205 protein-coding genes, 2 tRNA genes and 2 pseudogenes (1 of these 209 only partly in view) are annotated in these 224,946 nt (G+C 62.9%); 105 read left to right on the plus strand and 104 right to left on the minus strand.

Annotated elements, in window-relative coordinates:
• Positions 1-241: 241 nt before the first annotated feature.
• The gene (locus AB5Y94_RS01115; protein ID WP_368204521.1) at positions 242-1,258 is read right to left on the minus strand and encodes a zinc-binding alcohol dehydrogenase family protein; all 1,017 of its coding nucleotides are present in this window, start codon (positions 1,256-1,258) and stop codon (positions 242-244) included.
• Positions 1,259-1,358: 100 nt separating this feature from the next.
• Between AB5Y94_RS01115 and AB5Y94_RS01120 the strand changes: the two genes are divergently transcribed.
• Positions 1,359-2,231, plus strand: a complete 873-nt coding sequence (locus AB5Y94_RS01120) for a LysR family transcriptional regulator (RefSeq protein ID WP_005298022.1) — start codon at positions 1,359-1,361, stop codon at positions 2,229-2,231.
• Between the two features lie 2 nt (positions 2,232-2,233).
• Here AB5Y94_RS01120 and AB5Y94_RS01125 read toward each other — a convergent pair whose 3' ends face one another.
• The 7 genes from AB5Y94_RS01125 to acs form a co-directional block, all read right to left on the minus strand.
• Positions 2,234-3,661, minus strand: a complete 1,428-nt coding sequence (locus AB5Y94_RS01125; RefSeq protein WP_005298024.1) for a PTS transporter subunit EIIC — start codon at positions 3,659-3,661, stop codon at positions 2,234-2,236.
• A gap of 77 nt (positions 3,662-3,738) precedes the next feature.
• Positions 3,739-5,217, minus strand: coding sequence for a sodium/pantothenate symporter (gene panF / locus AB5Y94_RS01130; protein ID WP_368204523.1), 1,479 nt, complete (start codon positions 5,215-5,217; stop codon positions 3,739-3,741).
• Entirely contained in the window at positions 5,207-5,485 is a 279-nt protein-coding gene (locus tag AB5Y94_RS01135; RefSeq protein ID WP_010633080.1) for a YhdT family protein, read from the minus strand. Before AB5Y94_RS01135 ends, panF begins: the two co-directional genes overlap by 11 nt.
• Before the next feature lie 79 nt (positions 5,486-5,564).
• On the minus strand, positions 5,565-6,905 hold the full coding sequence (gene accC, locus AB5Y94_RS01140; protein WP_005298029.1) for an acetyl-CoA carboxylase biotin carboxylase subunit: 1,341 nt from the start codon (positions 6,903-6,905) through the stop codon (positions 5,565-5,567).
• A 15-nt stretch (positions 6,906-6,920) separates the two neighbouring features.
• Positions 6,921-7,379 (minus strand): acetyl-CoA carboxylase biotin carboxyl carrier protein, encoded by a 459-nt coding sequence (gene accB / locus AB5Y94_RS01145; protein ID WP_005298038.1) that lies wholly within the window; start codon positions 7,377-7,379, stop codon positions 6,921-6,923.
• Between the two features lie 36 nt (positions 7,380-7,415).
• Positions 7,416-7,865 carry a type II 3-dehydroquinate dehydratase gene (gene aroQ, locus AB5Y94_RS01150; protein WP_010633081.1) on the minus strand — a complete coding sequence of 150 codons (450 nt, stop codon included), beginning with the start codon at positions 7,863-7,865 and terminating at the stop codon, positions 7,416-7,418.
• 265 nt (positions 7,866-8,130) lie between these two features.
• A complete protein-coding gene (gene acs, locus AB5Y94_RS01155) occupies positions 8,131-10,077 on the minus strand; it encodes an acetate--CoA ligase (protein ID WP_017788400.1) in 1,947 nt (648 codons plus the stop codon).
• Between the two features lie 170 nt (positions 10,078-10,247).
• On the opposite strand from acs, the gene AB5Y94_RS01160 reads away from it, so the two are divergent.
• The gene (locus tag AB5Y94_RS01160) at positions 10,248-10,547 is read left to right on the plus strand and encodes a hypothetical protein (RefSeq protein ID WP_017779921.1); all 300 of its coding nucleotides are present in this window, start codon (positions 10,248-10,250) and stop codon (positions 10,545-10,547) included.
• 34 nt (positions 10,548-10,581) lie between these two features.
• Here AB5Y94_RS01160 and AB5Y94_RS01165 read toward each other — a convergent pair whose 3' ends face one another.
• The 7 genes from AB5Y94_RS01165 to torC all read right to left on the minus strand — a co-directional run bounded on the left by AB5Y94_RS01165 (position 10,582) and on the right by torC (position 19,880).
• Complete coding sequence (locus AB5Y94_RS01165; protein ID WP_368204524.1) at positions 10,582-13,032, minus strand: EAL domain-containing protein; 2,451 nt, start codon at positions 13,030-13,032, stop codon at positions 10,582-10,584.
• 102 nt (positions 13,033-13,134) lie between these two features.
• Positions 13,135-13,758, minus strand: a complete 624-nt coding sequence (locus AB5Y94_RS01170; protein WP_117402448.1) for a hypothetical protein — start codon at positions 13,756-13,758, stop codon at positions 13,135-13,137.
• A complete protein-coding gene (locus AB5Y94_RS01175; protein WP_216973303.1) occupies positions 13,745-14,887 on the minus strand; it encodes a hypothetical protein in 1,143 nt (380 codons plus the stop codon). The genes AB5Y94_RS01170 and AB5Y94_RS01175 overlap by 14 nt, the downstream gene beginning before the upstream one ends.
• Positions 14,888-15,056: 169 nt before the next feature.
• Positions 15,057-15,425 carry a hypothetical protein gene (locus AB5Y94_RS01180; RefSeq protein ID WP_017765174.1) on the minus strand — a complete coding sequence of 123 codons (369 nt, stop codon included), beginning with the start codon at positions 15,423-15,425 and terminating at the stop codon, positions 15,057-15,059.
• Positions 15,426-15,429: 4 nt separating this feature from the next.
• Positions 15,430-16,098 (minus strand): molecular chaperone TorD, encoded by a 669-nt coding sequence (torD, locus tag AB5Y94_RS01185; protein ID WP_368204526.1) that lies wholly within the window; start codon positions 16,096-16,098, stop codon positions 15,430-15,432.
• A gap of 98 nt (positions 16,099-16,196) precedes the next feature.
• Entirely contained in the window at positions 16,197-18,689 is a 2,493-nt protein-coding gene (gene torA, locus AB5Y94_RS01190; RefSeq protein ID WP_368204528.1) for a trimethylamine-N-oxide reductase TorA, read from the minus strand.
• A gap of 27 nt (positions 18,690-18,716) precedes the next feature.
• Positions 18,717-19,880, minus strand: a complete 1,164-nt coding sequence (torC, locus tag AB5Y94_RS01195) for a pentaheme c-type cytochrome TorC (RefSeq protein ID WP_124249632.1) — start codon at positions 19,878-19,880, stop codon at positions 18,717-18,719.
• A gap of 148 nt (positions 19,881-20,028) precedes the next feature.
• Here torC and torR point away from each other — a divergent pair, with 148 nt between their 5' ends.
• Entirely contained in the window at positions 20,029-20,742 is a 714-nt protein-coding gene (torR, locus tag AB5Y94_RS01200; protein WP_095592158.1) for a two-component system response regulator TorR, read from the plus strand.
• Positions 20,743-20,762: 20 nt separating this feature from the next.
• Here the strand turns inward: torR and AB5Y94_RS01205 are convergent, their stop codons facing one another.
• Complete coding sequence (locus AB5Y94_RS01205) at positions 20,763-21,167, minus strand: GFA family protein (protein WP_368204530.1); 405 nt, start codon at positions 21,165-21,167, stop codon at positions 20,763-20,765.
• A gap of 21 nt (positions 21,168-21,188) precedes the next feature.
• Positions 21,189-22,241 carry a TMAO reductase system periplasmic protein TorT gene (torT, locus tag AB5Y94_RS01210; protein WP_368204532.1) on the minus strand — a complete coding sequence of 351 codons (1,053 nt, stop codon included), beginning with the start codon at positions 22,239-22,241 and terminating at the stop codon, positions 21,189-21,191.
• Between the two features lie 70 nt (positions 22,242-22,311).
• Here torT and torS point away from each other — a divergent pair, with 70 nt between their 5' ends.
• Positions 22,312-25,122, plus strand: a complete 2,811-nt coding sequence (torS, locus tag AB5Y94_RS01215; RefSeq protein WP_368204533.1) for a TMAO reductase system sensor histidine kinase/response regulator TorS — start codon at positions 22,312-22,314, stop codon at positions 25,120-25,122.
• A gap of 36 nt (positions 25,123-25,158) precedes the next feature.
• Here the strand turns inward: torS and AB5Y94_RS01220 are convergent, their stop codons facing one another.
• Positions 25,159-25,446 carry a hypothetical protein gene (locus AB5Y94_RS01220; RefSeq protein WP_017765166.1) on the minus strand — a complete coding sequence of 96 codons (288 nt, stop codon included), beginning with the start codon at positions 25,444-25,446 and terminating at the stop codon, positions 25,159-25,161.
• 419 nt (positions 25,447-25,865) lie between these two features.
• On the opposite strand from AB5Y94_RS01220, the gene glyA reads away from it, so the two are divergent.
• From glyA to AB5Y94_RS01295, 15 genes and pseudogenes are all read left to right on the plus strand, one after another.
• Positions 25,866-27,119 carry a serine hydroxymethyltransferase gene (glyA, locus tag AB5Y94_RS01225; protein WP_017783745.1) on the plus strand — a complete coding sequence of 418 codons (1,254 nt, stop codon included), beginning with the start codon at positions 25,866-25,868 and terminating at the stop codon, positions 27,117-27,119.
• An 82-nt stretch (positions 27,120-27,201) separates the two neighbouring features.
• Positions 27,202-27,672 carry a hypothetical protein gene (locus AB5Y94_RS01230; RefSeq protein WP_043170273.1) on the plus strand — a complete coding sequence of 157 codons (471 nt, stop codon included), beginning with the start codon at positions 27,202-27,204 and terminating at the stop codon, positions 27,670-27,672.
• Between the two features lie 78 nt (positions 27,673-27,750).
• Positions 27,751-28,083 (plus strand): annotated as a pseudogene (locus AB5Y94_RS01235) (NIPSNAP family protein).
• A 122-nt stretch (positions 28,084-28,205) separates the two neighbouring features.
• Positions 28,206-28,655, plus strand: coding sequence for a transcriptional regulator NrdR (gene nrdR / locus AB5Y94_RS01240; RefSeq protein WP_005298086.1), 450 nt, complete (start codon positions 28,206-28,208; stop codon positions 28,653-28,655).
• Between the two features lie 96 nt (positions 28,656-28,751).
• On the plus strand, positions 28,752-29,861 hold the full coding sequence (ribD, locus tag AB5Y94_RS01245; protein WP_368204534.1) for a bifunctional diaminohydroxyphosphoribosylaminopyrimidine deaminase/5-amino-6-(5-phosphoribosylamino)uracil reductase RibD: 1,110 nt from the start codon (positions 28,752-28,754) through the stop codon (positions 29,859-29,861).
• 54 nt (positions 29,862-29,915) lie between these two features.
• Positions 29,916-30,569, plus strand: a complete 654-nt coding sequence (locus AB5Y94_RS01250; RefSeq protein ID WP_017783741.1) for a riboflavin synthase — start codon at positions 29,916-29,918, stop codon at positions 30,567-30,569.
• 141 nt (positions 30,570-30,710) lie between these two features.
• Positions 30,711-31,820 carry a bifunctional 3,4-dihydroxy-2-butanone-4-phosphate synthase/GTP cyclohydrolase II gene (gene ribBA / locus AB5Y94_RS01255; RefSeq protein ID WP_005298092.1) on the plus strand — a complete coding sequence of 370 codons (1,110 nt, stop codon included), beginning with the start codon at positions 30,711-30,713 and terminating at the stop codon, positions 31,818-31,820.
• A 131-nt stretch (positions 31,821-31,951) separates the two neighbouring features.
• Positions 31,952-32,422: a 6,7-dimethyl-8-ribityllumazine synthase gene (ribE, locus tag AB5Y94_RS01260; RefSeq protein ID WP_005298094.1), complete on the plus strand. Its 471-nt coding sequence runs from the start codon at positions 31,952-31,954 to the stop codon at positions 32,420-32,422.
• 14 nt (positions 32,423-32,436) lie between these two features.
• The gene (gene nusB / locus AB5Y94_RS01265; RefSeq protein WP_005298096.1) at positions 32,437-32,850 is read left to right on the plus strand and encodes a transcription antitermination factor NusB; all 414 of its coding nucleotides are present in this window, start codon (positions 32,437-32,439) and stop codon (positions 32,848-32,850) included.
• 198 nt (positions 32,851-33,048) lie between these two features.
• On the plus strand, positions 33,049-34,008 hold the full coding sequence (gene thiL / locus AB5Y94_RS01270) for a thiamine-phosphate kinase (RefSeq protein WP_010633101.1): 960 nt from the start codon (positions 33,049-33,051) through the stop codon (positions 34,006-34,008).
• Positions 34,005-34,499, plus strand: coding sequence for a phosphatidylglycerophosphatase A (locus AB5Y94_RS01275; protein WP_065016776.1), 495 nt, complete (start codon positions 34,005-34,007; stop codon positions 34,497-34,499). Before thiL ends, AB5Y94_RS01275 begins: the two co-directional genes overlap by 4 nt.
• Positions 34,500-35,009: 510 nt before the next feature.
• On the plus strand, positions 35,010-36,734 hold the full coding sequence (locus AB5Y94_RS01280; RefSeq protein ID WP_005298102.1) for an ABC transporter ATP-binding protein: 1,725 nt from the start codon (positions 35,010-35,012) through the stop codon (positions 36,732-36,734).
• 59 nt (positions 36,735-36,793) lie between these two features.
• On the plus strand, positions 36,794-38,350 hold the full coding sequence (locus tag AB5Y94_RS01285; RefSeq protein ID WP_005298104.1) for an ABC transporter substrate-binding protein: 1,557 nt from the start codon (positions 36,794-36,796) through the stop codon (positions 38,348-38,350).
• Between the two features lie 99 nt (positions 38,351-38,449).
• Positions 38,450-39,424 (plus strand): ABC transporter permease, encoded by a 975-nt coding sequence (locus AB5Y94_RS01290; protein ID WP_010633104.1) that lies wholly within the window; start codon positions 38,450-38,452, stop codon positions 39,422-39,424.
• A gap of 3 nt (positions 39,425-39,427) precedes the next feature.
• On the plus strand, positions 39,428-40,369 hold the full coding sequence (locus AB5Y94_RS01295) for an ABC transporter permease (protein WP_005298107.1): 942 nt from the start codon (positions 39,428-39,430) through the stop codon (positions 40,367-40,369).
• Between the two features lie 78 nt (positions 40,370-40,447).
• On the opposite strand, the gene dxs is transcribed toward AB5Y94_RS01295, so the two are convergent.
• From dxs to xseB, 3 genes are read right to left on the minus strand one after another with little or no spacing between them, the layout of a single operon-like run.
• Positions 40,448-42,313, minus strand: coding sequence for a 1-deoxy-D-xylulose-5-phosphate synthase (dxs, locus tag AB5Y94_RS01300; protein ID WP_368204536.1), 1,866 nt, complete (start codon positions 42,311-42,313; stop codon positions 40,448-40,450).
• Between the two features lie 21 nt (positions 42,314-42,334).
• Positions 42,335-43,225, minus strand: a complete 891-nt coding sequence (gene ispA / locus AB5Y94_RS01305) for a (2E,6E)-farnesyl diphosphate synthase (RefSeq protein WP_368204537.1) — start codon at positions 43,223-43,225, stop codon at positions 42,335-42,337.
• On the minus strand, positions 43,226-43,477 hold the full coding sequence (xseB, locus tag AB5Y94_RS01310) for an exodeoxyribonuclease VII small subunit (protein ID WP_279462158.1): 252 nt from the start codon (positions 43,475-43,477) through the stop codon (positions 43,226-43,228).
• A gap of 219 nt (positions 43,478-43,696) precedes the next feature.
• Between xseB and pomA the strand changes: the two genes are divergently transcribed.
• From pomA to greA, 3 genes are all read left to right on the plus strand, one after another.
• Positions 43,697-44,455 carry a flagellar motor protein PomA gene (gene pomA / locus AB5Y94_RS01315; protein ID WP_005298116.1) on the plus strand — a complete coding sequence of 253 codons (759 nt, stop codon included), beginning with the start codon at positions 43,697-43,699 and terminating at the stop codon, positions 44,453-44,455.
• Positions 44,456-44,463: 8 nt separating this feature from the next.
• Positions 44,464-45,360 (plus strand): flagellar motor protein MotB, encoded by an 897-nt coding sequence (locus AB5Y94_RS01320; protein ID WP_368204539.1) that lies wholly within the window; start codon positions 44,464-44,466, stop codon positions 45,358-45,360.
• Positions 45,361-45,514: 154 nt separating this feature from the next.
• A complete protein-coding gene (greA, locus tag AB5Y94_RS01325) occupies positions 45,515-45,991 on the plus strand; it encodes a transcription elongation factor GreA (protein WP_005298120.1) in 477 nt (158 codons plus the stop codon).
• A 47-nt stretch (positions 45,992-46,038) separates the two neighbouring features.
• On the opposite strand, the gene AB5Y94_RS01330 is transcribed toward greA, so the two are convergent.
• Together AB5Y94_RS01330 and yhbY are read right to left on the minus strand one after the other, a co-directional pair.
• Positions 46,039-46,632, minus strand: a complete 594-nt coding sequence (locus tag AB5Y94_RS01330; RefSeq protein WP_368204540.1) for a PilZ domain-containing protein — start codon at positions 46,630-46,632, stop codon at positions 46,039-46,041.
• A gap of 105 nt (positions 46,633-46,737) precedes the next feature.
• A complete protein-coding gene (gene yhbY / locus AB5Y94_RS01335; RefSeq protein WP_005298134.1) occupies positions 46,738-47,034 on the minus strand; it encodes a ribosome assembly RNA-binding protein YhbY in 297 nt (98 codons plus the stop codon).
• 97 nt (positions 47,035-47,131) lie between these two features.
• On the opposite strand from yhbY, the gene rlmE reads away from it, so the two are divergent.
• The 16 genes from rlmE (at position 47,132) to AB5Y94_RS01415 (ending at position 63,873) form a co-directional block, all read left to right on the plus strand.
• Positions 47,132-47,761, plus strand: coding sequence for a 23S rRNA (uridine(2552)-2'-O)-methyltransferase RlmE (gene rlmE / locus AB5Y94_RS01340; protein WP_005298136.1), 630 nt, complete (start codon positions 47,132-47,134; stop codon positions 47,759-47,761).
• 45 nt (positions 47,762-47,806) lie between these two features.
• Complete coding sequence (gene ftsH, locus AB5Y94_RS01345; RefSeq protein WP_017765155.1) at positions 47,807-49,756, plus strand: ATP-dependent zinc metalloprotease FtsH; 1,950 nt, start codon at positions 47,807-47,809, stop codon at positions 49,754-49,756.
• Positions 49,757-49,818: 62 nt separating this feature from the next.
• Positions 49,819-50,664 carry a dihydropteroate synthase gene (folP, locus tag AB5Y94_RS01350; RefSeq protein ID WP_017765154.1) on the plus strand — a complete coding sequence of 282 codons (846 nt, stop codon included), beginning with the start codon at positions 49,819-49,821 and terminating at the stop codon, positions 50,662-50,664.
• A 17-nt stretch (positions 50,665-50,681) separates the two neighbouring features.
• Positions 50,682-52,016: a phosphoglucosamine mutase gene (gene glmM / locus AB5Y94_RS01355; protein ID WP_206220593.1), complete on the plus strand. Its 1,335-nt coding sequence runs from the start codon at positions 50,682-50,684 to the stop codon at positions 52,014-52,016.
• A 131-nt stretch (positions 52,017-52,147) separates the two neighbouring features.
• Positions 52,148-52,912 carry a triose-phosphate isomerase gene (tpiA, locus tag AB5Y94_RS01360; protein WP_368204542.1) on the plus strand — a complete coding sequence of 255 codons (765 nt, stop codon included), beginning with the start codon at positions 52,148-52,150 and terminating at the stop codon, positions 52,910-52,912.
• Positions 52,913-53,239, plus strand: a complete 327-nt coding sequence (secG, locus tag AB5Y94_RS01365; RefSeq protein ID WP_010633113.1) for a preprotein translocase subunit SecG — start codon at positions 52,913-52,915, stop codon at positions 53,237-53,239.
• 7 nt (positions 53,240-53,246) lie between these two features.
• Positions 53,247-53,331 (plus strand) — tRNA-Leu (locus AB5Y94_RS01370).
• 92 nt (positions 53,332-53,423) lie between these two features.
• Positions 53,424-53,500: transfer RNA gene (locus AB5Y94_RS01375), tRNA-Met, on the plus strand.
• 166 nt (positions 53,501-53,666) lie between these two features.
• Entirely contained in the window at positions 53,667-54,125 is a 459-nt protein-coding gene (gene rimP, locus AB5Y94_RS01380; RefSeq protein WP_005298148.1) for a ribosome maturation factor RimP, read from the plus strand.
• Positions 54,126-54,139: 14 nt separating this feature from the next.
• A complete protein-coding gene (gene nusA / locus AB5Y94_RS01385) occupies positions 54,140-55,642 on the plus strand; it encodes a transcription termination factor NusA (protein WP_368204543.1) in 1,503 nt (500 codons plus the stop codon).
• Positions 55,643-55,662: 20 nt separating this feature from the next.
• Entirely contained in the window at positions 55,663-58,365 is a 2,703-nt protein-coding gene (gene infB, locus AB5Y94_RS01390; RefSeq protein WP_368204544.1) for a translation initiation factor IF-2, read from the plus strand.
• 55 nt (positions 58,366-58,420) lie between these two features.
• On the plus strand, positions 58,421-58,855 hold the full coding sequence (gene rbfA / locus AB5Y94_RS01395) for a 30S ribosome-binding factor RbfA (protein WP_005298154.1): 435 nt from the start codon (positions 58,421-58,423) through the stop codon (positions 58,853-58,855).
• Between the two features lies 1 nt (position 58,856).
• Positions 58,857-59,807: a tRNA pseudouridine(55) synthase TruB gene (gene truB / locus AB5Y94_RS01400; protein WP_019839525.1), complete on the plus strand. Its 951-nt coding sequence runs from the start codon at positions 58,857-58,859 to the stop codon at positions 59,805-59,807.
• A gap of 143 nt (positions 59,808-59,950) precedes the next feature.
• Positions 59,951-60,220 (plus strand): 30S ribosomal protein S15, encoded by a 270-nt coding sequence (gene rpsO, locus AB5Y94_RS01405; RefSeq protein ID WP_005298162.1) that lies wholly within the window; start codon positions 59,951-59,953, stop codon positions 60,218-60,220.
• 167 nt (positions 60,221-60,387) lie between these two features.
• A complete protein-coding gene (pnp, locus tag AB5Y94_RS01410) occupies positions 60,388-62,526 on the plus strand; it encodes a polyribonucleotide nucleotidyltransferase (protein WP_005298164.1) in 2,139 nt (712 codons plus the stop codon).
• A 129-nt stretch (positions 62,527-62,655) separates the two neighbouring features.
• The gene (locus AB5Y94_RS01415) at positions 62,656-63,873 is read left to right on the plus strand and encodes an MFS transporter (protein WP_368204545.1); all 1,218 of its coding nucleotides are present in this window, start codon (positions 62,656-62,658) and stop codon (positions 63,871-63,873) included.
• On the opposite strand, the gene AB5Y94_RS01420 is transcribed toward AB5Y94_RS01415, so the two are convergent.
• Positions 63,867-64,949 (minus strand): protoglobin domain-containing protein, encoded by a 1,083-nt coding sequence (locus AB5Y94_RS01420; protein ID WP_005298168.1) that lies wholly within the window; start codon positions 64,947-64,949, stop codon positions 63,867-63,869. The two genes, AB5Y94_RS01415 and AB5Y94_RS01420, sit on opposite strands and share 7 nt — an antisense overlap.
• A 134-nt stretch (positions 64,950-65,083) precedes the next feature.
• Positions 65,084-65,437: a DsrE/DsrF/TusD sulfur relay family protein gene (locus tag AB5Y94_RS01425; RefSeq protein WP_005298170.1), complete on the minus strand. Its 354-nt coding sequence runs from the start codon at positions 65,435-65,437 to the stop codon at positions 65,084-65,086.
• Between the two features lie 177 nt (positions 65,438-65,614).
• Here AB5Y94_RS01425 and AB5Y94_RS01430 point away from each other — a divergent pair, with 177 nt between their 5' ends.
• Positions 65,615-65,989: a DUF1090 domain-containing protein gene (locus AB5Y94_RS01430; protein ID WP_017765149.1), complete on the plus strand. Its 375-nt coding sequence runs from the start codon at positions 65,615-65,617 to the stop codon at positions 65,987-65,989.
• Between the two features lie 67 nt (positions 65,990-66,056).
• On the opposite strand, the gene fumC is transcribed toward AB5Y94_RS01430, so the two are convergent.
• From fumC to AB5Y94_RS01445, 3 genes are all read right to left on the minus strand, one after another.
• A complete protein-coding gene (gene fumC / locus AB5Y94_RS01435; protein WP_368204547.1) occupies positions 66,057-67,451 on the minus strand; it encodes a class II fumarate hydratase in 1,395 nt (464 codons plus the stop codon).
• 73 nt (positions 67,452-67,524) lie between these two features.
• Entirely contained in the window at positions 67,525-68,253 is a 729-nt protein-coding gene (pepE, locus tag AB5Y94_RS01440; RefSeq protein WP_017779948.1) for a dipeptidase PepE, read from the minus strand.
• A 317-nt stretch (positions 68,254-68,570) separates the two neighbouring features.
• A complete protein-coding gene (locus tag AB5Y94_RS01445) occupies positions 68,571-69,935 on the minus strand; it encodes an endonuclease/exonuclease/phosphatase family protein (RefSeq protein WP_368204548.1) in 1,365 nt (454 codons plus the stop codon).
• A 140-nt stretch (positions 69,936-70,075) separates the two neighbouring features.
• Between AB5Y94_RS01445 and AB5Y94_RS01450 the strand changes: the two genes are divergently transcribed.
• From AB5Y94_RS01450 to AB5Y94_RS01470, 5 genes are all read left to right on the plus strand, one after another.
• On the plus strand, positions 70,076-70,924 hold the full coding sequence (locus AB5Y94_RS01450) for a patatin family protein (protein ID WP_024941211.1): 849 nt from the start codon (positions 70,076-70,078) through the stop codon (positions 70,922-70,924).
• 526 nt (positions 70,925-71,450) lie between these two features.
• Positions 71,451-72,425, plus strand: coding sequence for an L-tyrosine/L-tryptophan isonitrile synthase family protein (locus AB5Y94_RS01455; protein WP_017788430.1), 975 nt, complete (start codon positions 71,451-71,453; stop codon positions 72,423-72,425).
• A gap of 10 nt (positions 72,426-72,435) precedes the next feature.
• Positions 72,436-73,311, plus strand: a complete 876-nt coding sequence (locus AB5Y94_RS01460) for a TauD/TfdA dioxygenase family protein (RefSeq protein ID WP_368204550.1) — start codon at positions 72,436-72,438, stop codon at positions 73,309-73,311.
• A complete protein-coding gene (locus AB5Y94_RS01465; protein ID WP_368204552.1) occupies positions 73,311-74,594 on the plus strand; it encodes a glycosyltransferase in 1,284 nt (427 codons plus the stop codon). The genes AB5Y94_RS01460 and AB5Y94_RS01465 overlap by 1 nt, the downstream gene beginning before the upstream one ends.
• A gap of 276 nt (positions 74,595-74,870) precedes the next feature.
• Positions 74,871-75,797 carry a L,D-transpeptidase family protein gene (locus AB5Y94_RS01470; RefSeq protein ID WP_005298188.1) on the plus strand — a complete coding sequence of 309 codons (927 nt, stop codon included), beginning with the start codon at positions 74,871-74,873 and terminating at the stop codon, positions 75,795-75,797.
• A gap of 72 nt (positions 75,798-75,869) precedes the next feature.
• Here the strand turns inward: AB5Y94_RS01470 and AB5Y94_RS01475 are convergent, their stop codons facing one another.
• The 4 genes from AB5Y94_RS01475 to fldB all read right to left on the minus strand — a co-directional run bounded on the left by AB5Y94_RS01475 (position 75,870) and on the right by fldB (position 79,995).
• Positions 75,870-76,262, minus strand: a complete 393-nt coding sequence (locus tag AB5Y94_RS01475) for a VOC family protein (RefSeq protein ID WP_242762608.1) — start codon at positions 76,260-76,262, stop codon at positions 75,870-75,872.
• A gap of 175 nt (positions 76,263-76,437) precedes the next feature.
• The gene (locus AB5Y94_RS01480; protein ID WP_368204553.1) at positions 76,438-77,778 is read right to left on the minus strand and encodes a TldD/PmbA family protein; all 1,341 of its coding nucleotides are present in this window, start codon (positions 77,776-77,778) and stop codon (positions 76,438-76,440) included.
• Positions 77,778-79,178: a TldD/PmbA family protein gene (locus AB5Y94_RS01485; RefSeq protein WP_368204554.1), complete on the minus strand. Its 1,401-nt coding sequence runs from the start codon at positions 79,176-79,178 to the stop codon at positions 77,778-77,780. Before AB5Y94_RS01485 ends, AB5Y94_RS01480 begins: the two co-directional genes overlap by 1 nt.
• A gap of 298 nt (positions 79,179-79,476) precedes the next feature.
• On the minus strand, positions 79,477-79,995 hold the full coding sequence (gene fldB, locus AB5Y94_RS01490) for a flavodoxin FldB (RefSeq protein WP_368204556.1): 519 nt from the start codon (positions 79,993-79,995) through the stop codon (positions 79,477-79,479).
• 183 nt (positions 79,996-80,178) lie between these two features.
• On the opposite strand from fldB, the gene xerD reads away from it, so the two are divergent.
• Positions 80,179-81,078 (plus strand): site-specific tyrosine recombinase XerD, encoded by a 900-nt coding sequence (xerD, locus tag AB5Y94_RS01495; protein ID WP_017788436.1) that lies wholly within the window; start codon positions 80,179-80,181, stop codon positions 81,076-81,078.
• Here the strand turns inward: xerD and AB5Y94_RS01500 are convergent.
• Both AB5Y94_RS01500 and mscL read right to left on the minus strand, forming a co-directional pair.
• Entirely contained in the window at positions 81,075-82,613 is a 1,539-nt protein-coding gene (locus AB5Y94_RS01500) for a diguanylate cyclase (RefSeq protein WP_368204558.1), read from the minus strand. The two genes, xerD and AB5Y94_RS01500, sit on opposite strands and share 4 nt — an antisense overlap.
• Before the next feature lie 167 nt (positions 82,614-82,780).
• Entirely contained in the window at positions 82,781-83,191 is a 411-nt protein-coding gene (mscL, locus tag AB5Y94_RS01505; RefSeq protein ID WP_005298202.1) for a large-conductance mechanosensitive channel protein MscL, read from the minus strand.
• A gap of 258 nt (positions 83,192-83,449) precedes the next feature.
• Between mscL and AB5Y94_RS01510 the strand changes: the two genes are divergently transcribed.
• The 6 genes from AB5Y94_RS01510 (at position 83,450) to nqrE (ending at position 89,109) form a co-directional block, all read left to right on the plus strand.
• Positions 83,450-84,169 carry a disulfide isomerase DsbC N-terminal domain-containing protein gene (locus tag AB5Y94_RS01510; protein WP_368204560.1) on the plus strand — a complete coding sequence of 240 codons (720 nt, stop codon included), beginning with the start codon at positions 83,450-83,452 and terminating at the stop codon, positions 84,167-84,169.
• Positions 84,132-85,862, plus strand: a complete 1,731-nt coding sequence (gene recJ, locus AB5Y94_RS01515; RefSeq protein WP_368204561.1) for a single-stranded-DNA-specific exonuclease RecJ — start codon at positions 84,132-84,134, stop codon at positions 85,860-85,862. Before AB5Y94_RS01510 ends, recJ begins: the two co-directional genes overlap by 38 nt.
• Positions 85,863-86,011: 149 nt before the next feature.
• Positions 86,012-87,193 (plus strand): MerR family transcriptional regulator, encoded by a 1,182-nt coding sequence (locus tag AB5Y94_RS01520; protein WP_368204563.1) that lies wholly within the window; start codon positions 86,012-86,014, stop codon positions 87,191-87,193.
• Positions 87,194-87,233: 40 nt separating this feature from the next.
• Entirely contained in the window at positions 87,234-87,737 is a 504-nt protein-coding gene (locus tag AB5Y94_RS01525; RefSeq protein ID WP_017788440.1) for a GNAT family N-acetyltransferase, read from the plus strand.
• A 318-nt stretch (positions 87,738-88,055) separates the two neighbouring features.
• Entirely contained in the window at positions 88,056-88,349 is a 294-nt protein-coding gene (locus AB5Y94_RS01530) for a hypothetical protein (protein ID WP_010633143.1), read from the plus strand.
• A gap of 160 nt (positions 88,350-88,509) precedes the next feature.
• Positions 88,510-89,109: an NADH:ubiquinone reductase (Na(+)-transporting) subunit E gene (gene nqrE, locus AB5Y94_RS01535; protein WP_368204564.1), complete on the plus strand. Its 600-nt coding sequence runs from the start codon at positions 88,510-88,512 to the stop codon at positions 89,107-89,109.
• 48 nt (positions 89,110-89,157) lie between these two features.
• Here the strand turns inward: nqrE and AB5Y94_RS01540 are convergent, their stop codons facing one another.
• From AB5Y94_RS01540 to leuS, 15 genes are all read right to left on the minus strand, one after another.
• Positions 89,158-89,727, minus strand: coding sequence for an alpha/beta hydrolase (locus tag AB5Y94_RS01540; protein WP_139431945.1), 570 nt, complete (start codon positions 89,725-89,727; stop codon positions 89,158-89,160).
• 161 nt (positions 89,728-89,888) lie between these two features.
• A complete protein-coding gene (gene lipA, locus AB5Y94_RS01545) occupies positions 89,889-90,854 on the minus strand; it encodes a lipoyl synthase (protein WP_005298218.1) in 966 nt (321 codons plus the stop codon).
• Positions 90,851-91,543 (minus strand): lipoyl(octanoyl) transferase LipB, encoded by a 693-nt coding sequence (gene lipB, locus AB5Y94_RS01550; protein ID WP_005298220.1) that lies wholly within the window; start codon positions 91,541-91,543, stop codon positions 90,851-90,853. Before lipB ends, lipA begins: the two co-directional genes overlap by 4 nt.
• Before the next feature lie 95 nt (positions 91,544-91,638).
• Entirely contained in the window at positions 91,639-91,902 is a 264-nt protein-coding gene (ybeD, locus tag AB5Y94_RS01555) for a DUF493 family protein YbeD (RefSeq protein ID WP_005298227.1), read from the minus strand.
• A gap of 294 nt (positions 91,903-92,196) precedes the next feature.
• Positions 92,197-93,393, minus strand: a complete 1,197-nt coding sequence (locus AB5Y94_RS01560) for a serine hydrolase (protein ID WP_368204565.1) — start codon at positions 93,391-93,393, stop codon at positions 92,197-92,199.
• A gap of 194 nt (positions 93,394-93,587) precedes the next feature.
• Complete coding sequence (locus tag AB5Y94_RS01565) at positions 93,588-94,544, minus strand: septal ring lytic transglycosylase RlpA family protein (RefSeq protein ID WP_368204566.1); 957 nt, start codon at positions 94,542-94,544, stop codon at positions 93,588-93,590.
• Positions 94,486-95,484 (minus strand): lytic murein transglycosylase B, encoded by a 999-nt coding sequence (gene mltB, locus AB5Y94_RS01570; protein WP_054545399.1) that lies wholly within the window; start codon positions 95,482-95,484, stop codon positions 94,486-94,488. The genes AB5Y94_RS01565 and mltB overlap by 59 nt, the downstream gene beginning before the upstream one ends.
• Complete coding sequence (gene rodA / locus AB5Y94_RS01575; protein WP_005298235.1) at positions 95,484-96,587, minus strand: rod shape-determining protein RodA; 1,104 nt, start codon at positions 96,585-96,587, stop codon at positions 95,484-95,486. The genes mltB and rodA overlap by 1 nt, the downstream gene beginning before the upstream one ends.
• Positions 96,580-98,496, minus strand: coding sequence for a penicillin-binding protein 2 (mrdA, locus tag AB5Y94_RS01580; RefSeq protein WP_017765125.1), 1,917 nt, complete (start codon positions 98,494-98,496; stop codon positions 96,580-96,582). Before mrdA ends, rodA begins: the two co-directional genes overlap by 8 nt.
• A 156-nt stretch (positions 98,497-98,652) precedes the next feature.
• The gene (rlmH, locus tag AB5Y94_RS01585) at positions 98,653-99,120 is read right to left on the minus strand and encodes a 23S rRNA (pseudouridine(1915)-N(3))-methyltransferase RlmH (protein WP_005298242.1); all 468 of its coding nucleotides are present in this window, start codon (positions 99,118-99,120) and stop codon (positions 98,653-98,655) included.
• 22 nt (positions 99,121-99,142) lie between these two features.
• The gene (rsfS, locus tag AB5Y94_RS01590) at positions 99,143-99,484 is read right to left on the minus strand and encodes a ribosome silencing factor (protein WP_005298244.1); all 342 of its coding nucleotides are present in this window, start codon (positions 99,482-99,484) and stop codon (positions 99,143-99,145) included.
• 184 nt (positions 99,485-99,668) lie between these two features.
• On the minus strand, positions 99,669-100,313 hold the full coding sequence (gene nadD, locus AB5Y94_RS01595) for a nicotinate-nucleotide adenylyltransferase (RefSeq protein WP_368205001.1): 645 nt from the start codon (positions 100,311-100,313) through the stop codon (positions 99,669-99,671).
• Between the two features lie 41 nt (positions 100,314-100,354).
• Positions 100,355-101,386 (minus strand): DNA polymerase III subunit delta, encoded by a 1,032-nt coding sequence (gene holA / locus AB5Y94_RS01600; protein ID WP_017788448.1) that lies wholly within the window; start codon positions 101,384-101,386, stop codon positions 100,355-100,357.
• Between the two features lie 27 nt (positions 101,387-101,413).
• Positions 101,414-101,896 (minus strand): LPS assembly lipoprotein LptE, encoded by a 483-nt coding sequence (lptE, locus tag AB5Y94_RS01605; RefSeq protein WP_368204568.1) that lies wholly within the window; start codon positions 101,894-101,896, stop codon positions 101,414-101,416.
• Positions 101,897-102,044: 148 nt separating this feature from the next.
• A complete protein-coding gene (gene leuS, locus AB5Y94_RS01610; RefSeq protein ID WP_025201275.1) occupies positions 102,045-104,624 on the minus strand; it encodes a leucine--tRNA ligase in 2,580 nt (859 codons plus the stop codon).
• Between the two features lie 145 nt (positions 104,625-104,769).
• Between leuS and AB5Y94_RS01615 the strand changes: the two genes are divergently transcribed.
• Positions 104,770-105,258 (plus strand): zinc ribbon-containing protein, encoded by a 489-nt coding sequence (locus tag AB5Y94_RS01615; protein WP_368204570.1) that lies wholly within the window; start codon positions 104,770-104,772, stop codon positions 105,256-105,258.
• Between the two features lie 228 nt (positions 105,259-105,486).
• On the opposite strand, the gene lnt is transcribed toward AB5Y94_RS01615, so the two are convergent.
• From lnt to miaB, 5 genes are all read right to left on the minus strand, one after another.
• Positions 105,487-107,031, minus strand: coding sequence for an apolipoprotein N-acyltransferase (lnt, locus tag AB5Y94_RS01620; RefSeq protein WP_017764959.1), 1,545 nt, complete (start codon positions 107,029-107,031; stop codon positions 105,487-105,489).
• 210 nt (positions 107,032-107,241) lie between these two features.
• Positions 107,242-108,126 (minus strand): CNNM family magnesium/cobalt transport protein CorC, encoded by an 885-nt coding sequence (gene corC / locus AB5Y94_RS01625; protein ID WP_368204571.1) that lies wholly within the window; start codon positions 108,124-108,126, stop codon positions 107,242-107,244.
• A 95-nt stretch (positions 108,127-108,221) separates the two neighbouring features.
• Positions 108,222-108,686 (minus strand): rRNA maturation RNase YbeY, encoded by a 465-nt coding sequence (ybeY, locus tag AB5Y94_RS01630; protein WP_368204572.1) that lies wholly within the window; start codon positions 108,684-108,686, stop codon positions 108,222-108,224.
• Complete coding sequence (locus AB5Y94_RS01635; protein ID WP_010633155.1) at positions 108,683-109,726, minus strand: PhoH family protein; 1,044 nt, start codon at positions 109,724-109,726, stop codon at positions 108,683-108,685. The genes ybeY and AB5Y94_RS01635 overlap by 4 nt, the downstream gene beginning before the upstream one ends.
• Before the next feature lie 55 nt (positions 109,727-109,781).
• The gene (miaB, locus tag AB5Y94_RS01640; RefSeq protein ID WP_368204574.1) at positions 109,782-111,215 is read right to left on the minus strand and encodes a tRNA (N6-isopentenyl adenosine(37)-C2)-methylthiotransferase MiaB; all 1,434 of its coding nucleotides are present in this window, start codon (positions 111,213-111,215) and stop codon (positions 109,782-109,784) included.
• 267 nt (positions 111,216-111,482) lie between these two features.
• On the opposite strand from miaB, the gene AB5Y94_RS01645 reads away from it, so the two are divergent.
• The 4 genes from AB5Y94_RS01645 to AB5Y94_RS01660 all read left to right on the plus strand — a co-directional run bounded on the left by AB5Y94_RS01645 (position 111,483) and on the right by AB5Y94_RS01660 (position 115,144).
• Positions 111,483-112,646 (plus strand): FAD-dependent monooxygenase, encoded by a 1,164-nt coding sequence (locus tag AB5Y94_RS01645; protein WP_368204576.1) that lies wholly within the window; start codon positions 111,483-111,485, stop codon positions 112,644-112,646.
• Between the two features lie 33 nt (positions 112,647-112,679).
• Positions 112,680-113,246 (plus strand): cysteine hydrolase family protein, encoded by a 567-nt coding sequence (locus AB5Y94_RS01650; RefSeq protein ID WP_268009449.1) that lies wholly within the window; start codon positions 112,680-112,682, stop codon positions 113,244-113,246.
• 116 nt (positions 113,247-113,362) lie between these two features.
• Positions 113,363-114,025 carry an excalibur calcium-binding domain-containing protein gene (locus tag AB5Y94_RS01655; RefSeq protein ID WP_368204577.1) on the plus strand — a complete coding sequence of 221 codons (663 nt, stop codon included), beginning with the start codon at positions 113,363-113,365 and terminating at the stop codon, positions 114,023-114,025.
• 162 nt (positions 114,026-114,187) lie between these two features.
• Positions 114,188-115,144 (plus strand): diguanylate cyclase, encoded by a 957-nt coding sequence (locus AB5Y94_RS01660; protein ID WP_368204579.1) that lies wholly within the window; start codon positions 114,188-114,190, stop codon positions 115,142-115,144.
• Between the two features lie 76 nt (positions 115,145-115,220).
• Here AB5Y94_RS01660 and AB5Y94_RS01665 read toward each other — a convergent pair whose 3' ends face one another.
• Positions 115,221-116,129, minus strand: coding sequence for a LysR family transcriptional regulator (locus tag AB5Y94_RS01665; RefSeq protein WP_368204580.1), 909 nt, complete (start codon positions 116,127-116,129; stop codon positions 115,221-115,223).
• Positions 116,130-116,245: 116 nt separating this feature from the next.
• On the opposite strand from AB5Y94_RS01665, the gene AB5Y94_RS01670 reads away from it, so the two are divergent.
• Together AB5Y94_RS01670 and AB5Y94_RS01675 are read left to right on the plus strand one after the other, a co-directional pair.
• The gene (locus AB5Y94_RS01670) at positions 116,246-116,491 is read left to right on the plus strand and encodes a hypothetical protein (RefSeq protein ID WP_017780557.1); all 246 of its coding nucleotides are present in this window, start codon (positions 116,246-116,248) and stop codon (positions 116,489-116,491) included.
• The gene (locus AB5Y94_RS01675) at positions 116,488-117,138 is read left to right on the plus strand and encodes an HAD-IA family hydrolase (RefSeq protein WP_368204582.1); all 651 of its coding nucleotides are present in this window, start codon (positions 116,488-116,490) and stop codon (positions 117,136-117,138) included. Before AB5Y94_RS01670 ends, AB5Y94_RS01675 begins: the two co-directional genes overlap by 4 nt.
• Positions 117,139-117,184: 46 nt before the next feature.
• Here AB5Y94_RS01675 and AB5Y94_RS01680 read toward each other — a convergent pair whose 3' ends face one another.
• Positions 117,185-117,787, minus strand: a complete 603-nt coding sequence (locus AB5Y94_RS01680) for a nitroreductase family protein (protein ID WP_005298281.1) — start codon at positions 117,785-117,787, stop codon at positions 117,185-117,187.
• Positions 117,788-118,075: 288 nt separating this feature from the next.
• Between AB5Y94_RS01680 and AB5Y94_RS01685 the strand changes: the two genes are divergently transcribed.
• The gene (locus AB5Y94_RS01685; RefSeq protein WP_368204583.1) at positions 118,076-119,635 is read left to right on the plus strand and encodes a diguanylate cyclase; all 1,560 of its coding nucleotides are present in this window, start codon (positions 118,076-118,078) and stop codon (positions 119,633-119,635) included.
• 209 nt (positions 119,636-119,844) lie between these two features.
• Complete coding sequence (locus tag AB5Y94_RS01690; protein WP_005298287.1) at positions 119,845-120,312, plus strand: YMGG-like glycine zipper-containing protein; 468 nt, start codon at positions 119,845-119,847, stop codon at positions 120,310-120,312.
• A 62-nt stretch (positions 120,313-120,374) separates the two neighbouring features.
• Here AB5Y94_RS01690 and AB5Y94_RS01695 read toward each other — a convergent pair whose 3' ends face one another.
• The 6 genes from AB5Y94_RS01695 to AB5Y94_RS01720 form a co-directional block, all read right to left on the minus strand.
• Positions 120,375-121,331, minus strand: coding sequence for a D-2-hydroxyacid dehydrogenase (locus tag AB5Y94_RS01695; RefSeq protein WP_017780553.1), 957 nt, complete (start codon positions 121,329-121,331; stop codon positions 120,375-120,377).
• Positions 121,332-121,448: 117 nt separating this feature from the next.
• On the minus strand, positions 121,449-122,201 hold the full coding sequence (locus AB5Y94_RS01700) for a DUF3530 family protein (protein ID WP_005298290.1): 753 nt from the start codon (positions 122,199-122,201) through the stop codon (positions 121,449-121,451).
• Between the two features lie 66 nt (positions 122,202-122,267).
• The gene (locus AB5Y94_RS01705) at positions 122,268-122,894 is read right to left on the minus strand and encodes a DUF2238 domain-containing protein (RefSeq protein WP_368204585.1); all 627 of its coding nucleotides are present in this window, start codon (positions 122,892-122,894) and stop codon (positions 122,268-122,270) included.
• 139 nt (positions 122,895-123,033) lie between these two features.
• Positions 123,034-123,600: an elongation factor P gene (efp, locus tag AB5Y94_RS01710; protein WP_005298294.1), complete on the minus strand. Its 567-nt coding sequence runs from the start codon at positions 123,598-123,600 to the stop codon at positions 123,034-123,036.
• Positions 123,601-123,645: 45 nt separating this feature from the next.
• Positions 123,646-124,857, minus strand: coding sequence for an elongation factor P maturation arginine rhamnosyltransferase EarP (gene earP / locus AB5Y94_RS01715; protein ID WP_368204586.1), 1,212 nt, complete (start codon positions 124,855-124,857; stop codon positions 123,646-123,648).
• Between the two features lie 94 nt (positions 124,858-124,951).
• Positions 124,952-125,995, minus strand: coding sequence for a GMP reductase (locus AB5Y94_RS01720; RefSeq protein ID WP_017764973.1), 1,044 nt, complete (start codon positions 125,993-125,995; stop codon positions 124,952-124,954).
• Positions 125,996-126,401: 406 nt separating this feature from the next.
• On the opposite strand from AB5Y94_RS01720, the gene AB5Y94_RS01725 reads away from it, so the two are divergent.
• The 3 genes from AB5Y94_RS01725 to AB5Y94_RS01735 all read left to right on the plus strand — a co-directional run bounded on the left by AB5Y94_RS01725 (position 126,402) and on the right by AB5Y94_RS01735 (position 128,840).
• Positions 126,402-126,899 carry an ATP-dependent zinc protease gene (locus AB5Y94_RS01725; protein ID WP_216973267.1) on the plus strand — a complete coding sequence of 166 codons (498 nt, stop codon included), beginning with the start codon at positions 126,402-126,404 and terminating at the stop codon, positions 126,897-126,899.
• 123 nt (positions 126,900-127,022) lie between these two features.
• Positions 127,023-127,514 (plus strand): CesT family type III secretion system chaperone, encoded by a 492-nt coding sequence (locus AB5Y94_RS01730; protein ID WP_017781585.1) that lies wholly within the window; start codon positions 127,023-127,025, stop codon positions 127,512-127,514.
• 33 nt (positions 127,515-127,547) lie between these two features.
• Entirely contained in the window at positions 127,548-128,840 is a 1,293-nt protein-coding gene (locus AB5Y94_RS01735) for a phospholipase (RefSeq protein ID WP_054545384.1), read from the plus strand.
• A gap of 82 nt (positions 128,841-128,922) precedes the next feature.
• Here the strand turns inward: AB5Y94_RS01735 and AB5Y94_RS01740 are convergent, their stop codons facing one another.
• From AB5Y94_RS01740 to AB5Y94_RS01770, 7 genes are all read right to left on the minus strand, one after another.
• Entirely contained in the window at positions 128,923-130,365 is a 1,443-nt protein-coding gene (locus AB5Y94_RS01740) for an ATP-binding protein (RefSeq protein ID WP_099358725.1), read from the minus strand.
• Entirely contained in the window at positions 130,362-131,051 is a 690-nt protein-coding gene (locus AB5Y94_RS01745) for a response regulator (RefSeq protein WP_005298307.1), read from the minus strand. Before AB5Y94_RS01745 ends, AB5Y94_RS01740 begins: the two co-directional genes overlap by 4 nt.
• An 82-nt stretch (positions 131,052-131,133) precedes the next feature.
• Positions 131,134-131,772 (minus strand): tetratricopeptide repeat protein, encoded by a 639-nt coding sequence (locus AB5Y94_RS01750; RefSeq protein WP_368204588.1) that lies wholly within the window; start codon positions 131,770-131,772, stop codon positions 131,134-131,136.
• Between the two features lies 1 nt (position 131,773).
• On the minus strand, positions 131,774-132,619 hold the full coding sequence (locus AB5Y94_RS01755; RefSeq protein WP_005298312.1) for an SDR family oxidoreductase: 846 nt from the start codon (positions 132,617-132,619) through the stop codon (positions 131,774-131,776).
• Positions 132,616-133,275: an iron-containing redox enzyme family protein gene (locus tag AB5Y94_RS01760; protein WP_362849729.1), complete on the minus strand. Its 660-nt coding sequence runs from the start codon at positions 133,273-133,275 to the stop codon at positions 132,616-132,618. Before AB5Y94_RS01760 ends, AB5Y94_RS01755 begins: the two co-directional genes overlap by 4 nt.
• Positions 133,272-134,738 (minus strand): AMP-dependent synthetase/ligase, encoded by a 1,467-nt coding sequence (locus tag AB5Y94_RS01765; RefSeq protein ID WP_368204590.1) that lies wholly within the window; start codon positions 134,736-134,738, stop codon positions 133,272-133,274. The genes AB5Y94_RS01760 and AB5Y94_RS01765 overlap by 4 nt, the downstream gene beginning before the upstream one ends.
• Positions 134,735-135,379, minus strand: a complete 645-nt coding sequence (locus AB5Y94_RS01770) for a thermostable hemolysin (RefSeq protein ID WP_214454859.1) — start codon at positions 135,377-135,379, stop codon at positions 134,735-134,737. Before AB5Y94_RS01770 ends, AB5Y94_RS01765 begins: the two co-directional genes overlap by 4 nt.
• 217 nt (positions 135,380-135,596) lie before the next feature.
• Here AB5Y94_RS01770 and AB5Y94_RS01775 point away from each other — a divergent pair, with 217 nt between their 5' ends.
• From AB5Y94_RS01775 to AB5Y94_RS01785, 3 genes are all read left to right on the plus strand, one after another.
• A complete protein-coding gene (locus AB5Y94_RS01775; protein WP_336291364.1) occupies positions 135,597-136,235 on the plus strand; it encodes a class I SAM-dependent methyltransferase in 639 nt (212 codons plus the stop codon).
• A gap of 74 nt (positions 136,236-136,309) precedes the next feature.
• The gene (locus tag AB5Y94_RS01780) at positions 136,310-137,530 is read left to right on the plus strand and encodes a winged helix-turn-helix domain-containing protein (RefSeq protein ID WP_368204591.1); all 1,221 of its coding nucleotides are present in this window, start codon (positions 136,310-136,312) and stop codon (positions 137,528-137,530) included.
• 56 nt (positions 137,531-137,586) lie between these two features.
• The gene (locus AB5Y94_RS01785) at positions 137,587-138,363 is read left to right on the plus strand and encodes an ABC transporter substrate-binding protein (RefSeq protein ID WP_054545376.1); all 777 of its coding nucleotides are present in this window, start codon (positions 137,587-137,589) and stop codon (positions 138,361-138,363) included.
• A gap of 139 nt (positions 138,364-138,502) precedes the next feature.
• Here AB5Y94_RS01785 and AB5Y94_RS01790 read toward each other — a convergent pair whose 3' ends face one another.
• Positions 138,503-139,144, minus strand: a complete 642-nt coding sequence (locus tag AB5Y94_RS01790; RefSeq protein ID WP_054545375.1) for a TetR/AcrR family transcriptional regulator — start codon at positions 139,142-139,144, stop codon at positions 138,503-138,505.
• A 94-nt stretch (positions 139,145-139,238) separates the two neighbouring features.
• Between AB5Y94_RS01790 and AB5Y94_RS01795 the strand changes: the two genes are divergently transcribed.
• Positions 139,239-139,937, plus strand: coding sequence for a hypothetical protein (locus AB5Y94_RS01795; RefSeq protein ID WP_041212553.1), 699 nt, complete (start codon positions 139,239-139,241; stop codon positions 139,935-139,937).
• A gap of 122 nt (positions 139,938-140,059) precedes the next feature.
• On the opposite strand, the gene frdD is transcribed toward AB5Y94_RS01795, so the two are convergent.
• From frdD to mscM, 7 genes are all read right to left on the minus strand, one after another.
• Entirely contained in the window at positions 140,060-140,416 is a 357-nt protein-coding gene (gene frdD / locus AB5Y94_RS01800) for a fumarate reductase subunit FrdD (RefSeq protein WP_005298330.1), read from the minus strand.
• Between the two features lie 112 nt (positions 140,417-140,528).
• Positions 140,529-140,927 carry a fumarate reductase subunit C gene (locus AB5Y94_RS01805; RefSeq protein WP_005298336.1) on the minus strand — a complete coding sequence of 133 codons (399 nt, stop codon included), beginning with the start codon at positions 140,925-140,927 and terminating at the stop codon, positions 140,529-140,531.
• Positions 140,928-140,943: 16 nt separating this feature from the next.
• Entirely contained in the window at positions 140,944-141,678 is a 735-nt protein-coding gene (locus AB5Y94_RS01810) for a succinate dehydrogenase/fumarate reductase iron-sulfur subunit (protein ID WP_005298338.1), read from the minus strand.
• Positions 141,671-143,455: a fumarate reductase (quinol) flavoprotein subunit gene (gene frdA, locus AB5Y94_RS01815; RefSeq protein ID WP_242762702.1), complete on the minus strand. Its 1,785-nt coding sequence runs from the start codon at positions 143,453-143,455 to the stop codon at positions 141,671-141,673. Before frdA ends, AB5Y94_RS01810 begins: the two co-directional genes overlap by 8 nt.
• A 517-nt stretch (positions 143,456-143,972) precedes the next feature.
• Complete coding sequence (locus AB5Y94_RS01820) at positions 143,973-145,850, minus strand: methyl-accepting chemotaxis protein (protein WP_017764984.1); 1,878 nt, start codon at positions 145,848-145,850, stop codon at positions 143,973-143,975.
• A 132-nt stretch (positions 145,851-145,982) separates the two neighbouring features.
• Positions 145,983-146,693 (minus strand): glycerophosphodiester phosphodiesterase, encoded by a 711-nt coding sequence (locus tag AB5Y94_RS01825; RefSeq protein WP_368204593.1) that lies wholly within the window; start codon positions 146,691-146,693, stop codon positions 145,983-145,985.
• Positions 146,694-146,715: 22 nt separating this feature from the next.
• A complete protein-coding gene (gene mscM, locus AB5Y94_RS01830; protein ID WP_017778967.1) occupies positions 146,716-149,994 on the minus strand; it encodes a miniconductance mechanosensitive channel MscM in 3,279 nt (1,092 codons plus the stop codon).
• Positions 149,995-150,149: 155 nt separating this feature from the next.
• Between mscM and AB5Y94_RS01835 the strand changes: the two genes are divergently transcribed.
• The gene (locus AB5Y94_RS01835) at positions 150,150-151,484 is read left to right on the plus strand and encodes an MATE family efflux transporter (RefSeq protein WP_181969340.1); all 1,335 of its coding nucleotides are present in this window, start codon (positions 150,150-150,152) and stop codon (positions 151,482-151,484) included.
• Positions 151,485-151,571: 87 nt separating this feature from the next.
• Here AB5Y94_RS01835 and AB5Y94_RS01840 read toward each other — a convergent pair whose 3' ends face one another.
• A complete protein-coding gene (locus tag AB5Y94_RS01840; protein ID WP_368204594.1) occupies positions 151,572-152,396 on the minus strand; it encodes a peptidoglycan DD-metalloendopeptidase family protein in 825 nt (274 codons plus the stop codon).
• 43 nt (positions 152,397-152,439) lie between these two features.
• The gene (locus tag AB5Y94_RS01845; protein ID WP_368204596.1) at positions 152,440-153,291 is read right to left on the minus strand and encodes a hypothetical protein; all 852 of its coding nucleotides are present in this window, start codon (positions 153,289-153,291) and stop codon (positions 152,440-152,442) included.
• Positions 153,292-153,467: 176 nt separating this feature from the next.
• Here AB5Y94_RS01845 and AB5Y94_RS01850 point away from each other — a divergent pair, with 176 nt between their 5' ends.
• The gene (locus AB5Y94_RS01850) at positions 153,468-154,244 is read left to right on the plus strand and encodes a BPSS1780 family membrane protein (protein ID WP_095592220.1); all 777 of its coding nucleotides are present in this window, start codon (positions 153,468-153,470) and stop codon (positions 154,242-154,244) included.
• 63 nt (positions 154,245-154,307) lie between these two features.
• Here AB5Y94_RS01850 and AB5Y94_RS01855 read toward each other — a convergent pair whose 3' ends face one another.
• Positions 154,308-155,207: a LysR family transcriptional regulator gene (locus tag AB5Y94_RS01855; protein ID WP_010633188.1), complete on the minus strand. Its 900-nt coding sequence runs from the start codon at positions 155,205-155,207 to the stop codon at positions 154,308-154,310.
• 127 nt (positions 155,208-155,334) lie between these two features.
• Between AB5Y94_RS01855 and AB5Y94_RS01860 the strand changes: the two genes are divergently transcribed.
• The 4 genes from AB5Y94_RS01860 to oxyR all read left to right on the plus strand — a co-directional run bounded on the left by AB5Y94_RS01860 (position 155,335) and on the right by oxyR (position 159,819).
• Positions 155,335-156,195, plus strand: a complete 861-nt coding sequence (locus tag AB5Y94_RS01860; protein ID WP_017778962.1) for a Vmh family MBL fold metallo-hydrolase — start codon at positions 155,335-155,337, stop codon at positions 156,193-156,195.
• A 75-nt stretch (positions 156,196-156,270) separates the two neighbouring features.
• Positions 156,271-156,918 (plus strand): DsbA family protein, encoded by a 648-nt coding sequence (locus tag AB5Y94_RS01865; protein WP_216973253.1) that lies wholly within the window; start codon positions 156,271-156,273, stop codon positions 156,916-156,918.
• Between the two features lie 218 nt (positions 156,919-157,136).
• Positions 157,137-158,777 carry a methyl-accepting chemotaxis protein gene (locus AB5Y94_RS01870; RefSeq protein ID WP_017764994.1) on the plus strand — a complete coding sequence of 547 codons (1,641 nt, stop codon included), beginning with the start codon at positions 157,137-157,139 and terminating at the stop codon, positions 158,775-158,777.
• Positions 158,778-158,922: 145 nt separating this feature from the next.
• The gene (gene oxyR, locus AB5Y94_RS01875) at positions 158,923-159,819 is read left to right on the plus strand and encodes a DNA-binding transcriptional regulator OxyR (protein WP_010633192.1); all 897 of its coding nucleotides are present in this window, start codon (positions 158,923-158,925) and stop codon (positions 159,817-159,819) included.
• Between the two features lie 69 nt (positions 159,820-159,888).
• On the opposite strand, the gene AB5Y94_RS01880 is transcribed toward oxyR, so the two are convergent.
• Positions 159,889-162,378 carry a penicillin-binding protein 1A gene (locus tag AB5Y94_RS01880; protein ID WP_010633193.1) on the minus strand — a complete coding sequence of 830 codons (2,490 nt, stop codon included), beginning with the start codon at positions 162,376-162,378 and terminating at the stop codon, positions 159,889-159,891.
• 287 nt (positions 162,379-162,665) lie between these two features.
• On the opposite strand from AB5Y94_RS01880, the gene tapM reads away from it, so the two are divergent.
• The 9 genes from tapM (at position 162,666) to AB5Y94_RS01925 (ending at position 171,993) form a co-directional block, all read left to right on the plus strand.
• The gene (gene tapM / locus AB5Y94_RS01885; RefSeq protein WP_024941160.1) at positions 162,666-163,736 is read left to right on the plus strand and encodes a PilM family type IVa pilus assembly protein TapM; all 1,071 of its coding nucleotides are present in this window, start codon (positions 162,666-162,668) and stop codon (positions 163,734-163,736) included.
• The gene (gene tapN / locus AB5Y94_RS01890; RefSeq protein WP_025201298.1) at positions 163,724-164,302 is read left to right on the plus strand and encodes a PilN family type IV pilus biogenesis protein TapN; all 579 of its coding nucleotides are present in this window, start codon (positions 163,724-163,726) and stop codon (positions 164,300-164,302) included. Before tapM ends, tapN begins: the two co-directional genes overlap by 13 nt.
• On the plus strand, positions 164,299-164,898 hold the full coding sequence (gene tapO, locus AB5Y94_RS01895; RefSeq protein WP_005298374.1) for a PilO family type IV pilus biogenesis protein TapO: 600 nt from the start codon (positions 164,299-164,301) through the stop codon (positions 164,896-164,898). Before tapN ends, tapO begins: the two co-directional genes overlap by 4 nt.
• The gene (locus tag AB5Y94_RS01900; protein WP_005298376.1) at positions 164,895-165,425 is read left to right on the plus strand and encodes a pilus assembly protein PilP; all 531 of its coding nucleotides are present in this window, start codon (positions 164,895-164,897) and stop codon (positions 165,423-165,425) included. Before tapO ends, AB5Y94_RS01900 begins: the two co-directional genes overlap by 4 nt.
• A gap of 16 nt (positions 165,426-165,441) precedes the next feature.
• Complete coding sequence (locus AB5Y94_RS01905) at positions 165,442-167,643, plus strand: type IV pilus secretin PilQ (RefSeq protein WP_017785074.1); 2,202 nt, start codon at positions 165,442-165,444, stop codon at positions 167,641-167,643.
• 191 nt (positions 167,644-167,834) lie between these two features.
• A complete protein-coding gene (gene aroK, locus AB5Y94_RS01910; protein WP_005298388.1) occupies positions 167,835-168,353 on the plus strand; it encodes a shikimate kinase AroK in 519 nt (172 codons plus the stop codon).
• Positions 168,354-168,367: 14 nt separating this feature from the next.
• Complete coding sequence (gene aroB / locus AB5Y94_RS01915) at positions 168,368-169,450, plus strand: 3-dehydroquinate synthase (protein WP_368204598.1); 1,083 nt, start codon at positions 168,368-168,370, stop codon at positions 169,448-169,450.
• Positions 169,440-171,050, plus strand: a complete 1,611-nt coding sequence (locus tag AB5Y94_RS01920; protein ID WP_215269975.1) for an SPOR domain-containing protein — start codon at positions 169,440-169,442, stop codon at positions 171,048-171,050. Before aroB ends, AB5Y94_RS01920 begins: the two co-directional genes overlap by 11 nt.
• 70 nt (positions 171,051-171,120) lie before the next feature.
• On the plus strand, positions 171,121-171,993 hold the full coding sequence (locus tag AB5Y94_RS01925; RefSeq protein ID WP_017765003.1) for a Dam family site-specific DNA-(adenine-N6)-methyltransferase: 873 nt from the start codon (positions 171,121-171,123) through the stop codon (positions 171,991-171,993).
• A gap of 941 nt (positions 171,994-172,934) precedes the next feature.
• Here the strand turns inward: AB5Y94_RS01925 and AB5Y94_RS01930 are convergent.
• Together AB5Y94_RS01930 and AB5Y94_RS01935 are read right to left on the minus strand one after the other, a co-directional pair.
• Positions 172,935-173,372, minus strand: coding sequence for a PliI family lysozyme inhibitor of I-type lysozyme (locus tag AB5Y94_RS01930; RefSeq protein WP_368204599.1), 438 nt, complete (start codon positions 173,370-173,372; stop codon positions 172,935-172,937).
• A gap of 111 nt (positions 173,373-173,483) precedes the next feature.
• Complete coding sequence (locus tag AB5Y94_RS01935) at positions 173,484-175,514, minus strand: M13 family metallopeptidase (RefSeq protein WP_206219614.1); 2,031 nt, start codon at positions 175,512-175,514, stop codon at positions 173,484-173,486.
• A 126-nt stretch (positions 175,515-175,640) separates the two neighbouring features.
• Here AB5Y94_RS01935 and tilS point away from each other — a divergent pair, with 126 nt between their 5' ends.
• On the plus strand, positions 175,641-176,981 hold the full coding sequence (tilS, locus tag AB5Y94_RS01940) for a tRNA lysidine(34) synthetase TilS (RefSeq protein ID WP_368204601.1): 1,341 nt from the start codon (positions 175,641-175,643) through the stop codon (positions 176,979-176,981).
• 66 nt (positions 176,982-177,047) lie between these two features.
• On the opposite strand, the gene AB5Y94_RS01945 is transcribed toward tilS, so the two are convergent.
• Positions 177,048-177,968: a GGDEF domain-containing protein gene (locus tag AB5Y94_RS01945; RefSeq protein WP_005303398.1), complete on the minus strand. Its 921-nt coding sequence runs from the start codon at positions 177,966-177,968 to the stop codon at positions 177,048-177,050.
• 100 nt (positions 177,969-178,068) lie between these two features.
• Between AB5Y94_RS01945 and AB5Y94_RS01950 the strand changes: the two genes are divergently transcribed.
• Complete coding sequence (locus AB5Y94_RS01950; RefSeq protein ID WP_279973851.1) at positions 178,069-180,021, plus strand: cation:proton antiporter; 1,953 nt, start codon at positions 178,069-178,071, stop codon at positions 180,019-180,021.
• Positions 180,022-180,087: 66 nt separating this feature from the next.
• Here AB5Y94_RS01950 and AB5Y94_RS01955 read toward each other — a convergent pair whose 3' ends face one another.
• From AB5Y94_RS01955 to AB5Y94_RS01975, 5 genes and pseudogenes are all read right to left on the minus strand, one after another.
• Positions 180,088-181,233, minus strand: a complete 1,146-nt coding sequence (locus AB5Y94_RS01955) for a patatin-like phospholipase family protein (protein ID WP_368204603.1) — start codon at positions 181,231-181,233, stop codon at positions 180,088-180,090.
• 121 nt (positions 181,234-181,354) lie between these two features.
• Positions 181,355-182,224: an alpha/beta hydrolase gene (locus tag AB5Y94_RS01960; RefSeq protein ID WP_368204605.1), complete on the minus strand. Its 870-nt coding sequence runs from the start codon at positions 182,222-182,224 to the stop codon at positions 181,355-181,357.
• A 71-nt stretch (positions 182,225-182,295) separates the two neighbouring features.
• Complete coding sequence (locus tag AB5Y94_RS01965) at positions 182,296-182,877, minus strand: TetR/AcrR family transcriptional regulator (protein WP_017787811.1); 582 nt, start codon at positions 182,875-182,877, stop codon at positions 182,296-182,298.
• Positions 182,878-182,965: 88 nt separating this feature from the next.
• Positions 182,966-183,070, minus strand: a pseudogene (locus tag AB5Y94_RS01970) (LuxR C-terminal-related transcriptional regulator); the annotation flags it as partial.
• A 7-nt stretch (positions 183,071-183,077) separates the two neighbouring features.
• A complete protein-coding gene (locus AB5Y94_RS01975) occupies positions 183,078-183,722 on the minus strand; it encodes a response regulator transcription factor (protein ID WP_005303387.1) in 645 nt (214 codons plus the stop codon).
• Between the two features lie 158 nt (positions 183,723-183,880).
• Between AB5Y94_RS01975 and AB5Y94_RS01980 the strand changes: the two genes are divergently transcribed.
• Entirely contained in the window at positions 183,881-184,507 is a 627-nt protein-coding gene (locus AB5Y94_RS01980; protein ID WP_274182281.1) for a glutathione S-transferase, read from the plus strand.
• A gap of 106 nt (positions 184,508-184,613) precedes the next feature.
• On the opposite strand, the gene AB5Y94_RS01985 is transcribed toward AB5Y94_RS01980, so the two are convergent.
• The 5 genes from AB5Y94_RS01985 to AB5Y94_RS02005 all read right to left on the minus strand — a co-directional run bounded on the left by AB5Y94_RS01985 (position 184,614) and on the right by AB5Y94_RS02005 (position 190,125).
• Positions 184,614-186,722 (minus strand): alpha-amylase, encoded by a 2,109-nt coding sequence (locus AB5Y94_RS01985; RefSeq protein WP_368204607.1) that lies wholly within the window; start codon positions 186,720-186,722, stop codon positions 184,614-184,616.
• Between the two features lie 208 nt (positions 186,723-186,930).
• A complete protein-coding gene (locus AB5Y94_RS01990) occupies positions 186,931-188,094 on the minus strand; it encodes a membrane protein (RefSeq protein ID WP_043170790.1) in 1,164 nt (387 codons plus the stop codon).
• Positions 188,094-188,465, minus strand: coding sequence for a GtrA family protein (locus tag AB5Y94_RS01995; protein ID WP_005303379.1), 372 nt, complete (start codon positions 188,463-188,465; stop codon positions 188,094-188,096). The genes AB5Y94_RS01990 and AB5Y94_RS01995 overlap by 1 nt, the downstream gene beginning before the upstream one ends.
• Positions 188,462-189,523: a glycosyltransferase family 2 protein gene (locus tag AB5Y94_RS02000; RefSeq protein WP_043170789.1), complete on the minus strand. Its 1,062-nt coding sequence runs from the start codon at positions 189,521-189,523 to the stop codon at positions 188,462-188,464. Before AB5Y94_RS02000 ends, AB5Y94_RS01995 begins: the two co-directional genes overlap by 4 nt.
• A gap of 56 nt (positions 189,524-189,579) precedes the next feature.
• Positions 189,580-190,125 (minus strand): hypothetical protein, encoded by a 546-nt coding sequence (locus AB5Y94_RS02005; RefSeq protein ID WP_005303374.1) that lies wholly within the window; start codon positions 190,123-190,125, stop codon positions 189,580-189,582.
• 315 nt (positions 190,126-190,440) lie between these two features.
• Between AB5Y94_RS02005 and AB5Y94_RS02010 the strand changes: the two genes are divergently transcribed.
• The 4 genes from AB5Y94_RS02010 to AB5Y94_RS02025 all read left to right on the plus strand — a co-directional run bounded on the left by AB5Y94_RS02010 (position 190,441) and on the right by AB5Y94_RS02025 (position 193,817).
• On the plus strand, positions 190,441-191,211 hold the full coding sequence (locus AB5Y94_RS02010; protein WP_019839070.1) for an ABC transporter substrate-binding protein: 771 nt from the start codon (positions 190,441-190,443) through the stop codon (positions 191,209-191,211).
• Between the two features lie 81 nt (positions 191,212-191,292).
• Positions 191,293-192,777: a murein L,D-transpeptidase gene (locus AB5Y94_RS02015; protein ID WP_368204609.1), complete on the plus strand. Its 1,485-nt coding sequence runs from the start codon at positions 191,293-191,295 to the stop codon at positions 192,775-192,777.
• A gap of 150 nt (positions 192,778-192,927) precedes the next feature.
• Entirely contained in the window at positions 192,928-193,473 is a 546-nt protein-coding gene (locus AB5Y94_RS02020) for a DUF882 domain-containing protein (protein ID WP_005303369.1), read from the plus strand.
• A gap of 92 nt (positions 193,474-193,565) precedes the next feature.
• A complete protein-coding gene (locus tag AB5Y94_RS02025) occupies positions 193,566-193,817 on the plus strand; it encodes a hypothetical protein (RefSeq protein WP_017779871.1) in 252 nt (83 codons plus the stop codon).
• Between the two features lie 94 nt (positions 193,818-193,911).
• On the opposite strand, the gene AB5Y94_RS02030 is transcribed toward AB5Y94_RS02025, so the two are convergent.
• Positions 193,912-194,526: a trimeric intracellular cation channel family protein gene (locus AB5Y94_RS02030; RefSeq protein WP_005303366.1), complete on the minus strand. Its 615-nt coding sequence runs from the start codon at positions 194,524-194,526 to the stop codon at positions 193,912-193,914.
• 134 nt (positions 194,527-194,660) lie between these two features.
• Positions 194,661-195,425: a sulfate transporter CysZ gene (gene cysZ, locus AB5Y94_RS02035; protein WP_017779872.1), complete on the minus strand. Its 765-nt coding sequence runs from the start codon at positions 195,423-195,425 to the stop codon at positions 194,661-194,663.
• A 109-nt stretch (positions 195,426-195,534) separates the two neighbouring features.
• On the opposite strand from cysZ, the gene AB5Y94_RS02040 reads away from it, so the two are divergent.
• The 3 genes from AB5Y94_RS02040 (at position 195,535) to ligA (ending at position 202,155) form a co-directional block, all read left to right on the plus strand.
• Positions 195,535-198,909, plus strand: coding sequence for an AAA family ATPase (locus AB5Y94_RS02040; protein WP_368204610.1), 3,375 nt, complete (start codon positions 195,535-195,537; stop codon positions 198,907-198,909).
• Between the two features lie 15 nt (positions 198,910-198,924).
• Complete coding sequence (gene zipA, locus AB5Y94_RS02045; protein WP_368204612.1) at positions 198,925-200,049, plus strand: cell division protein ZipA; 1,125 nt, start codon at positions 198,925-198,927, stop codon at positions 200,047-200,049.
• A 99-nt stretch (positions 200,050-200,148) separates the two neighbouring features.
• On the plus strand, positions 200,149-202,155 hold the full coding sequence (gene ligA, locus AB5Y94_RS02050; RefSeq protein ID WP_368204613.1) for an NAD-dependent DNA ligase LigA: 2,007 nt from the start codon (positions 200,149-200,151) through the stop codon (positions 202,153-202,155).
• A gap of 73 nt (positions 202,156-202,228) precedes the next feature.
• On the opposite strand, the gene AB5Y94_RS02055 is transcribed toward ligA, so the two are convergent.
• A complete protein-coding gene (locus tag AB5Y94_RS02055; RefSeq protein ID WP_368204615.1) occupies positions 202,229-203,242 on the minus strand; it encodes an ABC transporter substrate-binding protein in 1,014 nt (337 codons plus the stop codon).
• Positions 203,243-203,648: 406 nt separating this feature from the next.
• On the opposite strand from AB5Y94_RS02055, the gene nrdD reads away from it, so the two are divergent.
• From nrdD to AB5Y94_RS02075, 4 genes are all read left to right on the plus strand, one after another.
• Positions 203,649-205,766: an anaerobic ribonucleoside-triphosphate reductase gene (gene nrdD / locus AB5Y94_RS02060; protein ID WP_195878148.1), complete on the plus strand. Its 2,118-nt coding sequence runs from the start codon at positions 203,649-203,651 to the stop codon at positions 205,764-205,766.
• Positions 205,767-205,935: 169 nt separating this feature from the next.
• Complete coding sequence (gene nrdG / locus AB5Y94_RS02065) at positions 205,936-206,445, plus strand: anaerobic ribonucleoside-triphosphate reductase-activating protein (RefSeq protein WP_368204617.1); 510 nt, start codon at positions 205,936-205,938, stop codon at positions 206,443-206,445.
• Positions 206,446-206,509: 64 nt separating this feature from the next.
• Positions 206,510-206,680 (plus strand): YqaE/Pmp3 family membrane protein, encoded by a 171-nt coding sequence (locus AB5Y94_RS02070; protein ID WP_005343870.1) that lies wholly within the window; start codon positions 206,510-206,512, stop codon positions 206,678-206,680.
• Positions 206,681-206,833: 153 nt separating this feature from the next.
• On the plus strand, positions 206,834-207,226 hold the full coding sequence (locus tag AB5Y94_RS02075) for an energy transducer TonB (RefSeq protein WP_123245534.1): 393 nt from the start codon (positions 206,834-206,836) through the stop codon (positions 207,224-207,226).
• Positions 207,227-207,286: 60 nt separating this feature from the next.
• Here AB5Y94_RS02075 and AB5Y94_RS02080 read toward each other — a convergent pair whose 3' ends face one another.
• From AB5Y94_RS02080 to slyA, 5 genes are all read right to left on the minus strand, one after another.
• The gene (locus tag AB5Y94_RS02080) at positions 207,287-207,646 is read right to left on the minus strand and encodes an MliC family protein (protein ID WP_368204618.1); all 360 of its coding nucleotides are present in this window, start codon (positions 207,644-207,646) and stop codon (positions 207,287-207,289) included.
• A gap of 127 nt (positions 207,647-207,773) precedes the next feature.
• Positions 207,774-208,535, minus strand: a complete 762-nt coding sequence (locus AB5Y94_RS02085) for an ABC transporter substrate-binding protein (RefSeq protein ID WP_017779880.1) — start codon at positions 208,533-208,535, stop codon at positions 207,774-207,776.
• A 140-nt stretch (positions 208,536-208,675) separates the two neighbouring features.
• The gene (locus tag AB5Y94_RS02090; RefSeq protein WP_005303346.1) at positions 208,676-209,704 is read right to left on the minus strand and encodes a DUF2955 domain-containing protein; all 1,029 of its coding nucleotides are present in this window, start codon (positions 209,702-209,704) and stop codon (positions 208,676-208,678) included.
• A gap of 10 nt (positions 209,705-209,714) precedes the next feature.
• Positions 209,715-210,770, minus strand: coding sequence for an HlyD family secretion protein (locus AB5Y94_RS02095; RefSeq protein WP_368205003.1), 1,056 nt, complete (start codon positions 210,768-210,770; stop codon positions 209,715-209,717).
• Position 210,771: 1 nt separating this feature from the next.
• The gene (gene slyA, locus AB5Y94_RS02100; RefSeq protein ID WP_010634735.1) at positions 210,772-211,245 is read right to left on the minus strand and encodes a transcriptional regulator SlyA; all 474 of its coding nucleotides are present in this window, start codon (positions 211,243-211,245) and stop codon (positions 210,772-210,774) included.
• 293 nt (positions 211,246-211,538) lie between these two features.
• Between slyA and AB5Y94_RS02105 the strand changes: the two genes are divergently transcribed.
• The 5 genes from AB5Y94_RS02105 (at position 211,539) to AB5Y94_RS02125 (ending at position 217,440) form a co-directional block, all read left to right on the plus strand.
• Positions 211,539-211,760 carry a hypothetical protein gene (locus AB5Y94_RS02105; protein ID WP_368204620.1) on the plus strand — a complete coding sequence of 74 codons (222 nt, stop codon included), beginning with the start codon at positions 211,539-211,541 and terminating at the stop codon, positions 211,758-211,760.
• A gap of 528 nt (positions 211,761-212,288) precedes the next feature.
• On the plus strand, positions 212,289-213,596 hold the full coding sequence (locus tag AB5Y94_RS02110; RefSeq protein ID WP_017764159.1) for a 2-hydroxycarboxylate transporter family protein: 1,308 nt from the start codon (positions 212,289-212,291) through the stop codon (positions 213,594-213,596).
• 11 nt (positions 213,597-213,607) lie between these two features.
• Positions 213,608-215,158 (plus strand): NAD-dependent malic enzyme, encoded by a 1,551-nt coding sequence (locus AB5Y94_RS02115; protein WP_368204622.1) that lies wholly within the window; start codon positions 213,608-213,610, stop codon positions 215,156-215,158.
• Between the two features lie 17 nt (positions 215,159-215,175).
• Positions 215,176-216,744 carry an ATP-binding protein gene (locus AB5Y94_RS02120; protein ID WP_368204624.1) on the plus strand — a complete coding sequence of 523 codons (1,569 nt, stop codon included), beginning with the start codon at positions 215,176-215,178 and terminating at the stop codon, positions 216,742-216,744.
• 3 nt (positions 216,745-216,747) lie between these two features.
• A complete protein-coding gene (locus AB5Y94_RS02125) occupies positions 216,748-217,440 on the plus strand; it encodes a response regulator (protein ID WP_005303332.1) in 693 nt (230 codons plus the stop codon).
• Between the two features lie 97 nt (positions 217,441-217,537).
• On the opposite strand, the gene AB5Y94_RS02130 is transcribed toward AB5Y94_RS02125, so the two are convergent.
• Positions 217,538-218,425: a DMT family transporter gene (locus AB5Y94_RS02130; protein ID WP_017788552.1), complete on the minus strand. Its 888-nt coding sequence runs from the start codon at positions 218,423-218,425 to the stop codon at positions 217,538-217,540.
• Between the two features lie 96 nt (positions 218,426-218,521).
• Between AB5Y94_RS02130 and AB5Y94_RS02135 the strand changes: the two genes are divergently transcribed.
• A complete protein-coding gene (locus AB5Y94_RS02135; protein ID WP_005298514.1) occupies positions 218,522-219,328 on the plus strand; it encodes a helix-turn-helix transcriptional regulator in 807 nt (268 codons plus the stop codon).
• 62 nt (positions 219,329-219,390) lie between these two features.
• On the opposite strand, the gene AB5Y94_RS02140 is transcribed toward AB5Y94_RS02135, so the two are convergent.
• A complete protein-coding gene (locus tag AB5Y94_RS02140; protein ID WP_368204626.1) occupies positions 219,391-220,908 on the minus strand; it encodes an aldehyde dehydrogenase family protein in 1,518 nt (505 codons plus the stop codon).
• Between the two features lie 235 nt (positions 220,909-221,143).
• Here AB5Y94_RS02140 and AB5Y94_RS02145 point away from each other — a divergent pair, with 235 nt between their 5' ends.
• The 3 genes from AB5Y94_RS02145 to AB5Y94_RS02155 all read left to right on the plus strand — a co-directional run.
• Positions 221,144-222,820, plus strand: coding sequence for a sigma-54-dependent Fis family transcriptional regulator (locus tag AB5Y94_RS02145; RefSeq protein ID WP_368204627.1), 1,677 nt, complete (start codon positions 221,144-221,146; stop codon positions 222,818-222,820).
• Between the two features lie 85 nt (positions 222,821-222,905).
• Positions 222,906-224,081, plus strand: coding sequence for an acyl-CoA dehydrogenase (locus AB5Y94_RS02150; RefSeq protein ID WP_368204629.1), 1,176 nt, complete (start codon positions 222,906-222,908; stop codon positions 224,079-224,081).
• Positions 224,081-224,946, plus strand: partial view of a CaiB/BaiF CoA transferase family protein gene (locus tag AB5Y94_RS02155; protein ID WP_368204630.1) — the 5' portion only. Its footprint extends 289 nt past the window's final position; the window shows 866 of its 1,155 coding nt (coding positions 1-866); the start codon lies at positions 224,081-224,083; the stop codon falls past the right edge of the window. Before AB5Y94_RS02150 ends, AB5Y94_RS02155 begins: the two co-directional genes overlap by 1 nt.

Raw genomic sequence — 224,946 nt, forward strand, 5'->3', positions numbered from 1 at the left:
GAGGGGGGCGGGATTGGCACACTAGCTGCAAAGGTTCAGAAGTCCTGCATAAGGATATGTGTGTGATTGTTACCCCAACGTTCAGGTATTTAGGGCCATCCCGGCGGGATGGCCCCTTTTTTTGGCTTTTTTATGGTGAAGCTGCGTGGTGACTGTCTGTTGCCTGATATGTGCTGTGCAGTGATGGGGCTTGTCACTGGTGAGTTCACCCCATGATGGTGCAGTTTTTACCCATAAGGGATTAGATGCCGAACCGGCTCATGTCGATCACCAGCTTGCCCACCATGCGGCCGGCTTCCACCTCGGCATGGGCCTGAGCCAGGGTCGTCGGGGTCAGCTCGGGTACCACCTTGCTGAGGGTGCTCTTGACCACGCCCTGATCCACCAGGGCGGCGACCAGCCCCAACAGGTTGTGCTGCTCGATCATGTCCGGGGTCTGGAACAGGGAGCGGGTAAACATGAACTCCTGGCTGAAGGTGACGCTCTTGCTCTTGAGCAGGGAGAGATCCCAGGGCTCGCTCGACTCGGCGATGGTGCAGATATGGCCGAACGGGCTGATGAGGCTGGCCATGGCATCCCAGTGCTGCTCGGTGGCATTGGTGCAGAAGATGGCGTCCACCTGGTTGATGTCGAGGGCGGTGAGCTCCTCTTGCAACTGGTGATGGCTCACCACCTGATGGGCCCCCATCTGCAGACACCAGGCCCGGGTTTCGGGGCGGGAGGCGGTGGCGATCACCTCCATGCCGGTGAGCTGGCGGGCCAGCTGGATGGCGATGGAGCCGACCCCGCCGGCGCCGCCGATGATGAGCAGCCGTCCGCGGCTCTCGCGGCTGAGGCCCATGCGCTCGAACAGGGTCTCCCAGGCGGTGATGGCGGTGAGCGGCAGGGCGGCCGCCTCCAGGTCGCTCAGGCTGGCGGGGGCGAGGGCGGCGATGCGCTCATCCACCAGTTGCAGGGCGCTGTTGCTGCCGGGGCGGCTGATGTCGCCGGCATACCAGACCCGGTCGCCCGCCTTGAACAGGGTCACCTCGCGGCCGACGGCGATCACTTCGCCCACGGCGTCCCAGCCCAGCACCCGCGGGCTGCTCTCGACCTTGGCCTTGGGGGCGCGCACCTTGGTGTCGACCGGGTTGATGGAAGTGGCGTTGACCCGCACCAGCAGGTCGCGCGGGCCCGGCGTCGGGTCGGCCAGATTGGCCTCGATAAAGCAGTCGGGATGATCGCTCGGCAGATAGTGGGTCAGGGCGATGGCTTTCATGGCAGTTCCTTTCAAATCGGTTGGATGGGGATTGCCAGCCACTCTAGTCTGGTTGATTATTCAGATTAAGATGGGTAATTGGTAAAGACTGTTTGAATATATGAACAATGTCGAACTGGAGCTGATGGGGCTGTTTGCCACCGTGGTGGAGCAGGGCAGTTTTACCGGTGCGGCCGAGCTGCTTGGCATGCCCAAATCCTCGGTCAGCCAGAAGATCTCGCGGCTCGAATCCCAGCTCGGGGTGCGCCTGTTGCAGCGTACCACCCGCCGGTTGAGCCTGACCCCGCAGGGAGAGGTCTATGTGGAACAGTGCCGGGCGCTGCTGGCGCTGGCCCGCAGCGCCAATCTGGCGATGGCGAGGCTGCGCGCAGCCCCGGCCGGCCGGGTGCGGATCACCGCGCCGGAGGCCACCGGCACCCTGCTGCTCGGTCGGATCCTGGCCGAGTTTCGAGCCCTCTATCCCGAGGTGGTGCTTGAGCTGACCCTCTGCGATGAGCAGCTCGATCTGGTGGGGGAGGGTTATGATCTGGCGCTGCGGGCGGCGCCGCTGAAAGACTCCAGCCTCATCTGTCGGCGCATCGGTCAGGTGCCGCGCCATCTGGTGGCGGCACCCGCCTATCTGGCGGCCCACGGCATGCCGCAACAGCTGAGCGAGCTGGGTCGATACGCCTGCCTGGTGCACACATCGTTGCCGGTGTGGCCGCTGCAGGAGGGGGGCTGGCGGCCGCAGGGGGCCTGCATCAGCAACAGCCTGCTGGCGCTGCGGGAGCTGGCCATCAACGAAGGGGGAATTGCGCTGCTGCCCCATCACGTCTGCGAAGGGGATCTGGCGAGTGGCCGCTTGCAGAGGGTATTGCCCGAGCTCGCCGTGCCGCCCAACCCCTTCTATCTCATCTACCCGAGCCGGGAACACCTGGCCCCCGCCCTGCGCAGCCTGATGGATTTTGTGGCCGAGCGGTTGCCGTTTGCCTGAGGTTACCAGCCGCTCTGGCCGGCCGACTCCTGATTGGGCTTGAGGCCGAGTGGCACCGACTGGCGTTCCGCCAGCATGCGGATCTGCCCTTCAATGAGGCTGGCGTTGGGGCCCAGCACCAGCACCAGCTGATGGTCGTTGAGCTGGATCCAGGAGAGGCAGCCCAGCCCCAGCAGGCGGGATTGATCCACCAGCGAGATGTCGCGCACCCGCAGGCTGAGACGGGTCAGGCAGACGCTCATGGCCTGCAGGTTGTCCATGCCCCCCAGCACCTTGAGGTACTGGATCGCCAGCATCTGGGGATCGGAGGGGGCGACGCTGGCCAGGCGCGGGTGCTCCGGCGCGATGGGCTTGCTCGGCAGGCTGAGGGGCGTGCGCTCCAGCAGCTGATAGAACAGCAAGGTGTAGGCGACAAAGAACAGGATGCCGACCGGAATGAGCCAGAAGCTGTGCTCGCCGGCGTGGTAGCTCAGCACCAGATCCAGCAGGCCGGCGGAGAAGTAGCTGCCCACCTTGATGCCGAGCGCGCTGCAGGTGGCGAGCGACAGGCCGGTCAGCAGGGCGTGGGCCAGAAACAGCCAGGGGGCGGTGAAGGCGAACAGGAACTCGATGGGCTCGGTGATCCCCACCAGCGCCGAGGTGAGCGCCAGGGTGAGCAGCAGCCCCCCCTGCGGCAGCCGCTGCATGCGCTGGCGGTGCAGCCAGATGGCGAAACAGGCGCCAGGCAGGCCGAACATGATGATGGGGTAGAGCCCGGCCACATAGCCTTCGTGCAGCGGCTGGGCGCTGGCCAGCGCCTGCAGGTTGCTCTCCCCCAGCCCGATGAGGCTGCCCAGCACCTGGTGCAGGCCGAGCGGGATCAGCAGCCGGTTCAGCACGCCGTAGCAGAAGGCGCCGAGCGGGGTGGTGAGCAGCTCGGAGGCGAGCAGGGTGATGCCCTGCTCCAGCAGTGGCCAGAGCAGCGCGAGGGGGAAGGCCAGCAGCAGGCAGGCCAGTGCCGAGGCGAGCAGGCTGGTGAAATCGCCATTGACCAGTCGCAGCCAGTGGGGCATGGGGTGGCGCTTGAGCCAGGGGTAGACGATGGCAGTGGTCAATCCCGCCAGCAGGCCGCAGATCATGTCGCTGTGCAGGCCGGGAGCCAGGGTGCCGAGCGCCGAGCTCAGCAGCAGGAAGTTGACCGCCCCGGCCAGCGCCTGGCTCCCCTCGCCTTGGCGGCTCAGCCCGAAAGCGATGGCCACCGCATAGATGAGCGGCATCTGGCTGAACAGGGCGCGACCGGTGAGGGAGAGCACCGCCAGATCCAGCACATCCGGCTGGCCGAGCCGATAGAGCAGGGCCGCCAGCGGCAGGATGGAGACCGGCAGCAACAGGGCGTAACCGAGTCGCTGCAGGGCTTGGGTCAGGATCTGTCTGGCGTTCTGGACGGGCATAAGGGCGCACTGTTTTGTGACATGGCGCACAGTTTACCCTTAAAGCACCCATTTTGGGATAGTTTCGGAACCCTTTATTAATCCATTGCTGAACAAGGTTCGAAGAGCCGCCTTACGCTCTGGCTCGGGGCCGGGGTGAGCAGGCTGACCAGCACGAAGGCGATCAGCCCCAGCGCCAGGCTCGGCACGATGGCGTGCAGACCGGCCAGCTTGATCCCCCACTGGCTCAAGATGGCGTAGCAGAGAATGCCGCACACCATGCTGGCCAGGGCGCCGGGGCCGTTGGCCCGTGACCAGTAGAGGCCGAGCACCAGCGGCCAGAGGAACACCGCCTGCAGGCCGCCGAAGGCGAGCAGGTTGAGCCAGATGATCATCTCGGGGGGCTGCAGCGCCGCCAGCAGCACCAGGGTGCCCAGGGTCAGGGTGCAGAGCAGGGAGAGGCGCGGCACCCGTACCTCCAGTTTCTCCTGGCCGGCCTTCTCCGGGCTCAGGTAGTTGAGGTAGAGATCCTTCACCAACGTGGCGGAGGCCTGGATCAGCTGGGAGTCGATGGTGGACATGATGGCCGCCATGGGGGCCGCCAGGAAGACCCCGGCCAGCCAGGGGGGCAGCACTTCCATCATCAGGGAGGGCATGATCTTGTCCGGACTGTCCATGCCGGGCAGGATGGCGCGGCCCAGCGCCCCGGCCAGGTGCATGCCGAACATCAGGAAGGCGCTGACGATGGTGCCGATCAGGATGCCGCGATGCAGCGCCTTGCTGTCGCGATAGCCAAAGCAGCGCAGGGCCGAGTGGGGCAGCCCCACCACCCCGACGCAGACCAGCACCCAGAAGCTCAGCATGAAGGGCTGGGTCAGCATGTCGCCGGCCCCCTGCGGGCTCACCAGCTTGGGATCGATCGCCTTGAGCTGGTGGATAAGGTTGGGCAAACCATCCCCCGCGATCAGGATCCCCGCCAGCAGGGCGCCGGTGCCGATCAGCATGATGATCCCCTGCAGCGCATCCGTCATCACCACGGCGCGAAAGCCGCCGATCACCGTGTAGAGCAGCACGCAGCCGGCAAACAGCAAGAGTCCCTGCTGGTAAGAGAGGCCGGTGGCGGTCTCCAGCAGGCGGGCGCCGCCGATGAACTGCACCACCATGGTGGCGATGAAGGCGAGGATAATGGTGACCGAGCCCAGCACCACCACGGCCCTGCTCTGGTAGCGGGCCCACAGCATGTCGTTGATGGTCACCGCATTGACCCGGCGGGCGATGATGGCGAACTTCTTGCCAAGCACCCCCAGGGTGAGCCAGACGGTGGGCAGCTGGATCATCGCCAGCAGCACCCAGCCCAGACCAATCTTGTAGGCGGCCCCCGGCCCGCCGATAAAGGAGGAGGCCGAGGTGTAAGTGGCCACCAGGGTCATGGCCAGCACCAGGCCGCCCATGCTGCGGTTGCCGATGAAGTACTCCTGCACGAAGTCACCGCCCACCCGGTGGCGGCTGGCCCAGAAACCGACCCCCAGCACCAGCACCAGATAGATGCACAGCGGCAGCAGCAGCTCAAGATTCATGGGGAGGCTCCTTGTCATCGAGGGGCTGGGAGTCGAGGGGGATGTCCACGAACAGGCGATCCACCATCAGGCCGCACAGCACGATGAACAGCAGCGGCATCAGAATGCAGCTGAGCAGGAACCAGAGCGGCATATCCCAGAATTCGATCTCTTCGGGGATGAAATAGGCCGTGCCATACCAGGCAAGGAAGTAGAGCAGGGTCAGCAGCAGGCAGAGTGCTGCTTCCCGACGAGCGAGCGCAAAACGGTTCACCTTGGCCTCCGACAATTTCGAGGGGCGCAAGGATAACAAAAAAGGGCCATGTCGCCATGGCCCTTTTTCAGCAGAAGATCTGCGGACGCGAGTCTTACAGACCCAGCTTCTTGTGCAGGTAGTGGATATTGGTACCACCGTGCTGGAAGTTTTCGTCCTTCATGATCTCTTTTTGCAGGGAGACGTTGGTCTTGATCCCTTCCACCACCAGCTCGTCCAGCGCCTGACGCATGCGGGCAATGGCGACGTCGCGGTTTTCACCGTAACAGATCAGCTTGCCGATCATGGAGTCGTAGTAGGGCGGCACCTTGTAGCCGGCGTAGATGTGGGAGTCCCAACGCACGCCCAGACCACCCGGTGCGTGGAAGCGCTGGATCAGGCCCGGAGACGGCATGAAGGTGGCCGGGTCTTCGGCGTTGATCCGGCACTCGATGGCGTGGCCACGGATGCGGATGTCCTGCTGGGTGATCGACAGGGGCTGGCCGGCGGCGATGCGCAGCTGCTCCTTGATGAGGTCGACGCCGGTGACCATCTCGGTAACCGGGTGCTCTACCTGGATCCGGGTGTTCATCTCGATGAAATAGAACTCGCCGTTTTCGTACAGGAACTCGAAAGTACCCGCACCGCGGTAGCCGATCTCGATACAGGCGCGCACGCAGCGTTCACCGATGAACTTGCGCATCTCGGCGGTGATGCCCGGCGCCGGTGCCTCTTCGACCACCTTCTGGTGGCGACGCTGCATGGAGCAGTCGCGCTCGCCCAGATAGAGGGCGTTGCCCTGGCCGTCTGCCAGCACCTGGATCTCGATGTGGCGCGGGTTCTCCAGGTACTTCTCCATGTAGACCATGTCGTTCTTGAAGAACTGGCCTGCTTCGGACTTGGTCAGCGCGATGGCGGCAGCCAGCTCGGCTTCGCTGCGCACCACGCGCATGCCGCGACCACCACCGCCACCGGCGGCCTTGATGATCACCGGGTAGCCAATGCGCTTGGCAATGGCGGCGTTGTGCTTGGCATCGCTGTCAACCGGACCGTCGGAGCCCGGTACGCAGGGTACGCCCGCTTTCTTCATCGCCTCGATGGCGGAGACCTTGTCACCCATCAGGCGAATGGTCTCGGCGCGCGGGCCGATGAAGACGAAGCCGGATTTCTCGACCACTTCGGCAAAGTCGGCGTTCTCGGAGAGGAAGCCGTAGCCGGGGTGAATGGCAACGGCACCGGTCACCTCGGCGGCGGCGATGATGGCCGGCACGTTGAGGTAGGAGTCGGTACTGGCCGGTTTGCCGATACAGATGGTTTCGTCGGCCAGCAGCACATGCTTGAGCTCCCGGTCGGCGGTGGAGTGAACGGCCACTGTCTTGATCCCGAGCTCTTTGCAGGCGCGCAGGATCCGCAGGGCAATTTCACCGCGGTTGGCGATGACTACTTTGTCCAACATGGGTGGCGATTTCCCTTATTCGATGATGAACAGCGGCTCGTCGAATTCGACGGCCTGACCATTTTCAACCAGGATCGCTTTGATCACGCCGGCCTTGTCGGATTCGATTTGGTTCATCATTTTCATGGCTTCGACGATGCACAGGGTATCGCCGACATTGACGTGCTGGCCCACTTCCACGAACGGCTTGGCTTCCGGGCTGGAAGAGCGGTAGAAGGAACCGACCATGGGGGAGCGCATCAGGTGACCGGCCGGGGTGGCGTCGGCAGCCGGTGCTGCGGCGGCCGGGGCGGCGGCGACAGGAGCGGCTACCGGGGCAGCAACCTGCGGCATGATCATCTGCGGAGCAGCGGTCACCTGACCGGAGAAGTTGCGGCTGATGCGAACGGACTCTTCACCTTCGGAGATCTCCAGTTCGGCGATGCCGGACTCTTCAACCAGTTCAATCAGCTTCTTGATTTTGCGGATATCCATTAGCATTCTCTTTCTTCTTTATCTGATCAGTGATTATCAAGCCGCGCGCAACTGGTGCACGGCCGCGGTTAAAGCGAATTGGTAGCCATCGGCCCCCAGCCCACAAATGACCCCCTTGGCGACATCAGACAGATAGGAGTGATGACGGAAGGGTTCCCTGGCGTGGACGTTGGACAGGTGAACCTCGATAAAGGGGATGGCCACACCCAGCAGCGCATCGCGGAGGGCGACGCTGGTGTGGGTGAAGGCGGCCGGATTGATGATGATGAAGTCCACCTGACCCATGGCCTGGTGGATGCGGCCGACCAGCTCATGTTCGGCGTTGGATTGCAGGTGTTCCAGTGTGACCCCGAGTTCGCCGGCACTTAGCGTCAGATCGGCGACGATCTCATCGAGCGTCTTGCTGCCGTAGATGCCCGGTTCCCGTTTGCCCAGCAGGTTCAGGTTTGGCCCGTTGAGCAGGAGAATTCGGTGTTTTTGCGACATATTGAGTACATCCTCGATGATAATGCTGCTATCTGTCAGCTATCTTGTGGACTACCAGAAATCTAGCCATTTTCTGCTCAAATCGGTGTGCACTGGCACACAGATTTCGCAATTATATTGATTTCGTGAAAATTAGCAGCATTTTACTGGTCTAATCTCTACATCTGTCTGTTTTTTGCTCTATTAGGTCGGCTGTCAAAACACTCACTAGCAGGAATGACAAAGCCGGCACAGGGCCGGCTTTGGAGGCAAAAGGCAGACGGGATCAGGCGGCTTCGGACTTCTCGCGAATGAGTTTGTCCACTACGCCCGGATCCGCCAGGGTGGAGATATCCCCCAGGCTGTCGGTCTCGCCGGTGGCGATCTTGCGCAGAATGCGCCGCATGATCTTGCCGGAACGGGTCTTGGGCAGCCCCTCGGCCCAGTGGATCACGTCCGGGGTGGCGATGGCGCCGATCTCCTTGCGGACCCACTCCTTTACCTCCTTGTGCAGCTCCCGGCTCGGCTCTTCGCCGGCGATCAGGGTGACATAGGCGTAGATGCCCTGACCCTTGATCTCGTGCGGTACTCCCACCACAGCCGCTTCGGCGATCTTCGGATGAGCCACCAGCGCGGATTCGATCTCGGCGGTGCCCATGCGGTGGCCGGAGACGTTCAGTACATCATCCACCCGGCCGGTGATCCAGTAGTAGCCATCCTCGTCGCGACGGGCACCGTCGCCGGTGAAGTAACGGCCGGGGAAGGTGGAGAAGTAGGTCTGTTCAAAGCGTTCGTGATCGCCGAATACGGTGCGCATCTGACCCGGCCAGGAGTCGGTGATCACCAGGTTGCCCTCGGTGGCCCCCTCCAGCGGCTCGCCCATGTTGTCCACCAGCGCCGGCTGCACGCCGAAGAAGGGGCGGGTGGCCGAGCCTGGCTTGAGATCGGTGACGCCGGGCAGCGGGCTGATGAGGATGCCGCCGGTCTCGGTCTGCCACCAGGTGTCGACGATGGGGCAGCGCTCGTCGCCTATGGTGCGGTAGTACCACTCCCAGGCTTCCGGGTTGATGGGCTCGCCCACCGAGCCCATGATGCGCAGGCTCGAACGGGAGGTACCCTCAACTGCCTCGTTGCCCTTGGCCATCAGCGCGCGGATGGCGGTGGGGGCGGTGTAGAGGATGGTGACCTGGTGCTTGTCCACCACTTGGCTCATGCGGTTGGTCGCCGGATAGTTGGGCACCCCTTCGAACATGATGGTGGTGGCACCGTTGGCGAGCGGCCCGTAGACCAGGTAGGAGTGGCCGGTGACCCAGCCCACGTCGGCGGTACACCAGTAGATGTCCTCCTCGTGGTAGTCGAAGATGTACTTGAAGGTGAGGGTGGCATAGACCAGATAGCCGCCGGTGGTGTGCAGCACCCCTTTGGGTTTGCCGGTGGAGCCGGAGGTGTAGAGGATGAACAGCGGGTCTTCGGCCCCCATCGCCTCCGGCGGGCAGTCACTGCTGACGGCAGCCGTTGCCTCATGCCACCACAGATCGCGGTGGTTGTGCCAGGCGATGTTGCCGCCGGTACGTTTGAGCACGATCACCTTGCTGACCTTGGTCTCCGGGTTGGTGAGCGCTTCATCCACATTCTTCTTGAGCGGCACCGGGCGGCCGCCACGCAGCCCCTCATCGGCGGTGACGACGATGGTGGAGCCGGAGTCGATGATGCGACCGGCCAGGGCTTCTGGCGAGAAACCGCCGAAGACGATGCTGTGCACGGCGCCGATGCGGGTACAGGCCAGCATGGCGATGGCCGCTTCCGGCACCATGGGCATGTAGAGGCAGACCACGTCGCCGCGATGCACCCCTTGTGCCTTCAGGACGTTGGCAAACTTGCACACCTCGGTGTGCAGCTCGCGATAGGTGAGCTTGCGATCCTCGGCCGGGCTGTCCCCTTCCCAGATGATGGCGACCTTGTCGCCGCGCTCGCTCAGATGGCGATCCAGGCAGTTGGCAGAGACGTTGAGCAGGCCGTCTTCATACCACTTGATGGAGACGTGGCCCGGATCGTAGGAGGTGTTCTTGACCCGGGTATAAGGCTTCATCCAGTCGAGGATCTTGCCCTGCTCGCCCCAGAAGGCATCCGGGTTCTGCACCGAGGCCTGGTACATGGCCTCATAGCCTGCCTTGTCCAGCAGGGCGCCCTGGCTGATGTGGGCTTTGACCGGGTAGACCTTGCTCTCGCTCATGTGTCACTCCTTTGAATACATTTTTGTAATGATTGGGTAACAACTTATACCTTTGGCGGGGGAGGGCAATTAGACTTTTGGATAGATGGCAACATCCGCTTACAGTCGCGTCGATGACAATTCATCGCCGATTGGGTAAAACGTCGCTTTTACCGATGGAGACAGCCCCCGTGTTGACCCTGCTTCTTTGCTCCTCCCTCTGGCAGTTCGAGGCCCCGAAGGCCACCGATGAGGCCGCATTGGCCGCCCCCCATGCCAATGGTCTTGAACTGACACCGACACAGCCCGATTCACCCTCACTGCGGGATCACATCAGCGGCCAGCTGAGCGAGGCATGGCTGGCGCGCAAGCCGCCGGTGTCCGTCACTCTCGGGGAGAAAAAGTCCTCCTATCCGCAGGACTCCTTGCTGGAAGAGTCACGCCGGCAGCAGGACGAAGGGTGGGACGCCAGGCTGACCTTCAACGATTGAGCCGGCAGTGGCTGTCACCCCCCTGGCGCGGGGGTCAGCACCAGTGATTCCTGCCCGATGCCAGCTGCGCCGCCAGATGGGGCTCGGCCAGCGGATGGCTGAACAGATAGCCCTGCCCCTCCTGACAGTGGAGGGATTGCAGAAACTGGCGCTGGGCCTGGGTCTCTATCCCTTCGGCGGTCACCATCATGCCCAGGCTGTCGGCCAGGTTGACGATGGTGCGGCACAGCTCCCGGCTGTGCTTGTCATCGGGCAGCGCCTGCACGAAGGTCTTGTCTATCTTGATGCGATCGATGGGCAGGCTTTTCAGCAGGCTCAGGGATGAGAAGCCGGTGCCAAAATCGTCGATGGCGATCTGCACCCCCAGCGCCTTCAGCCGCTTGAACAGCTGCAGACTCTGGTCGACCCGCTGGATGATGCTCTCGGTGACCTCTATCTCCAGCCGCTGCGGCGGAAAACCGGTCTCGGCCAGGATGGCGGCGACCCGCTCCACGTAACCTGCCGAGCGCATCTCCCGCACCGACACATTGACCGACAGTCTGGGCACCGCCAGCCCTGCGGCCAGCCAGGCTTGTCCCTGCTGGCAGGCGGTACGCATCACCCACTCCCCGATCTGCTCGATAAGGCCGCACTCCTCGGCCACCGGAATGAAGCGGGTCGGCCCTATCATGCCCTCGCTGGGGTGTTGCCAGCGCAGCAGGGCTTCCAGCCCGCTCAGCTGGTTGCTGGCCAGGTCCGTCATGGGTTGATAGAGGATGCAGAGCTGCTGTTGTTCGATGGCCTGGAACAGCCCCTGCTCCATGCTCAGTCGCTCCCGGGTCTGTTCCGTCATGTCCGGGGTATAGAAAAGGTAACCGTTGCGGCCCTGGTTCTTCGCCTCGTACATGGCGCTGTCGGCGGCACTGACCAGGGTGTCCGGGGTGGTGGCGTGTTCCGGATAGAGGGCGATGCCGATGCTGGCGGAGACGGCCACCCGCTCGTGATCCAGCTCGACCGGCTCGCGCAGGCGGGCCAGCAGCTGCTCGGCGAGCCTGGCCAGCTCCTCCGGCTGCTCGAAGTAGGGGATCAGCACCAGAAACTCATCGCCCCCCAGCCGGGCCGCCACGTCATTGTGGTGTAGGAGCCGGCGAATGCGCTCGGCCAGCAGCTTGAGCAGCTCGTCCCCGGCCCGGTGGCCCAGGGTGTCGTTGATCAGCTTGAAGCCGTCCAGATCGATGAACAGCAAGGCGAGCTGCTGCCGGTTGAGGTGGGCGGTCTTGATCTCCAGCTCAAGCCGCTCCTGCAGCAGGTTGCGGTTGCCGAGCTCGGTCAGGGGATCGTGATAGGCGAGGTGGTTGAGCTGTGCTTCGGCCTTGCGAATGGCGCTGATGTCGGAGAAGGCGATGACGTAGTTGGTGGTGTTGTGGCGACTGTCGTGGACGGCGCTGACATGCTGCCAGGAGGTGAAGTAGCCGCCATCCTTGCGCAGACACATCATCTCGCCATGCCAGGCGTGACTGCCGGGCAACAGGGTATGCCAGGGATAATCGATGTCGGTGTGGCGGCGCGGGTGCATGATGGCTTCCGGTGACTTGCCGACGACCTCATCCTCCTCGTACTGAGTCATGCTGCAGAAGGCCGGGTTGACCGAGATGATCTGGCGCTGGCCATCCATGATGATGATGCCTTCGGCGGCGGTTTCGAACACCACGTTGGCCTGGCGCAGCTTGTCTTCCTGGGTGCAGCGATCGGTGGCGTCGTGGATCACTCCGGTGATGCGTCGCCCCAGATGTTCGCTGGCTGCCACGTGATCGGCATGGATGTCGACCCAGCCTCGCTGCTGATCGGGCCCCAGGTAACCGAGGGTGAGATGAATGGGGGCCGTGCCCTTGAGCGCCGCCCTGAGCTGTTCGCCAGAGAGGGGATCGAAGCGCTTGATGAACTGATCCATTCCCCCCTGAAACTCGCTGACGGCGGTGCCGAGCAGCTGCTCGACCCGGCCGTCAAACTGCAGTCTGTCCTCCTTGACATGCCACTCCCACACCCCGATCCGGCCGGCATTCATGGCCAGTTGCAGCCGCCGCTGCGACTCGACCTGTTCGGTCACGTCGCGCACTATGGTGAGAATGCCGTCGGGCACGCCCTGTTCGTCGAGCATGGGGCTGTAGATCGCCTGCCAGTGGCGTTGCTGGCCCTGATGAGCCGCGGTATGGCCGCTCAGGTTCAGCTCGACCCGGGGGACGCCGCTGCTGATGATCTGCTGGAACAGGGGCTCCAGCACGGGGGCCAGGGCCGGGACGATTTCCCGCAGGGTGTGGCCATAGTGCTCCTCCCGGGAGAGGCCGTTGAGGTCGGCCAGGGTCTGGTTGACGCTGCGGCAGCGAAAGTGGCGATCGAAGATGCCTATGCCAAACGGGGCCAGTTCGAACAGCTGCTGCAGCTCGTTCACGCTCAACTGCCCCGCCTGCGGCGGATCGGGCATGGCGTCGAAAAGCTCTTTCCCCATCACGGGACTCCAAAATTGACTGTTTTGTCATTTGAGGTGTTGTCAGTATGGCATGAAGCCTGCTGGAGGGAAGATGTGGGGGCTCATTTGCCCCCAGTTTGGTTATTTTCCGAAGTGGTAGCTCAGGGTGAGGTTGATCACCGGCTGCCAGTCATGCTCCTTGATGAGCCACTGCTTGGCGCCGATCTCGGTGCCCAGTCGCCACTGCTGCCAGCACCAGCTGCGCTCCAGCGTGAGCCCCCAGTCCCGCAAGCCTTCGTCCGCCCCATAGGCGGCCATGTGGGCCTGACTGCCGCGGGTCAGCCAGAGATTGAGGGAGAGCCCGGCAGGCAGCGGCAGGCTGTGCTCCATGTACCAGAGCTGGCCATAGCGCCCGCTGACGTCATAGAGCTGGCCCAGGGTGAGCTGGTGATCGTCATCCAGTTGCCAGCCCAGGCGCCAGAGTGCGCTGAAGCGGGTACGGTCGATCACCTCCATCGGACTGACGCCGAGGGCGATAAAGCTCTTGTCGTAGAGCGGCAGCGCCACCCCGGCGCTCTGGCCGTCGGCGAAGATGAGGCCGACCTGGGTCTCCCGCTCGTAACCGACCCAGAACTGGGTGCTGTCGCTGCTGCCGCTGCCCGCCTGCTTGCTGTCCAGCTGCCACTGACCGCCGATGGCCAGCTCCTTGGCGCAGACCGGCAGCGCCAGGAGCAGCAGCACCAGCCAGTGCTTATTTGTTGCCATAGAGCCGCACCCAGTCCCGATCCTGATGCATGCCCATCAGGTGGCAGATGATGCCGGAACGCTGGAAGGCATAAATGAGCAGCACGCTGGTGGCGCTGAGCGCCATGATGAGGCCGAAATTGTTGGGCAGGATGGTGCCCTGGCGGGCGGTCCACCACAGCAGGAGCGGGCCCCACAGGTGCACGAAGATGCTCTTGTGGAAGATGAAGACGGTCAGCGAGTACATGCCGATCCAGTTGAGCGGGCGCCAGCAGAGACGGATGTTGCGCTGATGCAGCCAGAGCACGGCCCCGATCACCAGAAACTCCATGCCCCAGATGCCGGCACGTCCGATCATGTCCATCGCCAGCTCGTGCTCGTTGGCGTAGATGTCGCTGAGCTCGACCGTGCTGGTCTCGCCGAACATGAGATAGCAGGCCAGTGCCACCAGCGAGAGCGTCAGCACCAGCGTGTTGAGGCGGTCCCGCCATTGGGGCCGCTGATGCCAGCACCAGCCGTAGAGGAAGCCGAAGCAGCCGCTGGCCATGAAGAGGTCGAGGCGGGCATCCAGCTCGTAGTCGGGGTGTACATGCAGCTTCATCCAGCCGTCGATGTGACCGAGCAGATCCTGCACGCCGAGCTGATCCAGCAGCAGGCTGAGCAGGGTCAGCAGCAACATGCCGCGGATGCCGAACCAGGCGTAGACCAGTGAGAAGAGCGCCAGCAGGCACATCCACAGCATCACCGGATAGAAAGAGATCGCCTCGCCGAAGTTGGGGGCGATCACCAGTCCTTCCACATAGAGCACCAGTATGATGCTGGCGAACAGCACCAGCTTGCCGCCCAGCTGCGGTCTGAAGCTGGCCTGATCACGGCGACTGAGGTTGAAGGCGGCCAGTGCCAGGTAGATCTGGCTGACCCAGGGGATGAGCCAGGCCGACACCTGGGCCGTCAGATGATCCATGGGCAGCAGCTGGCCGGCCATCGCCTTGTGGGAGAGGTAGAAGCTGTCCCACAGGGCGTGCTCCCGATTGAAGAAGTCGATGTACCAGTAGTTGAGGTAGCCGGTGTAGTGCTCGAAGACGGCCATGAAGATGACGAGCCCTCGCAGCAGATCGAGGCCCGTGATGCGCGCATCCTGTGGAGGCATGCTGATGCTCCTGTATCGGTCGGAAAAGGAGCGGCACTATAGCGGTTGTCGTGAAACTGAACGGGAGCTGAATGTAAGCGAATGTTACCCGCAATTACCCCGCTGACCTTGCCACAAGGGCAACCGGGGGGATCGGGCTGTCATGATTTGTAATAGTTTTGGCGCTTTTTCAGCCTTTCTGGCGGCCAAACGCCTGGATGCCGCGCACCAGGACCAGCCAGCCGACCACGTGAAACGGCAGCGCCATGGCGTAGAGCAGCAGCCAGTGGGCCTCGCTGCCACTGCTGTGAATGAAGTCGATCCAGGCGGCCAGCAGGGCCAGCATGCCCGCTATCTGGAAGCGGCGGCGCAGCACCACCTCGACGCCGAGGTTGGCAAGGTAGAGGGTCAGCAGTATGCCGGCGAAGCCGGTAAGCTGGGCGGTGCCGTAGAGTTCCCGGTCCGGATTGAACAGCAGGGTGACGAGGGGAGTAATGCCCTGATCCTGCGGGATCAGGGCCAGCAGCCAGCATGCGATCAGGAGCAGGGCTGTCTTCATCGGCTTAGTCGGCGGTTTGCGCCGGTTTGACCAGGCTGAGGTAGTTGGCATCCATCTTGAGGAATACCCCCAGCAGCCGGGCACTGGCGCCGTAGAAGCCGAACTGGTCGGCGGCGCGGCAGGCGCTCTCGAACTTGTCGAACCAGCCCAGCAGGTGGCCGTGCAGCAGGGACTCCTGCTCGCCGAGCCAGCTTTCACGCTGGGCGGCGGTGGTCGCCTCGGCGGCGCGGATGATGAGGTTGCCCATCAGATCCAGCTCGATGGCCAGGTGATCAGCAGGCTCTTTGTACTTGTCGCTGACGTTGATGCCGAGGCGATCGAGGCGAGCCTGCATCTCGCTCATGGGGGCCTGCATCAGCAGCTTGCCCTCGCCGCGATAGAGCGATTCGTAAGGCAGGGCACCCTGCTTGGGATCCACCAGGAACAGACCGGCGAAGTCGGCGGAGAGCTCCAGCTGGCGATCCGGGCGCACCAGCAGGCGGGCGATGGCCTCGTTCAGTTCGGCCACCGCCTCGCGCATCGGATCGAGAGTGGAGAGGCTCTTCAAGAAGCTGCGCACGTCATAGGTGTCGTATTCAGCGATCTGTGCATCACTGAGCTCGGCAGCGAACAGGGTGGAGAACCACCAGTAAAGCTCGGCCCGGCGTTCGCTGGTAGCCATGAATTCCTGCATTTATCCTCCGTGGATGACAATCGGGAGCCATAGAGGCTCCCGATTCTAACGACTTTAAAAATAAAGGAAACTCAAGGGGTGACTTTCGTCCCCTCGGGTCACAGTGCCGGGAACATGGGATCGATGCCCTTGGCGGATTCCGGTGCCCCGAAGGCGGTGACGGCCGGTGCCTGCCCGTGGAACTTCTCGATCTCCACCAACGCGGTGTGGGCCGTGGTGGCCTGCGCCAGGCTGGAGGAGCCGATGTCGGCGGTCAGCACGTTGGGGTCGCCATAGGTACACAAGGTCCCCACCTTGCCGCCCTCTTGCGGGCCGTACCAGGCCCCCTCCTGGATGCGCACCACGCCGGGGGCGTAGTCTTCGCTCACCACCAGACCGGCCAGCACCTGACCGCGGCCGTTGAAGACCCGCACCAGATCCCCGTCCTTGAGCCCGCGCGCCCTGGCGTCCTGCGGGTTCATGTAGACCGGCTCGCGCCCCTGCACCGTATAGGTGGCACGGTAGGCATCGGAGGAGCAGAGCTGGCTGTGCAGCCGCTTGTCCGGGTGACAGGATTGCAGGTGCAGCGGGAACTGCTGGCTGCCATGACCGCCGTGGGAGCGCTCGTAGGGCTCGATCCAGACCGGGTGGCCCGGGCAATCCGCGTAGCCGTAGTCGGCGATGGTCTTGGAGTAGATCTCGATGAGGCCGGACGGGGTGCCCAGCGGTTCCAGATCCGGCTCCTTGCGGAACGACTCGTGACGCACCCAGGGCTGGCCCGCCGGGAAGCTGACGAAGCCTTCACCGTGCCAGAACTGGCTGAAGCGGGGCAGGCGGATGCCGATGCCGCGGCCCTGCAGGCGGGCGTCGTCATAGATGCTCTGGATCCACTCCAGCTTGGTCTTGCCACCGGTGAACTCGGCCTCGCGATCGAAGCGACGGCACAGATCGGCGAAGATGTCGTAGTCGTCGCGCGCCTCGAACAGCGGCTCGACCACCTTGTGCATGGCCAGGATGCCGGCGTTGGAGTGGGACCCCCACTGCTCGATGTCATCCCGCTCGTAGGTGGTGGTGGCCGGCAGCACAATATCGGCGAAGCGGCAGCTGGCGGTCCACTGGTGATCCACGCTGACCACGGTTTCCAGCTTGCGCCAGGCGGCGATCATCTTGTTGCGATCCTGCTGGTGGTGGAACGGGTTGTTGCCGCAGAACACCGCCATCTTCATCTGGGGATAGGTGATGGTCTGACCGTTGAAGGCGATGCGCTTGCCCGGGTTCAGGATGCAGTCGACGAAACGGGCCACCGGGATGAACCTGGAGTAGCCCTTCCAGTCGCCGTTGTGCAGCGGCTTGACCCCGGGAATGACGGAGCTGAAGCCGGACATGATGGGGCCCGTGCTGGTGATGGTACCGGCGCCGTTGTAGTGCCAGCCAAACCCGTAGCCACCGCCCGGCAGGCCGATCTGGCCCAGCATGGAGGCCAGTACCACCAGCATCCAGGCGTACTGTTCGCCGTGGTGCATGCGCTGCACACACCAGCCGCCGATGAGCTGGGTGCGGCCGCTGGCCATGGTGCGCGCCAGCTCGCGAATGGTGTCGGCAGGCACGCCACAGATGGCGGAGGCCCACTCGGCATCCTTCACCTGGCCATCCTTGGTGCCCAGCAGATAGGGCAGGAACTTGTCAAAGCCGGTGGTGTAGTTCTTGAGGAAGTCCTCGTCGTGACGCTTCTCGCTGTAGAGGGTATGGGCGATACCCAGCATCAGGGGCACGTCGGTCTGCGGGTTCAGGGTCACCTGATCGCAATTGAGGTACTTCTGGGTCTTGGACTTGACCGGGTCGACGCTGATGACCTTGATCTCGCCCTTGGCCACTTTCTCTTTCAGCTGTGCCCAGTATTCGTAGACGCTGTGATCCGGCACCAACCAGCCCACCTGCAGGTTCTTGATGGGATCGGAACCCCAGATGACGATGGTCTTGCTGTGCTCCAGCACCAGGGGCCAGGAAGTTTGCTGCTCGTACACCTCCATGGCGCCCGCCACGTGGGGCAGGATCACCTGGGCGGCGCCGGTGGAGTAGTCACCGGCCTTGGCCAGATAGGTACCGTGCAGGTTCATGGCGCGGCCCAGCATGGCGCCGGCGGAGTGCAGCTTGCCGACCGACTGCCAGCCTGAGTGACCGGCGTAGAGGGCGCTCGGGCCATAGGTCTTCTGCACCCGCTCCAGCTCGTGATAGAAGAAGTCCAGCGCCTGAGACCAGGTCACCCGCACGAAGCGGTTCTGGCCGCGCTCGCTGGTGTCGGACTGGTGGCCCTTGCGCAGCCAGTCCAGACGCACCATGGGGTAGCGGATGCGGGAGGGGTTGTAGACCACTTCACTCAGGGCCTTGAGCATCTCGGTCGGATGCTTGTCATGCTCGAACGGCAGGGTCTCGACCCAGCGGCCGTTGACCACACGGGCGCGGAAGGCGCCCCAGTGGGAGCCGGACTGCACCAGTTTTTCGCCGGACTCGGCGGCCATCACGGCGCGACCGAGCAGGGAGGGGCCGATCAGGGCGCTGGCACCGCTGGCCAGCAAGCCACCCAGAAAACCACGACGGGAAATATTGATCATCTTGTTATTCCTCTTTCGAATCCGGAATTAGTGGCTGCCCTGACCACCGGTATCGGCGGCATGGTTTTGCAGGTACTTGAGCAGGGTGCGCTCCTCTTCCTTGCTCAGGCGATAGTAGGCAGACATGGCCTTGAGACCCGAGATCCAGCCGTTGGCGGTGAAGTGAGCCGGATCCGGCGCCGCGTGGCAGGAGTTGCAGGTGGACTTGTACATCTCGCCGGCATAATCCCAGATCGGTTTGAGGGAGGATTCGAGGCCCTTGCCATCGACCCAGGCCTGAACCTGTACCTGTTCCCACTTGATATGGGTGGCGCTGTCAGTTTCCTGTTTCAGGATCTTCTCGTTTGCCTTGAGCTCGTCACGGATGGTGGCCACGAAGACTCGCTTGCCCATGTACTCGCTCAGCACGCGGCCCTTGCCTTCGGTTTCGCGCCAGCCTTCGATGGTCACCTTGAGGCGATCGCCGCTGCGGGCCACGACTTCGATGCGGGAGGCGGGCAGCAGCTTGCCGACCGGATCGGTGCTCTCTTCGCTTTCGTAGAGATCCTTCTCACCCAGGGTGTAGAGGGTCTCGGCGGCCGGTGCCTGCTGGGCTTCGTTTGCCAGGGTGGCGTAGGTGGCACGGAAGCCGCCCGCCATGTTCGGCAGTTCATGAGCGATGCCCTTGTGGCACTCAATGCAGTTCATGTTCTTCGCGGCGGCCTCGGTCATCGCCTTGGCGGCGGCAGGAGACTGCTTGGCGTGGTCCATGTTGTCGTAGCTGTGGCAGGACTTGCAGGTCTTGGAGTTCTGGCTGCTCATGCGCGCCCAGACCTTCTCGGCCAGGTGCAGACGCCGGTCTTCAAATTTCTCCTGGGTGTCGATGCTGTGACCGATGTACTGCTGATAGAGGTCGTTGGCCGCCTCCATCTTGCGGGCCACCTTGCCGACGAAGTCCTTCGGCTGGTGGCAGTCGGTACAGACGGCCTGGACGCCGGAGGCGTTCTTGAAGTGAATGGACTCCTTGTACTCGGGGTACACGGTGTCCTTCATGGTATGGCAGGAGATACAGAACTCGAGGGTACTGGTCTTCTCGAAGCCGTAGTGCAAGCCAACGGTACCGGCCAGGGTGACCCCGACGCCCGCCAGAACCAGCGCCAGCACCGACCAGCGACGGCTGGGTGTGCGCAGGAAATGCCACAGTTTTTTCATAATGGTCTCTCACATCACTTTTTTGATGGAGGCCATGATAGGGAGGCGTTGTGAACAGGGCTGCCGTCGGAAATTAATGAAATAGGGGTATTTATGACAAAATATGAATAGAATAACCCTCCCTTGTTGAACGCCGCGGACCTTGCCCATGAGCCACCACATTCTGGTTGTTGAAGATGATGCCGTCACCCGCGAGAAGCTGACCGGCTATTTCGAACGGGAAGGCTATCGGGTGACCGCGGTCGAAAACGGCCAGGAGATGCGGGCCGTGCTGGCAGAGCAGGAGGTGGCCCTGGTGATGCTGGACATCAACCTGCCGGGGGAGGATGGCTTGCTGCTGACCCGTGAACTGCGCGCCCGCAGCACAGTGGGGATCATCCTGGTGACCGGTCGCAGCGATGCGGTGGACAGGATCGTCGGCCTCGAGATGGGAGCCGACGACTATGTCACCAAACCATTCGAGCTCAGGGAATTGCTGGTGCGGGTCAAGAACCTGCTATGGCGCATCTCATTGGCCGCAGCCCAGCCGTGCGAGCCGGCCCCGGCCGACGATGCGGTGCGCTTCGGCCCCTGGCGCTTCGATATTCCCCGTCGCCAGCTCAGCAAGGATGGGGTGCCGGTGCGCCTGACCAAGGCGGAGTACGAGGTGCTGGTGGCCTTCATCGCCAACGCCGGGCGGGTGCTGAGCCGGGAACGGATCCTTGCCCTCACCAGCCACCGCGGCGATGGCCCGAGCGATCGCACCATAGACGTGCTGATCCGCCGCCTGCGGGGCAAGATGGAGCAAGATCCCCGTGACCCGCAACTGTTCGTCACCGTGCACGGGGAAGGTTATCTGTTCGCCGGCGAGCTGGCCGCCTGATCCTCAGCTTTGCTAGGCGCTCAGGCCGATGGTCGGGTGTCAAACTGCGGGCAGTCATCCCCTATCTGGTGCCAGGGGGCCTTGGAGCCGACGAAGATGTGAAAGGCGGGGCGCTGGCTCGGCGCCTCGTCCAGTATCCCCAGCCGCAGATTGATCTTGCCCGTGCTGCGCTTCTGGCTGAACAGGCTGGAGCCGCAGTGGCGGCAGAAGGCGAGGCTGGTCTCGTCCGATTTCTGGTAGCGGCCGATGGCCTCGCTCCCCTTCGCGATGGTCACCTTGTCACCATCCAGCCCGCCGACCGAGGCGTAGTCCGCCCCGGAAAACTTGCGGCACTCAGAGCAATGGCAGTTGCCCATGTAGTCGAACTGATCCGGCAGGGTCAGGGCCACGGCGCCGCACAGGCAGCTCGCATGCAATGTGTTCATCTCTTCTCCTTGAGTACTTGGTTAGTTGCCGCTGGCGTCGAAGCCGACCCGGTAGACGGGGCGAAAGGTGCCATCGGACAGAGAGTTGGCGGGATTGGCCAGGGGGGCCTCCAGAGTCAGGATGGGGGGGCCCATCACCCGCGGGCACTGCTGCTCGCCGGCCTCGGGTCTTTGCAGCAGGCAGACCGCCTGGGCCACTGCAAGGCGCCCCTGCTGGCGCATCTGATCGCTGTTGGCGGCCAGGACCTTGCCCCGTCGCAGGCCGCGTTGCACCCCGTGGCTGAAGTAGGTGCTCAATACTTGGGGTTTTGTGAGTTGGCGCTGCGCCAGCTCGTTGACCGCCACTTCGGCGGCGATGGCGCCCCCCACCAGATAGTCGAGGTCGGGGTGGCGGGCCAGGGTCTGCTGCACCAGGGTGCGCTGGATCTCGCGGCTGTTGTCACCGCGCGCCGTGGTCACCAGCCTGATGGCGCTGCCCTGGATGGCTGCGGCAAAGCCGGGCTCGACGAAATTGTTGCCACCGCTCGCCTGCGGGCCGGGAAAGAGCGCCACCGTCACTGGCGGGCTGCCTGCAGGGTGGCGCTGTGCCAGCCAGTGGCCCATGCGCCAGCCCATCTGATACCAGGAGACCCCCACCTTGGCCTTGACCAGTCCGGCGGGCAGATCGTTGACCAGGCCGAACACCGGCAGCGGGCTGGCGCCGATCGCCTCGCCGAGCCCGTCGTAGCTCACCGCGCCGAGCAGGATGGCGTCGCTCCCCTCGCTCACGCACTGCTGCAACTGGCGGCGCTGTTCGGCAAGGGCGCCGTAACCGCCCGCCTCGTGGATACGCAGCTTCACGCCGAGCCGCTTGGCCTCCTCCACCATGCCCTGATTGACCGACAGCCAGTAGGCATCGCGCAGGTGGGGGTAGAAAGCGCACAGGGTCAGGGGGCGGGTGACGGGGGCTGGCCCTTGCCAGTTCAGGCGAGCCGGCTTGCCGCCGAAGGCGCCGTCCGGCCAGTGATCCACCTCGAAGGCGAGGGCGCAGGCCGGGAGCAGCAGGAGCAACAGGGAGAGACAGACGCTTCGCATGGCCGGGGGTTTTGTTAAAGTGTGGGGCCATATTATCCGGTCAAAGTCGACCACAACCAAGGTACTTCCCGTGAGAATCTTTTCCGGCCTGGCTGGCAAGCTGCTGCTGGCCTTCTCCCTGATGGCGCTGCTGACCCTGGGGGCCTCCCTGCTGGGCTGGTTCGGGCTCACTCATCTGCGCCAGCTGGAGCAGGGGGTTAAGCAGACCCTGGCGGATCAGGAGCTGGCCCGCACCCTGGCGCGGCTCGGCGGCGAGATCCAGAGCTCTTCCCACCTGCTGGCCTCCGCCACCAGCGAGGGGGAGCGGGAGCATCAGGGGCGGCTGCTCACCCTGCAGGGGCAGCAGATGCAACAGGTGTTGGAGCAACTGGGCCATGGCGGCGGCAAGCAGACCCCCGACGAGTTGCATCGCCTCAGCCAGACCATCATCGGCAACCTGGGCCAGCAGGGCTGGCTGGTGGGGGAGCGGCTGACGCTGATGGCCGACGGTAGCGCCCTGCGCTCCCGCCTGGTGACGGCCGCCGGTCAGGTGGCGGAGCTGGCCCGCAGCCAGATGGAGAACGCCGAAACCGTGATGGTGGCGGGGCTCGGCTCCCTCTATTCACTGCAGGGACGGTCTGCAGATCGGGCTATCGATCGGCTGCTGGAGCAGGATCTCGACTGGCTGGAGCAGATGACGGAGCTGCGCCACCGCACCCTGATGCAGCAGCAGCGTATCGAGGAGATCTGGCGCAGCGACCGGCAGGAGGGGCTGCAAACCCTGCTGCAGGAGGTGCGCGGGGAGCTGGCCATCCTGCGACTGCGCGCCGGGGCGGTGACGGATCCGGCCCGCCGCCAAGCGGTGGAGCGGGCGCTGGACGAGCTGGAGCAGAGCGATCGGCTGGTGCAACTGCGCAGCGACTGGCTCGGCAAGGGGGAGGCGCTGCGGGTGTTGGCCGCCGCCAACGACGCCCTGATGGGGAGTCTCAACCGTCAGGTCGGTACCCTGGTCAGTCAGGCCCGCGACTCCCTGGGAGAGAGCCAGCAGGCATTGAGCCAGCGGCTCAAGCTGCTGGAGCGGGCCCTGATGGTGATCGGCCTGCTCACCCTGGTGCTGCTCATCCTGTTGATGTGGCGGGTGGTCTATGGTCGCATCGTCTGGCCGCTGCAGCGAGCGGTCGCCGGGATGAGCCGGCTGGCGAAGGGGGATCTGGCGCCGCTGACGCCGGTTGGGGAGGTCGGGCGCGACGAGCTGGCGGAGCTGGGGCGGGCGCTGCAGGTGTTTCGCGACAACGCCATCGAGCTTGGCCGCTACCAGCGGGAGCTGGAGTCGCGGGTCGAGGAGCGCACGGAGCAGCTCAGCCACGCCAATGCGCGCCTCAACGAGGAGGTGGAGAAACAGCGGCTGGCCCGCGCCGAGGCGGAGCAGGCCAACCGGGCAAAATCGGTGTTCCTTGCCACCATGAGCCACGAAATTCGCACCCCCATGAACGGCATCCTCGGCGGCCTCACCCTGTTGGAGGACACCCACCTCAGCGAGACCCAGCAGCGCTACCTGGCCGCCATCGAGCAGAGCGGTGAATCCCTGCTGGAGATCCTCAACGACATTCTCGACTACTCCAAGATCGAGGCGGGCCATGTGGAGGCGCGCCGCGAGCCCTTCTCCCTGCGCCCGCTGGCCGAGGAGCTGATCGCCCTGTTCGGGCCGAGGGCCGACGCGAAAGGGGTGACGCTGGCGCTGGAGTATGCCCCCTCGCTCCCCCCCGTGGTGGAGGGGGATCTGGGCAAGCTGCGCCAGGTGCTGGCAAACCTCTTGGGCAATGCGGTCAAGTTTACCGGCGAGGGGCGCATCACCCTGGTGGTGGCGCCGCTGGCCTGTGCGGGTCCCTGCGCCGAGCCCTGCATCCGCTTCGTGGTGAAAGACACGGGCCCCGGCATTCCGACCGGGGAGCAGGAGGCGGTGTTCGAGGCCTTCCGCCAGCGCAAGCGGGACATGGGCCATCAGGGGGGCACGGGACTGGGGCTCGCCATCAGCCGCCGGCTGGTGGCCGCCATGGGGGGAGAGCTTATGCTCTCCAGCGAGCCGGGGCAGGGGTGTGAATTCAGCTTCAGCCTGCCGCTGCAGCGCTCGGCGGCCCAGCTGCCGGACAGTGCCCAGCCGGTGCGCCTCGGCCAGCCGCGGGAAATCCTGCTGGTGGAGGACAACGAGATCAACCGGCTGGTGGCCGAGGGCATGCTGACGCGCCTCGGCCACAGGGTCACCCTGGCCGAGGATGGGCGCAGCGCGCTGGCGCGGGTGACCGAGCGCCCCTTCGAGCTGGCCCTGCTCGACATCAACCTGCCGGACATGGATGGCATGACGCTGCGCGAGGATCTGGTGGCCATCAGCGAGGAGGAGCATGGCTGCGGCCTGCCCGCCATCGCCATCTCGGCCCAGATGTACCCGGAGGATGTGCGCGCCTGTCTGGCGGCGGGGTTTGCCGATTTCGTCGGCAAGCCGGTGCGGCTGGCGGCGCTGGCCGCGGCCATCGACCGTTTGTCAGCGGGGGAGGAGGCGCCTCCCCTGGCGGCGGGCGAGCCGCTCGCTGGTACCGGGACCGCCAACCGGGTGCTGGAGGCGGATCTGACCCTGCTCGGCAGTCAGCGCATCCGCCAGCTCATCGCCCTGTTTGCCGAGCAGGGGGTGCCCTTGGTGGTCGAGCTGGCGCACAGCGAAGGGGAAGCGCAGCGCGCGCTGGCCCACAGGCTCAAGGGCAGCGCCCTGGCGCTCGGGCTGGATGATTTCGCGGCGCAGTGCGCCGCCGTGGAGCAGGGGCAGCTGGATGGGGGGGCGCTGGCCGGGCCGTTTGAGCAGGCGCTGGCCGGTTTGCGGGCGTGGCAGACGAAGCATCTGCCGGATTAGCGGCAAGGAGGCGTGGTTCACGTCCGCGCAGGAAGGTCATTGTTCTTCGCGGTAGAGCGGCTGCCTGCACTGGGCGCAGAGGTGCTGGCGGCGGAAGTCGGCCTGGTGCACCAGGCCCACATCCAGCTGCTGATGATGGCCGCAGTGAATGCAGAAGAGGATGTCGCCATCGATGGCGTCCGGGTGGGCCGCCAGATACTGCTCGCGGGTGGGCAACTGATCCCATTGGGTGGTGAAAGGGCTCTTGCGGCTGCCGGTGTAGTAGATCCAGTAGAACAGCGCGAATACCGAAATAATCAGAAACAGCATCAAGTTATCCAGCATGGCTTACTCCCGTGAGTCTGCGGTGTGACAAGACAAGAGGGTGACGCGAGCAGCAGTTGACCGGATGCGGTGAGGGGCCCTTCCGTTGCCGGCCTGCGCACCGGGCAACTGCTGTGCCTGTTAAAGATGTTATCTGTTAGTAAATGCTATATCCATGATCTGGCTCTGGTTTTTGCCGGCGGATGAGCCATGCTCCGGCTCTTGGCCGAGTGTATCGGTGGCGGATGAAGGGGGATTGGCTAGGCTGGCGTGGGCTCGCCGGCGGGTCGCAGCCCGCCTGGTCGGTGTGAAATTTGCGACGCATTTTACATTTTTTAAACAAATTTTTGGGTGGTTGGACTGTCTCTTTGATCCAGCTCACGTTACAATGCGCCTGCCCACTTCACCTATCGCGCAAACGATTTTCAGGAGAGAAACGGATGTTGAAACGTGACATGACCATTGCCGGCTATGATCCCCAGCTGTGGCAGGCCATCACAGACGAGACCCGTCGTCAGGAAGAGCATATCGAGCTGATTGCGTCCGAGAACTACACCAGCCCCCGCGTCATGGAAGCCCAGGGCTCCCAGTTGACCAACAAGTACGCCGAAGGTTACCCCTCCAAGCGCTACTACGGTGGTTGCGAGTATGTGGATGTGGTTGAAACCCTGGCTATCGAGCGCGCCAAAGAGCTGTTCGGTGCCACCTACGCCAACGTGCAGCCGCACTCCGGCTCCCAGGCCAACAGCGCCGTCTACATGGCCCTGCTGCAACCGGGCGACACCGTGCTGGGTATGAACCTGGCTCACGGCGGTCACCTGACCCACGGCTCCCCGGTCAACTTCTCCGGCAAGCTGTACAACATCATTCCCTACGGCATCGACGAGTCCGGCAAGATCGACTACGACGAGATGGAACGTCTGGCCGTTGAGCACAAGCCGAAGATGATGATCGGCGGCTTCTCCGCCTACTCCGGCGTTGTCGACTGGGCTCGCATGCGCGAAATCGCCGACAAGATCGGTGCTTGGCTGTTCGTCGACATGGCCCACGTGGCTGGCCTCATCGCCGCCGGTGTCTACCCGAACCCGGTGCCCCACGCTCACGTGGTCACCTCCACCACCCACAAGACCCTGGCCGGTCCGCGCGGTGGTCTGATCCTCTCCGCCGCTGATGACGAGGAGCTCTACAAGAAGCTCAACTCCGCCGTCTTCCCGGGTGGTCAGGGTGGTCCGCTGATGCACGTCATCGCCGGCAAGGCCGTTGCCTTCAAAGAGGCGCTGGAGCCCGAGTTCAAGACCTATCAGGCCCAGGTCGTCAAAAACGCCAAGGCGATGGCTGCCACCTTCATCGAGCGCGGCTACAAGATCGTCTCCGGCGGCACCGACAACCACCTGATGCTGGTTGATCTGATCGGCCGTGAGCTGACCGGTAAGGATGCTGACGCAGCGCTGGGTAAAGCCAACATCACAGTTAACAAGAACTCCGTGCCCAACGACCCGCGCTCCCCGTTCGTCACCTCCGGTGTGCGCATCGGCACCCCGGCCATCACCCGCCGCGGCTTCAAGGAAGCCGAGTCCATCCAGCTGACCCACTGGATCTGCGACGTGCTGGACAACCACGACAACGACGAAGTGCTGGCCAACACCCGCGAGAAGGTGCTGGATATCTGCCGCCGTTTCCCGGTTTACGCATAATCGACCTGCTTTTCAGGTTGAACGGCAATGCCACCCTCGGGTGGCATTGTTTTTTGTGGCGTCTGGCAACATGAGAGGGGCTATGAGTCAGCACAGCAAAGAGCAGCAGGGCACAGGGGGCGGGCCCAAGGCAGAGCGGGACTTGGCGTCGGCAGCGCTCAGGCAGGCGATCCGTGCTCAGTACCACTTTCGCGCCAGCGAACAGGGGTTGCTGGCCTGGGACGTGCGCCGGCTGGTGTGGCTGAGCCGCGATCTGCCGGTGCAGGCGGTAGCACTCGGCGAGATTGCCGAGCTCGACCAGCAGCACTGGTACGGCCATGACGCCACCCGCCCCACGGTGCGCAGCGTGGTGGAGCACTGCCAGCTCATGATGGCGGCCGATCTCGCCTATCCCATCCTGCTGGACAGCGCCGGCCGGGTGATGGACGGCATGCACCGGGTGGGCAAGGCATTGATGCTGGGCCACAGCCATATCGAGGCGCGCCGCTTTGCCGTGGATCCGGCGCCCGACTATCAGGATTGTGACCCCGACACCCTGCCTTATGATGACTGAGCCCGGTCGAATGGATGACTGGGATGGGCGCCTAAAACAGCTCTGATGTTCAAGAAACGGATGGCAGGAGATAGCTCAATGAAGAGAGTGCTGGAGATCCGGAACTACCGGCTCAAGGTCGGTAGTCGGGCAGAGTTCCATAGGCTGGTTGCAGAGCAGAGTTTGCCGCTGCACCGCTAGTGGGGAATGGATGTGGTGAATCATGGCCCTTCCTTGCACGATCCGGACGTCTATTTTTTGATGCGGGCTTACGCTGATCTTGACGATCTGACCCGCTCACAGGCGGCATTCTATGCCACGGATGCATGGAGAAAAGGTCCGAGAGAAGCCATCGTCGAGCTGATAGAGAGCGACACCAATACTGTGCTCTGGCTGCCTGATGTCGCCATTGATGCACTTCGTGGTTGCTGATGGCATCTGTCACTTCCCTTGTTTTCACGGGCTTTTACCGGTTCCGGATGGCCGTGCTACACTGGCCGGCCTAGAGCCGGCCCCGGTGGTCGGCGCCCTTTTCCGTCAACGCCGGAGGTCCGATGCATTGCCCTTTCTGTAGTGCGGTAGATACCAAGGTGATCGATTCCCGTCTGGTGGCCGAAGGCCATCAGGTACGCCGCCGTCGCGAATGCCTGCTCTGCCACGAGCGCTTCACGACCTTCGAGATGGCCGAGCTGGTCATGCCCCGCGTCATCAAGTCCAACGGCTCGCGCGAGCCTTTCAACGAAGACAAGCTGCGTGCCGGCATCCTGCGGGCACTGGAGAAGCGGCCGGTGAGCATGGAGGCCATCGAGAAGGCGGTCAACCACATCAAATCCCGCCTGCGGGCCACCGGTGAGCGCGAAGTGGCCTCCGAGCTGGTGGGCAACCTGGTGATGGACGAACTCAAGGGGCTCGACAAGGTGGCCTATATCCGCTTTGCCTCCGTCTATCGCAGCTTTGAAGACATTCGTGAGTTTGGTGAAGAGATCGCCAAGCTGGAGAAGTGAGTCTTTCTTCCAAACCAGGTTGCCGCGTTCGATTACGCTGCGCTAATCGAACCTACGATATTGCGTAAGCCTGGATGTGCTGTCAGAGGAGCCCAGATGTTTAGTCAAGACGATTACCAATGGATGAGCCGGGCCCTCGAACTGGCCCGCCGCGGCCGTTACACCACGGCGCCCAACCCCTGTGTCGGTGCCGTGCTGGTGAAGGCTGGCGTGGTGGTGGGAGAGGGCTGGCATCAGCGGGCCGGCGAGCCCCATGCCGAGGTTTACGCCCTGCACGCGGCCGGCGATGAGGCCCGCGGCGCCACCGCCTACGTGACCCTGGAGCCCTGCTCTCATCACGGTCGCACCCCACCCTGTGCCGAGGCGCTGATCAAGGCCGGTGTGAGCCGGGTGGTGGCCGCCATGGTGGACCCCAACCCTCAGGTGGGGGGGCGCGGCCTGCGCATGCTCTCCGAGGCGGGCATCAAGACCGATTTCGGTCTGCTGGCTGCTGAGGCCGAGGCGCTCAACCCGGGCTTTTTCAAGCGGATGCGTACTGCCTTCCCGCAGGTGACAGTCAAGCTCGGCGCCAGCCTGGATGGCCGCACCGCCATGGCGAGCGGCGAGAGCCAGTGGATCACCTCCCCGGAGGCGCGCCGCGACGTGCAGCGACTGCGGGCTCGCCATGATGCGGTGCTCTCCAGCGCCGAAACCGTGCTGGCGGACAACGCCTCCCTGACCGTGCGCTGGGACGAGCTGCCCCCCTCGGTCAAGGCCGCCTATCCCAAAGAGACCCTGCGCCAGCCGCTGCGGGTCATCGTCGACTCGCAAAACCGGCTGACCCCGGATCTGCCTCTGTTCCAGAGCGAGAGCCCGGTGCTGCTGGCCCGCCACAAGGCGGACGGCGACTGGCCAGCCTGGGTGCAGCAGCTGGAGGTGCCGCTGCTGGATGGCAAGCTGGATCTGGTCAGCCTGTTCATGCTGCTGGCCAAACAGAACCTCAACTCGGTACTGGTGGAGGCGGGGCCACGCCTGTGCGGCGCCCTGCTGGAGAAGGGGCTGGTGGACGATCTGGTGCTCTATCAGGCGCCCAAACTGATGGGGGATGAGGGGCGCGGCCTGTTCCATCTGCCCGGGCTCACCCGGCTGTTCCAGGCTCCCAAGCTCAACATCAAGGATGTGCGCATGGTTGGCCAGGATATTTGTATTACCGCCAAAATAGCCTGATTTATCAATATTAAAGGGGGCATTGCCGCCCCCGTCATCAGCAAGGTGATCTGCATGTTTACCGGAATTATCGAAGCGGTGGGAACCCTGGCCGAGCTGCGTCGCCAGGGCGAAGACATGGCCCTCACCGTGCACGCGCCCACCCTGGATTTCAGCGATGTCAAGCTGGGCGACTCCATCGCCACCAATGGTGTCTGTCTTACCGTGATCGCCCTGGGCGACAAGCGTTATACCGCCGACGTGTCGCTGGAAACCCTCTCTCGCACCGGTTTTTCTGCCGCCAAGGTGGGCGATCGGGTCAACCTTGAGAAGGCGCTGATGCCCACCTCCCGCCTCGGCGGCCACCTGGTCTCCGGCCACGTGGACGGGGTGGGGGAGGTCAAGAGCGTCTCCAGCAGCGGCCGTGCCATCGAGTACTGGATCAAGGCGCCGACGGAGCTCTCCCGCTACATCGCCGAGAAGGGATCCATCGCGGTGGATGGCATCAGCCTTACCGTCAACGCCGTGCAGGGGGATCTGTTCCGGCTGACCATCGTGCCCCACACCGCCCAGGAGACCACCATAGCCGGCTGGAAGCCGGGCAGGAGCGTCAATCTCGAGGTGGATCAGATAGCCCGCTATCTGGAGCGGCTGATGACGGGTCAGCGCCAGGAGAGCAGTGCCTCCACCCTGACCCTGGAGAAGCTGGCCCGCTCCGGTTTCCTGTGACGGAACCTCGGCGGGAAAAACGCTTTTCTGTGATCCCGCTCCGATTGAAATGGGGCCCCGCGTGCCCCATCTAGAGCACAATAGGCAGTATCACGTCGAGCCGACTGGCTCAATCCCCAAAGCATGTTGATGGAGTAGCCCATGGCGCTGAGCACGACCCAGGAAATCATTGCCGATATCAAGGCTGGCAAGATGGTGATCCTGATGGATGACGAAGACAGGGAGAACGAAGGGGACCTCATCATGGCCGCCTCCTGTGTCCGCCCGGAAGATATCAACTTCATGGCCCGTTACGGCCGGGGGCTCATCTGTCTGACCCTGACCCGGGATCGCTGCAAGCAGCTGGCGCTGCCGCTGATGGTCGACCGCAACAACGCCCAGTTTTCCACCGCCTTCACCGTGACCATCGAAGCGGCCGAAGGGGTGACCACCGGCATCTCCGCCGCCGATCGCGCCGTCACCGTACAGGCGGCGGTGGCACCCGATGCCAAGGCTTCCGATCTGGTGCAGCCGGGCCACATCTTCCCGCTGATGGCCCAGGATGGCGGCGTGCTGACCCGCGCCGGCCACACCGAGGCAGGTTGCGATCTGGCCCGGCTGGCCGGTTACGAGGCCGCTTCCGTCATCGTCGAGATCTTGAACGAAGACGGCACCATGGCGCGCCGCCCTGATCTCGAGATCTTCGCCGAGCAGCACGGCATCAAGCTTGGCACCATTGCGGATCTCATCGAATACCGCAACCAGCACGAGACCACTGTCGAGAAGGTGGCCGAGTGCAAGTTGCCCACCGAATATGGCGAGTTTGACCTCATCACCTTCCGCGACACCATCGACAACCAGGTTCACTTCGCTCTGAAGAAGGGTGAGGTGAGTGCCGAGCAGCCGACTCTGGTGCGGGTCCATCTGCACGACGTGCTGAGCGATCTGCTGCAGACCGACCGCCACGCCGCCCGCAGCTGGCCGCTGCCTAAATCCATGGCCCGCATCGCCGACGAGGGCGGAGTGCTGGTGATCCTGGGGGCGGAAGCCCACGGCGCCGAGCTGCTGGCCAGGGTCAAGGGCTTTGAGGCCGCCGACAAGGGGCTGGCGCCGGAAGGAGCCAAGTGGCAGGGTACCTCGCGCCGGGTCGGCGTCGGCTCCCAGATCCTCAAGGCGCTGGGGGTGGGCAAGATGCGCCTGCTGAGCTCGCCGAAGAAGTATCACGCTCTCGGCGGCTTCGGCCTGGAAGTGGTGGAGTACGTCGGCGAGTAAGCGCCGCATACGGCTGAAATCATCCTCATGGCCGCCCGTTGCGGCCATGGTTTTTTGTCGTGGGTCTGTTGTGCTAGAATGTGCGCACTTTTGACTCCGGCCCTTTTGCTTTCACAGATACAGGATTTCCAATGAAGGTTATCGAAGGAAATATCGCCGCTCCTGAAGCGCGCGTTGCGATTGTCGTTGCTCGTTTCAACAGTTTCATCAACGACAGCCTGGTGAGTGGTGCACTGGACGTACTGAAGCGTCAAGGCCAGGTACAGGACAGCAACCTGACCCTGGTGAAAGTGCCGGGCGCGGTTGAAATGCCGCTGGTCATCAAGAAACTGGCCAAGAGCGGCAACTATGACGCCATCGTGGCAGTCGGCACCGTCATTCGTGGCGGCACCTACCACTTCGATCTGGTCGCCAACGAGAACAGCAAGGGCATGGCCCAGGTAATGATGGAATATGAAATTCCGGTTGCCTTCGGCGTACTGACCACTGAAAACATTGAACAAGCCATCGAGCGTGCAGGTACCAAGGCGGGTAACAAGGGTGCAGAGGCTGCACTGGCAGCGCTCGAAATGATCAACGTCCTGAAAGAACTGGACGTGTAACGAGGAGAAATGCATTGAAACCGTCTGAGCGCCGCAAGGCCCGCCATTGCGCCACCCAGGCCATCTACCAGTGGCAGATGACCAAGGCCAACGTGGGCGACATCGAAGAGCAGTTCAAGATCGATCAGGACACCAAGGGTGTGGATCTGAACTACTTCCGCGATCTGCTGTTCGGGGTAGCCCTCCACTGCAATGAGCTGGACAAGGTCTTCGCACCTTTCCTCTCCCGTCCGCTGGAAGAAGTGGACATGGTGGACAAGGCGATCCTGCGTCTGGCGACCTATGAGCTGACCCGTCGTGATGATGTGCCGCCGCGCGTGGTGATCAACGAAGCGATCGAGCTGGCCAAAGCCTTTGCTGCCGATGACAGCCACAAGTTTGTCAACGGTGTACTGGACAAGGTGATCAAGTCGCTGGACAAGCGCTGATCCCTGCGTTCATCAGCATTCCATGCTGATCGATGCTCTGTCGCGAGCCGTCGTCAGCAAGGTGAAGCGCAGCGCCTGGCCGACGTGTATGGAAATACATGAAGAGCCCGGCAGCGACCAGCCTTGAACACGGTCTCGCAGCAAGAGCCGCAACAGCATCTAATAGAGGAGCCAGCTTAATCGCTGGCTTTTTACTGTATGGGTGAATTTGAGCTGATTGATAAGTACTTCAAGGTCCCCCACGCCCGCAAGGACGTGGTGATGGGCCCTGGAGACGACTGCGCCCTGCTGACCCTGCCCCCCGACACCCAGCTGGCGGTGAGCACGGATACCCTGGTGAGCGGCGTACACTTCTTTCCCGACATGGATCCGGTAGACCTCGGCTACAAGGCGCTGGCGGTCAATCTCTCCGATCTGGCCGCCATGGGCGCCGAGCCGCGCTGGGTGTCGCTGGCGCTGACCCTGCCCACCGTCAACGAAGCCTGGGTGGCCGGTTTTGCGGAAGGTTTCCTCGAGCTTGCCGAATACTACAATGTGGCACTGGTGGGAGGGGACATGACCCGCGGCCCCCTCTCCATCACGGTATCGGTCAAGGGGTCGGTGCCGGCCGGCCGCGCCCTGCTGCGCAGCGGTGCCAAGGCCGGCGACGGTGTCTATGTGACCGGCACCCTGGGGGATGCCGCGCTGGCGCTCTCCCACCTGCTGGCCAAGCGCACCCTCAACGAGAACCAGCTGGCGGCCGTACTGCCGCGCCTCGATCACCCCCATCCCCGCATTCTGGCCGGACAGGCCCTGCGCGGACTGGCCAGCAGCGCGCTGGATCTCTCCGACGGCCTGGCCTCGGATCTCGGCCACGTGCTCAAGGCGTCGGGCGTGCGGGCCCAGATCGATCTCGGTCTGCTGCCGCTCTCACCCGTGCTGCAGGATGCGGTGAGCGAGCAGGATGCCTGGCAGCTGGCGCTGGCCGGCGGCGATGACTACGAGCTCTGTTTCACCGTACCGGAGGAGCATCGCGGCGCGCTGGACACGGCGCTGGCCAACTGCGGCGTCAAGTTCACCCGCATCGGCCGGATCTTGGCTGGCGAACCCGGCATCGACTATCTGCACGGCGAGCAGCCGGTCGAGCTGACGCTGAAAGGGTGGGATCACTTCGCATGAGCTGGTTCATGATAAAGCCCGAGCTGAAGCGGCTGAACCTCAGGAACCCGCTTCACTTCCTGGCGGTGGGCTTTGGCTCCGGCCTCTCGCCCAAGGCGCCCGGCACCATGGGGACGCTGGCCGCCATCCCCCTCTACCTGCTGGTGAGCGGCTTGCCTACAGCCTGGTTTATTGCCCTGCTGGTGGTGGGTTTCGTGGCGGGCATCCGCATCTGTCAGAGCGCCACCGATGCCATCGGCATGCCGGATCACGGCGCCATCGTCTGGGACGAGGTAATCGGCTTTGGCGTCACCATGATAGCGGCGCCGGACGGCTGGGAGTGGGTGCTGGCCGGCTTCGTGCTGTTTCGCCTGTTCGACGTGCTCAAGCCCTGGCCCATCTCCTGGTTTGATCGCCGCATCCACGGTGGCTTCGGCATCATGCTCGACGATCTCATCGCCGCCCTGTTCGCCCTGTTTTGTATGCAATTGCTGGCATACTGGCTGGGGTGACGGGGATTACGAGGGGGAATGCAGCGCTGGCATCCCCCTATTTATCTCTGTTTAGTTTTCATTCATCGGCATATGCTGCCGTTAAAAAATCATTTCACATAAATATTCACTACTCATTCGAGGCTTGAGACTATTGTGTCAATAGTGAATATTCCCGCCTGTTACACCCTTGTTGAAAGTAAAAGCACTAAAACGTCATTTATGTGGTCATAAAGTCTGGATATGTGATTGTAGTCATCATTTATGACTGCCGTGCTGGCTGCTAACTGAGCAAAGTATTGCGAAATTGTATAACCCGATCATTTACACTCGCCGTCAAACCGTCTAAGTTACTCGCGGGTTATTCCAAAAAAATGCAAAAAACCCGCCCGGATCGCTGGTTTCGTTGTCTCATGGATTGAGCGTTTAGTCGTCATATCAAACACTCACGATCACGCCAAGGCACGACCGGCATCTGCGGCCGATTTACGGACGAATTATTTGGGACGGATGTCCCCCGCAGAGGTAACCATGTCCTTGCTCGAAGTGAAAAACTTGCGGATCGAGTATCCCTCCCGCTACGGGGTACTGGCCGCAGTGAAGGATCTCTCTTTCTCCATCGAAAAAGGGGAGATAGTCGGTGTCGTGGGTGAATCCGGCGCCGGCAAGTCCACCATCGGCAACGCCGTCATCGATCTCCTGAGCCCGCCGGGTCGCATCGCCCGTGGCGATATCTACCTCAATGGCGAGCTCATCTCCGGCAAGAGCCAGAACGAGATGCGGGCCATTCGCGGCTCGCGCATCGGTTTCATCTTTCAGGATCCCATGACCTCCCTCAACCCGCTGTTCACCGTCGAACATCAGCTGGTTGAAACCATCCTCGCCAACACCGACCTGTCACGTGAGGCGGCCTTTGCCAAGGCGCTCGAGCTGATGAAGGCGGTCGGGATCCCGAGCCCGGAGCTGCGCATCAAGCAGTATCCGCACCAGTTCTCCGGTGGCATGCGCCAGCGGGTGGTGATTGCCATCGCCCTCTCCGGTGATCCTGAGCTCATCATCGCCGACGAGCCGACCACGGCGCTGGACGTCTCCATCCAGGATCAGATCCTCCAGCTCATCCGCACCCTCTGCAAGGAGCGGCAGGTGGGCTGCATGCTGGTGACCCACGACATGGGCGTGGTCTCCAACGTCACCGACAAGGTGGCGGTCATGTATCGCGGCGATCTGGTGGAGTTCGGCACCACCGAACAGGTGCTGGGTCGCCCCAACCACCCTTACACCCGCAGCCTCATCTCGGCGGTGCCCCGCTCGGATGTGAAGCTGGTGCGCTTCCCGCTGGTCTCCTATATCGAGGATGCCGGTGCGGCGGATACCAGCATCGATCTCAAGACCCACTGGCTCGGTCAGAGCCAGGACGAACGCGCCTATGAAGGGGCGCTGTTGCGGGTGGAGAACGTGGATCTGAAGTTCGTCACCAAGGACTCCTTCTTCCCGAGCCGTCGCCAGTATGTACGGGCCTGCAACAATATCAGCTTCGAGATCTTCGAGGGTGAGACCTTCGGCCTGGTGGGGGAGTCTGGCTCCGGCAAGTCGACCATCGCCCGCGCCATCACCGGCCTCTATCCGCCCGATACCGGCAAGATCTTCTTCGAGGGGATCGATCTCACCGCCCTCAAGGGTGAGCATGAGCGTCGCCCGCTGCGTCGCCAGATGCAGATGGTGTTCCAGAACCCTTATTCGTCGATGAACCCGCGCATGAAGGTGCGCGACATCATTGCCGAGCCGATCCGCTTCCACAAGCTGGCGAGCAGCGAGAGCCAGATCGCCGGCATCGTGGGGGATCTGCTGGATCACGTTGGCCTCGGCCGCGGCGCCGGGGTCAAGTACCCCCACGAGTTTTCCGGTGGCCAGCGTCAGCGCATCTCCATCGCCCGGGCCCTGGCGACCCGGCCCCGTTTCCTCATCTGCGACGAGCCCACCTCGGCGCTGGATGTGTCGGTGCAGGCCCAGATCCTGAACCTGCTCAAGGATCTGCAGCAGGAGCTTGGCCTCACCATGCTGTTCATCAGCCACGATCTGCCGGTCATCCGCCAGATGTGTGATCGCATCGGGGTGATGCAGCATGGTCACCTGGTGGAGGTGGCCGAGACCGAGAAACTGTTTACCAATGCCGAGCATGAGTACAGCCGCAAGCTGATCTCCCTCATGCCGGAGTTCAAGGGAATGTCCCGCGAGGGGCTGGAAATCGCAAGCTAGGAAAGCACCGGCTCGCCGGTATCTATGTCAATAAAAAAGCCAAAAGCATGGAGAAAACAATGAAAAAAGGATTGTCCAAGATTGCACTGGCGCTGTTTGCCGCTGGTTTCGCCTTTAACGTCTCCGCTGTCGACATCAAGGTCGGTGTCGCCTCTGACGCCACCTCGCTGGACCCGCAGGAGCAGCTCTCCGGTCAGACCCTGGAGATGTCCCACCTGGTGTTCGACCCCCTGATGCGTTACACCCAGGACCTGCAGTTCGAGCCGCGCCTGGCCGAGAAGTATGAGCGCATCGACGACAAGACCGTCCGCTTCTTCCTGCGCAAGGGCGTCAAGTTCCACTCCGGCAACGACTTCACCGCCGACGACGTGGTGTGGACCGTCAACCGTCTGAAGTCCTCCGTCGACTTCAAGGCCATCTTCGACCCCATCGCCGAAGTGAAGAAGGTCGATGAGTACACAGTGGATCTCGTCACCGCCAAGCCGTTCCCGCTGGTGCTGCAGACCGTGACCTATATCTTCCCGATGGACTCCAAGTTCTATACCGGCAAGACAGAGGCGGGCAAGGACAAGGGCGAGATCGTCAAGAACGGCGACTCCTACGCCTCCACCCACGTCTCCGGTACCGGCCCGTTCAGCGTCAAGTTCCGCGAGCAGGGCGTGAAGCTGGAGTACGTGCGCAACGCCAACTACTGGGACAAGGCCTCCAAGGGCAACGTTGACAACCTGACCGTGGTCCCCATCAAGGAAGACGCCACCCGCGTGGCGGCCCTGCTGGGTGGCGACGTGGACATGATCTACCCGGTTGCGCCGAACGATCTGGAGCGCGTGAAGAATGGCAAGGACACCCAGCTGGTGACCCTGTCCGGTACCCGCGCCATCATCATCGAGCTGAACCAGAACACCAACCCGGCGCTGAAAGACAAGCGCGTGCGTCAGGCGATCAACTACGCCATCAACCAGGTGGGTATCGTCGAGAAGATCAACAAGGGCTTTGGCACCCCCGCCGGCCAGCTGAGCCCGAAAGGCTATGCCGGTCACAACGAGGCGCTCAAGCCCCAGTATGACCTGGCCAAGGCCAAGGAGCTGATGAAGGAAGCCGGCTACGAGAAGGGCTTCAAGATGAGCTTCATCTCCCCGGCTGCCCGCTACGTCAACGACGTCAAGATTGCCCAGGCCGTCTCAGCCATGCTGGCCAAGATCAACATCAAGGTGGATCTGAAGACCATGCCGGTGGCTCAGTACTGGCCGGAGTTTGACAAGTGCGCCGCGGACATGCAGCTGATCGGCTGGCACTCCGACACCGAAGATACCGCGAACTTCTTCGAGTTCCTGACCTTCACCAAGGATGCCAAGACCGGCATGGGCCAGTACAACTGTGCCGGCTATGCCAACGCCGAGGCTGACAAGCTGGTCGAGCAGGCCAACGCCGAGACCGACCCGGCCAAGCGCGCCGAGATGCTGAAGAAGGTCGAAGCCATGCTGATCGACGACGCCGCCTACGTGCCGCTGCACTGGGAAGATCTGGCCTACGGCGCCAAGAAGAACGCCGACATCAAGCCGGTGGTCAACGTAATGAACTTCCCTTACCTGGGTGACCTGGTGGTCGGCAAGTAAGCGCAAGTCGCAAGGAAGGACGGGGCGGGGTGGTCAGCCGGCCACCCCGCCTGCTAACAGAAGCCTGTGCCATGACACAGGCCACGTAGAAGGACAAGCATGTTTACATTCCTGCTGAAACGGTTCTATCAGGCCGTGATAGTGATGTTCGTCATCAGCCTGGTCGCCTTCTCCATCCAGGACAACCTGGGGGATCCGCTGCGCGAGCTGGTGGGACAATCCGTCTCCGAAGCCCAGCGCCACGAATTGCGCGAGAAGATGGGCCTCAACGATCCTTTCCTCGTCAAATACAGCCGCTTCTTGAAGAACGCGGTACACGGGGATCTGGGTACTTCCTACTTCTTCAAGCGACCAGCCCTCGAGGTCATCCTCGACAAGCTGGTGGCTACTCTTGAGCTGGTGTTTGGCGCTGCGCTGATCATCGTGGTGGTCTCCATTCCGCTTGGGGTCTACTCGGCGATCCGCCCGCACAGCATACCGACCAAGATCATCATGGCGGGGAGCAGCATCGGCATCTCGATCCCGGTGTTCCTGACCGCCATCATGCTGATGTACCTCTTCTCCATCCAGCTGGGCTGGCTGCCGGCCTATGGCCGCGGCGAGACCTACAATCTGCTGGGCTGGGAGTCGGGCTTCTTCACTTGGGACGGCATCAAGCATTTGATTCTGCCCTGCGTAGCGCTCTCCTCCATCATGCTGCCGCTGTTCATCCGGCTGGTGCGCTCCGAGATGCTGGAGCAGCTCTCCTCCGAGTACGTCAAGTTTGCCCGCGCCAAGGGGCTGGACAACAACAAGGTCTATTACCAGCACGCCTTGAAGAACACCATGTTGCCGGTCATTACCGTTGGCGGTGTGCAGATCGGTACCATGGTGGCCTACACCATACTGACCGAGAGCGTGTTTCAGTGGCCGGGGACCGGCTTTTTGTTCCTTGAGGCGATCCACCGGGTCGATACGCCCCTCATCACCGCCTACGTCATCTTCGTCGGGCTCATTTTCGTGGTGACCAATACCCTGGTCGACCTGCTTTACGGGTTGATCAACCCGACCGTCAACCTGACCGCCAAGGGGTAACAGATGACTAATGCTGTAACTGCAAGCCCAAGCCGTTGGGCACGATTCAAAAATTCCGACATCGTCTACTACTTCCTGCGGGACAAGGTAGCCATGTTCAGCTTTGCGGTGTTCGTGGTGTTCGTGCTGGCCGCCATGCTGGCGCCCTGGCTCGCCCCGTACAACGTCTATGACCAGACCAGCTTCGATCTGATGGATGCCGAACTGCCGCCCTCCTGGCTGGCAGGGGGCGAGGAGCGCTTCTGGCTCGGTACCGACAACCAGGGTCGCGACATCTGGAGCACCATCCTCTATGGCGCCCGCATCTCGCTCACCATAGGTCTGTTCGCGGTGGGGCTGCAGCTGGTGCTGGGCATCGTCATCGGCCTGCTGGCCGGCTACTTCGGTGGCCGCATCGACAGCCTGCTGATGCGCTTTGCCGACGTTCAGCTGTCGTTTTCCACCATGATGGTGGCGATCATCATCTCCGCCATCTTCCAGGCCACCTTTGGCTCCGAGTTCTACTCGAAGTTCGCCATCCTGATGCTGGTGGTGATCATCGGCATCGCCGAGTGGCCGCAGTACGCCCGTACCGTGCGCGCCTCGGTACTGGCGGAGAAGAAAAAGGAGTATGTGGAAGCGGCCAAGGTGATGGGCTTTCGTGCCCCGCGCATCATGTTCCGCCACATTCTGCCCAACTGCCTGTCGCCGATCCTGGTCATCTCCACGGTGCAGGTGGCCAACGCCATCATGAGCGAGGCGGCCCTCTCCTTCCTGGGATTGGGGATGCCGGTGGATCAGCCATCGCTGGGCTCGCTCATCAGCGTGGGCTTCAACTACATCTTCTCCGGCTCCTGGTGGATCACCGCCTTCCCGGGCATCTGCCTGGTGGTGCTGGTGCTGGTCATCAACCTGTTGGGTGACTGGCTGCGGGATGTGTTCAATCCCAAGCTCTACAAGGGCTGATGGTCACAGATACAAAAACGAGACAGACAAACAAAAAGGGCGCCATAACGGCGCCCTTTTGCTGTGTGTGCTGAGGGATCAAGCCTGCAGCCACTGCTCGATGCTGCGCTGGATGCCGGCGCCATCGAGCCCCAGCAGTGCGTAGATCTCCTCCTGGGTACCCTGCTCCACGAAGCGATCCGGCAGGCCGAGGTTGAGCACCGGCTTGCACTGTTTGCTGCGCATCAGCAGCTCGTTCACCGCAGAGCCCGCGCCACCCATGATGGCGTTGTCCTCGAGGGTGACGAACTGATCGTGGGTCGCGGCCAGGGAGAGCACCAGCGCCTCGTCCATCGGTTTGACGAAACGCATGTCCACCAGGGTGGCATCGAGCGTCTCGGCTGCCGCTTTGGCCTGTTGCAGCAGGGTGCCAAACGCCAGGATGGCGGTGCCTTTGCCCTGACGGACAATGCGGCCCTTGCCGAGCGCCAGCGCCTGCATCTCGCTCTCCACCTGGATGCCGGTGCCGCTGCCGCGGGGGTAGCGTACCGCCGCCGGCCCGTTGCACTGATAGCCGGTGTAGAGCATCTGACGGCACTCGTTCTCGTCGGACGGGGTCATGATCACCATGTTGGGCACGGTGCGCAGGAAGCTGATATCGAACGCCCCCTGATGGGTCGGGCCGTCGGCCCCCACCAGACCGGCCCGGTCGATGGCGAACAGCACCGGCAGCTCTTGCAGCGCCACGTCGTGGATCAGCTGGTCGTAGGCGCGCTGCAGGAAGCTCGAGTAGATGGCGACCACCGGCTTCTGGTCGGCGATGGCGAGACCGGCGGCGAAGGTGACCGCGTGCTGCTCGGCGATGGCCACGTCGAAGTAGCGATCCGGATACTGCTGGCTGAACTTCACCAGGCCGGAGCCTTCGCGCATGGCCGGGGTGATGCCGACCAGCCGCTCATCCTTGGCTGCCATGTCGCACAGCCACTGGCCGAAGATGGCGGAGAAGCTCGGCTTGCCGCCGCTCGACTTGGGCAGGGTGCACTCGTCCGGATTGAATTTGGGCACGCCGTGATAACCGATGGGATCCTTCTCTGCGGGCTCGTAGCCCTTGCCCTTCTTGGTCTTGACGTGCAGCAGCTGCGGCCCCTTGAGATTGCGCATGTTGCGCAGGGTCTCGACCAGAGCCTCGATGTCGTGGCCGTCGATGGGACCTATGTAGTTGAAGCCGAACTCCTCGAACAGGGTGCCGGGCACCACCATTCCCTTGAGGTGTTCCTCGGCCCGCTTGGCCAGCTCCTTGACCGGCGGCAGGCCGGCCAGCACCTTCTTGCCACCCTCGCGGATGGTGGTGTAGAGCTTGCCGGACATGATGCGGGCCAGGTGGTTGTTCAGTGCCCCGACATTCTCGGAGATGGACATCTCGTTGTCGTTGAGCACCACCAGCATGTCCTTGTGAACATCGCCGGCGTGATTGAGCGCCTCGAACGCCATGCCGGCGGTGATGGCGCCATCGCCGATCACCGCCACCACCTTGCGCCCCAGCCCTTCGCTCTCGGCCGCCACGGCCATGCCGAGCGCCGCACCGATGGAGGTGCTGGAGTGACCGACGGAGAGCACGTCATACTCGCTCTCGCCGCGCCAGGGAAAGGGGTGCAAACCGTCTTTCTGGCGGATGCTCTGCATCCGATCGCGGCGACCGGTCAGGATCTTGTGGGGATAAGCCTGGTGGCCCACGTCCCACACCAGTCGATCGAACGGGGTGTTGTAGACGTAGTGCAGCGCCACCGTCAGTTCGACGGTGCCGAGCCCGGAGGCAAGATGACCACTGGAGCGACTCACCGAACGCAGCAGATATTCACGCAGTTCGTTGCACAGCACAGGCAGTCGCTCGAAGGGCAGGGATCGCAACTCGACCGGCGTATCCGCGAGGGCCAGGTTGGGGAAATTGCTTATATCAACGCTCATATTGTTACTGTTATCCAGCGTTTAGTGGGTTCGCTCGATGATGTAATCGGCAAACGCTTCCAGAATGTCGGTATTGTAGGGCAAAGATTGCAAGGCTGTTAAGGCTTTACCATGCAGTTCGCGAGCCAGCTCACGGGCATTGTCGAGCCCCAGCAGCGCCGGATAGGTACTCTTTTCCAGCGCCAGATCGGAACCTTGCCGCTTGCCGAGGGTGGCGGTATCGCCTGTGATGTCGAGGATGTCATCCTGCACCTGGAAGGCGAGACCGATGGCGGCGGCATAGCTTTGCAGCGCGCTCAGGGTAGTTTCATCCACATCGGCCTTGCACAGGGCACCGAGCGCCACGGCGCACTCGATGAGGGCCCCGGTCTTGTGGCGGTGTACCTGTTCCAGCTCGGCCAGGGTGATCTGACGCCCTTCCGCCTGCAGATCCAGCGCCTGGCCGCCACACATGCCGAGATAACCCGAGGCGTGGGCCAGCCGGCTCAGCATCTGGACCCGGTTGGCCAGCAGTGAATCCGGCATCGGGTGATCAGCCAGAATGGAGAAGGCCAGGGTCTGCAGGGCGTCACCGGCCAAAATGGCGGTGCCTTCATCAAACGCCTTGTGCACCGTTGGCTGACCGCGACGCAGATCGTCGTCATCCATGGCGGGCAGATCGTCGTGCAGCAGGGAGTAGGCGTGGATGCACTCCACCGCGGCAGCGGGGCCGTCCAGCAGCTCGCGCTTTACACCCAGCATCTCGCCGACGGCGTAGACCAGAAAGGGGCGCACCCGCTTGCCACCCAGCAGCAGGCCATAGCGCATGGCATCGCGCAGGCGGGGGGCCATGGGCGACAAGGATTCAAGTTGTGCAGAGAGACAGTCGTCAATACGTTGCCGGTGCAGGCGGGAAAAATCGTCCAGCGTCACTCACTCCTCTCCTTGCTCTGGCTGGAAGGGAACTGCGTGTTCTCTGCCATCGGCCTGAGTCAGCAGGATCTGGATCTTCTGCTCGGCCTGCTCCAGCTTCTGCTGGCCGGCACGCACCAGGTGAATGCCCTGTTCGAACTGCTTGAGGGCCTCTTCCAGCGGCAGGGAGCCCTGTTCCAGTTGATGAACTATGGTTTCCAGCTCTTCCAGAGTGGCATCAAAACTCAGGCGGTCGATTTTTTTACTGGCCATGTCCATCCTCGGGGATTGAAAAAAACGGCTTATCTTAACATCGACGGCGGGCAGGGGGGAGGCAGAAAAATGCCATCGGCTTAAACTCTCGGAAAAGTGGCCGATAATAAGCCATCTTCCAAAGGGGAAAATGGTAGCGGCCCTTGCCGCTGGTGAGCCAATAGCAGAAAATTCAACAAACTACAGATACAACAAATTTCAGCTGACAGGAGTAGGGATGTGGATCTAGGTAGTCTGATTGGCATAGTGCTGGGATTTGGGGTGGTCATCTATGGCATGCTGCTGGGTGGCCCTGTGGGGATGTACATTGACGTTCCTTCAATCTGCATCACGGTGTTAGGCTCCATCTTTATCGCCATGATGAAGTTCAACATCGGCCAGTTCCTGATGGCGTTCAAGGTGGCCGGCAAGGCATTCATGTACAAGGGAGACAAGCTCGACGATCTGATCGTCAAGGCGGTCGAGCTGGCCGATGCGGCTCGCAAGGGCGGTTTTCTGGCACTGGAAGCGGCCGAGGTGCCCAACCCCTTCATGAAAAAGGGCATCGACATGCTGGTGGACGGTCACGACGCCGACGTCATCCGTGCCGTGATGGAAAAAGACATAGAGCTCACCGCAGAGCGCCATGTCATCGCCATCAAGGTGTTTCGGTCGCTGGGGGATCTGGGGCCGGCCATGGGGATGATAGGTACCCTGGTCGGGCTGGTGGCCATGCTGGCCAACATGAGCGATCCCAAATCCATCGGCCCGGCCATGGCGGTAGCATTGCTCACCACTCTGTACGGCGCCATCGAGGCCAACATGCTTGCCATCCCCATCGCCGACAAGCTGGAGCTGCGCAGCGGTGAGGAGAAGCTGAGTCGCTGCCTGGTGCTGGACGCCATCATGGGCATCCAGGATGGCCAGAATCCGCGGGTGATCCAGTCCATGTTGCAGAACTACCTCAACCAGTCGAAACGCAACAATGGCGATGAATAGGGGGATGTATGTCTGATTGCAAATGTCCACCCCCCGGGCTGCCCGGTTACATGGGGACTTTCGCCGATCTGATGTCGCTCTTGATGTGCTTCTTCGTGCTGCTGCTCTCGTTTGCCGAGATGGATGTGCAGAAGTTCAAGCAGATTGCCGGCTCCATGGAGAAGGCGTTCGGGGTGCAGAACATTCTCGAGGTGAAGGACATCCCCAAGGGAACCTCCGTCATTGCCCAGGAGTTCAGACCGGGTCGCCCGGAACCAACACCCATCGATACCATCATGCAGCAGACTATCGACATGACCCAGACCGAGCTGGAATTCCAGCCCGGTGATGCCGACAAGGCTGGCGGTCATGACAAGAGCGAAGACAAGCTGGTGGGGGGCGATACCCAGCAGGAGGCGCAGAAACAGCAGCAGGAGCAGTCCAATGCGCTGGCCAAGGCGCTGGCGGATCAGATGAAGGCGCAGATCCAGGATGGGGCGATCGAGATTGAGGCGCTGGGCCAGCAGATCATCATCCGGATCCGCGAGAAAGCCGCCTTCCCGGCGGGTTCCGCCTTCCTGCAGCCCCAGTTCTGGCCGGTGGTGCGCAAGGTTGCCGCCTTGCTCAAGGATGTCCCCGGCGAGATAACCATCTCCGGTCATACCGACAACGTGGCCACTGAGGATGAGCTGTTCCAGTCCAACTGGGAACTCTCCTCCCAGCGGGCGGTGGCGGTGGCTCACCAGATGATCAAGGTGCCCGGTTTTGATGGCAGCCGGCTGGTGGTGCAGGGCATGGCGGATACTCAGCCGCTGGTGCCCAACACGACACTGGAGAACCGGCGCATGAACCGGCGGGTGGAGATCTCCATCATGCAGGGCAAACCGACGGTATCTGCGCCGATCAGCGCCCAGGAGCAGAAATAGTCATAGACAATTGTGATGCCAAAGCGCGATCTGCCTCGCAGGGACCGACATGGATTTTGTGCCGGCTTCATATTAAGATGCCTCATCCGAACCGACAGCTGCGGCTCTCTCTGATAGCCGCAGCTTCTCTTTTCAAGCAACCCAGGTTTCGACTATGAATCATACTCCGATGACTGTTCGCGGCGCTGAAAAGCTGCGTGAAGAGCTCGAATATCTCAAGACCGAGCTTCGTCCGCAGATTATCGAAGCGATTGCAGATGCCCGTGAACATGGTGATCTGAAAGAAAACGCCGAATATCATGCTGCCCGCGAGCAGCAAGGCTTCTGTGAAGGCCGTATCCAGGAAATTGAGAGCAAGCTCTCCAATGCTCAGGTGATCGACGTCACCAAGATGACCAACAATGGTCGTATCATCTTCGGGGCGACCGTGACGCTGCTCAAGAGCGAGACGGAAGAAGAGGTGGTCTACCGCATCGTGGGTGACGATGAGGCGGACATCAAGCAGAACATGATCTCCGTGAATTCGCCCATAGCCCGCGCCCTGATCGGCAAGGAAGTGGACGATGTCGCCATCGTCAAGACACCGTCCGGCGACGTGGAGTACGAGATCCTGGAAGTCGCCTACCTCTGAGGTAGCGTTCAGGCAGCAACAGGGGAGCCCGGCTCCCCTGTTTGTATTCAGCGGGGTTGATAAGCCTGGGTGAAGGCGTCCTGATGGCGCTGAAACATCCAGCCGCGCAGCTGTTCAAGGTCTTCTCTGGCCATCTGGAAGTGCAGTGCCCAGCCCTGTATGCCGTTGCGACGGTGGATCCGCCTGACCGGCTCTGCGCTGAGGGGCAGAGGAGGGAGACCTTCGATCAGCAGGGTGCCTGCCAGCGTGGTATCCATGGCCAGCTCGGCCGGCAAGCCTTCCACCACCAGCCCGTCCAGCGACAGGCTGTGCACTAGGTAGTCCTCTTGCCCCATCTGGAAACGGGCCTGTTCATCCAGCCGCCAGGTGCGCAGATGGGGGTAACCCAGCTCCTTGATGACGGGGGCGGCGATGCGTGGTTCGACGAAGCCGTCATCGCCCTGAGTAAAACGCAGTGGGAAACGGAGCTGGTGTCCGGCGAAGCGGGCTTCCAGCACCAGCTGGTCGGCGCGTTGCAACAGGCCAAGCAGGGGAGTGGCGAGATAACCGCTCAGGGGTTGTCCGGCGGCCGTCTCCTGATCGTTTCCCAAGTCCCGTAGCATGGCCAGTTCATCTTCGGTGAGAATCTGATGGTGATCCATAGCGGGTTTCCACGAGTATTCATCGCAGGTTAAGGGCCTGGCGACTACTTTGGCAAGCGACTTGGGAAGAGAGAAAATGAGAGGAAAGAGCGATGCTCTTTCCTGTTACTTGCGGGGCAGTTGGATTTTCGGCTCGTTGGCCTGACGGTAGATGGTCAGCACGTGGCCGATGCTCTGTACTTTCACCGCGCCGGTTTCACGGACGATGGCATCCATAACCAGCTGTTTCATCTCACGATCTTCAGACGCAACCTTAACCTTGATCAGCTCGTGGTGGTTGAGCGCCAGATCGATCTCGGCCAGCACACCTTCGGTCAGACCGTGTTGTCCCAGCAGGACGACCGGCTTCAGACTGTGGGCAAGGCCCTTGAGGTACTGTTTCTGTTTATTGTTGAGAATCATGGCAATTTCTTCATAAGTCAGGGTTGAAAGGGGCGTATTCTACCCCCACTTAGCCCTTAATACTAATAACCCTTGTGGTTTTTTAAAGTCGACAATCATGACCCAGAAAAAACATTCCCCCAGTTCAACCCGCTGGTTAAAAGAGCATTTTGACGATCAATACGTCAAGAAAGCCCAGAAGTTGGGGCTGCGTTCCCGTGCCGTGTTCAAGATCGACGAGATCCAGGGCAAGGACAAACTGCTCAAGCCCGGCATGACGGTGGTGGACCTGGGGGCGGCCCCCGGTGGATGGTCCCAGTTTGCCATCGATCAGGTCGGTGACAAGGGGCGGGTGATCGCCTGCGATATTCTGCCGATGGATTCCATCGCCGGTGTCGATTTCCTGCAGGGGGACTTTCGGGAGGAAACTGTACTGGGTGCCCTGCTTGAGCGGGTCGGTCCGGACAAGGTTGACGTTGTCATGTCCGACATGGCACCCAACATGAGCGGTACCCAGCAGGTGGATCAGGCCCGTTCCATGTATCTGGTCGAACTGGCGCTGGACATGTGCAATCAGGTCCTGCGTTCCAACGGCAGTTTCGTGGTCAAGGTATTCCAGGGGGAGGGGTTTGACATCTATCTCAATGAAATCCGTAAGCTTTTCTCTGCTGTCAAGATTCGTAAACCAGACTCGTCTCGTGCCCGTTCACGAGAAGTCTACATTGTGGCTACCGGTTTTAAACTGTAGTACCCTAACCTTCATCGTTAACTGTCAGTCTGCGAGGTTACTGATTTGAGTGACATGGCGAAAAACCTAATCCTGTGGCTGGTCATCGCCGTCGTGTTGATGTCGGTGTTCAATAGCTTCAGCCCCAGCGATACCACCAGTCGCCAGCTGGACTATTCCAGCTTCGTTAAAGAAGTGACCCAAGAGCAGATCCGTGAAGTACGGATGGATGGCAAGGTCATTAATGGCGTCAAGCGCACCGGTGAACGCTTCACCACCATCATCCCGGCGCCGGATCCCCAGCTGCTCAACGACATGCTCAATCACAATGTCAAAGTGATGGGCGAGAAGCCGGAAGAGCCGTCTCTGATCACCTCCATCTTTATCTCTTGGTTCCCGATGCTGCTGCTGATCGGTGTCTGGGTCTTCTTCATGCGTCAGATGCAGGGCGGCGGTGGCAAAGGTGCCATGTCGTTTGGCAAGAGCAAGGCTCGCCTGATGAGTGAGGATCAGATCAAGACCACCTTCGCCGACGTAGCAGGTTGCGATGAGGCCAAGGAAGAGGTCAAGGAGCTGGTCGACTATCTGCGCGACCCGAGCAAATTCCAGAAACTGGGCGGCAAGATCCCGACTGGCGTACTGCTGGTAGGTCCTCCCGGTACCGGTAAGACCCTGCTGGCCAAGGCCATTGCGGGTGAGGCCAAGGTGCCTTTCTTCACCATTTCGGGTTCCGATTTCGTCGAGATGTTCGTGGGTGTGGGTGCTTCCCGGGTACGCGACATGTTCGAGCAGGCCAAGAAATCCTCCCCCTGCATCATCTTCATCGATGAGATTGACGCCGTCGGTCGCCAGCGTGGCGCCGGTCTGGGCGGTGGTCACGATGAACGCGAGCAGACCTTGAACCAGATGCTGGTCGAGATGGACGGCTTTGAGGGCAATGAAGGCATCATCGTCATCGCCGCTACCAACCGTCCTGACGTACTGGATCCGGCACTGCTGCGTCCGGGCCGTTTCGACCGTCAGGTCGTGGTCGGTCTGCCGGATGTGCGTGGCCGCGAGCAGATCCTCAAGGTGCATATGCGCAAGGTGCCGCTGGCGGATGACGTCAACCCGGCGCTGATTGCCCGCGGTACTCCTGGTTTCTCCGGCGCTGATCTGGCCAACCTGGTCAACGAAGCCGCTCTGTTCTCCGCGCGCGAGAGCCGCCGCGTGGTGTCCATGGCCGAGTTCGAGAAGGCGAAGGACAAGATCATGATGGGCGCAGAGCGTCGCTCCATGGTGATGAAAGAGTCCGAGAAGGAGATGACGGCTTATCATGAAGCGGGTCACGCCATCATTGGTCGTGTGGTACCGGATCATGACCCTGTCTACAAGGTCTCCATCATTCCGCGCGGCCGTGCGCTGGGTGTGACCATGTACCTGCCGGAACAGGATCGCTGGAGCCACTCCAAGCAACATCTGGAGTCCATGATCTCCAGCCTGTACGGTGGCCGTCTGGCGGAAGAGCTGATTTACGGTGCCGAGAAGGTATCGACCGGTGCATCCAACGACATCGAGCGTGCCACCGACATCGCCCGCAAGATGGTGACCCAGTGGGGTATGTCCGAGCGTCTCGGTCCCATGCTCTACGCGGAAGAAGATGGCGAGGTGTTCCTCGGCCGCAGCATGGCCAAGGCCAAGCACATGTCCGATGACACCGCCCGCATTATCGATGCCGAGGTCAAGCAGGTGATCGACCGCAACTACGACCGTGCCAAGCAGATCCTGCTAGATAACATGGACGTGCTGCACAGCATGAAAGATGCGCTGATGAAGTACGAAACCATCGATGCCAAGCAGATCGATGATCTGATGGCTCGTCGCGAAGTGCGTGCTCCCAGCAACTGGCATGACGAGCACGGCGATACCCCGCAGGGTGGTGCTACTGTGGCACCCGAGCCCAAGCCGACCGTGACCGAGGCGGAACAGGTTGCCGATGTCGATATCGACAAGGCCAACGACCTGCCTGCCAAATAAGTCGTGATGATACAAACCCCGGGCTGGCCCCGGGGTTTTTCTTTATGTCCATGGAAGTGAAGATGCAGCTAATCAGCAAGGGGCTCAGCCTCTCCCTCGAACGTCCCCACGTCATGGGGATCCTCAATGTGACACCGGACTCCTTCTCCGACGGCGGTCATTTCAACCAGCTGGAGCGGGCGATGACCCATGCGCGCCAGATGGTGGCGGAGGGGGCAACCCTCATCGACATCGGTGGCGAATCGACCCGTCCCGGTGCGCCCGACGTGAGCGAGCAGGAGGAGCTGGACAGGGTCCTTCCCGTGGTGGAGCGCATGGTGCGTGAGCTCGACGTGATGATCTCCCTCGACACATCCAAGGCGGCGGTCATGCGGGAGGGCTGCGCGGCGGGGGCCCATCTTATCAACGACGTACGAGCCCTGCTCGAACCTGGTGCACTGGCTGCGGCCGCCGCTGCCGACGTCCCCGTGTGTCTGATGCACATGCAGGGGCAACCGAGAACCATGCAGGCCGAGCCCCATTACGACGATCTGTTGGGGGAGGTGAGAGCCTTTTTTGACGAGCGGATCGCCGCCTGTTTGACGGCCGGCATCGCTCGTGAACAGCTGCTGCTGGACCCTGGCTATGGTTTTGGCAAGACCCTTGCGCACAACTATCAGTTGCTGGCACAGCAGGAGTCATTGCTCGATTACCAGCTTCCGCTCTTGGTCGGGATGTCGCGAAAGTCTATGATAGGCAACCTGCTCGGTCGCCCGGTTGATGAACGGCTGGCCGGCAGCCTGGCCTGTGCCCTTATCGGGATGCAGCGTGGTGCCCGGATCATCCGGGTGCACGACGTGCGAGCGACCATGGATGCTCTGCGCACCGGCTGGATGGTCATGACGGGACAAGATTTCATATCCAAATAAAAAAACGAGAACAGACAATGGCAAGAAAGTATTTTGGCACCGACGGTGTACGCGGTAAGGTGGGTGAATACCCGATCACTCCCGATTTCGTAATGAAACTGGGCTGGGCCGCGGGCAAGGTGCTCTCCAAGAAGGGTACCCGCAAGGTCCTGATCGGCAAGGATACCCGCATCTCCGGCTACATGCTGGAGTCGGCGCTGGAAGCGGGTCTTTCCGCCGCCGGTCTCAAGGCCATTCTGATGGGCCCCATGCCCACCCCGGCCGTTGCCTACCTGACCCGCACCTTCCGTGCCGAGGCAGGCATCGTCATCAGTGCTTCCCATAACCCCTATTACGACAACGGCATCAAGTTTTTCTCCGCCGACGGCACCAAGCTGCCTGACGAGGTCGAGCTGGCCATCGAAGCCGAGCTGGATCACGAACTGAAGTGCGTGGAGTCCGCCGAGCTTGGCAAGGCGCTGCGTATCGACGATGCCGCCGGTCGTTACATCGAGTTCTGCAAGAGCACCTTCCCGAGCAACCTGAGCTTGGAAGGTCTTAAGATGGTGGTGGATTGCGGTCATGGCGCCACCTATCACATCGCTCCTTCCGTATTCCGCGAGCTGGGAGCCGAGGTGATCGCCATTGGTTGCAGCCCGGATGGTCTCAACATCAACGATGGCGTCGGCTCCACCGCCCCGGAGGCGCTGGCGGCCAAGGTGCTGGAGTGCAAGGCTGATCTCGGTGTCGCCTTCGACGGTGATGGCGATCGCCTGGTGATGGTGGACAGCACCGGCTATATCATCGACGGTGACGAGATCCTCTACATCATCGCCCGCGATGCCCTGCGTAACGGTCGCCTCAAGGGCGGTGTTGTCGGCACTCTGATGGCCAACATGGGGCTGGAGCTGGCGTTGCAGACCCTGGGCATTCCGTTCGCCCGCGCCAAGGTGGGTGACCGCTATGTGCTGGAGATGATGAACGAGAAGGGCTGGCGCATCGGTGGCGAGAACTCCGGTCACATCATCTGCCTGGATCAGACCACCACCGGGGATGGCATCGTCGCCGCTCTGCAGGTGCTGACCGCCATCTGTACCGCGGAGATGCCGCTGGCCAAGCTGCGTTCCGGCATGAACAAGTTCCCGCAGGTGCTGGTCAACGTGCGCTTTGCCGAAGGCAAGGATCCGCTGGCGGCTGACGCCGTACAGCAGGAAGTGGCCAGGGTGGAACAGGAGCTGGCCGGTCGTGGCCGTGTGCTGCTGCGCAAGTCCGGCACTGAACCCCTGATCCGCGTGATGGTGGAGGGGGAGCACGAGCAACAGGTGCGCGATATGGCACAACGCATTGCACAACAGGTTGAATCGGCGTTTTAATGAACAAATGGGGCGACTTTTTAGCCGTCCTGGTTGTATCTTGTTCAAGCGATTCAAAAATTTAAAAATAGCGCTTGTCAGCTGACAATCCTCTGGATATTATCAGCCCCGCTTTCGCAAGGGAGTTGCCGATGGGACATCGCAAGCCGTTTGTAGCAGCCAACTGGAAGTTACACGGTAGTAGGTCGCAGTTAGAGCAGTTTGCCGGTCAATGCCTGAAAGGTATTGGTGAGCAGGTAGACGTGGTCTTGTGTCCATCCCATGTGCATCTCGACTTCACGGCCGCTCTGCTCGGTGAGCAGAGGGTGATGAAGTTGGGGGCTCAGAATGTGAGCCAGCACAGGCAGGGCGCTTACACGGGTGAAGTCTCGTGTCAGATGCTGGTCGAGGCAGGGTGTCGCTACGTATTGGTAGGGCACTCCGAGCGCAGGCGTCTCTTTGGTGAGACCAGTTTTATCGTCGCAGAGAAGTTTGCGGCAGCCAGGTCGGCAGGACTTGTTCCAATCCTCTGTTTGGGCGAGTCGGGTGCGGCAAGGCAGGCAAGAAGAACCTTCGAGGTGATTGCCGAAGAGCTGGATATCGTCATAGAGAAAAATGGCGCGATGGCTTTCGATAATGCTATCATCGCCTACGAGCCGATTTGGGCTGTAGGTACAGGTAAATGCGCCACACCCGAGCAGGCACAAGAGGTTCATTCCTTTATACGTGGTCGCTTGGCGGAGGATACTCCGGTCATAGGTGAGAAAGTCAGAATCATCTATGGTGGGAGCGTGACACCGGCCAATGCGAGAGAGTTGTTTACCCAGCCCGACGTTGACGGCGGCCTGATTGGTGGAGCAAGTCTCGATGACCAGACGTTTTTAGGAATTGTTGAAGCGGCAAAGGGTGCAAGTTAAATGTACGAGATTCTTTTGGTCGTTTATCTGCTGGTATCACTGGCTCTGATTGGTCTGGTGATGATTCAGCAAGGTAAAGGGGCTGACATGGGCGCCTCCTTCGGCGCAGGGGCATCGAATACCGTATTCGGCTCCGGTGGTTCAGGCAGTTTCCTGACCCGCACAACAGCGATTTTGGCTACTCTGTTCTTCTTGATTAGCCTGGTGCTTGGCTCTATGTCCAGCAACAAGGTCAAACAGGGTAGTGAATGGGAAAATCTGCAACAGACCCAACAGGTTGAGCAGAGCAAAGCGCCAGTAAAGAAAGACACTGACGTTCCCGAGTAAGAGTTTTGCCGTGGTGGTGGAATTGGTAGACACGCTATCTTGAGGGGGTAGTGCTCTAGGGTGTGCGGGTTCGAGTCCCGCCCACGGCACCAATTAAGCAGTAAGCCTGGGTGACCAGGTGTGTTATAGCCAGTCAGTCTTGTGTGACGAGAGTGAAGTGGTTATAATCTCGCACGATTTCGGACGCGGGGTGGAGCAGCATGGTAGCTCGTCGGGCTCATAACCCGAAGGTCGTCGGTTCAAATCCGGCCCCCGCAACCAAATTTCACGCATTTCCTACGCTCAGGAAGGCGGTCGCTGCGAGGCGACAATCAGGGTAAAGCGCCAAGCCCCGATTTGAGATCGGGGCTTTTTGTTATGTGCAATTTACTCTGAATCTATTTCTATCTGGGCTTTATGCCCTTTTTTTGTTTTTCGGAGGGTGACTTTGGCTACGTTGGAACAACGTTTGACCGATCTGCTCGAGGCTCCTGTCGTTGCCTTGGGTTTTGAACTGTGGGGTATCGAGTTTATCCGTGCGGGTAAACACTCCACCTTGCGCGTCTACATCGACGGCGAGCATGGCGTGAGCGTCGAGAACTGTGCAGAAGTCAGCCATCAGGTTGGCGCCATCATGGACGTCGAGGATCCCATCACCGAGGAGTACTACCTCGAGGTGTCCTCCCCGGGTCTGGATCGCCCCCTGTTCAAGGTTGCCCAGTTCGAAAAATACGTTGGCCAAGAGGCGGCGGTTTCGCTTCGGATGGCAACAAACAACCGCCGCAAGTTCAAAGGCGTAATCAAAGCCGTGCAGGGCGACATGATCACTCTGACGGTAGATGGTAAGGACGAAGTGTTGGCTTTCACCAATATCCAAAAAGCGAACATAGTGCCGAACTTTGGTTAACGAGGCTATCGGATATGAATAAAGAGATTTTGCTGGTCGTTGACGCAGTGTCCAACGAGAAGGCGGTTCCCCGCGAGAAGATTTTCCAGGCTCTGGAAACCGCACTGGCGACGGCGACCAAGAAAAAATATGAAGGCGAGATCGAAGTTCGGGTAGAGATCGATCGCAAGACCGGCGACTACGACACCTATCGCCGCTGGGTCGTCATCGCGGATCAGGCCGCCATGGAGAACCCCTACGCCGAGATCACCCTGGAAGCGGCGCAGATCGAGCAGCCGGATATCCAGATCGGTGAATATGTTGAAGATCAGATCGACTCCGTCACCTTCGACCGCATCACCACCCAGACCGCCAAGCAGGTCATCGTGCAGAAAGTGCGCGAAGCCGAGCGTTCACAAGTCGTTGACCAGTTCAAGGACAAAGAAGGCACCATCATCAGTGGCGTGGTCAAGAAGAGCAACCGCGACAACGTGATCTTGGATCTGGGCAGCAACGCCGAGGCCGTGATCTTCCGCGACGACATGCTGCCGCGCGAGACCTTCCGCCCGGGCGACCGCATCCGTGGTCTGCTCTACGCTGTGCGTCCGGAAGCCCGTGGTTCCCAGCTGTTCGTCAGCCGCTCCAGCCCGGACTTCCTGAAAGAGCTGTTCCGCATCGAAGTGCCGGAAATCGGCGAAGAGATGATCGAAATCATGGGCGCCGCCCGTGATCCGGGTTCCCGCGCCAAGATCGCGGTCAAGACCAACGATCGCCGCATCGACCCGATCGGTGCCTGTATCGGCATGCGTGGTGCCCGCGTTCAGGCGGTCTCCGCCGAGCTGAGCGGCGAGCGCGCCGACATCGTGCTGTACGATGACAACCCGGCCCAGTACGTGATCAACGCCATGGCGCCGGCTGATGTGGCCTCCATCATCGTCGATGAAGACAACCACACCATGGACATCGCCGTGGAAGCCGCCAACCTGGCTCAGGCCATCGGCCGCAACGGTCAGAACGTGCGTCTGGCCTCCCAGCTGACCGGTTGGGAACTGAACGTGATGACCGTCGAGGACATGCGTGCCAAGCACCAAGCCGAAAACGACCGCATCATGAACCTGTTCACCAGCACCCTCGACATCGATGACGATTTCGCCGGCCTGCTGATGGAAGAGGGCTTCTCCACCCTGGAAGAGATCGCCTTCGTACCGGTCAACGAGCTGCTGTCCATCGACGGTCTGGATGAAGACATGGTCGAAGAGCTGCGCAAGCGTGCCAAAGACGCCCTGACCACCAAGGCGCTGGCCAAAGAAGAATCCTTTGAAGGTGTTGAACCTTCCGAAGAACTGCTCAATCTGAACGGCCTCGGCCGTGAAATGGCGTACGCCCTGGCCGCTCGCGGCATCGGTACCCTGGAAGATTTGGCAGAGCAAGGCATCGATGACCTTGCTGATATCGAAGGGCTGACCGCCGAGAAGGCCGGTGAGCTGATTATGGCTGCTCGCAATATCTGTTGGTTCGGAGAAGAGCAGTCTAGTTAAGATCAAACGGAGGAAAATGAATGGCAGAAGTATCAGTCAAACAACTTGCCACTGACATCGACACACCGGTTGATCGTCTTCTCCAGCAGTTTGTCGATGCCGGTATCAGCAAGAGCAAGGCCGACGACATGGTCAGCGAGTCTGAGAAACAGACTCTGCTGACTCACCTGAAGAAACAGCATGGAGGTGACGAGGTCACCGCACCTGCCCGCATGACCTTGCAACGCAAGACCAAGAGCACCATCAGTGTTCAGGGGACTGGCGGCAAGAACAAGGAAGTGCAGGTAGAAGTGCGCAAGTCTCGCACCTATGTAAGACGCTCGGCGCTGGAAGATGAACAGCGTCAGGCGGAAGCCGAGGAAAAAGCGCGTTTGGAAGCAGAAGAAAAAGCTCGTCGCGAAGCCGAAGAGAAGGCTCGTCTCGATGCTGAAGAGAAGGCTCGCCGTGAGGCTGAGCAGGCTCGTCGTGAAGCTGAGGAAAAGGCGCGGATCGAGGCACAACAAAAGGCTCGACAGGCTCAACAGCCCGCCAAAGCAGCCAGTAGCACAGCTCAGCAAGAGGCAGAAAAGATGGCCAAGCGCGAAGCAGAAGAACTGAAGCGCCAACAGGAACAAACAGCTTTGCAAAAGGCTGAAGAACTCGCCGCCAAGAAAGCCGAAGAGGCTCGCGTCATGGCGGAACAGAACGCAGCCCGCTGGGCTGAAGAAGAAGCCGCTCGCGCCAAAGAGAGCAGCGATTACCATGTGACCACCTCCAAGCACGCCCAGGCTGCTGAAGACGAGCTGGATCGCAAGGAAGAGACCAGCCGCCGCACCGCTGCAGCTGCCAAGGGGCCGAAGAAGGCCGGTCGCCGCGACGACGATCGCAACGACCGCAACTCCCGTGACCCGCGCGCCCGTAAAGGCAAGCGTGGCAAGGTGGCTACCCCGAACGCCATGAAGCACGGCTTCAACAAGCCGGCTGCCGCCGTCAACCGTGACGTCATCATCGGCGAGACCATCACAGTGGCAGAGCTCGCCAACAAGATGGCCGTCAAGGGTGTTGAAGTCATCAAGGTGATGATGAAGATGGGTGCCATGGCCACCATCAACCAGGTGATCGACCAGGAGACCGCTCAGCTGGTCGCCGAGGAGATGGGTCACAAGGTGGTGCTGCGTCGTGAGAACGAGCTGGAAGAGGCGGTGCTGTCCGATCGTGACGAAACCTCCGAAGCCAAGCCGCGCGCGCCGGTCGTAACCATCATGGGTCACGTTGACCACGGCAAGACCTCGCTGCTGGACTACATCCGTAAAGCCAAGGTGGCTGCCGGTGAAGCCGGTGGTATTACCCAGCACATCGGTGCGTACCACGTACAGACCGACAGCGGCATGATCACCTTCCTGGATACCCCGGGTCACGCGGCGTTTACCTCCATGCGTGCTCGTGGTGCCAAGGCAACCGACATCGTGGTGCTGGTCGTTGCAGCAGACGACGGCGTAATGCCGCAGACCATCGAAGCCATCCAGCACGCCAAGGCTGCCGGTGTACCGCTGGTTGTTGCGGTCAACAAGATCGACAAGCCGGAAGCGGATCCGGATCGCGTCAAGACCGAGCTGGCCCGCTACAACGTCATGTCCGAAGACTGGGGTGGTGACTGCCAGTTCGTGCACGTCTCCGCCAAGTCTGGCGAAGGCATCGACGACCTGCTGGAAGCCATTCTGATCCAGGCCGAAGTACTGGAGCTGAAAGCCGTGGTTGACGGCATGGCCAACGGCGTCGTGATCGAGTCCTTCCTCGACAAGGGCCGTGGTCCGGTTGCCACCGTGCTGGTACAGGAAGGCACCCTGCGTCAGGGCGACATCGTACTGTGCGGTCTCGAATACGGCCGTGTCCGCGCCATGCGTGATGAGCTGGGTCGCGAGATCAAGGAAGCGGGTCCGTCCCTGCCGGTGGAAATCCTCGGCCTGTCCGGCGTTCCCTCTGCCGGTGACGAAGCCACCGTCGTGCGTGACGAGAAGAAAGCCCGTGAAGTGGCGCTCTATCGTCAGGGCAAGTTCCGCGAAGTCAAGCTGGCTCGCCAGCAGAAGGCCAAGCTGGAGAACATGTTCGCCAACATGACCGAAGGCGAAGTGTCCGAAGTGAACGTGGTGATCAAGGCCGACGTACAGGGTTCCGTGGAAGCGATCTGCGATGCGCTGGTCAAGCTCTCCACCGACGAAGTGAAGGTGAAGATCGTCGGTTCCGGCGTGGGTGGTATCACCGAGACCGACGCCACTCTGGCGGCCGCGTCCAGCGCCATCCTGGTGGGCTTCAACGTCCGTGCCGATGCCTCTGCTCGCAAGGTCATCGATGCCGAGAGCCTGGATCTGCGTTACTACTCCGTCATCTATGACCTGATCGACGAAGTGAAGCAGGCCATGAGCGGCATGCTGGCCCCCGAGTACCGTCAGGAAATCATCGGTCTGGCCGAAGTGCGCAGCGTCTTCAAGTCACCGAAGTTCGGTGCCGTTGCCGGCTGTATGGTTACCGAAGGTGTGGTCAAGCGTTCCAACCGTATTCGCGTTCTGCGCGACAACGTGGTTATCTATGAAGGCGAGCTGGAATCTCTGCGTCGCTTCAAGGATGACGTCAACGAAGTCAAGAACGGCTACGAGTGTGGTATCGCGGTTAAGAACTACAACGACGTACGCGAAGGCGACCAGATCGAAGTTTACGAGACCGTTGAAATCCAACGGACTCTGTAAGCCAAGAGTCAGATTAAATAGGGGGCCGCGGCCCCCTTTTATCGCAGGATAGAATATGGCCAGAGAATTTAGCCGGACCCGTCGGGTCGGACAGCAGATCCAGCGCGAAATCGCGCTCATTCTGCAGCGCGAGGTAAAAGACCCGCGCATCGGCATGGTGACCGTTTCCGATGTGGAAGTGTCCCGTGACCTCAATTACGCCAAGGTGTATGTCACCTTCTTGCAGCTGGAAAATGATGCCGAGCGCATCAAGGAAGGGCTCAAGGCGCTGACCGAAGCCGCCGGCTACATCCGCAGCCTGCTGGGCAGCGCCATGCGCCTGCGCGTGGTGCCCGAGTTGCGCTTCTTCTATGATCAGACCCTGGTTGAGGGGATGCGCCTCTCCAACCTGGTGACCAACACCATCCGCGAAGACAAGCGTCGCATGGCCGAATCCGGTCGTGAAGAAGACGAAGCCGCGCCGGATGACACTACTGAGGATAAAGCCTGAGATGTCTCGTAGACGTCGTTTCAAGGGCCGTGACGTACACGGTATCCTGCTGCTGGACAAGCCGACCGGCCTGACCTCCAACGATGTGTTGCAGAAGGTCAAACGGATTTACAACGCCGCCAAGGCTGGTCACACCGGCGCCCTGGACCCGCTGGCAACCGGCATGCTGCCGATCTGCCTCGGCGAAGCCACCAAGTTCTCCCAGTATCTGCTGGAGGCGGACAAGCGCTATGAGGTAACCGCCAAGCTGGGCGAGCGTACCAACACCAGCGACTCCGATGGCGAGGTGGTCTCCACCCGTCCGGTGAACGTGGCCGTGGGTACCCTGATCGAGGCGCTGGACCAGTTCCGCGGCCCCATCATGCAGGTGCCGTCCATGTATTCGGCTCTCAAGCACAACGGCCGTCCGCTCTATGAATATGCCCGTGAAGGCATCGAGATCGAGCGTGAAGCCCGTCCCATCACCGTCTTCGAGCTCAAACTGCTGAGCTTTGAAGGGGATGAGGTGCGACTTGAGGTGCACTGCAGCAAGGGTACCTACATCCGCTCCCTGGTGGACGATCTGGGGGAAGTGCTGGGCTGTGGCGCCCACGTCACCCAGCTGCGCCGCACCCAGGTAGCCAGCTACCCCTATGAGCGGATGCTGACCCTGGAGCAGCTCGAGTGCATCTTCGAGCAGGCCAAGGCCGAGAGCATTCCGCCGCGCGAGCAGCTGGATCCCCTGCTGCTGCCGATGGATACCGCGGTGGCCTCCCTGCCCGAGGTGAACATGCTGGCTGCCGTGGCAGCCTACGTGAACCAGGGCCAGGCCGTGCAGGTGGCAGGCAGCCCGCAGAGCGGCCAGGTCCGCATGACGGTCGGCCCGGAGCGCGAATTCATCGGGGTTGGCGAGATCGACGACGAGGGACGCGTCGCGCCCAAGCGTCTGGTGCGCTACCACGACGAGGAGTGATCCTCAGGCGGTATCAGGTTGCTTGCCCGTTGCGCGTCTTTATCGTTGCGAAAAGGGGCGGGGACGATTATGATACCGCCCTCATTTCACGGCTGAATTAGAGATTGGCTGTGAACCTTTAAACACTCTACTGGAGTATTACCATGTCTCTAAATGCTGAGATCAAAGCTCAAATCGTTGCTGACAACGCTCGTTGCGCCAACGACACTGGCTCCCCCGAAGTGCAAGTTGCCCTGCTGACTGCCCAGATCAACCATCTGCAAGGTCACTTCAAGGAGCACTCCAAGGATCACCACGGTCGTCGCGGTCTGCTGCGCATGGTTTCCCAGCGTCGTAAGCTGCTGGACTACCTGAAGCGTAAAGACGTTCAGCGTTACGCTGCTCTGATCGCCAAGCTGGGTCTGCGTCGTTAATCGACCATCAGATTTCGCGAAAAAGGGGAACCTCCGGGTTCCCCTTTTTTATTGCGCGTCAGGCTGTTGCCGCCCTCACAGAATTTGTGTCACTGCTTACCTTTTGCATCGAATCAAGTATACTTGCACGCGAATTTAAAGCGCCAAATTGTAAAAAGGAAATTCACGTGAATCCTATTGTAAAGTCATTCCAGTACGGTCAACACACCGTCACTCTGGAAACCGGTGTGATGGCCCGTCAAGCCACTGCGGCCGTCATGGTCAGCATGGACGATACCTGCGTATTTGTGACCGTCGTTGGCAAGAAAGAGGCCGATCACGGCCGTGATTTCTTCCCGCTGACCGTCAACTACCAGGAGCGTACCTATGCTGCTGGTCGTATCCCGGGTGGTTTCTTCCGTCGTGAAGGTCGCCCGAGCGAAGGTGAGACCCTGATCTCCCGTCTGATCGACCGCCCTATTCGTCCGCTGTTCCCGGAAGGCTTCCTCAATGAGGTTCAGGTGGTTGCCACCGTCATGTCCGTGAACCCGGCCGTCTCTCCCGACATCGTTGCCATGATCGGTGCCTCCGCGGCACTGGCCATCTCCGGCATCCCGTTCGGCGGCCCGATCGGTGCAGCCCGCGTGGGTTACATGAACGGTCAGTACGTGCTGAACCCGACCACTACCGAACTGCCCCAGAGCGATCTGGATCTGGTGGTTGCCGGTACCGCCAACGCCGTGCTGATGGTGGAATCCGAAGCGGCCATCCTCTCCGAAGAGGTGATGCTGGGTGCCGTGGTGTTCGGTCACGAGCAGATGCAGGCCGTTATCAACGCCATCAACGAATTCGCTGCCGACGTCGGCACCAAGCCGTGGAACTGGACTGCGCCTGCCGTCAACGAAGCGCTGAAAGCCAAGGTTGCCGAGCTGGCGACTGCCGAGCTGGGTGAAGCCTACCGCATCACCGAGAAGGCCGTGCGTTACGAAACCATCGGTGCCATCAAGGCTCGCGTGGTTGAACAAGTCATCGCTTCCGGCGTGGAAGAAGATGCCAAGAAGATCGGCGAAGAGTTCCACAGCCTGGAAAGCCGCATCGTCCGTGGTCGCGTCGTTCGTGGCGAGCCGCGTATCGATGGTCGCGATCCTGAGATGATCCGCGCCCTGTCCGTCGCCACCGGCGTACTGCCGCGTGCCCACGGCTCCGCCCTGTTCACCCGCGGTGAAACCCAGGCCATGGTCGTTGCGACCCTGGGTACCGAGCGTGACGCCCAGAACATTGACGAGCTGACCGGCAACCGCGCCGATCGCTTCATGCTGCACTACAACTTCCCGCCATACTGCGTCGGTGAGACCGGCATGATGGGTAGCCCGAAGCGCCGTGAAATCGGTCACGGTCGTCTGGCCAAGCGCGGCGTTGCTGCCGTGATGCCGAGCGCCGACGAGTTCCCGTACGTGGTACGCGTGGTCTCTGAAATCACCGAATCCAACGGCTCCTCCTCCATGGCCTCCGTCTGTGGTTCCTCCCTGGCGCTGATGGACGCCGGTGTACCGATCAAGGCCTCCGTTGCCGGTATCGCCATGGGTCTGGTGAAGGAAGAAGAAGGTTTCGTCGTGCTGTCCGACATCCTGGGTGACGAAGATCACCTGGGCGACATGGACTTCAAGGTTGCCGGTACCACCGAAGGTGTGACCGCCCTGCAGATGGACATCAAGATCGAAGGCATCACCAAAGAGATCATGGAGATTGCCCTGAAGCAAGCTCGTGGTGCTCGCCTGCACATCCTGAAAGTGATGGACGAAGCCATCCAGGCGCCGCGTGCCGAGATCTCCGATTTCGCCCCGCGCATCCACACCATCAAGATCAACCCGGAGAAGATCAAGGACGTCATCGGCAAGGGTGGTTCCGTGATCCGCGCCCTGACCGAAGAGACCGGCACCAACATCGAGCTGGATGATGACGGTACTGTCCGCATCGCCGCCGTTGACGGTGACGCCGCCAAGGAAGCGATCCGCCGCATCGAGGCCATCACCGCCGAGATCGAAGTGAACCGCATCTACGAAGGCAAGGTTGTCCGTCTGGCCGACTTCGGCGCTTTCGTCAACATCCTGCCGGGCAAAGACGGTCTGGTACACATCTCCCAGATCACCGATGCACGCGTGCAGAACGTGGCCGACTACCTGAAGATCGGTGACGTGGTGAAGGTGAAGGTACTGGAAGTGGACCGTCAGGGCCGCGTACGTCTCTCCATCAAGGAAGCGAACGCCCCGACCGAAGCTGCCGCCGCTCCGGCTGCCGTTGCCGTCGAAGAGCCGGCTGCCGAATAAGCCGCTGCTTGCTGAAAAAGCCGACCTCAGGGTCGGCTTTTTTTATATTTGTGGCCTGATGTTGTCTCTCTTGAGGCCCCTTGTTATAACGAAAGGCTTCTCGCGCGACGGGCGACAAGGAGCCGTGTGATGTCGTGGGCCCTCCTCAGGCAGTTTCCTCCCCTGGTCTGGACCGTGATCCTGGGCACCTTCATGGTGCGCACGAGCTATTACATGGTCTGGCCGTTTCTCTCCATCTTGCTCTATCGGGAGTATGGTCTCTCGGCGACCACCATCGGCGCCATGCTGGGGGCGACCGCGGCCATCTCCACCCTGGTCAGCTTCTATGGCGGCTGGCTCTCCGACAAGCTGGGGCGGCGCAACATCCTGCTGGCGGGCTGCCTGGTCTCGGTGCTCTGCTATGGTCTGCTCGGCTTTTCCCACTCTGTGTTCTGGCTCGGGCTCGGGGTGCTCGGCAGTGGCCTCTCCTCCGGTCTCATCGATGCGCCCGGCAAGGCGTTGATGGCCGACAGCCTGGCTTCGGCCAAGGCCCGCGAGCTGGCGCTGCACCTGCGTTACTTTCTGCTCAACCTGGGGGCGGCCCTCGGCCCCTTGCTGGGGGTGACCCTGGGCATCAATGCCCAGCAGCAGACCTTCCTGCTGCTCAGCAGCAGCTATCTGCTGCTGGGGGCTGCCTTCCTCTGGGGATTTGCGCAAGGGAGGGTTGCGGTGACCCGTGGCAACGAGCTGGGCTTGCGGGTGGCCATCAAGGTGCTGTGGCGGGATCGGGGCTTCTTGCTGCTGGTGCTGGCCAACCTGCTGATGAACCTGGTCTATTCCCAGTTCCACTCACCGCTGGTGCAGTACCTGACCCGGGCCGGGACCCCGGAGGTGGCGAGCCTCATCGCCATCCTGGTGGCCACCAATGCCCTGACCGTGGTGCTGTTGCAGTTTCCCCTGCTGCATCTGCTGGCCCGCTGGCCGGGCAAGGTGCGCCTGCAGGTCGGCATCACCCTGTTTCTGGGGGCTCAGGTGCTGTTTGCGCTGGGGGATCCGCAGCAGTGGTCGCACTGGATCGGCGCCGTGCTGATGCTGAGCGTGGGGGAGACCATACTGTTCCCGCTGCTCAACGTGCTGATCGATCAGATATCGCCCCCGCATCTGAAGGGGAGCTACTTCGGGGCCGGCGCGCTGGCCGGGCTGGGTGGCGCCATCGGCGCCCTGCTGGGAGGCTGGATCCTTGCCCAGTGGAACGGGCAACTGCTCTATGCGTTGATGGCGTTGCTCTGCCTGCTGACCTTCCTGCTCTATGAGTGGGGCGCCCGCATGCCGCGGCCCGAGCTGGCCCGGGCCAACCCGGGTCAGTGAGTACCTTTCTGGGCGACCTGTTTCATCGCCTTCTTGGCGGCATACATGCGCTCGTCCGCCAGCCGGATCAGGCTGTTGCCCTCGTCGAACTGCACCGGCCCGGTCTGCACCAGCCCTATGCTGAGGGTCACGTCACCGGTCCGTTCGGCCAGTGTCTTGTTGAGACGGGGCAGGAAGACGTCCCTGGCCTGATCCTCGTTGCAGTTGGGCAGGATCAGGCAGAATTCGTCCCCGCCGTAGCGGAAGCAGCAATCTTCCACCCGCGACACCTGGCGAATGCAGTCGCCGACGATGCGCAGGATCTCGTCCCCGCGCTGATGGCCCTGGGTGTCGTTTATCTGCTTGAAGTCATTGATGTCGAGGTAGGCGATGACCACCGGCTCGGAGCGACGCTGGCAGGTGCGCAGGGTGCGGGTGAGGTTCTCCTGCAGATGGCGCACGCTGAGCAGGCCGGTGAGGGCATCGGTCCGGCTCATCTCCTCCAGTTGCTGGGTGCGTTCGCGTACCTTCTCCTCCAGCGCCTTGGCGTAAAGTTCGGATTTCTCCTTGGAGGATTCGATCTCCGACACCAGGCTACGGATATAGGTCTCAAACACCAGGGTGATGTCGAACAGGAACAGCTTGTCGAGGGCGGTGAGCATGGTGACCCGCTCCTGCTCGCTGGGGATCTGGGTGAAGATATCCTCGATGAGCAGCCCTTTCAGGGTGTTGATGGCGGCCAGGTAGAGCTTGGGTTCCACCCCGATCCGCTTGTGCACCAGCCCGATGCGCAGCCGGTTGTTGACGTACTCCAGGTCATACAGGCCGCTGAACAGGTCGAGAATGTAGCGGCGCTGGGCCGCCCGCAGTCGGGTCAGGGTGTCGGCATCGCCGATCAGCAGGGCAATCTCGGTGATCCCGGTCTGCAGGGTGTAGAACTTGTCGACCAGGGCGTCGATGTGGGGCTCGATCTTGGGACGATAGCTGGCGAGCAGGAGGAAATCCTGCTCGTCCAGCAGCAGCAGCTCCTTGCGATGGGCGATTTCGAACTCTGTGATCCGCATCTGCTCCAGCAGCGTCTGTTCGGTTGGGTTCATGACAGTTTCCCGAGCAAAAATGAAGGCGCACACATTGTTATGTAATTGACAGTGTAGACATTAACAGCCGGGAGCAGGTTTTCAAATGGCGCAGTGTTGTGACAGATCAACTCTGCGCCCATTTTTGCCTTGTGCTAGAAGGTGAGCACCTTGTGGGCGGCCAGGGTCCATTGGGCCAGCAGCGGCAGGGTGCCGATCTCGATCCCCTCGATCAGCGGCAGTGCCGTGATGCCGCGGGCATCGGTACAGGTCTTGCAAAGGCGGATGGTGACCCCCTGGGCCAGCAGGATTTCCAGCATCTGGCGCAGGTTGTAGCCCTCGGCCGGGGCCTGGCCCGCCAGGGCGGCGCTGACCGCGTCGGACATCAGAAACAGTTTCAGGCTGGTACCGCCCTGTTCGCCCAGGGCGATGGCCAGGCGCAGGGCATTGAACAGGGATTCGCTGCCATAGGGGGCGCCGTTGGCGATGATGACAATCTCTTGATTCATAACAGACTCCTCATGAAAGTCGCCATTGTAGACCCAGCAGCCCACCGTTGGCGTGACGTCGCACAAACTCTGTCGTAGCGGTTTGCCCGCGCCTTGACCCGGCCGGCCGAGTACGGTCTGATAGGCGGCCATCAAACATGACAGGGGAACGAGGTCGTTATGTGGAAGGTTATCGGAATGAGCATGCTGCTGTTGGCCGGTCAGGCCTACGGCAGTGAGGCCGTAGGTTGCAAGGCGCGCCAGCAGGCCGTCAAGGAGCAGCTGGCCATTGCCAAGGCGCACGACAACGGGGACCAGGTGGCCGGGCTGGAGCGGGCCCTGCGCAATATCGAGACCCACTGCACCGATGCGGGCCTGTTCAAGGAGCAGCAACAGCGGGTGGCCGAGCTCAAGGAGCAGGTCAACGAGCGGTTAGTCGAGCTGCAGAACGCCCGGGTGACGGGCAAGCCCGACAAGATCGCCAAGAAGCAGGCCAAGCTGGAAGAGGCCCAGACCAAATTGCTGGCCGCCCAGCGCGAGCTGGACGCGCTCAGCAAGCTTACCAAATCCTGATTTGTCGATAAAAAGAAGCCGGCGCAGCCCGGCTTCTTTTTTATCTCGTCTCTTCCGCCAGGGTGCTTCAGCTGCCGCGCCGGCCCACCATGTCGGCCGGCACCACCCAGGCATCGAACTGCTGCGCCGTGAGATGACCGGAGGCGATGGCCGCCTCCCGCAGGCTGAGCCTCTCATGGTGGGCCCGCTTGGCGATCTCTGCCGCCTTGTCATAGCCGATATGGGGGTTGAGGGCCGTCACCAGCATCAGGGAGCGGGCCAGCAGCTCGTCGATGCGGGGCTGGTTCGGGCTGATGCCGACCGCGCAGTGATCGTGGAAGCTCTGCATGCCGTCCGCCAGCAGTCGCACGCTCTGCAGGAAGTTGTGGGCGATCATCGGCCTGAACACGTTGAGCTCGAAGTTGCCGCTGGCGCCGCCGATGTTGATGGCGACGTCGTTGCCCATCACCTGGGCGCACAGCATGGTGAGCGCCTCGCATTGGGTCGGGTTGACCTTGCCTGGCATGATGGAGGAGCCGGGCTCGTTCTCCGGGATGAGCAGCTCGCCGAGCCCGCTGCGGGGGCCGCTCGCCAGCCAGCGCACGTCGTTGGCGATCTTCATGAGGGAGGCTGCCAGCGTCTTGAGAGCGCCGTGGCCATGGACCAGGGCGTCGCTGGCGGCCAGCGCCTCGAACTTGTTGGGGGCGCTCACCAGCGGCAGGCCGGTCTGTTCGGCCAGGGTGGCGGCCACCGCCTCGGCGAAACCGGGCGGGGTGTTGAGGCCCGTGCCGACGGCAGTGCCCCCCAGCGCCAGCTCGCACAAATGGGGCAGGGCGGCGCGGATATGGCGCTCCCCCTGCTCGAGCTGGGCCACCCAGCCGGAGAACTCCTGCCCCAGGGTGAGCGGGGTGGCATCCTGCAGATGGGTGCGGCCTATCTTGACGATGTCGTCGAAGGCAGCCGCCTTGCCGGCCAAGGTAGCGCTCAGGGTGGCCAGGGCGGGCAGCAGTTGCCGGGTGAGGGTGGTGACGGCGGCCAGGTTCATGGCGCTCGGGAAGACGTCGTTGCTGGACTGGCTCTTGTTCACCTCGTCGTTGGGGTGCACCAGCCGCCCCTCGCCGCGGGGGCCGCCGAGCAGCTCGCTGGCCCGGTTGGCCAGCACCTCGTTGAGGTTCATGTTGGTCTGGGTGCCGGAGCCGGTCTGCCATACCCGCAGCGGGAACTCCTCATCATGCTGGCCGCACAGGATCTCGTCGGCGGCGCTCATGATGGCCTGCGCCGTGCGGGCGGGCAGCAGCCCCTTGGCGTGATTGACCCGGGCACAGGCCGACTTGATGCGGGCCAGCGCGTGGATCAGCGCCATCGGCTGGCGCTCGCCGGAGATATCGAAGTGCTGCAGGGAGCGCTGGGTCTGGGCTCCCCACAGCCGGTCGGCCGGTACGGCTATCTCGCCGAAGCTGTCGTGTTCACTCCTGCTCTTCATCTCGTTCTCCCTTCATTGCGAAAAAGGGGCGACATCCTGCGCCCCTGTCGAATTATCCGCCGGTCAGTGCCATTCAGCCGCGGGGGCGAAACGGCGTCAGCTCGGCCAACGGCGCCGCCGTGGTGAACTCCTGGGTGGTCTCGGCGTGCTTGAAGATTTTGAAGCCTTCGCCGCGGGCGCTCCAGTACTCGATCTGCTCACCACTTACCTGCAGCAGGCTTGCCTCGCGCAGGGCCACCACGTGTTCGCTCGGGTTGATGGCGCAGAACTCGGCCAGGCGCTCGTCGCGGGTCTCCCCCATGTGGCCGCTGATGCTGGCGTCCAGGTAGTGGGGGTTGATCTGCAGCGGGAACAGCCCCAGTGCCGGCAGTACGGCGGCGCTGCAGACCGGCATGTCATTGGTGGTGCGAATGCTCGGGGTCGCCACGTTGCAACCGGCGCTCCAGCCCACATAGGGCACGCCCCGCTCGCGCACGGCGCGCTGGATGGGCACCACCAGGCCGTTTTCGTGCAGCAGCTGGTTGAGGCGCCAGGTGTTGCCGCCGCTGATGAAGATGGCCTCCGCCTGCTGGATGGCGTCCACCGGATCGTCGAACTGGTGGATGCTGATGGCCTCCACTCCCAGGCTCTCGCTGAGCTCCAGGGCACGGGCATCCCAGTCGCTGCGGATCACCGCGTAGGGGATGAGCAGGATGCGCTTGACCTGTTTGCGGGCGAGCAGGGTCTGCACCCGATCCCGGGCCCAGCCGAGCAGGCCCGGGCATTCGGTGGCTTTGCCGTTGCTGAGAAGAAGCAGTTCCATGAAGCGTGTCCTCGATAAGTGAAAGCGCGAAGAGGTCACCGGCCCCGGCCGGCTGACGGAAGCCCCCATTCTAGCCCGATCCGGCACCGGGTTCTGTGATCGACTCGCCATGTACCCTGATGAGACCGTTTTTTGACCAAAGAGAGGTCAGGCACTGATGGGCCTGCGACTGGGGTCATGGTGCCGAGCGGGTGGCATATGGACGCGATGAGGCTGCAGAGCAGAGGATATCCAGGGGTCAGGGGTCTCTTTGAATTTCGTCGGCGGCCACAAAAGCACAAGGGGGCCCGGAGGCCCCCTTGGTCAGCCTGGCGCGATCAGTCGAGCTTGAAGTCGACCCACACCAGACGGTGATCCGAGCTGACTCCCTTGGCGATGCCCAGCTTGGCGTCATACACCAGGTGGTAGCCAGGTTCGAAGCTGGCCGGCCAGAACACGCCGGAGGCGACCGCGTTCAGGTTGGCGGAGGGAAGCACGTGGTCAAGCTGCAGCCCGCTGCTGCTGGTGATGCGCTCCGGGGTGGGGCGGTTGTTGTTGCGCTTACACTGATCCGGCTGGCTGGCGAGGCACTCGGGGCCGCCCTGGCTGACCGGGATCAGGGCGCCGTTGGTAACGGCCTGATTGACCAGCGCATGGTTGTGCAGATCCTGAATGGCGGTCAGGTCGCCATCGCCAATCTGGGGATCGGCGTTGAGATCGCCGGCGATGACGAACTTGGCACCCGCGGGCAGGCCACCGGCTTTGCCGGCGTCATCCACCATGTAGCTGGCGGTCTCCACGTAGTCCTGCCAGAAGGCGACTTCGGCCCGGTTGTGCTTGACGTTGTGGCGCGCCGCGTTGCCGAAGATGGGCGGGGTCGGGTGGGAGATTAGGAAGTGGATCACCTCCTCCTTGTTGCCGCGCTTGATGCGCACCGGCACGTCGGCATGGTTCTTGGACGAGAGCGGGAAGGCCTGCCAGGCGGCGTCGTCATACCAGGCATCACCGCACTGGCGGCTGGCCGGGATCGGCGCCTTGGCATTGTTGCAGTCGTCGATGACGGGGTTCGTTTCGCCCGGCATGTCCTTCCACTTGAATTTCTGGAAGGTGCGGATCTGCTTGGTATCGATGGGGTACTGGGACATCACGGCGAAGGCGTACTGGCCGTGGTAGTTGCCAAAGCCCCAGGCGTCGTCCGGCCCGTTGTTGACCTTGCCGTCCAGGTTGAGGTCATGGCCGCTCATCAGGCCGGTGTTGGTGGCGAAGTTCTGCAGCACCGGGTAGCTGATGGCCTTCACCTCGTCGTGCTGGGCGTGGGCCAGATAGTTGTCGTTGAAGGCTTTGAGGTCCGTGGTGTCGCTGGCCTTGCCGTCATTGTCGAATTCGTTGAGCAGGAAGACGTCGGGGCGGGTGCGTTGCACTATCTCGGCGATGTTGCGGATCTGCTGCACGTCGAGGGCCTTGGTCTTCTCGGCGCCGCTCAAGGTGCCGTCGGCGAGGCGGGCCAGCAGGGCGTCCTGCTCGGTGCGGCTCAGAGCCAGTTCACCGGCGAGCATGCCGGCGGCGGTGCGATCGAAGGAGAGGTTGAAAGTAGCGAAGCGAACCATGGGCGTCGGGGTCCCGGAGTCATTCTGGCTGTTACAGCCTGCCATCAATCCGAGGGAAATGGCAGCCGCGAGTAGGGACTTGCTGATATTTTTCATTGTAATATTCCGTAGCATCAATAAGTTATACCTTGCTCATGGGGAGCGAAGGCGGGCCCATTATAGGGATCCCGGCAGGCCGCCGGGCTCTGAATGGGCCAAAGTGTGAGACCATTCACAGAGCAAAACGGGGAGGCGGGATGAGTCGGCGACAAACGGCCCTGGTGGTCGAGGGGGGCGCCATGCGCGGCATTTTTGCCGCCGGGGTGCTGGATGCGTTTCTGGCCAAGGGCCGCACGGCGTTCGATCACTGCATCGGGGTATCGGCCGGGGCGGTCAACCTGGCGGCCTTTCTGGCCGGCCAGCAGGGGCGCAACCACAACGTCATCACCGACTACTCCTGCCGTCCCGAGTTCATCAACCTGGCCAAGTTCGTGCGTGGCGGCCACTGGCTCGATCTCGACTGGCTGTGGGCCATTACCATTCGCGAGTGCCGGCTCGATCTGGCGCGCTTTGCCGCCAACCCGGTACCGCTGACCGTGGTGACCACTCGGGTAGCGGACGGTCAGGCGGCCTACCTCAAGGCCAATGCCGCCGAGCTGGAGCAGCAGATCAAGGCCTCCTGCTCGGTGCCGCTGGTCTACCGGGATTTCGTGCGCATCGACGGGGAGGCCATGACGGATGGCGGGGTGGCCGACTCCATTCCGGTGCGCCACGCCTATGAGCAGGGGGCGCGCGACATCACAGTGGTGCTCTCCCGCCCGCTGGGCTATCGCAAGCGGGCGCCGCGCCTGCCCGCCCTGCATCGCTACCTGCTGCGCGAGACGCCGGCGCTGGCTCGCGCCAGCCTGTCGCGCCATCAAAGCTACAACGATGCCATCGACTTCATCCGCCAGCCGCCGGCCGATTGCCGCATCCGGGTCATAGTACCGCCGGCAAACTTTCGGGTCGGCCGCATGACCACCGACCGGGCGAGGCTGGAGCAGGGTTACCGGATGGGCTGGCAGGCAGCCCTCGACTATCTGGCGGCGGAGCCGGTGCCGGCCTGAGGAGATTCGGTCGACCATAGGCAGCGTCGCTGGGACGAGATGCAAAGCACCGGGGCAACCCGGTTTTTTTGTGTCTGCGCCATCCCGGAACCCGGCCATGGCGCATCGGCTTATTATGTGAATAAATAATTGTTTGCGATATTTTCGGCGAAGTGGTCACTATTATTCCGTTGAGCCGCTATCACTATTAAGCTCTGCTAAATAATGGCTGAGTCAACTTGTGACCAAATAAAATAATGGCTAGGGAACTTTTTGGAAAAAGGGTTTTTTGTAACCGCTTTAATATTCATTATTTTGTTTTTATTCATATAGATAAATGTGAATTGCTTATGCGGTAAAGATTATTAGCGCAGGGTTGAAGCTGTTTACATCAATGGCGAATTGATAGCCTGACTTTATCTCGGCTACTGTCCCCTCTCGATTCGTTTGGGTAGCAAACGGATACACAAATAATAACAACAGAGACTGGACGCATTGATAAAGAGTCATCTTTATTGATTTTAATCCTGCCAAAGGAGCCGGAATAATGAGTGGTTTATCTTCCCATCAAATTGCCCAGAATATATTTGCCGAGCTGTTGCCCTATCGCCGCCGCTTCCCCGATCCCATCCTGGATCGGCAGCAGGAGGAGGCAGAGGTGGCCGCCATCCAGATCCCCCGTCTGCAAGACTTCATCGAGCGGGGCGAGACCATCCTCTGCGTGTTGCCCGCCTTTCCCACCAAGTCGCCCAATCCGAACAAGGTGCTGGGCTCTCTGCCGGACATGGCGGAGCGGCTCTCCCTCAGTTTTCTCAACCACCTCTGCCAGCGCATCCAGCTGCACTATGCGCCCGGCATGCGGATCCTCATCTGCTCGGACGGCCACGTGTTCGGTGACCTCATCCGGGTGCCCGATCCGGCCATCGATGCCTATCAGGCCCATATCGAGCAGCTGATCCTGGAGCTGGGGGCGACCCATCTCGGGGTCTTCCACCTGGGGATGGTGGCGGGCATGGCCGAGTTTTGCGCCAGCCGCGACTTCGACACCCTGCGCGAACAGCTGGTGGAGCGCTACGCCGAGCCGCTGGAACTGATTGCGCAGGAGGTGAGAAGCACCGAGGAGGGCATTCGCCTCTATCGCGCCATGACCCGCTTCCTCTATGAAGACAGCCAGCTGCCGGACACCCCGCTCTCCAACACGGCGCTGCAGCGGGATGCCAAGGGGCGCACCCATGCGGTGATCCAGCGCAGCCGCGCCTGGGGCAACCTGCTGGCGGAGCGCTTCCCCGAGGCGATCCGCCTCTCCATCCACCCCCAGGCGAGCCACAGCCTGAAGATGGGCATCCACATGCTGCCGACCCGGGATGACTGGCTCACCCCCTGGCACGGGGTGGCGGCCAACCTGGATGGCCAGTTCGTGCTGATGAAGCGGCGCGACGTGCTGGCGATGGAGCATGAGCTGGTCCACATCCACGGCCGTCCGAGCCACTACCTGATCAACGGCAAGCAGGCCGCCGCCTGAGGAGTTTCCCATGACTGCATCCATCGTTACCCTCGGCGGCGAGCGCTGCCGCATCCTGCCGCAGGCCCCGTTCGGCCTGCTGATTGAGCCGGCCCGCAACGCCCAGCCGGTGCAGAGCCTGGCTATCGAGGCGTTGCGCGAGCTGGCCCGCCGCCACGGCGTGCTGATCCTGCGCGGGTTCGAGTCAGGCTTCACCGATGCCGAGCGGCTGACCCGCTACGGCGAGGAGTGGGGCGAAATCATGATGTGGCCCTTTGGCGCCGTGCTGGACGTGAAGGAGCACGAGAACGCTACCGACCACATCTTCGACTCCAGCTATGTGCCGCTGCACTGGGACGGCATGTACAAGCCGACCCTGCCCGAGTTCCAGCTGTTTCACTGCGTGCACGCCCCGGCGGCGGACGAAGGGGGGCGCACCACCTTCATCAATACCCGCCAGCTGCTCACCGAGTTGGACGGTGAGCGGCTGGCCCGCTGGGAGCGGGTGCACATCACCTATCGCATCAAGCAGGTGGTGCACTACGGCGGCCAGGTGAGCTCGCCGCTGCTGGTGCCCCACCCGGTGAGCGGTGAGACGGTGCTGCGCTACAACGAGCCGCCGCGCGAGGGAGTGCGTTTTCTCAACCAGCATGCCCTCGACATCGAGGGGGTGGCGCCGGCCGAGCAGGCCGCCTTCCTGCAGGATCTGCACGAGCGGCTCTATGACCCGCGCTACTTCTATGCCCACCAGTGGCAAGAGGGGGACGTGGTGATCGCCGACAACCTCGGCCTGCTGCACGGCCGCGAGGGGTTCACCGCCCGCTCCGCGCGCCACATCCAGCGGGTCCACATCCAGGCCAGCCCGGTCTGCCTCAACCCGGCGCTGGCGCCGCAAGGGGCGGCGTGATGGCGACCCTGTTGCTGGCGGCCACCGCCACCCCGGGCCACGTCAATCCTATGCTGGCGGCGGCTCGTCTGCTGGTGGCGCAGGGGCATCGGGTACTGATGCTGTGCGGCGCCCTGTTCGAGCAGCGCATCCGCGCAACCGGCGCCGAGTTCGTGCCTTTCGCCCCCGAGGTGGACTTTGACTACCGGGCGCTGGAGCGGCACTTTCCCGAGCGGGCCAGCCTGAGCGGCACCGCCCAGATGGCGCTGGCGCTCAAGCGCTTCTTCGCCGCCCCCATGGCGCAGCATGACAGTCAGCTGCGGGCGCTGATCGCGGCGGAGGGGGTGGATCTGCTGCTGGTGGAGAATGGCTTCTACGGCGCGCTGCCCTTGTTGCAGCAGCCCCATGGCCGGCCGGTGCCGATCCTGATGCTGGGGGTGAACCCTGTCTCTTTCTCGAGTCCGGACGCCATCTTCTACGGCCCGCGCATTCCCCCCGAGCTGCGCCGCTCCCTTGGCGAGCTGCCCTGGCTCGATGAGCCGACCCGGCAACTGCAAAGGGAGGTTCAGCAGCACTTCGATGCCGCCCTGGCCGAGGCGGGTGCGCCGCCGCTGACGGCCCCCTTCACCGACGTGATGGTGACGGCCCCCGATGCCTTTTTGCAGCTCTCCTGTGCCGGCTTTGAATACGAGCGGCCAGAACTCGAGGGGGTGATCCGTTATGTCGGCCCGCTGCTGCCACCCCGGCTTGAGCTGACGCCGCCGCCCTGGTGGGAGAGGCTCGATGAGCGACCGCTGGTCATCGTCAGCCAGGGCACCCTGGCCAACGTGGATCTGGGGCAGTTGCTGCTGCCGGCCATGCAGGGGCTGGCCGGCGACGAGCTGCAACTGCTGCTGACCACCGGCGGGCGGGATCCGGCGCTGCTGGGCGATGCCGTTCCGGCCAATGCCATCGTCACCGACCACGTGCCGTTCGAGCTGGCGCTGCCTCGCGCCGCCGCCCTGGTGACCAATGGCGGCTACGGTTCGGTGCAGTCCGCGCTGGCCCACGGGGTGCCGCTGGTGGTGGCGGGCACCGGAGAGGACAAGGCGGAGGTGGCGACCCGGGTGGCCTGGAGCGGGGCCGGCATCAATCTGCACAGCAACGAGCCGACGGCGGCCATGGTGGCCACGGCGGTGCGCAAGGTGGTGAGTGAGCCGCGCTACCGCGCCCGGGCACGGCTGCTGGCCGAGGATATGGCGGCGCTCGATGGCCGCGCCGCCATCGCCGCGAGCGTGGCGGATCTGCTCGGCGGACAACAGTGATACCGTGATGAAGGGGAGGCCAGGCGGCCTCCCTTTTTGTTCAGCTTCTGCTCAGTTTGTGGCTGCTAGCGTGGCCATCATGACAGCAGGCTGCGCCAGTGACGCCGGATGCGCTTTTTCATGCAAAAAAGAGCGTTTTCGACGTTGAAATTTTGGCCGACTCAGGAAAGAATGCGCGCTCGGTAATCGACCGCGGACGCCACCTTTGCGCCCCGGCGCAACCGAGGATGACACGGCCTTCGGCCAACTTGGTACAGGAAACCACACAGGAATTTTATGAATCCCCTTCGCATTGCCGCTTCGGCTCTTTTATGTACGCTGGCACTGGCCGGCCAGCAGGCTGCCGCCGTTGAATACCAGCTGCCCGCCGCCAACAGCCGCCTGATCGGCGAGAACCAGGAATACGTGGTGCCCGCGGACAACCGTCCGCTGGAGCAGATTGCCTCCGACTTCCAGCTGGGTCTGACCAACATCATGGAAGCCAACCCGGGCGTCGACCCCTACCTGCCCAAGGCTGGCAGCAAGCTGATCATTCCCCATCAGCTGATCCTGCCCAACGCTCCCCGCGAAGGGATCGTCATCAACGTGGCCGAGATGCGCCTCTACTACTACCCGAAAGGCAAGAACGTGGTGCAGGTACTGCCCATCGGCATCGGCCAGCTGGGGGTCAACACCCCGGAGAACTGGATCACCAAGGTTGAGCGCAAGCGTGCCAACCCGACCTGGACCCCGACCGAGAACATCCGTCGCCGCTATGCCGCCCAGGGCAAGACCCTGCCTGCGGTCTGGCCGGCCGGCCCGGACAACCCCATGGGCCTGCATGCGCTCTACATCGGCAATCTGTACGCCATCCACGGCACCAACGCCACCTTCGGCATCGGCCTGCGGGTGAGCAGCGGCTGTGTGCGCCTGCGTGCCGATGACATCAAGTATCTGTTCGACCACGTGCCGGTCGGCACTCGCGTCCAGTTCGTCAACCAGCCGGTCAAGACCACGGTCGAGCCGGATGGCAGCCGCTACATGGAAGTGCACGAGCCGCTGTCACGCACCGAGGCGGAGTTCAACTCCACCGCCTCCGTACCGCTGCCCATGACCCCGGCCACCACCCGTTTCATCGCCCACGCGGAGAGTGACTCCAACGTGGTCAAACAGGTGCTGGAACAGCGTACCGGCATGCCGACCCGTCTCAACCCGCAGGTCTGATGACCCGGGAGACTGGCTCATGCACAACGGCGACCATCAGGTCGCCGTTGTTGTTTCTGGGAGCCGCCGTCATCAGCCGGCCGGCGGGGCATAGAGGGCCAGCCAGTTGCCCTCGGTATCTTCGATGATGACCCGGGAGCCATGGCCGCTGCCGATGCTGTGCAGGGGCTCGAGCACTCGTCCGCCGATCTTGGGCACCAGCTGCTCGGCCTCCTGCAGGCGATCGCCCAGGGCGAGGTAGATGAGGGGGCCCGAGTGCCCAGGCTGGTGGTACTTGTCCATGGGGCCGAGACAGGCCGCCGCGTTGTTGCCGTCGTGGCGCAGCATGGCGAAGCGGATCTCCTCCTGTATCGGCGTGACCGGCACGTCGAGCAGGGCCGAGTAGAAGGCCATGGCGCGCTCCAGATCCCGTGTCGGAATGTCGGCCCAGACCAGGGTATTGTCCATCTTGATGATCTCCTGCATGTGCCGGCCGATGCGACCGGCGGCTCTGTTTCTTGCTGACGGCCTCTCGCGGCAGGTCGTAGACAGCTTCTTAGAGGTTAGGAGTGGCCCATGAGGGGCGCCAGAGCTAAAAAAGCGGCGCCATCAGGCGCCGCTTTCGGGTGGGAATCTGGGGGCTTTTCCCCACGATATACAGTTACTTGCCCGCAATGCTCAGCCCGCCGAAGCGGATGAGCGGCGCGTAGAAGCTCTTGCCATCGTCGTGGTGCAGCAGGTTGCCGACTGCTTCCAGCTCACTCAGCAGGCGATAGAAGTTGCCCGCTACCGTGATGCCGCGTACCGGTGCCACCCGCACGCCGTCCCGGCACAGGAAGCCGGAGGCGCCGAACGAGAAGTCGCCGCTCACCGCATCGGCGCCGGAGTGCAGGCCGTCCAGCTTGACCAGCTCCAGATACTCGCCGGCTTGCGCCTCGGCCTCGCTGTGGGGGCCGAGCCCGAACACCAGGTGGCGCGGGCTGACATCCAGCGCACTGCGGGCGCTGCGGGCCGCCGAACCGTTGCTGGCCACACCGAAGTGGCGGGCGGTGGCGCTGTTGTGCAGCAGGGTCTTGAGCTCCCCTTCGCCGATCAGCAGCAGATCCCGGGTGGGGGCACCCTCGCCATCGAAGGCCTTGATATGCATGCCGCCCGGCATATAGGCCCGGCTCTCCAGGGTGAGCCAGCGGGAAGCCACCGACTGGCCCAGCTTGCCCCGCCAGGGGTTGATCCCCTGCTGGGCCCACTTGCCCGACAGTGCGGCCTGGAAGCAGCCGAACAGGCTGGCCAGGGCATTGGTGTCGAAGATGGCGCTGTAGTGGCCGCTCGGCACCGCGTCTCCCGCCAGCAGGCCGTCGGCCACGGCGTGGATCTGCTGGATGAGGGTCTGGCTGTCCAGCGCATCGAAGCGGCGCTCATACTGCCCCTGGGAGAACATGGACTGACGGCCGTCGCGCTCGATGAGGGCAGAGCTGTAGCAGCCGACGCTGAATGCCTGATGCTGGCAGAGGCTGCCCTGGGTGTTGGCGAGCCACAGCCGGCCTTCTCCCTCGAAGAAGCTGTTGTAAGGGGCGCCGGTCACGTCCGGCAGCGCCAGCATGTCCGACTCGAGGCGCAGGGCCAGGGCAATCTTCTCCTCCACTGGGGTGGTGTCGGGCTGATTGATCTCGGCGCAGTCGGTGGTGAGCCGGCTCTGCTGCACGGCGATGGTCTGATCCGGGTCCACCTTGGCGAAACGGCTGGCGTCGAGCGCATCCTGCACCATGGCGGTCAGCGCCGACTCGTCGAGAGACTCCGAATAGGCGATGCCGACCCGACCCTCTTTTATCAGCCGAATGCCGATCTGCTGGCTGCTGGTCACCTTGTATTCGCTGAGCTCGCCCTTGTCGGCCTTGAGGGAGAAGGCCTTGTCCTGGTTGGCGATGATGTCCGCCTCGGCACCCAGATCGGCGACCTGGTCCAGCAGGCGGGTCAGCAGTTGGTTCATGTCGAGTTGGCTCATCAGGCGTTCCCCCCCACCAGAATATTGTCAACCTTGAGCGGCGGCTGGCCGACCGAGGCAGGAATGGAGCCGGAGACCGAGCCGCACATGCCGGCGGAGAGGGCGAGATCGCGCCCCACCATGGAGATCTCCTTGAGCACCTGCGGGCCGGTGCCGATCAGGGTGGCCGACTTGAGGGGCCGGGTGATCTTGCCGTGTTCGATGAGGTAGGCTTCCTGCACGTTGAAGTTGAACTCGCCGGTGCCGGGTTGCACCGAGCCGCCCCCCATCCGCTTGGCATAGATGCCGTGCTCCACCGTCGCCAGCATGTCGTCCAGGCTGTGATTGCCCGGCTCTATGTAGGTGTTGCGCATGCGCGAGGCCGGTGCGAACTTGTAGGATTCGCGCCGCCCGGAGCCGGTACGGGCGTAGCCGGTGCGAAGGGCCCCCATCCGGTCCACCAGGAAGCCGGTGAGCACGCCATCCTTGATGAGCTGGGTGTGCTGGGTCGCCATTCCCTCGTCATCGATGTTGATGGAGCCCCAGGCGTTGCCCTGCAAGCCTTCATCCACCGCGCTGACCGCCGGATTGGCGATGAGCTGGCCCATCTTGTCATGGAACACCGAGGCCTTCTTGGCCACCGAGGTGGTCTCCAGCAGGTGGCCGCACGCCTCGTGGAAGATGACGCCGCCAAAGCCGCTCTCCATGATGACCGGCAGCTTGCCGCTCGGGCAGGGAGCCGCGCCCAGCTTCACCAGCGCCTGGCGGGTGGCGGTGAGGGCCAGCTCGCGGGGATCGATACTGGCGGCGTGCTCCCAGCCCATCATGGCGCCGGGGGCTTCGTAACCGACGCTCTGCTCGCTGCCAAGGGCGGCGATGGTCTGGGCCATGATGCGGTTGTAGTGGCGGCGATCGCTCACCTGCACCCCTTCGCTGTTGAAGATCTCCACCTCCTGCTCCCAGCCAAGCACGTTGCCGGCAAACTGGCTCACCTTGTCGCTCTCGGCGCGGGCCGCGGCATCCATGGCGTGCAGGTAGGCGATCTTCTGCTCCAGCAGCTTGTCGGCCGACAGGGGCAGGGCGATCGGGTTGCGGTCGGTCAGGCGGGTGAAATCGAAGGCGGTGGCGGTGACCACGGGGTCACGCCTGTCCTTGGCCGCCAGCAGGGTGACGATGCGCAAGAGCTCGTTGCGATCGGCCTGGTTGGTGTAGCCGTAGAGCACCTTGTGGCCGTAGCACAGGCGCACGCCGATGCCGAAATCGAGGCCACCGCTGATGTTTTCTATCTGGCTGGAGAGCAGGCTGAGCTGGCTGCGGCGCTTGCGCTCCACAAACAGCTCGGCGAAGTCGGCACCCAGCGCTAGCGCGTGATCGAGCACGTCGCGGGCGATGGCGGGGGCCAACAGGGAGAATGGGGTCATAGAATGTCCTTTTCTGGTCTGTCCGTTTGCTTCCGACACCCGGCTGTGATTGTTATGGGGTGTCGCTTCCATTGTTGCAGACCAGCATAAAAAAGTCGCTATAGCGTCATGCGATGATACCGATTGAGAAAATCGGTGCGATTTATGCGCCCGGTGGTTCGAAACCTGGGGCGGCAGGTGGGGAAGCGTCGCAGCTGACGTCTGTTCAAGGGGCCTGTCACAAGGCCTTTTTTGACATGCCGTGCGGGAAGCGGGCGATGGCTGGGGGCCATCGCCACTGCTGTCAGAAAACCCGGCGTCACAGCAGTTCGTGGATCTCGCTCAAAATCTGGTCGACCCACTGTTCGATGCGCGATTCGGTCTGGTCGTACTGATTGGCGTCGTCGAGGGCCAGGCCAACGAAGTGACGACCATCATCGATGAGCGCCTTGGAGGCGTCGAACTCGTACCCCTCGTTGGGCCAGTAGCCTACCAGCTTGACCCTCTTGGGCACCAGCTGATCGTGCAGCATGCCGAGGGCATCCTGGAACCATTCGCCATAGCCAAGCTGATCGCCGAGGCCAAACAGGGCGATGATGCGCCCCTCCAGATGCAGGTCGGCAATGTCTTCCCAGCGGGATTCCCAGTCTTCCTGCAGCTCGCCGAAGTCCCAGGTGGAGATGCCCAGGATCAGGATGTCGTACTCCTGCATGCGGATGAGGGGCACGTCCTTGATATTGTGGAGATCGACCAGCTCCGGGCCAATGAGGGTGCGGATCTTCTCGGCGGCCATCTCGGTGTAGCAGGTGGTAGAGCCGTAAAACAAACCAATCTTCATCGCTCTTCTCTTGATCGCAGTAGGCAAGGGGCGTGACCGGCACAGCGGCGCCCGGGGTGGGCGCCAGTCTAGCAGATTGCCCGGCGCGCTTCACTTCTTGCCGGGCCATGGACAAGCCTGCCTTGCGGGCCGGGTGGGTCGACACGTTACAATGGAAGCCTGTTTCCCTGAGCGCGGCGTACCATGAGCAAAGCTGAATCCCATCCCCTGATCGAGCCGTTTCTCGACGCCCTCTGGCTGGAGCGGGGCCTTTCCGACAACACGGTCAGCTCCTATCGCACCGATCTGGAAAAATTCTCCCTCTGGCTCGATGAGCAGGGGGGCTCCCTGCTGCTGGCCGGGCTGGACGACATCCAGCACTACCTCGCCTGGCGGGTGGATCACCAGTTCGCGGCCAGCAGCACGGCCCGCTTCTTGTCGGCCCTGCGCCGCTTCTACCAGTATCTCAACCGTGAGAAGCTGCGCAGCGACGATCCCACCGTGCTGCTGGAGGGGCCCAAACTGCCCAAGAAGCTGCCATCGGATCTCAGCGAAGCCGAGGTGGAGGCGCTGCTGCAAGCGCCGCTGGTGGATGACCCGCTGGAGCTGCGCGACAAGGCGATGCTCGAGCTGCTCTACGCCACCGGACTGCGGGTCTCCGAGCTGGTGGGGCTGACCGCCGAGCATGTCAGCCTGCGCCAGGGGCTGGTGCGGGTGGTGGGCAAGGGCAACAAGGAGCGGCTGGTTCCCATGGGGGAGGAGGCGGTGCACTGGCTGGAGCGTTATTACCGTGAGGGGCGCGGCCTGCTGCTGGGGGGCACCAGCTCGGATGTGGTGTTCCCCTCCAAGCGGGCCCAGATGATGACCCGCCAGACCTTCTGGCACCGCATCAAGCTCTATGCCCTGCGGGCCGGCATCAGCGGGGAGCTATCTCCCCACACCCTGCGCCACGCCTTCGCCACCCACCTGCTCAACCACGGCGCCGACCTGCGAGTGGTGCAGATGCTGCTGGGCCACGCGGATCTCTCCACCACCCAGATCTACACCCACGTGGCCAACGAGCGGCTCAAGGCGCTGCACGGCCAGCACCACCCGCGCGCCTAGGCCAGACAGAGGCGATCTTTCCCCTCCTGCTTGGCGCGATAGAGGGCGGCATCCGCCCGGGCCAGCACCTCGGCGGGCGGGGCATCCAGCGCCTCGGCCAGCCCGCCGCTGAAGGTGACGGTCAAGCTTGGTTCGCGCCAGTTCTGCGTGGCCATGGCGCGGCGCCACTGATCCATCTGCTGCTGTGCCTCCTTAAGTCGCCCCTGTTCGAAGATGGCGACCAGCTCCTCGCCGCCAAAGCGGCAGAGGGTGGCCTTGCCCTCCAGCAGCTTGCTGCCCAGGGAGGCGGTGCGTCTGAGCACGCTGTCGCCGGCGGGGTGGCCATGGCGGTCGTTGATCTGCTTGAAGTTGTCGATGTCGATGATGGCCAGCACATAGGGGCTATGTTGCTGGTGCAGCTCGCTCAGCAGGGTGTCCATGTAGCGGCGGTTGTAGAGCCCGGTCAGGGCATCGCGCTGGGCCTTCTCGCTCTCCGCCTGCATCTGGTCCGAAATCAGGGTGATCTCGTCCTCCAGCTCCTCGATGCCCGGAATGCGGGGGATGATGAGAGGCTGTCCCGGCGGGGTGACCCGCAGCTGGCGCACCACCTGCACCAGCATGCCGATGGTGTTCTCCAGCCGCTGATGGAAGATGACGGCCACCAGGATGAACATGACCAGCGACAGCAACAGCCCCATCATCATGTTGGGCAGCAGCTCCCTGATGACGAAGGAGTTGCTGAAGGGGTAGATGATGATGACCTGCCAGCCGGGGTTGTTGGCCAGGGTGTAGTAGGCGATGAGTTCGTCATCCTGGCTCTGGATCGCGCCATTTTTCCCCTGGAGCCTGGATAACCAGGGCTCGTCGAGCGGGGTGGCGTTCAGCAGCGGGTTGCTGTGCGCCACGATGCGCTGATACCTGCGATCGTAGAGCTGGTAGGTCATCTGCTTGCCGCCCTGCAGCATGCGCCCGATCCGGTCCGAGACTCGCGACAGCTCGACGTCCAGACCAATCACGGCCACTATCTTGCCGCTGTGGTTCAAGACCGCCCGCGACAGGGTCACCACCGGGATGTGCTGGACGGTGTCGAGATAGGGGGCACTCCAGATATTGATCCCCGGCGTATGGATAGCCTCCAGATACCATGCTTGTTTGGCCATTGCCTGGGGGGAAGGGGGGAGCTGGTGGTTGAAGTTGACCAGGGTATTGTCCCGCTGCACATAGTAGAGCCCCTTCAGCAGGCTGCCCGAGCGGCTGAGCTGCTGCCACACCGAGTAGTGCCGCGCCCGCATTTCCGGCGGGAGCACGCCGTCATGGTTGGCGAGATCCACCGCCAGAATATTGAGTTGCTCTTCGACCGAGCTCAGCGCGTTGTCCCATTGCTGGGCCGTACTGCTGCTGAAAAATTCCATGCGCTCGCGTACTACGTTCTGTTGTTTGATGAAAAACAGATAGAGGTTGCTGGCTGTCATCAATAGCAGGGGCAGGGAGAGCAACAGCAAATAGCGCAGAATGAAACCATGTTTCGCTCTGGTCTTCACTGTCGGGGATGTCATGGCGATGATTCCTGTAGGTTTACATTCATTCAAGCATGATGTGCGTGGGATGGGGGCGGATGCAGATCAAGGTCTGGGTGATGCCAAGTGTAAAGTGTTCCGTTGCTGATGTAGCTAAAAAACCGCCCGAAGGCGGTTTTTTTCCAGTACACGACAGGAGCTGGCGCTTATTTTCCCTGTTGGGATTTGAGCAGATCGCGGATCTCGGTCAGCAGCTCCTGATCCTTGGTGGGGCCGGCCGGTGCCGCGGCTTCCTCTTCCTGCTTCTTCTTCAGGGTGTTGATGGCCTTGAGCCCCATGAAGATGGCGAAGGAGATGATCAGGAAGTCGATGATGGTCTGGATGAACTTGCCGTAGGCGATGACCACGGCCGGCGCACTGCCCTCGGCGGCCTTCAGGGTCACGGCGAGGTCGCTGAAGTCCACGCCCCCCAGGATCAGGCCGATGGGCGGCATGATCACGTCACCGACGAAGGAGGAGACGATCTTGCCGAAGGCGGCCCCGATGATGATACCGACCGCCATGTCGATGACGTTGCCTCTGGATGCAAAGGCCTTGAACTCTTGAATCAGACTCATTTTCCCCTCCAAAAATGGGCTAGCAGCGGCCTGGGCCGCCCTGGTGTTTGAATAATAAAGCATCAGGAAAACAGAGGATGACCGTCGTGTTTCCTGTCGTCCCGGTTAGCTTGCTGGGGCTTTGCCCGATTGGCAACCTGTCAGATCGGGATTTTTTTGCGACTCTTCTATTAATCAATCAGTAATCAAGCAGTTGAGGCGAGCATATTTGCTGAGTAACCTTGTGAGTCCATTCGTTCATGCCAAGTGAGTAAAAAAGTGCACTATTTACTGCTGGGAATGATGCTGCTGGGCTCTTTTGCCGTCAGCGCGGGGATGGATCCCCAACTGTTGAAACAGACCATAGAGCGGCGGCTCGGGGTGCAGGTCTATCTGGTGGACGAGACCCCGGTCTCCGGCCTCTATCTGCTGGGCACGGCGCAGGGGCCCCTCTATACCGATGCCAGGGGCGACCATGTGCTGCTGGGCACCATGCTGGACCTGGCCCACGACATGAAGAACCTCACCATGCTGGGCCAGCGTCAACAGCGGCAGCTAGCCCTGGCCCAGATCGGCGAGCGGCGGATGCAGCTCAAGGCCGTGCCCGAGCGCCACCGCCTCACCCTGTTTACCGATCTCGCCTGCCGCGGCTGTCGCACCACCCTGGATGAGCTGCCCGCCTTGCAGGCGAGGGGGGTGAGTGTGCAACTGCTGCCGGTGCTCGGCCCCTTTGCCGAACTGGCCGAGGCGCAGGCGCGCTGGTGCGATCCCGGGCTGCTTCGTGAACTCGAACTCAGTGATCGTTTGCCTGAGAGCGGCTGTAATGAGATCCTTGCCCATCATATCGGCCTGAGCCAGTGGCTCGGGATCAAGGCGCTGCCGAGCTGGGTCCTGCCAAATGGCGACCTGCTGCGCGGTTATCAGAGCCCTGAACAACTGCTCAAGATACTGGATCACATCGATGCCCCTGCTAATCCGTCGTCGTCCGCGCGTGGATGATTCCCATCTGCCCGCCACCCTTCATCCCTTGCTGCGGCAAATCTTCGCCAGCCGTGGAGTCGAAGATCCTGCCCTGCTGGAGCGCAGCGCCAATCAGCTGCTGCCACCCCAGCGCCTGTTCGGCATGGCGCAGGCAGTGCCCCTGCTGGCCGAGGCGCTGACGGCGCAAAAGCGCATTCTCATCGTCGGCGACTTCGATTGTGACGGTGCCACCAGCTCGGCCCTGTGCGTGCTGGCCTTGCGCGCCATGGGCGGCCGCCACATCGACTTTCTGGTGCCCAACCGCTTCGAGTTCGGGTATGGCCTCACCCCCGAGATCGTCGAGCTGGCGGTGGTCCGCGGCGCCGAATTCCTCATCACGGTGGACAACGGCATCTCCAGCCTTGCCGGGGTGGCGGCAGCCAAGGCGGCCGGCATGCAGGTACTGGTTACCGATCACCATTTGCCGGGCCAGGAGCTGCCTGACGCCGACGCGATAGTGAACCCCAACCAGCATGGCTGCGACTTCCCCTCCAAGTCGCTGGCCGGAGTCGGGGTTGCCTTCTATCTGATGGCGGCCCTCAACACCCACCTGCGCCAGAGCGGCTGGTATGAGCGCCAGGGGCTGCGCGCCCCCAACGTGGCGGACTACCTGGATCTGGTGGCCCTCGGCACCGTGGCCGACGTGGTGGCGCTCGATGGCAACAACCGCATCCTGGTCCATCAGGGCCTGCAGCGGATCCGGGCCGGTCGCTGCCGCCCCGGCATCCAGGCGCTGGTGGATGTGTCGGGCCGCGACGGTCGTCGCCTGTGCGCCGCCGATCTCGGCTTTGCGCTGGGGCCGCGCCTCAACGCGGTGGGCCGGCTCGACGACATGTCCCTCGGGGTCGCCTGTCTGCTGAGCGAGGACCTCAACCTGGCGCGCCAGCTCGCCTCCGAAATGGACAGCCTCAACCAGGAGCGCAAGGAGATCGAGCAGGGGATGCAGCAGGAGGCGCTGGCCACCCTGGAGCAGATCCGGTTTCGTGATGGCGAGGTGCCCTCCGGTATCGTGCTGCACCGGGACGAGTGGCATCAGGGAGTGGTGGGGCTGGTGGCCTCCAAGGTGAAGGAGAAGTACTACCGCCCGGTCATCGCGTTTGCCGAGAGCAGCGAGACCGAGCTCAAGGGCTCCGGGCGCTCCATCCCTGGGGTGCACCTGCGCGATGCGCTGGAACTGCTCGATACCCGTCACCCCGGCCTGATGGGCAAGTTTGGCGGCCACGCCATGGCGGCGGGGCTGACCCTGCCCAAGGCCAATATCGAGGCCTTTGGCCGGGCCTTTGAGGCGGTCATCGGCGAGCTGGTGACGCCTGAGCTCTTGACCGGGGTGCTGCTCACCGACGGCGAACTGCTGCCGGACGAGCTCACCCTCGAGCTGGCGGAGCTGATCCGCGCCTCCGGCCCCTGGGGTCAGGCCTTCCCCGAACCATTGTTCGACGGCGAGTTCGTGCTGGTGCAGCAGCGGCTGGTGGGGGAGAAGCACCTCAAGATGATGCTGACCACGGATTCCGGCCACGCGGTGGATGCCATCGCCTTCGGGGTCGACTTGCAGCGCTGGCCCGATGCCTCGGTCAAACGGGTGCGGCTGGTCTATCGGCTCGACGTCAACGAGTGGCGCGGCAACCGCAGCGTGCAACTGCTGGTGGAGCATCTGGAAGCCGCCGGCCTCTGATCCGTGAGTCTCTCTTGCTGCCGATGACGGCCACCTCAGGGTGGCCGTTTTTTTATGGTATGAACCCGGATTTTGCCGTTGACCCGTCTATTGCTTCACGGTTTAAGCTTCCCTTCATCGGGTCATGGACCCCACTGCGAGTCGCTGTCATGAAAATATCCGAACTGGCCAGGCGCTGCGGCCTGGCCCGCTCCACCCTGCTCTATTACGAAAAGCTGGGGGTGATTGCGGGAACGAGGGGCGCCAACGGTTATCGCCACTACGACGATGAAGATCTGCAGCGGTTGCGGATGGTACAGGCCCTGCAGGCCGGCGGGCTCAGCCTCAAGCAGTGCCTCGCCTGTCTGGCGGGCGAGCTGGAGCAGGCAACGCTGCAGACCCGGGTCAGGGAGCTGGATGAGGAGCTGGCGCGGATGCAACGTGCCCGGGATCTGCTGGCGGATCTCGCCGGTTTGCGTGCGCACTCCGGCGACGAGTTCAAGGCCTGGCAGCGGCAACTGCAGCATCAAGCCCCGCAGGCCTACTTCGACTGGGTGATGAAGCAGGGATTCAGTGAAAAGGAGCGCTACCACTTGCAGTGGCTGAGCAAAGACATGAACGAGCATGATCGCTACATCCAGGATTTTAAACAGTTGCTGGATGGCATGAGCTATTGGGGACCGGGAGATCGCACCTTCACCCAGCAGCAGTTTGCCGCGCTGTCCATGGCGCCTCGCCGGATCCTCGACATGGGCTGCGGGCGCGGCGCCGCCACAATGGCGCTGGCACAGGTGACGGATGCCGCCATCGTGGCCATTGATCTCGACGAGGAGGCGCTGGCCGCCGTGGCCAGATCGGCCAGCGCGGCTGGTTTTGAGCAGGTCACCACCCTGTGCGCCAACATGGCGGCGCTACCGGCAGAGCTGGCCCCCGCCGACCTTATCTGGGCCGAAGGGAGCGCCTACACCATAGGGGTGGCCAATGCGCTCAAAGCCTGGCGGGCGCACCTTGCCGGCCCTGATGCCTGCATCGTGCTGAGCGACCTGGTGTGGCTGACGGACACGCCGCCAGAGGAGGCGCTGGCGTTCTGGCAGCGGGATTATACTGCCATGCAGACCCTGGCTGGCCTGCTCAAGACGGTGCAGGAGGCGGGGTATCGCTGCCTGTGGCACACCGAGTTACCGCAAAGGGCCTGGCACAACTATCTGGATCCCATCGAACGCAATCTGGCGCGCCATCGCGCCGAGCTGGGGGATAGCCCAGCATGGCAGGATCTGAGCCGGGAAGTGGCCATCCACCGCCAATACCTGGGCAGCTATGGCTATGTGATCTGCTGCCTGCAGGCAGTCTGATCAGAACATTCATTGAAAGAGAGCAAACGGAGAAACCCTTGTGAACATCCTCATTCGACCCGAAACGGGCGCCGATCACGACGCCATTGAAGCGGTGACCGTGGCCGCATTCCTCAAGGCCCCCCATACCGATCACAACGAGCAGCTGATCGTGCGCGCATTGCGCCAGGCCGGGGCACTCAGTCTGTCGCTGGTGGCGGAGCAGGAGGGGCGAGTGGTCGGCCACCTCTGCTTCTCGCCGGTGACCATCAGCGATGGCAGCCCGCACTGGTATGGCCTTGGCCCCATTTCCGTCTCCCCCGAGCTGCACGGCAAGGGACTGGGTTCACGGCTGATGGAGGCGGGTCTGGCCGAGCTCAAGGGGATGGGGGCGGCAGGTTGCGTGGTGCTGGGGGATCCCGGCTTCTACGGCCGTTTCGGCTTCGTGTCCGAGCCGGGGTTGACGCTGCCCGGCGTGCCGGCCGAGTACTTCATGGCCCGCTCGTTCGGCGCCGCCATGCCCAGTGGTGAAGTGCGCTACCATCAGGCCTTTGAGCAGGGGTGAGTCCTCACCATGAGAGCAGGCGTCATGGCGCTTGCTCTCATGGTGGTTTTTAATTGCTGGATTTTTTGATAATCAGGGTTTTTAGCATCGATTAAAGCTGATTTCCCATATGGTAAATTCAATAAATCGAGGAATTGTGATAAATTCGCCCTTCTTGTTCCTCTTTGTTTGAACCGGATGCATCCCTTGTTGCCCCCTGGCCGACTGTCGACCTGGTCGATGGCCCTCGCCATCGCCTGCCTTCTCTGGCTTGCCGCCTCTGGCGCGGCAGGGGTCGTTGCAACCCCGGGGCCGGCAACGGGAGGGCAGGAGGGCTCGATGCAGCTGCACGAGCCGGCCCAGCGGGGGCTGCTCGACAGCGTCAGCCTGCCGCCTGCCTCCCAGTGGCGCCTCGGCTTCGAGCAGGGGCGGCGACTGGAAGGGGCCGCTCATGCCGAGCTCTACCAGATGCTGCTGGCCTGGTTCCAGCACGAGATCCTCGGCCTGCTCTGTGGCCTGCTGTTCTTCCTGCCCCTCATCTACCTCAGGCAGCTGGCCGACCACTTCGGCTATCTGCATCGGCGGCTGCGATGCTGCCACCATCTGCAATTTCGGTTCTGTCACAGCGACTAGAGGCCGGCTGTATGCCGTGCGCCCGTTCGATCCGATCCTGATCCCTGCCACAGAGTACTGCCTGCGGGCCAGGCTCCGATCCGGCGCCTCTTGCTCCGCCTTCGTGCCCGCTTGCGCGCAGGGAGGCGGCTCCCGTTCGTACCCGTTGTGAGCCGACCCGATGGACTATTACGTAAACCTCTTCATTCAATCGATCTTTGTCGAAAACCTGGCGCTGGCCTTCTTCCTTGGCATGTGCACCTTCCTGGCCGTTTCCAAGAACATCAACACCGCCTTCGGCCTTGGCCTGACGGTGCTGGTGGTCATGGTGATCGCCATCCCCCTCAACAACCTGATCTACCGCCATATCCTGCGCCCGGAGAGCACCTTTCTCGGCGAGTTTGATCTGAGCTTTCTCGATTTCATCGTCTACATCGGGGTGCTGGCGGCGCTGGTGCAGGTGATGGAGATGGTGCTGGACAAGCACTTTCCGGTGCTCCATCACGCGCTCGGCATCTATCTGCCGCTGCTGACGGTGCACTGCGCCATCTTCGGCGGGGTGATGTTCATGGCGCAGCGGGACTACGACTTCATCGAATCCGTGGTGTATGGAGCGGGCTCAGGCCTGGGCTGGCTGCTGGCCATCGTCGCCATCGCCGGCCTGCGCCAGAAGATGAAATATGCGGATGTGCCAGAGGGGTTGAGGGGGATTGGCATCACCTTCATCGTGGCCGGGTTGATGTCGCTCGGCTTCATGTCCTTCTCCGGCATGTCGTTCTAGCCGGGTCGAAAACAACAACGGCCACCCTGGTGGCCGTTGTTGTCTGCCTCAGCCCTCCGCCAGCATGGCGAGCAGTCGGTCACGCACCAGCGGCAGGGTCAGAAAGCCGTCCCGGTCGAGGAAGTGGCCGCCATGCTCCAGGCTGTAGAGCGGCGCAGCCAGGCGCTCGCTCAGGTGCTGGCTGTAGGGATAGGGCACGATGGCATCATCCCGGGAGGCGACCACCACCCGGCGGGGGGCCAGCGCCATGATGCGGGCCGGGTCATAGTCCGGGGTCATGAAGGGATCCAGCTCCGGCAGGGTGTGCAGCGGCTGATCGAAACCGGAGACCAGCAGGATCCCCCCCACCTGGCTGCCGGCGGGCAGCCGGTCGAGCTGGCGCAGTATGGTGATGCAGCCGAGGCTGTGGCCGAGCAGGAAGGTGCGCTCGTCGTGATCCTGCACCAGGCTGTCCATGGCCGCGTCCCAGGTGGCGGGTTTTGGGTGGTGGGGGTCAGGCATGGCCAGCACCTCGACCCGGACATCCCGGGCCTCGAGCTCGGCCTTGAGCCAGGGAAACCAGTGAGCGTCGGGGGAGGCGGTATAACCGTGCACGATGAAGAGGCGGGTTTGAGACATGGTATATCCTGGGCGGTTGACGATAACGGCGGCCACATCATAACAGCGACCAAGGCCCCTCGACATGCCCGTTTCGGGGGCGCCGACCAGCAGGATGTGCTTTGCGACCTGCATAAAAAAGAGCGCCATAAGGCGCTCTTTTGCTGTCGGCGGGCAGAGGCTTATTTGACCTCTTCCCCCTTGGCCTGCAGATCCGCGTGGTAGGAGGATCGCACGAAGGGGCCGCAGGCGGCGTGGCTGAAGCCGAGCTCCATGGCCACGTCCTTGAGCTCGTCGAACTCTGCGGGCGGCACGTAGCGCTTCACCGGCAGGTGGTGGCGGCTCGGCTGCAGGTACTGGCCCAGGGTCAGCATGTTGACGCCGTGCTCGCGCAGGTCCTTGAGCACCTGGACTATCTCTTCATTGGTTTCGCCCAGACCCATCATGACGCCGGATTTGGTCGGCACATGGGGGTGCATCTCCTTGATGCGGCGCAGCAGCTCCAGGGACCACTTGTAGTCGGCACCCGGGCGGGCGACCCGGTACATGCGCGGGGCGGTTTCCAGGTTGTGGTTGAAGACGTCAGGCGGGGTCTCGCGGAACACCTCGAGGGCCTGCTCCATCCGGCCGCGGAAGTCCGGGGTCAGGATCTCGATGCGGGTCTGCGGGCTGTGCTCGCGGATCTGCTTGATGCAGTCGGCGAAGTGCTGGGCACCGCCGTCGCGTAGATCGTCGCGGTCCACCGAGGTGATCACCACGTATTTCAGCCCCATCTCCTTGATGGTCAGTGCCAGCTTCTTCGGCTCTTCCGGGTCGAGTGCCAGCGGGCGGCCGTGGGCCACGTCGCAGAAGGGGCAGCGACGGGTGCAGATTGCGCCCATGATCATGAAGGTGGCGGTGCCGTGGTTGAAGCACTCCGCCAGGTTGGGGCAGGAGGCCTCTTCACACACCGAGTGCAGCTTGTTCTTGCGCAGGGTGCTCTTGATGTGCTCGATCTTCTGGCTCGACGGTGGCAGCTTGATCCGCATCCAGTCAGGCTTGCGCAGCACTTCCTCGTTGGGATCCGGCATGAATTTCACCGGGATCAGGGCCATCTTGTCGCCATCGCGCAGCTTGACGCCCGGCTCCATACGAACGGGTTTGCTCATGATTCACTCTCGGTGTTTGTTATTGTTTGATAACCAATCAGGCGGGCCAGTTCGGCCACCAGGATGGATTGCGCCTCGGCCACGCTCTGCGGGCCGCCCAGGGCGCTGGTCTGGGTCATGGCCATGCCCGCATAGCCGCACGGGTTGATGCGCAGGAAGGGGGTCATGTCCATGTTGATGTTGAGGGCCAGCCCGTGGAACGAGCACCCCTTGCGAATGCGCAGGCCAAGGGAGGCCAGTTTGGCCTCCATGCCGAGCTCGTTCTTAACGTAGACCCCGGGGGCATCGGCCTTGGCATAGGCGCTGATGTCGCTGTTGGCCAGGGTGTTGATGATGGCGGTCTCCAGGCAGGTCACCAGCTCGCGTACCGTCAGCTTGCTGCGGCGCACGTCCACCAGCACGTAGAGCACCAGCTGGCCCGGGCCGTGATAGGTCACCTGACCGCCACGATCGCTCTGCACCACCGGGATGTCGCCGGGGGCGAGCAGGTGTTCGGCCTTGCCGGCTTGCCCCTGGGTGTAGACGGGGTCATGCTCCACCACCCAGAACTCGTCCGGGGTGTCGGGAGTGCGGCTGTCGGTGAAGGCCTTCATGGCATCCCATACCGGCTGGTAGGGACGACGGCCCAGCTGTCTCACCAGCAGCTGGCTGGCGGACTGTGATGACTCGGCGGGAGTTTGGGGTGACATCTTTCCTCACTGACAGGCGCTTGGGTCGGCCGGCACGGCGCTGGTCGCCGGCGGCAAATAATCAGTCGCCCCGGTGGCGGGGCGAAAGAGGCGACTTACAGGACGTAGCGAACCAGTTCTATGTTGCCGAGGGCGGTATACATGGCTTCGATATGTTCCTTGCTCTGGGCAGTCACAGTGACCCGGACCGAGTGGTAGTTGCCCTTGGAGCTGGGCTGGACGGTCGGGCTGTAGGTGCCGGGGGCGTGCTGCTGCAGCACTTCCACCACCATGTCCGGCAGGGCCGGGTCGGCAACGCCGAGCACCTTGAACGGGAACTTGCAGGGGAACTCCAGCAGTTCATCAAACTTGGTATTCATTTACTCACCTTTTGCGGTCGTCGCGAGACGACTTTCTTGCTTGTGGCTAATGGCCGTTGGCCCCTCGGGGCCGCCATGCCCCCGTCTGTGCGGGGCACTGCTCAAGTGTATATGGGCATTGCCCGGGCCGGGATCAAGGCCGGACCGGCAGACAAGGGATGGAGGTGCTGCTTTTTACCACAAATCGTCAGTCGGCGGAACCTGCAGTTTACAGGGTTATTGACTGGCCCGACCCCAAAAAGACAGCAGCGGCGCCTGTTGGCGCCGCTGTTTGGTCGGGATCCTGCGTGCGGATTACTTGAACCAGCTGGAAACCAGCATCACCAGGTAGTCCCACAGACGGCTCATCAGGCCACCCTCTTGCACCTCTTCCAGGGCGACCAGCGGTACCTGCTTGATCTCCTTGTCCCCTTGCTTGAGGAACACGGTGCCGACGCGCTGACCTTTGGCCAGCGGTGCCTTCAGTTCGCTTTCGAGCTGGAAGTCCGCCTTGAGGTTGTTGCCCTGGCCACGGGTGACCAGCACGGAGACGTCCTTGTCGACGCCCAGCTTCACTTCCGGCTTGTCGCCCATCCAGATCTTCTGGGTCACCAGCTCGGTGCCGGCCTTGTAGGGTGTCAGGCTCTGGAAGAAGCGGAAACCGTAGGTGAGCAGCTTCTTGCTCTCGGCGGCGCGGGAGGCTTCGCTGCTGGCGCCCAGCACCACGGCGATCAGGCGCATGCCTTCGTTGTTGGTGGCGGAGGAGACCAGGTTGTAGCCGACCTGGCTGACGTGGCCGGTCTTGATGCCGTCAACCTGCAGGGACTGATCCCACAGCAGGCGGTTGCGGTTGTGCTGGGTGATGCCGTTGAACACGAAGGATTTCTGGGCGTAGATCTTGTACTCCTCCGGCAGGTCGCGGATCAGGGCCTGGCCCAGGCGCGCCATGTCGTGAGCGGTACTGTAGTGACCTTCCGCATCCAGACCGTGCGGGTTCATGAAGTGGCTGTCGTTCATGCCGAGCTTGGCGGCCCAGCTGTTCATCAGGCTGGCGAAGGAGTCGGTGCTGCCCGCCAGGAATTCGGCCATGGCGACGCAGGCGTCGTTGCCGGACTGGATGATGATGCCCTTGTTCAGGTCATCGACGGAGACCTGCTTGCCCACCTCGATGAACATCTTGGAGGAGTCGGAGTAGTTCTTGGACCAGGCGTTCTGGCTGATGGTCACCATGTCGGTGCGCTTGATGTTCCCCTTCAGCAGCTCCTGGCCGATGATGTAGGAGGTCATCATCTTGGTCAGACTGGCGGGCGGCAGACGCTCTTCGGCGTTCTGCTCGGCCAGTACCTGACCGGAGTAGTAGTCGATCAGGATGTGGGCCTTGGCGGAGATCTCCGGCGCGGCGGGAACCACCACGGGGTTGGCGTTCGGCGTCGGGATCGGTACAGGCGTGTTGGCCTGGGCGGTGGCGCTTATCAGGGAGGCCAGAATAACTGAACGGGCAAATTTGGACATCTTGAAATTCCTGGTGCCTGGTTGGGGTAACCCAAGTTAAAAATGCGGGCTTCACTATACCAGAAGCGACCGTCGGTCAAAGCCCGACGTGCCATCTGGTCTGGTTTTTTCTCCCTCAGTAGCCGCCATCACGCCGGGAAACGACGTGATGGCGGGCCACAGAGGGCGGTTCGGTCAGCTTGAGCCTGAGACGCTCAGGGGACGATGAAGGCTTGCTCCAGCCCCCCCTGGCGCACTTTCTCCAGGGTGGCGGCCTGCTGGTCGGCAGGCACGGGGCCGATCAGCACCCGGAAGATGGCACCATGGGCGTCCACCCGATAGGGCAGGCCGTGACGCTGGGTCATCACCTTGCCCATCGCCTCCGCCCGTGCCTGCGAGCCGCTGGCCAGCACCTGGATCATCTTGCCCTCGCCGCTGCTGGCGGGTGCCACCGTCTTGGCCGCTGCCGGTTTGGCGGGTTTGGTGACCGGCGCCTTGACGGGGACCTGTTCGGCGGCGGCCGGCGTGGCCATGGCCAGCTCGGTGGGTTGGCCGACGAAGCCGTCCTGAGCGACGGGGGCCGGGGTGGTCGGCGTCATCTCGATGGGCTTCATGGGGGCCATGAGTACCATCTGATCCGGGGTATCGTTGATGAGCTCGAGCCGTACCCGCGCCTCGCCCCCTTCCACCATCCCCAGCTGCGTGGCGGCGGCATGGGAGAGGTCGATCAGCCGATCGCTGCCGAAGGGGCCGCGATCGTTGACCCGCACTATGGTCTCCTGCCCGTTGTCCAGATTGGTGACCCGCACATAGCTTGGCAGCGGCAGGTTGCGGTGGGCGGCGCTGAACAGCTTGCTGTCCTGCACGTCGCCGTTGGCGGTCTTCTGGCCGTCCAGATCCTGGGAGAGCCAGCTGGCGGTCCCCTCTTCGCTGTAGTGTTTGATGTCGCGCCACACCTCGTTCTTCTGCTTGCCAATCCAGTAGTCACGGTTGCCGCTGGCGCTCAGGGGCTCGGGACGCGGGATGGCGCCGGTGGCCTGCGGGATTTCGATGACCTGGGGTTTTTCCGGCTGGACCGGTTCGGGAGGCGGGGGAAGCTGTTCCGGCTGGCTGCTACAGGCGGCCAGCAACAAGGTCAGGCTGAGCGGGAGAAGTTTGTGGCTGTAATGCATACGCGTCCTGGATTGCTTGACTGAGTTGATGCACCGCCATCGCATAGAGCGGGCTGCGGTTATAGCGGGTGATCACGTAAAAATTGTGGCGCGCGACCCAGTATTCCGGTCCATCGGCCTGTTCCAATGCCAGCAGTTTCACCGGCGTGTCGGGTGCCAGCGGGGTGGCGAGTTCAATGCCCGCGGCGGCCAGCTCGGCCCAGGTCTGGGTCAGCTCGGGGGCAGGCCCCAGCAGGGTACCCACTGGCGCCAGTCCGATCAAGGCGGGTTCGACCGCCGACTCCCCCCAGCGCCACTGATGCTCGGCAAAATAGTTGGCGACGCTGCCGATGGCATCCACCGGGTTGGCGAACAGATCGCGCTTGCCGTCGCCGTCGAAGTCGACCGCGTAGTGGCGATAGCTGGAGGGCATGAACTGACCCATCCCCATGGCGCCGGCATAGGAGCCCTTGAGAAGGGTGAGCGGCCACTTCTCTTCCCGGGCAAGCAACACCAGCTGGGCAAACTCCTTGGCGAAGAAGTCGGCCCGCTCGGGGTAGTGAAAGCCCAGGGTGTAGAGGCTGTCTAGCACCGGATGGCGGCCCATCTGGCGGCCGTAGAAGGTCTCGATGCCGATGATGGCGACGATGAGGGAGGCCGGCACCTGATAGGTCTGCTCGGCCCGCGCCAGGGTGGTGGCGTGGCGTTGCCAGAAGCCGACCCCGTCCCGGATCCGCTCCGGAGTGATGAACAACGGCCGGTAGCGATGCCAGGGTTTGGCCTCCCAGGGGCGGCTGATGGTGTCGAGCACCTCCTGGCGCAGGCTGGCCTGGGCGGTGGCGGCCTGCAACTCGGCCAGCGGCACCTGCTGCTGCTCGGCGAGCCGGGCGAGCCCGGGGGGCTCGACGGCCGCCGTTGCGTTCAGGGCAACGAGAGAGAGCAACACACCGGCCAGTCGCATCAGGCCAGCAGCCTTCTGTGGGTCTGGATGGACATCAGGATGCCGAAGCCGGCCATCAGGGTCACCATGGAGGTGCCGCCGTAGCTCACCAGTGGCAGGGGGACCCCCACCACCGGCAAGATGCCGCTCACCATCCCCATGTTGACGAACACGTAGACGAAGAAGGTCAGCGTCAGAGCACCGCCCAGCAGGCGTTCGAAGCTGTTCTGGGCCTGCATGGAGATGAACAGGCAGCGGCTGATGATGTAGAGGTAGATCACCAGCAGGAGGGCGACCCCCACCAGGCCGAACTCCTCGCTGAACACCGCGAAGATAAAGTCGGTATGCCGTTCTGGTAAAAACTCCAGCTGGGACTGGGTGCCCTGCAGCCACCCCTTGCCGAACACGCCGCCGGAGCCGATGGCGATCTTGGACTGGATGATGTGGTAGCCGCGACCAAGCGGGTCCTTCTCCGGATCCAGCAGCATCAGCACCCGCTGGCGCTGGTAGTCGTGCATCAGGAAGAACCAGAGCACCGGCATGAAGGCGCAGATGAGCAGCACCGCGAGGCCGATGAGCCACCAGCTGATCCCCGCCAGAAAGATCACGAAGAAGCCGGAGGCGGCCACCAGGATGGAGGTGCCAAGGTCGGGCTGGGCCGCGATCAGCAGGGTGGGCAGCAGCACCATGATGAGGCTCAGCACCAGGTGGCTGAACTTGGGCGGCAGCGAATGACGGCTGAGCCAGGCGGCCACCATGATGGGCATGGAGAGCTTCATCACCTCGGAGGGCTGGAACTTCATGAAGCCGAGGTCCAGCCAGCGCTGGGCCCCCTTGCCGATGTGGCCGAACACGTCCACCGCGATGAGCAGCAGCACCACTACCGCAAACAGGGGCACCGACCAGCGGGCATAGAGGGAGGGCGGCAGCTGGGCCATGCCGATCATCAGGGCGAACGCCAGTCCGCCACGCACCAGCTGGCGCACGATGGAGTCGACGTCCTGACCGGAGGCGGAATAGAGCACCACCATGGAGAGGGACATCAGGGTCAGCAGGCCGAGCAGCAGCGGCAAGTCGATGTGCAGCTTGTACCAGATGCTCTGCTGGCGAGCGGAGTTACTCATGAGAGGCAACCTCTTCGGATTGGGGCTTCTTGGCCGGTGCCGGCGGCAGCTGAGGCTCCGGCGGCAGCAGATAGGCATCCAGCATGTTGCGGGCGACCGGCGCCGCCATGGCGCTGCCGCCCCCGGCGTTCTCCAGCACCAGGGCGACCACCGCCTTGGGTGCTTCGAACGGGGCGAACGAGACGAACAGGGCGTTGTCGCGATGCTCCACCTTGGTGGTGGCCGCGTTGTAGACCTGGTTCTCCTTGAGACCCACCACCTGGGCGGTACCGGACTTGCCCGCCGCCTTGTAGGGGGTGTTGGCAAAGGCGCGCCGACCGGTCCCTTCGTGGCCGTTGATGACCCGCCACATGCCGTCCTTGGCCACCTGCCAGTAGCTGTCGCTCTTGGTCTGGATGGCCATGTTCGGGTTGATGGGGGCGTTGACCACGCCATCGATGGAGGCGGTGCTCTTGAGCAGATGCGGCGTCACGTCGTGGCCGTTCTGGGTCAGGATGCTGATGGCCTTGGCCAGCTGGATCGGGGTGGCGCTCCAGTAGCCCTGGCCGATGCCGATGGAGATGGTGTCACCCTGATACCAGGGCTGGCGCCAGCGGGCCATCTTCCAGTCGCGGGACGGCATGACCCCCTTGGTCTCTTCGTAGATGTCGACACCGCTGTACTGACCGAAGCCGAACCTGGTCATGTAGCTGTTGATCTTGTCGATGCCGACCCGGTAGGCGAGATCGTAGAAGTAGGTATCCGCCGACACCTCGATGGCGCGATAGACGTCGAGCCAGCCGTGGCCCCAGCGGCGCCAGTCGCGAAACTTCTTGGTGGTGCCGGGGATGGAGAAGCTGGGGCCGCCGAAGTAGCGGTAGTTGGGGGTGATGGCCCCCTCGTTGAGCCCCATCACCGCCATCATGGGCTTGACGGTGGAGGCGGGGGCATAGATGCCCTGGGTGGTGCGGTTCACCAGCGGCCGGGCCGGATCGTTGAGCAGCGCCGAGTAGTTGGCGCTGGAGATGCCGGTCACGAACAGGTTGGGGTCATAGCTCGGGCTCGACTCCATGGCCAGGAGGGCGCCGGTATTGGGATCCATCATCACGATGGCGCCGCGGCGGCCGGCCAGCAGTTGCTGGGCCTTGAGCTGCAGGCGGATGTCGATGTTGAGGTAGATGTCCTTGCCAGGCTCGGGCGGCTGGAATTTCAGGGTGCGCACCACCCGGCCGCGGTTGTTCACCTCGACCTCCTGGTAGCCCGCCACGCCGTGCAGCTGATCCTCGTAGTACTTCTCCACCCCCTGCTTGCCGATATCCTTGGTGGCGGCATAGTTGGCGAGCTTGTCCTCCTTGTCGAGGCGCTCCACATCGCGGGTGTTGATCTTGGCCACGTAACCCAGCGCATGGGTCAGGGTGTCGCCAAACGGGTAGTAGCGCTTGAGGTAGGCCTCGATGCTGGCACCCGGGTAGTTGTGCTGGTTGACCGAGAAGAGAGCGACCTGATACTCGGTCAGCTTCTCGTACAGGGCGACCGGCTTGAAGCGGCGCTGGCGTTTCACCTCGGCCAGGAACTTCTCCTTGGTCCCCTCCGGCAGCTTCAGCAGGGCGATCAGCTCGTCGGCGGTCTTCTCCAGATCCTTGGTCTCTTCCGGCACGATCTCGAGGCTGTAGACAGGGCGGTTTTCCGCCAGCAGCACGCCGTTGGTGTCATAGATGAGGCCGCGCGGTGGCGCCACCGGCACGACGCGGATGCGGTTGTCGTTGGAACGGGTCTGGTAGGTGTCGTAAGACTCTACTTGCAGATAGTAGAGATTGCCCAGCAGCACCAGCATCAGCACTATCATGCCAACGTAGGCGACTAGGGTTCGTCGGAAGAAGAGGCGACCCTCGGCGCTGTGGTCGCGCATTTCGATGCGAGTCTTCAGCATGCCGCTACCTTATGACTGTCGAGCAGGTGAGAAACGGGGTGCAGATGTGCATGCTCACGCTCTGTGATTCGGGTTTGAGAGGGGAATGCTTGGATAGTGCATGGCTCACTCTCTGTGATACGGGTATGTGAGGGTGATGCTGGAATAACGCATGGTTCACTCTCTGTGATACGGATGATTGGTTGTGATGCTCCAGGCGCGATAGAGGCTCTCGGCCACCAGCACCCGCACCAGCGGATGGGGCAGGGTCAGCGGCGACAGCGACCAGCTCTGCTCGGCGGCAGCCTTGCATTCGGGGGAGAGCCCTTCCGGGCCGCCCACCAGCAGGGCCACGTCGCGGCCATCGAGCTTCCAGGCTTCCAGTTGCACGGCCAGCTGCTCGGTAGTCCAGGGTTTGCCGGGGATGTCCAGGGTCACGATGCGCGAGCGGCCGGCGGCAGCCAGCATGGCTTCCCCCTCTTTTTGCAGAATGCGGGGAATGTCGGCATTTTTACCACGTTTTCCGGCGCCGATCTCGACAAGTTCGAATGGCATGTCTTTGGGGAAACGGCGGCGATACTCTTCGAAGCCATGCTCTACCCAGGCGGGCATCTTGGTGCCCACCGCAATCAACTGGATTTTCATCGGTCGTTACACTTGTGCTCGTTTATTGCGCATTCACCTGAGCGGTGTTGCTCCAGAGTTTTTCCAGCTGATAGAAATCGCGATGCTCATCCTGCATCACGTGCACGATGACGGAGCCCAGATCCACCAGCACCCACTCGCCGGTGAGCTGGCCTTCCACGCTCAGCAGATCGAGCCCGGCATGGCGAGCTTCGCTGGCCAGATGGTGGGCGATGGCGCTGACGTGACGGCTGGAGTTGCCGGAGCAGATGATCATGGTGTCGGTGATGCTGGATTTGCCGCGCACATCGAGGGTGATGATGTCGCGGCCTTTCATGTCATCGATCTTGTCGACGATAAAGGCATGCAGTTCTTGGCCTTGCAATGAGTCTCTCCTGTATTCCGGCGCGCTTTCACGGCGTGAGGGCGGCGGATTATATCATGGTCACTCCCGTTTCCCAGTCCGGTGAAGGGGAGTGGAACAGGGGCCGTGCCCGCTCGGAAAACGGCCCCCTGTTGATCACTATAGTGCGCGATCCGCGCCGGACAACCACCCCGGCAAACCGGGTTCAGACTGGTCGATAGAGCCCCTGCTGGCGGATGTACTCCGCCACCGATGGCGGTAGCAGATAGCGGGGATCCGCCCCCGCTGCCAAGCGCTCTCTGAGCCGGGTGGCCGACAGCTCGATGGGCAGGTTGTCCGCCAGCCAGATGCGGCCGTGACGCAGCCGGTGCAGATCCGCCACTTCGCGGGTCTGGTGGCGGGCCAGCAGCGCGGCCACTGCGGCCGGGTAATCCGGCTGCCAGCCGGGACGGGTGCTCACCACCAGGTGGGCGTAATCGAGCAGCTCCTGCCAGCGGTGCCAGCTCGGCAGGCTCAGCAGGGAGTCCATCCCCATCAGAAAGCAGAGCGGGGTGTCCGGCAGCTCGCTCCTCAGCTCGATCAGCGTGTCGATGGTCCAGGAGGGGGTATCGCGCTTGAGCTCCCGCTCATCCACCACGAAGCCCGGGTTTTCCGCCGCCGCCAGGGCAACCATGGCCAGACGCTGCTCGCTCGAGCAGAAGGGATTGGCGCGGTGGGGCGGGATATGGTTCGGCAACAGGCGTACTTCGGCCAGACCAATGGCGTCGCGGGCCTCGATGGCCGGGCGCAGATGGCCGATGTGGATGGGATCGAAGGTCCCCCCCAGGATGCCGATGGGCGGCTGCAGCATGGGCTCCCCTCCGGGGATGGCCGGGATGTCGACGGGCTGGCTCATGCGTCAGATCCCGCCAGCGGCAAGGGGGTACCATCGCGAAAACCGAGGGCGATGGTCTGCAGCATCAGCCAGGCCTGCTCGGTATCGAAGCGACGCTGGGCGTCGTCAAGGCGGGCCATCAGCTGCCACAACTGTTGCAGCTTGGCGAAGGGGAGCCGGGTCAGCGCCTGCTGAATAAGCTGCTGGCGGCTCTGCCAGATGCGCAGGCGGCTGAAATGCTCAACCAGCGGTTGACCGGCCCTGGCCGCCAGCGCCAGCTCGGTGAGCTGCTCCAGCTCGCGACAGAGAGACCAGGCCAGCATGCCGGGCTCGGTGCCTTCGGCGCGCAGGGCCAGCAGGATGCGCTGGGCCCGGTTCACCTTTCCTTCCAGCAGGGTGTCGATAAGCTGGAACGGGGTGAAGTGGGCGTGGCGGATGATGGTCTCCTGCAGATAGGCGACGCTGATGGGCTGGGGCGGCGAGAGCAGGGTCAGCTTCTCTATCTCCTGGCTGGCGGCCAGCAGGTTGCCCTCGTAGGAGTGGCACATGAAGTTGACCGCATCCGGCAGCGCCTTGAGGCCAAAGCGCTGGAAGCGGGCGCTCATCCAGCGCGGAAAGAAGCGGGGCTCGGGGTGGTTGACCGGCACATAGGTGCCGCTCTGGCTCAGCTTGTCAAACCAGGCTGCCTTCATCTGGGTCTGGTTGAGACGATTGCCGCTCAGTACCAGCAGCAGGTCGGGGTGCAGCTGCTTGCCGATCTCGCTGATGCGGGCGGCCAAGTCCTTGTCGACCTTGGCCGGCAGCTCCAGCTCGATGATCTGGCGGGCCGAGAAGAGGCTCATGGCCTGGCAGGCATCGTAGACCTGATTCCAGTCCAGCCCCTGTTCCACCACGAAGCTGTGGCGCTCATCGAAGCCCTGTTTGCGCGCCACCTGGCGCACGGCATCGATGGCTTCCAGCTTGAGCAAGGGCTCGTCCCCAAAAATGAGATAGCAGGGCTTGAGCCCTGCCTTGAGATGATCCGCAAACTGCTCGGGATAGACTCTCATCAACACACTCTCATCAGGATGGGCGCATCAGAATTTGACCTGACTGAGCTGGCGGATCACCAGGTTGGCGGCCTGCTCCTGCATCTCCTTGCCGAGCTGCTCCTGCTCGCGGGAGGAGGCGAGCGCCGCGTCCGGCTTGTTCAGGAAGCTGCGGTTGAAGGCGATGGGGAAGACCTGGGTCGGTTTGCCCGGCATGGAGACGGTGAACTTGGTGTTGTAGCCCAGCACGTACTCACGGGCCTGGCCGATGGAGTCGACGGAGGCGACCTGACTGGTGCTGCCGACGCCGGACAGGGTCAGCACCGGAATGCCCTCCTTGTCGGCAAGCTCGACGCCAGCGGCCTTGAGGCGGGTGGTGACCAGCCGGTAGAAATCGCTCTTGTTGTCACCGACCACCTTCATGGTCATCAACTCGGGCGGGATGGCGGTGCCGCGCATCTGGAAGCCGCAAGCCTGCAGCAGCAGACCGGTCAGCAGGATGGCCATCCAGCGGGTGAGGGTGGTGCCCATAGAAAATCCTCTTTGCATGAAGTGAAGAGCGGCGGGCGCAGGGCCCGCCGTTATCATCCGTTTGCTGTGACCGCTTGGCAACCGCTCCGTTGGCGACGCAGTTGCGTCGACCCGAACCGGTACCCGGTTGCCAGTAAGCGATATGGCATCAGTTGGCTACGATGTTGAGCAGCTTGCCCGGCACGTAGATCACCTTGCGCACGGTCAGGCCGTCGGTGAACTTCTGTACCGAGGCATCGGCCATGGCCAGCTTCTCGACGTCGGCCTGGCTGATCTCGGCCGGCACGGTCAACTTGCCGCGCATCTTGCCGTTGATCTGCACCACTACCAGCTTCTCGGTCTCGACCATGGCGGCCTCGTCGGCCACCGGCCAGGCCGCGTGATCGATGTCGTCGCCCTTGCCCAGCATCTTCCACAGCTCGAAGCCGATATGCGGGGTGATGGGGTAGAGCATGACCACCACAGCTTCCAGCGCTTCCTGCATCAGGGCGCGATCCTGAGCGTCGCTACCCAGCTTGGCCAGGTTGTTCATCAGCTCCATGATGGCGGCGATGGCGGTGTTGAAGGTCTGACGGCGACCCACGTCGTCGCTCACCTTGGCGATGGTCTTGTGCAGCTCGCGGCGCACGGCTTTCTGGTCGCTGGTGAGAGCAGCCAGATCCAGAGCGGCAACGGCGCCACCAGAGACGTGCTCGAAGGTGATGCGCCACAGGCGGCGCAGGAAGCGCTGGGCACCCTCTACGCCAGAGTCGGACCACTCCAGGGTCATCTCGGCCGGGGAGGCGAACATCATGAACAGACGGACGGTATCGGCGCCGTAACGCTCCACCATCAGCTGCGGGTCGATGCCGTTGTTCTTGGACTTGGACATCTTGGTCATGCCGGAGTGCATCACTTCACGGCCTTCGAGGTCGACCGCCTTGGTGATGCGGCCCTTGTCGTCGCGCTCAACCTTGACGTCGAGCGGGCTGACCCAGACGTTGCCGCCTTTCTCGTCCTTGTAGTAGAAGGCGTCAGCCAGCACCATGCCCTGGCAGAGCAGGCGCTTGAACGGCTCGTCGCTGTTCACCAGGCCCGCATCACGCAGCAGCTTGTGGAAGAAGCGGGCGTAGAGCAGGTGCATACAAGCGTGTTCGATGCCGCCGATGTACTGGTCCACCGGCAGCCAGTGGTTGGCAGCAGCCGGATCCAGCATGCCCTTGTCGTAGTCCGGGGAGCAGTAGCGCGCGTAGTACCAGGAGGACTCCATAAAGGTGTCAAAAGTGTCAGTTTCCCGGAACGCTTCCTGACCGTTGTAGGTGGTTTTGGCCCACTCGGCGTCGGCCTTGATCGGGCTCTGGATGCCATCCATCACCACGTCTTCCGGCAGCAGCACCGGCAGCTGATCTTCCGGGGTCGGCACCACTGTACCGTCAGCCAGGGTCAGCATGGGGATGGGGGCGCCCCAATAGCGCTGACGGGAGACTCCCCAGTCGCGCAGACGGTAGTTGACGGTGCGCTTGCCGTGGCCCAGGGCTTCCAGCTTGTTGGCGATGGCATCGAAAGCGCCCTGGAAGTCGAGGCCGTCGAACTCGCCGGAGTTGAACAGCACACCCTTCTCGGCGTAGGCGGCTTCGATCACGTTCGGTGCTTCACCGTCGGCCTGCTTGATGACCGGCTTGATCTCGAGGCCGTACTTGGTGGCGAATTCGTGGTCGCGCAGGTCGTGACCCGGTACTGCCATCACGGCGCCGGTGCCGTAGTTCATCAGCACGAAGTTGGCGACCCAGACCGGCACCTTGCGGCCATCCAGCGGGTGAATGGCGTAGAGGCCGGTGGCCATGCCCTTCTTCTCCATGGTGGCGAGCTCGGCTTCGGCCACCTTGGTGTTCTTGCACTCTTCGATAAAGGCGGCCAGCTCCGGATTGCTTTCGGCAGCCTGCAGCGCCAGCGGGTGGCCGGCGGCGATGCCCACATAGGTCACGCCCATGAAGGTGTCCGGACGGGTGGTGTAGACCTCGAGATGCTCAGTTTGACCGTCGATGGCGAAGCTGATGTTGACCCCTTCGGAGCGGCCAATCCAGTTGCGCTGCATGGTCTTGACCATCTCAGGCCAGCCTTCCAGGTTGTCGATGTCGTTGAGCAGCTCTTCGGCGTAGTCGGTGATCTTGATGAACCACTGGGGGATCTCTTTCTGCTCCACCGGGGTGTCACAGCGCCAGCAGCAGTTGTCGACAACCTGCTCGTTGGCCAGCACCGTCATGTCGTTCGGGCACCAGTTGACGGAGGAGGTCTTCTTGTAGACCAGACCCTTCTCGTAGAGCTTGGTGAAGAACCACTGCTCCCAGCGGTAGTAGTCCGGCTTGCAGGTAGCCAGCTCGCGATCCCAGTCATAACCCAGACCCAGCATCTTCAGCTGGTTCTTCATGTATTCGATGTTTTCGTAGGTCCAGGGGGCCGGCGCCGTGTTGTTCTTGATGGCGGCGTTTTCCGCTGGCAGGCCGAAGGCGTCCCAACCGATGGGTTGCAGCACGTTCTTGCCATTGAGGCGTTGATAACGGGAGATCACATCACCTATGGTGTAGTTGCGAACGTGCCCCATGTGTAGACGACCAGACGGATAGGGGAACATGGAGAGGCAGTAGAACTTTTCCTTGTCTACTTTCTCCACCGCCTTGAAGGTTTTCTTGGCATCCCAGTGCTTTTGCACTGCTGGTTCTATGGATTGGGGAACGTATTGCTCTTGCATTGGTGACATCCGGATCTGTGAAATGGATAGATAAATCAGCTGGGAAATCGCAATAGAATACCCATATCCTGCGGCGGCAACAACCGCCAGCGTCCCTCGGGCCTTAAGCCGGGCTCGATCAGGGTTCAGTAGAGGAGTAACGGCCATGGACAAACGTCAAAAAGGGTACGAAGCCTTCATTGCCGAACTGCAGAAGCAGTGGCAAGAGACAGAACAGTTCCAGGGGGAGCGCCTCAACCGGATGATCGCCAAGGTACAGGCCTATCTGGAGGCCGCCGGGGATCTGACCCAGGACGAGCTGGCGCTGATCGCCGAGTATGTGAAGCGGGATCTGGGCAACTATGACGAGGGGCGCAAGGATGAGCAGGTGGAAGAGTCCGCCTTCATGCTGGCGCTCAAGGATACCGCCTGGTCCTGGCTGGCGGACGTGACCGACCGCACTCAGGTGGAGTGGCAGGAGCTGGCGGACGAGCTGGAGCACAAGGGGATCTACCGGGCCGGTGACTGGGTAGGGCTCGGGGTCTTGGTGTGCGATCACTGCGAGTGGCGCCATACCGTGCTGCACCCCGAGCAGCTCGGCACCTGCCCCGAGTGCGGGGCCGATGAGTATCACCGTGAGCCGCTCTCGCCCTGAGAACCTGTCCACACTCTTACTGCGAGGCCGTGATCAAGGCTCATGTACTGCTCGCTTGTTTGTAACCGAGAGTTCTCACGTATATCTATACGCTCCGGTTCCTGCGCTGCTCTTTACCTTGCTGACGACCTCTCGTTGCAGAGCCTGAACAGGTTCTGAGCGGGTATCAGACTGAACAGAAGAGAGGCGCCCCTGGGCGCCTCTCTTGTTTATCTACCTTGTGTTGCCTCAGCCCTTGCGCGCCCAGGGGTGGGCGCGGGGACGCAGCCACAGGGCCAGTGCCAGCAGGGCGGCGGCCAGACCGTACATGGGCCAGCTGCCAAAGCGCAGATAGGGGGTCACGCCGTGGGCGGGACGCACCTCGGTGCGCAGCACGCCAGCCTCGAACTGCGGGATCTGGGCGATGATGCTGCCGTCGATCTCGGTGACTATGGTGATGCCGGTGTTGGTGTCGCGCAGCAGCGGGCGGGCCAGCTCGAGGGCGCGCATGCGGGCGATCTCCATGTGCTGCCAGGGACCGATGCTGGTGCCGAACCAGGCGTCGTTGGAGACAGTCAGCAGGAAGTCGGTATCCGGCTGCACGTTGCGGCGCACCTCATCCGGGAAGATGATCTCGTAGCAGATGGCGGCGGCAAACTTGAGCCCCTTGGCGATCAGGTTCGGTTGCACCTCGTCCCCGCGACTGAAGGAGGACATGGGCAGGTTGAAGAAGGGAGCGATGGGGCGCAGCAGATCTTCAAACGGCACGAACTCGCCGATGGGCAGCAGGTGATATTTGTAGTAGCGGTTCTTGTGCTGGTAGTAGTAGGACTCCTTGCCCTCCGCATCCTGCACCCCCATGCCGAGCACTGTATTGAAGAAGCGCTGCTGCTCGAGATCGTAATGGATGATCCCCGCCAGCAGGCCGGTATCGTTCACCTTCATCGCCTTGTCCAGGCTCTCCAGGTAGTTGCCCATCTCCTTCTCGATGGCCGGGATGGCGGATTCCGGCCAGACGATGATGTCGGCATCCTGGTTCTCGCGGCTCAGATCCTGATACTTGCGCACCGTCGGCACCAGGGCTTCCGGATCCCACTTGAGGGACTGTTCGATGTTGCCCTGCACCAGCGCCACCTTGACCGGTTCACCGCGGGTCACCCAGTTGAGCTGCATCAGCCCCTGGGCGGCGCCCACCAGAGCCACCGGCACCAGCAGCCAGGCAGGCTTGCGGCTCTGCCAGAGCAGCCAGAGGGCGGAGGCGGTCAGCAACAGCGCGAGGGTGATGCCCTGCACGCCGAGGATGGGGGCAAAGCCCTTGAGCGGCCCGTCGATCTGGCTGTAGCCAAACCAGAGCCAGGGGAAGCCGGTCATCACCCAGCCACGCAGCCAGTCGGCCATCAGCCAGAGTGCCGGAAAGGCGAGCAGCCAGCGGCTCCAGTGACGTTCGCGGAAGAAACGGGCAAACAGCCAGCAGGCCAGGGTCGGATAGAGCGCCAGATAGGCCGACAGCCCGGCCAGCAGCACGAAGGCGACCGGCAGGGCGATGCCGCCGAACATGGTCATGCTGACGTGGATCCACCACAGCCCCGGCAAAAACAGCCCCATGGCGTAGCCAAAGCCGCGCCAGGCAGCCTGCTTGGGGGTGGCCTTGTCCAGCAGGGCATAGAGGCCGAGCAGGGACGGGATCACCAGCGGCCAGTAGTTGAAGGGGGAGAAGGCCAGCACGGCGATGGCGCCAGAGGCCATGGCAAACAGGCTGGTCAGAAGTTTCGATTTTGCGGGCTGTAATTTCACGGGCGATGAGGCTCGGATTGGACTGCTATGGGTTGAATGGCCGGTATCTTAACCCGTAAAGGCGGTCAACGGCGAGCCTCCCGGCCGACGGCCCGAAGCGAGGGGATAAAAGGGTGATGACGGGCCCGGTAGCCGGTGGGAAACAGGGGTTGTATGTGGTCAAACGAACAGCGCCCCGACGGGCGGGGCGCTGTTGACTCGAACCAGGGCTTATTGGGCCTCGGACTGGGCCGCGACATGATTGTCGGGGATCTTCACCTGCAGCTGCTGCAGACGACGCTTGTCGGCATGCATCACCTTGAACAGGTAGCCGTCCAGCTCGATCTCCTCGCCCTTCTTGGGCAGGTGGCTGAAGGCGTGCATCACCAGACCGCCGACGGTATCCACCTCTTCATCGCTGAACTGGGTGCCAAAGAAGTCGTTGAAATCCTCGATCTCGGTGAGGGCGCTCACCGAGAAGACCCGTTTGCTGATGCGGCGGATCTCGTCCGGCTCGTCTTCGATGTCGTCGAATTCGTCGTCAATCTCGCCGACGATGAGCTCAAGGATGTCCTCGATGGTCACCAGACCGGAGACGCCGCCGAACTCGTCCACCACGATGGCCATGTGGTAGCGCTCTTCGCGAAACTCCTTGAGCAGCCGGTCGACCCGCTTGCTCTCGGGCACGATCACCGTGGGGCGCAGGATATTCTCCAGTTGCAGCGGTTCGCTGGCATGGTGGCCGCCGAACCCGAACGGCAGCAGATCCTTGGCGAGCAAGATGCCCTCCACGTGATCCTTGTCCTCGTTGATCACCGGGAAACGGGAGTGGCCGGATTCGATGATGACGGGCAGGAACTCGTCCACCGGCTGGGATTTCTCGATGGTCACCATCTGGGAGCGGGGGATCATGATGTCGCGCACGCGCAGCTCGGCAATTTCGAGCACCCCCTCGATCATGTCCTTGGTGTCCTGATCGATGAGATCGCGCTCTTCGGCGTCGGCTATCACTTCCACCAAATCGTTGCGGTCTTTTGGCTCGCCCTGGAAGAGTTGGCTGAGTTTGTCGAGCCAGGTTTTCTTCGGCGAGCCGGTACTAGGGTGATCGTCGGTCATTTTCTCTCTTGGTTACTCGTATGAACACACTTGAAATCGTTGTGGCTATATGAGGATGACCATCGGCTGTTTCAAGGCGATGACCATCCCGCGGTTTACTCTTCGTCGTTCAGATAAGGATCGGCGAAACCGAGCTCCTGCATGATGTCGCGCTCGAGCGCTTCCATCTCTTCGGCCTCGTCATCCTCGATATGGTCATAACCTAGCAGATGGAGACTGCCGTGCACAACCATATGGGCCCAGTGGGCCATCAGCGGCTTGCCCTGCTCGATGGCTTCGTGCTCCACCACCTGGCGGCAGATCACCAGATCGCCCAGCAGCGGCAGCTCCAGGCCGGGTGGTGCCTCGAACGGGAAGGAGAGCACGTTGGTGGGCTTGTCCTTGCCGCGATAGGTGAGGTTGAGCTCGTTGCTCTCCGCCTCGTCGACGATGCGCACCGTCACTTCGGCCTCCTGCTGGAAGCCGAGAATGGTGCCGTCGAGCCAGCCCTGCAGCTGGGCCTCGCTCGGCAGGCCGTCGGTGTTGGCACTGGCCAGTTGCAGATCCAGGGTCACGCTCATTGGGCACTCTCTTTACTGGTGTGGGTGGCGACTTTGTCGGCCGCCTGTTTGGCATCGAACGCCTCGTAGGCCTGCACGATGCGGGCCACCACAGGGTGGCGCACCACGTCGGCGGACTGGAAGAAGTTGAACGACAGGCCGTCGACATTCTGCAGCACTTCCAGCGCGTGGCGCAGGCCCGATTTCTGGTTGCGGGGCAGGTCTATCTGGGTGATGTCACCGGTGACCACCGCCTTGGAGTTGAAGCCGATGCGGGTCAGGAACATCTTCATCTGCTCGGTGGTGGTGTTCTGGGCTTCGTCCAGGATGATGAAGGCGTCATTGAGGGTGCGGCCGCGCATGTAGGCGAGCGGCGCCACTTCGATGATGTTGCGCTCCATCAGCTTCTCCACCCGCTCAAAGCCCAGCATCTCGAACAGGGCGTCGTAGAGCGGGCGCAGGTAGGGATCCACCTTCTGGGAGAGATCACCGGGCAGGAAGCCGAGCTTCTCGCCCGCTTCCACCGCCGGCCGGGTCAGCAGGATGCGACGGATCTCCTGGCGCTCCAGCGCATCCACCGCCGCCGCCACCGCCAGATAGGTCTTGCCTGTTCCTGCAGGGCCTATGCCGAAGCAGATGTCGTGGCGCACGATATTGGCGATGTACTGGGCCTGATTGGGGCTGCGCGGCTTGATGAGGCCACGTTTGGTCTTGACCGTCACCTCCTTGCCGTAGGGGATGCTCGGCGCCGGCTCGTCATCCTGCTCCAGCACCCGCGACTCCTGAATGGCCAGATGGACCATGTCGGGGGTGATGTCGGTCACCTTGCCGCCCTTGAGCGGCTGGGTTTCCACATAGAGGTGCTTGATGATGACGGCGGCCGCGTCCACCTGGGCCTGTTTACCTAGCAGCTGGAAGTGGTTGTCGCGGTAGCTGATCTCGACGCCGAGGCGGCGCTCCAGCTGTTTGATGTTGTCATCGAACGGGCCGCACAGACTGGCGAGACGCTGGTTGTCGGCGGGTTCCAGATGCAGATTCAGGGTCGAGAGGTGTCGGCTCAAAGTGTCCTCGTCTTGACGCGATCCCATCCGGCCGGGGCCGGATGGGGTGAACAGATTAGTGGGGAGTGAAGGCGGCCACGCCCAGCTGGTCCGGTACGTTGTCCGGGCGGCGGGCCAGGATTTCGCTCGGGGCGGTGGCGATGCGCAGGTTCATCTCGTTCTCGCCGCGCAGGAATTTGCCGCGCAGGGAGTTGGGGCGCACCTCGGTGATCTCCACGTCGGCAAAGCCGCCGATCAGGGTGTGCGGGCCTTCGAAGTTGACCACCCGGTTGTTCTCGGTGCGGCCACACAGTTGCATGGGGTCGAGCTTGGAGGGCCCTTCCACCAGGATGCGCTGGGTGGAGCCCAGCATGGCGCGGCCAATCTGCATCGCCTGGTTGTTGATGACGTGCTGCAGGCGGCTCAGGCGGGCTTTCTTCACCTCCATGTCGACATCATCGGGCAGGTCGGCGGCCGGGGTACCGGGGCGCGGGCTGTAGATGAAGCTGAAGCTCATGTCGAAGTTGATCTCCTCGATGAGTTTCATGGTGGCCTCGAAATCCTCGTCCGTCTCGTTCGGGAAGCCGACGATGAAGTCGGAACTGATGGTGATGTCGGGACGGGCGGCACGCAGGCGGCGGATCTTGGACTTGTACTCCAGCACGGTGTGCGGGCGTTTCATCATGGTCAGGATGCGGTCGGAGCCGCTCTGTACCGGCAGGTGCAGGAAGCTGACCACTTCCGGGGTGTCCTTGTAGACCTCGATGATGTCATCGGTGAACTCGATGGGGTGGCTGGTGGTGTAGCGAATGCGGTCGATGCCGTCGATGGCGGCCACCAGTCGCAGCAGCTCGGCGAAGGTGCAGATGCCGCCGTCGAAGGTCGGGCCCCGGTAGGCGTTGACGTTCTGGCCGAGCAGGTTCACTTCGCGCACGCCCTGCTGGGCGAGCTGGGCGATTTCATAGAGCACGTCGTCGAGCGGGCGGCTCACCTCCTCGCCGCGGGTGTAGGGCACCACGCAGAAGGAGCAGTATTTGGAGCAGCCTTCCATGATGGAGACGAAGGCGGTCGCCCCTTCGGCGCGCGGCTCGGGCAGGCTGTCGAACTTCTCGATTTCGGGGAAGGCGACGTCCACCTGGGCGCCACGCCCCTCCTGTACCTGCTTGATCATGGTGGGCAGGCGATGCAGGGTCTGCGGACCGAACACTATGTCCACATAGGGGGCGCGGGTGCGAATGTTGTCCCCCTCCTGGGAGGCGACACAGCCGCCCACGCCGATCACCAGACCGGGCTTGTTCGCTTTCAGTTTTTTCCAGCGTCCCAGCTGGTGGAACACCTTCTCCTGCGCCTTTTCGCGGATGGAGCAGGTGTTGAGCAGCAAAACGTCTGCCTCTTCGGGCTCTTCGGTCAGCGTGTAGCCATTGCTGGCATCCAACAGGTCGGCCATCTTGGACGAGTCGTACTCGTTCATCTGGCAGCCCCAGGTTTTAATGTGAAGTTTCTTGCTCATTGCTTCTCTTGACTTGTTTTGAATGCGGCATGGTCAAAGGACCGGGCATTTTACTCCGCAATCCGGAGACTGCCTAGCAAATATCCAGCCCGCCATGGCCGGAACGCAGCCGCAGCCGCCCCGAGAGGCATCGGCTTTCTCCTTGATTTGGCGCACTAATTCTCCACGGCCTTCACTGTTTCTCGGCGCCCCTTGCGGTATCATGTGACCATTCGGTCCGGCTGCGCGCTCCCCTTGTCCGGTCCCACACCTTGCAGGAATCAAGTTATGGAACAGTGTGATATCGCCATCGTCGGGGCCGGCATGGTCGGCGCCGCCACCGCCTGTCTGCTGGCGGCGCAGGGCCTCTCCATCCGGGTCATCGAGACCCGGTTGCCGGAGCAGTACGCCCCCGAGCAGCCGCTGGATCTGCGGGTCTCCGCCATCAGTCAGGCCTCGGTGGCCCTGCTGGAGCAGGCCGGTGCCTGGCAGCACCTGCAACAGATGCGGCTGTGCCCCTATCGCCGGCTGGAGACCTGGGAGCTGGACGGCTTCGTCACCCGCTTCAACGCCGCCGACCTCGGCCTTCCCCAGCTCGGCTACATCATCGAGAACCGGCTGGTGCAGCTGGCGTTGCTCAGACGCATGGAAGATTTCCCCAACATCCAGACCCACACCCCGGCGGCGGTGACCAGCCTGCGCCAGGGCGCGGACGAGGCGGTGCTGACCCTGGATGATGGCAGCGAGCTGGCCGCCCGCTGGGTGCTGGCGTGCGATGGCGCCGAATCCCGCACCCGCCAGCTGGCCGGCATCGGGGTGTCGCGTTTTGAATACCGACAGCACTGCATGCTGATCAACATCGACACCGACTTCGAGCAGGAAGACATCACCTGGCAGCAGTTTACCCCGCGCGGCCCGCGCGCCTTCCTGCCGCTGCTGGGCCGGCACGGTTCCCTGGTGTGGTATGACAGTCCGGCCCGCATCCGGACGCTGGCGGCCATGAGGAACGAGGGGCTGGCCGCCGAGGTGCGCCGCCACTTCCCGGCTCGCCTCGGTGGTTTTTCCGTGACTGGCAAGGGGAGTTTCCCGCTGGTGCGCCGTCACGCCAACGACTACCACGCCGGCCGGGTGGTGCTGCTGGGTGATGCCGCCCACACCATCAACCCGCTGGCGGGGCAGGGGGTCAATCTCGGCTTCAAGGACGTGGCCTGCTGGGCGGATCTGTTGCACAGTGCCGGTGCCGAGTGGCACAAGCCCGAGCTGGCGACCCGCTATGAACGGCGGCGCCGCCCGGACAACCTGCTGATGCAGTCGGGGATGGATCTCTTCTACGGCGTGTTCAGCAACGAGATAGGCCCGCTCAAGCTGGCCCGCAACCTGGCTCTCAATCTGGCGGACAAGGCGGGCCCGCTCAAGGAGATGGCTCTACGCTATGCGCTGGGGCTGGTTTAAGGCGCGTGGCGCCATCATGAGGGAGGAGAGCCCATGAACAAGGCATTGCTGGTGATCGATTTCATCAACGACATCGCCCACCCGGACGGGCGCATCGCCGCCTCGGCGGCCCATGTGCTGGAGCAGGACGCCATCGCGCACGCCAACCAGGCGCTGGCCCATGCCCGCGCCCACGGCTGGCTGGTGGTGCAGATCAAGGTGGGCTTTGACCCGCACTATCTGCTGCAGCCCAAGGGCTCCCCCATGTTTGGTCGGGCCCACCAGTTCGGGGCACTGTCGCTGGCCGACTCCGGCACCGACTTTCACCCTGACCTGGATGTGCAACCCGGCGATCTGGTGCTGACCAAGCCCAGGGTCAGCCCCTTCTACGGCACGGCGCTGGAGCCGGCGCTGCGGGCCAATCGCATCGAGCACCTCTATCTGTGCGGGGTGAGCACCAGCTGGGCCATTCAGGCGGCGACGCGGGAGGGTCACGATCGGGATTACGCCATCACCATCCTGGAAGATGCCTGCGCAGCGGCGGATGCCAACGAGCACCATGCCTCGCTGCGCCTGCTCGGCCGCATCGCCGAGATCATCAAGGTGGCCCAGCTGGCCTGAGCCCGGCGGCAAGCGGGGCTTGCTCACTGTTTTGACATTTTGTCTGCGGCCCCCTGTCGGGCCGCAGCCATTTTGGGCAACATGAAGCGAGCATCGATGGCCACAAGGATGGGGACATGCGTTATCAGGGACGGATCGTGCGCTGGAACGAGGCGCGCGGCTTTGGTTTTATCGCGCCCGAGCAGGGCGAGGGTACCCCGAAAGGGGCCGAACTGTTCGTGCACATCTCGGCACTGAGGTGCGACGGCCTGCCGCCCATGGCGGGGGAGCGGGTCTCCTACCTGGTGGGAGCCGGCCAGGATGGCAAGCCCAGGGCCGAGCAGGTGTTTTTCCCCGAGCGTCCCCTGTCGCTGGCAGACGGCAATGAGAGTCGACCCACGCCGGCGGGTCGCCGCATGTCGGAGGGCAATCGCATCCCGGCGGGCCGCGGGCCTACCCCGCAGCACACGGGTCCTCGCCCCGCCAACCGGCGCCGCAGCCACTGGCGCGGCAAGCTCATCCCGCTGCTGGTGCTGGTCGGGATCTTCTCCCTCTACTCCCGTTTTTCGGCCGAGTCGGTCTCACCTACCTCCACTTCCTCGTTCAGCCAGGTAGAGGTCGACCCCTCGGACAGCCCGCAGCAGGCCGCCACCTTCGTCCGCCAGTGCGACGGTCGGCAGTACTGCTCCCAGATGACCTCCTGCGAGGAGGCGACCTGGTTTTTGCAAAACTGCCCCAATACCAGGATGGATGGCGAGGGCGACGGCATCCCCTGCGAGCGGCAGTGGTGTGGCCACTAGCGGGCCCGGGGGCCGACTCAAGTCGTTGATCATCTATCATTATCTTGCTGGTCGGGTCATGGCAGGTGTGGCCCCGGTCATTGGCAACACGTGGGCGGGCCGGGATGGCTCAGGTTGTCGCGGCCATGCCGGGGACGTCGTTTTTGGGTGAGGAGTGCGGTCATGGCGGACTATTTTCAGGGCTCACTGTTTCACTTCTCCGATCGGGCGCAATACCTGGCCGCGCTGCTCAATTCGCTGGAGGAGCAGATCTCGGTGATCGACCGGGATGGCGTCATCCACTACACCAACCTCGCCTGGAATCGCTTTGCCGAGCAGAATGGCATGCCGGCAGGCTATGACTGGCTGGGGGTCAACTACTTGCGGGTGTGCGACAACTCGGTGGAGCCGCTGGCCTTGATGGCGGCGGAGGGGATCCGGCGGGTGCTGCGCCATGAACAGCAGCACTTTCATCTGGAGTATCCCTGTCACAGCCCGGACACCCAGCGCTGGTTCATGATGCGGGTCTCCGCCATCCCGGGTATCGAGGCCGAGTTCTACACCATCAGCCACATCAACGTCACCGAGCGCAAGCTGCAGGAGCTGGACATGGCCTACCTCTCCCTGCACGACCCGCTGACCGGGCTGGCCAACCGGCGACTGTTCAACAGCTTTCTGCACAACGAGTGGCGGCGCAGCATGCGCGAACAGACCCCGCTCTCTTTCATCATGCTGGATCTGGACAACTTCAAGCTGTGCAATGACCACTTCGGCCATCAGGTGGGGGATGACTTCTTGCAGCAGGTGGGTCGGCTGCTGAGCACCTTTTGCCAGCGAGCCACCGATCTGCCGAGCCGTTTCGGCGGCGACGAATTTGCCCTGATCCTCGGCAACACCGGGGCCGAGGCCGCCTCCCGCATGGGGGAGGCCATTCGCCTCGGCATCGGCGAGCTGCTGATCCAGGGGGCGGACACCCTTAGGCTCAGCGCCAGCGTTGGCATCGCCACCCTGCTGCCGCAGCAGGCCCGCGTCTCGGAGGAGGAGCTGCTGAGCGCCGCCGACATGGCGCTCTATCTGGCCAAGCAGGGGGGCAAGAATCGTTGCCACAGCGTCAGCTGCAGTGCCCTGCCATCCCCCTGATATTCCTCGTTTTATCCTGCCTGCGACCCTGCACTCTATTAACGATTCTGCACTCTATTAACGATTCTGCTCTCTGTTAACGCTGTTGCCCGGCCGGCTGCGGATCGGGATGGGCGTCGACGACCAGTTGCAAGAAACGATCGCGGATCGGGTCGGCAAAGTCGGGGTTCCACACCAGGCTTATCTCCCACTCGGAGCAGGGGCCGGAGAGGGGATAGAGGGTGACGTCCCGGCCCGCGATGAAGCTGACGCTGCGCGGCAGGATGGCGTTGCCGATGCCGGCGGCCACCAGCGCCACCAGGGTCTGGATATCTTCTGCCTCCTGCACCATGCCGGTCAGCCGGTTGGCGCCGAGGAAGCTGGCGATCTGCTGGCTGAGGCCGGGGCAGCGGTGTCCCACCATCTGCAGCAATGGCTGGCTGGCCAAGGCTTGCTCGATGTCGAAGGCGGCCGGATCCGGCTGCGTCATCTGGGTCGGCACCGCCAGCACCAGCCGGTCGGTCAGCAACCTGTGCTCCCTAAGCTGCGGGGCCTGGGGCCGGCGCATGAAGCCGAGCTGCAGCTGACCCGACAGCAGCCGCTCCTGCTGGATGGCGGAGGTCATGTCCTGCAGGTGCACCATCACATCGGGGGCCTGCTGTTTGAAGCGGGCCACCAGCGCCGGCGCCAGCGCAAAGCTCGACAGTCCGAAACCAATCTTGAGTCGTCCGGCAATGCCGCTGGCCAGCGCCAGGGCGTGGCGCTCAAAGCCCTTGCCATGCTCGACCAGCGCCCTGGCCTGGGTGAGCAGCTGGGTGCCGATGGCGGTCAGCTCGGCGCCGTGGCGCCCCCGGTTGAACAGGGTGCTGCCGAGGGTCTGCTCCAGCCCCTGGATCTGCTTGGTGAGCGCCGGCTGGGTGATGAACAGGCGGTTGGCGGCCTCCCGGTAGTTGGCGGTCTCCGCCAGGGTCACGAAGGCCTGCAGCTGTCTCAAATCGAATTTCATTCTGTTTGGTTATCGAAAGTGGCCATTTTGTGATTATAAATTATCTAACTGACTTGTTCTAATAGACCTGAAGCGGGCCCTGTCGGCCCCGTCAGCTTGCTAACAAGGAGTCATTCATGCCTGCCGAACGCTATCTGTTTTTGATCAAGGGAGATCTGGTGCTGGCCCAGCCGCTGGCTGCACCGGAGACGGGGGAGCTGCTGACCAGCCTGTTGCAGCAGGGCTTTGCGGTGGGTCCGCTGCAAGTCTGGGCGAGCAATGCCGAGCAGGCGCTGGCCTGTTATGAGCAGGCAGCCCAGCGGCGGGCCTTCGGCGATATTCTGGCCGGGGCCGAACCCGCCGTGGCCGGAGCCGTTTCATGAGCATACTCACGCTGCGGGCCCGCGCCCTGCTGCTGGACATGGATGGCACCCTGGTGCACTCCACCGGCGAGGTGGAGACGGTGTGGCGGCTCTGGTGTCGCCGCCACCGGCTGGATCCCGAGCCCGTGCTGGCCATGTGCCACGGGGTGCGCTCGCGGGAGGTGATCCGCATCCTAGCTCCGCAGCTCGACCTGGCGCAGGAGGTGGCCCTGCTCGATGATCTCGAGATCCATCACACCGGCCAGGCCGAGGCCCTCGCCGGCGCCCGGACCCTGCTGGCAAGTCTGCCCGTCGAGCGTTGGGCGCTGGTGACCTCCGCCAGTCAGCGGGTGGCCAGGCATAGGCTGCGCAGCGCCGGTCTGCCGCTGCCCGCCCTGCTGGTGGGGGCCGAGGATGTGGAGTACGGCAAGCCGGATCCCGAACCCTACCTGCTGGCGGCCGAGCGTCTGGGGCTGGCTGCCGCCGATTGCCTGGTGTTTGAAGATGCGCCCGCCGGCATCAGCAGCGCCCTGCGGGCGGGTTGCCGGGTGGTACAGGTGGGGGGCAGGCAGCGGCTCAGTCCCGGCATCAGCGCCCTGATCCAGGACTGGCGCCAGGTGAGTGTGGTGGTGGAGGCTGAGGGTCTGCAGCTGACGCTGCTCACCTGACAACAAAAAGCCCCCGCGAGCGGGGGCCTGACTGGCGATGGGGCAATTACTTGAACACGCGAAAACGCTCGGCGTCGTCCATGAAGGTCTTGTCACCGGCCGGTTGCTGGATGCTGCCAAAGGGCATCTGGGCGCGCAGCAGCCAGCTGGCGGGCAGGTTCCACTCCTTGCGCACCGCCTCGTCGATGAGCGGGTTGTAGTGCTGCAGGGAGGCGCCGATCTTCTCCTGGGCCAGAGTGGTCCAGACCGCAAACTGGGCGATGCCGGTAGCATGTTCCGACCAGATGGGGAAGTTGTCGGCGTAGAGGGCGAATTTTTGCTGCAGATCCTTGATGACGTCGGTGTCTTCGAAAAACAGCACTGTGCCGACACCTGCGCGGAAGCTGCCATTCACCTTGGCTTCGCTCTGGGCGTAGGCTTCCGGCGGCACTATCTTCTTCAGCTCTGCCTTGACGATATCCCACAGCTTGTGATGCTGGGCACCAAACAGGATGACGGCGCGGGAGCTCTGGGAGTTGAACGAGGAGGGACTGTGCTTGATGGCGTCCTGGATGAGGGCGGTCAGCTGCTCCGGCGTATGGGAAACCTGGTCACCCAGGGCATAGATGGTACGACGTACTTTGATCTGTTCGATAAACGGACTGCTCATAACATCTCCTTTGTTTGACGGGGAATCGTCTTCGGTGATCCTTGGCAAGGCCATCCGGCTCCGATTGCTCGAGTTGTAGACTATAACACCCTCTTGCGGATTAGCCGTCAACGCACAGTGGTCACTGTTTTTACTTTTTGTTGATATGCCTCTTCGTGACGCGGGAGAGCGGCGTCACGTTTATGTGTTTTTTGTCAGTTAGCCGAAATCCGGCTGATATCAATCAATGAATAATTCCGTTTGAGCACCATAAAATTCTCGCATTCCAGTTTTTGTTGCGGGGTGTTGATGATCCAGTGGTTGGTTAGTCGGCGTTATTATCTGTTGACCTCGTTTACCCTCTTGCTGGGGGCCCTGGTGCTGGTGGTCACCCTCACCCTGGCGATGGCCAGCTATCTGCGCAGCATCGACAAGACGGTGACCGGCTACGGTCACATGCTCTCCTCCCTCGAAGCAGCCCTGATCCACGAGCTGGTGCTGGCCAACCAGCGTCAGATCGCCGTGCTGGAGGCGTCGCTGGACAAGGCCGCCATCGCCCGCGGCGAGCCGGCCGACAACCCGCTCTGGGCCATTGCCCACCAGATCAAGCGCGACAGCCACTACATCTACTTCTATCACCCGCAGACGGATCGCCTCAGCAGCTACCCTGCCTGGCAGCAGCCGGTCGAGTATCGTGCCGCCAGCCGGCCCTGGTATCGGGCGTTGTCGATGCCGGGGGCGGATCTCGTCTGGCTCGGCCCCTATCCGGCGTTCGACACCCAAAAGCCGATCCTGACCCTCATCAAGCGGGTAAAGGGGCTGGATGATCAACTGCTCGGCCTGCTGATGGTCGACATGTCCTTCAACACCATCGAACAGGCGTTGCAGCGGGCCATGGGCAGCAACCGGGCGGCCATCTACATCAGTGCGCGGGAGGACGGAAAGCTGGTGGTGGGCAGCAACATGGGGCTCTATCAGCCGTCAGCGGCCGAGCCGGGCGGTGCGGACAAGGGGCTGGCGGTGATCTGGCACGGCAGTCATCTGCGCCGTGAGCTGGAGGATATCGACTGGGATCTCAACATCTATCTGCCGCCAAGGCTGTTTCATGACGACCTTGAAGAAGCCCTGCTGATGGTGGCGCTGCCGCTGCTCCTGCTGTTTGCCATCTGGTTTTGCAGCATCAACTTTCTGGTGCGGGTGTTCAATCAGGAGCAGGCGCTGGTGGCGGGCTCGCTGACCGGCATAGTGCGGGATCCGACCCAGGCCAGGAGACCCGGCCGGCTGAAGACCTGGTTCGTACACGACAGCCTCAGCGAGATAGATCAGGTGCGGGCGAGTTTTCTGCAGGGGCAGGATGCGCTGCTGCACGATCCCCTCACCGGCATCATGAACCGGCGGGCCTTCACCCAGCGTCGCGCCGAGCTGGAAGAGCGCGCGACACCCCACTGGCTGCTGCTGTTCGACGTGGATCACTTCAAGCGCATCAACGACAGCTGGGGGCATGCGGTGGGGGATGGCGTGCTATGCCGGGTGGCCGAGCTGCTGGTGAGCGAGCTTGGCAGCGGCAGCGTCTTCCGGATCGGGGGGGACGAATTTGCCGCCCTGCTGCCCTGGCCGCGCAGCGAGCTGGAGGCGGGGCTGACCCGGTTGCTGACCAGGGTGCGCAACCAGCGCTGGCGCGAGTTTCACGAGGCGGTGACCCTGAGCGTGGGCGGCGCCCACTGCCCGGAGGACGGGGCCCTGCTGTTCGAGCGGGCCGACGAGTGCCTCTACCGGAGCAAACGGCTGGGGCGCGACGGCTGGTCGCTGACGCAGTGGCCCCGGCCGGACGGAGATGCTGACAGATCCTGTCATATCGATCATGGGTGAGCGGGGGCGCTCTGCCCGGGGGGCCAGCGACTGCCTCTGCTGCTATTTCACAACATCTGTTTTTTAGTAAGCAAATTCAAAAGGTTAATCCTGATTTGGTCAGCGCGGCAGGTCGTGCCTGGCCGGGTGTCGCTCTGCTGCGACAGTGGCGCCCTTTGCCGGGAATCGTATAGTTCGGGGAAATTAATCAGGTTTGACAGGAGTACCCCATGGAGATGAACAAGCACGGCATGCGCGCCCTGGCCCTGTTGGGCTCACTGCTGCTGGCCAGCGGTGCGGCGCAGGCGTCGGAGACCCTCAACACCATCCTGGGCGGCGGTGCGGGCGGCGTGGCCGGCACCATGATCGGCAAGGAGCTGGGCGGTGACACCGGCGCCTTGGTGGGGGCGGCACTGGGCGGGGCGGCCGGTGGCGCGGCCACGGCCAACAAGGGCAACAAGAATGAAGCTGCCCTCGGCGGGGCCGTCGGGGCGCTGGGCGGGGCCGCCATCGGCAAGAGCGTGGGTGGCAGCACGGGCCAACTGATCGGGGCCGGCGTCGGCGGGGCCAGCGGCTCTGCCATCGGGGCCAAGACCGGGGATGGCCACAAGAGCAACGATCGCTACTACGACGATGACCACAGGCACTACAAGAAACACAAGAAGCACAAGAAACACAGATGGCACGACGATGATTGATCGCAGCCAGCAATTGAGAGAGGGGCCGATGGGCCCCTCTCTCGTTTTGGTCGCCAGAGGGGTCACACCAGCCGGTGCTGGCGGCGCCCCTCGGCGAAGGCGTTGATGTTGTCGATGAGCTGATCGGCGAGGCGCTGCATCGACTCCTCGCTGGCCCAGGCCACGTGAGGGGTGAGGATGAAGTGGGGGTACTGCAGCGCCTTCATCAAGGGGTGGTCGGGGGGCGGCGGTTCGACGCTTGCCACGTCGAAACCGGCGCCGCCGAGGCGACCGTTGGCCAGCGCTCGCAGCAGGGCCTCCTCGTCCACCAGACCGCCGCGGCCGACGTTGATCAGCAGGGCACCCGGCTTCATCAGCCCCAGCTCCCGCTCGCCGATGAGGTTGCGGGTATAGGGGGTGAGCGGGCAGTGCAGGCTGATGACGTCCGCGCTTTGCAGCAGCTCATCCAGCGGCAGCCGATCCTCGTCGTGGCTGGCGCCGACTTGGCTCTGGGCGTAACGCACCTCCATGCCGATCCCCCTGGCCCGCTCGCCGAGGGCCTGGCCGAGGGTCCCCTTGCCGATGATGCCGAGCCGCTTGCCGTGCAGATCCGTGATGTGGTGATCGAAGAAGCAGAACTGGCCGCTCTGCTGCCAGCGCCCCTCCAGCAGCGACTGGCGCCAGCAGAAGAGGTTGCGCGCCAGGGCCAGCATCAGCGCCATGGCGTGTTCCGGCACCGAGGGGCCCGAGTAGTTGCGGATGTTGCAGACGCCGACGTTGGCGGCGCGGCATGCCTCCAGATCCACGTTGTCGCTGCCGGTGGCGGCCAGGGCGATGAGTCTGAGCTCCGGCAGCTGGGCCAGCTCGGCTGCGCCGATGCGCACCTTGTTGATGATGGCGATGCTGGCGTCTTTGAGCCGCGCCACTACCTGCTCGGGGGCCGTGCTCGGGTAGCTCTGCCAGTGGTGGGGAAAGTCGGGGTGGCGCAGGGTGATGCCGGTATCCAGGGTATCACTGTCGAGAAACACAATTTGCTGCATGAAGCCTCCTGCCGTTGAGGCGTTCATGATGCCAAACATCGGCGGCCGAGGGCCAGTTTGCTGCACCTCAAGGCCTTGGCAATCGCGCCGGATGTGAGACAGGCGGCATTTTTGGTGTCAGAGCCAGCCGAGGTGGGTGAGCCAGCCCTGGATCCGGGTCGGCGTTTCATCCAGCTCCAACAGGGCGTAGGGGCGGTAGTTGAGCTTGTGGCTGCGGCGGCTCTCGCTTCTGCGCGCCTCGGCGGCCAGCAGCGGCCAGCGTCCGCCATCCTCCTGATAGAGGTCGAGGGTCGGCATGGTGGCCTGGGCGATCTCCTTGGCGAAGATCTGGTTGCTCTGCTGGTCGGGGAAGAAGCCGTCGAGCAGCACCAGCGCATCGGGGGCGGGCAGCTGTTCGCTGGCGATGAGGTTGGTGGCCCAGGCGGCGCCTGTGCCCTGCGCCAGTATCAGCTTGAAGCCCCCCTCCTGCAGCTTGGCGTCCCCCAGCTTGCTGATGCGGGTGGCGAACTGCTTGCGAAAGTCGTCTATGGCCTGCTGTTTCTTCTCGGCGGCGGGGTCAAATTCGGTTTGCTGCGGTGAGGGGAGCAGCAGCAGGGTGTCGAAGCCGAGCCGGCCGAGGGCCCGGGTCAGCTGCCACAGCTGGCCGCTGCGCTGCCAGTCGGGCAAGAGGATGGCGAGCCCCACGTAGCTGTCGCTGTCGTGCTTGGCGAACAGCACTGTCTGCTTGTCGATCTGGGTGCTGTTGGGCAGCCCCTGCCAGTCGCTGTTCTGCCAGTAGTCGAGGGGCGTGAGCGGTGTGCCCTCGCTGGCCTGCAAGGGGTTGCCTGCCAGCAGGGTCAGTAACAGCAGTGATAAGAACAGTCTGGCCATAGTGCGCTCCCCCGGTTATTCGGGTTAGCGGCACCAGGTCGGATTTCTGAAGGGGAAGTGGCAGTGCTAGCGTGGCGGTCTCTTGAGGCTGGCCAGCCCGGCCAGCTGGCGGTCGTGCAGGGGGGAGAGCAGCAGCAGGGCGCTGACGGCGCCAATCAGGGCGAAGAACATGTCGGACTGGGTATCCCAGGGGTCGCCCTGGGTGCCGAGAAACTCATCCGCCCCCTGACCGAGCGCGAGGGCGGCCCCCCACTCGATGAACTCGTAGGTGGCGCTGATGGCGAGCACCACGCAGACCACCAGAAACGCCAGCATGTGCCGGCCCTGCACATAGCCTCCGCGCAGCAGGATTTCCCGGCACACCAGGGCGGGCACGAAGCCCTGGAAGAAGTGGCCAATCTTGTCATAGGGGTTGCGACCGAGCTCGAGCCACTGCTGCAGTTCGAACCCGAGCGGGACGCGGGCATAGGTATAGGCGCCGCCCAGCATCAGTACCATGGCGTGCAGGGTGATGCACAGATAGAGCAGGCTGGTGAGCGGAAAAGAGCGGTGCGTCAGGACAAGCAGCGGCATGGCGATGAACACGGGCGCGACCTCCATCAGCCAGGTCGCCCTGTCATAGGGTTGCCAGCCGGAGAGGAGCAGCAGTAGCAGGGTCAACAGCAACAACAGCGCTTTGTGCAGGGATGTCATGGGGCGCTCCGAGGGATGGCAAAAGCCAGCATGCCCCATTTAGCCATGTTTGCGCCGCGAATACAGCCTGGGGGCCGATGTGCCCATAAAAAAAGCGAGCCGACGGCTCGCTTTTTTACCACTGATCCAAGAGGTCAACTTAGTTGACGCGACGCTTGAACTCACCGGTGCGGGTATCGATTTCGATCTTGTCACCGATCTCTACGAAGGCGGCAACGGCCAGCTCGTAGGTGGTGCCCTTCAGACGGGCAGGCTTGGTCACTTTACCGGAGGTGTCGCCACGGGCAGCCGGCTCGGTGTACTCAACTTCGCGCACGATGGTGGTCGGCAGCTCTACGGAGATGGCTTTCTCGTTGTAGAAAGTCACTTCACACAGATCTTCCATGCCGTCTACCAGGTAGTTCAGCGCGTCACCCAGGTTGTCTTTCTCGACGTCGTACTGGTTGTATTCGGTATCCATGAATACGTACAGCGGGTCGGAGTAGTAGGAGTAGGTGCACTCTTTACGTTCCAGCTGAACAACGTCCAGCTTGTCGTCGGCCTTGAAGACGGTCTCGGTGGCGCTGCCGTTCAGCAGGCCTTTCAGCTTCATTTTGACCACGGCGGAGTTACGGCCGGATTTGTTGAATTCAGCCTTCTGGACCACCATCGGCTCGGTGCCGATCATGACTACGTTACCAGCGCGGATTTCCTGTGCGGTTTTCATGTAAAAAATTCCTGTTCGTGAAACGGACGGATAAAAACTGCCAGATTATATACGGCTTTCTAAAAATTTCACCAACCTCGTGACGAGATCCCCGTCCTGGAGCAGCTTATGTGACCAGTGTCGCCCATGTTGCTGCCATATCGCGGCGTGATCCGGCCATTGGGCCCACCATTCGCGGGTATTTTCCCCCTGATTGAGGGCATGGCTGAAACCGCGCAGCCACTGGCCGGTGGCGGCGGGCAGCTCCGCCAGATAGTGGTCTAGAAAGCCGTCCAGCTTGATCATGTGCGCCTGCTCTTCCTGCGGGTAGATATGCCAGAGGAAGGGGCGGGCAGCCCACTGGGCCCGCACGAAGGAGTCTTCGCCGCGCACCAGGTTGAGATCGCAGCTCCACAGCAGCCGATCGTAGCCGGCCTGATCGGTCATCGGCAGCAGCTTGATGGCGAGGTTGCCCGAGTGCAGCAGATCCCCCGCCCGGGCGGTGGGGATGGCATCTGCCAGCCCGGCGCCGGTGAGCACGTCGTTGAGGGAGCGCCCGAGCGGCAGCAGCAGGGTGACGGGGATGGCGCCCTGGCACCAGCTCTCGACCAGGCTGGTCAGGGCGGCGCTCTCATAGGTGAAGAGGCTGACCCGCAGCTCGTGCTCCTGTTTGGGGGGCAGGCCCAGGCTCGCCCAGTAGGCGTTCAGTCCCGCTTCATCCTGTTGCCAGCGCTCGCGCTCGACGATGAGACCGCGCTCGCACAAGAGGCCGCCGGTTCTGGCGGTGAAGCCCGGGAAGAAGAAGTATTTGTTGAGACTCAGGCTGCCGAGGCTCTGGCTCTCGAGACGCTGGGGTGAGGCGAGGCCATGGCAATCCTCGACCCAGCTCTCGGCCGAGAGGTACTCCAGATTGAGCCAGCAGGGGGGCCTGGGCTGGCTCGCCATCTGCGCGATGAAGGGGGCGGGCAGTTCACAGGCGAACGCCTCGATCACCACCCGGGCCGGGAGGGTGTCCGCCGGCAGGGTCTCGTGCCAGTGCTGGATATGGATGCCGTCAACCCACTGGCTTTCCTGCGCCGGGTCTAGCCCAGGGCAGATGCGGGCGAAGCTCGCCAGATCGTCCACCCAGAGCCGCACCTGAACCTCACTCTCCTGCGCCTGGAGCGTTCCTTCCTGTTTCAACTGGCGGGCCAGCCGCCAGGTGACACCGATGTCACCGAAGTTGTCCACTACGCAGCAGAAGATGTCCCAGTCAAACGGGGGGAGGGGGCTTGTCATGTCGCGGGGTTCCAGATGCAAAAAACCGGTGCGCAGGGTAGCACACCGGTTGGCTGGCTTCTAACCGTCAGCGCATGACGGTGGCTGCGGCGAGTTACTCCTTGCCGTAGACGTTGTTCTCTTGCTCGCGCACCCGGATAAAGGTGGTGCGCTTGGTGAGCTCTTTCAGCTGGCTGGCACCCACATAAGTGCAGGTGGAACGCACCCCGCCCAAGATGTCGCGCACCGTGTTCTCCACCGGGCCGCGGTAGGGCAGCAGCACCGTCTTGCCCTCGGAGGCGCGGTACTCGGCGACGCCGCCGGCGTGCTTGTCCATGGCGCTCGATGAGCTCATGCCGTAGAACTTCATGAAGGGTTCGCCATCCACATCGACGATCTCGCCACCGCACTCCTCGTGGGCCGCCAGCATGCCGCCCAGCATCACGAAGTCGGCGCCGCCGCCAAAGGCTTTCGCCACATCCCCCGGGCAGGTGCAGCCGCCGTCACCGACGATCTGGCCGCCCAGACCGTGGGCCGCATCGGCACACTCTATGATGGCGGAGAGCTGCGGGTAGCCGACGCCGGTCTTGACCCGGGTGGTACAGACCGAACCCGGGCCTATGCCCACCTTGACGATGTCGGCGCCGGAGAGGATCAGCTCCTCCACCATCTCGCCGGTCACCACGTTGCCCGCCAGGATGACGTGGTTGGGGCAGGCCTCGCGGATCTTGCGCACGAATTCGACGAAGTGCTGGGAGTAGCCGTTTGCCACGTCGACGCAGATGAAGCGCAGCGCCTCGGACATGGCCAGGATCTGGCGGGTCTTGTTGAAGTCATCCTCGGAGGTGCCGGTGGAGACCATCACATGGCCCAGCAGCGCCGGGTCGGTTTCGCTCACGAAGGTTTGCCACTGCGCAAGGCTGTAGTGCTTGTGTACTGCGGTCATCATCTCGAAGCCGGCCAGGGTACGCGCCATGGCGAAGCTGCCGACGGTATCCATGTTGGCGGCGATGACGGGCACGCCCTGCCATTGGGTCTGGGTATGCTTGAAGGTGAACTGGCGGGTCAGGCTGACTTGGGAACGGCTCTTGAGAGTAGAGCGCTTGGGGCGGAACAGGACATCCTTGAAACCGAGCTTCAAGTCTTCTTCGATACGCATTACGAATTCCTTATTGAGCCTTGTTTGATAGGTCACTTTGCAGTGGCAACTTTTCGGCAGGCACAAAAAAACCGGTGGTTTTCAGGGCCTCCGGTTTACAACAGTGTAGGCAAAAATCCCTCCGGAACAAGACTGATAATTCGCGAAGCCTTGTGGTAGCCTTTGGCGTCACAACCTGAGCACAGCCTCGGGTTTCATCCAACGCCAATCTTGCCTCCCTCCTTGCCTGCCAGGTCAGCTTCTGATGACTCTGTTCTGCTCCGTCACCGCAGGCTGCTGACGCACCGCATCCGGCCACTCGTCACTCGCTGGTCTGCCGTGCTTTTCAGCGGTTGACAGCGGCGCCTTCCATCCCCACTCTGGGCGGCTCGGGCCTGTGTCGGCCCCGTCCTGACAAGGAGTAGACATGATCCGATTGCGAATGATACCGCTGCTGCTGGCCGGGTTCGCCCTGCCGGCCCTCGCCGCGCCGGCGCCCGCCATCTATGGCTGGATTGAGAAGGGGCTCATCATGCCGAGCGGGGTGGCGGTGAAGATGAAGCTGGATACCGGGGCGCTCACCTCCTCGCTCGATGCGCGGGATCTGCGCCACTTCAAGCGTGACGGCAAGCCCTGGGTGCGCTTTACCCTGCTGGTGACCGATGCCAATACTGACCGGCAGGTGAGCCAGACCCTGGAGCGGCCGGTGGAGCACATGGTGACGGTGCGTGGCGCCGGCGGCATGGAGCAGCGCCCCACGGTCACCATGTCCATCTGTTTGGGCGACAAGGTGTACGAGGAGTGGTTCACCCTGCGGGATCGCAGCAAGATGATCTATCCGGTGCTGCTGGGACGCCGCCTGCTGGCGGATCTCGGCGCAGTGGATTCGAGCCGCACTTTCACGGTACAGCCGAGCTGCCGCTAGAGCAATTTCGGCGCGGATCTAAAAAACGGCGTTTCACAGCTAAATCACACTGTCTCTGCCAGCGGTAGCATTTGCACCATACCCTCGATGCGGGCGAGCCCATTCGCCCGCAAGGGATGGAGCATGGAGTGGAGCATAGTGAAAGCCTACCAACAAACCGTATCTGAATGGCTATCGCTCGCAGGTGAGCAGCAGGGCGTTGCCTTGAGCCTGGGAAGTGATGGCCACTGCCGTGTGCCGTTCGGCCAGGATGGCGAGTGTCTGGTCGAGGTGCCAGACAACGATGAGCTGCAAGCGTGTTACCTCTATATCCCGTTGTTGCGCCTACCGGAAGATACCAACGGCCAGTTGACCCTGACTCGGGCAGCCCTCGAACTGAACATGTTTGGCCTTGTCACCGGGGGCAGCCAGATCAGCCTGGACAGTCGCAGTAACCACCTGGTGCTGACTTTTTCTTCTCTCATCGAAATGCTTGATAGCGCTCTGTTCATGCAGACCTTGGGCGAGTTTCTCGATCTCGGCGTTACGTTGCTGGGGCAGTTGCAGAGCGTGCTCGCGCAGCAGGAGAGTCCCTCGCGTCCATCCCCGTTGTCCGGCGTCATCATTCCATGTTGACGGGTGTCCGCTCGTATTAATCAGGAACAGAATATGTCTATCCAAAACATTGGGCAGCCCCTGCATACCACCACAGTTACTTCTCATGCTCATGGCGAGGTACAGACCTCGTCTCGTCAGAGCAAGGTGCACCACAATCTGGCGTCTCACTATACCAGCCTCGGGTTCGGTTCCCGTGTGCAGCCAGGCAAGGTATTGAATACCTCGCTCAAATGGCTGACCCTCAGTGCTCCGGCTCGCAAGATTGGCATTGCCATTCAGGGTGGTCATGACTCTCATGCCCAGAGCGCCAAAGGCAAGGCTCGTTACTGGACAGGCGCCCTCATCAAGGGCCTGGCCAATATCACCGGGGGCGTCAGCAGTGTCGCCAGCGGCGTTGTGACCGCTGGCGCTGCCGGGGTGAAAAATCTGGGTGAGTCGGCCGCCCGTCTGGTTGCCTCCTCTTCATTGGGACTGGCTGGTGCCGTGATGAAAGGGGCTTCCCATTTGCCGCTGGGAATGTCGGAGCGACTGCAGCAAGGGTCACAGCAGGCGTTGAGTGCAGCCAAAGAGGTGCTCAAGCCTGCCTTCGTAGCCAAGTCGGAGCAGGAACCACTCACTGCCGAAGGGGCTCGTGCCGTCATGGATGCCGCCCAGTTGGCAAGAGTCAGTTGTTCCAGCAGCTATCGGGATATGCCGGCTGGTTATCATCACGCTACGCTGGCGGACATACCGCCTTCTATCCTAGCGCGGCGTGAAGATGGAACCGGTGGTAGCGGGAGTGCGCTGGCCCTTCATGTTGTTGCGAAAAAGGGTGAAAACGACCCCTTCATCCTGGCTGGGGATGCCTGGTCTGCGCTCAAGGTCGCTGTCTACAAGCGTGACGATACCGTGGTGCTCTCGTTTGTTGGTACTCAGCCAACCAAACGACCGGGTACGCTGAAGAGCGATGCCGGTGCGGCACTCGGGATCAAGGACAGCGCGTTTCAGGATGCAGACCGTCTGGTCAAGGCGTTTGCCCAGCAGCATGGTGGCAAGGTCGAAGTACAGGGTCACTCTCTGGGCGGTGGTCTGGCGCAATATGCCGGTATCAAACACGGGTTGAAGGTTACGGCCTTTAACAGCATGGGGTTGCATGTCGGGCTACGGGATCGCCTCGCCCACAAGCTTGATCAAGCCAACGTTACCCATATCAATACCAGTGGCGATCCGCTGAGCCAGAAGGTTGAGCACGGGATTTTCGGGCTGGATGCCTCTGCTCAGGTGGGCAAGCGGTATGTCATAGAACATTCCGGTGGCCACCGGATGGAGGCCGTAACGGCCGGTTTGGACAAGCTGCTTGCTTGAGCTGCCGACTGCAGCCTAGCTCCTTCTGCGTAATCAACCAGTGTGAACAACGCCTCCGATGGGAGGCGTTGTCGTTTCCGGGTCATGGCGGGGATGGGGTGCGAGAGGGCAGCAGCACGCTCACCTCCAGCCCCCCTTGCGGCCGGTTGTGGATGTCGAGATCGGCGCCGTGCAGCTGGGCGATACGCGAGACGATGGCCATGCCGAGGCCGACCCCGTCCCCCTGCTGGGGATTGACCCGAAAGAAGCGCTCGCACAGGCGCGACAGGGCGGCGGTGGGGATGCCGGGGCCGTTGTCGCGAATGTCAACCCTGACCCTGTGCCCCTCCTGGCACGCCTCGACCACGATCTCGCCCTGGGCCTGGGTGTAGCGCAGTGCGTTGTCGATGAGGTTGCTGAACATCAGCTCCAGCAGGGTGGCCTGCCCCATCACCGTCAGCTGCTCGGTGCCCTCCAGCGACAGCTGCTGATCCTTTTTCAGGGCGATGGGGGCCAGGGTGGCCAGGGTGCCCTGCAGCAGCTGGTTCAGGTTGAGCTCGCTCAGCTCCAGCCCCTGCTGGTTGTCGATGCGGGCCTGGGTCAGCAGCTGGCGCAGCAGCCGATCGCTGCGATCGAGTGCCAGCAGCATCTTCTGCAGGGAGTGCTGACGGCTCTCGGCATCCTCGGCGGCCAGCGCGTTCTCGCTGTGGATGCGCAGCACCGCCAGCGGGGTGCGCAGCTCATGGGCCGCCTCGTTGGTGAACTGCTTCTCCCGCTCTATGGTGTCGGCAAGGGCGTGCATCAGCCGGTTGATCTCGTTGGTGAGCGGGGTCAGCTCCTGGGCCCGGATCTTCAGGTTGAGCGGGCTCAGGTTGGCCGGGTGGCGCTCACCGATGGCCTGGGCCAGCTGGCGCAGTGGCGCCAGCCCGCGGGAGATGAGCCACCACAACAGGCCGAGCAGGAAGGGCAGGGTGATGAGCAGCGGCAGCATGGTCAGGGTGGCCATCTTGCTGGCCAGCTCGCTGCGCTCGTCGTCCCGCTCCGCCACGATGAGCCAGGTCTGCGCATCCTGGTTGTAGAGGGTGAAGGTGCGCCACTCGTGGTTGTCCTTGGTGACGCTGTTGAAGCCGGGGGCCAGCGCGCCGAGGGGCTGGCTGGGGGCGCTGGGGGAGCGCAGCAGTATGCCGCCCTGCTCGCTCAGCAGCTGGAAGTAGAGGTTGCGCTCGAACTCGTGGCCAAACGGGGTGAGCTCTCTGTCTTCCCCCCGCAGGTTGAAGCTCTTGTCTTTCTGCCACGGCTCCGGGTTGCTCTGCTCCCACTCCTGATAGACGGTGCCGTTGGCGGGCAGCTCGCCGTTTTGTTCCAGATAGCGGCCGAGCAGCTGGTTGGTGATGCGGGCCGACTGGGCGAGCCTTGCATCGAACAGCTCCTCCATTTCGTGGCTCGCTTCCAGATAGCCGATGAGGGCGCTGACGGCCAGGCTGGCGCTGACCAGCGCCAGGATGCCGGAGAGCAGAAAGCGGCGGATGGAGCGGGGACGTGTCATGCCCGGCCGTCCCGGCGCTGGGCCTGTTCAAGCTGGGGAATGATGTAGCCGACCCCGCGGATATTGCGGATGAGGTCGCTGTAGAACTTCTTGCGCAGATGGTGAATGTGCACCTCCACCGCGTTGCTCTCGGCCCCCTCGTCCCAGCCGTAGAGGCTCTGCTGCAGCTGATCCTTGCTCAGCACCCGCCCGCTCTGGGTGATGAGCTCCTGCAGCAGCTTGTATTCGTGGGGGGTGAGCTTGACCGGCTCGCCCCGATAGGTGACCTGCTGGGATTCGGGATAGAGCTGCAGCTCGCCGTATTCGAGCACCGCCTGGGCCTGGCCCTTGCTGCGGCGCACCAGGGCGCGCAGGCGGGCGTTGAGCTCCTGCAGGGCGAACGGCTTGACCATGTAGTCGTCGGAGCCCGCATCCAGCCCCAGCACCCGGTCGTCCAGGGCGTCGCGGGCGGTGAGGATCAGCACCGGCAGCGTCTGCCCTTCCCGGCGCAGCTTGCGCAGCAGGCTGATGCCGTCGATGTCCGGCAGGTTGAGATCCAGAATGAGCGCGGCAAACTCCTCGCTCTTGAGCACCGACAGGGCAGGCAGCCCCTGCTGCAGCCAGTCCACCGTGTAGCCGCTGCTGCGCAGGGCATCCACCATGCCGTCGCCCAGCATCACATCATCTTCCACCAACAGGATCCGCATTGTTATTCCCCTCAAAAGACGCTGCCCACCAGTATGCAAGCTGGTGGGCAGAGTTTAAATAGCCCGCTGATCCCGAACGGATTTACAGCTTGTCGAGGCGATCGCGGATCTCGATGCGTCGACCCTGATCCGCCAGCTCGCGACCCGGTCGGGGCGGGGCAGACAGCGCTTTTTCCAGATAGCCCTTGGCCTCGGCCTTGCGGCCCTGATCCAGCAGAAAGTCGCCGTAGAAGAAGTTGGGGTCTATGCCAGTCGGGTTGATGGCCAGCGCCTGCTTGAGCAGCTGCTCGGCCTTCTCGTCATCGCCAAAGCCCACCGGCCAGCCCGGCACCTGGTAGTAGAGCGAGCCCAGGCTGGTGTAGGCGGAGCCGTCCAGTGCCTTGGGGTCCTGCCGGAGGGCGATCTCCAGCTTGGCCTTGGCCTCCTTGACCAGACCGAGCGCACCCAGCCCGCCCTTGGCGCCGGCCCAGGTGCTTTTGACGATGGCCGACCAGATCAGCAGATCGGTGCGAAAAGCCTCCTTGGCGCTGGCCTGATCGGCCTCGCTGCTCAGCTGTTCGAGACAGCTCTCCTTGGCCTTGCCGGTCTGTTGATACTGGCAGACGGCCCACTGCTGCTGGATGGCGGGCAGGGCGTCGGCGGCCTGGGCCATCCCCGAGCCCAGTATGAGCAGCAGGAGGGCGCCGTGGGTGAAACGGGGGCGGAAAGTGGCGTGCTTCATCTTAACGTTCCTTCTCTGTCATGACGGAGGTGGCGTGCCCCGACGTGCCGGCAGCGGGCGCCGGGTGGCGGGCATAGCGCTCTATGATGGGTTTTTGCCTGGCCAGCGCCCGGTCGACCAGGCCGGGCAGCAGGCCGTTGAGCCGCACGAACAGCTTCTCCGGCCAGCCGAGCCAGCTGCGGCGGGTTTCGTTGCACAGGGCGATGACGGCCTCCTCGGCCACGTCCTGCGGGCTATCGGTGTGGGTGCCAAGCTCGGCATTCATCTCGTAGGCCGCCTCCGAGTTGAGGCGGGTACGGGTGGCGCGGGGGGCAAAGTGCAGTACCTGGATGCCGGTTCCCTCCAGCTCGCGGCCGAGTGCCTCGCTGAAGCCGCGCAGGGCGAACTTGCTGGCGCAATAGACGCTGTAGCCGGCGTAGCCGATGGCACCGAAGCTGGAGCCGATGTTCATGATCACCGCCGGTTTGCGCAGGCGGGGCAGCAGCATGCGGGTGAGCTGGATCGGTGCCTCGACGTTGAGCAGCAGCTGGCGCTCGACCTGCTCGCTGCTCTGATCCTCCAGCCAGGCAAACTGGTTGCAGCCGGCGTTGTTGATCAGCACGTCCAGCCCCTCGTCCAGCGCCGGGTGCTGCAGCAGTCTGGCCCGCTCTTGGGGCGAGCCCAGATCGGCGATCACCGTCTGGTGGCGCTCCGGGTGCGGCAGTTCCTTGCACAGCCGCTCCAGTGCACCGGCCCTGCGTCCGTGCAGCAACAGGTGCGCTCCCTGGGCCGCCAGCTCCTGGGCCAGCGCCTCGCCGATCCCGCCGCTGGCGCCCGTGAGCAGCACGAGTTTTCCTTCAAGCTTCATGATGTCTGGTTTTCCGTCAGTTGATAGAGCATGTCGGCGTAGAGGCGGTAGACCACCCTGGCCGAGTGAATGATGGCCGCCTGATCGGCCGGGCTCTCCACCCGGTTCATCAGGGATTCGAAAAACTTGAGGTGATCCTGATCCAGTGCGCCGTGGGAGCTCAGGTAGCTCATGGCCTGGGGCGGCAGGCCGAGGCCCGCCTTGAGCTGGTCGGCCACGGTCAGGGCGATGGCGACGCTGGTGCCTTCCAGCACCTGTACCATGCCGAAGAAGCCCATGGGGTTGCCGCGCTGCACCTGGTCATAGAGAAAGGCCACCATCAGCTCGATGGGCAGCTCGGGATGGCCGTGGCGCACCGCCTCGGCATCGCCGCCACAGGCGCGGATGTCGCTCAGGATCCACTCCTGATGGCCGTACTCCTCGTCGATGTACTCCTTGATGGCACCGCGCACCCACTCATACTCCTGGCCCAGCTTGCCGCCGGTGGCCATCAAGAGCGGCACCGTGTGGCGCACGTGATAGAAGGCCTGGGAGAGGAAACGCAGGTAGGTGTCGCGGGAGATCTCCCCCTTGCGGCACGCCTCTATGATGGGGGCGTTGAACAGATGCTCGCGCTCACTGGCAGTGGCTTGTTGCAGAGTCTGATAGAAGCTCATGAGGTCTCTCCTGTAAGGCATTGGCTGATCTGCCGGGAAAAGTGGTGATAAATCCGTTCGCGACGGGGGCGACCGTTGGCGGTGAGCAGTTCCGGATGCTGATCCAGCGCCACCGGCAGCCAGTGATGGATGCGGGCATAGTCGGGCAGGCGATGATTGAGCTGCTCGATCTGCTGGGCCAGCAGGGCGTCGGTGCCGGGCTGCGGCTGGATCAGGGCGACGTTGGCCGGCTGGCCGTCGCCGAAGATCACGATGCGGGCGATGGCCGGACAGAGCTGGGCTTCCGCCTCGACCCACTCGGGGGAGAAGTTGCGACCGAAAGCGGTGATCTGGACGTTCTTCTTGCGCCCGGTGATGTGCAGATAACCCTCGGCATCCAGGTGACCCAGATCGCCGGTGGCGACCAGCGCTGGTACCGCCTCATCGCTGCCCAGATAGCCGAGCATGGCGGCTCCCTCCACCAGGATCTCGCCGTCGGCGGCGATCGATACCCGGCAGTGGGGCAGTGGCTGGCCGACGCTGCCCAGGCTGTGGCCGTTAGGGCCGTTGAGCGCCACGACGGAGCCGCACTCTGACAGCCCGTACCCCTCGTAGACCGGCAGCCCCAGCTTGCGGGCCCGGCTGATGAGCTCGGGCGAGACCTTGCCGCCGCCCACCGCGACGAAGCGCAGGGCGGCCAGCTGTTCTGCCAGCGCCGGGTTGGCGCTGCACAGGGCCAGCAGCAGGCGCAGCAGCTCGGGCACCAGCACCAGGCTGTGGGTGGGCCAGCGCAGCAGGGCCTGGGCCAGGGTGGCCGGGTCCAGCTTGCTGGAGCCGGCAAAGCCGAGCTCAGCGAGCGAAGGGATGCGGCTGCAGGCTCCGGTGAGCAGCGGCACGTAGAGGCCGGTCAGGTTTTCCAGCAGGGTGGTGAGCGGCAGCAGGGTCAGGTGCTTCTCAACCTTGGCCGGGGCGACCCGTTCGGCCAGCGAGCTGCAGACCGCCATCATCTGGGCCAGCGACAGGCAGACCCCCTTGGGCTGGCCTGTGGTGCCGGAGGTATAGGTGATCTTGGCGGTGCCGGCCGGCAGGGGCGGCAGCCGGGCAGGGATACGGCGCCACAACGGCAGCTCGCCGACCGCGAGCGTCAGCGGTTCGCTGGCCTGCCAGCCGGGGTGGTGGGGGCCGATCAGGGCGTCGGCGCCGCTGCTCTCCAGCAACCACTCCTGCTGCTCCAGGCTGAAGAAGTGGGGGATCGGGATCACCACGATACCGGCCATGGCGCAGGCGAGATCGATGAGTGCCCAGGGCAGGCCGTTGTCCAGCTGCAGTGCCAGTCGGCTGATCCCAGCCATCTGCAGGCGGTCGGCCAGTGGCGGCAACTGCTGCCACAGCGCCTCGTAGCTGAGGCTGTGCTGGCTGTTGGCGAGGGCCGGGCTGTGGGGCGTCTGGCGGGCGAAGTAGGCGATTTGGTCAAACAGCATCATAAGGCGCTCCGATGCGGGCAGTTGAACAGGGAGGGCATGGGGGCCAGCAGGGAGAGCAGCAGGCTGCCCCGGGCCAGCGCCTGCCGCCCGAGGCCGAGGTCGCCGACCATCACCTTGGGCTGGCAGTGGTAATAGGCCCCCCAGGCGCTGGCGTCGTCACCCACCTTGTCGGCCTGGGCGGGGGCCAGCTCCACCGGGGTGAGATGGAGGCGGTGAAAGCTGTTGCGCAGCTTGGCTGTGCCGGTGAACACCACGTAGTCGAGGTCGTTGTCGCACAGCAGGCGGCAGAGCGCCGCAAACATCAGGCGGGCGTTGCCGGGCTCGCTGCAGGCGAGGTTGCCCACCTCGACGATGCGATCCCGCCGGGCGGGGGAACCGAGCCGGGTTTCGATGGCGGCCTCGATGGGCTGATCCAGATACTGTTCCAGATAGAGGCGATCGCTGCCGGCCAGCTTGAGACCACAGGCGCCGACCAGCAGGCCGTCGGCCCGGTAGAGGCCGAGCAGGCAGGGCAGAAAATGGGGAATGCGGGCGTTGAACTCCTGGCTGTAGGCCGCCTGGATGTAGCCCTGCAGTGCCATGACCTGTTGTGGGGTATCGGCCAGCGTCAGCCGATAGGGGGCTTGAATGTCGGTGGTCATGGATGGCTCCTTCTTGTCGATTGTCATCAGACTAAAGGGGCAAACTTAAGAAACCCTTAAGAGGTAAAAAATCTGTTTCACACAGATGCAACTGGTTGAAAAAAGAGGTAAAGCTGCGACCCGAACACGGGGCGTGCGGACAAAAACCTTGTCAGCCGCCAGCCTGGCAGGCAAGCTGCGGCCACGTTTGACCGCCCCGCTTTCGAGAGGAGATGCCATGACCCCCTTATCCTGCCCGCTCTGCTGCGCCACCGATGCCTATGAGCTGCCGGTGGCCGGCAAGCTGTACCATCGCTGCCGGGCCTGCGAGCTGGTCTGGCTGGATGCGGCCGAGCACCTGGATCCCGCGCGCGAGAAAGCGGTCTATGACGGCCACGACAACCAGGTGGATGACCCCCGCTATCGCCATTTTTTGCAGCGTGCCTTCGGCGAGGTGCAGCGCCGCCTCCCTCCGCCGGCCAGCGGCCTCGATTTTGGCTGCGGCCCGGGCCCGGCGCTCATCGCCATGGGGCGGGAGGCGGGCTACCAGATGGCGGGCTACGACAAGTTCTATGCCGATGAGCCCGAATTGCTGACGCGGCAGTATGACTTCATCACCAGCACCGAGGTGATCGAGCACATCGCAGAGCCGCGCGCCGTGCTGGAGACGCTGTGGGGCTGCCTCAAGCCCGGCGGCCTGCTGGTGCTGCAGACCCAGCGGGTGCTGGGGGACGAGCGCTTTCGGCAGTGGCGCTATCGCCACGATCCGACCCACATCGTCTTCTTTGCCGAGGCCTCCTTTCGCGCCCTGGCGACCCGCTGGCAGGCACAGGTCGAGTTTCCTCACGCGGATGTGGCGGTCATCACCAAACCCTGAGCCGGGCGTTTTCATTTGGCCATGAGTTGGGCATGCTGGTGGCCCGATACCCAGGAATGGATGCCCCTATTTCCATGTCGATCCCCCACCTCTCATTGCAAGACGCCCGTCATCTGCAACTGGCGGCCCAAGGGCTGCTGACGCCGCGCCGCGGCAAGGCGAAACCGACCGATCTGCTGGCCACCATCCGCCGCATGGCGCTGCTGCAGATAGACACCATCTCGGTGGTGGCCCGCAGCCCTTACCTGGTGCTGTTCAGCCGGCTGGGGCAGTACGAACCCGGCTGGCTGGAGCAGTTGCTGGCCGATGGCAATATCTTCGAATACTGGGCCCACGAGGCCTGCTTCGTGCCGCGGGAGGATTACCGCCTGCTGCGCCACCGCATGCTGGATCCCGCCGCCATGGGCTGGAAATTTTCGGCCAACTGGCTCGCCATCCATCAGCAGGAGATTGGCGAGATCATCGAGCGCATTCGCCAGCACGGCCCGGTGCGGGCGGCGGATTTTGAACGCAAGGGGGGCAAGGGCAACGGCTGGTGGGACTGGAAGCCGGAGAAGCGCCATCTGGAGGTGCTGTTCACCGCAGGCCAGCTGATGGTGCGCGAGCGGCGCAACTTCCAGCGGGTTTACGATCTGGCCGAGCGGGTGATGCCCGAGTGGCGCGACGAGCGGGATCTGCCGAGCCCGGAACAGGCGCAAAGGGACATGGTGCGAGCCAGTTGCCGGGCGCTGGGGCTGGTCAAGACCGGCTGGGTGGCCGACTACTATCGGCTGCGGCGCGGGAAATACGACGCCCTGCTCCATCAACTGGCGGACGAAGGGGAGCTGCTGCCGGTGCGGGTGGAGGGGTGGCAGCACGGCGCCTTCGTGCACGCCTCGCTGGCGGATGAGCTGGCCCGGGCTCAGGCTGGCACCCTCAAGGCCAGTCACACCACGGCGCTGTCACCGTTTGATCCGCTGGTGTGGGATCGCAAGCGGGCCAGCGAGCTGTTCCAGTTCGACTATCGCATCGAGTGCTACACCCCGGCGCCCAAGCGCCAGTACGGCTACTTCGTGCTGCCGCTGCTGCATCGCGGCAAGCTGGTGGGCAGGATGGACGCCAAGGCCCATCGCCAGCAGGGGATCTTCGAGATAAAGAGCCTCTATCTGGAGGCGGGGGTCAGGGTGACCCGGACCCTGGCGCAGGAGCTGGCCAAGGCGCTGCAGCGGCTGGCCGACTGGCACCAGACTCCGACCTTGCGCTACGGCGCCATCCCCGCGCCCCTGCTGGCCCTGTGGCAGGAGGGGGCACTATAACGGGGATCGTCACACTCGCCTGCACTAAGCTGCAAGGGAGGCGAAGGAGGGAGACGATGACGCGAGCCATGTTGTTGCTGCTGGGATGGGGCCTGACCGGGCTGGTGGAGGCGGCCCAGCCCGAGGTGCAGATCTGCCTGGGGGAGGGCAACGAGTGGGCCCCCTTCACCTACTGGGAGCGCAAGGATGGCGTGCCCGATACCGGCCGTCTCACCGGCTCTGCCACGACCCAGGTGCTCGAGGCCCTGAAGCGGCTCGGTTTGTCCTACAAGATCCGCTATCTGCCCTGGGCACGGGTGCAGCAGGAGCTGGCCGACTATCGCCAGAACCAATTGTGCGAGCTGACCTGGGATGCCAGCTACAAGCCGGAGCGGGCAGAATATGCCTTCTACAGCGTACCGCTCTACTACACCCACCTCGGATTTTTCTACCTCAAGCGGCGCTTTCCCGAGGCGCCCGATCTGCAGACGGTCAATCGCTCCCGGGTGTGCGGGGTGCTCGGTTACAACTATGCCCCCTACGGGCTGGCGCAGGAGCCGCGCCGACTCAAGCAGTTGCAGCAGGCGCTGGACATGCTGGGGCGCGATCGCTGCGACTTTTTGCCCAGCGAGATTGAACCCCTGATGAGCGGCATCGGCCTTGGCATCTACCAGAGCGAGAGCGGCCTGCTCCACCTCGCCCTGCCCAGCCGCAAGGGCTTCTATCTGCTGGTGAGCAAGGGCTCGCCGCGCTCCTATGAGCTGGTGACCCGCCTCAACCAGTTGCTTATCGAGTTTCAGGACAGCGGTTACAGCGACGAGGTGATGCGCCGCTTCTTGCCGCCGATGGAGTGATGACCATAAAAAACCGGGCCTGATGCCCGGTTTTTTATGGCTGTGATGGCGCTGACTGGGGCGGCAACTTCTCGGCAGGTTTCGCGTTCTGATGTCATCTCGCCCTTTGCCGTGACGCGGCCTCCTGGCCGAGGGGGCTTTACCCTCGTACCAGGGCGGGCAGAACCAGGGCTACGGCGGCGGTGATGCGCGCGTGGATGTCGCTGCCTGGCGCCAGCAAGCCGAGCGCCATCTGGCGCAGCGGCTCCGCCATGGTCATCGCCAGCAGCAGATCGCTGGTCTGGGCTGAATCAAGCTCGCGCAGCCAGCCCAGTTGCTGCTGGCGCTGCAACCACGCCGCCAGGGTCGCCCTGCCGCGGGTTATCCCGTTCTCCTGATAGGCCGCCAGCAGGGCATCGCGCCCCGTGAACTCATGCTGCAGCAGCCGGAACATGCCCACCGCCTGAGCACTCAGCACCTGATCTGCAATGGCCTGCAAGCCCTGCTCCAGCATCTCCCCCAGGGCGCCTGGGTGAGTGGCATCCTGCTCGAATGCGGGTTGAAAGGCATCGGTCCAGCTGCGCACCGCCTGCGCCACCAGTTCGTCGCGGTTGGCGGCAAAGCGGTAGAGGGTCTTCTTGGCGACCCCCGCCTGTTTGGCCACCGCATCCACGGTCGTGGCACCGTATCCTCCCTTGAGCAGCAAGGTCAGCGTTGCCTCGGTGAGGGCGGCACGCAGGTCCGCTTCCGGGGTGACCGGCCGGCCCCGTGAGCGTGTTTCTTCATCGGTTTGGTGCGACATGATGGGCTCCTGGAAAGCATTGACAGACTCAGCATACAGGCATAGCGTAATTTGGGAAACGAAATTCGTTTCCTAAATTTATCGGAGTCTCATCATGAATACTTCCGCCTTGCTTGCCCCCTGGGGCGTCAATGACATCAATGAGTTGCTAAGGCCGCAGCCGCTGCGCCTGGAAATGGGCCTGACCCGCAGCACCGAGGGCCTGCTGACGGTCGCCATCCGCACCGATCTGCACGGCTGCAAGGGGCGCATGCTGGATTGGTGGTTCACCTTCTTCGAGACGACCCAGCACATCCGGTGGTGGCACCCCCACGACCACGTCGAGCACCGGGGCTGGGATCATCACTGGAAGAGAGGTGAGCGTTATGTGGGAGCCAGCATAGCGGCGGTGGAGTGGCTTGCCGAGCTGCCGCCGGTGGCGGCTCGCCTCAAGTTCCACGGCGCCGAAGAGGTGTTCGACCCGCAGCCGCTGCAGGAGGCGCGGGATACACAGGCTCTCTCTGCCGCCATCTGCGCCCGTATCGGCTTTGGCGATGAGGTGGCGCTCGATGACAACGGGGCGCCGCTGGATGGCGAGATGTTGCACCTGGCGCGCGATACCCCATACGGCTGTGTGCTGCGCAGCCGCTTCCTGCTGGGCAAGGCCTGCACCAATCCGCTTGACGAGGTGCCGGACGAGATAGGCTTCAATCTGATGCGCCACTGCTACAGCGAATTCAGCTATCTGGCGCAGTTTCTGCCGTCGCTCTACTACGCGGAAAACGGCCGTGAGCCGGCACCGCGGCTCTGGTGAAGGGATGTTGAAAGCTGTCTCATCAAGCACAGCTGGCCTGCTATCGGATGGAGATGAGCCGCGGAAGATGGTCATAAAAAAACCGGGCACTTGGCCCGGTTTGTCATGCAGTCTGGATGTGCTTACTGGAACACCAGCACCATCAGCAGACCCAGGGTGATGGCGGACACCAGGAAGGCGAAGCCATAGAACACATAGTGGTGCAGCTTGGTGGTGTGGATCCCCAAGTCATGCAGGCCATGGTAGATGCGGTGCATGCCGTGCCAGATGGGCAGGGCGATGATGGCCAGCAGGATGCAGGCACCCCACCAGGAGCTGGCGAATTCCAGCACGCGCTCGTAGCTCATGGTCTCCACGTCCATGATGCCCATGGGCACCAGCAGACCTGTGATGAGGACAATGACCGGCAGCAGCATGGCAACGACCATGCCGCCGGCACCAAACAGACCCCAATATATAGGCTCGTCAGAACGTCTCATATTTTTTCCTCAAATCATGATTGAGTGATCGTGGCCAACGTTTCTGAATGAGAGCCCGGTACCAAACAGACACCAATAACCAGGCTCGTCAGAACGTCTCATTGTTTTCTCCTCAGGCCACGATGATCAGGACAAGCAGGGATACCACCGCCAGCGCCACATACTGGGCGATGACGATCGGCTTCTCCGGCACCAGGTCTTCGCCACGGAAGATGCGCATGGCTTTCGGCGCCAGGGCGAACCAGGTCTTGGCGTGGAACAGGCAGGCTGCCAGGGCGATGACATGGAACAGGATGGCGATCGGGCTCTGCAGGGATTCCAGCCAGCCGTTGAACGCCTCCTGACCCTGTACCAGCCGCAGCAGACCCCACATCAGCACGACGGCGTAGATGGAGACGAAGATGCTGGTGCCTTCGCGGATCATGTAGCCGGTGTAGAAGGCATTCTTCAGCCACCAGTCTTTCTTCATTTCGCGGACGTAAGGCTTACGTTTGCTATTGGTGTTGTTCATGGTCTCATTCCTGATCTCAATCTGGCTTGAACATGGCGATCATGTAGTCCTTGGCGCTCTCGACCTTGCCAAGCTGGATGGCCGCCGCCGGATCCACGCCTTTCGGGCACACTTCGGAGCAGTAACCCACGAAGGTGCAACCCCAGACGCCCTCGTCCTGGCTGATGATCTTCATCCGCTCTTTGGACGCGCTGTCGCGGTTGTCGGCGTTGTAGCGGTAGGCCAGTGCCAGGGCCGCCGGACCGGTGAACTTCTTGTTGATGCCATACTGTGGGCAAGCCGCGTAGCACAGACCGCAGTTGATGCACATGGAGAACTGGTGATACTTCGCCATGTCAGCCGGGGTCTGGGTGTACTCGCCATCGCACAGGTTGCGCGGCTCAGACGGGATGATGTAGGGCTTGATGCTCTCCAGCTTCTCGATGAAGTCGGACATGTCGACCACCAGATCGCGCTCGATCGGGAAGTTGTTGAGCGGCTCGATAGTCATCTTGCCCGGCAGGTAGTCCCGCAGGAAGGTCTTGCAACCGAGTTTCGGAATGCCGTTGACCATCATGCCGCAGGAGCCGCAGATCGCCATCCGGCAGGACCAGCGGAAGCTCAGGGTAGAGTCCAGATGATCCTTGATGTATTGCAGCGCATCCAGCAGGGACATCTCTTTGAGGTAGGGCACCTGGAAGGTCTGCATCCAGGGCTCGTTATCCTGCTCGGGACGGTAGCGCAGGATTTCAATTTCGATCATCTCAGCCATTCTTCTTAGCCTCGTCTTGTTTCTCACCCTCGGAACCGTACACGCGCTTGGCCGGTTGGGATTTAGTGATTTTCACATCGGAATAGTCGATGGTCGGGGCCCCTTCGCCGTTGTAGAAGGAGAGAGTGTGCTTGAGGAAATTGACGTCATCACGCTCCTCGTAACCGTCCAGACGCTGGTGGGAACCGCGGGACTCTTTCCGGTTGATGGCGGAGTGCGCCATGGCTTCGGCCACGTCCAGCATGTAGCCCAGTTCGATGGCGTACAGTAGATCGGTGTTGAAGACGGAGGACTTGTCGTTGATCTTGATCTTCTTGTAACGGGCTTTCAGCTCGTTGATCTTGTCGATGGTGCCCTGCATCAGCTCTTCGGTACGGTAGATACCGACCCCGGCTTCCATGGACATGCCCAGTTCGTTGCGGATATCCGCCGGGTTTTCGGTGCCGTCGATGTCGAGCAGGGAGAGGTGTTGCTTGATGAGCGTCTCGGCCTTGGCTGCCAGCGCCTGGGTGTTGCCGTGAGACTGGGTCTTGGCAAATTCACCAGCGTGCTCACCGGCCACCTTGCCGAACACCACGATCTCGGACAGGGAGTTTGAACCCAGACGGTTGGCGCCGTGCAGACCGACGGAGGCACACTCGCCCAGGGCATAGAGGCCCGGCAGGCGGGTGGCGCATGCGCCGTTGGTCTCGATGCCGCCCATGGTGTAGTGGGCAGTCGGACGTACCGGGATCGGCTCCTTGACCGGATCCACACCCACGTAGGCCTTGGCCAGTTCGCAGATGAAGGGCAGACGCTCTTTCAGGTATTTCTCGCCGAGGTGGCGCAGGTCGAGGTGAACCACGTCGCCCATCGGGCCCTGGATCACGCGGCCTTTCTGCTGCTCCTGCCAGAAGGCCTGGGAGAGACGGTCACGGGGACCCAGCTCCATATGCTTGTTCTTCGGCTGGCCGACCGGGGTTTCCGGGCCCAAGCCGTAGTCTTGCAGGTAGCGGTAGCCATCCTTGTTGAGCAGGATGCCGCCCTCACCACGACAACCTTCGGTCATCAGGATGCCGGTGCCCGGCAGACCGGTCGGGTGATACTGGACGAACTCCATGTCGCGCAGCGGTACGCCGTGGCGGTAGGCCAGCGCCATGCCGTCACCGGTAACGATGCCGCCGTTGGTGTTGTAGCGATAGACACGGCCGGCTCCACCGGTGGCCAGAATGACGGATTTGGCCTGGATGAAACGGGTGATGCCGTTCTGGATGTCAAAGGTCAGTACGCCCTGGACGCGACCATCTTCCACGATGAGATCCATGCAGAAGTGCTCGTCAAAGCGCTTGATGCTCGGGTACTTGATGGAGGTCTGGAACAGGGTGTGCAGAATGTGGAAACCGGATTTGTCTGCCGCGAACCAGGTGCGGGGGATCTTCATCCCGCCGAAACGGCGCACGTTGGCCTTGCCGTCCGGCTTGCGGCTCCAGGGGCAACCCCAGTGCTCCAGCTGGATCATCTCGTTGGTGGCGTTGTTGACGAAGTAGTCGACCACGTCCTGCTCACACAACCAGTCGCCACCGGAGACGGTGTCGTTGAAGTGGTTTTCGAGGGAGTCATCATCACGGACGACACCGGCGGCGCCGCCCTCTGCGGCCACTGTGTGGCTGCGCATCGGGTAGACCTTGGAGATCAGGGCGATCTCCAGCTCCGGGTGAGCTTCCGCTATGGCGATTGCGGCACGCAGGCCACCACCACCAGCACCGATGATGGCGACATCGGTCTTGATAATATCCACATCTGCCTCCTTAGGGATAGATTTGCTGGGCACGATTTTGCTCTATGAAAAAAATTCAGGCTTGATGCAAGTCAAACTGGTCTGTTTTAGTGCTTGGCAATGGTGATCTTTATCAAAATCACCCCATTCCTTGGATGAAAACGCCGTAATTATCGCTATCCTGCAGTTATCGGTATCAGCCGCTGTCATTACTATGGTTATTTTAAGCTCAGGATTATACGTAGTTTTCTTTCAAAAAAATGAGAAACACCTCTCTTTTTAGGTATTACCCCCAAAGTTTTTAAGTTTTTTATCAAAAATATTTAATAAGAATTATTCACGGATAGAAGAATGTGGTGATTGAGTTCAAAAAACTAATCCGAATGTCACGGTGAGTTAGCTGTTGCAGGATCGAGGGCTGACCGGTGTCGTGCAGGAAAGTCGGTAATCCCTGCGGGTTGATGTGGTAATAACTATTGAAACCAAAGCATTTTTTCATAAAAAAAGGGGCCTGCATGGCCCCTTTTGTCGATCAGCATCAGATGCGGAACATGCCGACCTGATTGCTCAGTTCACCTGAAATATTTTTAAGTTGTTCAGAGAGATGGCGCGAGCTGTCGGCATCGACCGCCAGCTCGTCCGAGACGTCCTTGACCGCCTGGATGTTGCGGCTCACCTCGTCGGTAACGGCCCGCTGCTCCTCGGCTGCGCTGGAGATCTGGGTCGCCATGTCGGAGATCTGGTTGATGGAGGCAGTGATCTGCTCCAGTGCCTGGGTGGCATCGTTGGCATCTTCCACGCTGTTCTGGGCCAGCAGCTGGCCTTCGTGCATGGTGCTGACGGCGCCCTGGGTGTTGCGCTGCAGGGTCTCGATCATGTTGCGGATCTCGACGGTGGAGCTGTGGGTGCGCTGTGACAGCACCCGCACCTCGTCGGCCACCACCGCGAAGCCGCGGCCCTGCTCGCCGGCACGGGCTGCTTCGATGGCGGCGTTCAGTGCCAGCAGGTTGGTCTGCTCGGCGATGCCCTGAATGGTGGAGAGGATGGTGTTGATCTCCTGAGCGTTCTTCTCCAGCTCCTGGATGATGCCGGAAGCCTGTTTGACCTGGGTGGCGAGATCCGTGATGGAGCGCTGGTTGCGGGCGATCACCTGCTTGCCGTGCTCACAGCTGCTGGAGGAGCTGCGGGCCGCATCGGCAGTCTGCTCGGCGTTGCTGGCCACTTCCACCGCGGTGGCGGACATCTCGTGCACCGCAGTCGCGATCTGGGAGATCTCGTTTTGCTGGCGGGCCAGACCCTGGCTCGATTTCTCCGCCATGTTGTGGGACGACTTGGCCTGCTGGTTCAGTTGCCCGGAGGAGTTGGAGATGTCCTGCACCATCACGTGGATGCGGTCGATGAAGGTGTTGACGTGTTTGGCGACTATGCCCACTTCGTCTTCCCGCTCGATCTTGACGCGGCGGGTCAGATCCCCGTTGCCGCGGGAGAGATCGGCAATCGCCTCGCCAAGGGTCTTCAACGGTGCCAGGGAGCCGCTGATGGCGACGTAGGAGAAACCGGCCACGATGAGGATGGTCAGCAGGCCTTGCAGCAGGGCGGAGGTGACCATGCGGGAGACGGATTGATAGGCGACCGCTTCGTCCACCACGATGCCGAAATACCAGTTGGTGTTCGGGATTTCGGTCAGGTCGAATACGCTGGGTTTGCCGCTGATCTCCATCTCGGAGATGGTGTTGTCATGGGCCAGTTCGTTGACCTTGGCTGCGGTCAGATCGGGGGAGAGGGCGGTGGCCGGCTTGAGCGCCAGCTCCTTGTCCGGGTGGGCGATGATGGTGCCATTACCGTCAACCAGGATGGCGTAGGTACCTTCCGAATTGAGGGCAAGCACATCGCGTACCAGGGCATCGATGGAGACGTCACCGGCGATGACCCCCTGGGTGTTGCCCCGGGTGAAGGGCTCGGCGATGGTGATGATCAGCTGACCCGTGGTGATGTCGGCGTAGGGCGAGGTGATGGCCAGCTTGCCGGCTGCCATGGCGTCCTTGTACCAGGGACGTTGACGGGGGTCATAGCCGGCCGGCAGGTCGGTCGGCTTGCTCTGGATCATCTTGCCATCCTTGGTGCCCACGTAGACCAGGTCGAAGTTGCCTGCGTTCATGGTCTGGGCCAGATGGCTGATGGGTTCGTCTTCCTTGGCGAAGGCCTCCTTGGTGGCGGTGACCATGCCGATGCGGGCATCCAGCCAGCGGGAGATGCCTTTGACATTCGAGACCGAGCTGTCGTCGATGAAGCTCCAGATCAGACGCCGGGTCTCGCTTTTCAGTTGACTTGTGTTGTACCAGACCTGCAGGCCTGTGATGACCAGGATAATGACCCCGATGGCGAGGACAAGCTTGTTCTTGATGGATAAGTTCATGTTTACATCCTTGTGAGCTTCAGTCTGCGATGTGTGGTTTTATTGTTATGGGCCAACACTGTATCGGCCAAAGTCGAACTTTTTGTATCCCGGTGCGCCATTAAATTTATAGCTTAAATCAGCGGTTATCGATCACCCCCGACACAATGAGTCCAATTTGGCGGATGGCAGAAAGCGATCCGGCCGGTTGGTGAAGATGCCGTCGACGCCGATGGCAGCCAGCATAGCCTGATCGGCGGGATCATCGACCGTGTAGACCAGCACTTTTAGCCCGCGATCGTGGGCATCCTGCACCAGCTGTTGATCGACAAAATCCACGTCGCAGTTGAGTGACCAGGCACCCAGCTCGGCCGCAAAGGCCGCCTGGGTGAGGGGAATGGTGGAGGTGAGTGCCCCCAGCCGGATCTCGGGGCGCAGGGCGGCGAAGCGGGCAAGCTCGGGATGGTGGAAGGAGGAGACGACCCACTGGGCGGTCGTGAAGCCAAGCTTGGCCTCGGCACGCAGGGTCAGTCGGGCCACCTCGTCGGCTGTTTCTGCTCCTTTCAGCTCGATATGCAGCTCGGCCTGTCCGGCGATGGCCTCCATCACCTGCCACAGGGTCGGGATCCCCTCTCCCTCGCCGGCATTCAGGCTCGCCAGATAGGCACGTGACTGGGCCGTCAGCACGCCGCGGCCGTCGGTGCAGCGCTCCAGTCTTCGGTCATGGAAGACCCACAGCTCGCCGTCGGCCTGCTGCACGTCGATCTCGATGGCCCCGGCCCCCAGCGTCAACGCCAGCCTGATGGCCTTGAGGGTGTTCTCCGGTGCCAGTCCGCTGGCGCCGCGATGGGCGATGATCTGCATGTTGTGCTCCTGTGAGGGCGACTCAGGCCCGGCTCAGACGAATGTCGATCTGCTGGTGTGGCAGCCCCAGCCCCTGTTGCTGCAGTTTCTCCAGCACCAGCGAGTGGACCTCGTGGGTGATGGGCATGCGGTGATCCATGCTGTTCACGTAGAGCCGGATCTCGTAGATCAGGGCCGAGTCGGTGAATTCGATCAGGAACACCTCGGGGGAGGGGGTCTCCAGCACCAGGGTGGAGGCCTTGATCGACTCTTCCAGAATGGTCTGTATCTTTCTCGGCTCCTGGGTCAGGCCGATGCGGATGCGCAGCCGTACCCGGGTGATGGCGTCGGACAGGGACCAGTTGATGAACTGCTCGGTGATGAAGGCCTTGTTGGGGACGATGATCTCCTTCCTGTCCCAATCCACTATGGTGGTGGCGCGGGTCTTGATCTTGGTGACGGTGCCGGTCAGCTCGCGGATGGTGACTGTGTCGCCGAGCCGGATCGGTTTCTCGAACAGTATGATGAGGCCGGAGACGAAGTTGGCGAAGATCTCCTGCAGCCCGAAACCCAGGCCCAGGGAGAGGGCCGCCACCATCCACTGCGCCTTGGACCAGTCGATGCCGAGAATGGAGAAGCCGGTCAGCGCCCCCACCACCAGTACTATGTACTTGGTCACTGTGGTGATGGCAAAACCGGTGCCGGGGGAGAGGCTCAGGTGCTGGAGCAGGGTCAGCTCCATCAGGCCCGGCAGATTGCGGGCGGTGACCACGGTCAGGATGAAGGTGAAGGCCGTCAGCATCAGGTCCTGCAATGTGATGGCGACGACCTGCTCGATTCCGCCGATCTTGCTGCTCACCTGCCACACCTCGATGCTGCGCAGGAAGCTGAACGCCGAGTTGAGTTCGGACCACTGCACCACCACCAGCATGGTGAAGCCCAGCATCAGCAGGGTGCGCACCAGCCCGAGGGACTGGGCACTGATGGTGTCCAGATCCAGCTCGGTGTCCTCCACCACGTCCGGGATCTCGGAGCTGAGCTCGTCGTGTCCCTCTTCCCGGCCGCGCTGGGCCAGGATCTCGGCCCGCTTGCTCTTGGCCCGCTCGAAGGCGAGGCGGCGGCGCTGGATCAGCATCCAGCGGTGGGCCAGATAGTAGACGAGCAGACAACCCAGCCCCATCAGCAGGCTCAGTTCTAATTGGCGCAACAGAATGCGCGAGGTATAGAAATAGCCGAGCAATGAGCCGATCACCGCCAGCAGCGGCGCCAGCATCAGGCTGTTCCAGATGAAGTGGTGCAGCAGGTGGGGCTTGCTCATGTCGGCCTGACCCCAGGTGAGCGGCAGCCGCTCCCGGTTGAGGCGGGCGAAGAACAGCAGCAGCCAGAGGGCGCCGACGATGAAGGCCAGCCTGCCGAGGGAATCGTAAAAGGCGTGCTCCTGATAGCTGTTGGCCATGCCCTGCACGAAGAAGCTCGGGATGATCACCAGCAGCAGGGTGCGAAACTGGCTCCACACCTTCTGCACCCTCTCCTTTTGCCAGCGAAAATGGAGGATCAGGATCCCCTTCTCCAGCGTCAGGTGGCGGGCCATCAAGAGCGCCAGCAGCAGGAACCAGATCTCGCCGAGGCCGCGGGCCACCGCCACCGCGAACGGGTATTGCCAGGCGCCGTCGAGCAGGCCGCGCACCATCAGCACCATGGCGGGCAGCGGCAGGGAGGCCAGCAGAGAGCGCATCAGCAGCCGGCTGGTGAGGCTGAACTTGTCCTGGGTCACCTTGCCGATGCGGGGCGCTATGTACTGGCTGTAGTGGGTCAGGTGGCGAGCCAGCTTGAACCAGCACCAGGCCAGCACCAGGATGCCGATACCGGCGAAGGTGAGGGTGATGGGGTTGTTCTCGGCGATGGCCTGGGGCAGCTGCAGCCAGTTGACCGGGTTGAGGGCGAGACCGAGGGCGGCCGGCACCCCGAGCAGCACGGCCGGGGTGAGCGGGCGCACGTCCGGCATCCAGAACAGGTGGCTGGCGCTGAGCTCGCGGATCTCGTCGATCTTGCTGTTCTGGCGGCTGTAGAGCAGCTTGAGCCGGGTCTGCTCCTGAATGAGGCTGTCGGCGGCGTCGTTGAGTCGGGTCAGCAGCTGCCGCCTGGCTTTGAGCAGGTTGTCGAGCACCGCCAGCTGGGCGCGATCCAGGGTGATGCCGTCGGTGGTCAGCAGCTGATCGCGCAGCTGGCGCGGATCCTTGAGGGCATCCTGCTCGGTCTCGTACTGGTATTTGGCCATGCGGGCGTTGACGATGGCCGACTCCAGCTTGTCGAGGGGGAAGTAGGCGGGCAGATCCGAGAGTTTGCTGCGTAGGTTCTCGCCGTAGGCGTTGCTGATCTGCAGCCACTCCAGTTGCTCGCGCACCGAGTTGACCAGGTCGTTCAGGGTCGAGAGGTTCGTGTCGATCACCCGCTGCTCGTCCTGCACCCGCTCAATCTGATCTTCGAGCGCGCCGAGCTGGATGGAGAGCGCCTGGTTCTGCTGTTGCTGCTCCAGCAGCAGCGGCATGTCGGAGGTGAGCTGCTTGCGCAGCCGCTCGCTCTCCGCCAGTGCCTGTTCCGTCTTGTCGCGGCGCAGCTGGTTCTGCTGGTTGAGCAGGCTGGTCTGCCACTCGTCCTCGTCGGTGATGGCGAGGTTGAGCTCCTGCAGCCTGAGCTTGCCCAGATCGTTGCGCTGCTGGGCGGAGAGCTGTTCCAGCTCCAGCATCTGGATCCGGTCGGAGAGGCTCTGCTCCTTGAGGCGGGTCACCAGCTGCTGGGCATCCTGCTGGCGGTCAGACTCGCTGCTGAAGCTGAGCCGATCGAGCAGGGCACGGGTCTGCTGCAACTGCTTGCGCAGCTCGTCGACCCGCAGGTGATACTCCTGGCCGGTGCTCTCCAGCTGGTTGAGGCTGTCCATCACCCCCTGGCGCTCCTTGCGCAGGTTGAGCTGGCGGTTGCTGCTCAGGCCGATGGCCTGGCGCAGCGCCTCCTCCTTCAGGGAAGAGAGGGCAGGGCGAGGCTGGGGCTGGTAGTTGTGCAGGCTCTCCTTGAGGCGGGCCGACTCCTTGGGATAGTCGATGAGCACCTGCTGATAGGCCTTGCCCTGCTCGCGATAGCGCTGGGCTTCCCGGGCAAATTGCAGCGCCTGCTGGTAGCTCTCCCGCAGCTTCTGGTTCTCCGGGGTGTCCGTCTTGGGCACGCTCTGCAGCAGCTCTTCCACCTGGGTGATGGCGTCATCGGCCTGGGCAAGGGGAGAAAGAAGAGTAAGGCAGAGCAGCAGGGAGAGCAGGCGTTGCAACATGGCGCACGTTTCCGTTCAGGTGGAGTCGCCCTAGCCTAAAGCAGGGGCCTGGGCGGGTAAAGTTTTCCATATTAATGATTTGTAACATAAATAACGGGCGATCCCGGCCCGCTTTGGCTATCATTCCGGCCGTTTTCCCCTCCATTGAGCATCCTATGTCCGCAGTCGATCTGGGCACGGCCCCCCTTTCCCGCCTGTTCTGGCGCTACGTCACCCCGACCGTGGCCGCCATGCTGGTCACCGGCATCTATGTCACCATAGACGGCATCTTCGTCGGCCATATTCTGGGCCAGGATGGCCTCGCCGGCATGATGCTGGCCTACCCCATCTGCGCCGTGCTCTATGCGGTGGGGGCGCTGATCGGCATGGGCTCCTCGGCGCTCGCCTCGTTTTATCTGGGCAAGGGGGAGCAGGGCAGGGCCCGTCACATCGTCGGCAACGCGCTGGTGATGGTGCTTATCGCCTCGGCGCTGCTCGCCTTCATCGGTATCCACTATGGCGACGAGATGCTGGTGTGGATGGGGGCGGAGGGGGCCATCTTCGACGCTGGATACGCCTATCTGCAGTGGTACTCCTGGCTCGGGGTGTTCGCGGTGCTCTCCATGGCCTTTACCGCCCTGCTGCGCAACGATGGGCGACCCGGCCTCACCACCTGGATCCTGGTGGGGGGCGGCGTGCTCAACGTGCTGCTCGACTATCTGCTGATGGCGGTGATCCCCTGGGGGCTGGCGGGGGCCGCCATCGCCACCATGCTCTCCCAGGCGGTGACCGGCGGCCTCTGCCTGTGGCACTTCTTCACCCCGCGCAGCCAGCTGCGCATTCGCTGGGATACCCTGCGGCCCGACTGGCGGCTGATGGGAGAGACATTGCGACTCGGGGTGTCGAGCTTTCTGATGTACCTCTACCTGTCTGTGGTGCTGGCGCTGCACAACAAGGCGCTGCTCTCGGTCGGCACTTCACTGCACGTGGCCGCCTACGGGGTCATCAGCTACAGCGAGGCCTTCTTCTATCTCATCTTCGAGGGGATCGCCATGGGCATCCAGCCCATCGCCAGCTTCAACGCCGGGGCGGGCAACTGGGCACGGGTGCTGCGGGTGCGCAACCTGGCGCTCGGGGTGACGCTGCTGGTGGCCCTGTGCGGCATGCTGCCGCTCTATCTCTGGCCGGAAGGGGTGGTCTACCTGTTTGCCGGTGACAACGCGGCCCTGTTGCCGGTGGCCAGCCTCGGCATCTGGCTCTACTTCTGGGGGTTGCCGATGGAGGGCCTGCTGCTGGTGGGGGCCACCTACTTCCAGGCCATCAACCGGGCCCGCGTCGCCTCCCTGCTCACCGGCGGCAAGCTGGTGCTGATCGGCGGCTTTCTGTGGGGCTTCTCTTCCCTGTGGGGGGTATCCGGCGTCTGGCTGGCGCTGCCCACCTGCAGCACCCTGCTGGTACTGGTGATGTGGCGGGCGATGAACAGGGAGGCGCGCCAGCACAGCGCTGCCTGACAGGTGGTCATTCGGCCATGAAAAAGGCAGCCTCGGCTGCCTTTTTCGTTTTGAACGCCCCTGCCTGCGCGCGACAGGTCTCCGGCCTCAGGGCTTGAAGGCGCCGATGAAGATGGCGGGGTCGACGCGGGCGTCGTTGAGACTGACGTTCCAGTGCATGTGGGGACCGGTGGCGCGGCCGGTGGCGCCGACCCGGCCGACGATGCCGCCGCGGGGCAGGCTCTGACCCAGCTTCACGTCGACCTTCGACATGTGGCAGAACATGCTGATGAGCCCCTGGCCGTGATCGACGAACACCGTGTTGCCGTTGAAGAAGTAGTTGCCGATCAGGATCACCTTGCCCGCCGCCGGCGCCTTGATGGGGGTGCCGGCACCGACCGCGAAGTCGAGGCCGGAGTGGGGGTTGCGCTCCTCGCCGTTGAAGAAGCGGCGCAGCCCGAACGGGCTGGAGAGCGGGCCCTCCACCGGCTTGTCGAACAGCAGGTTGCTGGGCTGGGCCGGGCTGAAGGTCTGGTAGGCGCGGGTCTGCTCCGCCAGCTCGCGGTTGATGCGGGCCATGTCCTCGGCCAGCGGGTTGACCTGACGGCCGTTCTTGAGCTTGATGTGCTGCTCGCGGTAGTGCTTGCTGCCGACCGTGAAGCCGAGGGTGCGGCCATCGCTCACCTGCAGCTGGTGGGGGCCGGGCTGGCTCTTGAGGGGGATGCCGACGATGGCAATCCAGCGCTTGCCCTCTTCACGCACCACCAGCACCGGCTTGTCCTGATAGCGGGCGGTCGGGGTCTGTGCCTCGCTGCCAAGGGGCACCACGGCGATGCCACCCGGCACCGGGTGGTTGAGCAGGCGGCTGATGAAGCCCTCGGCGAGGGCGGACTGGCTGGCCAGCAGCAACAATAGACAACAAACGACTCTCATGATGATTCCAGGCTGGGTTGACTAAGACGAAACGGTAACGAAATCAGGAGGCTGGCTGGAAGCGCTGGTAGATGGCTTCCATCTGGACCGAGACCTCCTGGCGCACCAGATCCAGTTCCAGCATGTCTTGCAGCACCTTGAGCTGATCCGGGCTCAGGAAGCCGCGGCTGCTCTCCAGCACCCGCTGGGTATAGGCGCGCTGGTTCTCCAGATAGGTGCCGGCATCGCCGCTCTCCTGCTGGGCCAGCTGCTGGTTCGCCTCGCTCAACAGGCGCGTCAGGGATTGGCGCTGGGCCGGTGCCAGCAGCTCGCCGCGCTCCGCCAGGCGTCCCTGGATCTCCAGCAGGCGGTTGGTGTCGCCCGAGTAGATCTCCTGCTCGAGCCGGGTGCGGGTATCCTCCCCCAGCAGGTTGCTGAGGTTGCTCCAGATGCGCTGGCTCTCCTGCTCATAGGCGTCAGGATGATCGAAGCCGAGGCGATAGAGCTCGCGCAGCTGCTCCTGAACCTGTCCGCGCACGTCCTCCACGATGTCGAGCCGATCGAATACGGTGGTGAGCTGGCTGCCCTGCTCGGCGTCATAGAGCCGTTCGATCAGCACGGACCCTTCGCTCGACTGGCTCCACTGGCTGATGGCGGCTTCCAGCTCGGGGTTGGGGGGGAGTGCCTCCTGGGTGGGAGCTGGCTCGCTCTGGGGGCCCTTGCCGGGCAGCTTGGCCAGCAGGCTTTGCCCCGGGTTCTGGCTGCTGCTCTGGGAAGCTGACGCGTCGCACTGGGCTGCGCGGGCGGTGCCGGCGGCGTCTGATTCCGGCTGGGCGGTGGTGTGGTCGGCTTGCCACTGCCAGAGGTTGAGCAACAGGGAGGCCAGCAGCAGCGGCGCCAGGTGAGATGTACGCATTTTTGATTCTCTTGAATAAGTGAATGCCCCTTGCAGAGGGGTCTCTTATGATAACCGTAACGTCTGATACAAGCAGCCATGACGTGCACCGGCGGTGTCGACGGCGGCCCGCCATTGAGTCGGGGGCCCCATGGCTCTAGAATCGGCAACCAGCCGTTTTCATCCGAGGAAATGTTATGAATGGATTGTCCCCCCTGCGCACAGCACCCGCCCGTCACCCCATAGGGCGTGGCTGGGTCTGGGTGCGGTCCGGCTTCGATATCTTCAACAAGGGGATGGGGGCCAGCGTCGGCATGGTTCTCGTCTGGTTTGCGGTCGGTCTGCTGCTGGAACGCCTGCCGGCGGGCAGCCTCATCTCCCAGCTGCTCTACATGGTCTGGGGCGCTGGCTGGGTGGCGGTGGCCCACCACGGCTATGAAGGCAACCCGCTGCGCTTCGCCGACTTTTTCTCCGGTTTTCGCCACAAGCTGACCCCGCTGATGCTGGGGGGCCTGCTGGTGCTGGCCCTGTTCAGCCTGATCGGTCTCATCTGCCTGGGATTGCTCTCCATGTGGGGGCTTACCTCCCTGCTGACCCAGGATCCCGAATCCCTGGTGGTCACGGCGGCCCAGGCCCAGGGGCTGCTGCTCTGCCTGCTGCTGGGGCTGGCGCTGCTGATCCCGGTGCTGATGGCCATCACCTTCGCCCCCGCGCTCATCTATTTCCACGACGTGGGGATCCTGCAGGCGGCCAAGCTCAGCTTCAAAGGCTGCCTGACCAACATGTGGCCCTTTCTCTGGTGGGGCATAGTCGCCGCCATCCTGATGCTGTTTGGTGCGGCGCTGATGCTGGTGGGGCTGCTGGTGGTGATCCCGGCCCTCAACTACTCCATCTATGTGGCATATCGGGAGATCTTCCTGGATGTGGCGCAGGAGACGCCGGCTGATGCCCCGCTGAGCGGTTTCGAAGCCTGAATGCGGCCAGCGAGTCTGGCATATTGAACGAAAGGGGCCTGCTGGCCCCTTTTTCATGCCGGTTTAATCACGCCACATGGGGTCGGCGGCCATTCGCTCCACCATAAAGTCGAGGAAGCTGCGCAACAGCGGTGACATCTGCTTGCGGGTGCCGTAGACGGCGTAGACGCCGAGTCGCTTGGGTTGCCACTGTTCCAGCAGCGGCACCAGAGTGCCGGTCTCGAGATGGGGCTGGGCGGAATAGCGAGGCTGCAGGCTGATGCCGGCACCTTCCAGGGTCGCCTCCAGCAACAGGTTGGAGATGTTGGCGCTGAGGTTGCCGCTGACCGGCACAGATTCGGGTCCGTCCGGCCCCTGAAATTCCCACAGGCTCTTGCCGAAATAGGTGTAGGTGAGGCAGTTGTGCAGGGCGAGCTCCTGCACCTTGTGCGGCGTCGGGTGTTTGGCCAGATAGGCCGGGCTGGCACAGACCACGGAGTGGCAGGTGCCGAGCCGGCGGGCCACCAGGTTGGGATCGAGATCATTGGTGATGCGGATGGCGAGATCGATCCGCTCCTCCACCAGATTGACGGTCCGGTCCAGCAGCAGGATATCGATGGCGGTGCCCGCATAGCGCGCCAGGTAGTCGTTGGCGGCCCCCACCAGCAGGGCTTCCGAGAGCGAATAGCTGCTGGTGATGCGCAGCTGCCCCTTGGGCGCCTCGTCGCCGCGCACGGCGATCTGCTCCATCTCTTCCCCCAGCGCCAGCATGGCCCGGGCCCGGTTCAACGCCTCTTCTCCCGGGCCGGTCAGACTGAGCCGGCGGGTGGTGCGGTGCAGCAGCCGCGCCCCCATCCACTGCTCCAGCTCCGCCAGATAGCGGGTCACCATGGCGCGCGACATCTCCAGTTTCTCCCCGGCGCCGCTCAGGCTGCCCTGTTCGACTACGCTGACAAAGACCCGCAATGCGGTCAGTCGATCCATGTTCAGGCTCTCTATATGCTCGATTAATGCAACAGTGATGCGCTCATTATGCTGTATTTGTACCGAAAGTGATCCAATAAACTGTGTCCATCTGATGAACCCCTGATGACTTGATGAGGAATACCCGATGAACAATACCCTGATCCGCAATCTGACCCTGGCTACCACCCTGCTGAGTGGTGCCGCCATGGCCGCCCCGCTGACCGTAACTGTCTACAACCCTGGCGAGAAGGCCATCTTCCCGGTCTCCTCTTCACTGGTGGCCGGTGACAAGGAGGCGATCCTGATTGATGCCCAGTTCGACGTGCAAAACGGTCAGGCGCTGGTCGACATGATCAAGAAGAGCGGCAAGAAACTGACCACCGTCTATATCAGTGCCGGTGACCCCGACTTCTACTTCGGTCTGGAACCTGTCATGGCCGCGTTCCCCGACGTCAAGGTGCTGGCCGACCAGCATGTGGTTGACCACATCAACCAGACCAAGGATGCCAAGCTGAGCTACTGGAGCCCCATTCTGGGCAAGGGTGCACCCAAGAGCCTGACCGTGCCGCAAGTGATGACGGCCAGCCACCTGACCCTGGATGGCGAGAAGATCGAGATCAAGGAGATGAACACTCCGAATGCCTACCTGTGGGCGCCGTCCATCAAGACTGCCTTTGGTGGTGTGCCGGTCTACAGCGGCGTACATGTGTGGATGGCGGACAGCCAGACCAAGGCCGCTCGCAGCAACTGGGTCAAGGCGCTGAACAATCTGCTGGCTCTGAAGCCTGAGCGCGTGGTGCCGGGTCACTTCCTGGGGACTGCGCCCAAGGGTACCGAAGCTGTGACCTTCACCCGTGACTACGTAGAGCGCTTTGAGCAGGAGCTGGCCAAGGCCAAGAACTCCGGGCAGCTGATTGAAGCGTTGAAGAAGGCTTACCCGTCCCTGCCGGTCGACGATGGTCTGGCCATCGGTGCCAAGGTCAATACCGGCGAGATGAAGTGGTAACCCCCTGACGCCTACTTCCCTGTGTTTTTTTACCGGGCCCGAGGGCCCGGTTTTTTATCCAGAATTGAAGCGAGAATGATGATGAACGAAGTGCAAACAACCCTCCATTATGTCTATGACCCCCTCTGTGGCTGGTGCTATGGCGCTGCCCCGCTGCTGAAAGCCGCGGCCGATGTCGCCGGCTTGCAGATCGAACTGCATGCCGGCGGTCTCTGGCTGGGTGGCCGCCGCCAGGCCATGGGTCAGGCGCTGCGCGACTATGTGCGCCCCCATGACGAGCGGATCCAGGCGCTGACCGGTCAGCCTTTCGGCGAGCGCTATTTCAACGAGCTGCTGCTGCGAGATGGCCTGCTGCTGGATTCGGAGCAGCCGATCCGCGCCATCCTGGCGGTGGCATCCCTGGGGGGCAATGGGTTGGTGATGCTGCACCGCATCCAGCAATCCCACTATCGCGATGGCATCTGGATCGGTTCTCTCGAGCATCTGACCAGCCTGGCGGCGGAGCAGGGCATTGCGCAGGAGGCCTTCGTGCAGGCTTATCAGGCGGTTGAGCTGGCAAGCCATCTGGCGGACAGCCAGGTCTGGATGCGTCGTCTCGGCGGGCAGGGTTACCCGACTCTGGGGCTGGTGCGGGGGGACAAGGTAACGCCCTTGTCAGCGTCCTCTTTCCTGGGCGAGCCGCAGGCATTTGCCCGCCATATCCAGCAGCTGATGGGGCGCTGAGGGGGGAATTGGTATCCTGCCGAAGATAATCTTGTCTGGATGAGTCCTGAGTGGATTTTCCTGCCAGGGCGGCCCTCATGCTATCCCCGGGCAGGGCGATATATTCAGCCGCGGATAGTATGAAAATCATCCGCTTGCAATCATCGCGCTATGCTCTATGGGGATAGCCCGGACGTTCGATGTCAGGGGCTTGCGTCTAGCCGCCAAGGATACCAATCATGTTCAAAAATATGTCTATAGGTCAGAAGTTGAGCGCCGGTTTTGCGGTGTTGGCATTATTGGTGCTGGTCATCGCCGGATTTGGGATCTCCAGGCTCTCCTACCTGAATGCGAACACTCAGCTTATTGTCAATAACCTGGTGCCTTCCATTCGCTATGCCAGCCAAATGCACGTTGCGCTGCTGGATGCGCGTCGAGCCGAGCTGGCCATGGTCATTGCGTTGACCAACAATGACCAGGCGGATATCGCCAAACGGAACGACAGTTTCTCGGATGCCAAGGCTCGCTTTCTAAAAGCGTTGTCGGATTATGGCCGTTTGGCTTTCAACGACGCAGAAGAAGAGCAGACCTATCGTGCCTTGCAACCAGCAGGAGAGGCTTATTTCAGCGCCCATGATCAGCTGTATCAAGCGGTCATGAACAACGAAGGCGCCAAGATTGGCGAGTATCGGGATGGCATTACCCGCACTACGTTAGACCAGACCACTCAGCTCACAATGACGTTGCGCGAGATTAACGACCGCATTGGTAGTGCCATGCATACCAGCAGTGAGCAATCATATGAGTCAGCCAAACTGCTCAGCATAGCGATTGGACTCGTGACGCTGCTTTTCGTGGTGTTGGTGGCTTGGTATCTGACTCAACAGATCAAGCGCCCGGTCAACGCGTTGCTGGAGGTGGTTGGTAAAGTGTCGGGAGGTGACCTGGCGACCCATCTTGACACCAGCCAGTTCAACAATGACGAACTGGGTCAACTGGCCAAGGGCTTTGGTGAGATGCAGAAAAACTTGCGCAATCTGGTCAGTGAAGTCTCCGGATCCGTGGTGCAACTGAGCTCAGCAGCCGAAGAGATCAGTGCGGTGGCCCGTCAGTCCGCCAACAACATGAACAGCCAGCAACACGAGCTGAACCAGCTGGCCACCGCCATGAACGAGATGCAGGCGACGGTGCAGGAGGTGTCCCGCAACACCAGCGATGCCGCCAGTGCCGCCAGTGCCGCCAGCAGCACCGCCGAGCTGGGGGCCCGCACCGTCAACGACTCCATCAAGCGCATTGAGCAGGTGGCCGGTGCCATCGAGAGCACTGCCGTGGTGATTCATCAGTTAGGTGATGACAGCCGCAACATCGGCATGGTGCTGGAGGTCATTCGCGGGATCGCCGAGCAGACCAACCTGCTGGCACTGAACGCCGCCATCGAGGCGGCCCGGGCCGGGGAACAGGGGCGCGGTTTTGCGGTGGTGGCCGATGAGGTGCGCACCCTGGCGAAACGGACCCAGGACTCCACTTCCCAGATCAACACCATCATTGCCGAGCTGCAGCAGCGGGCCGAGCAGGCCGGCACCACCATGCAGCAAAGTCAGGACATGATGAACTCCACCGTCAGTACGGCGCGCGAGGCGGGGGCGTCCATCTCCGAGATCAGCGGCTCGGTGGAGAGCATCTCCCACATGAACATCCAGATTGCGACCGCCACCGAAGAGCAGGGGGCGGTGAGTGAAGAGCTCAACCGCAACGTGGTCAATATCAGCCATGCCTCGGAAGAGGTGGCGGCCGGGGCAACCCAGATGGCGCAGGCCTGCAATGACCTGAACCATCTGGCCACCCAGCTGCAGGAGCTGGTACGCCGCTTCCGGGTGTGATGAGGCGACGCTGACCCGACGGGCCCGGATCCGGGCCCGTTTTATTTATCCCCTGTGCATGGTCTGTCCAATCTCACCATCCCTTGTCCCTCCCGCCTTTCTTGGGCATGCTAATGGCCCCATTGGTTGGCAGGATTCTGGATGTATGAACCTTCGCGATCTCGAGTATTTGGTGGCGCTGGAAGAGGAGAAGCACTTTCGCAAGGCGGCCGAGCGCTGTTTCGTCAGTCAGCCGACCCTGAGCGGCCAGCTGCGCAAGCTGGAGGATGAGCTGGGGGTGATCCTGATCGAGCGCACCTCCCGCAAGGTGCTGTTTACCCCGGCTGGCGATGCCATGGCGCAGCAGGCTCGCAAGGTGCTCAAAGAGGTGCGCGAACTCAAGAGCATAGGCCAGCACTTTGCCGAACCCATGTCTGGCGAGATCCACATCGGCTTCATTCCCACCGTCGGTCCCTATCTGTTGCCACACATCATCCAGGATCTGCGCGAACATTTTCCCAAGCTGGAGTTCTACCTCTATGAAGAGCAGACCCAGGTGCTGCTCAAACGGCTGGAAGAGGGGGAGCTGGACTGCCTGATCCTGGCCGAACTGGAGGGGATGGAAGGGTTTGGCTCCATCCCTCTCTATCAGGAGCCCATGTGGCTGGCGGTGCCCCAGCAGCATCCGGAGGCGAAGGCCAAGGCGGTGCCGCTCAGCAATCTCAAGGGCAAGAAGCTGCTGATGCTGGCCGATGGCCACTGTCTGCGGGATCAGGCGATGGGCTTCTGTTTTGCCGCCGGCATCGGCGAGGATCAGCGTTTCAAGGGCACCAGCCTGGAGACGCTGCGCAACATGGTGGCAGCCGGCAGCGGCATGACGCTGGTACCCAGGTTAGCGGTGCCTGCCAATACCGAAGAGGGCGGCGTCAGCTACCGGCCGGTGATCGATCCGGTACCGGGGCGTACCATAGCGCTGCTCTACCGTCACTACTCGGTGCGTCGGCCCTGCTTCAACGAGCTGGCGGCCCGCATCTCGAGCCTGATGAAAAGCCTGCTCGGCTGACGACAACGCGTTCGTGCTCACCAAAAGAAAACCGGCGCCTGGGCGCCGGTTTTTGTCTGCTGCGGTTGCTTAGAAGATATCGTCGGTGGAGACGGGGCCGTCAGTGTCCGAGCCATCGCCGCCATAGACCTGATTGCCATCCGAGCTCTGGGTGGCGAAGCGGGTCGGTTCGGTGCCTTCCTTGAAGAACTCGTCCGTGCTGCTGCCATCGGTGCGGTTGGTCAGCAGGCCGGTTTCACGGTCGATGCGCACCGTGATGATCCCTTCCGGCACCGGCATCTTGCGCTCGGGGATCTGTTTGAGCGCCGTCTTCATGAAGTCGATCCAGATGGGCTGTGCGGCGCCGCCGCCAAACTCGGCCCGGCCCAGGCCACGCTGGTGGTTGTCAAAACCGATCCAGGAGGTGGCGACCAGGTTCGGGGTATAGCCGGAGAACCAGGCATCGCGCGACTCGTTGGTGGTCCCGGTCTTGCCCGAAATATCGTGGCGCTTGAGATCGCGAGCCGCCCGCCAGCCGGTGCCGCGCCAGCCATTGCCGCCCCAGATGGCGGTGGTCAGGGTATCGGTGACCAGGAAGGCGCTCTGGGCACTGATGGTCTGCGGCGCCATGTTGTTGGGCACGACGGGATCGATGGGGCACTGGGCCTTCCAGTCGGGGGCCGTATTGGCATAGGCATCCGCGCTGTCCAGACCGGCGGCGGCCAGTACGCCGCAATCACGGCAGGCGGCGGCCGGGTTGGCCTGATAGAGAGGCGCCCCGAAGCTGTCGGTCACCTCGGTAATGAAGTAGGGGGTGACCTGGAAGCCGCCGTTGGCCAGCACCGAATAGCCGCGCACCACTTCCAGCGGGGTGAACTCGGCCGCGCCCAGCGCCAGCGATTCGTTGGGCGAGATGGTGTCGCGGGCAAAGCCGAAGCGGGTGAGGCCGTCGATATAGGTATCCAGCCCGATGGCGCGCATCAGCCGCACCGACATCACGTTCTTCGACTTGGCAAGACCAAGGCGCAGCGGTGTGGGACCGTCATAGATGGCCGGGGAGTTCTTGGGCTGCCACATGGGGCCCTTGGAGGGATCCCACTGGTTGATCGGCGCATCGTTGATGAGCGAGGCCAGGGTATAGCCCTGCTCCAGCGCGGTGGCATAGAGGAAAGGCTTGATGTTGGAGCCTATCTGGCGACGTGCCTGATCGACCCGGTTGAACTTGGACAACTCGAAGCTGAAACCGCCGACCAGCGCCTCGATGGCGCCATCCTGCGGATTCATGGCCACCAGGGCGGCGTTGACCTCGGGGATCTGGGAGAGCAGCAGCTCTTCACCCTTCTCCCGTACCCAGATCTGGGCGCCGACCTTGAGTACGTCCCGTGCCGATTTCGGGGCAAAACTCTGGCGATCGTCGGTGATGAAAGAACGAGCCCACTTGATGCCGTTCCAGCCAAGCTCGGCCTGTTTGCCGTTTTTCAGCACTATGGTCGCGCTCTTGTCACCCAGCTTGGTGACCACGGCGGCCATCAGCGGCTGATAGGTCGGCTGCTTGGCCAGATGGGCCATGATCTTGTCGTAATCCCAGTCGGCCTCGCCGCTCTTCCACAGCTGGGCGGTCACCCCCTTGTAGCCATGGCGGGTGTCATAGTCGAACACGCCGTCGAGCAGAGCCTGACGGGCAGCCCGCTGACGCTTGGCGGTGACCGTGGTGTAGACGTGCAGGCCCATGGTGTAGGCGTCTTCCCCAAACTGCTCCACCATCTTCTGGCGAACCATTTCGCCGAGATAGGGGGCGTTGAGAGTGGTTTCGGCACCGTGATAACGGGCCTTGATCGGCATCTTGGAGGCTTCGTCATACTGGGCCTGGGTGATCTTGCCGGTTTCCAGCATGCGGCCCAGCACCACGTTGCGACGGGCGAAGGCCCGCTCCGGCGAACGGATCGGGTTCAGCATGGAGGGGGCCTTGGGCAGACCGGCAATGATGGCGATCTCGTCCAGAGTGAGCTCTTTCACCTCCTTGCCAAAGTAGACCTGGGCGGCGGCGCCGACCCCGAAGGCCCGATAGCCGAGCGGGATCTTGTTGAGGTAGAGCTGCAGTATCTCGTCCTTGGAGAGGTTCTGCTCGATGCGCCAGGCCAGGAAGACCTCCTTGATCTTGCGCACCAGGGTCTTCTCGTTGCTCAGGAAGAAGTTGCGGGCAACCTGCTGGGTGATGGTACTGGCGCCCTGGCGTGCCTGGCCGGAGACGGCCCAGACGGTGGCAGCCCGCAGGATGCCGATGGGGTCGATGCCGGGGTGCTCGTAGAAGCGGGCATCTTCGGTGGCGAGCACCGCATCGATCATGGACTGGGGAATTTCATCCAGATGCAGGGGGATGCGACGAATTTCGCCAAATTGGGAGATCAATTCCCCATCCCGGCTGTACACCTTCATCGGGGTGGCCAGCTTGACGTCGCGCAGTGCGGTCACATCCGGCAACTGGGGCTTGATGTAGAAGTAGATACCGATGAGGCTGGCAACACCCAGCACAGCACCCAGCATCATGACAATAAACAGGCGTACGAGCCATTTCAGCATGGAAGAACTACCAATCGTCTTAAAATTAGCCAACGGGCGCAGAGTATAGCCCTTTTGCCTTCGTGAATTCGAGGTTTTCCTGACGACGGTCCGGCTCCTCGAGAAGAGGCGGGAGGTTAGCACTCTGCGACTCAATAACCAAGGGGAGGAGGGCGCGGCTCGGAAAGCGAGTTGCATCACTTTTCGGCATAAACTTTATGACATTGATAGATAGAGCATTTAGGATGAGTTAAGCCATCATCTTCTGATTAGCTGTCCTACAATCAATCCTAAAACCCATATAACGCATGGATGTGTATATGTTTGGGCTATTCAACAAGGGTTCTCTGCTTCCACTGGCAGGCATTGATTTTGGAAGTCAGACCATCAAGGCCGTGACCATCACCGGCCGTCCCGGCAAACTGCACCTCGAGTCCGTGGCGGAGGTTGCCACTCCCAAAGGCACCCTGGTTGATTATCAGCTGCAGGATATCGAGCGGGTCGGCCAGTCTCTCAAGGGTCTCAAGCGACTCATCTCGGGCAGCAGCCAGTATGTGGCTACTGCCGTCACCGGCTCCAACGTGATCACCAAGGTCATTCAGGTGGATGCCAGCCTGAGTGAAAGCGAGCTGGAAAATCAGGTCCAGCTTGAGGCCGAACAACTCATCCCTTTCCCCCTCGATGAAGTGAGCCTGGATTTCGAGATCCTGGGCAAGGTCGCCGATCAGGAGCGTCAGGAGGTGCTGCTGAGTGCGGCCCGAACCGAGAGCGTGAATGGTCGGGTCACCGCGCTGGCGGAAGCTGACATGACCACCAAGGTGGTGGATGTCGGGGCTCACGCCTTGGGGCGGGCGGTACTCGCCTGTCTGCCTGAGCTGCAAGAGTGGGACAAACCGGTCGGTGTCATCGACATCGGCGCCAGCGCCATGACATTTGCCGCACTGGTGAAGGGGGAGGTGATCTACTCCCGCCTGCAGAACTTCGGTGGCGACCAATACAGCCAGGCGCTGGCCTCTTTCTACAGCCTCTCTCTGGATGATGCCGAGCAGGCCAAGCTGCAGGGCAAGTTGCCAGTTGATCACGAGCTGGATGTGTTGCTGCCCCACATGAATGCGTTGTTGCAGCAGGTGCGGCGTAACGTCCAGCTGTTTTGCAGCTCTTCCGGCCACCGGGAGCTTTCCAAGCTGGTGTTGAGCGGAGGGGGCAGTTTGCTGCCCGGGTTGGCGGCTCAGATTGGCAACGAGCTCAGCTGCGAGGTGTTGCATCCCGATCCCTTTACCCTGTTCGGCAAACCCAAGGGAGAGGTCGCTGCCCATGGTGCCAAGTACATGACGGCGCTGGGTCTGGCATTGAGGAGCTTCACGCCATGTCAAATATAAACCTCCTTCCCTGGCGTGAAGCCAGGGCGCTGCGCCAGAAGAAGCAGTTCGGCGTCATGCTCGGTATCTTCATGGCCATCACGGCATCCCTCGGTTTTGCCGCTGACTGGCTGGTGGAACAGCAGATCGGCCATCAGCAGCAGCGCAACCAGCGCCTGCAGCAGGAGATGACCATACTCGATGCCCAGCTTGGCGAGATCCGCCTGCTCAAGGAGCGGCGCAAGGAGCTGATTGACCGCATGCAGCTGATCGAGCATCTGCAGATGCGTCGCAACCTGCCGGTTCGTCTGTTCAACCAGCTGCCTTCGTTGGTACCCAATGGGGTGTATCTCAACACGTTGGCTCTGCAGGACAACCGGATCGACGTGAACGGCAAGACCGAAGCCTATGGCAGGGTGGCCAGCATGATGCGTCGCATCGATGGTTCCGGTTGGCTGGGGCAGTCGCAGATCAGCACCATCTTTGCGGCTGACGTGGCACCCGTCTCCCTGAGCCAGTTTTCCATGATGTTCCAGGTCGCCGTGGCGGCTGGAGCCAGCCTCGAGATGGCTAAGGGGCAGAAATGAACCTGCAACAGCTCAACGAACTTGATTTCAACAACATTGCCAGCTGGCCCAAACTGGCCAAGGGGATCTTCATCCTGTTCTTCTGTGCCCTGCTTGGGGGCGCCATCTATTACTACGTGATTGCCAAGTCGCTGACTCTGTTGACCCAGGAAACCGACAAGGAGGCGGAGCTCAAGTCACAGTTTGAGAGCAAGGCGATGCTGGCTGCCAATCTCGGTGCCTACAAGGCGCAGATGGTGCAGCTTGAACAACTGGTCGATACCCAGCTAAAACAGCTGCCCAATACCCATGAAGTGGCCGGGCTGCTGGATGACATCAGCTTCATCGCCACCGACAACGGCCTCAAGCTGAATCGCATCAACTGGGAGCCGGAGATCAAGCACGAGTTTTCCACCGAGCTGCCCATGCGAATAGAAGTGGTGGGCACCTATCATGAGATCGGCAAGTTCACGGCTGACATGGCGGCCTTGCCAAGGATCGTCATTCTGGAGTCGTTCACGCTGGGTCAGGGCAAGGAGCAGGATGACATGATCGCCATGTCGATGCTGGCCAAGACCTATAAATATAACGGCAAGACGGTGGAGCAGAAAAAATGAGGATACTCTGCGTTCTGTTGCCGGCATTGTTGCTGACGGCCTGCGGTGGTCAGGATGACATGGATAATTACGTGGCCGAGGTGAAGGCCAGAAAGCCGGTCCCCATTGAACCGCTTCCCGAAATAAAGCCCTTCTCTCCCATGGCTTATCATCTCAGTGATCAGCGAAGTCCCTTCATCGCTCCCCAGCCCGAGGCCAGCAGTGCCAAGACGGATGCCAAGGTGAAACCGGATTGCGCCCAGATTGTCGCCAACAGAGAGAAAGAGGTGCTGGAGAACTATTCACTGGCCAGCCTGAGCATGCAGGGTTCCCTTGGCAAGCAGGGGCAGCTGTGGGCTCTGATCAGAACGCCGGATGGTCAGTCCATCCGGGTAGGCCTCAACCAGCATATGGGGCTGGATCAGGGGCGGGTGATCAGGATCACTGACACTTATGTGGATTTGATTGAGACTATACCGGACGGCAAAGGATGCTGGGTGACTCGAGAAACCCAGCTGGGCATGGCCAATCTTGAAGCAAAACGATAATCAGGGATGAACTGCGATGAGAACAACAATAGGTAAGGCAACCAGAGTGGCCCTGCTGTTTTGCGTCGGTGCATGGGGCCAGGCCTGGGCGGTGGCCACCCTGCAGGAGGTCAAAGTCAATCCGCTGATGGCCGATCAACTGCTGCTGGAGCTGAGTTTCAGTGAACCGGTCAGCGGGTTTACCGATCGGCTCTCCTATGAACCCAACCAGTTGCTGCTGCATGTGCCGGGGGCGGTGGGGGCACTCAACGTGAATCCCCTGCCCATCAAGCAGCAGGGGGTAGACAACATCAAGGTAGAGGGCAAGGGGGCGGGTCTCGATATCAAGATTGCGCTCGATCAACTGACCCCCTATCAGGTGCACCAGCAGGGCAACAAGCTGTTGGTTGCGTTGGGGGACAAGGCGGCCATGCCGCTGCCAACCACGACCTCTTCCTCCGGGATGGTGGCCCCCCAGCCGAGCTCGTCCGCCCTTATCAATACCCAGCCGGCAACCTCGTCGGCCTTGATCAACAGCCAGCAGCTTGCCCGCCAGAGTGCTCCGGTGGCGGCGCCGGTTGCCAGCAAACCTGTATTGCCAACCCCGCAAACTTCGGCCAGTGGTGCCTACTTCAACTCCGTCAAAGGCGTGGATTTTCGACGTGGCAAGGACGGACAGGGGGAATTTCTGGTGACGCTGGATAACAGCTCAGCCGCCGTGGACGTCAGCAGCCGCGGTCAGACTGTGCTGGCCAAGTTTCACGGCACCCGGGTTCCGGACGACCTGCTCAATCTGATCAATGTGCAGGATTTTGCCACCCCTGTTTCTCAGGTTGAGGTGTTTCGCCAAGGCAATGACACCCTGTTCGAGCTGTCGGTCAATGGCCAGTTTGATTATCGCTACGACCAGGCAGACAAGATGTTCATCGTCGAGGTGAAAAAGCGCACCGCAGCGAGTGCCGGCAAGCAGTATCAGGGCAAACCCATCTCTCTCAATTTCCAGGATATTCCGGTCAGAACCGTGTTGCAGCTCATCGCGGATTTCAACAATCTCAACCTGGTGACCACGGACTCGGTGTCGGGCAACATCACCCTGCGGCTGGATGGGGTGCCCTGGGAGCAGGCCCTCGACATCATCTTGAAGGTGCGTGGACTCGACAAGCGGCTCGACAACAACATTCTGCTGGTTGCACCGGCAGAAGAGATTGCCGCCCGCGAGAAACAGCAGCTGGAGAGTCGCAATCAGGTCGCCGATCTGGCTCCGCTCTACACCGAATACCTGCAGATCAACTATGCCAAGGCATCCGAGGTGGCGGCGCTGCTTTCGTCTGAAAGCACCAAGCTGCTCTCTGCCAAGGGGGCGGTGAGCGTGGATGAGCGGACCAACGTGCTGGTAGTCAAGGACACCGCCGACGTCATCAGCAACATCAAGCGCATGCTGGATATTCTGGATATCCCGGTCAAGCAGGTGGTGATCGAAGCGCGCATGGTGACCATAGACGACGGCTTCGACGAGGCACTCGGGGTACGTTGGGGGGTGACCAAGAACGACGGTCACGGCAACAGTACCTCGGGCTCCATCGAGGGCAATGATGGTTCCGGCAACAACAACGGTGGCTCGACCATTACCCGCCCCGGGGTGGACGATCGGTTGAACGTCAACCTGCCGGTGACCAATGCCGCCGGTACCCTGGCCTTCCAGGTGGCGCGGCTGGCGAACGGCACCTTGCTGGATCTCGAGTTGTCGGCACTGGAGAAGGAGAGCAAGGCCGAGATCATCGCCAGTCCCCGGGTGACCACGGCCAACCAGAAGCCGGCGCTGATCGAACAGGGGACCGAGATACCCTATGTGGAGTCCTCCTCCAGCGGGGCTACCTCGGTCACCTTCAAGAAGGCTGTGCTGAGTCTCAAGGTGACGCCGCAGATCACTCCCGACAACAGGGTGATCCTGGATCTGACTGTGACCCAGGACACCAAGGGTGAAACCGTACCCACTGGTACCGGCGATGCCGTCTCCATCAACGCCCAGTCGATCACCACCCAGGTGCTGGTCAACAATGGCGAGACGCTGGTGCTGGGCGGTATCTATCAGCAGACCATTACCAACGATGTGACCAAGGTCCCCCTGCTGGGTGATATCCCGGGTCTGGGGGTGCTGTTTCGCAAGACGACCAGCGCGAACAAAAAGCGGGAGCTGCTGATTTTCGTGACACCGAAGATAGTCACCGAGACTTTCTGAAGACTTTACATGTGAAGGTAAAACACATATAACCTTACGCCCCAATGAGGCTGGGGCGTAAGGACTGCGGTTGCCAGTCCTGATTTCTATTGAGATAATCCCCCTCCTGATCCATCGCAAGATAAGGTTCATAGGTACCCCGATTGAGAGTTTGTCGGGGTCGTACAGTTTGTAATTACTAACGAAAAGACATGGCTGAGAAACGCAATATTTTCCTGATAGGTCCCATGGGTGCGGGCAAGAGCACCATAGGTAGACATCTGGCAGAACAACTGCATATGGAGTTTTTCGACTCAGATCATGAGATTGAGCGCCGCAGTGGTGCCGATATCGGCTGGGTGTTCGATGTTGAAGGCGAAGAGGGTTTCCGGATCCGCGAAGAGAAGGTCATTGGTGACCTTTCCGAACAGCAGGGTATCGTGCTGGCAACGGGTGGCGGTGCCATCAAGAGCCGTGAAACACGTAACAAACTCTCTGCTCGCGGCATCGTGGTGTACCTCGAGACCACCATTGAGAAGCAGCTGGCCCGGACGCAACGTGACAAACGTCGCCCGCTGCTGCAAACCGAAGAGCCGCCGCGCGAAGTACTCGAGCGTCTGGCGCAAGAGCGCAACGCCCTGTACGAAGAAGTGGCTGACTTTGTCATCCAGACTGACGACCAGAGCGCAAAAGTTGTTGCCAATCAAATCGTCAAGTTGATCGGCATGTAATCAAGAGGACGTCCATGGAAAGGTTGAAGGTCGAACTGGGTGAACGCAGCTATCCCATCGAGATAGCGGCGGGTCTGTTGCAGCATGCAGAGGTGCTGACGCAAACCATCAAGGGCAAGCGGGTCATGATAGTGACCAACACCGTTGTCGCCCCCTTGTATCTTGAGCGCATTACCCAGCTGCTGTCCGGTTATCAGGTTGAACACCTGATCCTGCCGGATGGCGAGGCCTACAAGAACCTGGCAACCTTCGAGCGGATCATGTCCGCTCTGCTGGAAACCAACCATGGCCGTGATACCACTCTGATCGCCCTGGGGGGCGGTGTGATAGGCGACGTGGTCGGCTTTGCTGCGGCAAGCTACCAGCGTGGCATTCCTTTCATTCAAGTGCCTACCACACTGCTCTCCCAGGTTGACTCCTCCGTCGGCGGCAAGACCGCCGTCAACCATCCTCTCGGCAAGAACATGATCGGGGCCTTCTATCAGCCCAGACACGTGGTCATCGACACCGAGTGCCTTCAGACCCTGCCTGCCCGTGAATTCGCCGCCGGTATGGCCGAGGTGATCAAGTACGGCATCATCTGGGATGCCGAATTCTTCTGCTGGCTCGAAGCCAACATGTCCCGTCTGCAGGCGCAGGAGCCGGCCGCGCTGGCCTATGCCATCCGTCGCTGCTGTGAAATCAAGGCCGACGTGGTCGGTCAGGACGAAACCGAGCATGGCGTGCGTGCCCTGCTCAACCTGGGTCATACTTTTGGCCATGCCATCGAAGCCGAAAAGGGCTACGGCAACTGGCTGCACGGCGAAGCCGTGGCGGCGGGCACCATGCTGGCAGCCTGGACCGCACAGGCCCGTGGCGATGTGACCGAGCAGGACGTAGCTCGTATCCGGGCGCTGCTGCTGGCGGCCAATCTGCCGGTACAGGCACCGCCCGAGATGGATTTTTCCGCCTTCATTCGCCACATGCGTCGCGACAAGAAGGTACTGGAAGGCAAACTGCGTCTGGTGCTGCCGGTTGGCATCGGTCATGCCCAGGTGGTGGCCGATGTCTCCGATGCTGAACTGCTGGCGGTGATCGAGTCTGGTCGTGACAAATAAACTGCTGAAGCTTCCTTCCCAGCGGCAGCTGGTTGACCGGCTGCTGCATCTGATTGAATTCAATCATCCTTTCATTTTTCTTTCCGGCAAACCCGGTAGTGGTCGCGGCACCTTGTGCCAGGACATGCTCGATCGTCTGCCTGAAAAAGTCCGCGTCGCCAGCCTGATCGGCAGTCCGGCCATGAAGATGGTGGACGTGCGTCAGCTGTTGCTGCCCCAGGTGGTGGCCCGCCCGCTGTTCAATCCACAGGATGCGCTGGCAGACAGCTTCTTTCGCATGCTGGAGGGCAAACCGGCCACATTGCTGCTGCTGATCGAACGGGCAGACGAGCTGCCTGCCGAACTGGTTGGCGAGCTGTGGAGCCTGTGCCGCCACAACGACACCCTGGCTGTGCCCCATCAGCTGGCGATCATGGTGTCCGGCAATGACGTCTGGTGTCGCACCCAGAAGGCGTTGCTCAAAGGGCGTGCCATGCCGGCACTGGAGCTGGAAGTCGCGCCACTGAGCGCCCCCGAACAACGTATCTTCTTGTATGAGAAGGCCAAAGAGCTCAAGATCCCGACAGCCCTCTTGCCCAAGCCGAAAGTGGAAGAGATCCTGAAAGTGGCGAATGGACATCCGTCCACCATCATGCAGTTACTGGAGGATATCATGACCGACAGAAGGCCCAAGAAACGTCAGGCCGAGTTGCCCGTCAAGAAGATTGCGACCCTGCTGGCACTGGTTGCCGGCGGCCTGCTGGCCCTGAGTTATCTGCTGCCGGCCCTGTTCAGCAGTGACGACAAAGGGGCCGTGTCTGAACCCGCCCAGAGCACGGCGCTGCCGATCCCCGTGTCGGGTGGCGATCCGCTCACCGTCGGCGGCAGCAACAGTAGCCAGAACGGCAATCAGAGTGTGAACAATGATGGTGCCGCCACCAATCAGGGTGGTGTGGTACGCGACTGGCAGCCCGATGCCAAGGCCTTGCCCAAGGCGGTGGAGAGCGACACGGTTACCACCGAATCGACCAACTACGAGGGGCGCCGGGTGGTGATCTCCGACGAGGTGGTCGAGAAGCTGATGAAGCAGCCCAACGTCAGTGGGGCCCTGCCCACGGCGGTGGTGGATGAGTTGACCGGCGCCGATTCCCGGGCGGCAGCCACCCAGGATGCGCCTGCCAAGCAGGCGGCCACACCCAATGCCACCGCCCAGGCGGCTGCCCAGCCAGCAACAGTCGCCAAGGCTCAACCCGCACAGGCTACCAGCAAGCCGGTGGTCAAACCGGCTGCCACCGAGCCGCTGGCGACTCCGGCGCCCAAGGTGGCGTTGACCCCTGCCGCCACCCTGAACAAGAAGCCGCGCAGCCACTACAGCATCCAGCTGATGGGGGCGAGCAACACCAAGGCGGTCGACAAGTTCGTGGCCGAAAATGGCCTGGCTGGCAAGATCTGGGTCTATCAGACCCAGTTCCGCGGCAGCCCTTGGTACGTGGTGCTGCAGGGGGACTACGCCAGCAGCAACCAGGCCAAGGCCGCCATTCGCAAGCTGTCGCCCGCCTTGCTGAAGGGTCAACCCTGGCCCAAGTCGTTTGCGCAGGTACAAAAAGAGTTGAAGCAATAGCCATTTTGGCCGGGAAGGGGGTAGAATCGTCCCCCTTTTTTGGTCGATGCCTTCTTAACACCGGATTTCCATGAAAAAAACACGCGCTTTTTTAAAATGGGCCGGGGGAAAATACTCCCTGGTTGAAGAGATTGCCGAGCGTTTGCCGGCCGGGCGTGTGTTGCTGGAGCCCTTCGTCGGGGCCGGGTCCGTGTTTCTCAACACCGACTACGACGCCTATGTGCTCAACGACATCAATCCGGATCTGATCGGGCTTTACAACCACCTCAAGCAGACGCCGGACAGCTTCATCGCCGAGGCGCGCAAGCTGTTCGTGGCCGAGCACAACCACAAGGCCGCCTACTACCGGCTGCGTACCCAGTTCAATCAGGCCGATACCAGTTTCGAGCGTGCTCTGCTGTTCCTGTTTCTGAATCGGCACGGTTTCAACGGCCTGTGCCGTTACAACAAGAAAGGGGGCTTCAACGTCCCGTTCGGTTCCTACAAGAAACCCTATTTCCCGGAAAAAGAGCTGTGGGCCTTCGCCGAGAAGGCGCAGAAGGCGACCTTCATCTGTGAAAGTTATGCCGACGCCATCCAGCGCGCCGAAGAGGATTGGGTCATCTATTGCGATCCGCCCTATGCGCCGCTCTCCACCACAGCGAGCTTCACCACCTATTCGGCCGGCGGCTTTACCCTGGACGATCAGGCCGTGCTGGCCAGGCTGGCCCGCCACACCGCGGCCCGCAAAGGGGTGCCCGTGCTCATCAGCAACCACGACATCGAGCTGACCCGCGAACTCTATCGCGGCGCCCGTCTCGACGAGATCCTGGTCAAACGCACCATCAGCCGCAACGGTGGCACCCGCAACAAGGTAGCCGAGCTGCTGGCGCTCTATCCGCCCGGCATCGAGCCGGAGCAGGGCTACTACCCGAGCGACGCCGAACTGGCGCCACTCGGCTGAGACAGACGGCACCCCAAGGTGCCGTTTATATTCCAGTATCTCGGTTTGAAAATATGGTAAGCACACTTATCTCCGACTTCGATGGGACAAGGTGCGAAGCGAACACAGCGTGATAACTGGTCGATCAGATTGAAAAAGTGAGTGGACCCGCCGACAGGCTCAAACCTGTTATGACATTCAGGGAAGCTTGGCCGTTTTGGTGTGGTTGCATAAACACGATCAGCAAGATTGGAGATCATGGATCTCTCTGTACGCCGAAAGGCTCACAGCTGTGCCTGACATACACCCGAACAGCGAATCCAATAACTCACTCAGTGATCGATGCGGATGAGTCAGAAGGCCTAAATTTTTAATTGATGCAGGGACAGAGGACAGGACCATACCTGGTTGAAAGTCGGTACCGGACATTAACCGAACACTATCTACTGAGCTAGCCCAGACGGGCTTATAACAAGGCAATGCACAGTTTTCACTGCTTCCATTATCCCCTTTTCGGGTTCAAGTCGATTGGCGCTGGTTTCAAGCACCCTGGTGCTGTGACTCAGAGGTCACGCATTGCTGGCGGGGTGTTTCTTTATTTGGATTGAGGTTGTTGATCCTGCGGCGAAGTGAGGTTTTATTGGTATTGGTGAAAGGCTGGCCTGGGGACTGAATTTTTCTGATTGAGTACTTGGAAACCATGGACACGGCTTTCAGTTTGAATTCGACAGTGGATGAGCGACGTAATCTTGTCATTGGGTACCAGAGGCCAGGATGGTAACTGTACCACCTAAACTTGTGAGGTGCAGGAAAGGGAAGTGCGGGGAATAGGTATCAAAAGATCTAGATATCATTGAAGAAGCTCCCCGCGGTTATGATCTGCCTTAAAGTGTTTTTCCAACACCTGATTAGTTCTGTACCAAGAAAAACGCCCCGCTGGGCGGGGCGTGGTGATGGGCATGTCAGTCGCGGGGGGTCTTGAGCGCCTCAATCACATCGTCATTGGGGGCCAGCCCCTCCACGTGATTGAAGTTCTCCACCCCCTCCTGCGGGTTGAGGGTGAAGGCGTCGGCGCTCAGGTAACTGCCGCTGCCGGCACTCTCCACCACGACGATGAGCTCGGGCTGCTTGTCGCCGTTGAGATCCAGCAGCTTGAGCTCCTTGATGCTGCCATCGCGCGGCAGCACCTTGCCGTCGATGAACTGATCCAGCGGGAACTGCGGGTTGGCGCCGGAGTAGAGGCGCACGTCGTAGCTGCCGGTGGAGGCCGGTTCGCCGCGCCCTTCGCTGACGGTCACTACCTGGCCTGAGGGGTGCGTCAGCTGTTTGAAGAACCCGTCCGCCGCCTGGCTGGCGATGGGCAGGGTGAGCAGGCCGAGTGTCATGAGCAAGGCTTTCATCGGTTTGACCCTTGTTACTGCGGCGGCGGTTGCCCGCCACCTGTGTCACTGTGCGAACCGGTCGGGCAGTCCCCGCCGGTCCGCGTCATCCACCCCTCAGCGGGGTCGTCATTACCAGATCTTGACCCGTTTGGCAGGGTCCAGATAGAGCTTGTCACCCGGCTGGATGTTGAACGCCTCGTAGAAGGCGGGGATGTTCGGCACCACGCCGTTGACCCGGTACTCGGGCGGCGAGTGGGGATCCGAAGCGAGCAGCATCTGCATCAGCTCGGGGCGATACATGCCCTTCCAAACCTGAGCCCAGCCGAGGAAGAAGCGCTGCTCGCCGGTGAAGCCGTCCAGCACCGGGGCCTCCTTGCCATCCAGCGACAACAGATAGGCCTTGTGGGCTATGGTGAGGCCGCCCAGATCGCCGATGTTCTCCCCCAGGGTGAACTGGCCGTTGACGAACTGCCCCGCGATGGGCTCGAAGCGGTTGTATTGGGCCACCAGTCGGCTGGTGCGGAAGCGAAACTCCTTGAGATCGGTTGGCGTCCACCAGTCGCGCATCACGCCGTCACCGTCGGATTTGGCCCCCTGATCATCAAAACCGTGGCCCATCTCGTGACCGATCACCCCGCCGATGGCGCCGTAGTTGACCGCGTCATCCGCCTGCATATCGAAGAAGGGGGGCTGCAGGATGGCGGCCGGGAAGACGATCTCGTTGTTGCTCGGGTTGTAGTAGGCGTTCACCGTCTGCGGCGACATGTGCCACTCGTCTCTGTCCACCGGCTTGCCGAGGCGCGCCAGGTTGTCGGCGTATTCGAAGGCGCGGGCGCGCTGCAGGTTGCCCACCAGATCGTCGGCGCGGATCGCGATGGCGCTGTAATCCTTCCACTTGTCCGGGTAGCCGATCTTGGGGCGGAACTTGGCGAGCTTCTCTTTGGCCTGGGCTTTGGTGGCCGGCGACATCCAGTCCAGCTCCTCGATGCTCTGGCCGTAAGCGGTGCGCAGGTTCTCCACCAGCTGTTCCATGCGGGCCTTGGCCTGGGGCGGGAAGTAGCGCTCCACGTAGAGCTTGCCCACCGCCTCGCCCAGGTGATCATCCAGCACGCCGAGGGCCCGCTCCCAGGGGGCCCGCTGCTTGGGCGTGCCGCTCAGGGTGGTGCCGAAGAAGGCGAAGTTCTGGGCATCGGTCTGGCTGTCGAGGTAGGGGGCGTAATCGGTGATGAGCTGCCACTTGAGGTAGGCCTGCCAGTCGCCGATCGGGGTCTGCTTCATCACCTCGTTCAGGGCCGCGAGATAGCTCGGCTGGCCGATGACCAGGCTCTGCTGGCCGGCGAGGCCGGCCTGGCTCAGGTAGGTGTCCCAGTCGATGGCGGGGGCGAGGCGTTTGAGCTCGCTCTGAGGCCCCTTGTTGTAGTTCTTCTCCCGATCCCGCAGGTTGACGTTGTCCCACTGGATCTTGGCGAGTTTGCTCTCAAGGGCCAGCACCCGCTTGGCCTTGGCGGCGGCATCCGGCTCGCCGAAGCGACCCAGCATGGTGGCGATGTGCTGCTCGTATTTCTTGAGCAGCGCCTGGCTGGCGGCATCCGTCTTGAGGTAGTAGTCCCGATCCGGCAGGCTGAGGCCGGCCTGGTAGAGGTAGACCGCATAGCTGTCCGGGGCCTTGGCGTCGGCGTCTATCCAGAAGCCGAAGGGGGCGCCGCCGCCGTTGCGACCGCTCTGGGCGAAGGCGCGGGCGAGATCCTGGCTGCTCTTGATCTGCTCGATCTCGCTCAGCATGGGCAGCAGGGGAGCAGTACCCTTGGCATCCCGGGTCGCCTGATCCAGATAGCTGTGGTAGAGATCGCGGATCTGCTGGGCCTGGGTGCCGGCGGCAGCCTTGCCATCCAGCCCTTCCACCAGCACCCGCACGTCCGCCAGGGACTTGTCCCGCAGCAGGTAGAAGGCGCCATCGGCGGGTCTGTCGTCCGGGATCTTGGCAGTGGTCAGCCAGTGGCCGTTCACGTAGCGAAAGAAGTCATCGCCGGGTTTGACGCTGGTGTCCATGTTGGCCAGCGCGAGGCCTGAGTGCTTGTTGCTGGTATCCGGCGCCTGACTGCAGCCTGCCAGCAGGGCCAGCCCGATGAGGCCGGCTAGTATGCTTTTCTTATTGTTCATTTTTTGATTCCAATTCGGGTTATACGGCTTCCTTGCCCACGCAGGGAGCGATTCACTCTAGCAGTCGGGTTAGCGCTTGATAAGCCCGACTCTGCTAAGATCCGCCTGGTCGTATTGGGGAAGCCTATGATTTCTCGTATTTATTCTCGCTTTTGTCAGACCCTGCCCGCGCCGGAAGGTTCCCGCGGCCTGCTGGTGGCCTTCAGCGGCGGGCTCGACTCCACCGTGCTGCTGGTGCTGGCGGCCCGCTTCGCTCACTCCCACGGCCTTGCCCTGCGCGCCCTGCACGTCCATCACGGCCTGAGCCCACATGCCGACGAGTGGGTGGCCCACTGCGAAGGGGTGTGTCAGCAACTGGCGGTGCCGCTGCTGGTCGAGCGGGTGCAGTTGCAACGGGGCTGTGGCGACAGCCTGGAGGCGCAGGCGCGGGAGGCTCGTTATCAGGCTCTCGCCGCCCAGCTGGGGGAGGGGGAGTGGCTGCTCACCGCCCACCATCAGGACGATCAGCTGGAGACCCTGCTGCTGGCGCTCAAGCGCGGCGCCGGCCTGCGCGGGCTGGCGGGCATGGTGCCAAGCCAACCCTTTGCCGGTGGCCTGTTGCTGCGCCCACTGCTCGAGGTGAGCCGGGTCGAGCTGGCCGAGGCGGCGACCAGCCTCCCCTATGGCTGGGTGGAGGATGAGAGCAACCAGGATGTGAGTTATGACCGCAACTTCCTGCGCCAGCTGCTCATTCCCCAGCTCAAGGCCCGCTGGCCCGCCATGGCCCAGACCGCGGCACGCAGCATGGCGCTGTGCGCCGAACAGGAGGCGCTACTGGAGGAGCTGGCCGAGGCCGACTGGCGGCTGGCGGCGGCAGGAGAGGCGCTGCAGATCACGCCGCTGCTGGCCCTGTCAGGCACCCGGCGCAACAACCTGCTGCGTTACTGGATCCGCCGCCAGGGGGGCGAGATGCCCTCCCGCGAGCAGCTCGGCTTGCTCTGGCAGGAGGTGGCGCTGGCGCGGGAAGACGCCAATCCCCAGCTCAACTGGGGGGAGCAGAGCTGCCGCCGCTTTCAGGGGCGGCTTCATCTGGTGCGACCCGGACTGCAGCCTCGTCACGAGCAGCTGGCGTTGAGGGTGGGGGAGACGCTGATCCTGCCGGACGGGCTCGGCGAGGTGCGACTGATCTCGCGGACGGGGGGCGAGGGGCTGCGGCTGCCAAGGGCGGACGAGCCGCTGTCAGTGCGCTTCGGGGTGGCCGCCGGCAGCATGCTCAAGCCGGTGGGGCGCGGCGGCAGCCGGCGTCTCAAGAAGCTGCTGCAGGAGTATGGGGTGCCCTCCTGGCAGCGCGGCCGCATTCCCATCCTCTATTACGGCGAGCAGGTGGCGGCGGTGGGCGAGTTGTTCCTCTGTGACGGATTCATGACGCAGGAGCCCGGCCTGGCCTGGCACTGGCTGCCGGCGGCGGCCTGTCAGCCCCCGCTGTAATCCTCTTTGCAGCAAACGGACAAGGCCGGCATATGCCGGCCTTGTCGTATTCAGCGGCTGGCCGGTTCAGTCCAGCAGGCCGGCCTTGCCCGCCTTCTTGCGGGCATAGAGGTGGGCATCGGCCGCCTCGTACAGGCTGTGCACATCCACCCCGGACTGCCAGCTGGCGGCCCCCAGGCTGCAGCCGACCGAGAAGGTGCTGAGCTCCTTGTGAGTCAGCAACATGTGCTGCAGACGCAGCCAGACCGGGCGCCAGGCCTCGGGCTCTGCGGGTTGCAGCAGCAGGGCGAACTCGTCGCCACCGAGGCGAAACGCCTGATCCGTGCTGCGAATGCAGTGGGTCAGCAGCTGGGCGAAGCGGCTCAGCACCAGATCGCCCACCGGGTGACCCCAGGTGTCGTTGATCTGCTTGAAGCTGTCGAGATCCAGCAGCACCAGCACCAACCCGTGGGACTCCCGGCTGTGCTGCTCCACCGCGCGGCCGATGGCCTCGTCAAAATAGGAGCGGTTGCCGAGCCCGGTCAGGTGATCGAGCCGCACCTGCAGCTCCAGCTGTGACAGGCGCAGATAGAGGGGCAGCGGCAGGCTGAGCAGCTGGTGATACTGCTGCAGCACCCGTTGCTGACTGCCGCTCAGGGCGTGTTCGAGGGTGTAGTGCAGCTGGCCCAGCAACTGGCCGTGTTGACCGCGCAGCTCGAACGGGTAGCTGTGCAGGGTCAGGCTGGCCTGGGGCGGATGCTGGATCAGGGTGTGCGGTTGGCCACAGTCGAAGTGCAGGCTGTGGATCCGGACAATTCTTGCCGCACGATCGGCAAAAGTTGCCAGCAGGCTGCCCAGATCGGTCTGCACCAGCAACTGCTCGAGCAGCTGGTTGCGATCCTGGCTTGCCAGCGGCGTGAGCCGCTCCATCTGGCGAACCCACTGCTCGATGCCATGTCCCAAACCGCTCAATGATGATGTGTTTTCCACGGTACAGCCCTCAAACAACCTACTTCCTGCTGCTTACCTGCAATACCTGTGCCCAAAATATGTTCGATGCGAACAAGGGCGGCTGGCTAGGCTTAAGTAGATAAAAAAGGAGGAAATATTGTACGCAGACGTATTGATCCTGCTGCTTGCCGCCGTCCTGCTGGTGGCGATTTTCCGGCGCCTTGGCCAGCCGGTGATCCTCGCCTACCTGCTCGCCGGGGTCGTGCTCGGCCCCCATGGCGCCGCCGTGATCACCGGCCAGTCGATCATGCAGACCATCGCCGAGCTCGGTATCGTCTTTCTGATGTTTTCGCTGGGGCTGGAGTTCTCGCTGCCCCGGCTCATCGCCATGCGCCGACTGGTGATCGGGGTCGGTGGCCTGCAGGTGTTGCTCACCTCCCTGTTGTTCTTTGCCATCGCCTGGTGGTGGGGCTTGAGTCTGGCCCAGGCGCTGGTGGTGTCGGGCACCCTGGCGCTCTCCTCTACCGCCGTGGTGATCAAGCAGCTGGGGGATCAGAAGCAGCTGCACACCCGCCGTGCCCAGCTCGGGGTGAGCGTGCTGCTGTTTCAGGATCTGGCGGTGGTGCCGTTGTTGGTGATGATCCCCATTCTGGCCCGGCCGGAGATCCAGGGCAGCGCCCTGCTGGCGGAGATCGCCTGGGCCACCCTCAAGGGGCTGTTTGCCTTGCTGAGCCTGCTGGCGGTGGGCAAGTGGCTGCTGCCGCTGCTGTTTCACGAGGTAGCGCGGGCTCGCTCCGACGAACTGTTCGTGCTGAGCACCCTGCTGGTGGCGCTGCTGGCCGCCTCGCTCACCCAGTGGATGGGGCTCTCCATGGCGTTGGGGGCCTTTTTGGCAGGCATGATGCTGGGGGAATCCCACTACCGTCACCAGCTGGAGGTGGACATCCGGCCGTTTCGAGACGTGCTGATGGGGCTCTTCTTCATCACCATCGGCATGACCATGGACTGGCAGCGGGTGGCGCTGGACTGGTGGCTGGTGGCGCTGAGCGTACCGGCCCTCATCCTGTTCAAGTCGCTGCTGGTGCTGCTGGCCGGCCGGCTGATGGGGGAGCGCAAGCGCGACGCCATGGCGGCGGGGATCATGCTGAGCCAGGTGGGGGAGTTCGGCTTCGTGCTGCTGGCACTGGCCAACCACCACGGTCTGCTCGACCACCGGCTGGTCTCCCTGCTCATAGGTATCGGGGTCACCTCCATCGCTATGACCCCCTGGCTGGTGCAACAGGCTCACCAGCTGGCCCGCTCCCTCACCGATCCGGCCCTGCTCACCCGCTCCGAAGTGGCCCAGTCGGGCCTGAGCAAGAGCCAGCACGTGATCATCGCGGGCTTTGGCCGGGCCGGCCAGACCTGCGCCCGCTTTCTCAAGCAGGAGGAGATCCCCTTCCTGGCGCTGGATCTCGACCCCGAGCGGGTGAGCGAGGCCAAGTCGGCGGGGGAACAGGTGGCATTTGGCGATGCCAGCCGGCGCGACATCCTGCTGGCCGCAGGTCTGCTGCGGGCCCGGCTGGTGATCATCACCTTTGACGATCCCAAGCGGGTGGAGGCCATGCTGGCGCTCATCAGGGAGCTGGCGGGGGAGGTGAAGGTGCTGGTGCGCACCCGCGATGACAGCTTCCTGGAGGCGTTCAAGCGGGCGGGGGCCTTCGAGGTGATCCCCGAATCCCAGGAGGGGGCCCTGATGCTGGTTTCCCACCTGCTGCTCAACTGCGACATCCCCATTGGCCGGGTGATCCGGCGCATGGAGCACGAACGCAGCAACCAGTATCGCTTCCTGCACGGCTTCTATTGGGGAGATCAGAGCGCCGGCAACCTGGAGACGGATCAGCTGCTCGAGCGGCTGCACCCCGTGCTGCTGCACGAGCAGGCCTGGGCGGTGGGGCGCAGCGTGCAGGCGCTGGGGGTCGATGCGGTGCGGATCAGGGAGGTGCAGCGGGGCACACAGCGGCTGGAGCCCAGACCCGAACTGGTGCTGGCGACGGGGGATAAGCTGGTGCTGTTCGGCAATGCGGTGGCGGTGGAGCAGGCGGAGCAGCGCCTGCTGGAGGGGCGCTGATCCCTGAGCCCATGTTGCACCAGGCCTGCTGCCAATGCCGTCCCCGCTTCCCTTGAATACTCCGGCTCAGGCCTCGATCCGTACCGCCTCCTCTATCCCCAGAAACTGTTCGACCCGCTGGCGCTCGTTCAGAGTATCCAGGTAGCCCAGCTTGATCAGCTGCTGGCAGTAGCCGGGATAGAACATCAGGAAACTGGCCAGGCTGCTGGTCTCGTCCCCCGTCACCCCCAGCACCCGCAGCAGGCGGCGCAGATGTACTGGCAGCTTGCGCAGGTAGGCCAGCGCCAGCAGGTCGAGATCCTGGCTCGGCTTGAGCACGCAGGTCTCCACCCGTTTGAGTTTCAACCGGTTGCGCTCCCGCTCCGGGATAAGATCCAGGGTCTGGTTGATGCGCCACAGCCGCTCCAGATCCGAGTTGAGGGTATCGGTGAAGACGGTGTCCAGCAGGTGGCTGGCGATGTTGGAGCTGGTCAGGTGGCCATGGTGAAAGGTGGGGGCCGTGTGCGCCGGTGGATCCAGGGTGATCAGCAGGATCCGCTCTGCCCCCAGGTGGATGGCGGGACTGAGCGGGCTCAGCTGATGGATGGAGCCGTCGCCGTAGAACTTCTCGCCGATGTGGGTGGCCGGGAAGACGAACGGCAGCGCCGAGGAGGCGAGCAGGTGATCCGAGGTGAGCAGGGTGCGCAGCCCGCGCCGTCTGGCCCGCTCCCACGGCAGGTGTTCCGCTCGCCCCTGAAAGAAGGTAGTGGAGAGGCCGTCGTCGTAGTCGGAGGCGGTGATGGCCAGCGCCTCCAGGCTGCCGTAGAGGATGTTGTCGTCGATGCGGTGATAGTCGATGAGCTGATCCAGCAGGCGGCGCAGCGGCGCGTTGTCGAACAGGTGAAAGGCGTGGTTGGTGTGGGGATTGACGAGCCCCGCCGAGCCCTCGTACATCAGTCGCCACAACAGGCGCCCCGGGTGAAAGTCGAAGATGTGGTGGGTCTCGAAACGGCGCCAGACCCACTCCAGCTTGCGCACTCCCAGATGAAAGCAGGAGGCGTAGCAGGCCAGCGCGGTGACATTGATGGCGCCGGCCGAAGTGCCGCACAGGATGGGAAACGGAATGCCGAGATTGCGGGGATAGAACTCGGCGATCGCCTTGAGGGCGCCGACCTGGTAGGCGGCGCGGGCACCACCACCGGTCAACAGAAGAGCTGTGTTGGGTCTGGCCATGATACTGCGCCTTATGCATGCCACTGGGGGTGTTGCCACCGAGCAATTTAACTATAAGACGCTGTATCAAATATAAAAACAGGCCTGCCAACCATTTTTTTCAGGCCCTTTTTGAGGCTGTTCAATGGTTGCTCTGGGCGGCGCTCAGCTGATCGAAGGCGGCGAAGGCCGGGGCACTGGCGAGGATGCGGCCGTGGCCCAGACCCCGGGTGCTCACCAGCCGGGTGCAGCCATCCTGAGTGGCGCGCAGGGAATCGCCGTGCGGGGCGAAGCGATCCTCCTCGTCGTGCACTATGATGGCAGGCCCGCTGCGGCCGGCGAGCCGCCCCAGCGGATCGACCGTGCTCAAGGGGTGCTGGTACTCCTGCTCAATCTCCTTGACCACCGCATCGAACAGCCGGATGGAGTAGCCGGAGCGCGCCACCATGCCGTAGAGCTGGGGCACGTAGTCGAGCACCGGCGAGATGAGCAGCAGCGGCAGGGTATCCAGCTCGCGTCGGCGGCTGGAGAGGGTGACGGCGCCCCCCATGCTGTGGGCGATGACGCCCTGCAGCGGGCCGCACTCCGCCGCCATCTTCTCCACCAGTTCGTCGAAGGCGCGCACGAAGCGGGGCAGGTGGCCGGTATGGCCGGCGCTGTGGCCGTGGGCCGGGTGATCGTAGGCAATGGCCGTGAAGCCCTGGGCGGCGATGTGGCTCATCAGCGGGTAGAACTGGCTGGCGCTGCCTGACCAACCGTGCATCAGCAGCCAGACCGGCCCCTGGCCGAGCCGGTAGCTCATCAGGGTGCCTTCGCTGGTGTGCACGGCCTGTTTGATCAGCCCGGCTGGCGCCGAGTCATCCCGCTGGTTGCGCTGGGGGGTGAGCAGCAGCTTGCTGGCGGTACGCTTGGCATGAGCGGGGGCCAGGGTGTGATGCAAGCGGGTGCCAAGGCCGAGCAGCCATTTGCTCGGGCTGAAGCGGCGGGTGTTGAAGTAGATCTTGCTGCTCATGGTCATCCTGTGGTTTTTATGTGCGAACGGTCGTGCTTTTTTGTCGGTTTTAAAAAAGAGAGGTCAATCCATCAGCGCCAGCCATCCAGCAGCGTCTCCACTTCGGGCCAGAAGTGGCGGGCCGGATCCTGACACAGATCGAGGGCATTGAACACCTGATCCGCCAGATAGAGGCCGTAGAGGCGGTAGACGGCGCGCCAGGGATCCATGTCGCTGCGCCACTCGCCCTCGCTCTGTCCCTGCACCACCTGGCGGGCCAGGTAGTCGAGCCAGAAGCGCACCAGCTGGCGGGCGGCCTGCTGTACCTCACCCTCCTGGGCCGAGGTCCAGGCGTCGAGGAACATGCAGCGACCGGCGAAACACTGGTTCCAGGCCAGCCAGGCCTGCAGCAGGGCAATCAGCTTCTCTCGCTGGCTGCCGTGCTGCTGCTGGCGTACCGGCTGGATCACCCGCTCCCGGAACACCTCGGCGGCGTACTCCAGCACGGCGATCTGCAGGTTGTCGCGGGACTGGAAGTGGGCGAACAGGCCGCTTTTCGACATCTCGCAGGCGCTGGCAAGGGAGCCGATGGTGAGGCTCTCCAGCCCCTGCTGGCTCGCCTGCTCGAACGCAGTCTGCAAAATGTTGTCGCGGGTCAGCCGGCCCTTGCTCATCGCACTCTCCTTCATTGACCGGGACAGCATAAAGTACGACCGTGCTATTTGTCGAGCGGCAGATGATGTGCAGGCCTGCAGGGAGGGTTCAGCTCTCCTTGATATCCATCTGCTGCAGGGCGATAACCGCCTGGGTGCGGTTCTTGACACCGAGTTTTCTGAAGATGGCGGTGATGTGGGCCTTGATGGGGGCAAGAGGCTCAGTCGTCCTTGATATCCATCTGCTGCAGGGCGATGACCGCCTGGGTGCGGTTCTTGACACCGAGTTTTCTGAAGATGGCGGTGATGTGGGCCTTGATGGTGGCCTCGGAGACGTTGAGCTCCCAGGCGATCTGTTTGTTGAGGCTGCCGTCGCGCAGCATCACCAGCACCTTGTACTGTTGGGGGGTGAGGCTGGCCAGCTTGCTGGCAAAATCTGCGCCCTCACAGGGTTCGGGATGGAGCGATATGCCAGCCGGCACCCAGTTGTCACCCCCGATCACCGTATTGAGGGCGTTGACCAGCTCCTTCATCGGCGCCGATTTGGGGATGAAGCCGAGCGCGCCGAGCCGCAGCACCTGCTGGATGATGGCGGGCTCTTCCGAAGCTGACACCACCACGATGGGCAGGTCGGGATACTGGCCACGCAGGTGGGCGAGACCGGAGAAGCCATTGGCCCCCGGCATTTTGAGATCGAGCAGCAGCAGGTCGACTTCCGGGTGTTCCCCCAGCAGGTGGGCCAGGCTGTCGATGGAGTCCGCTTCCAGCAGCTGGGCATCGTCGATGGCCATGTGCACCGCTTGATAGAGGGCGCCCCGAAACAGGGGGTGGTCATCTGCGATGACGATGGTAAATTGGCTGTCCATTGCTCACATTGTTGCTAACTGATTGTTTTGGAAAATCAAACTAGCACCGCTCCCGGAGAGGGTCAAACCTGCCGGCGCGCAAATGTGAAGCGACCGTCGGATGTCGTGCCATTGGGGCAGATGGGATGGTCATGAACAACCCATGCAGGAGGCAATAGATGGGATCTCTGGTATTGACGGTGGGCACGGGCTCCACCTGGGCGATGCGGGCTGCGCTGGTGCTGGCCATGAGCGGGCTGGAGTGGCAGGAGCAGGTGTTCGATCTGGAAGATGCCAAGGATCTGCAGCGGCTCAAACGGCTGGCCCCCGCCGGCCTGGTGCCCTGGCTCGATCACGAGGGCGTGCGGGTGCACGACTCGCTGGCCATCGCCGAGTACCTGCACGAGCTCTGCCCCGATCGCTGGCTCTACCCCGAAGCGCAAGCCGAGCGGGCGCTGGCCCGCAGCCTCTGCGCCGAGCTGCACGCCGGTTTTCGCCAGATCCGTACCCTGCTGCCCTTCTTCCTCGGCGCCCCGACCCGCAGCGAACCGCCGGTGGAGGCCATCGGCGAGCTGGCCCGGCTGCAGACCATCTGGTCCCAGGCGCGGGGCCCCTTCTATTTTGGCGAGGCGGGGATCCTCGATGCCTTCTATGCGGTGATGGCCTACCGGCTGGCGAGCTACGGCATCCAGCTGCCCGGCCAGGCGGGCGCCTATCAGCAGGCGCTGCTGGCCTGGCCGCTGTGGCAGCAGACCCTGGTCAAGGCGCGTCTGCAGTGGCCGGCGGCCGCCCGTCAGCCGCAGTGAACCCGCGGGCACAACCGTTGTAAACAGCTTGTCTGAACGGCTGGTGTAAACAGAGAGGGGAGCCACTGGCTCCCCTCTCTGTTTGGGTTTGATTCCTTAAGCTGGATTACGGCTGGCGGCCGGCGAACACCACCACCACCTTGTCATCCCCCTTCTCCCGCACGAAGGCATAGGGGCTGTCGGCCAGTTTCTTGTGGCTGCCCGCCGCTACCGCCGGGTGGGCGGCGCGGAACTGGCCGAGCCGCTGCCAGTGCTTGACCAGCTCGGCTTTCTCGCCGCCGGCCAGCTCCTGCCAGTTCATGTCAGAACGCAAGCCTTGATCGAACACGCCGCCATCCTTGGCGAGCCCGCGGCCGGACTCATCGCCGTAGTAGATCTGGATGCCGCCCGGCAGCAGCATGAAGCTGCTGGCGACCCGGCGCTGCAGCGGCACGTCCTGATAGTCGCCGAAGAACAGTTTGGTGTCGTGGGAGCTGATGTAGCTCAGCACGTTGAACTCGGGATCCTGATTGATGCGGCTGGCATAACTGGCATAGGTGGGCTCGGCGCTGGCCAGGCACTGGGCCTGGGGCAGGGCGAACTCGCGCTGATAGTCGAAGTTGATCAGCGAATCGAAGCCATTTTGATACCAGAAATCCTTGGCCACCCCGTGATCCCACACCTCACCCACCATGTAGAAGGGCAGATCGTCGAGCTTCTTGGTCGGGTTGGCGGCTTTCCACTCCTTGAGGGCGGCGGTGCCGGCCTGCTTGAGGCGGGCCCAGACGGCGGGCTCCAGGTGTTTGACGGTGTCGGCTCGAAAGCCGTCGATGCCGAAGCGGCGCACCCAATCGGTGTGCCAGGCAATGAGATAGTCGCTCACGGTGGCGTTGGGCAGTGCCTTGGCCCTGGTGTCCTGTTTGGCCGCCAGCAGCGGCGGCAGCCCCACCGGCTTGGTGGATTCGGTCAGAAAGTCCGGCAGCCCCGCCACCGAGCCGGTGACATCATCTGTGCCGGGCTGCGGGTAGCCGGGCAGGCCGGCCCGCACCCAGTCGGGGCCCCACCACTTGCTCCAGGCGGGTGATTGATAGTCGATAAACTGGTTGTAGCCATGCCAGTTGAGACCGCCGCTCGGGCGCCACTGGTTCCAGGTGGTCGGTAGTTTGGCTGTGTTTTGGGCCAGATCGGTGAGCCCCAGATCTTGCAGGTCGGCGAGGGTGGCGTAGCCGGCATGGTTCATCACCACGTCGAGGATGATGCGCATGCCGCGCTTGTGGGCCTCGTCCACCAGGGTTTTCAGGCTCTCCTCGTCGCCGTAGTTGGGATCTATCTTGGTGAAGTCGAGTGCCCAGTAGCCGTGATAGGCGTAGAAGGGGAAGTTGCCCTGCTCGCCGCCGCCGATGAAACCGTGCACCTGCTCCACCATGGGGGTGATCCAGATGGCGTTGATGCCAAGCTGCTTGATGTAATCGAGCTTGGCAGTCAGCCCCTTGAAGTCGCCGCCGTGCCAGGTGGCCACTTCATCCTGACCGTCCTTTTGGCGCCCGAAGCTGTGGTCGTTGGCGGGATCGCCGTTGTTGAAACGGTCGGTCAGCAGGAAATAGACGCTCGCCTGATCCCAGCTGAAGGGGGCCACTGTGGCCGCCTTGACCGGCTCGAGCAGCAGCAGGCCGCCGCTCTCTTTACTCGGCGTCAGGGTCAGCTTGCCGCCCTTGACCACGGTTTCCTGGCCGGAGTAGGCGTCCCGCAGCCGGGTGCCGTCGGGCCAGACTCCTTTCAGGGATACGGTCACCGGGCCGCCATCCCAGCTGATGCAGGGCTCCGCTGGCGGCTGGCGCTTGAACTCGCTCTTCTTGGTGGCCCGCAGCACCTTGAGGCTGGGGGTATCCGGGTTGAAGGTGAACTCATAATCCCCCGCCAGCATCACCCGCAGGTTGAAGTGCTGCCCCTTGCTGCACTTGTCCATGGGCTGGGCGGTGCCGAAGGGGAGCGGTTTGGCCTCGCTCGGGCCGAAGCTGGTGCCGCAACTGTTGCCCGCGTCGCTGATGCGGATCTGGTGGCTCCCCTTGGTGAGCGGATGGGTCAGCTGCACCGCCCCCTTGTCCAGCGTCAGCGGCGCGCCGACCGGCTGGTCATCCACGTAGAGGCGCACCTCGGCGGCCATGGCCTGAGGGAGGAAGAGGGGGCAGGCCAGCAGGGCGAGCCAGAGGGAAGAAACCGAGGGGGTGCGACGCATAAGCCATTCCTTGCTGGGGTTAAGCGGACCAGATTGCCGTCAATGGGGCTCATTCTAGGAGGCATGAGGGCGCGCTTGGACAGGCAAACCGTCGATTTGTGACATCAGTTCAAATGGTTACGTTTTCAAGAGTGGAAAAGTGTGAGCGGGGTGTCGTGCCCATAAAAAAAGCCGGTCGATAGACCGGCTTGTTGCATTGCCACCTTCGTCACACGGTGAAGAACTTGAAGTTGACGAAGGCCACCGCGATGAAGGAAGCCACCATGCCGCTCAGGCAGAGCACGGCCGGGCGAATGGCCGGCCAGCGATGAGTCAACAGCACGATCGCCAGCATGGTCGGATAGAGGCCGAACATGTAGCGCGGCATGGCATTGAGCCCTGTCATCAGCGGAATGGTGCAGCAGATGAACATCAGGGTCGCCTCGGCCCAGCGCTTCTGGCTGAACAGATAGAGGTTCAGCGCCCAGCCGAACATCACCATGATGGAGAGGTAGGATTTGCGTCCGCCCAGCTCGAAGCCGCTCAGCCACCAGTCCAGCGGGCTGTCCATGTAACGGCCCCAGGCCACCTGGATGTGCTTGAACGCCAGCGCGTCACCGGTGAGGTGATAGAGATAGAACATGTAGGCGAACAGGCCGAGCGGGATCATCCAGAGGGTGAACACCACCTTGAAGGCGCGCTCGGTGAAGCGGAAGAACTCGCGCCAGCCGTAGGCCTGCAGCGCCAGGATCAGTACCGGGAACACCATCATCACCCCCAGGTTGCGGGTGGCGGAGATGAACACGCCGAGCAGGGCCACCATCAGCCACTGCTGGCGATAGGCGAACAGGAACATCCCCAGCATCAGCGCCATGAACATTGACTCGGTATAGCCGGAGACGAAGTAGGCGGAGAAGGGGGAGAAGGCGAGCAGCCAGACACCGAAGCGGGCGGTATCGTCACCCAGCTTGAGTTGGCGCAGCACCAGCAGCATCAGCGGCAGGCTGGCGAAGAACGCCAGGTTGGCCACCAGCATCAGGCCGATCAGGCTCTCGACGTTGAGCAGGTTGGAGAGGGTGCCGGAGATCATCGGGTAGAGCGGCATGAAGGCCCAGTTGGCCGCGTTGCCCTTGCTCAGCCAGCGCGGGTAGAGGTCGTAGCCGTTCTCGATGATGCGCTGGAACCAGACGCAGTCAAACTGGCAATAGGCCTGCAGCGGGCCTATGTCGGTGGCGCCGTAGAGCTGGACGCCGAAGTAACCCATGCCGTACAGGGCGACCCGGCTCAGCACGAAGGCGGCGATGATCATCAGCCAGTCGCGACCGCTGATGCGAAGTGACGGGCGATAGGGCGCCACCTGGTCGGGGGCAGTGGTGGTAGTCATGTCATTCATCAGGCAAATACCCAGATCCTGGAGAGGAGGTAGGTGAGCACGGTGACCGTCAGGGTGGCGATCACCACCGGCAACAGACCGGAAAGACCCGCAAACAGCAGACCGCTCAATATCAGGTTACGCACCGCCAGCGAGAAGAGGGCGACCAGCAGGAACTTGCTGGCGGCACCCTGCTTCTGGAAGGTGATGTAACGGTGACCGAAGAAGGAGAACCAGAACGCGATGGCAAAGGCCAACGTCGTCACCAGGTGCTCCGAGATGGTGGGCCAGGTGTGAAACAGGGCGATGGAGGTGCCCAGATCGACGAGGGTGGCCCCCCCGCCGACAAACCCGAAACGTACCAGCCGCCAGAATTCCTCGCGGGAGATCATTGAGAAGCCTGCTCCTGCTGGTCATCAGCGGCCTTAGCGGCAGCAGCCTTCTTGCCGGCGCTCTTCTTGCTGCCGCTGGCGGCGTCCTGCTTGGGCTCTTCATCCTGCTTGGCATACTGGCCGTAGACCCCTTCGATGAGGTAGACGGGGCGCTGCTTCACTTCCACGAACATGCGGCCTATGTACTCGCCGATGATGCCGAGCGACAGCAGCTGGATGCCGCCGAGGAACAGCACCACCGACATCAGGGAGGCGTAACCCGGCACGTCGATGCCGAAGAAGACCACCTGAGTGACGATCTTGAGGATGTAGAGGAAGGCGACGAAGGATACGCCGACGCCGACGTAGCTCCATACCCGCAGCGGCCAGCTGGAGAAGCTCATCAGACCGTCGAGGGCGAAGTTCCACAGCTTCCAGTAGTTGAACTTGGTCTCACCGGCGTGGCGGGCGGGGCGCTCGTAGGGCACACCGACGGCACGGAAACCGGCCCAGGCGAACAGCCCCTTCATGAAGCGGTTGCGTTCCGGCAGCTGCTTGATCGCCTCGACCACCTTGCGGTCGATCAGACGGAAGTCACCGGCGTTCTCCGGCAGCTTGGTGCTGGTGGAGAGGGCGTTGAAGAAGCGGTAGAAGCCGCCGGCGGTGAGGCGCTTCATCGGGGTGTCGGCGCTGCGATCCACCCGGATGCCGTAGACGGTGTCGTAGTCGCCGGTCTGCCACAGCTTGACGAATTCGAGAATGAGCGAGGGAGGATCCTGCAGATCCACGTCCATCGGCACCACGGCATCACCCTTGGCGTGATGCAGGCCGGCGGTCATGGCCGCCTCCTTGCCGAAGTTGCGGGCCAGGTTGACCAGGGTGACGCGCGGGTCACGGGCGATGGCCTGCTCGACCACCTCACGGGTGCGGTCGCGGCTGCCGTCGTTGACGAATACAATTTCCAGCTGATCCTTGAGCGGCGCCAGTTCGTTATCTATCGCGTTGATGAAGGCATCTATGCTCTCTTCCTCGTTGTAAACGGGAACGATCAGAGAGAGTCGAAAATCGGCATGCGACATGAAAACTTCCTTATTTGGAAAATTATTTTATAAAACAGCGTATTGGAGAATACGTCTTACTGGGCGACGGTCAAGCGCACCGACTGGACATTGAGCGGTGTCGGGGCGGAGAGCGCCAGAAAGTTGGGACGCTTGGGATCCGAGGTCAGCGACTCGCCCGGCAGGCTGAGACGGATCTCGTTGATGCCGGCCTTGGCCAGCTTGACGGTGGTAGTGAAATCGTGACCCAGTGCCACCTTGAGTAGGGCGCCGGCCTGCGGGCTGTTGACCCGGGCCTGGATGGTCAGCTCTTCCGGCTGTGCCTGCTGCTTGGGCAGCACGAAATAGAGGCCACCCTGGCCGCTCAGTTCGGTGCCGTCCGCGCTCGGCTTCTTGGCCCAGCCTTCGCTGGAGAGGAAGCGGCTCGGCTTGGTCAGATTGAGCTCGTTGCCGGGCTGGTAGGTCATGCTGGAGTTGTGCTCCCAGAAGCGGGTCTTGCCTTCCAGGTAATAGAGCTTGTAGGCCAGGCTCACGTTGGGGTGGGCGGCCAGATAGAGGGTGTAGAGATAGAAACCACTCAGCGCCATGATGGCGGTCAGAAAACCAAACTTTTTGTACGTCATATCACTCTCTGCGCCTCACGGTTTGTAGGCTGATTTCGCGCATATGCTAATCCAATTGCAAAAAAAGCATAGTGGATCACAAAAATATATTTGGTCACATATTAACCCCTTTCTGATTGGTGTTCCAAATGTCGCTTCCTCCTCTTTTTAGCTAGCCCCCAGGCCCTGTTGTGGCGGGCTGGCCGGGCCCCTTTTCTGCTCGGGCGATGCCGCTTTTTCGGTGCCCCGATCATGGTCTGCATCCCTGTGGCAGGATCTGTCGCCATTTTGCCGAGGCCGATTTATGATGAGCTGATACGCCGTCAAGGATGACCCATGAAGCTGAAACTCTGCTGCTGGATGCTCTGGTTGCTGACACCGCTGGTATCGGCAAATGCGCTGTGCCCTGCTCCCTTGCGGATCGGTTATGACAACTGGCCGCCCTATCACTATTACCTCGAGTCCGCGGCCGGCAAGAAAGAGCTGCAGGGCTTTGCCATCGAGGCGCTCAACGCCATGCTCAAACGACTGGATTGCAAGGCCAGCTATGTGGAGATGCCCTGGAAACGGGTGTTGCACGGTCTGGCGCTGGGGTCGGTCGACATTGCCATGGAGGCCTACTTCAACGAGGATCGTGCCCGTTATGCCTGGTTTTCCGATGCCTACAATCCGGGCCGCAGCGTGCTCTGGATCCGCAAGTCAGACGCCTATTCCGACACCGATCTGGCGAGCTGGCTGGCCGACGGGCATACCCTGGGGATCACCAAGGACTACTACTACGGCGCCGAGATCAGCGAGCTGCTGCGCCGTTATGCCGCCCAGGTGAGCGTCGTCAACGACGAGCAGAATTACGGCAAGCTGGTGTTGGGTCGCATCGACGGTTTTCTCGGCGATGTGCTGGCCACCCCCTGGGGCTTGAAGAAGGAGGGGCTGAGCGATCTGATCGTCCCCCATGCCATGGCCGTATATGAAGCACCGACCTTTTTCATGTTCAGCAAGAAACGGTTGTCTCCCGAATTCGTGCGGGAGTTCAATCGCGAGCTGGCCAAGTTTAAAGCAACAAATGAGTATGACATTATCTGGCGGCGCTATGCGCCCGCCGGCTAGCAAAGTCGCGGGCATTCACGCATGATGAGCGCCTTGACCGCCGGGTCTGACGGATTGAAGTGAACCGATCTTGAGGTAAGCATGGGGAAGAAGTATTGGCTGGCATTGGCAAACCTGATCTGGCTGGGCTGCTGGCCAGCGGCCATGGCACAGGCCAGCGAAGGCCAGGTGGTGGTGAGCAATGCGGCGGAGCAGCACGACTGGTATCAGAACCGGACGGCGGAGCAGGCCAGGCAAGATCTGGAGCAGCAACTGCAGGAGGCCGTGCTGGCCCAGCTGCACCCGGATTTCTATACGCTCTGGAAGAAACTGCAGGCCAAGCCGGCGGATCAGCGTGGCGCCCTCTATGACGAGGCGTTTGGCAAGCTGGCCCGGTTCCAGCAGGCCTGGCGCGCCATGGATCTGGTCTCCCGCGAGCAGATGCAGACCCTCAAACTCAATCTGAACAAGCCGCTGGCTCACGAGCCGGCCGGCGACAACCTGCTGGAACAGGTCAAGCAGCTCAGACCCCAGGTCGCGGAATACGAGGCGGTGCGCGAGGAAGTGCGCAAGCTGCTGGCGCTGCCCATGGCCAAGAAGTGGCCGACCCTGACCATGCCAACCCTGCGAGCCGGTGAGGTTTCCCCGGAGCTGGGCCAGATCCGCTCCATCCTCAACGAGCTGGGCGACACGGCCCCGCGCCATGATGACGCCACCTACGACGCCGACACCCTGCAGGCGGTCAAGCAGTTCCAGCGCCGCCACGGTCTGACCGCCGACGGCATCATAGGCCGGCAGACCCGCAGCTGGCTCAACACCGGGCCCGAGGTGCGCGCCAGTCTGCTGCTGCGCAACCTGTGGCGACGTGACCTGGTGGATCAGCTCTCCGGTGCCCGCTACGTGCTGGTCAACATCCCCGACTATCGGCTGAGCGTGGTGGAGTCCGGCAACGAGGTGTTCACCAGCCGGGTTATCGTGGGCAAGGAGCAGCGGGCTACCCCGATCCTCGCCAGCGAGATCCGCTCCATCGTGCTCAACCCGGCCTGGCACGTGCCGCGCTCCATCCTGAGCAAGGACATTCTGCCCAAGCTGGGGCGTGACCCCGCCTACCTCAATCGCGAGCAGTTCGAGGTGATCGACGGCGAAGGCAATCCGGTGCAGTTCACCGAAGAGGGCTGGCAGCAGGCACTGGCGTCCGGTTTCCCCTATCGTCTGCGGCAAAAGCCGGGCGATCACAATGCACTGGGTCGCTACAAGTTCTATCTGCCCAACAACGAGGCGATCTACCTGCACTCAACCCCGCGCAAGGCGCTGTTCGAGCAGGGCGCGCGCGCCTTCAGTTCGGGTTGCATCCGGGTGGAACACGCCGACGATCTGGCCGAGTTGCTGCTGGCGGACTCCCGCTACCAGCCCGACAAGGTGGCCAGCATCCTGAAAGAGAGCCAGACCAAGTGGCTGCCGCTGACCACTCCGATCCCGGTGTTCACCGTCTACTGGAGCAGCTGGATCGACGAGGAGGGGCGTCAGCAACTGCGCAACGACATCTATGGATTTGATCGAGTCAGCTACCAGAGTCGCCTGCTGTGATCCTCGCCACAGAGTGAAAAGCCCGGCCTGCGCCGGGCTTTTTCATGGCACCTCGCGGTTTGACAGCGGCCGGCTCGGCGGGTAGTTTCAAGCGCCTGTATCAAATTCATTCAACGGTTTCACCTCAACATTGCGATGGACGGACAAGGGATGCTTGATCAAGAGATAAGCCGACGTCGCCTGCTGCTGGGTGCCGGTTGCCTGCTGGGGGGCTCGCTGTTGTCCTTCCCCGCCATGGCGAGTCGCAGTACGGCGGGACGTGAACTCAGCTTCTTCAATCTCAATACCGGCGAGCGGGTGCGCACCAGCTACTGGGAAGACGGTCGCTATCTGAAAGACGGGCTGGCCGAGCTCAACCACATCTTTCGCGACTACCGTCGCAACGAAGTGTTCAACATCGACAGGAAGCTGTTCGACCAGCTCTACCTGCTGCAGCACAAGCTGGGTCGCCACGGCGAAATCCAGCTCATCTCGGGCTATCGCTCCCCTGTGACCAATCGCCAGAAGCGCAGTCGCAGCCGCGGGGTAGCCAAGCACAGCTACCACACCCTGGGGCAGGCGGTGGACGTGCGGATCCCCGGGGTACAGCTGGCGCACCTGCGCAAGGCGGCGCTCCATCTCAAGGTGGGCGGCGTCGGTTACTACCCGAGCGACAACTTCGTGCACCTCGACACCGGGCCCGTGCGCAGCTGGTAACGGCGGTTTGCTGGCCGCATCGGCCCGGCGGGTGACTGGTCAGCGGGGTGGTCGAGCTGATAGGCTCTGGACACCATGCAGAGGAGAACCAGATGAAACATATTTTGCTTGGCGGGCTGATTGCCCTGCTGCTGACCGGCTGTGGCAAGCTCAACCGCGAAAACTACGACAAGCTCAAGATGGGGATCAGCTATGCCGAGGCGAGCAGCATCCTCGGCAAGGCCGAGCGTTGTGACGATGCGCTGGGCACCACCAGCTGCATCTGGGGCAACGAGGGCAAGAACATCAAGATCCGTTTCATCGCCGACAAGGCGACCTTCTTCAGCTCGGAAGGGATCAACTGAGGCAGTTGCTGCCCCCCTTGCCCAACAAAAAAGCGCCTGATCGGCGCTTTTTTGTTGGTTGTGAGCCGTACCGGCTCGCCAGAAGCTGGCGCGCTCAGTGCGCGGCGTACTGATAGTGGAAGGTGGGCAGCCCCCACTTGAAGCGCACCGCCAGCAGGCGCAGCACGAAGCCGATGCCGATGGCACCGAAGGCGGCCCAGTCGTTGGGCAGGCCCTGATCCAGCGCCAGGCAGTAGAGGGCGGCGGTCACCAGCGAGATGGCGGCATAGAGCTCGCGGCGAAACACCAGCGGAATGCGCTGGCAGAGTAGATCCCTGAGCACGCCGCCGAAGGCCCCCGTCACCACCGCCATGATGCAGGCGATGCCGGCGCCGTGACCCATCTCCAGCGCCCTGGCCGCACCGAAGATGGAGAAGACCACCAGCCCCAGGGCATCGAGCGCCATGAACAGCTTGCCGAGATAGCGCATCAGCGGTGCCGAGATGACGCCGGCCATGGCCGCGCCGGCGACCAGCAGCACATACTCCGGGTGTTCGACCCAGAGCAGGGGGTAATGGCCCAGCAGCACGTCGCGGATGGTGCCACCTCCGATGGCCGTCGCCGAGGCGATGATCACCACGCCGAACAAGTCCATCCGTCGCCGGCCCGCAGCCAGCGCGCCTGTCATCCCTTCGGCCACCAGGCCCAGCAAGAAGAGTGCATGTAACATGAGATATCCCAGGGTGCGAGAAAGGCCCGCATCCTAACAATCTAGCGCTGGCGGGACAAGCAAACTCACATATGCATTAGATTAAGTAATGAAAAGGGGGCTTTCGCCCCCATTTTTCATCATGCTTGTCCGGGTCAGCGCTTGAGCTGTTCGCTGCGGTAGTGATCGACCCACATGGCGGTGGCGCCGCAGATGGCGACCGGCATCACGAACAGGTTCACCACCGGGATGGCGGAGAAGAGGGTGACCAGGGCGCCGAAGCTCAGGCACTTGCCGCGGCGCTGCTTGAGGGCGTCGCGCATGGTGATGAAGTCGATCTTGTGATTGTCGAACGGATAGTCGACATACTGGATCGCCATCATCCAGGCGCTGAACAGGAACCAGAGCACAGGCGCCAGGGTCTGGCCCACCACCGGAATGAGGAACAGGATCAGGCAGCCGATGGCCTTGGGCAGGTAGTATTTGAGCTTGATCCATTCGCGGCCGAAGGTGCGTGGCACATCCTTGACGATGTCCAGCATGCCGGTGTCGTTGGCGGCCTCGCCAGTGAGCGCCTGCTCCACCTTCTCCGCCAGCAGGCCGTTGAAGGGAGCGGCTATCCAGTTGGCCACCGAGCTGAACAAGAAGGAGAAGACCACCAGTATGGTAATGAGGGCGATGGGCCAGAGCAGGTAGTCCAGCCAGTCGAGCCAGCTCGGGATCTGCTGGTGCAGCCAGGCGAACAGGCCATCCAGCTGCAGCAGCAGGGCGTAGAAGGCCCCGGCAAACAGCACGAAGTTGACCAGCAGGGGGATCAGCACGAAGGTGCGGATGCCGGGCTGGCGAATGAGGGAGAAGCCGCGCAGAAAGTAGTCTGCACCGCTGATCGAGTCTTTTACCATACGGGGGGAGTGGCTCATCGGAGCTCCATCTGTTCATGGGAAACTGCCAGCATATTACAAACAAGCTTTTGATTTGGTAAAGTCGCCTGCCCGCCTCCTCTTTATTTCGTTACCGACATAGGCCGCCATGCGTCTGAAATTGATCAAACTCGCCGGCTTCAAGTCGTTTGTCGAGCCGACCCGCATCGAACTCAACGCCGACATGACTGCCGTGGTGGGGCCCAATGGCTGCGGAAAATCCAACGTCATCGACGCCGTGCGCTGGGTGCTGGGGGAGAGCTCCGCCCGCCATCTGCGTGGCGAGAACATGACCGACGTCATCTTCAACGGCTCCATCAACCGCAGCGCCCACGGCCGCGCCTCGGTGGAGCTGGTGTTCGACAACCCCCACAACCGGGTACCCGGTGAGTTCGGCCGCTTTACCGAGATCTCGGTGCGCCGCGAAGTGCTGCGCGACGGCTCCAACCACTACCAGATCAATGGCCAGAAGTGCCGCCGCAAGGACGTGACCGACCTCTTCCTCGGCACCGGCCTCGGGCCGCGCAGCTACGCCATCATAGAGCAGGGCACCGTCAGCAGGCTGGTGGAGTCCCGCCCCGCCGATCTCAAGCTGTTCATGGAAGAGGCTGCCGGGGTCTCCCGCTACAAGGAGCGGCGCCGGGAGACCGAACAGCGCATTCGCCATACCCAGGAGAACCTGGAGCGCCTCGGCGACATCCGCGGCGAACTGGGGTCGCGCCTCGACCATCTTAAGGCCCAGGCTGAGACCGCCGAGCGCTACAAGCAGCTCAAGAGCCGCAGTCGCGCTGCTCGCGCCGAGCTGATCGGCTCGGAATTGTGGGCGCTGGAGACGCGTCTGGGCGAGGCCAAGACCGAACTGGCCCAGACCGAGCAGGCGCTGGCGGCCCTCGATGCCAAGCGCACCACTGATGAGGGGCGCCACGTCACCCTGTCGGTCGCCCGCCAGGAGGCGCAGGCCGAACAGGCCAGCCGTCAGCAACAGATTTTTCTCGGCGGCCAGGCCATCGCCCGCCTCGAGCAGCAGCAACTGCACCAAACCGAACTCGGTCGAGACTGGCAGGCAAGGCGGCAGGCCCTCGGTGAGCGCATCGAGGGGCTCAAGACCCAGCTGGCCGGCCAACTGGAACAACTGGGCGAAAGCACTCTGCAGGGGGAGGTGGCGTCGGCGCGCCTCGAGCAGTGTGAGCAGTTGCTTACCGACCAGCAGAGTGTGCGCACGGCGGCGGGCGAGCGGCTCGAGCAGGCGCGCCAGCGCCAGCAGCAGTGGCAGCAGCAGCTTGGCCAGTTGCAGGGGCGGCTCAACCAGACCCGCGCCGAGGTGAACGGCCTGCAGGAGCTGCAGGCCAAGACCCGGCTGGCCCGTCTCAAGCTGGAAGATGAACAGGCCGGGCCCCTCGGCGGGGAGGAGGAGAACCTGCAACCGGCGCTCGATGCGCTGGCGGCGACGCTCTCGCTCTCCCGCGCCCGCCATGAAGAAGCCGAAGCGGCGTGGCAGGCCGGCGTGGCCCGTCATGAAGAGCTCAAGGCAGAGCAGGGGCGCCAGCAGGGTTTGCTGCGCGAGCTGGAGGCTCGCCTCGCCACTCTGGATCAGATCCTGGGGGAGCAGATGGCGGGCGCCACCCTGGCGGATCGGCTGCAGGTCCCCCCCGAGTGGGCCCGGGGGCTGGACAAGGTGCTCGGTCGCTGGTTAACCGCCACCCCGGCGGACGAGTGCAATCTGGCGCAATCCGGGCTCTGGATTGGTCCGGCCCGACCGGCGGTTGCCGGCACCCTGGCGGCGCAACTGGGCGGTGAGCACATACCCGCCTTCCTCAACGCCATCTGGCTGGCAGAGAGCCGGGAGGAGGCGCAGGCCCGCCTGCACAGCCTCTCTGCCGGTGAGTCGCTGCTCACTCCTGCCGGTGATTGGTTCGGCCCCAACTGGGCGGATCTGGGGGAGGGCATGGCCCTCGGCACCCTGGCGCTGCTCGGCGAACGTGAGCGGTTGCACAGCGAGCTGGTCGCGGGCCGGGAGGCGCTGCGCCGGCTCGATGAACAGTTTGCCGCTGCCGATGCGGCGCGGGCCCAGCTGCACAGCGCCCATGAACTGGCCCAGCGCACCCTGCGCGAGCAGGAGCAGCAGTGGCAGCAACTGCGCGAGGCCTGGAGCCTGCGCGAAGGGCAGCGCCAGGCGCGGTTGCAGCGCCTCGGCCAGCTGGGAGAGGAGTTGATCCGGCTGGATAAGGAGCAGGCTGAGGAGGCGCAGCGGCTGGTGTCGGCCGGGGAGCGGCTTGAGCAGGATGAAGCGGCCCTCGGCGAGCTGCAGGAGCAGGGGGAGCTGCTTGCCGAGGCGCTGCTGCTCGCCCAGGAGCAGGCGAGCGCGGCGGATCGGGCGGTGGAAGAGGCCCGCCTGCGTCGTGAACAGCAGCAGGCCGCCTGCCAACGGCTGCAACTGGAGCAGCAGAACCAGCGCCAGCTCATCACCCTGCGCGAGCAGGAGCTGGCCCGCCTCGGGCTGGAGTTGGCCGAGCTCAAGGAGCCGGGGGTCACTTCGAGTCAGGATCTGTCGCCCCTGCTGGCCGAGCAGCGCAACCTCGAGGCGCAGCAACTTGCCTGTCATCAGCGGCTTGCAGAATTGGAGCGCCAGTTGACCGAGCTGGAGCAGGCCAGAAGCGCTGACCACAAGCAGCTGGTGCAGATACAGGAGAAGCTGGCGACCCTGCGGCTCGAGCGCGAACGCAACCTCACCCGCCGGCAGGGGCTGCACGAGCAGTTCGAAGAGCTGGGGGTACGGCTGGTGGATCTCGATCAGGCGGTGCTGATAGCCGCTGATCGCGGCAAGCTGCGCCAGGAGATCCAGACCCTGGAGGCGCAGGTGGAGGCGCTTGGCGCCATCAACCTGGCGGCGCTGGAGGAGTATGAAGAGGCGAAAACCCGCGCAAGCTACCTGGAAAACCAGTGCCAGGATCTGGAGCAGGCGCTGGAAACCTTGAGCCAAGCCATTAAAAGAATTGATAAAGAGACACAAATACGCTTCCGTGACACTTTCGATAAGGTCAACGAAGATTTAAAATCCCTGTTTCCAAAAGTGTTCGGTGGGGGCAGTGCCTGGCTTGAGCTCACCTCCGATGATCTTTTGGAGGCCGGAGTGAGCATCATGGCGAGACCTCCGGGTAAGAAGAATGCTACCATTGCCCTGCTTTCCGGGGGGGAGAAGGCGTTAACCGCTCTTGCGCTGGTTTTTGCCATCTTCAGACTCAATCCGGCACCTTTCTGTCTGCTGGATGAGGTGGATGCACCGCTCGATGAAGTGAACGTCGGTCGCTTCTGTTCTCTTGTCAAAGAGATGTCGAGCACAGTACAGTTCGTTTACATCAGTCATAATAAGGTCTCCATGGAGATGGCTGAGCAGCTGGTTGGCGTCACGATGCAAGAGCCCGGGGTTTCGCGCATAGTGTCGGTCGATATCGGTGAAGCCGTCGCTTTGGCTGAGCAAAACTAGAAAGAGAAGCAGCTAATGCAGGAATTGCGTTACATCTTGGTTGCCCTGGGCGGTATTGCCATCGCGGCATTGCTCATTCACGGGTTGTGGAGCAACAGAAAGAATCGTCAGGCACCGATCAAAGAGAAACCTCTGGGTCGGATGGAATCCAAATCACGGGACCGTGACAACGACGCCTTCGACAGCGATGGCATCGGTCAGGTGCGAGTGGTCAGCGGTGGCCGTCGTGCCGAGCCCAAGCTCCACCATGATGAACCCCGCCAGCCGGACGTCAGCCGTCGCGCCCCCGCGCCCGCCTTCGACGATGAAGAAGAGGATGACGCCGATCTGCCGCCGCCCGTGGTACGCAAGCCTGCCGCTCGCCCCGTGCCCCCGCCTCCCGTCTATGAAGAGGAGGAGTATGAGGAGCCGGCCGCCGAACCTGTCGAGGAGGTGCCTGCCGCACCGGTGCGCAAGCCTGCCCAGGTGATCCGTCGTACCCCGGTCCACCGTTCCCGTCCCCAGCGCGAGCCGCTGCTGCAGCCGCTGGACGAAGAGCCGCTGGTGGAGCCAGCCTACGCCACCGCACCCACCTTCGGTGCCCGTGAACAGGCCCAGGCCGCCGCACCCGAATACAAGGCGCAGCCCCGTTACGCAGCCCCCGAGCCTGCCTACGAGGAACCCTCCTATGAAGAGCCGGTGCAGGAGCCGCAGATCGAACGTCAGCCGGTCGAGAAGATCTGGCAGGATGTCTATGTCATCAACCTGATGGCGCGCCCCGGCCACGACCTGCAGGGGGCGACCCTGATCTCTTCCCTGCTGGCGCTGGGCTTCAAGTTTGGCGAGATGGACATCTTCCATCGCCACGAGGATCTCAACGGCAAGGGCGAAGTGCTCTTCTCCATGATCAACATGGTCAAGCCGGGTACCTTCAACCCGTACCGGATGGAGCAGTTCACCACTCCGGGTGTGTCGCTCTTCATGCAACTGCCGCTGCGCAGCAACGCCGCCTTTGCCTTCGAGCACATGCTGCAGTCTGCCGACCAGCTGGCCAGCGATCTTGATGCCATGCTGACTGACGTGGATCGCAGCCCGCTGAGCGACGAGACCATCGCCCGTTACCGGCACGAGCTGGCCGCCTACGAGGCCAGTCGCGACTAATACGCCAGGCGGGTCGAATGAAGCAAAAGTGCGGTACCCAGGTGCCGCATTTTTATTGCTCCGCTGGCCGGTTTTTCCATCACACTTCGAGACTTTTTCATGAGCGATATCCTCTCCCGCCACCGTCAACTGTGTGAGCTGCTTACCGAATATGGGCATCAGTACTATGTGCTGGACAACCCCACAGTGCCGGATGCCGAATACGACCGCCTGATGCGCGAGCTGATCGCGCTGGAGGCCGACCATCCCGAGCTGAAAACCCCGGCCTCGCCGAGCGTGCGGGTGGGCGGTCAGCCGCTCACCGCCTTCAAGCAGGTGCGCCACGAGATCCCCATGCTGAGCCTGGACAATGTGTTCAGCAGCGAAGAGCTGCAGGCGTTTGAACAGCGCATGAGCGATCGCCTCAAGCGGGAGGTCAATTTCACCTTCTGCTGCGAGCCCAAGCTGGATGGCCTGGCGGTGAGCCTGCTCTATGTGGACGGCCAGCTGGTGCAGGCCGCCACCCGGGGCGATGGCACCACGGGTGAGGAGATCACCGAGAACGTGCGCACCATCAAGGCCATTCCCCTGACCCTGCGTGGCGAGGGGTGGCCGGCTCGGCTGGAAGTGCGCGGCGAGGTGTTCATGCCCAAGGCGGGGTTCGAGGCGATGAACGCCAGGGCGCTGGCCGCCGGCGAGAAGGTGTTTGTCAATCCGCGCAACGCCGCCGCCGGCAGCCTGCGCCAGCTCGACTCGCGCATCACCGCCAGCCGTCCGCTCAGCTTCTACGCCTATGGGGTGGGGGTCGGTGGCGAGCTGCTCGGTGACTCTCACTTTGGTCGTCTCAATCAGCTCAAAGAGTGGGGACTGCCGCTTAGTCCCGAGGTGAAGCTGAAAGAGGGGGCCGCCGGCTGTCAGGCGTTCCATGACGACATCCTGGCGCGCCGTAGCGAGCTCCCCTACGAGATTGACGGCGTGGTCTACAAGGTGGATGCCATTCCCCTGCAAGAGGAGCTCGGCTTCGTGGCCCGTGCGCCGCGCTGGGCCACCGCCCACAAGTTCCCGGCCCAGGAGGAGATGACCCTGCTCGAAAACGTCGAGTTCCAGGTCGGTCGCACCGGCGCCGTGACCCCGGTGGCCAAGCTCAAACCCGTGTTCGTCGGCGGTGTCACCGTCTCCAACGCCACCTTGCACAATGCCGACGAGATTGAGCGCCTTGGCGTCATGATCGGCGACACCGTGATCGTGCGCCGGGCCGGGGACGTGATCCCGCAGATCGTGGCGGTGGTGGAGGCGCAGCGCCCAAGCGATGCCCGTGAAATCCTCTTCCCGACCGAGTGCCCGGTGTGCGGCTCTGCGGTAGAGCGGCTGGAAGGAGAGGCCGTGACCCGCTGCTCCGGCGGTCTGTTCTGCGAGGCGCAGCGCAAGGAGGCGATCAAGCACTTCGCCGCCCGCCGCGCCATGGACGTGGACGGCCTCGGCGACAAGATAGTCGAGCAGCTGGTGGACAAGGGGCTGGTGAAGACCCCGGCCGATCTGTTCGGCCTCAATGCCATCCAGCTGGCCGGGCTCGAGCGGATGGGGCAGAAGTCCGCCCTCAATCTGGTGGCGGCCATCGATGCGGCCCGCAGCACCACGCTGCCGCGCTTCCTGTTTGCGCTGGGGATCCGCGAAGTGGGGGAGGCGACTGCGCTGAACCTCGCCAACCACTTCCTCACCCTGGACGCCCTGCGTGCCGCCTCGGTGGAGCAGTTGCTGGAAGTGGCCGACGTGGGGGACGTGGTGGCCAAGCATGTCTACTACTTCCTGCGCCAGCCCCACAACATCGAGGTGCTGGAGGCGCTGCTGGCCGCCGGTATCCACTGGCCTGCCATCGAGAAGAAGGAAGCTGCACAGCAACCCTTTGCCGGCAAGACCTTCGTGCTGACCGGCACCCTCACCACCTTGTCGCGCAACGACGCCAAGGCGGCGCTGCAGGCGCTCGGCGCCAAGGTGGCGGGCTCGGTGTCGGCCAAGACCGATGTGCTGGTGGCGGGGGAGGCGGCAGGCTCCAAGCTGGCCAAGGCCCAGGAGCTCGGCATCACCGTCTGGACCGAAGAGGAGTTGCAGCAGGCGCTGCAGGGCTGAGTCGCTGGCTCAACCAGATAAACGAAGAACCCGGCCATGCCGGGTTCTTCGTTATGAGGGCAATGATCGAGGCTCAATCACGCCAGAGGATCTTGTAGCGCCACTTGTCGGGCAGGGTGAGCTGCCAGCGGGCCAGCTCGCTCTTGCTGAACACATACTCGCCGCGCAGGGCAGCCCGCGGCGCCAGGGTCTTGGGCTGGGCTCCCTCCAGAATGGCATTGACCAGCTCGGCCGCCTTGGCCCCCTGATCGTGCCCATCCAGCACCAGACCGCCGATGGCCTTGCCCTTGCCCACCGTAAATTCCCAGAAGCAGAACAGCGGCACCGGAGTGTGGGCACTGGTCCACTCCAGCACCTGGCGTTCATCCACGTGGCGACCCTGCTCATCGATGAGGGTGTGGTAGAGGCCGATAAAGATCGCCTGATAGCCGTTCTGCCTGGCGTTGAGCACGGCCTCCTGCCACAGGTCGTAGTCGCCGAGCAGCTGGCTGTTGACCCGGGTCTGGCCGACCCGCAACTCGGTCTGGGTCTTGAACTCATCCTCGATGGCGGTCAGGGCCACGTTGCTCGAATCAAACAGCACCAGTGCCTTCTTGATCCCCCCCATCAGCTGGCTCATCTCGCTGATGTTGCGTTTGAGCAGGGGGCGCTCCAGCACGCCGGTGATCTTGGGGTGGCCGACCAGTCCCTTGTGGCGCGGGTTCTCGTTCATGCCGAGAAACACGACCGGGGTGCCGAGGGAGGCGATGCTGGTGGCCAGGTAGTTGATGGCGTTGTCATCGCCAAGCACCACCAGATCCGGTTTCACCTGGTGGTAGTAGGCGAGCGCCCGTTCGGCGATCTGGTCGAACTCTTCGGCGGGGCGGCGCTTGGTATCCATGTAGAAGTGGCTGATGTGGTGCTCGCCCTTGAGGTTGGCCACCAGGCTGGCGTTGTAGCTCTGATCCCACAGGTACTCGGGATGGTAGCTGCTGATCACCAGGATCTCGGCCGCCCACAGCCGCAGCGACAGGGGGCACAACAGCAGTAGCAGCAACAAAGGCTTGGTCATATGGCTTCCCATCGGCGCAGGGGTGTTGTCATTCATTATGTTCACTCCTGGGCCAGCCGGTGCCGGTCAATTACTGTCGGAGGGGAAATCTTTTTCTCGCTGGCCGGTATCGGGCGCCAGCCCGCACCAGGCTTGATTGTGGCCTCAAGTGGCGCTTTTTATGGTTGGTCGGGAACTGCGCCACTCGCCTCAAAACCTGTTCTGGATCAAGAAATACGACCCCGCTTTGGTGCCTAATAGACACCACATATAGGGCTGCATTCGTTTTTAATCCCTATATGTTGTGTTATTAAGCTGTGTAAAAGCTGTTCCCTTCTCATCGTCAGCCCAGGCTTGTCAAGCCTCGGCTGAATTTATTTGCGCCGAGGACGAGGCGTGGAGAAGGGGGCCAAACAAGGGTAAGCCGAGGGCGAGAGCCTGGCCTTTTTAACGGGGAAACTCCATGAAACCGGTTGTGATCAAACGTGATGGATGTCGCGCACCATTCAATGCCCAGCTGATTGCCGAGGCGGTGGGCCGAGCGGCGGAGGCGGTCAATCAGGCCAGTCCGGCGCTGGCAGAGCGCATTGCCGCCGCCGTCAGCCAGGAGCTGGAAGGGCGGGGAGAAGTGGACATCCACGAGATCCAGAACCGGGTCGAGAACCACCTGATGGCCTCCGACGACAAGGCCATCGCCCGTGCCTACATCGAATACCGTCACGACCGGGATCAGGCCCGCGAGGCCCGCGGCCGGCTGGCCCAGGAGATCCGCGGCCTGGTTGAGCAGACCAACGCAGCCCTGCTCAACGAGAACGCCAACAAGGATTCCAAGGTGATCCCGACCCAGCGCGACCTGCTGGCGGGCATCGTCGCCAAGCACTACGCCACCAGCCACATGCTGCCCCGCGACGTGGTGCAGGCCCATGAGAGCGGCGATCTGCACTTCCACGATCTCGACTACTCCCCCTTCTTCCCCATGTTCAACTGCATGTTGATCGACCTGAAGGGGATGCTGACCCACGGCTTCAAGATGGGCAATGCGGAGATCGACACCCCCAAATCCATCAGCACCGCCACCGCGGTCACCGCCCAGATCATCGCCCAGGTGGCGAGCCACATCTATGGCGGCACCACCATCAACCGCATCGACGAAGTGCTGGCTCCCTACGTGACCATCAGCTGGGAGAAGCACCGGGAAGTAGCGGTGGAGTGGGGCATCGGCGATGTGGATGCCTACGCCATGGCCCGCACCGAGAAGGAGTGCTACGACGCCTTCCAGTCGCTGGAATATGAGGTGAACACCCTGCACACCGCCAACGGTCAGACCCCGTTCGTCACCTTCGGCTTTGGCCTCGGCGACAGCTGGCAGTCACGCCTGATCCAGCGGGCTATCCTGAGCAACCGCATCGCCGGCCTTGGCAAGAACAAGAAGACCGCCGTGTTTCCGAAACTGGTGTTTGCCATCAAGGATGGCCTCAACCATCGGCCGGGCGATCCCAACTACGACATCAAGCAGCTGGCGCTGGAGTGCGCCTCCAAGCGGATGTACCCGGACATCCTCAACTACGACCAGGTGGTCAAGGTGACCGGTTCCTTCAAGACCCCCATGGGCTGCCGCTCCTTCCTCGGTGCTTACGAGGAGCAGGGCGAGCTGGTCCACGAAGGGCGCAACAACTTAGGCGTGGTGAGCCTCAACCTGCCGCGCATCGCTCTCAAATCCCGCGATGAAGCGGACTTCTGGGACAAGCTGGACGCCGCCTTGCGGGTAGCCAAGACCGCACTGATGTACCGCATCAAGCGCCTGGACGGGGTCAAGGCCCGGGTCGCCCCCATCCTCTACATGGAAGGGGCCTGCGGGGTGCGCCTGAAGGCGGACGACAATGTCAGCGAGATCTTCAAGCACGGTCGCGCCTCCATCTCCCTTGGCTATATCGGGGTACACGAGACCATCAACGCCCTGTTTGGCGATCAGGTGCACCTGTTTGACAGTGCCGAGCTGCAGCAGAAGGCCATTGCCATCGTCGAGCGCCTCAAGGCGGCCACCGACGAGTGGAAGGAGGAGACCGGCTATGGCTTCAGCCTCTACTCCACCCCGAGCGAGAACCTCTGCTCCCGCTTCTGCCGCATCGACGCCAAGGAGTTTGGTGTGGTGGCGGGGGTGACCGACAAGGGCTACTACACCAACAGCTTCCACCTCGACGTGGAAAAGCAGGTGAACCCGTACGACAAGCTGGACTTCGAGGCGCCCTATCCGCCCATCGCCAGCGGCGGCTTCATCTGTTACGGCGAGTACCCCAATATCCAGCACAACCTGGAAGCGCTGGAGAACGTCTGGGACTACAGCTATGACAAGGTGCCCTACTACGGCACCAACACCCCCATCGACGAGTGCTACGACTGCGGCTTTACCGGCGAGTTCGAGTGCACCTCCAAGGGCTTCACCTGCCCGCGCTGCGGCAACCACGATCCGGCCAAGGTGTCGGTGACCCGTCGTGTCTGCGGCTACCTCGGCAGCCCGGATGCGCGCCCCTTCAACGCGGGCAAGCAGGAAGAGGTGAAGCGCCGCGTTAAACACATGTGAGCCGAGCCCTCACCCTAGCCCTCTCCCAGAGGGAGAGGGTACCGGCCGAGGTGCTGTTTGTACGGTCTTGCTCCCTTCTCCCGCTCAGGTTGAAAAGAGTGGGAGAAGGGCTGGAGATGAGGGGGCATCCATCATCACCTGCCTGCCAAACCGTGAATCGAGAGACAAGATGCACTACCACCAGTACTACCCGGTCGATGTGATCAACGGCCCAGGCACCCGCGCCACCCTGTTCGTCTCGGGTTGCGAACACCAGTGCCCCGGCTGCTACAACCAGAGCACCTGGCGGCTCGATGGTGGCAAGCCGTTCGATCAGGCGATGAGCGATCGCGTCATCGCGGATCTCAACGACACGCGCATCAAACGGCGGGGACTGTCGCTCTCCGGCGGCGATCCGCTCCACCCCGCCAACGTGCCCCACGTGCTGGCGCTGGTGCGGCGGGTGCGAGCCGAGTGCCCCGGCAAGGACATCTGGTGCTGGACCGGCTATCTGCTCGGCGAGCTCAGCCCGGCTCAGCGCGAGCTGGTGGCCTTGCTGGACGTGCTGGTGGATGGCAAGTTCGAGCAGGGGCTGGCGGATCCCGGCCTGCTCTGGCGCGGCAGTAGCAATCAGCAGATCCACGACCTCAACGCCTGGCGGGAGGGAGGGGAACGGATCCCCTGTCTGGTTTGCAGTTGAGGTCAGGGATGTTTATGGTTAGCCCATTCCAATCCCTGTGACATCGTTGACGAGGAAATCCGAGATGAACAATCTGCTCAAGATCCTGCTGGCCATCTTCCTGCCGCCGGTCTGCGCCTTTATCCAGGTGGGCTTCAGCCTGCATTTCTTAATCAACATAGTGCTGACCCTGCTCGGCGGTCTGCCCGGCATGGTCCATGCGCTCTGGCTGGTGGTCAGCGACAAGCGCGGCTGAGCCGGACACCTCAAGAGGCCAACCCCTGGGTTGGCCTTTTTATTGCCCGCCAGATGGGGGCTTCCCGAATGAGCACTTTCGTCCGACACTGGACGCCGAACAATGGAACGGCCGTTCAAGGAGCTGAACGGTGCAACGAAGAGGGAGTGTCGAGTGCGTTTTAAGGTGTTGTTGCTGTGGGCCACCCTGGGCCTGTTGGGGGGCTGTGCCAGCCCGAGCCCGACCGTGAAGCTGAACCAGCCTCCGGTGGATGTCACTTGGGAAGAGCTGCCCAGATACTGGGTGCTGGTGGGGGACATAGGCGTCTTCCGTCCGGTCGGGGGGCTGCCGGAGAAGAGGCCGGTCAAGGGGTATGTGAAGCTCCGCTATCTCATCGATTCCAATGGCAATCTGTTCAGCCCTGAAGTCCTGGCATCCGAGCCCCCCGGAGTGCTGGATCTCATCGCCATCTCAGGGCTGGCGAAGATGCGCTACCGGGCATCCGAGCAGAATCCGCAAGCGATCCCGGCTCGGGTGGAAACCAGATTCGAAGTTGAAGTGAAATGATAAACACCCCGGCCTGGCCGGGGTGTTGCGTCTCTGCGGTGCGCCATGGCAGTGCCAGGTTTATTGCTGCTTGCAGTCGTTGTAGACGCTCTGCCACTCGCCATCCTTGTCGTGCATCTCGACAAAACCCTCGTCGCCCTTGTTCCACCAGACGGCCTCGTGATCGTCGGTGTAGCGGGCGCCGGAGGCAGAGACGCTCTGCGGCAGGGTGTAATCCTTGCCGTCCGGGAGCGCCAGCTTGACGAAGTTCAGGCTCTGATCGGAGAGGGCGAAGTAGCGCACCTGTACCCGTTGGCCCTGTTCGCACAGATAGGTGACGGGGTCGCCGCCGGTCACGCTCAGGGGGTCGGCGCCGCGTTCGCAGCCGCTCAGCAGGGTCAGGGTCGTAATGCCCATCAGCAGAAGGTTGGCGTGCTTCATGTTGATTCTCCATCAGTGTCATCCGGGCGTGATCCTAACAGCTTGCCCAAGGGGGGCAATGCCGCTCGACCCGACTTGCGTCGATATGCGTCCATGGGCGTCAAAAGAAGCACTAATGAGTATGGGCTCAATGCAGGCCTAGTCTGGCCTCGAAGGCGCGCACCAGCGCCTCGTAGGTGCCGTTGTTCTTGATCTTCTGCAGCCCCTCTTCGAAGCGACTGGCCATCTCCTCACCCCGGGGATGGGCGCGGGAGAAGGCGAGCCAGAAACCGTCGGTGGAGATCTTGCCCACCTTGACCACCTTTCCGCTCAGCTGTTTCTGCTGGATCTTGAGGTAGCCCGGCATCTCGTTCATCAGTATGTAGTCGACCCGGCCGCGCACCAGCATCTCGATGATCTGGGTGTCTGACTTGGCCTGGAAGCGGGTGATCCTGGGGTTTTCCATGAAGTCGGTGGGGTAGGTGTAGCCGAGAGTGATGCCCACCGTCTTCTGTTCCAGCGAGGTTAGCTTGAGATCCCGGCGCGGTTCGCTGGCCAGGGCGAAGATGGCGAGATCCTCCTCGAACATGGGGGTCTCGTGCCAGAAGTACTGGTAACGGTTCTCCTCGGTAATGGTTGCATCGAAGCAGCCGAGCACCTTGTCGCTGCGCGCCTCGTACATGCAGCGGGCGAAGGGGATGGTGCGAAACTCCACCTCGACCCCCTCGGCGGCAAAGGCCGCCTTCACCAGCTCGGGGGCCAACCCCCGCGGCTGGCCGCTCTCTTTGTCGAGAACGCAGTAGGGCGCCCAGTCATCTTCCGCGGCGATCAGTACAGACTCGGCCCGGGCGCTTCCCACCATCAGCAGAAGACAGATAACCAGCCAGTGAATGTGGGTTGCGTGTGTCATGGTCTCTCTCCCGTTGCCAACTGCCCTAGCAAGCATAGTTGCTGGGGCTGGCCGCAGGCGCTGCCAGATACAGGGCAAAAAAACGCCCCGGTAGGCATAGCGGGGCGAAAGGCGCACATCCTTGAGCTAACAACAGGGGGTCAATAACCGAACCGGGTGGCCTCGAAACGGTTAAGCAGTCGGTGGATGAGGTAACAGGCCAGCAGGGTGGCGACGATGGCAAACAAGATGCTGCTGACCCGGTAGAGGGCACTGAACACCAGATCGTTGCCGGGCGTCAGGTACTGGCCGAACAGGATGCCGAGGGTGGTGAGGGCGCCGAAGCCGACCCCGGAACCGCTCGCCTCCTTCACGTGGGCATGACTGAACAGCATGGCGCCGAGCCAGAGCAGGGGGGCAACCAGGATCAGCAGCCCGGACCAGTCGTAGAGCACCAGCTGGCCGACCAGGCCGAAGCTCACCCCGAGCAGGGTGCCCATGGCCCGCTTGCGGGCATAACTCAGGGCGCCGTCCCAGTGCATGGGGAAGAGCACCAGCAGGGTGGTGGCCTGGGCCGACATGGAGTCCCGCAGATCGAAGAGCTGGAACACCATGAAGGAGAGGGTGGCGATGCTGGCGCCAAGCAGCGCCTCGTGCCGCATCCGGTGTGGTGCCTTGGGGGAGGGGGCCGGTTTGGGGCGCTCCTCCACGTCGGGGATGAGTGCCGTCATCAGGTAGGCGATGAGCACTGACAGCACGCTGGCCCACAGGTTGCTGAAGATGAGGTCGTTGAGATCGGTCTGCGGGTAGCTGGCAAAGTGCAGCATGATGCTGAGACTCAGCACCCCGTTGGCACCGAACAGGAACAGGCTGCCCCGTGACATGGCGGCGAAACGGTAGAGAAACAGCAGGAAGGCGATGGGGATCATCAGGCCGGGATGGCCGCCAAACAGCCCCCCCAGCAGCCCCACTTCCAGCCCGCAGACCACGGCGGCGGCGATCAGCTGGCGGGCAGCATGGCCGTTCATCACCGGCACCATGCCCAGCAACAGCACAGGCGTCACCGTGTAGAAGACGCCGTAGTTCCAGCCGAACAGCTTGCAGAGCAGAAAGCCGCTGGTGCTGCCAAAGGCGATGCGCAGGCATTGGCGCAGTTCATTGGCGGTGAGGGGTCTGTGCCACAGGTTCATTGCCGTCACCTCAGTAGATGTAGTGCAGCAGGCTGAGCAGGCGGATCTGGGCGCGGGCCAGCAGCCCGGTCAGGGCGTTGTCGGGCAGCAGCTGCACGGTGGCGCGGGCGCCGGCCGGCAGATGGGCGGGCAGCTGTTCCAGCGCCAGATGCAGGCGCAGACGCTGGGCGTCGCGCACCCAGCGATCCGACTCGGTGGGGCTGGCCAGCTGGCCGTTGGCATCGAACTGACCGGCGCTGACCCCGGCATCCAGGCTGGTGACCCGGGCGGGATAGAGGCGGCCCGGCTCGCCGTCGAAGGCGACCAGGGCCAGGCTGTCCTGATCAACATGGCGCAGGCTCTTCTCGCGAAAATCGGCGATCACGTCCACCTGCTCGGAGACCAGCGCCAGCAGCGGGGCGCCCGCCGCGGCGAAGCTGCCTGGCTTGAGCTGCAGGTTGGTGATGATGCCGTCCTGGCTGGCGTGAACCCGGCTGTAGGCGAGGTTGAGCTCGGCCTGGGCGAGGCGGTTGCGGGCCTGGCGCAGCAGCAGGTTGTCGTCGCCGGGCAGGCCGCGGTTGACCCTGGCCTGGGTCATGCGCGCCTTGCTGGCCAGCAGGTTGGCCTGGGAGGTGCGAAACGCGCTGTCGGCGTCATCCTTCTGCTGCTCGGAGACCATGTGGCGGCGATAGAGGGCGTCGATACGCTCCGCTTCCCGCAGCTTGAGGGCAGCCTGGGTCTGCAGCGAGCTGAAATCGGCGCTGGCGGCGTTGAGGGTGGCATCGAGCTGGCGATTCTGCTGCTCGGCCTGGGCCAGGGCGAGGCGAGCCTGCTCTACCGCCAGCTCGAAGGGGGCCGGGTCGAGGGCAAACAGCAGGTCGCCCTGTTTGACGTGCTGGTTGTTGGCGACAGCCACTTCCATCACCTTGCCGCTGACCTGGGGCGCCATCTTGGTGACGACGCGGGTTGCCATGGCCTGCGGGGTGAGCGGCATCTTGAGGTCGGCCAGCAGGAAATAGGCAAAGACCAGCACGAAGGCGCTCATGGCCCATTTGATCCAGCGTTGGAATTGTTGATCCGGGGTCATCTCATTCTCTCTCTTCACTCTGCGCACCTATCTTGCCAAGGGCATTGGCACAGATGCGGTGCACGATATCTTCAAACTGTTCCAGCTCCCGCTGGCTGATGCCGGCGAGCAGCTCCCGGCGTATCTCCATGATGCGATCTTCAATCTGGTCGAGCAGCGCCTTGCCGGCCGGGGTCAGGGTGACGATGCGGGCCCGCTTGTCCTGGCTGCAGCAGTGGCGTTCCACCAGACCCTGCTCTTCCAGCTGGCCCAGGGTGCGCATCAGGGAGGGAAGTTCGATCTCCAGCGCCTCGGCCAGGGTCTTCTGGCTGAGGTGGCCGCCGAGCCGGCTCAGCTTCCACAGCGCCGTCCAGCGGGGATGAGTCAGGCCGAGGGGGGCCAGCTCGAGATCGGCCACGGTGCGCCACAGCCGATGCAGCCGGCCGACCCGCTCGGCGAGGGAGAGCTCGCGCAGCATTTCCAGGTCCTTCATCATGGGGGTGTCTCCTTTTACTTAGCTTGCTAAGCATTGTAATTGTTTAGCAGGCTAAGTAAATGGTGTGATCACGATCTTGTTTATGAAATTTGGAGGTAGGTCTCTCGTGGAGCTCAAGCTGCATGGGTGAAAGGGGTGAGCCGGGCTCTGTGGCCCCTTTGAGTGAATCAGAAGGCTGGATATGGTCGGCAGGGCTCGGCGAAATAAAGAGAGTCGTTTATTGGGATGGCATGAAAATAGTCACAGCGTTTTAGGTGCACCTTAATTAGACGGGGCAAAAAAATATTATATAAATGCGGCACTCTGTTCTTTATTCACTAATATTGATGAGTCAGCTAAACAGGGAGATGATAGCTGTGGAACGATATGAATCGGGTGACGCCCATCTCGGCATCGAGAGTCTGCTGGTGGACGTAGAATATGTAGTCGACGGCCATTATGGACTCAGCCTGGAAAATGCCGAAACCTGTCATGAATTTGACCCTGCCAATATTCCATTGTTATTAGCCGAATAGTCTTTCGGTTGGTGACATCCGCACGTCATATTGAGAGGGCAGCCTGTCACAGGGCCTGCCAGGACTGTTTATCCTCTTGCTGCAAGCCGCCATTGCCAGCGGGAGCGCCATGCTTGTAACAACCTAGGCGCTCGCTATCGAGCTGTCATCATCCTCCTTTTTATCACCCGGCAGATCCTGGCCGGAGTGTTTTTGGTGATCAGAGGATCACCCTTGCCTTGTACCGGGTGATCATTCACCACTGCCAAACCTGACAGGCCATTATTGTTGGTTGCGACGCTGGTTATTTGATCGTTATTTGACAATGACCGCTTCAAGCGCCGCTTTAAAGTGCAAAAGAGTGCGTGTCGGGGGGATTTAATGACGATGACAGGAACGGAAATACCCCCTGTAAAATGGGTGCCAACCTTGCCCGCATGCCATAGCGTTTAAGAATTTAATGTTTTTATATGCCTTTGTTGGCGGGCTAACCGACAGGAGGAACGGAGATCTCTAGAGTGGCGCCACACCACACGCTGGAGCATAACAATGAAAAACCTCTCTACCCCACACACCAGAACCGCCCTGTTCGGCGGTCGACAGATTGCCGGCATGCCCATGATGATCTTTCTGGGCCTCGCCACCTGCGTCCTCTTCTCGGGTTGGAACGGCTCGCTGCCGCTTGGCATGGTCGGCGCGCTGGCGCTGATGTTCGTGCTCGGCACCCTGCTGACCGAGCTCGGCGAGCGCATCACCCCCATCCGCGAATACCTGGGGGGTGGCACCATACTCGCCATCTTCGGCGGCGCCGCCCTGTTTGAATACCGGATCCTGCCAGTCGAGGCGGGTCAGGTGATCATCGGCTTCATGAAGGAGGGGGGCTTTCTCAACTTCTTCATCGCCAGCCTGGTGACCGGCTCTGTGTTCGGCATGAGCGGCGCCCTGCTGAAAAACGCCGCCATGCGCTACCTGCCGGTGATCCTGGGGGGCGTCGCACTGGCGCTGCTCAGCGTCGGTCTGGTGGGCGCCCTGATGGGCTACGGCTTCAAGAATGCGGTGCTGCTCATCGGTCTGCCCATCATGGGCGGCGGCATGGGGGCTGGCGCCGTGCCGCTGGTGGAGATCCTCTCCGGGCCGCTGCAGATGTCGAGCGCCGATCTGCTGTCGCGCATGGTGCCGGCGGTAGTGATCGCCAACACCCTGGCCATCCTGGTGGGTACCCTGCTGGCCCGCCTCGGTCGCCGCTACCCCTCCCTGACCGGCAACGGCAAGCTGATGATCAAAGAGAGTGCCGCTGGCGTGGCCGAGGAGAAGGCGCAGGCGCCGACGCTGGAGAGTCTGGGTCTGGGGCTCTTCATCAGCTCCAGCATGTTCGTGCTGGGCTCATTGCTTGGCAACTTCATCCCCATGCACCCCTTCGCCCTGATGATCCTGGCGGTGGCCGTCATCAAGGTGAGCGGCCTGCTGCCCCGTCGCTACGAGCAGGCAGCGGCCGACTGGTACCAGTTTGTGGTCACCAACCTGACTCCCTCCCTGCTGGTGGGGATCGGTGTCGCCTACACCAGCATCCCCGAGCTCATCAGCGCCTTCTCCGTCAGCTATTTCGTGCTGGTGCTGGTGACCGTGCTCGGTGGCGCCCTGGGGGCGGCGCTGGTAGGGCGGATGATCGGCTTCTACCCCATAGAGGCGGCCATCACCGGTGGCCTCTGCATGGCCAACATGGGGGGCACGGGTGACGTGGCCGTGCTCTCGGCGGCCCAGCGCATGACGCTGATGCCGTTCGCCCAGATCTCCTCTCGTCTCGGGGGCGCCGTCATGCTGATCCTGGCGACCCTGCTCATCTCGCTGCTGGCATAAGGAACAAGATAATGAACGACATCATGATGGGCACCAGCCTGCCCTATGCCGAACGCAAGCGTCAGGGATTGATGGGGCGCATGCCCCACAAGGAGGAGTCGCTGGCCCAGCAGCGACGCCGCATCTACCGGCTGGTCTCGGCCATGCAGAGTCCGTTTGATCAGCACCTGCTGCTGCGCCAGCTGCAGGAGGACAACCCGGTACTGTTCTACGAGCTGGTGCGCCACCATCTGCCGGAGCTGTTGCCCATCATCTACACCCCTGTGGTGGGGGAGGCGTGCCAGCGCCACAGCGACCTCTATCTGCGCAGCCACGGCCTCTACCTCTCCTGGCACGACCGGGACGAGCTGGACCACATCTTCGCGGCGGTGGAGCAGGAGGTGGACGTCATCGTCATCTCCGACGGCGAGCGGGTGCTGGGGCTCGGCGATCTCGGCATCGGCGGCATGGGGATCTGCATCGGCAAGCTGGCGCTCTACTCCGCCGCCGGTGGCATCAACCCGGCGCGCACCCTGCCGCTGTGCGTGGACGTGGGCACCAACAACTCCGAACTGCTGGAAGATGACTCCTACCTAGGCTGGCAGGCCCGGCGGGTAGATGGCGAGCCCTATTACCAGTTCATGGACAAGGTGGTGGCGGCCATTCGCAAACGCTGGCCCCAGGTAGTGCTGCAGTTCGAGGACTTCGCCGGCAAGCATGCCGCGAACCTCCTGGCCCGCTACCGCGACGAGCTATGCATGTTCAACGACGACATCCAGGGCACGGCGGCGGTGGCGTCGGCCTGCGTGCTGGCGGGCTTGCAGCAGGCGGGCAGCGCGCTGGCGGATACCCCTGTGCTGATCGTCGGCGCGGGCTCGGCCGGCTGCGGTATCGCCGCCATGCTGGCTCAGCTGGCGGGCAGCACGGAGCGAGTGCAGCTGTTCGATCAGGACGGTCTGGTCTGCCTGGACCGGGTCGGGCTCACCCCGGCCCAGCAGCCGTTTGCCCGCCCGGCGGGGGAGGCGTGCAATTCCCTGCCTGCGCTTATCGAGCGGCTGCGCCCCGGGGTGCTGATCGGGGTGAGCGGTCAGGGCGGTCTGTTCGACGAGGCGGTGCTGACGGCCATGGGGGAGGTGTGCGAGCGGCCGGTGATCCTGCCACTCTCCAACCCCACCCGCAGCGCCGAGGCGACCCCGGCCCAGGTGTGGCAGGCCACCGGCGGGCGGGCCCTGCTCGCTACCGGCAGCCCCTTCCCGCCGGTGGAGGTGGACGGCGCGGCGCGGGTGGTCTCCCAGTGCAACAACGTCTATGTGTTCCCGGGCATTGGTCTGGGGGCCTGCGCGGTCAAGGCGCGGCGCATCAGCGACGGCATGCTGCGGGCGGCGGTGCAGGCGGTGGGCGCCTATCCGCTGGCCGAGGGGCGGCTGCTGCCCCCCATCGAGCAGGTGGGGGAGGTGGCCCGCGCCGTGGCGAGGGCTGTGGCGCTCTGTGCCCGTGCCGAGGGGTTGGCCGATTTTGCCGGTGATCCCGCACCTTTGATTGACCAGACCTGGTGGCGCCCGCACTATTGGTCCGCGTCCTGATGTTGCAAGGCTAATCGATGAAACTGCGTCACCAACTGGTCACCCTCTCCCTGGGCCTGTCACTGCTCCTGATCGTCATTCTGGGCAGCCTGCTGGCGCTTTTCATCCGCCATTTGCTGGAGAGCAACCTGGAGGACAAAGGGGGAGATCTGGCGCGGGTGCTGGCGGGAGACAGCCGGGTGGTGCAGGCGCTGCAGTGGGGGAGCGATCCGGGCCTGCGCGACTATGTGCAGGGGATCTGCAGCCGCACAGATGCCGCCTACATGGTGGTGACCGACGAGCACGCCCGCCGGCTGAGCCACCCCTCCCCGGAGCTGGTGGGTGGCCTGTTTCGCGGCGAGGATATCTGGCCCTCCCTCAACGAGCGCAGCAGCTACTGCTCCAAGGACGTGGGCACCCTGGGGCCGGCCATCCGCTGCTTCGCCCCGGTGATCGGGCCTGACGGGCGCGCCATCGGTGCCGTGGTGGTGGGTTATCTGATGCAGACGGTGGAGAGCATCTACCTGGATCGGATTGCCCTGCTCATCAGCGCCATCGGCGCCGTGCTGGGCTGCGGTCTGCTGCTGGCGCTCTGGATCCAGCATCGGTTGCGCCGCACCCTGCTGGATCTGGAGCCAGAGACCATCGTCAACCGCTTCGTACTGCAGGAGCTGGTGCTGGAGCACATCTCGGAGGGGGTGATTGCCCTCGACTCCCGCGGCCACATCCGCATGCTCAACAGCGCCGCGTTTTATCAGCTGCGCCTGCCCGGCACCGGCCGCCACGCCCTGCTCGGCCAGCCGCTCTCGGAGCTGTCGCCGCCACTTGCCCCCGCCCTGACTCAGGTCGAGACCGAGCTCGGTTTCACCGTGCACGGCGAGTCGTTCGTCGGGCGCTGGCAGGCGGTGGAGGGCAAGATCCCCGGCCGGCTGCTGATCTTCAGCCGCCCCGAGGTGACCGGCAGTCTCGGCATGCAGGTGACCCACCTGCGCCAATATGCCGAGATGCTGCGGATGCAGACCCACGAGTTCGCCAACAAGCTGAGCAGCCTCTCCGGCCTGCTGCAGCTGGGCCACGTGGATCAGGCGGTGGAGCTCATCCAGCAGGAGAGCGAGGCGTGCCAGACCATGCTGCACGATCTGCTGCGGGCCATCGAGGACAAGCCGGTGGCCGGGCTCATCCTCGGCAAGTTCAGCCGAGCCCGCGAGCTCGGGGTGGAGCTGGTGCTGGATCCCGATTCGGCGCTGGGTGAGTACCCGGCGGCGGTGTCGGCGGATCTCATCACCCTCATTGGCAACCTGCTGGACAACGGCATCCGCGCCGCCTGGGCCCGGCGCAAGCAGTGCCCGCCGCGGGTGCTCATCTCCCTCAACGACTTCGGGCGCCGGCTGGTGATCGAGGTGGAGGACAGCGGTGAGGGGGTGGACGAGGCGCTGGCGGACCATCTGTTTGATTACGGCATCAGTCGCCAGACTGGCGATCACGGTGTCGGTCTGTTCCTGGTCAAGGAGACGGTGGCCAGGCGAGGGGGTGTGATAGAATGGCGCCGCACCGCCGAACAGACGACTCTGTTCGGTATCTACTTGAATAAAAACCAATTGGTGTGATCTATGGAGCCCATTTTCACGCTGGTGATCGAGGATGACGAACGGATAGGATCCATTCTGGCCGAGCTGGTCTCCTCCACCCCCGGATTTTCCCTGCTGGGTCGGGCCGAAAGCCTGACCCAGGCCGATCTCATGATGCGTGCGGCCCAGCCGCAGCTGCTGCTGGTGGACATCTCGCTGCCCGACGGCTCCGGCCTGGAGTGGGTGAACCGGCTGCGCAGCCACAACCGCGAAGCCTACGTCATCATGGTGACCGCCTCCTGCGACGTGGAGACCATCCAGCAGGCCCTCAATCAGGGGGTGCAGGATTACATCATCAAGCCGCTGCGGCTGTTTCGCATCCAGCAGAGCCTGGACGAGATCCTCACCCTGCATCGGCGCATCTGCGAGCGCGGCTCCCTCGAGCAGAGCGATCTGGACCGGCTGATGGGCAAGGTGAGGCCCCAGGGGCGCGACGTGCGCGACACCCCCAAGGGGATCGACGCCATCACCCTGCGCCAGGTGCTGGAGCTGCTGGCGGGTGAGCCGGACAGCGCCTTCTCCACCGATACGGTGGCGCTGCGCTTGTCCCTGAGCCGCACCACGGCGCGCCGCTATCTGGAGTATCTGGAGTCGGAGGACAGGGTGGACGTGGATCTCAACTACGGCCAGCGCGGCCGGCCCGAGCGCCGCTACCACTGGCGGCGGGGCAGCTGAGCCGCTTGCCGCACGCAGATCCATACCAGCAAAAAGGGAGCCGAAGCTCCCTTTTTTAGGTCTATACGTCGGCACGAAAACCGGTACGACGGGCCGCTCAGGCCTCTTCCAGCAGGACGCGGCGGGCTCTTGGTTTGAACTGGGAGAGCATGACCCCGCTCAGGATGAGGCCGCCCCCCAGCAGGTGATAGCCGTGGATGGGCTCCCCCAGGCTGATGACGGCGATGAGGGCCGTGCACAGGGGCATCAGGTTCATGAAGACCGAGGTGCGCTCCGCCCCCAGACTGGCGAGGCCGCGCATCCAGCAGTAGGCGGCGAAGATGGAGGAGGCGAGCCCGGCGAACAGCACCATGCTCCAGCCCTGGGCGGGAATGGCCAGGGAGTCGGCGGAGAGGGCCAGCGGAATGAGCAGCAGCACCGCCAGCAGGATCTGCAGGTAGAGGTTGAGCCAGGGGCCGAACGGCAGTTGCCAGCGGCGGATCAAGAGGCCATAGAGGGCATAGCTGGCCGCCCCCAGCAGCATCATGCCGTCGCCTGGGTTGATGCCGCTGTGCAGCAGTGCCTGAGGGTTGCCCTGACCCAGCAGCCAGAGCACCCCGAACAGGGAGAGGCTCATGCCGAGCAGCGCCTGCTTGCCCGGCTTCTGGCCAAAGCAGCAGGCCCCGATCAGCAGGGTGAGCAGCGGCAGCAGGGAGCCGATGACCCCCATGTTGGTGGCCGAGGTGCTGTGGGCGGCGTAGTAGGCGAGGCACTGGTAGAGCACCATGCCAAGCAGGGAGAGCACCAGCAGCTTGCCGAGCCAGGGGCGGAGATCGCGCCGGCGGCGCCACAGCTGCGGCAGGCAGAAGGGGGTCAGCGCCAGGGCGGCGATCACCCAGCGGTAAAACGAGATGGCGGCAGGATCCAGCACGCCGGCGGCGGCCTTGGAGACCACGGTATTGGCGGCCCAGATCAGGATGGCGAGCAGGGGAAAGAGAAAGGGCATAGGCACTCCTTGGTATGATGGAGAGAGTCTAGCCTTGTCTTGAACGATGCAAGTAGCGTAAATAAGACATGTCATAACCGCTTTGGGACAATCTGCATGGGCACCCTCACCCTGGCCGAGCAGGATCGCCTGCTGGCCGCCCCCAATCCCCTCTATTTTCGCTACAGCCAGATCCAGGGGGGCAACGCCTGTGCCGAGCATGCCCACCCCTGGGGCCAGCTCAGCCTCATCAGTCTCGGGGTCATGGTGGTGGAGGTCGGGGGGCAGCGGCTGGTGGCGCCGCCGGACTACCTCATCTGGGTGCCGGCGGATCAGCCCCACACCGCCTTCAACGAGCAGACCCTGGACTATACCTCCATCTACGTGAGCCACGCGCTGGCGCCGCGCCTGCCACGGGAACCCCAGCTGCTGGCGCTCACCCCCTTGCTGCGGGCCCTGCTGGAGGATTTCACCCAGCGCCGGGTCGGCCACATGGAGGACGAGTGGGATGCCCGCCAGGGTGAACTCTTCATCGAGAAGCTGGCTCGCACCCGTTGCCAGCCAAGCTACCTGCCCCAGAGCCGGGATCGCCTGCTCGCCCCCCTGCTGGCGGCGCTGCAGGCGGCGCCGGAGGACAACCGCACCCTGGCCCAGTGGGCCAAGGTGCTGCACACCACGGAGCGCACCCTGGCGCGGCGCTGCCAGAAGGAGCTTGGCATGAGCCTCGGCCAGTGGCGCACCCGGCTGCGGCTGGTGAAGGCGCTGGACTGGCTGCGCGGCGAGATGCCGGTGCAGGAGATCGCCTGGCGGCTCGGTTACACCTCCACCTCGGCCTTTATCGCCATGTTCCAGCGCGAACAGGGCTGTGCCCCCCAGCGCTATCGCCAGCAGCTGGGGATCGGCGCCGGGCAGGCACAGCTCTGACCGCGACCGCACCAGCAATGAAAAGGGCGCCCGCAGGCGCCCTTGTCGATCAAGGGATGGGCTTAGAAGAAGCCGAGCGGGTTGATGTCGTGGCTCACCAGCAGGTTCTTGGTGTTCTGGTAGTGGTCCAGCATCATCTTGTGGGTCTCGCGGCCGATCCCTGACTTCTTGTAGCCGCCGAAGGCCGCGTGGGCCGGGTAGGCGTGGTAGCAGTTGACCCAGACCCGGCCGGCCTGGATGCCGCGTCCCATGCGCCAGGCCAGGTTGCTGTCGCGGGTCCACAGGCCCGCCCCCAGGCCGTACTGGGTGTCGTTGGCAATGACCAGCGCATCCGCCTCGTCCTTGAAGGTGGTGACCCCGAGCGCCGGGCCGAAGATCTCCTCCTGGAACACCCGCATCTTGTTCTGGCCGTGGAAGATGGTGGGCTGGATGTAGAAGCCCCCCTCCAGTCCACTCACCCTAGCCGGGCCGCCGCCGATCAGCATCTTGGCCCCTTCGCCGCGGCCAATCTCCATGTAGCTCAGGATCTTGTCGAACTGCTCGCGGGACGCCTGGGCACCGACCTGGGTGGCTGTGTCGAGGGGGTTGCCCTGCACTATGGTGCGGGCGCGGGCCAGCACTCTGTCCATGAAGTCGTCGTAGATGCTCTCCTGCACCAGGGCGCGGGAGGGGCAGGTGCACACCTCGCCCTGGTTGAAGAAGGTCATCAGCATCCCTTCCACCGCCTTGTCGATGTAGCTGCTCTCGTGCTGCATCACGTCGGCGAAGTAGATGTTGGGGGACTTGCCACCCAGCTCCACGGTGGAGGGAATGAGCTTGTCGGCGGCGCAGCGCAGGATGTGGGCCCCCACCTCGGTGGAGCCGGTAAACGCCAGCTTCTGGATCCGGTTGCTGGTGGCGAGCGCCTGGCCTGCCTCGGCGCCGAAGCCGTTGACCACGTTGACCACGCCGGGGGGCAGTATGTCCTTGATGAGATCCATCATCAGCATGATGGTGACCGGGGTCTGCTCGGCGGGCTTGAGCACGCTGCAGCAGCCGGCCGCCAGCACGGGAGCCAGCTTCCAGGCCGCCATCAGCAGCGGGAAGTTCCACGGGATGATCTGGCCGACCACGCCGATGGGCTCCTTGAAGTGGTAGCTGACGGTGTTCTGATCCAGCTCGGCGGCCGAGCCCTCCTGGGCGCGGATGCAGCCGGCGAAGTAGCGGAAGTGATCCACCACCAGCGGCAGGTCGGCGGCCAGGGTCTCGCGCACCGCCTTGCCGTTCTCCCAGGTCTCGGCGATGGCGAGCACCTCGATGTTCTGCTCGATGCGATCGGCGATGCGCAGCAGCAGGTTGCTGCGCTCGGTGACGCTGGTCTTGCTCCAGCTGGCGAACGCCTTGTGAGCGGCGTCCAGCGCCAGCTCGATGTCGGCGGCGTCGGAGCGGGCCACCTCGCAGAACACGCGGCCATCCACCGGCGAGATGTTTTCAAAGTAGCGGCCGGCGCGCGGCGCCACCCAGTCGCCACCGATGAAGTTGTCGTAACGGGACTTGAAGCTGACCAGGGCACCTGCCTGACCGGGAGCGGTATAAATCATCTCATCATCCTTATGTGTGTGGTCCTGACCGGGCTGGCGAGCAGCCCGGTTGCTGCTGTGTATCGCAAGGGGCGTGCCAGAGGGTCTGACCAGCACAGTAAAAGTTACAAAAACGTTATCAAACGGGGTGCGGCAGCGTATCTTGGTTAACCAATGACCGCGGCGGTGGCGATACAACTGTGCCGTTTCTGGACAGTGGTCGCGACAGTCGTGCCGTTTGTGAACAGGAGGTGTGATGAGCGAGTTCCCTCAATCTGGTGCCAGCCCGATCCAGCGCTCCTGGCAGCGCTGCCTGCACCAGGGGTTGAGCCGTCAGCAGAGCGCCGAGCTGGACTTGCTGCCCCAGGGGGAGCTGTCGGCCCGCCAGGAGCAGCACAGGGTGCTGATCACCAGCTTCCGGCGCTTCGTGCTGCCGCTGTTTGACCAGCTGCTGGCGGGGCGCCCCTGTCGGTTGCTGCTGTGCGATGGCGAGGGTGCCATCCTGGCCGCCAGCGGTGACGACGGCTTCGCCCGCCACGCCGAGCGGGTCTTTTTGCGCAGCGGCGCCCGCTGGGGGGAGGCGAGCAAGGGCACCAATGCCATCGGCACCGCGCTGGCCGAGCAGAGCGAGGTACAGGTGCTCGGCAATCAGCACTTCTTCGCCCAGCACAGCTTTCTCAGCTGCAGCGCCTGCCCACTGCTCGGGCCGGACGGGCAAGTGATCGGCGTGCTCGACATCTCCACCGATGCGGCCCACCACGGCGGCGACATGCTGGGCACGGTGCGGCTGCTGGCCATGACCCTGGAAAATGCGCTGCTGGCGTGCCAGCCGGGCTGGCTGGTGGATCTCGAGCCCCAGAGTCTCTGGTCTGCCCGCCTGCTGCTGGGGGAGGAGGGTGAACTGCTCGGGGCCAACCGGGCCGGCCGGCTCTGGCTCGGCCAGCACCCTTTCGACGGCAAGCAGCTGCTGCGGGATAGGCGCGGATTGCGGCTGGTGCCGGAGGCCAGCTCAGTTGTGGCCCAGCCCGGCCTGCCGGCCGCGGCCGGTGGCTCGCACGGCCAGCAGGTGCCGCTCAAGATGCTGGAGCGCGGCATCTCGCTGCTTATCGAGGGGGAGACCGGCAGCGGCAAGGAGCATCTGGTGCGCGACCTCCATCGCCAGTCGAGCCGCCACGAGAAGCCCCTGGTGTGCGTCAACTGCGGCGCCCTGCCGGCGGAGCTGGTGGAGGCCGAGTTGTTCGGCTATGTCGGCGGGGCCTTCAGCGGAGCCCGCAGCCAGGGTAGTCAGGGGTATCTGCGCGCCGCCCACGGCGGCATCCTGATGCTGGACGAGATCGGCGAGCTGCCGCTGCAGGCCCAGACCCGACTGCTGCGGGTATTGCAGGAGCGCGCCGTCACCCCGGTTGGCAGCCACAAGCCCGAAGCGGTGGATTTCTGGCTGGTCAGCGCCAGCCACCGGGATCTGGCGGCCATGGTGGCGGCCGGCACCTTTCGCGAGGATCTCTACTACCGCATCTGCGGCTGGCGCCAGCAACTGGCACCGCTGCGCGACTGGCCGACCTCCGAGCGGCAGGCACTGGTCCAACGGTTGCTGGCCGAGATGGATCCTGCCCTGCACCTGACCGATGAGGCCGAGCGCCACTTGCTGGCCCACCCGCTACCCGGCAACGTGCGCCAGCTCAAGCAGGCGCTGGAGGTGGCCTGCGTGCTGGCGGAGGGGCAGGGCTGGATTGAACCCGCCCACCTGCATCTGCCGACCGTGGCGGTGGCGCCGGTCGCCACCACGGCGCTGGCGGGCAGCACATTGCGCCAGCAGAACCGGCAACGGGTGCAGCAGACCCTGACAGAGTGCGGCGGCAACGTGAGCGAGGCGGCGCGCCGGCTCGGCATCAGCCGCACCACCCTCTATCGGGCGCTGCGAGAGGCAAGCTGAGGCGTTTGTGACCTAAGTTTTTCGTGGTTAAGATGGGTCCACAAGAGACCCTTTGATGATTCTTTTGCATGGCATGGAGTGCCTTATGACGCGTACCCGATTTGATTGGCAAGACCCCTTCTTTCTCGATGGCCAGCTCGGCGAAGAGGAGCGGCTCATCCGCGACGCCGCCCGCGACTACTGCCAGGCGCGGCTGATGCCGCGGGTGCTGGAGGCCAACCGGCGCGAGCAGTTTGACCGCACCATCATGAACGAGCTGGGGGAGCTGGGGCTGCTCGGCGCCACCCTGCCGGAGCAGTACGGCTGCGCCGGGGTCAATCACGTGGCCTACGGTCTCATCGCCCGGGAGGTGGAGCGGGTCGACAGCGGCTACCGCTCGGCCATGAGTGTGCAATCCTCCCTGGTGATGCACCCGATCCACGCCTATGGCGACGAGGCCCAGCGCCAGCGCTGGCTACCGGGGCTGGCCCAGGGCGAGCTGGTGGGCTGCTTCGGCCTCACCGAGCCGGACGCGGGCTCGGATCCGGGCTCCATGAAGAGCCGCGCCGAGCGGGTCGACGGCGGCTATCTGCTGACCGGCAACAAGATGTGGATCACCAACTCTCCCATCGCCGATCTGTTCGTGGTGTGGGCCAAGCTGGATGGCGAGATCACCGGCTTCGTGCTGGAGAAGGGGATGGCCGGGCTCTCTGCCCCCAAGATCGAGGGCAAGTTCTCCCTGCGCGCCTCAATCACCGGCGAGATAGTGATGGAGCGAGTCTTCGTGCCAGAAGCGAACAGACTGGCGGGGGTGAGTGGCCTCAAGGGGCCGTTTGGATGTCTGAACAAGGCGCGCTACGGCATCGCCTGGGGGGCGCTCGGCGCCGCCGAGTTCTGCTGGCACGCCGCCCGCCAGTACGGGCTGGATCGCCAGCAATTCGGCCGCCCGCTGGCCGCCACCCAGCTGTTCCAGCTCAAGCTGGCCAACATGCAGACCGAAATTGCCCTCGGCCTGCAGGGCTGTCTGCAGGCCGGGCGCCTGATGGACGAGGGGTGCTGCCCGGTGGAGCTGGTGTCGCTCATCAAGCGCAACAGCTGCGGCAAGGCGTTGGAGATAGCCCGCGTCGCTCGCGACATGCACGGCGGCAACGGCATCAGCGACGAGTTTCACGTCATTCGCCACGTGATGAACCTGGAGGCGGTCAACACCTACGAGGGAACCCATGACATCCATGCCCTGATCCTGGGGCGGGCCCAGACCGATCTGCAGGCGTTTGAGTGATGGGGCCCCTTGCCGGCGTGCGCGTGCTGGATCTCAGCCGCGTGCTGGCCGGCCCCTGGGCCAGCCAGCTGCTTGCCGATCTCGGCGCCGATGTGGTGAAAGTGGAGGCCCCCGGGCGCGGTGACGATACCCGCCACTGGGGCCCGCCCGAGCTGGTGGCGGGGGAGGCGGCCTACTTTCACGCCGCCAACCGTGGCAAGCGCTCCATCGCCCTCGACCTGGCCCACGATCGCGAGACCCTGCTGGCCCTGGTGGAGCGGGCCGACGTGGTGATCGAGAACTTCAAGGTGGGGGGGCTGGCGCGCTTTGGCCTCGATTACCCTAGCCTCAAGGCCCGCCGTCCAGAGCTTATCTACTGCTCCATCACGGGGTTTGGCCAGGACGGCCCCTGGGCCCAGCGACCCGGTTACGATCTGCTGATCCAGGGGTTGGGCGGATTGATGAGCATCACCGGCCAGCCCGACGAGGCCCCCGGCGGCGGGCCGGTCAAGGTGGGGGTGGCGCTCGTCGACATCCTTACCGGCCTCTACGCCACCATCGGCATCCAGGCGGCCCTGCGTCACCGGGAGCGAACCGGGGAGGGGCAGCAGATCGATCTCGCCCTGCTCGACGTGTCGGTGGCGGTGCTGGCCAACCAGGCGATGAATTATCTCGCCACCGGTCAGGCGCCCGGACGCCTTGGCAACGGTCACCCCAATATCGTCCCCTACGACGTCTATCCCACCCGGGATGGCCATCTGATCCTGGCGGTGGGCAACGACGGCCAGTTTGCCGCCCTGGCGGCCCTGTTGGGGGAACCCGGGTGGGCGCAGGACCCCGACTTTGCAACCAACGCCGCCCGGGTGCGCCAGCGTCACCGGCTCAA

The organism is Aeromonas sp. s5 (assembly GCF_040907865.1).
Taxonomy (GTDB): domain Bacteria; phylum Pseudomonadota; class Gammaproteobacteria; order Enterobacterales; family Aeromonadaceae; genus Aeromonas; species Aeromonas dhakensis.

Coding starts and splice junctions, on each gene's coding strand:
- AB5Y94_RS01730 (WP_017781585.1), top strand. CDS start 127,023: ATGGAGTGGAGCATAGTGAAAGCCTACCAACAAACCGTATCTGAATGG.
- AB5Y94_RS01770 (WP_214454859.1), bottom strand. CDS start 135,379: ATGACCACCGACATTCAAGCCCCCTATCGGCTGACGCTGGCCGATACC.
- AB5Y94_RS01170 (WP_117402448.1), bottom strand. CDS start 13,758: ATGGCAACAAATAAGCACTGGCTGGTGCTGCTGCTCCTGGCGCTGCCG.
- lipA (WP_005298218.1), bottom strand. CDS start 90,854: ATGAGCAAACCCGTTCGTATGGAGCCGGGCGTCAAGCTGCGCGATGGC.
- AB5Y94_RS01665 (WP_368204580.1), bottom strand. CDS start 116,129: ATGAAATTCGATTTGAGACAGCTGCAGGCCTTCGTGACCCTGGCGGAG.
- tapM (WP_024941160.1), top strand. CDS start 162,666: ATGGATGTGTATATGTTTGGGCTATTCAACAAGGGTTCTCTGCTTCCA.
- AB5Y94_RS01205 (WP_368204530.1), bottom strand. CDS start 21,167: ATGAACACATTGCATGCGAGCTGCCTGTGCGGCGCCGTGGCCCTGACC.
- AB5Y94_RS01990 (WP_043170790.1), bottom strand. CDS start 188,094: ATGAATGACATGACTACCACCACTGCCCCCGACCAGGTGGCGCCCTAT.
- AB5Y94_RS01670 (WP_017780557.1), top strand. CDS start 116,246: ATGCCTGCCGAACGCTATCTGTTTTTGATCAAGGGAGATCTGGTGCTG.
- AB5Y94_RS01420 (WP_005298168.1), bottom strand. CDS start 64,949: ATGAACCCAACCGAACAGACGCTGCTGGAGCAGATGCGGATCACAGAG.
- AB5Y94_RS01905 (WP_017785074.1), top strand. CDS start 165,442: ATGAGAACAACAATAGGTAAGGCAACCAGAGTGGCCCTGCTGTTTTGC.
- AB5Y94_RS01655 (WP_368204577.1), top strand. CDS start 113,363: ATGCGTTATCAGGGACGGATCGTGCGCTGGAACGAGGCGCGCGGCTTT.
- AB5Y94_RS01810 (WP_005298338.1), bottom strand. CDS start 141,678: ATGGCTGAGATGATCGAAATTGAAATCCTGCGCTACCGTCCCGAGCAG.
- ybeD (WP_005298227.1), bottom strand. CDS start 91,902: ATGAATACCAAGTTTGATGAACTGCTGGAGTTCCCCTGCAAGTTCCCG.
- cysZ (WP_017779872.1), bottom strand. CDS start 195,425: ATGAGCCACTCCCCCCGTATGGTAAAAGACTCGATCAGCGGTGCAGAC.
- AB5Y94_RS01650 (WP_268009449.1), top strand. CDS start 112,680: ATGAACAAGGCATTGCTGGTGATCGATTTCATCAACGACATCGCCCAC.
- AB5Y94_RS02080 (WP_368204618.1), bottom strand. CDS start 207,646: ATGAAGCACGCCAACCTTCTGCTGATGGGCATTACGACCCTGACCCTG.
- AB5Y94_RS01740 (WP_099358725.1), bottom strand. CDS start 130,365: ATGACACGTCCCCGCTCCATCCGCCGCTTTCTGCTCTCCGGCATCCTG.
- AB5Y94_RS01825 (WP_368204593.1), bottom strand. CDS start 146,693: ATGCAGATCATCGCCCATCGCGGCGCCAGCGGACTGGCACCGGAGAAC.
- xerD (WP_017788436.1), top strand. CDS start 80,179: ATGAGCAAAGCTGAATCCCATCCCCTGATCGAGCCGTTTCTCGACGCC.
- AB5Y94_RS01290 (WP_010633104.1), top strand. CDS start 38,450: ATGTTTACATTCCTGCTGAAACGGTTCTATCAGGCCGTGATAGTGATG.
- aroB (WP_368204598.1), top strand. CDS start 168,368: ATGGAAAGGTTGAAGGTCGAACTGGGTGAACGCAGCTATCCCATCGAG.
- AB5Y94_RS01975 (WP_005303387.1), bottom strand. CDS start 183,722: ATGGACAGCCAATTTACCATCGTCATCGCAGATGACCACCCCCTGTTT.
- thiL (WP_010633101.1), top strand. CDS start 33,049: ATGGGTGAATTTGAGCTGATTGATAAGTACTTCAAGGTCCCCCACGCC.
- ribD (WP_368204534.1), top strand. CDS start 28,752: ATGTTTAGTCAAGACGATTACCAATGGATGAGCCGGGCCCTCGAACTG.
- rlmH (WP_005298242.1), bottom strand. CDS start 99,120: ATGAAAATCCAGTTGATTGCGGTGGGCACCAAGATGCCCGCCTGGGTA.
- AB5Y94_RS01180 (WP_017765174.1), bottom strand. CDS start 15,425: ATGAAGACAGCCCTGCTCCTGATCGCATGCTGGCTGCTGGCCCTGATC.
- AB5Y94_RS01795 (WP_041212553.1), top strand. CDS start 139,239: ATGAATACTTCCGCCTTGCTTGCCCCCTGGGGCGTCAATGACATCAAT.
- AB5Y94_RS01425 (WP_005298170.1), bottom strand. CDS start 65,437: ATGAATCAAGAGATTGTCATCATCGCCAACGGCGCCCCCTATGGCAGC.
- AB5Y94_RS02105 (WP_368204620.1), top strand. CDS start 211,539: ATGCGGCACTCTGTTCTTTATTCACTAATATTGATGAGTCAGCTAAAC.
- AB5Y94_RS01115 (WP_368204521.1), bottom strand. CDS start 1,258: ATGAAAGCCATCGCCCTGACCCACTATCTGCCGAGCGATCATCCCGAC.
- zipA (WP_368204612.1), top strand. CDS start 198,925: ATGCAGGAATTGCGTTACATCTTGGTTGCCCTGGGCGGTATTGCCATC.
- AB5Y94_RS01965 (WP_017787811.1), bottom strand. CDS start 182,877: ATGAGCAAGGGCCGGCTGACCCGCGACAACATTTTGCAGACTGCGTTC.
- AB5Y94_RS01735 (WP_054545384.1), top strand. CDS start 127,548: ATGTCTATCCAAAACATTGGGCAGCCCCTGCATACCACCACAGTTACT.
- AB5Y94_RS01465 (WP_368204552.1), top strand. CDS start 73,311: ATGGCGACCCTGTTGCTGGCGGCCACCGCCACCCCGGGCCACGTCAAT.
- AB5Y94_RS01165 (WP_368204524.1), bottom strand. CDS start 13,032: ATGGGGAAAGAGCTTTTCGACGCCATGCCCGATCCGCCGCAGGCGGGG.
- rpsO (WP_005298162.1), top strand. CDS start 59,951: ATGTCTCTAAATGCTGAGATCAAAGCTCAAATCGTTGCTGACAACGCT.
- AB5Y94_RS01980 (WP_274182281.1), top strand. CDS start 183,881: ATGGGATCTCTGGTATTGACGGTGGGCACGGGCTCCACCTGGGCGATG.
- AB5Y94_RS01330 (WP_368204540.1), bottom strand. CDS start 46,632: ATGGATCACCATCAGATTCTCACCGAAGATGAACTGGCCATGCTACGG.
- AB5Y94_RS01645 (WP_368204576.1), top strand. CDS start 111,483: ATGGAACAGTGTGATATCGCCATCGTCGGGGCCGGCATGGTCGGCGCC.
- greA (WP_005298120.1), top strand. CDS start 45,515: ATGAATCATACTCCGATGACTGTTCGCGGCGCTGAAAAGCTGCGTGAA.
- AB5Y94_RS02115 (WP_368204622.1), top strand. CDS start 213,608: ATGAACGACATCATGATGGGCACCAGCCTGCCCTATGCCGAACGCAAG.
- rlmE (WP_005298136.1), top strand. CDS start 47,132: ATGACCCAGAAAAAACATTCCCCCAGTTCAACCCGCTGGTTAAAAGAG.
- AB5Y94_RS01250 (WP_017783741.1), top strand. CDS start 29,916: ATGTTTACCGGAATTATCGAAGCGGTGGGAACCCTGGCCGAGCTGCGT.
- AB5Y94_RS01820 (WP_017764984.1), bottom strand. CDS start 145,850: ATGAACTTATCCATCAAGAACAAGCTTGTCCTCGCCATCGGGGTCATT.
- xseB (WP_279462158.1), bottom strand. CDS start 43,477: ATGGCCAGTAAAAAAATCGACCGCCTGAGTTTTGATGCCACTCTGGAA.
- AB5Y94_RS01880 (WP_010633193.1), bottom strand. CDS start 162,378: ATGCTGAAATGGCTCGTACGCCTGTTTATTGTCATGATGCTGGGTGCT.
- nrdD (WP_195878148.1), top strand. CDS start 203,649: ATGAAACCGGTTGTGATCAAACGTGATGGATGTCGCGCACCATTCAAT.
- yhbY (WP_005298134.1), bottom strand. CDS start 47,034: ATGATTCTCAACAATAAACAGAAACAGTACCTCAAGGGCCTTGCCCAC.
- AB5Y94_RS01755 (WP_005298312.1), bottom strand. CDS start 132,619: ATGAAGCTTGAAGGAAAACTCGTGCTGCTCACGGGCGCCAGCGGCGGG.
- rbfA (WP_005298154.1), top strand. CDS start 58,421: ATGGCCAGAGAATTTAGCCGGACCCGTCGGGTCGGACAGCAGATCCAG.
- AB5Y94_RS01295 (WP_005298107.1), top strand. CDS start 39,428: ATGACTAATGCTGTAACTGCAAGCCCAAGCCGTTGGGCACGATTCAAA.
- glmM (WP_206220593.1), top strand. CDS start 50,682: ATGGCAAGAAAGTATTTTGGCACCGACGGTGTACGCGGTAAGGTGGGT.
- AB5Y94_RS01675 (WP_368204582.1), top strand. CDS start 116,488: ATGAGCATACTCACGCTGCGGGCCCGCGCCCTGCTGCTGGACATGGAT.
- AB5Y94_RS01695 (WP_017780553.1), bottom strand. CDS start 121,331: ATGCAGCAAATTGTGTTTCTCGACAGTGATACCCTGGATACCGGCATC.
- AB5Y94_RS01220 (WP_017765166.1), bottom strand. CDS start 25,446: ATGCTGGATAACTTGATGCTGTTTCTGATTATTTCGGTATTCGCGCTG.
- AB5Y94_RS02125 (WP_005303332.1), top strand. CDS start 216,748: ATGGAGCCCATTTTCACGCTGGTGATCGAGGATGACGAACGGATAGGA.
- AB5Y94_RS01840 (WP_368204594.1), bottom strand. CDS start 152,396: ATGAGAGTCGTTTGTTGTCTATTGTTGCTGCTGGCCAGCCAGTCCGCC.
- AB5Y94_RS02000 (WP_043170789.1), bottom strand. CDS start 189,523: ATGTCGCATGCCGATTTTCGACTCTCTCTGATCGTTCCCGTTTACAAC.
- AB5Y94_RS01520 (WP_368204563.1), top strand. CDS start 86,012: ATGAAAATATCCGAACTGGCCAGGCGCTGCGGCCTGGCCCGCTCCACC.
- AB5Y94_RS02040 (WP_368204610.1), top strand. CDS start 195,535: ATGCGTCTGAAATTGATCAAACTCGCCGGCTTCAAGTCGTTTGTCGAG.
- torC (WP_124249632.1), bottom strand. CDS start 19,880: ATGAAAAAACTGTGGCATTTCCTGCGCACACCCAGCCGTCGCTGGTCG.
- AB5Y94_RS02095 (WP_368205003.1), bottom strand. CDS start 210,770: ATGACCCCGGATCAACAATTCCAACGCTGGATCAAATGGGCCATGAGC.
- tpiA (WP_368204542.1), top strand. CDS start 52,148: ATGGGACATCGCAAGCCGTTTGTAGCAGCCAACTGGAAGTTACACGGT.
- glyA (WP_017783745.1), top strand. CDS start 25,866: ATGTTGAAACGTGACATGACCATTGCCGGCTATGATCCCCAGCTGTGG.
- leuS (WP_025201275.1), bottom strand. CDS start 104,624: ATGCAAGAGCAATACGTTCCCCAATCCATAGAACCAGCAGTGCAAAAG.
- AB5Y94_RS01855 (WP_010633188.1), bottom strand. CDS start 155,207: ATGGATCGACTGACCGCATTGCGGGTCTTTGTCAGCGTAGTCGAACAG.
- nrdR (WP_005298086.1), top strand. CDS start 28,206: ATGCATTGCCCTTTCTGTAGTGCGGTAGATACCAAGGTGATCGATTCC.
- slyA (WP_010634735.1), bottom strand. CDS start 211,245: ATGATGAAGGACCTGGAAATGCTGCGCGAGCTCTCCCTCGCCGAGCGG.
- AB5Y94_RS01320 (WP_368204539.1), top strand. CDS start 44,464: ATGTCTGATTGCAAATGTCCACCCCCCGGGCTGCCCGGTTACATGGGG.
- AB5Y94_RS01870 (WP_017764994.1), top strand. CDS start 157,137: ATGTTCAAAAATATGTCTATAGGTCAGAAGTTGAGCGCCGGTTTTGCG.
- torA (WP_368204528.1), bottom strand. CDS start 18,689: ATGATCAATATTTCCCGTCGTGGTTTTCTGGGTGGCTTGCTGGCCAGC.
- nadD (WP_368205001.1), bottom strand. CDS start 100,313: ATGCTGCAGCCGCCCATCGGCATCCTGGGGGGGACCTTCGATCCCATC.
- ribE (WP_005298094.1), top strand. CDS start 31,952: ATGAAGGTTATCGAAGGAAATATCGCCGCTCCTGAAGCGCGCGTTGCG.
- mscL (WP_005298202.1), bottom strand. CDS start 83,191: ATGAGTCTGATTCAAGAGTTCAAGGCCTTTGCATCCAGAGGCAACGTC.
- aroK (WP_005298388.1), top strand. CDS start 167,835: ATGGCTGAGAAACGCAATATTTTCCTGATAGGTCCCATGGGTGCGGGC.
- corC (WP_368204571.1), bottom strand. CDS start 108,126: ATGACCGACGATCACCCTAGTACCGGCTCGCCGAAGAAAACCTGGCTC.
- AB5Y94_RS01900 (WP_005298376.1), top strand. CDS start 164,895: ATGAGGATACTCTGCGTTCTGTTGCCGGCATTGTTGCTGACGGCCTGC.
- AB5Y94_RS01540 (WP_139431945.1), bottom strand. CDS start 89,727: ATGTCTCAAACCCGCCTCTTCATCGTGCACGGTTATACCGCCTCCCCC.
- mltB (WP_054545399.1), bottom strand. CDS start 95,484: ATGCGACTGGCCGGTGTGTTGCTCTCTCTCGTTGCCCTGAACGCAACG.
- AB5Y94_RS01985 (WP_368204607.1), bottom strand. CDS start 186,722: ATGCGTCGCACCCCCTCGGTTTCTTCCCTCTGGCTCGCCCTGCTGGCC.
- AB5Y94_RS01175 (WP_216973303.1), bottom strand. CDS start 14,887: ATGCCTCCACAGGATGCGCGCATCACGGGCCTCGATCTGCTGCGAGGG.
- AB5Y94_RS01750 (WP_368204588.1), bottom strand. CDS start 131,772: ATGAAGCACGCCACTTTCCGCCCCCGTTTCACCCACGGCGCCCTCCTG.
- AB5Y94_RS01415 (WP_368204545.1), top strand. CDS start 62,656: ATGTCGTGGGCCCTCCTCAGGCAGTTTCCTCCCCTGGTCTGGACCGTG.
- AB5Y94_RS02085 (WP_017779880.1), bottom strand. CDS start 208,535: ATGACACACGCAACCCACATTCACTGGCTGGTTATCTGTCTTCTGCTG.
- aroQ (WP_010633081.1), bottom strand. CDS start 7,865: ATGTCGCAAAAACACCGAATTCTCCTGCTCAACGGGCCAAACCTGAAC.
- AB5Y94_RS01775 (WP_336291364.1), top strand. CDS start 135,597: ATGACCCCCTTATCCTGCCCGCTCTGCTGCGCCACCGATGCCTATGAG.
- panF (WP_368204523.1), bottom strand. CDS start 5,217: ATGAATCTTGAGCTGCTGCTGCCGCTGTGCATCTATCTGGTGCTGGTG.
- AB5Y94_RS02150 (WP_368204629.1), top strand. CDS start 222,906: ATGACGCGTACCCGATTTGATTGGCAAGACCCCTTCTTTCTCGATGGC.
- AB5Y94_RS01530 (WP_010633143.1), top strand. CDS start 88,056: ATGCAGCTGCACGAGCCGGCCCAGCGGGGGCTGCTCGACAGCGTCAGC.
- infB (WP_368204544.1), top strand. CDS start 55,663: ATGGCAGAAGTATCAGTCAAACAACTTGCCACTGACATCGACACACCG.
- AB5Y94_RS02005 (WP_005303374.1), bottom strand. CDS start 190,125: ATGACGTACAAAAAGTTTGGTTTTCTGACCGCCATCATGGCGCTGAGT.
- AB5Y94_RS01445 (WP_368204548.1), bottom strand. CDS start 69,935: ATGAAAAATATCAGCAAGTCCCTACTCGCGGCTGCCATTTCCCTCGGA.
- nrdG (WP_368204617.1), top strand. CDS start 205,936: ATGCACTACCACCAGTACTACCCGGTCGATGTGATCAACGGCCCAGGC.
- efp (WP_005298294.1), bottom strand. CDS start 123,600: ATGAAAACCGCACAGGAAATCCGCGCTGGTAACGTAGTCATGATCGGC.
- AB5Y94_RS02010 (WP_019839070.1), top strand. CDS start 190,441: ATGAAGCTGAAACTCTGCTGCTGGATGCTCTGGTTGCTGACACCGCTG.
- accB (WP_005298038.1), bottom strand. CDS start 7,379: ATGGATATCCGCAAAATCAAGAAGCTGATTGAACTGGTTGAAGAGTCC.
- ligA (WP_368204613.1), top strand. CDS start 200,149: ATGAGCGATATCCTCTCCCGCCACCGTCAACTGTGTGAGCTGCTTACC.
- fumC (WP_368204547.1), bottom strand. CDS start 67,451: ATGAAGAGCAGGAGTGAACACGACAGCTTCGGCGAGATAGCCGTACCG.
- tilS (WP_368204601.1), top strand. CDS start 175,641: ATGATTTCTCGTATTTATTCTCGCTTTTGTCAGACCCTGCCCGCGCCG.
- mscM (WP_017778967.1), bottom strand. CDS start 149,994: ATGTTGCAACGCCTGCTCTCCCTGCTGCTCTGCCTTACTCTTCTTTCT.
- ribBA (WP_005298092.1), top strand. CDS start 30,711: ATGGCGCTGAGCACGACCCAGGAAATCATTGCCGATATCAAGGCTGGC.
- secG (WP_010633113.1), top strand. CDS start 52,913: ATGTACGAGATTCTTTTGGTCGTTTATCTGCTGGTATCACTGGCTCTG.
- AB5Y94_RS01500 (WP_368204558.1), bottom strand. CDS start 82,613: ATGACATCCCCGACAGTGAAGACCAGAGCGAAACATGGTTTCATTCTG.
- AB5Y94_RS01475 (WP_242762608.1), bottom strand. CDS start 76,262: ATGCAGGAGATCATCAAGATGGACAATACCCTGGTCTGGGCCGACATT.
- AB5Y94_RS02030 (WP_005303366.1), bottom strand. CDS start 194,526: ATGTTACATGCACTCTTCTTGCTGGGCCTGGTGGCCGAAGGGATGACA.
- accC (WP_005298029.1), bottom strand. CDS start 6,905: ATGTTGGACAAAGTAGTCATCGCCAACCGCGGTGAAATTGCCCTGCGG.
- nqrE (WP_368204564.1), top strand. CDS start 88,510: ATGGACTATTACGTAAACCTCTTCATTCAATCGATCTTTGTCGAAAAC.
- AB5Y94_RS01725 (WP_216973267.1), top strand. CDS start 126,402: ATGATCCGATTGCGAATGATACCGCTGCTGCTGGCCGGGTTCGCCCTG.
- fldB (WP_368204556.1), bottom strand. CDS start 79,995: ATGAAGATTGGTTTGTTTTACGGCTCTACCACCTGCTACACCGAGATG.
- AB5Y94_RS02130 (WP_017788552.1), bottom strand. CDS start 218,425: ATGCCCTTTCTCTTTCCCCTGCTCGCCATCCTGATCTGGGCCGCCAAT.
- recJ (WP_368204561.1), top strand. CDS start 84,132: ATGCCCCTGCTAATCCGTCGTCGTCCGCGCGTGGATGATTCCCATCTG.
- AB5Y94_RS02020 (WP_005303369.1), top strand. CDS start 192,928: ATGCTTGATCAAGAGATAAGCCGACGTCGCCTGCTGCTGGGTGCCGGT.
- mrdA (WP_017765125.1), bottom strand. CDS start 98,496: ATGCTGAAGACTCGCATCGAAATGCGCGACCACAGCGCCGAGGGTCGC.
- AB5Y94_RS01745 (WP_005298307.1), bottom strand. CDS start 131,051: ATGCGGATCCTGTTGGTGGAAGATGATGTGATGCTGGGCGACGGCATG.
- AB5Y94_RS01285 (WP_005298104.1), top strand. CDS start 36,794: ATGAAAAAAGGATTGTCCAAGATTGCACTGGCGCTGTTTGCCGCTGGT.
- AB5Y94_RS01935 (WP_206219614.1), bottom strand. CDS start 175,514: ATGAACAATAAGAAAAGCATACTAGCCGGCCTCATCGGGCTGGCCCTG.
- AB5Y94_RS01835 (WP_181969340.1), top strand. CDS start 150,150: ATGTCCGCAGTCGATCTGGGCACGGCCCCCCTTTCCCGCCTGTTCTGG.
- frdD (WP_005298330.1), bottom strand. CDS start 140,416: ATGAGACGTTCTGACGAGCCTATATATTGGGGTCTGTTTGGTGCCGGC.
- AB5Y94_RS01995 (WP_005303379.1), bottom strand. CDS start 188,465: ATGATCTCCCGCGAGGAATTCTGGCGGCTGGTACGTTTCGGGTTTGTC.
- AB5Y94_RS01865 (WP_216973253.1), top strand. CDS start 156,271: ATGATGATGAACGAAGTGCAAACAACCCTCCATTATGTCTATGACCCC.
- AB5Y94_RS01565 (WP_368204566.1), bottom strand. CDS start 94,544: ATGCATTACAGCCACAAACTTCTCCCGCTCAGCCTGACCTTGTTGCTG.
- AB5Y94_RS02015 (WP_368204609.1), top strand. CDS start 191,293: ATGGGGAAGAAGTATTGGCTGGCATTGGCAAACCTGATCTGGCTGGGC.
- rodA (WP_005298235.1), bottom strand. CDS start 96,587: ATGAGTAACTCCGCTCGCCAGCAGAGCATCTGGTACAAGCTGCACATC.
- ybeY (WP_368204572.1), bottom strand. CDS start 108,686: ATGAGCGTGACCCTGGATCTGCAACTGGCCAGTGCCAACACCGACGGC.
- AB5Y94_RS02145 (WP_368204627.1), top strand. CDS start 221,144: ATGAGCGAGTTCCCTCAATCTGGTGCCAGCCCGATCCAGCGCTCCTGG.
- AB5Y94_RS01850 (WP_095592220.1), top strand. CDS start 153,468: ATGAATGGATTGTCCCCCCTGCGCACAGCACCCGCCCGTCACCCCATA.
- AB5Y94_RS01955 (WP_368204603.1), bottom strand. CDS start 181,233: ATGGCCAGACCCAACACAGCTCTTCTGTTGACCGGTGGTGGTGCCCGC.
- AB5Y94_RS01790 (WP_054545375.1), bottom strand. CDS start 139,144: ATGTCGCACCAAACCGATGAAGAAACACGCTCACGGGGCCGGCCGGTC.
- AB5Y94_RS01720 (WP_017764973.1), bottom strand. CDS start 125,995: ATGCGTATCGAAGAAGACTTGAAGCTCGGTTTCAAGGATGTCCTGTTC.
- AB5Y94_RS01930 (WP_368204599.1), bottom strand. CDS start 173,372: ATGAAAGCCTTGCTCATGACACTCGGCCTGCTCACCCTGCCCATCGCC.
- AB5Y94_RS01560 (WP_368204565.1), bottom strand. CDS start 93,393: ATGTCCAAATTTGCCCGTTCAGTTATTCTGGCCTCCCTGATAAGCGCC.
- AB5Y94_RS01430 (WP_017765149.1), top strand. CDS start 65,615: ATGAGCATGCTGCTGTTGGCCGGTCAGGCCTACGGCAGTGAGGCCGTA.
- lptE (WP_368204568.1), bottom strand. CDS start 101,896: ATGGGCACCACCCTCACCCGCTGGATGGCCATCCTGCTGACCGGTCTG.
- AB5Y94_RS01860 (WP_017778962.1), top strand. CDS start 155,335: ATGAACAATACCCTGATCCGCAATCTGACCCTGGCTACCACCCTGCTG.
- tapN (WP_025201298.1), top strand. CDS start 163,724: ATGTCAAATATAAACCTCCTTCCCTGGCGTGAAGCCAGGGCGCTGCGC.
- torT (WP_368204532.1), bottom strand. CDS start 22,241: ATGCGAAGCGTCTGTCTCTCCCTGTTGCTCCTGCTGCTCCCGGCCTGC.
- AB5Y94_RS01470 (WP_005298188.1), top strand. CDS start 74,871: ATGAATCCCCTTCGCATTGCCGCTTCGGCTCTTTTATGTACGCTGGCA.
- AB5Y94_RS02120 (WP_368204624.1), top strand. CDS start 215,176: ATGAAACTGCGTCACCAACTGGTCACCCTCTCCCTGGGCCTGTCACTG.
- AB5Y94_RS01805 (WP_005298336.1), bottom strand. CDS start 140,927: ATGAACAACACCAATAGCAAACGTAAGCCTTACGTCCGCGAAATGAAG.
- torR (WP_095592158.1), top strand. CDS start 20,029: ATGAGCCACCACATTCTGGTTGTTGAAGATGATGCCGTCACCCGCGAG.
- dxs (WP_368204536.1), bottom strand. CDS start 42,313: ATGAGCGTTGATATAAGCAATTTCCCCAACCTGGCCCTCGCGGATACG.
- acs (WP_017788400.1), bottom strand. CDS start 10,077: ATGAGCGAGAGCAAGGTCTACCCGGTCAAAGCCCACATCAGCCAGGGC.
- torD (WP_368204526.1), bottom strand. CDS start 16,098: ATGCAGGAATTCATGGCTACCAGCGAACGCCGGGCCGAGCTTTACTGG.
- AB5Y94_RS02070 (WP_005343870.1), top strand. CDS start 206,510: ATGAACAATCTGCTCAAGATCCTGCTGGCCATCTTCCTGCCGCCGGTC.
- AB5Y94_RS02055 (WP_368204615.1), bottom strand. CDS start 203,242: ATGAATGACAACACCCCTGCGCCGATGGGAAGCCATATGACCAAGCCT.
- AB5Y94_RS01230 (WP_043170273.1), top strand. CDS start 27,202: ATGAGTCAGCACAGCAAAGAGCAGCAGGGCACAGGGGGCGGGCCCAAG.
- AB5Y94_RS01760 (WP_362849729.1), bottom strand. CDS start 133,275: ATGAGCTTCTATCAGACTCTGCAACAAGCCACTGCCAGTGAGCGCGAG.
- AB5Y94_RS01925 (WP_017765003.1), top strand. CDS start 171,121: ATGAAAAAAACACGCGCTTTTTTAAAATGGGCCGGGGGAAAATACTCC.
- AB5Y94_RS01785 (WP_054545376.1), top strand. CDS start 137,587: ATGACGCGAGCCATGTTGTTGCTGCTGGGATGGGGCCTGACCGGGCTG.
- AB5Y94_RS02140 (WP_368204626.1), bottom strand. CDS start 220,908: ATGATTTATACCGCTCCCGGTCAGGCAGGTGCCCTGGTCAGCTTCAAG.
- pepE (WP_017779948.1), bottom strand. CDS start 68,253: ATGGAACTGCTTCTTCTCAGCAACGGCAAAGCCACCGAATGCCCGGGC.
- AB5Y94_RS01485 (WP_368204554.1), bottom strand. CDS start 79,178: ATGACCCCATTCTCCCTGTTGGCCCCCGCCATCGCCCGCGACGTGCTC.
- AB5Y94_RS02025 (WP_017779871.1), top strand. CDS start 193,566: ATGAAACATATTTTGCTTGGCGGGCTGATTGCCCTGCTGCTGACCGGC.
- AB5Y94_RS01615 (WP_368204570.1), top strand. CDS start 104,770: ATGGACAAACGTCAAAAAGGGTACGAAGCCTTCATTGCCGAACTGCAG.
- AB5Y94_RS02110 (WP_017764159.1), top strand. CDS start 212,289: ATGAAAAACCTCTCTACCCCACACACCAGAACCGCCCTGTTCGGCGGT.
- AB5Y94_RS01690 (WP_005298287.1), top strand. CDS start 119,845: ATGGAGATGAACAAGCACGGCATGCGCGCCCTGGCCCTGTTGGGCTCA.
- truB (WP_019839525.1), top strand. CDS start 58,857: ATGTCTCGTAGACGTCGTTTCAAGGGCCGTGACGTACACGGTATCCTG.
- AB5Y94_RS01780 (WP_368204591.1), top strand. CDS start 136,310: ATGTCGATCCCCCACCTCTCATTGCAAGACGCCCGTCATCTGCAACTG.
- AB5Y94_RS01845 (WP_368204596.1), bottom strand. CDS start 153,291: ATGCGTACATCTCACCTGGCGCCGCTGCTGCTGGCCTCCCTGTTGCTC.
- AB5Y94_RS01280 (WP_005298102.1), top strand. CDS start 35,010: ATGTCCTTGCTCGAAGTGAAAAACTTGCGGATCGAGTATCCCTCCCGC.
- AB5Y94_RS01120 (WP_005298022.1), top strand. CDS start 1,359: ATGAACAATGTCGAACTGGAGCTGATGGGGCTGTTTGCCACCGTGGTG.
- nusA (WP_368204543.1), top strand. CDS start 54,140: ATGAATAAAGAGATTTTGCTGGTCGTTGACGCAGTGTCCAACGAGAAG.
- lipB (WP_005298220.1), bottom strand. CDS start 91,543: ATGTCACCCCAAACTCCCGCCGAGTCATCACAGTCCGCCAGCCAGCTG.
- miaB (WP_368204574.1), bottom strand. CDS start 111,215: ATGAGCAAGAAACTTCACATTAAAACCTGGGGCTGCCAGATGAACGAG.
- AB5Y94_RS01660 (WP_368204579.1), top strand. CDS start 114,188: ATGGCGGACTATTTTCAGGGCTCACTGTTTCACTTCTCCGATCGGGCG.
- tapO (WP_005298374.1), top strand. CDS start 164,299: ATGAACCTGCAACAGCTCAACGAACTTGATTTCAACAACATTGCCAGC.
- AB5Y94_RS02135 (WP_005298514.1), top strand. CDS start 218,522: ATGGGCACCCTCACCCTGGCCGAGCAGGATCGCCTGCTGGCCGCCCCC.
- AB5Y94_RS02090 (WP_005303346.1), bottom strand. CDS start 209,704: ATGAACCTGTGGCACAGACCCCTCACCGCCAATGAACTGCGCCAATGC.
- AB5Y94_RS01705 (WP_368204585.1), bottom strand. CDS start 122,894: ATGACATCCCTGCACAAAGCGCTGTTGTTGCTGTTGACCCTGCTACTG.
- earP (WP_368204586.1), bottom strand. CDS start 124,857: ATGACAAGCCCCCTCCCCCCGTTTGACTGGGACATCTTCTGCTGCGTA.
- AB5Y94_RS01125 (WP_005298024.1), bottom strand. CDS start 3,661: ATGCCCGTCCAGAACGCCAGACAGATCCTGACCCAAGCCCTGCAGCGA.
- AB5Y94_RS01450 (WP_024941211.1), top strand. CDS start 70,076: ATGAGTCGGCGACAAACGGCCCTGGTGGTCGAGGGGGGCGCCATGCGC.
- AB5Y94_RS01275 (WP_065016776.1), top strand. CDS start 34,005: ATGAGCTGGTTCATGATAAAGCCCGAGCTGAAGCGGCTGAACCTCAGG.
- AB5Y94_RS01460 (WP_368204550.1), top strand. CDS start 72,436: ATGACTGCATCCATCGTTACCCTCGGCGGCGAGCGCTGCCGCATCCTG.
- folP (WP_017765154.1), top strand. CDS start 49,819: ATGCAGCTAATCAGCAAGGGGCTCAGCCTCTCCCTCGAACGTCCCCAC.
- oxyR (WP_010633192.1), top strand. CDS start 158,923: ATGAACCTTCGCGATCTCGAGTATTTGGTGGCGCTGGAAGAGGAGAAG.
- AB5Y94_RS01700 (WP_005298290.1), bottom strand. CDS start 122,201: ATGGCCAGACTGTTCTTATCACTGCTGTTACTGACCCTGCTGGCAGGC.
- AB5Y94_RS01960 (WP_368204605.1), bottom strand. CDS start 182,224: ATGAGCAGCAAGATCTACTTCAACACCCGCCGCTTCAGCCCGAGCAAA.
- holA (WP_017788448.1), bottom strand. CDS start 101,386: ATGAGAGTCTATCCCGAGCAGTTTGCGGATCATCTCAAGGCAGGGCTC.
- AB5Y94_RS01480 (WP_368204553.1), bottom strand. CDS start 77,778: ATGAGCCAACTCGACATGAACCAACTGCTGACCCGCCTGCTGGACCAG.
- AB5Y94_RS01685 (WP_368204583.1), top strand. CDS start 118,076: ATGATCCAGTGGTTGGTTAGTCGGCGTTATTATCTGTTGACCTCGTTT.
- AB5Y94_RS01455 (WP_017788430.1), top strand. CDS start 71,451: ATGAGTGGTTTATCTTCCCATCAAATTGCCCAGAATATATTTGCCGAG.
- AB5Y94_RS01680 (WP_005298281.1), bottom strand. CDS start 117,787: ATGAGCAGTCCGTTTATCGAACAGATCAAAGTACGTCGTACCATCTAT.
- AB5Y94_RS01765 (WP_368204590.1), bottom strand. CDS start 134,738: ATGATGCTGTTTGACCAAATCGCCTACTTCGCCCGCCAGACGCCCCAC.